A 229573-nucleotide genomic window follows, 5' to 3' on the forward strand; every position below is an offset into this window, starting at 1 on the left:
GATCTCCTTAGGTGACCTTGACTTGACCGCTGCCATCCAGGCGCGCGGAAAAACTGACCTGACGCTTGAAACCCTCGATTTCCAGCAGGCCTTCGATACTGAAGGCCAGGCGGAGCTGATCGTGGTCACGCGGCAGGGAAATGACACGCACGTTGCTGAGACGCGGCTCGTAGGCTTCGATGAAGCTTTCGATGGCCAGGCGGGCCTGACTCAGGGAGTCGTGCAGGCTCAGGCGCATGTCATTGAGATCGGGCAACCCGTAGTCGGCCAGCGTTTGCACGCTGCCGGCCCGGGTGCTGAGCATTTTTGCCAGATGGGCAGCCACCGACGCCATGGCGCAAACCTCGAGGCTCTTGCCATTGCGTAGTTGCGCGTCGCCGTTGAGGCGTTCGAACAGGCTGCCGTATCCGTCCATGAGTCGCTCTTACTCTTTATCCAGCTTGCCAACCAGCGACAGGGTGAAATCGGCACCCATGTACTTGAAGTGCGGACGCACGTTCAAGCTCACGCGGTACCAGCCCGGCTCGCCTTCAACGTCGCTGACGATCACTTGCGCAGCGCGCAGCGGACGACGGCCACGCACTTCGGCGCTCGGGTTTTCCTGGTCGGCAACGTACTGACGGATCCACTTGTTCAGTTCCAGCTCGAGGTCGGTACGCTCTTTCCACGAACCGAGTTGCTCGCGCTGCAGCACTTTCAAGTAGTGAGCCAGGCGGTTGACGATCATCATGTACGGCAGTTGGGTGCCGAGCTTGTAGTTCAGCTCAGCGGCCTTGCCTTCTGCGCTGATGCCGAAGAACTTCGGCTTCTGCACCGAGCTTGCGGAGAAGAACGCCGCGTTGTCGGAGCCTTTGCGCATGGTCAGGGAGATGAAGCCTTCCTCGGCCAGTTCGTATTCACGACGGTCGGAAACCAGTACTTCGGTAGGAATCTTGGTTTCGATTTCGCCCATGCTTTCGAAGTGGTGCAACGGCAGGTCTTCAACCGCGCCACCGCTCTGCGGGCCGATGATGTTCGGGCACCAGCGGAATTTGGCGAAGCTGTCGGTCAGCTTGGTGCCGAACGCGTAGGCCGTGTTGCCCCACAGGTAGTGCTCGTGGCTGTTGGCAACGGTTTCCTTGTACACGAACGATTTGACCGGGTTTTCCTCCGGATCGTACGGGTTACGCAGCAGGAAACGCGGCACCGTCAGGCCAACGTAGCGCGAGTCTTCCGAAGTACGGAAGCTCTGCCATTTGGCGAATTGCGGGCCTTCGAAGTGGTCTTTCAGATCTTTCAGATCCGGCAGGCCGGTGAAGCTTTCCAGACCGAAGAATTTCGGGCCGGCGGCAGCGATGAACGGCGCGTGAGACATGCACGATACGCTGGCCACGTATTGCATCAGCTTGACGTCAGGCGAGCTCGGCGACATGTAGTAGTTGGCGATGATCGCGCCCACCGGCTGACCACCGAACTGGCCGTATTCAGCGGTGTAGATGTGCTTGTACAGGCCCGACTGCATGACTTCCGGCGAATCTTCGAAATCGTCCAGCAGGTCTTCTTTGGAGACGTTGAGGATTTCGATCTTGATGTTTTCGCGGAAGTTGGTGCGGTCGACCAGCAACTGCAGGCCACGCCACGACGATTCCAGCGCCTGGAAATCCGGGTGGTGCAGGATTTCGTCCATCTGACGGCTGAGCTTGGCATCGATCTCGGCGATCATGCGGTCAACCATGGCCTTCTTGACCGGCTCACCGTTGTTCTGCGGCTTGAGCAGCTCTTCGATGAACGCTGACACGCCACGCTTGGCGATGTCGTAGGCTTCGTCGTCCGGCGTCAGACGGGTTTCGGCGATGATGCTGTCGAGAATGCTGTATTCGCCGCTGGCGGCGCTCTTCTCTTGTGCTGCGCTAGTGCTCATTATGTTGGCTTCCTTGGCTGCTGGGTTCAGGCGTCGGTGGCTGCGGCGTTCAGGCCCAGTTCACCGAGTACGCGACCGCGGGATTCGTCGTCGGCGAGCACGCCTTCGATGGCTTTACGGAAAGCAGGTGCGTTACCCAGCGGGCCTTTGAGGGCCACCAGCGCGTCGCGCAGTTCCATCAGCTTTTTCAGCTCAGGCACTTGCTCGACCAGGCTGGCCGGGTTGAAGTCCTTCATCGAATTGACGCGCAATTGCACGCCCAACTCTTCAGTGCTGCCTTCTTCCTGCAGACGGTTCGGCACGTTCATCGTCAGGCTGAGCTCTTGCTTGGCCAGCACTTCGTCGAAGGTCATCTTGTCGATGCTGATCGGCTTGCGATCTTCGATCTTGCGCTCGTCCTTGCGGTGGGTGTAATCACCGATTGCCAGCAGTTTCAGCGGCAGTTCAATCTCTTCCTGAGCACCGCCGGTGGCGGGTTTGAAGGTGACGTTGATGCGTTCCTTGGGGGCTACCGAGCCTTCTTTGGCCATGGCTTTTCTCCTTGCGGTTGTGGCCCTGGGGCCTATTCGAGTACCACTTCGAGATCGAGGTGGCACAGCCTGCGATAAATCTCTTCCTTGCGTTCACGTACGGCATGGTTCTGCGGCAACAACTCGCAGCAACTGTGCAGCAGGTGCAGCACTTCCAATGCAAGATCGGGCTCCCAGGCGTGCAGGCCTGAGTCCTGTAATGTCTGATCGAGGGTTTCGAGCTGGTTCTTCGCCAGTTCGTACTTCTTGGCCATGAAGCACAGCCGGGCCAGCGCGAACTGCCAGAAGAAGCGTTCGCGGCCACCATGCGCCGATTGCAGACCCTGCTTGAGGATCTGCACGGCAGGCTTCAAACCTTCCTTGCGCAAAATCGGCTGGACTTCCTCGAGGGCCTTTTCCCAGGCCGGCTGGGTTTCGACGTTTTCGTTTTCGACCTTGCGCGGCGCGCTGGCGCTTTGCAGGTGCGGCATGACGTTGGCGGCGATCCACGCCCGGGTGGACGGATCGGCAAACGGTGCGCCGTCATGGAAGCGGCATTCGATGATGCCCGGCAGCCGCTGAACCAAAAGCGCGAAGTGGATTTCCACTTCGCGCATGGCCAGCTCGGCGTTGAGGTTCTGGAGACATTCCCAGACCATCCTCTGGCCATCGAACCAGAAAGGCGCCTTCGCCAGGCTCGCCTCCAGTTCCACCAGCAAATCAGCGTATTTGCCCTGATCGAAACGGTCCTGATAGAGCTTGAGCTTTTCCAGCGGCAGGCCGCGCAGCACGGTGATCTGTTCAGCGTTGCGCTCAGGGACGGCGTCGATGGTCATCCACAGCAGGGTGCGATTGAGGCGCAGGGCACGCAGGTCGGTGGCCTTCTGTTTCAGCCACCACGCACACAGTGGACGAGCGCTTTCCTGCTGGGCGCGCAGGGCCTTGTGGGCGTCTCTTTCGTTGTCGATCGGGGCGCCGGGGGTCAACAACTGGCTCGCCGCCTGCTTGACCTGCGCCACTGCCGCGCCGACCACTCCGGGCGCCGGCTGATTGTCGGCGGCGCGCTGGATCATGGTTTTCAGGCGGCGGGAGATCGGCAGCAACAGCGGCGCGTCATCGCCCAAATGCTCGGCACACGCGGCTTCAAGGCCGGACAGGTGCTCGGAGAGCTGCCGGAACATCGGCAACTGCTCTTTGATCGCTATGTTTTCGGTGATGACCTGCTCAAGGCGCGGCACCAGCCAGCCAATGGCGGCGGCACGGGTGCGGGCTTTGAGCGGGTGGACGTCGGCCCAGTTGTTTTCCGACAGATGGTGCAGTAAACCCAGGCCGGCGAGCAGTCCGGGGAAGGATTCGCGCTGGTACAACGACCAGGTCAGCCAGGCGCCGACACGCAAATCCTTGGATTGGGTACGCAGAAGATTTTCGCTGTTCTCGCGAATTTTCAGCCAGTCGATCTGCCCGCTTTCGTGCATCGACGAGGCTTTGGCCAGCTCGCTTTCCAGTGCCTCGAACTCGCTCGAAAAACGAACGTCTTCGCCCGCGAAATTCTCTTTGGAAACAGAGGCTTTCGCGAGTTCAAGGTAATGGGCGGAAAGTTTGCTTGAGTAGGACATCCATGGCCTTTATTAAGGATTACAGTCATGCGCGCAAATGGAGATGGCGGCGACGCGGGACAGTATCGAAGAGCTATTCAGCGACTCATCCAATTGAGAGGTGCTCTTTCAAGTGGGCGCATCGTAATCACAATGATGGCCACTAGCAAGCATCTGATTAAACAACAAGACGAAGTGTTGTTTGGGGTCTGTAGGTGATCGCCCTATATGTCACAAGGGATTCCCCGAGGCCCGCTAATAATCGTCGAATCTTCATCGCGCCCACCGAACCCTTGATTCAGAGCCTCCCGGGGTGCTTGCCGAACGCTCGCACCCTTGAGCGGCGTGCAGCATGACAAATCCTGAAAAAAATAGAAGTAGGATACTTCCGAAAATTTCATGGCTTGCGTTAACAACTTGCGCGAGACAATGAACAACAGAAAAAGTGCCATCACCATGATGGCATTTCATATTTCTGAAACTTTTCAGCTCAACAAATGCTGGCAACACGATTGTTATCGAAGTGTCTTCCTACAGGCAGTTCCTTCATTTCAGCTCACACTTCCACACCCGGAATACTCTGACAAACGTCAGGGATGTTTCTGACATCAATTAGTTTTCCGCGCCGCTAGCTTGGCTTGCAACTTTTTATGCGCGGCGATCAAGGAGGATCGGACACCGCGCTTTGACTCACTTTGCTTAAGGACAAGCCCATGTTCAGCAAAGGCCACTGCGCGCCATTCTCGCTACACATCCCCGCCACTCGTCACGACTTCAAGGTGCTTGCGTTCACTGGCACCGAAGCGATCAGTCAGCTGTACGCGTTTCGCATCGAGCTGGTCAGTGAGCATGCGGATTTTAATCTGGAAGGCTTGCTCAGCCAGCCCGCGTTTTTGCAGTTCGGGTTTGAGGGTGAAGGCATTCACGGGCGTATCGAAAACGTGGTGCTGGCCGAGTCCGGAAAGCGCCTGACCCGTTATGAGCTGACACTGGTGCCGGCGCTGCATTACCTGCAACTGAGTCACGAGCAGCGTATTTTCCAGCAGCTGACAGTGCCGGACATCATCGCGCAGGTGCTGAAAAAGCATGGCATTCAGCGCGATGACTTCACGTTCAATGTCACCGTCGGCGAGCCGCGTGAGTACTGCACGCAGTATGGTGAAAGCGATTTCCTATTCATCCAGCGCCTGTGCGCCGAAGAGGGCATTGCCTGGTACCACCAGCATGCGGTCGATGGTCATTTACTGGTGTTCACTGACAGCCCGGTGTTTGCGCCCAAATTGGGTACGACACCCTTCCAGGTTGATAGCGGCATGGTCGCCGAACATCCGGTGGTCAACCATCTGACGATGGGCTTCAACACGCGCACCAGCACCGTCACCCGCCGCGACTATGACCTGAAGCGCCCCAACCTGCTGCTGGAGAGCCGCTTCACCGCCGAATTCACGCCGGTTCTCGAAGACTACAGCTACCCACTGTTGATGAGGTCCGAGAAGCACGGCAAACAGCTGGCGCGCCAGGCTTTGGAGCGTCACCGCAACGACTACCAATGGATTCAAGGCAAAAGCAATCAGGCGAGGCTGCGCAGCGGCCACTTGTTCGACCTGAGCGAACACCCGAGGGCAGACTGCAACGAGTTGTGGTTGTTGCTCAATCTGACCCACGAAGGCAAACAGCCGCAGGTGCTCGAAGAGGCCTTCAGCAGCGATGCAAAACCTGCCGATGGCTTCTCCCAGGGCTATCGAAACACTTTCAAGGCCATCCCGGCAGATGTGATTTATCGCCCGCCGCTGCCAGCACCGAGACCCTTGCTGGTTTGCCAGACCGCGCGAGTCACCGGGCCACCCGGAGAAGAAATTTACTGTGATGAATACGGCAGGGTCCGTGTCGAGTTCCCCTGGGATCGCGCTGAACGCAACAGCGAAAAAAGCAGCTGCTGGTTGCGCGTAGCCTCCAGCTGGGCAGGTGACGGATTTGGCGCGGTGACCATTCCTCGGGTCGGCATGGAGGTGGTCGTGACCTTTCAGGAAGGCGACCCGGACCAACCTCTGATTACCGGCTGCGTCGCCAACAAGGCCAATGGCGTTGCTTATCCCTTGCCGGCAAGCAACACCAGAACGGTATTGCGCAGCCAGAGCACTCCGCGCAATGGCGGCTACAACGAACTGTCGATCGAGGATCGCGCCGGGCAGGAAAAAATCTACCTGCGGGCCCAGCGTGATCTGGAGCAACTGGTCCTTAACGACAGCCGCAGCCTGATCACGCGCGACCGCTTTGAGCAGATCGGCAACGACAGCACCAGCCTCATCGAAGGCAAGGAGTCCCGCACTCATCAAGGTCTGCGTAGCACACTGATCAACGCCGATGACGTGCTGACCGTCAGCGGCACCAGCAGCCAGACCCTGGGCGCTCTGGTGATTCAGGCCGGCCAGCAGGCGCATGTCACTGCAAGCAATGTGGTGATTGATGCCGGCATGAGCCTGACGCTGTCGGCGGGCGGTCATCACATCGTGATCAATGCCGGCGGGATTTTCAGCAGCGTGCCCATCGTCCAGGGCGGTGCGCCGCTGCCGGGTCTCGCGCCGCTACAGCCGCTGCAGGTTGAGGCCGGTCTGTCTCCTCCAATCAGCACCACCCCGCTGTCGATCGTCAGCAGTGCTCGCCAGCAGGCAGCGGCTTACTGCCCGCTGTGCGAAGCCTGCGCAGCGGGTCAGTGCGAGCTGGGAGATGTCGCATGAGCCCGGTCGAACAGTGGTTGCACGCCCAAATCCGTGCCGGATGCGATCTATATCTGATGCTCGACACCGACGGTCAAAGCGAAGAGCACGCTGCGTTGACGCGCGATTTCGGCACCGAGCAGTTTCGCGCGGTGTACACCGGCACGGCGGCCGAGTCGCTGGCGGCAACCGGCCCGCTGCTGTTGCAGGTCGATACGGCGCAGCATCCCGCCATCCAGACATTGCTCGCCACGCCCGAGCGCAATTGGGGTTGGCTGGCCAGTGCCGGTCACGTCGAACTTGATGTGCTGGCCGCGCACTGGCGCGAGCGCGTGATAACCGGCGAACGCCCGGACCTGGCTGTGTACCGCGTGCATGACAACCGGGTTCTTGGACGCGCGTTGGCGCACCTGCAACCCGAGCACCACGCGGCATTTCTCGGGCCATTCCACAGCCTCTGTTATTGGCACGCAGAACGATGGAACTCAATCGACAACCCGGACCCCGGCCACCACCCGTTGCCGATTGATCCGCCATGGCTGCACACACCGATCCCGGAACTGATCTACGCCAACGTGCTGTTCGACAACACTCGGCGCTACATGGTCGGCGAACACACCGAAGCCATGGCCAGGCTGGCCGAACAACTCGACGTTGATGAATGGTTGTGGGGCCTGATTCAACTGACGCACTTGTGGGGCTGGCAACAACCGCAGCAAGTGCATTTTTTGCTGACGCGCTGTTTGCAGTTACCGGGTTATCGGCCAGCCAAATCATGGCTGCCCAAACCCGGTGAAGATCCGGCGATGCATTTTGAACGGGTATTTCAGGAAGCGTTGTATTGGCAGGGAGAGGTAGGTCGATGAGGAACTTGAAACGAGGGTTGATGTTGAGTGGTTACCTGGGATTGCTGGTGGGTTGTTCGGCTGTGGAGAAGCGGGACAGTTTTACGTTTGTTCCGGATTTTCCGCCGGATTTCACTTACGACCTGACAGCTGCCTACGTGCCCGCCAAAGGTGAAGCGTGTTCAGTGCCAGGCGGGAAAGGCACTGAAGTTGGTTTCAATAAAACCAACATGAAGTACCAAAGTCCTTCCGAAATCGAGCTCTACAGAACTGTGAGTGGCTGCCCGCTGGCGCTGAATCGAGTGGAAATCAAGATTATCGGCGTCATCGGCAGAGACAAGAAACGCACCTACTCAAGCTACGACTATGCGTCGTTTGCCGTGCGCCCGAAGTTGCAGGAGCGGCAGATGGGTGGTTTCGGCGAAGACGGCGCGGGAGAGTTTTTCGGGGAGTGCCAGTGGCTATTTCGCACGGTTGGCCCGAAACGCTACATCACCAAAATCCTGACCTGCAAAAGGATGGATTCTCAGGGGAATATCGGTAGGGGTCGTCCTTTTACGGCGTACACGTTGGCTCAGTTAGCGGGAAAAACAGTAAGGCTGAGAATTAAGTTGGCCGATGAAGAATTACCCGCCATCGGCGATACCTGGATCAAAGTACCCGGCGGCTGGAAGCGCTGTATGGGTGACAACTTCCAGGATCAATACGCCTTTTGCTACGGCAACGACAAAGATTTCAGCACTTTCAAAATGGTCGATGATCGTGTTTGCACCATTTATCCCGGCTGCAAGGAGCAAGAGACACCATGAACATTGAGCCTCTGTCAGCTACTGACGTGCGTTTTATGCGGGGCGACATCCATGCCTGCCCTAAACGCGGCCACCGGACCAGCTTCCAATTAGTGGACGAGTTCGGAGACGGCAAACCATACGCTGGTCTGCCTTACGAAATTATCGATTACGAAGACACGGTCCATACCGGCAAACTCGATGCTACAGGTTCTGCAAAGATCGACGACCACTATTGCGGTCCAGTAGTACTCAAATTCAAGAGTCCTTATCTGGGTAGCGAGAAGTCCTATACATTTTTGCAAAAGCGCCCCCATTACCCACTCCCCATCACCGAACTCCAGGTACGCGCCGAAAAAACCCGCTTCTTCCACAAAACAGGCACTCGCACCCAAGCCAATCCAGCCAAGGAGCTGGCCGAAACCGATACGTACTGTCAGGTCGAAGTCAGTGAACTGGTAAAACACATCGCCCACCTGCCCCCGCTGGCTGCTCGGCGCGACCCTCCGAAGAGGGCGGCGCACAAGCTCATGCGACCCGCTGCGAAGTCCAGAGACTTCACGGTGGTCGATAAAACCGCTGCGGATGGCGGACTGCACGCAATCTTGAGTCCGGCGGAAATGGCCACCGTCGAGCTGGGGTTTTCGCCACCACCGCCCAAGGGCGTCGCGCTGCTGCCGAACAAGCACCATGTGCTGGAAGTACGCCCGATGAGAGCGCTACGGCCAATGCTGTCGACAGACGACGCGTTCTGCGCGCTCAACCTTTATCAGTTGTCGGTGATGGCGACGCTGAGCTACACCGATTTCGGACAGCAACCAGACACCCAACCGGTGCTGACCGACACGGTAAGCTTTCCGGTACAGCCCAGCAGCGGCAACTGGTTCGGCCACGCGCTACCGCAGTTCGATGAGTTGTGGAAGGTCGATGACTCGCAAACGAGTAAGTACTACCCACTGTACGAAGACGTGCCGTATTCGAAGCGCCTGGAAGTGGTGCCGTTTGACCCGAACCTTTACCCCGAAGTGAATGACCCCGCGCTAGGGAACCAACAGGAACACCCCGCCAGACTGCATTTTTTCGATGATCGCAAACAGGTCGAAAGCACGGACACCCAAGCCTTCATCTGCCACCACGACGACCTGATTCTGATCAGCGTGCGTGGTACCAGTGAGATCTGGCCCGACGGCCGGCGTGACGGCGATGCCTATCAGGTTCCCTTTGCCGAGGGCGAAGGCAAAGTGCACCGCGGTTTCTACGGTGGTGCTTTGGCGGCGTTTCCCTTCATCGAGACCTATCTGGACAAGTTCTACAGCGGGCAAAAGCTGCTGATCACCGGACACAGCCTGGGTGGTGCAGTGGCATTGATCCTGTCCGAGATGCTGCGCCGTGATAAACGCTTCGACCCCCAAATCGCGCTTTACACCTACGGCGCCCCCCGCGCCGGCGACACCACCTTCATCGAAAGCGCCAAGTCGCTGGTGCATCACCGCGTCGTCAATCAGAACGACCCGGTGCCGAGCGTGCCCGCAACCTGGATGAACACCTTTGCCAAACCTGTGCCGATGTACGCAACCAACGCCGTGGTGCTGGGCCTCAATCCGGTCGCAGGCCTCGGCCTGCTGATCTGGGGAATGATCAACTTTTTGGGTGACGACTATGGGCATCACGGTGCTTTGCGCCATTTCATGCCCGTTGAGTTCGATAAGGACCACCGATCATCCCTTCTCTGGGAACCGGGTTGCAGCACGATCATCGATCACGGCTGCGCCAAGGCCTTGCGCGCTACCAACGGCTTGCCCGAGCGCGAATCGTTTCTGCGGCAGTTGTTCGACAAGGGTCATCACTCAATGGTCGACAGCTACATTCCCGGCTGCTGGGCCAGCTTGCGCCGCTGGCAGGAAGCGCTGCAGCTCAAACGTTCGCTGGTGACCAGTCGCGAGTTCGAGTGGATCAGCGGCGCTCTGGAAAATATCCAGCAACAGCTGCGAGCCGTTAAGCGTGATCTCGAAATCAACCACCGCTCTTACGTGCGTGAGCGGGAACTCGCCCACAAGACGCTGACGCTCAATCAGGAAATAGACAAGATCAGCATGACCCAGGCCCGCCTGATCGCACTGCGCGGACAGCGCGTCACCGAGGCTGACGTTTACGGCAGCTACGCCGACCAGCCCGAATGGGTTGAGGAAAGTCTGCTGCGCTGGAACGCCCACCCTGAAAACCTCGTACAGGAACAACTGGCGATGATTCCGCCAGCCGCTGAAGACCACGATGCCGCTATCGCCGCAATGACCGGAGGGCATGCGGTTGGCGCGCCGTTTCAGCTGGATATTGACTCGATTGTGTAGCGCTCCGCCGCAATCCCTCTCTCGCCTCAAAAAGGCACTCAGTGCGCTTGACAGCGCAACAATGGACAAGGAGTTCAATTAGACATGGCCAACAGCTTTTTCAAAAAACGAATCACGTATCCAGCTGTATTCATGCTTTTTATCAGCACCTCTGTTACGGCTGAACTATGCATTGCAAAAATGTGCCTGCTTAAAGGCCCTCTCTCATCAACAGGATTTGGGTTGCTCTCTACAACAATCGGGCCGTTTTGGACCACGTCGGATGAAATCAAGAGCCTTTCGAAGCACTATGTACAAGCTGTAAGGGACGATGCCACCACATATATCGCTACGGACGGAGCATTTGACGGAGCCATGCTTGAATCCGCATGGCGCGCACATCTCCATCAAAATACCGAGCAGAAATTAAGCAAGAGAGACTTTGCCCATATGGTTTTGGCTACCTACGGATAGCCATTAAATATCCGGACGGATAGCAGACGTACAAAAAATGGGCACCCCGACCGCAATCGGTGTGCCCATTCTTATTATCGCGGCTCTCCCCGTTAACAAGGGGAGCACGCTGTCATCAAGGATTGACGCTGTCTTTCAACGATTTGCCTGGCTTGAACGCAACGGTGTTGCTGGCCTTGATCTTGACCGGCTCGCCGGTCTGCGGGTTTTTGCCGGTGCGGGCGCCGCGGTGGCGCTGAAGGAAGGTGCCGAAACCGACCAGCGTCACGCTGTCCTTGCGGTGCAGGGCGCCGGTGATTTCTTCGAGGACGGCATTGAGGACGCGGTTGGCCTGTTCTTTGGTCAGGTCTGCTTTTTCCGCGATTGCAGCGGCGAGTTCTGGTTTACGCATTAGTGAAGCCCCTTTGACGGTTTTTTGTTGTTATGTCCGTGCTGCTCTCGTTGGAACAGCGCCCAAGGCGCCGCAGGCTCTACTCTGCGGCAGACGGGAGTGAGAATGGCACGCCGCTACCGGCGGCGCCAGTCTCCCCACGACCTTTGTCGAGGCAAAAGAGCGGTGTTTGCGACAGAACGACCGGTATTTACGCCAGCAGGGGCGGAAGCTGTTTATTCAGGGCCAGTTTTTCCATGACCGCCGCACCGGTCAGCGCATAACCGAACAACTGGCCGTCGGCGCTGTGGCACAGGGCCTTGATGTCGGCGCCCTGCCCTTCGACCGTCCAGACGCCTTCGCTGCCCCGTGGCGGCGGCGAAACCACCAGCGGGCACACCGGGGTTTTTACGGTGATCGGCATCGGACCGTAGCTGACGGCCGTCGGGTTTCCCGCCAGCGTTTGCGCCAGCGCCCGTGCACAATTCATCAATGGCATGACGTACAACAAGTTCAGCCCGTCGACTTCGGCGCAGTCGCCCAAGGCGTAGATATTGGCGTGGGACGTCTTCAGGTAACGATCGACCATCACACCGCGATTGACCTGCACGCCGGCAGCCGCCGCGAGATCAATGCGTGGGCGCAGGCCGATCGCCGACACCACCACGTCGCACGGGATCACCTGGCCATCGGACAGATGCGCTTCCAGCCCCTCGGCAACTTTCTGCAGCCGGGTCAGCACCGGGCCGAGGTGAAACTTCGCGCCGATACTTTCAAGCCCGGCCTGCACGGCGGCCGCAGCGGCGGGATGCAACAGCGTCGGCATGACTTGTTCGCACGGCGCGACCAGTTGCACCTCGTAGCCACCCAGAATCAAGTCATTGGCGAATTCACAGCCGATCAGGCCGGCGCCGAGCAACAGCACCCGGCGCTTGCCCGCCGCTGCCGCACGGAAACGCGCATAGTCTTCCAGATCATTGATCGGGAAGACCAGATCAGCGCCGTCGCCTTCGATCGGCACGCGGACGGTTTCCGCCCCCCAGGCGAGGATAAGGTCGCGATAGGGCACCGCTTCTTCGCCGATCCACAAACGTTTGTGGCCGGCGTCGATGCCGCTGATGCGCGTATGGGTGCGCACTTCGGCGTTCAACTGCTCGGCCATGGCGCCAGGCTCGGCCATGCTCAAGCCATCGGCGTCCTTGTTCTTGCCGAAGCCGGTGGAGAGCATCGGCTTGGAGTAAGAGCGGCCGTCATCGGCGGTAATCAACAGCAGCGGAGTTTCGCTGTCGAGCTTGCGAAACTCGCGGGCCAGGTTATAGCCCGCAAGCCCGGTGCCGATGATGACGACTGGTGCGCTCATGCGTTGTTCCTTGATTGTGTTCAGTTGATTTCGATCATTTCGAAGTCCATTTTGCCGACGCCGCAGTCGGGGCACAGCCAGTCTGCCGGCACGTCTTCCCAACGGGTGCCCGGCGCGATGCCGTCATCCGGCCAGCCATCGGCTTCGTTATAAATCAGGCCACAGACGATACATTGCCACTTCTTCATTCAGGTACTTCCTCAGGGTTCAGGCGTAGTGCCGGCGCGGACGGTCGATAGGTGATGCGCTGCCATCCGGCTCAGGGCGTTTTGTACTGAGGGTGCCGGGCAGATGCAAGCCTGATCGGCGCAACGGCGGCCGGCGCTGCTCATTAATCTTGCCCGCCATGTTAAGCTCGCCGCCTCATTTGCGGCCAATAATGACTCATTGTGCAACATTCAAATGCCTGCCCCGCCCCGCTCTGGCTGACTCAAAGCCGCCTGACGCCCCGCCCCGATTCGTTGACCCTGAACTGGCTGTTCGACGAAGGCTCGCTGACCCGCCGCCTGACCCGGTTGTCCAACGATGGCTTCAGCGTGTCGCCGCTTCACGAAGGCTGGGACATCCTGCGCGCTGACGAATGCGTGGCGCTGGATCTGGCCGAAGGCAGCGAAGGCTGGGTGCGTGAAGTGTATTTGCGCGGTCATGGCGAGGCCTGGGTGTTTGCCCGCAGCGTCGCCTCGCGCGCTGCGTTGCAGGGCGATGGCTTGCACATGGACGAACTCGGTAGCCGCTCGCTGGGTGAACTGCTGTTTTGCGATCAAGCGTTCCAGCGCCGCGCCATTGAAGTCTGCCACTACCCTGAAGAATGGCTGCCGGCAGAAGCCAAAGCACCTGAGCTGTGGGGCCGGCGGTCGCGTTTCGATCGTGGCGCGCTGAGCGTACTGGTCGCGGAAATCTTCCTGCCGAGCCTGTGGCACGCCGCCCGCGCCCATCCGGAGAACTGCTGATGTATCAGAGCCTGCTCAAGTCCCTGAACCGCTTGAACCCGCGCGCCTGGGATTTTATTCAGTTGACGCGGATGGACAAGCCGATCGGCATTTATCTGCTGTTGTGGCCGACGCTGTGGGCGCTTTGGATCGCTGGCGAGGGTTCGCCGTCGCTGGCCAACATCGTCATCTTCGTCCTGGGCGTGGTGCTGACCCGGGCTGGCGGCTGCGTGATCAACGACTGGGCCGATCGCAAGGTCGACGGTCACGTCAAACGCACCGCGCAACGGCCGCTCGCCAGCGGCAGGATCAGCTCGAAAGAAGCGCTGGTGTTCTTTGCCGTGCTGATGGGCATCAGCTTTCTGCTGGTGCTGTGCACCAACGCGCCGACCATCTGGCTGTCACTGGGCGGCCTGGCGCTGGCGTTCACGTACCCGTTCATGAAGCGCTACACCTATTACCCGCAAGTGGTGCTGGGCGCGGCGTTTTCCTGGGGGATGCCGATGGCGTTCACTGCCGAGACCGGCGAGGTGCCAGCGGCGGCGTGGCTGCTGTGGATCGCAAACCTGCTGTGGACCGTGGGTTACGACACCTATTACGCGATGACCGATCGCGATGACGATTTGAAGATCGGCGTGAAGTCCACGGCAATTCTGTTCGGCGAAGCGGATCGCGTGATCATCCTGACGTTACAGGCGCTGTCGTTGGGATGCCTGATGCTGGCGGGATCGAAATTTGAACTGGGGATCTGGTTCCACTTGGGCTTGCTGGTGGCGGCTGGCTGTTATGCCTGGGAGTTCTGGTACACCCGCGACAGGGACCGCATGAAATGCTTCAAGGCGTTTTTGCACAACCATTGGGCGGGGCTGGCGATTTTTGTCGGGATCGTGCTGGATTACGCACTGCGCTAAAGATTCGGACCTGTGGGAGCGAGCCTGCTCGCGAAGGCGTCCTGTCAGTCAACGCAAGCATTAACTGACACACCGCTTTCGCTAGCAGGCTCACTCCTACAGGGGACCTTGTTTACTTGGCTTTGGCGACTTTCCACGCGCCGTCCATTTTGCCGTCGCCGGTCATGTCGCCGGCCTTCTTGTCCATCACGAAGGTGTAGAGCGGCATGCCTTGATATGCCCACTGCATCGAGCCGTCGTCGCGTTTGATCACTGTCCAGTCGCCCATTGATTTGTCGCCCGCCGCAGCCTTCAGCGGCGGCCAGTTGGCGGCGCATTTGTCGTTGCACACGGACTTGCCGGCAGCGTCCTTGGCGAAGGTGTACAGGGTCATGCCCTGGTGATCGGTGAACATGCCGTCCTTTTCCATCGCGGGATCGGCGGCCATGGCCAGCCCCGGCAACATCAGGGCAGCGGCCATCAACAAAGCTTTGAAAGAAACAGTCATTGGCATCATGGAAACCTTCTTTTGTGGTTGTCAGGATTCGGACTTGAAGCTTAGTCCACGATCCCCACAATCGCTGGCGCTCTGAAATACTGTCACACGACTGCAATAATTCCGTTATCTAATGCGGCGCAAGACAGTTAAATGACAAGAGGATTAACGCATGGTTGGCAGGAGCATTCTGATCGTTGACGACGAAGCGCCTATTCGCGAAATGATCGCCGTTGCGTTGGAAATGGCTGGCTATGACTGCCTCGAGGCAGAGAACTCGCAGCAGGCCCACGCCATTATCGTTGACCGCAAGCCGGACCTGATCCTGCTCGACTGGATGCTGCCCGGCACCTCCGGTATCGAACTGGCCCGACGCCTGAAGCGCGATGAGCTGACCGGGGATATCCCGATCATCATGCTCACCGCCAAGGGCGAAGAGGACAACAAGATTCAGGGCCTGGAAGTCGGTGCCGACGATTACATCACCAAACCGTTTTCCCCGCGCGAACTGGTGGCGCGCCTGAAAGCCGTGCTGCGCCGCGCCGGTCCGACCGATGGCGAAGCGCCGATTGAAGTCGGCGGCCTGCTGCTGGATCCGATCAGCCACCGCGTGACCATCGACGGCAAACCCGCCGAGATGGGCCCGACCGAATACCGTCTGCTGCAATTCTTCATGACCCACCAGGAGCGTGCCTACACTCGCGGCCAGCTGCTCGATCAGGTTTGGGGCGGCAACGTCTATGTCGAAGAGCGCACGGTTGACGTGCACATTCGCCGTCTGCGCAAAGCGCTCGGTGATGCCTACGAAAATCTGGTACAAACCGTGCGCGGCACCGGCTATCGGTTCTCTACAAAGGCCTGATCCGCCCGCAAGACTCGCTGACAAGGACCGTACCGACCGTGAATCAAAATTGGCATGGCACCCTGATTCGCCACATGCTTTTGCTGGTCACCGCTTGCCTGGTGATCGGCCTGATCACCGGCTACTACGGCTGGAGCCTGGCGGCGGGCCTGGGCCTTTACCTGGCCTGGACCCTCAAGCAACTGCTGCGTCTGCACGAATGGCTGCGCCAGCACCAACCCGACGAAGCACCGCCCGATGGCTATGGCCTGTGGGGCGAAGTATTCGACAGCATCTATCATCTGCAGCGCCGCGATCAACGGGTGCGCGGGCGCCTGCAAGCGGTCATCGATCGGGTGCAGGAATCCACGGCCGCGCTCAAAGACGCCGTGATCATGCTCGACAGTGACGGCAACCTGGAATGGTGGAACCGCGCGGCTGAAACGCTGCTCGGTCTCAAGACCCCGCAGGACAGCGGCCAGCCCGTGACCAACCTGGTGCGGCATCCGCGCTTCAAGGAATACTTCGAGCAGGACAGCTTCGCCGAACCGCTGGAAATCCCCTCGCCGACCAACGATCGCGTGCGCATTCAGCTGTACCTGACCCGCTACGGCAACAATGAACACCTGATGCTGGTGCGCGACGTCACCCGTATTCATCAGTTGGAACAGATGCGCAAAGACTTCATCGCCAATGTCTCCCACGAATTGCGCACCCCGTTGACAGTGATCTGCGGCTATCTGGAAACCCTGCTCGACAACGTCGAAGAAGTGAACCCGCGCTGGAGTCGCGCGTTGCAGCAAATGCAGCAACAGGGCGGGCGCATGCAGACGCTGCTCAACGACCTTTTGCTGTTGGCGAAACTGGAAGCCACGGATTACCCGTCCGACAACCATCCGGTGCAAATCGACACGCTGCTGCAATCGATCAGCAGTGATGCGCAGCAATTGTCCGGCGCGAAAAGCCAGCACATCACGCTTGAAGCTGACGCCAATGTGTTGCTCAAGGGCAGCGAAGCGGAGCTGCGCAGCGCGTTCTCCAACCTGGTGTTCAACGCGGTGAAATACACGCCGGCCGAAGGCAACATTCGCGTGCGCTGGTGGGGCGATGCTCAGGGCGCGCACCTGAGCGTTCAGGATTCCGGGATCGGAATCGACAGCAAACACTTGCCGCGCCTGACCGAGCGCTTCTATCGCGTCGACTCGAGCCGAAACTCCAACACCGGCGGCACCGGGCTGGGCCTGGCCATCGTCAAGCATGTGTTGCTGCGCCACCGTGCACGGATGGAGATCAGCAGCGTGCCCGGCCATGGCAGTACGTTCACCTGCCATTTCGCCCCGGCCCAGGTGGCCAGCGCACGGGCAATCAGCGCCGCCGAGTGATGCCGCCCGGCACACGCCACTAGGCAATCGCAGAGTCAGCCGCTACATTGGCTGACTTGCGCCTGCCTTTCAGGCGCTATCTGCACCTCTCTTGAATCAAACGGAACCCGCAAAACTCCATCATGGACCCTTCCCCTGGCTTGTCCCTCGCTACAATTTTTGCCGACTTCGGCATGATCCTTTTTGCTCTGATCCTGGTATTGCTCAACGGCTTTTTCGTTGCGGCGGAATTCGCCATGGTCAAGCTGCGCTCGACCCGGGTCGAGGCCATCGCTGAACAACACGGCTGGCGCGGGCACATCCTGCGCACCGTGCACAGCCAGCTCGATGCCTACCTGTCGGCGTGTCAGCTCGGTATCACCCTGGCCTCCCTTGGCCTGGGCTGGGTCGGCGAGCCGGCGTTCGCGCACATCCTTGAGCCGCTGCTGAGTGCGGTCGGCGTGCAATCGCCGGAAATCATAAAGGGCGTGTCGTTCTTCACCGCGTTTTTCATCATTTCGTATCTGCACATCGTGGTCGGCGAGCTGGCTCCGAAGTCGTGGGCGATCCGCAAACCCGAGCTGTTGTCCCTGTGGACGGCGGTGCCGCTGTATCTGTTCTACTGGGCGATGTACCCGGCCATTTACCTGCTCAATGCCAGCGCCAACGCGATTCTGCGTATCGCCGGCCAGGGTGAACCCGGCCCGCACCACGAACATCATTACAGCCGTGAAGAACTCAAGCTGATCCTGCACTCCAGCCGTGGCCAGGACCCGAGCGACCAAGGCATGCGCGTGCTGGCTTCGGCGGTGGAGATGGGCGAGCTGGAAGTGGTCGACTGGGCCAACTCCCGGGAAGACCTGATCACCCTGGAGTTCAACGCGCCGCTGAAGGAAATCCTGGCGATGTTCCGTCGCCACAAGTTCAGCCGTTATCCGGTGTACGACAGCGAGCGCCAGGAGTTCGTCGGCCTGCTGCACATCAAGGATCTGCTGCTGGAACTGGCGGCACTGGACCATATTCCCGAGTCGTTCAACCTTGCCGAGCTGACACGCCCATTGGAGCGCGTCTCGCGGCACATGCCGCTGTCGCAGCTGCTGGAGCAGTTTCGCAAGGGTGGTTCGCACTTCGCCGTGGTCGAGGAGGCCGACGGCAACATCATCGGTTACCTGACCATGGAAGACGTGCTGGAAGTGCTGGTCGGCGACATCCAGGACGAACACCGCAAGGCCGAGCGCGGGATTCTCGCCTATCAGCCGGGCAAGCTGCTGGTGCGCGGCGATACGCCGCTGTTCAAGGTCGAGCGCCTGCTGGGCATCGACCTCGACCACATTGAGGCGGAGACCCTCGCCGGGCTGGTCTATGAAACCCTCAAGCGCGTGCCGGAAGAGGAAGAAGTGCTGGAAGTCGAAGGCCTGCGCATCATCATCAAGAAGATGAAAGGGCCGAAGATCGTCCTGGCCAAGGTGTTGATGCTGGATTGATCGACTGATCCGGCACCGCGCCGTTTTCTTCGCGAGCAGGCTCGCTCCCACTCTGGAATGCATTTCAAATGTGGGAGCGAGCCTGCTCGCGAAGGCGTCAGATCCTACACCGCGTTACTGCTTGCCCAGCGCAAAGTTGGGCAGCGCCCCCAGCGGCTGGTTGAACTGATACGGAATCGACACCAGCCCTTCCCCGGTATTGCGCTGCACCACAAAGTGCAGGTGCGGGCCGCTGCTGTTGCCGGTGTTGCCCGACAACGCCAACGGGCTACCGACCTTGACCCGCTGCCCTTCGCGCACGCTCACCGAACCCTGTTTGAGATGCAGGTAAACGCCCATGGTGCCGTCATCGTGCAGCACCCGGACGAAGTTGCCGGACGCATCGGTGCCGCGCCCACTCTGTGAATTCTCGGTTTTTACCACCACCCCGGCTCGCGCCGCGATAATCGGCGTGCCCACCGGCATGGCGATGTCCATGGCGTAGCGGTTCTTCGGTCCGTAGTGGCTGTACTGGCCGTTGGCACCCTGGCTGAGGCGGAACGGTCCACCACGCCAGGGCAACGGATAGCGATAGCTCTGCGCGGTGCCAGCGGGGTCGCCCAGCGAATACTGGAACTGCGGCGAGTACACCAGCGGCTTATCGCCGCTAATCGCCGTCAGCAGCGCCAGACGGGTGTTGCTGCGCGCCGGCAATACCCGACGAATCGTTTTGGCCGGCGCGCCACGCACGTTGCTCATGCCGATAAATGCCAGGGCAACCTCGACCGGCGCATACAGGTCGTTGCGCGCAAACACGATGTCGACGCCCTTTTGCTTCTTGATGTCCAGGTACACCTGCCGATCCAGGCGCTCGACCATGCGGTCCTGAAACACGAACACCTGCGAGCCTTTGCTCGGGCGGTCGCTGTACGAGACCACGCCATTGGCATCGGTGGATTTGTAGATGGTCATGGCCACAGCCAGTTGGGAGGCCAGGCAAAGACCACAGAAAAACAGCAGGCGCGCGAGCATGGGCAAAAGTCTGTCGAAGTGAGGCCTGGGAATCAGCCTAGCAGTTGAGACAGACCAGCGTAGTCGGCAGATGTTTCAGAATGGGCAGTGCGCAAGATCGGTGCGCTGCGGATGGCCCCTTCGCGAGCAGGCTCGCTCCCACAGGTTCGATGTGATCCCTGTGGGAGCGAGCCTGCTCGCGAAAGCGGTGTGTCAGGCGACGAAGATTACGCGCCGGGTACGAAATGCTTCTGCGCCGTGCCACGGGCAATCAGGCGGGAGATGTAGTCGAGCTTCTGCGCGTCCTGATCGACGAAGCGGAAGGTCAGTTGCAGCCAGTCGCTGTCGGGTTTCTGTTCGTGGGCGACGATCGCATGCAAATACCCATTGAGGCGGGCGATTTCGGCGTTGTCGCCCTGCTCCAGATCCAGCACGGCGCTGTCGAGGATCTGCGGCAGGGTCTCGGTGCGCTTCACCACCAGCAGCGCTTCCTTGATGCTCAGCGCCTTGATCACGCACTGCTGCGTGCCGCTTGGCAGGCGCAGCTGGCCCTGGCCGCGACCACCGACCGGCGCTTTCGACGCGGCAGGTGCCTGCACGGGCGGGCTGTTGAGCAAACCGCGCGACGGCGCAGCAGCCGGTGCAGGCGCAGCAGCGGCGGGCTTGGCAAACGGGTTGACCGCAGCGGCTGCCGGGGCACCACCGACCACCGCAGGCTTGCCGCCGGTCAAGGCGCTCAACGAATCATTGCCGAACGCCGAATTCATTTTGGTCGGTGCGCTGTTCATCAGAGTGTCGAGCTTGCCGACCTTGTTCAGCGCCTGCTTGACCTTGGTCAGCAGTTGCTCGTTGGTGAACGGCTTGCTGACGTAGCCGGAAACGCCGGCCTGAATCGCCTGCACAACGTTTTCCTTGTCGCCACGGCTGGTGACCATGACGAACGGCATGGTCTTGAGATTTTCTTGCTCGCGGCACCAGGTCAGCAGTTCGAGGCCGGACATTTCCGGCATTTCCCAGTCGCACAACACCAGGTCGAAGGCTTCGCGGGCCAGCATGGCCTGGGCCTTTTTCCCGTTGATGGCGTCCTCGGTGCGGATCCCCGGGAAGTAATTACGCAGGCACTTTTTCACCAGGTCACGAATGAACGAAGCATCGTCCACGACCAACACACTGATCTTGCTCATCCAACACCCCTAAAAAAAATCCCGGCAAGCATAACGCTTGAATGATGGCACTCTGCCAAAACTTTTCAGTCACGCCGGGACTTTTCGTTCGCGGGTGCTGCTTTTAATTCGATTTCCTGCTCAAAAGCCCAAACAAAAACGCCCGGCCAAAGGGCCGGGCGCTTTTCTCAGGCAATCTTACTTATCGTCAGCTTCGCCCGGAACATTAGCGGTTTCACCACTTGTGCCTTCAACTTCTTCTTTCATGCGCTTGAGGCCCATGTGCCGCACGTCCGTGCCGCGCACCAGGTAAATCACCAATTCCGAGATATTGCGCGCATGGTCGCCGATACGCTCCAGCGAACGCAGCACCCAGATGATGCTCAGCACGCGCGAGATGGAGCGCGGATCTTCCATCATGTAGGTGGCCAGCTCGCGCAGCGCGGTCTTGTATTCGCGGTCGATGATTTTGTCGTATTGCGCCACCGACAACGCCAGATCGGCGTCGAAGCGGGCAAAGGCGTCCAGTGCATCGCGGACCATGTTGCGTACCTGGTCGCCGATGTGGCGAACCTCGACATAACCGCGCGGCGCTTCGCCTTCTTCGCACAGTTGAATCGCGCGGCGGGCGATCTTGGTCGCTTCGTCGCCGATGCGCTCAAGGTCGATCACCGACTTGGAGATGCTGATGATCAAACGCAGGTCGGACGCCGCCGGCTGACGGCGGGCGAGAATGCGCAGGCATTCCTCGTCGATGTTGCGTTCCATCTGGTTGATCTGGTCATCGATCTCGCGCACCTGCTGAGCCAGGCCGGAGTCAGCCTCGATCAGCGCCGTGACCGCGTCGTTGACCTGCTTCTCGACCAGCCCGCCCATGGCCAGCAGGTGGCTGCGCACTTCTTCCAGTTCGGCGTTGAACTGCGCGGAAATGTGGTGGGTAAGGCCTTCTTTTGAAATCATCTTGTTCGCTCCGCGAAAGTTGCAAGCTTCAAGCTGCAAGCTTCAAGCAGTTATGTGTAAGTCCTGTAAATCGCACCGCTGCCAACTTGCCGCTTGAAGCTTGCGGCTTGTAGCTGCCTCGACTAGCCATAACGACCGGTGATGTAGTCTTCGGTCTGCTTCTTCGCCGGGTTGGTGAAGAGGGTGTCGGTGTCGCCAAACTCGACCAGCTTGCCCATGTACATGAACGCCGTGTAATCGGAAACCCGCGCGGCCTGTTGCATGTTGTGGGTCACGATGACGATGGTGAACTTGGACTTCAGCTCGTAGATCAGTTCTTCGACCTTAAGGGTCGAGATCGGATCGAGGGCCGAGCACGGTTCGTCGAGCAGCAAGACTTCCGGCTCCACGGCGATGGTGCGAGCGATCACCAGACGTTGCTGTTGACCACCGGACAGGCCGAGGGCGGATTCATGCAGACGGTCTTTGACCTCGTCCCACAGCGCCGCGCCCTTGAGCGCCCACTCGACCGCTTCGTCGAGGATGCGCTTCTTGTTGATGCCCTGGATGCGCAGGCCGTAGACAACGTTCTCGTAAATGGTTTTCGGGAACGGGTTCGGCTTCTGGAACACCATGCCAACGCGACGACGCAGCTCGGCAACGTCTTCGCCCTTGCGATAGATGTTGTTGCCGTAGAGGTTGATCGCGCCTTCGACACGGCAACCGTCCACCAGGTCGTTCATGCGGTTGAAGGTGCGCAGCAGCGTCGACTTGCCGCAGCCGGACGGGCCAATGAAGGCGGTCACGCGCTGTTTCGGGATGTTCATGCTGACATCGAACAGCGCTTGTTTCTCGCCGTAGTACAGGCTCAGGCCCGGCACTTCGATGGCAACGGTTTCCTGCGCCAGGTTCAGGCTCTGCTTGTCGCGGCCCAGGGCAGACATGTTGATGCCGTGGCTATGTGTTTCGTGCTGCATGGGAGGCTCCCTGTGCTGACAAATTCGGTTCGGAACACTGCTTGTTGCAGCTTCCATCAATATTCCAGTGGACGCGGTTCAATGTGGGAGCGAGCTTGCTCGCGAAGGGGCCCTTAAGGCCGCCAAAAGCTTCGCGAGCAAGCTCGCTCCCACAGGATTCGCGTCGTCCTTAGCTATCCAGCGCTTTGTATTTTTCGCGCAGGTGGTTACGGATATACACCGCCGACAGGTTCAGCGTTGCAATCACCAGCACCAGCAACAGCGCCGTGGCGTAAACCAGCGGGCGGGCCGCTTCGACGTTCGGGCTCTGGAAGCCAACGTCATAAATATGGAAGCCCAGGTGCATGATCTTCTGATCCAGGTGCAGGTACGGGTAGTTGCCGTCTACCGGCAGCGACGGCGCCAGTTTCACCACGCCCACCAGCATCAACGGCGCCACCTCACCGGCGGCACGGGCCACCGCGAGGATCATGCCGGTCATCATGGCCGGGCTGGCCATCGGGATGACGATCTTCCACAAGGTTTCCGCCTTGGTGGCGCCCAGTGCCAGCGAACCTTCACGCACGGTACGGGGAATCCGCGCCAGACCTTCTTCGGTTGCCACGATCACCACCGGCACCGCCAGCAGCGCCAGGGTCAACGAAGCCCAGAGCAGGCCTGGCGTACCGAAGGTCGGCGCCGGCAGTGCTTCCGGGAAGAACAAGCGGTCAACCGAACCACCGAGTACGTAAACGAAGAAGCCCAGACCGAACACGCCGTAAACGATCGCCGGTACGCCGGCGAGATTGTTCACCGCGATCCGGATGATCCGGGTCAGGGTGTTCTGCTTGGCATATTCACGCAGATAAACGGCCGCCAGCACACCGAACGGCGTCACGATCATCGCCATGATCAGCGTCATCATCACGGTGCCGAAGATGGCCGGGAAAATCCCGCCTTCGGTGTTCGCTTCACGTGGATCGTCCGAGAGAAATTCCCAGATCTTGCTGAAGTAGAAACCGACCTTGGTGAAGGTACTCATCGCGTTCGGCTGGTAGGCGTGAACCACCTTGCCCAAATCGATCTCGATCTCTTTGCCGTTGGCATCGCGTGCGGTCAGAGCGTCGCGGTTGAACTGCGCATGCAGGTCGGCCAGACGGGCTTCGATGTCCTGATAACGGGCATTGAGCTCGGCGCGCTCCGATTCCATGTCCGCTTGTGCGGTGGCGTCGAGTTTGCCTTCCAGCTCCAGCTTGCGGCCCTGCAGACGGATGCGCTCGAGGCCGGCGTTGATCGCGCCGATATCGACTTTCTCCAGGGTTTTCAGCTGTGCGGCAAGGCCGTTGACGCGGTCGATCCGCGCTTGCAGCTCCGGCCAGGCGGCTTCGCCTTCGGCGATGACCTTGCCGTCCTGTTTGACGTTGACCAGGTAGCCGTAGAAGTTGCCCCACTCGCGACGTTCGATCGCCATCAGCTCCGGCGGCGTTTTCTGGTTGGTCAGCCACTCGCCGACGATCCAGGTGAAGTCGCTGCCGTTCAGGTCACGGTTGCCGACCTTGATCAGCTCGCGGGTCATGAATTCCGGACCCTCGTCCGGCACCGGCAAACCGGCGCTTTTCAGACGGGCGCGCGGCACTTCTTCTTTCTGTACCACTTCGCCGACGACAAGGTGCTGGGCCTGGCCCGGCACGTCGTAGCTGGCGTGGATCAGATCCGCCGGCCAGAAGTGACCCAGACCGCGTACGGCAATCACTGCCAGCAGGCCAATGGTCATGATGACCGCGATGGACACCGCGCCACCGCTGATCCAGACGCCCGGGGCGCCGCTCTTGAACCATCCTTTCAGGGAGTTCTGTTTCACAGACTTCTACCTTTGCTTAAAGCGACGAGTATTTCTTGCGCAGACGCTGACGAATCAGTTCTGCCAGGGTGTTCATGACGAAGGTGAACAACAGCAGCACCAGCGCCGAGAGGAACAGCACGCGGTAGTGGCTGCCGCCGACTTCCGACTCGGGCATTTCCACCGCGACGTTGGCGGCCAGGGTGCGCAGACCTTCGAACAGGTTCATTTCCATGACCGGCGTGTTGCCGGTGGCCATCAGCACGATCATGGTTTCGCCAACCGCACGGCCCATGCCGATCATCAGCGCCGAGAAAATACCCGGGCTGGCGGTCAGGATGACCACACGGGTCATGGTCTGCCATGGCGTAGCGCCGAGGGCCAGGGAACCGAGGGTCAGACCGCGCGGCACGCTGAACACGGCGTCTTCGGCGATCGAGTAGATGTTCGGAATCACCGCAAAACCCATGGCCAGGCCGACTACCAGGGCGTTGCGCTGGTCGTAGGTGATGCCCAGGTCGTGGGAGATCCACATGCGCATGTCACCGCCGAAGAACCAGTTCTCCATGTACGGGCTCATGTACAACGACAGCCAGCCCACAAACAGAATCACTGGAATCAGCAGCGCGCTTTCCCAGCCGTCCGGGACTCTGAGGCGGATCGACTCAGGCAGGCGGCTGAAACCGAATCCGGCCACCAGAATGCCGATCGGCAGGAGCATCAGCAGACTGAAGATGCCCGGCAAGTGACCTTCCACATACGGGGCGAGGAACAGACCGGCGAAGAAACCGAGGATCACCGTCGGCATCGCTTCCATCAGCTCGATCACCGGTTTGACCTTGCGGCGCATGCCGGGGGCCATGAAGTACGCGGTGTAGATCGCCGCAGCAACGGCCAGCGGAGCCGCCAGCAGCATCGCGTAGAACGCGGCTTTCAGGGTGCCGAAGGTCAGTGGCGAGAGGCTCAGCTTAGGTTCGAAATCGGTGTTGGCGGCGGTCGATTGCCAGACGTATTTCGGCTCGTCGTAGTTCTCGTACCAGACCTTGCTCCACAACGCGCTCCAGGAAACTTCCGGGTGCGGGTTATCGAGCAGCAGCGGTTGCAGCTTGCCATTGGCCTCGACGATCACACGGTTGGCACGTGGCGACAGACCGAACAGGCCCTGACCTTCGACAACCTGATCGACGAGCAGCGTGCGGTGCGCGGTGCTGTGGAATACGCCGAGCTTGCCGTCGGCATCCAGCGCGAGGAAGCCCTTGCGGCGCTCTTCGGCAGATATTTCGACGATTGGCGATTTGCCCATCTGGAATGTGCGGATCTGCTTCAGACGCAACTCGCCATCGGTGTCGCGGGCCATGAACCATTGGGCCAGGCCACCCTTCGAGTCGCCGACGATCAGCGAGATACCACCGACCAATTGCGTGGCGGCAGTGACTTCGGCGTCAGCGTTCTCCAGCAGTTTGTAGCGACCGTTGAGGCTCTTGTCGCGCAGGCTGAACACATCGGCCTGTGCACGGCCGTTGACCACGTACAACCATTGCTGGCGCGGGTCGACGAAGATGTTTTTCACCGGCTCGGTCATCTGCGGCAGATCGATACGCTTCTGCTCGTTGGTGACTTCGCCCGTCATCAGGTTTTCTTCGCTGGTGAGCGACAGCACGTTGAGTTGCGAACCGGTGGAGCCGACCAGCATCAGCGTCGTATCGGTAGCGTTGAGGCTGACATGCTCCAGCGCCCCGCCGCTTTCGTTGAGCGCGATCGGCGCCTCGCCGTACGGGAATTCAATCGCCGGGCTGATGGTTTTCTTGCCATCCGGGTAGGTGACTTTGTAGGTGTGACGGAACACCAGTGCCTGACCGTTGGACAGGCCCACCGCCACCAGCGGATGACCGGGCTGGTCTTCACCAATGGAGGTCACGGTCGCGCCTGCCGGCAACGGCAGATCGACGCGCTTGAGTTCAGCGCCACTGTCCAGATCGAAAAACAGCGCCTGGCCCTTGTCGGAAACGCGCATGGCCACCTGATTCTGCTCTTCGAGCGAAATCATCAGCGGCTTGCCGGCGTCCTGCATCCAGGCTGGGGTGATGGCATCTTTCGCCGTCAGGTCGGCGCCTTTGAACAGCGGCGCAACCACGTAAGCGAGGAAGAAAAAGATCAGGGTAATGGCTGCCAGCACCGCCAGGCCGCCGACGAGGACGTACCAGCGAGTGAAGCGATCCTTGAGCGCGCGAATGCGGCGCTTGCGTTGCAGCTCAGGCGTATTGAAGTCAATGCGCTTGGGAGGATTAGTAGTCATTGGGGAATTGGCCAGATCATTCATGCGCACACCCTAGCGATCCTGTATGACAGAAAGATGACAATGCAGTGACGCAGCAAATCCGCCACCAGGAGGGCCTGGCAGCGGAGTCGAAAATTTGGTGAATGTGGGAGCGAGCCTGCTCGCGAAAACGCTGGGTCAGTCACATTGATATTGAATGTGACGCCCTCTTCGCGAGCAGGCTCGCTCCCACCATGAACCGCAGATTACCTGCGATTCAGTCTTTGTTACTTCTTGGCGACAGCGCCGCCTTCTTGCAGACCCAGGTCAGCCAGTGCTTTTGCAGCGACCTTGGCTGGCAGCGGGATGTAGCCGTCTTTCACTACAACTTCCTGGCCCTGTTTGGACAGGATCAGCTTCACGAACTCGGCTTCCAGCGGGGCCAGAGGCTTGTTCGGCGCCTTGTTGACGTACACGTAGAGGAAGCGCGACAGCGGGTACTTGCCGTTCAGGGCGTTTTCTTCGGTGTCTTCGATGAAATCGGTGCTGCCTTTCTTGGCCAGCGCTACGGTTTTCACGCTAGCGGTCTTGTAGCCGATGCCCGAGTAGCCAACGCCGTTCAGCGAGGAGCTGATCGACTGCACGACCGAAGCCGAACCGGGTTGTTCGTTGACGTTTGGCTTGAAGTCGCCTTTGCACAGGGCTTCTTCTTTGAAGTAGCCGTAAGTGCCCGATACCGAGTTACGACCGAACAGCTGAACCGGCTTGTTCGCCAGGTCGCCGGTCACACCCAAGTCGCCCCAGGTCTTCACGTCGGTTTTGGCGCCGCACAGGCGAGTGGACGAGAAGATCGCGTCGACTTGCTCCATGGTCAGACCCTTGATCGGGTTGTCCTTGTGCACGAACACTGCCAGGGCATCCACGGCAACCGGGATAGCGGTTGGCTTGTAGCCATATTTGGTTTCGAAGGCCTGCAGCTCGTTGTCCTTCATCTTGCGGCTCATCGGGCCCAGGTTAGCGGTGCCTTCAGTCAGCGCAGGTGGCGCGGTCGAAGAACCGGCGGCCTGAATCTGGATGTTTACGTTCGGGTATTCTTTCTTGTAGTTCTCAGCCCAGAGGGTCATGAGGTTGGCCAGGGTATCGGAGCCGACGCTGGACAGGTTGCCCGACACACCAGTGGTCTTGGTGTAGCTCGGGATAGCAGGGTCAACAGCGGCAACCGCGTTGGCAGTCGCAACGCCAGCAGCGACAAAAGTCATTGCCGCCATCAAACGCTTCAGTTTCATGCCTTACTCCTAGCAGATAGGGTGTGTTAAGTCGGGGCCAAGTATCAGCAGGCCGTGTGAACACTCTATGGCTGAAATATGACAATTGGATGAAAGGCCAGTATTCGCTTTTTTACTGATGATTCGTGGTACCCCCATTCGCGAGCAGGCTCGCTCCCACAGTTGAAATGCATTCCAAAAGTGGGAGCGAGCCTGCTCGCGAAGAGGCCGGCATTGCAGGAGGAGATCTTCGGATCAGCGCCCCTTCTTCCACAGCCACGCGCCAACCAGAATCCCGACGCCGCAGAGCACTGCCACGTAGTAGGCCGGGCCCATGGCGCTTTCCTTGAGCAACAGACTGACCACCATCGGCGTCAACCCACCGAAAATCGCGTAAGCCACGTTGTAGGAAAACGACAAACCACTGAAGCGCACCACTGGCGGGAACGCCTTGACCATCACGTACGGCACCGCGCCGATGGTGCCGACCAGCAGACCGGTCAGCGCGTACAGCGGGAACAGCCAGTCCGGATGGGCGGCAAGGCTGTGATAGAACGTCCAGGAGCTGATCAACAGGCCCAGGCAACCGAACACGAAGACCCGGCCGGCACCGAAGCGATCGGCCAGTGCGCCGGCCGCGATGCAGCCGAGACTGAGGAACACGATTGCCAGGCTGTTGGATTGCAGCGCCGTGGTGGGCGAGATGTGATAGACCGTTTGCAACACGGTCGGGGTCATCAGGATGACCACCACGACGCCGGCGGACAACAGCCAGGTCAGCAGCATCGAGATGGCGATCGCGCCGCGATGGTCGCGCAACACCGCGCGCAGCGGCACTTCTTCAGCGAGCGCCTTGCGCTGTTGCAGCTCGGCAAAAACCGGGGTTTCATGCAGCCAGCGGCGCAGATAAACCGAAAACAGACCGAACACGCCGCCGAGCAGGAATGGAATCCGCCAGGCGTAATCCGAAACCTCCGCCGGCGTATAAATGCTGTTGATTGCCGTGGCGACCAGCGAGCCCAGCAGGATCCCGGCGGTCAAACCGCTGGTGAGGGTGCCGCAGGCGTAACCGATGTGCTTTTGCGGCACGTGTTCGGAAACGAATACCCACGCCCCCGGCACTTCACCGCCAATCGCCGCACCCTGGATCACGCGCATCAGCAGCAACAGGATCGGCGCCCAGATGCCAATCTGCGCATAAGTGGGCAACAGACCCATGATCAGCGTCGGCACAGCCATCATGAAAATGCTCAGGGTGAACATTTTCTTGCGCCCCAGCAGATCACCAAAGTGGGCCATGACGATGCCGCCCAGCGGACGGGCCAGATAGCCGGCGGCGAAGATGCCAAAGGTCTGCATCAGGCGCAGCCACTCGGGCATGTCCGCCGGGAAGAACAGCTTGCCGACCACCGTGGCGAAGAAGACAAAGATGATGAAATCGTAAAACTCCAGCGCCCCCCCAAGGGCGGACAGCGACAGAGTCTTGTAGTCATTGCGGGTCAACGGTCGTGCGGGTTGCTCGGGCTGCGCGAGGCTCGAAGGCGCTGTGGTCATGGCAAGGCTTCTCTTATAGTCGAATCTGTCGCCACAACAACGCTGGCGGTGGCTTGGACAGGTTCGGCACCATAGCAAATTGTTCGAAAAAGCACATAGAGGCGCGTAATTGACGGTCAAAATCAGAACCGGGTGGTCGTCGTGGAGTCTATCGACCGATATACTCGCCACCTGCGCAGGTTTTGTAAGAGGTTGCTGTGCGAAAACGTTGTTGGCCCGCCCTTTGCTCGGGATTTAGCCTTTTTCGCAGAGTTTCCCTTTAGGCGCCTGATGGAAAACGTGACGAACGCAGTGTGTTCGGTGTTGAATCGTTTTTCCCGAAGACGGCTACCACCCGCAATACCCACGAAGAGTCACGGGTCAGAGGCCCCCCGGCATGATAGAGCTCGAACAAGAAGATCCGATCCCGCAAGGCGATCTGGCGCTGCAAATCACCGCACTCCCGCGCGAAACCAACGGCTTCGGCGATATTTTCGGCGGCTGGCTGGTGGCGCAGATGGACCTGGCCGGCACCGCAATGGCCAGCCGTGTCGCCGGTGGGCGCGTGGCCACCGTGGCCATCGACCGCATGGCGTTTCTGGTACCGGTGGCGGTCGGCGCGCAGTTGTCCTTTTATACCCAGACCCTGGAAATCGGCCGCAGCTCGATCCAGATGATGGTCGAAGTGTGGAGCGATGACCCACTGTCCAGCGAATGGCGCAAGGTTACCGAAGCCGTTTTCGTCTTCGTCGCCATCGACGGCAGCGGTCGCACCCGCTCGGTTCCGCCGCGCGCACGTTAAACCTCGAGGCCGTTTTACGGTCATAGTCGTCCAAGTCGCTGATCGAGAATTGCCCATGAACACGCCCAACGTTGAAGCCGTGAAACTGGATGAACTGAATTGCTGGCGCATCCGCCACGGTCAGGCCGAAGTGCTGGTGGCCCAGCAGGGCGCGCACATTCTCAGTTATCAGATCGATGGCCAGCCGCCGATCATCTGGCTCAACGACAAGGCCGACTTCAAGACCGGCAAAAGCATTCGCGCCGGCGTGCCGGTGTGCTGGCCGTGGTTCGGCAAGTTCGAACGCAACCCGCACAGCGTTCAGGCGATGTACAGCGGTGAGCAGCCGGCCGCCGCGCACGGCCTGGTGCGGGCGATGGACTGGGAATTGGGCGGGATCGAGTCGCAAAGCAACGGCGTCAAGGTCGAGTTCAAGGTTCCCCGTCCAGAAGGTGGCCTGCCGGGCTGGCCCCATGAAGTCGACCTGACCCTGACCCTGCATCTGTCGGATCGATTGCATTACAGCCTGACCAGCCATAACCGTGGCGCCGAGACCGTCACCCTCAGCCAGGCGCTGCACACTTATTTCGCCGTCAGTGACGTGCGCAATGTGCACGTCGATGGCGTGGCCGGGCTGAACTACATCGAGACGCTGGACGACTGGAACGTTCACAGCCAGCAAGGTGACCTGAAGTTCGAAGGCGAGACCGACCGCATCTACGTCAACGTTCCCGAGCAGCTGAGCATCGTTGACCCAGTCTGGGAGCGACGCATCGTGCTGACTTCGACCGGCTCGCGCACGGCAGTGATCTGGAACCCGTGGGTCGACCGCGCCGCGGCGCTGCCCGACATGGACAACGATGGCTGGCAGCGCATGCTGTGCATCGAGACGGCGAATGTGATGGACGATGTGGTGACGCTGGCGCCGGGTGCGAGCCATACGATGGGTGTCAGCGTCGCTGCTACACCGCTCTAAGCCATACACAACTCCCTGTGGAGCGAGCTTGCTCGCGAATGCGTTGGGTCAGTCGATCCATTCGTTCGCTGACAATCCGCCTTCGCGAGCAAGCTCGCTCCACATTGGTTTTATGCAGCTCTTAGAGATCAGATTCCTGCACCACCCGCACCTTCTCCGCCTCCAGCGCATACGCCGCGTCGGCCAGATCATTGCTGACCTTTTCGACTTTCAGCGTGCCGGTTACCCACAGCGGCGTGTAGATATCGTCCAGCTTCAAACCTTTGGGATAACGCACCAGCACCAGTTGATTCGGCGGCGGCGGGGGCACATGGATGCAGGCGCCGGGATACGGCACGAGGAAGAACAGCGTGCTGCGGCCCTTGGCATCGGATTCCAGCGGCACCGGGTAGCCACCGATGCGGATGTGCCGGTCGTTCATCGACGCCACGGTTTTGGTCGAATACATCACCGCCGGCAGACCTTTGGCCTGCTTCATCCCGCCCTTCTCGGTGAAGGTGCCGTTGGCTTCGGGGGTGTCGTGATCGATTTCGGGCATGGCCTCGAGGGCCTTTTGATCCGACTTGGGCATCAGTTCGAGCCAGTCGGTTTCCGGCAGTTCGCCGGCGTGGGCCAAGCCACTGCCCAGAATAAGGAGAGTCAACAGAAGACGGCGCATGAAGGTGCTCGGTAGAGGTGGGAACGTTGAATCGCCGAGCATTCTAGCCCTCCCCGCCGGTTTGGCAGAGAGGACTTTGTCGCTTTGGATCACTTCCTTTTGATCAGGCCGTAGATCACCAGCAGCACGATCGCGCCAACCAGTGCGCCGATGAAACCGGCACCTTCGCCCGCGCGGTAAATTCCCAGAGCCTGGCCGCCGTAAGTGGCCGCCAGCGAACCGCCGATACCGAGCAGGATGGTCATGATCCAGCCCATGCTGTCATCGCCAGGCTTCAGAAACCGAGCCAGCAGGCCGACGATCAAGCCGATAAAGATGGTTCCGATAATTCCCATGACATTTCCCTCTGATTTGGTAGATATAGCCTAGTCAGACTTTGGCATCCTGCCATGAGAGAACGGCGGCACCTGAATGGTTCCGCCGTTGCCACATGAAACTGTTTTACTCGGCGATCAGCGCCTGGACCTTGATGATCTGTGCCTGCAGCGTGGCCATGTCGGCGCAACGCAGGTTGGCGTGACCAACCTTGCGCCCGGCCTTGAAGGCTTTGCCGTAGTGATGCAGATGGCAGTCTTCGATGGCGATGACCTTTTCAACCGGCGGTACAACGCCGATGAAATTGAGCATCGCGCTTTCGCCGACCTTGGCCGTCGAACCCAGCGGCAGGCCGGCGACGGCACGCAGGTGGTTTTCGAACTGGCTGCACTCGGCGCCTTCGGTGGTCCAGTGCCCGGAATTGTGCACGCGCGGGGCGATTTCGTTGGCCTTGAGGCCACCGTCGACTTCAAAGAACTCGAACGCCATTACGCCGACGTAATCCAGCTGCCTGAGCACGCGGCTGGAATAGTCTTCGGCCAATGCCTGCAACGGGTGATCGGTACTGGCGACCGACAGCTTGAGGATCCCGCTGTCATGGGTGTTGTGCACCAGCGGATAGAACTTCGTTTCACCATCACGGGCGCGCACGGCAATCAACGAGACTTCACCGGTGAACGGCACGAAGCCTTCCAGCAGGCAGGCGACGCTGCCCAGTTCGGCGAACGTGCCCGCGACGTCTTCCGGCTTGCGCAGGACTTTCTGACCCTTGCCGTCGTAACCCAGCGTGCGGGTTTTCAACACCGCCGGCAGGCCGATGGAGGCAACGGCCGCGTCCAGATCGGCTTGCGATTGAATATCGGCGAAGGCTGGGGTCGGAATGCCCAAATCCTTGAACATGCTCTTTTCGAACCAGCGGTCACGAGCGATGCGCAGCGCTTCGGCGCTCGGGTACACCGGTACGAATTGGGACAGGAACGCCACGGTTTCCGCCGGAACGCTTTCAAATTCGAAGGTCACCAGATCCACTTCATCGGCCAGTTGGCGCAGATGATCCTGATCGCCGTAATCGGCCCGCAGGTGTTCGCCCAGCGCGGCAGCACAGGCGTCCGGCGCAGGGTCGAGAAAAGCGAAGTTCATGCCCAGCGGGGTGCCCGCCAGGGCCAACATGCGACCCAACTGGCCGCCACCGATTACACCGATCTTCATCTCAACAACCTCAGGCAATACGTGGGTCTGGATTGTCCAGGACGCTGTCTGTCTGCTCGGCACGGAAGGTCTTCAGTACCGCGTGGAATTGTGGATGCTTGGCGCCGAGGATGCTCGCCGAGAGCAGGGCTGCGTTGATCGCGCCGGCCTTGCCGATGGCCAGGGTGGCGACCGGGATGCCAGCTGGCATCTGCACAATCGACAGCAGCGAATCGACGCCCGAGAGCATGGCCGACTGCACGGGTACGCCCAGCACCGGCAGGTGGGTCTTGGCCGCACACATGCCTGGCAAGTGGGCTGCACCGCCGGCACCGGCGATAATCACCTCGATGCCGCGGCCTTCAGCCTCTTCGGCGTACTGGAACAGCAGATCCGGGGTGCGGTGGGCGGAAACCACCTTGACCTCGTACGGGATGCCGAGCTTTTCCAGCATATCGGCGGTGTGGCTAAGGGTGGACCAATCGGACTTGGAGCCCATGATCACGCCAACCAGTGCACTCATCGTCGCGCCTCTTCTCTCTGGAGCGCCCGCGGGCGCGTCATAAAACAACAAGCCACGCAGGTTGCGTGGCTTGATTGTGCGAAAAATGGCCGGACGTGCCGGCCGAAGGCCGCGCAGTATACCGCAAAGAAAGCAATAAACAGCCCCCGAAACGACCATCTGTCAAATGCCGCAAAAGCCCGGTTTTATTGACCTGAAGGTCAGCGAAGAACACCACAATTCCCTCTGTGGGAGCGAGCCTGCTCGCGAAGAGGGCGTGTCAGACAAATGAATGGCATCTGATACACCGCTTTCGCGAGCAGGCTCGCTCCCACACTTTGATTTTCAGCAGCTTCAAGTACTTTGTGCCGCACCGCCCTCAAGCTTGCGCCACAGCAATCGCACATTGGCCTTGCGCACCAACGCGCAGCGGTACAGGCGAATCTCCAGCGGCACATGCCATTGCGGGCCGCCGCACACCACCAGTTCGCCGCGCGCGAGTTCGGCGCGCACGCTCAGCTGCGGCACCCAGGCAATGCCCAGGCCTTCCAGCGCCATGCTTTTCAGACTGTCGGCCATGGCGGTTTCGTAGATCGTCGTGAAACGCAGCTGACGCTGGCGCAGCAGGCCATTGACCGATCGACCGAGAAACGCCCCGGCGCTGTAGGCCAGCAGCGGCACGCTCGCCTCACCTTCCAGGTCGAACAGCGGCTTGCCGTCGGCATCGGCGGCGCACACCGGCAGCATTTCAGTCTGACCCAGGTGCAGCGACGGGAAGATTTCCGGGTCCATCTGCATGGCCGAGTCCGGGTCATAGAACGCAAGCATCAAATCGCAGCCACCTTCACGCAACGCGTGCACGGCGTCGCCGACGTTGGTGGCGACCAGACGCGTGGCGATGTTCAGCCCCTCGTTGCGCAACTGGGCGATCCAGCGCGGGAAAAAGCCCAGCGCCAGCGAGTGAGCCGCCGCCACCTGCATCACCTCACCCTGCCCGCCTTCCAGATGATGAAGATGGCGCAACACTTCACCCAGCTGTTCAACCACGGTGCGCGCCGTCACCAGAAACAACTGCCCCGCCGCCGTCAGTTCAACCGGCGTGCGCGACCGATTGACCAGGGTCAGCCCCAGCGCCGCTTCCAGGCTGCGGATCCGCCGGCTGAACGCCGGCTGGGTCACGAAGCGCCGTTCGGCCGCCTGCGAGAAGCTGCGGGTGGCGGCCAGGGCACTGAAGTCCTCGAGCCATTTGCTTTCCAGATTCATCACGTCCTCCCGGACACGCACCAAAACAGGTCACACGTCTGCCGTACAAGCGGCGTCACATGGGCATTATGCCGAATGTGCATAGGGCAGTGCTTAACAGCATTGGCCCAAAAATCCCCACAAGCCTAGCATTCGCAGCGTTCCGGCACAGACCGGGTCCTTATCGAGATGATTTCTATCATGTCCTCCGCTGCATCTTTCCGCACAGAAACCGACCTGCTTGGCGCCCTCGAAGTACCGGCCCATGCGTATTACGGCATCCAGACCCTGCGAGCGGTGAACAACTTCCGCCTCTCGGGCGTTCCGATTTCGCATTACCCGAAACTGGTTGTGGGCCTGGCGATGGTCAAACAGGCCGCCGCTGACGCCAACCGCGAGCTGGGTCACCTGAGCGAAGCCAAGCACGCTGCCATCAGCGAAGCCTGTGCACGATTGATCCGCGGCGATTACCACGAAGAGTTCGTGGTCGACATGATTCAAGGTGGCGCCGGCACGTCCACCAACATGAACGCCAACGAAGTGATCGCCAACATTGCCCTCGAAGCAATGGGTCACGAGAAAGGCGAATACCAGTACCTGCACCCGAACGACGACGTGAACATGGCGCAGTCGACCAACGACGCCTACCCGACCGCGATTCGTCTGGGTCTGCTGCTGGGTCACGACGCGCTGCTGGCCAGCCTCGACAGCCTGATTCAGGCGTTCGCCGCCAAGGGCAAAGAATTCGATCACGTCCTGAAAATGGGCCGTACCCAGCTGCAGGACGCCGTGCCGATGACCCTCGGCCAGGAATTCCGTGCCTTCGCCACCACCATGGGCGAAGACCTGGCCCGTCTGAAGACATTGGCCCCGGAACTGCTGACCGAAGTGAACCTGGGCGGCACCGCGATCGGCACCGGCATCAATGCCGACCCGCGCTATCAAGCACTGGCGGTACAGCGTCTGGCGCTGATCAGCGGCCAACCGCTGGTACCGGCGGCCGACCTGATCGAAGCGACCTCCGACATGGGCGCCTTCGTATTGTTCTCCGGCATGCTCAAGCGCACCGCGGTCAAGCTGTCGAAGATCTGCAACGACCTGCGCCTGCTGTCCAGCGGCCCACGCACCGGCATCAACGAAATCAACCTGCCGGCGCGTCAGCCAGGCAGCTCGATCATGCCCGGCAAGGTCAACCCGGTGATCCCGGAAGCCGTGAATCAGGTCGCGTTCCAGGTCATCGGTAACGATCTGGCGCTGACCATGGCAGCCGAAGGCGGCCAACTGCAACTGAACGTGATGGAGCCGCTGATCGCCTTCAAGATCCTCGACTCGATCCGCCTGCTGCAACGCGCCATGGACATGCTGCGTGAGCATTGCATCGTCGGCATCACCGCCAACGAAGCGCGCTGCCGTGAGCTGGTCGAACACTCGATCGGTCTGGTCACCGCACTGAACCCGTACATCGGCTACAAAAACGCCACCCGCATTGCCCGTATCGCCCTTGAAAGCGGTCGTGGCGTGCTGGAACTGGTGCGTGAAGAAGGCCTGCTCGACGAAGCCATGCTCGCCGACATCCTGCGCCCGGAAAACATGATCGCCCCGCGTCTGGTTCCGCTTAAAGCCTGAGCCCACGCGTTACTTGTAGCACCGCTCACCAGGTCGAGGGACTAGACACCTCTCACCTTTTGAGGGCTTGGGGATTCAGTCCCCAAGCCCTTTTTTTTAACTTATTGAAAGGACAACGTCTTCTGTAGGAGTGAGCCTGCTCGCGATGAACGATGACGCGGTGTGCCAGTTAAACCGCAGCGCCTGCATCGCGAGCAGGCTCACTCCTACAAAAGCCCGGCGCCGGAAACGCCGGGTGTTCCAAAGCTTCGTTTCGTCGCTCGCACCACAACCGTGCAGACGGGCGCCGCACTGATCGGTATAGTGCCGCCCCTCTTCGCGTGAGCGGTCGTCGGTAACGAGGCCATAACCCATGCGAAACCCGAACTAATAACAAACCCGCGAAATGGATCCGGGACGAAACCTTCGCCTCACCAGCACTGCCGCGCGCAGGCCGGTGTAACACGATGTTTCTTCCGTCCAGCATTTGCTCACACAAAAAACAGCGAGGAAAAATCCATGCTTGAAGTCATCAACGACTTCCTCTCAGGGAAAGTACTGATCGTGCTCATTGTCGGGCTCGGTAGCTACTTCACGATTCGCTCGCGTTTCGTTCAATTGCGTCATTTCTTCCACATGTTCGCGGTGTTCCGCGACAGCCTGAAAAGCAGCGCCGGGCAACTCAGTTCTTTCCAGGCCCTGATGCTCAGCCTCGCCGGCCGCGTCGGTGCCGGCAACATCGCCGGTGTCGGCATCGCCGTGACCCTCGGTGGTCCGGGCGCGGTGTTCTGGATGTGGGTGACCGCGCTGGTCGGCATGTCCAGCAGCTTTTTCGAATGCTCCCTCGGTCAGTTGTACAAACGCACTGATTCGGACGGCACCTACCGTGGCGGCCCGTCCTACTACATCCAGCACGGTTTGCAGAAACGCTGGCTGGGTATGGTCATGGCGTTCCTGCTGCTGGTGACCTTCGGTTTCGCCTTCAACGGTCTGCAGGCACACGCTGTGACCCACTCGCTGAACAATGCCTTCGGCCTTGATACCACGTACACCGGCCTCGCGCTGGCGGTGCTGCTGGGTCTGGTGTTCATCGGCGGGATCAAGCGGATCGCCAAGGTCGCCGACCTGCTGGTGCCGGTGAAAACCCTGATTTATATCGGCGTGACCATATATGTGATCGTGCTGCAATTCGATCATGTCCCGGCCATGTTGATGACCATCGTCAAAAGCGCGTTCGGCCTCGACCAGGCCTTCGGCGGTCTGATCGGCAGCGCGATCGTCATGGGCGTGAAGCGTGGCGTGTTTGCCAACGAAGCCGGTCTTGGCAGTGCGCCAAACGTTGCGGCCGTTGCGTCGGTCGAACACCCGGTGGCACAAGGTGTGGTTCAGGCGTTCAGCGTGTTCCTCGACACGTTCGTGATCTGCACCTGCACCGCCCTGCTGATCCTGCTGTCGGGCTTCTACACGCCGGGCTTCGAAGGGGACGGCATTGCCTTGACCCAGAACTCGCTGGCCGCTGTGGTCGGTGACTGGGGCCGGATGTTCATTTCGGTGGCGCTGGCGCTGTTCGTGTTCACCTCGATTCTCTACAACTACTACTTGGGCGAGAGCAACCTGCGCTTCCTGATCGGCGAAAACCGCAAGGCGCTGATCGGCTATCGGGCATTGGTACTGGTGTTGATTTTCTGGGGCGCCATCGAAAACCTCAGCACCGTGTTTGCCTTCGCGGACATCACCATGACCCTGCTGGCATTCGTCAACCTGATCGCCCTGGCCCTGCTGTTCAAAATCGGCATGCGCATCCTGCGTGACTACGACGACCAGCGCGCGGCGGGCATCAAGACGCCGGTGTTCGACTCGAGCAAATTCCCGGATCTGGATCTCGACCGCAAAGCCTGGCCGGCCAACCCGCCTGCCGCAGCCGGCAAGACCGAAGCCGAGCCGCAAGGCGTGCCTGCAGCGCAACGCTGACAGGTGAATGACGGGCGCATCCCCTGCGCCCGTCAGTTATTGTGATGCAATAACTTGCAGGAGCGAGCCTGCTCGCGATAGCGATTTATCATCCAACATCTTTGTTGAGTGAATATCCGTCATCGCGAGCAGGCTCACCTACAAATGTCATCTCCCTGGAGACCTCAGATGATTGCCAATTCCTACCCCGCCGCCCAGCACGTCATGGTGCTCTATACCGGTGGCACCATCGGCATGCAGGCCAGCGCCAACGGTCTGGCCCCGGCATCCGGTTTCGAAGCGCGGATGCGCGACTATTTGCACAGCCAGCCTGAACTCGTCGTGCCGCAGTGGCGCTTTCGGGAAATGTCGCCGCTGATCGACAGCGCGAACATGACCCCGGCCTACTGGCAGCAACTGCGTGAAGCAGTGGTCGATGCCGTGGATGTGCAAGGCTGCGACAGCGTACTCATCCTGCACGGCACCGACACGCTGGCCTACAGCGCGGCGGCGATGAGCTTTCAATTGCTCGGCCTGCACGCTCGCGTGTATTTCACCGGTTCGATGCTGCCGGCAGGCGTGATCGACAGCGATGCCTGGGAAAACCTCAGCGGCGCGCTGGTCGCTCTCGGCCACGGCTTGGCGCCGGGGGTGCACCTGTATTTCCACGGTGAACTGCTGGCCCCGACCCGTTGCGCAAAAGTGCGCAGCTTCGGACGGCATCCGTTCAAACGGCTGGAGCGTCAGGGCGGCGGCGTGAAAGCGTCTTCGATTCCAGCTGCCCTGAATTACAACCAGCCCAAACAGCTGGCAAACGTTGCGGTGCTGCCGCTGTTTCCCGGCATCAGCGCCGGCGTGCTCGATGGCCTGCTCGACAGCGGCGTTCGAGGTCTGGTGCTGGAATGCTACGGCAGCGGCACCGGGCCGAGTGACAACCCGGATTTTCTTGCCAGCCTCGCCCGTGCGCGGGACAACGGCGTGGTGGTGGTTGCGGTCACGCAATGCCATGAGGGAGGGGTGGAACTGGATGTTTACGAGGCCGGCAGCCGCTTGCGTGGTGCGGGTGTGTTGTCCGGTGGCGGGATGACGCGTGAGGCGGCGTTCGGCAAGTTGCAGGGATTGCTGGGCGCCGGGCTTGAAACGGCTGAAGTGCGACGGCTGATCGAGCTGGATTTGTGTGGTGAGTTGATCTGAGCACGGCGCTGGATTGCCCCTCACCCTAACCCTCTCCCAGAGGGAGAGGGAACTGACCGTAGTGTCTTGCGCTATATACCGACCTGATAAACAGTGTCGATTATGGATTCGGCGGCGGTGTCTCACGTCGGTGTATTTATGCAATACCCCCCGTTCGGCCCTCTCTCCCTCTGGGAGAGGGCTGGGGTGAGGGCCTGCGGCATGCAACTTGCTGCGTTCCAGCCACCTCCAGGCTGGAAGATCCCATGCTCCACTCCCACCTCACCACCCTCAACGCCGTCTCGCTGATCCTCAATACCTTCAAGGCCGAAGGCCTGTCGAGCGAGGCGCTGCTGGCTGGCAGCGGCATCGTTGCGGCGGATCTGCAGCGTGCCGATACGCGCATCACCACCCATCAGGAGATGCAGGTCTGCACCAACGCGGTTGCGCTCAAGCGTGACATCGGCCTCGAACTGGGCCGACGCATGCATGTGTCCTGTTACGGCATGCTCGGTTACGCACTGCTGACGTGTGCCACCTTCGGTGACGCTTTGCGTCTGGCGATCCGCTATCCGGCGTTATTGGGGACGTTGTTCGAACTGGGCCTGGAAGAGGACGGCGAGCAGGTCTGGTTCGTTGCCGCCGATTACCGCGAGAGCCCGGCGATGGCGGTGTTCAATGCCGAGTTCTGTCTGGTGTCGCTGAAAGTCATCTGCGATGACCTGCTCGGCCATCCGCTGCCGCTGCGGGCCACGCGTTTTGAACACGCCGCGCCGGACTATCGCGACAGCTATGCCGAGCCCTTCCGCTCGCCACTGCACTTCGCGGCCAAGGACAACGCGTTCGCCTTCGACCGTCACTGGCTCGATCAGCCGTTGCCGCTGGCCGACGCCATCACCCACCAGGCCATGGCCGAACGCTGCCGCAAGCAGAACCTGGAATTCACCGGGCGTCAGGCCTGGCTGGGGCGGATTCGCGAGTTGCTCAGCGCGCAGTTGAATGCCGCGCCGGGACTGGAAGGCCTGGCGCAGCAAATGAAATGCTCGCCGCGCACCTTGCGCCGGCATCTCAAAGACATGGGCAGCAGCTATCAGGAATTGCTTGATGAGCTGCGCTTCGAGCGCGCCAAGCAGATGCTGTGTGAGGATCAATTGCCGATCTACCGGATTGCCGAAACCCTGGGCTTCAGCGAAACCGCGAGTTTTCGTCATGCGTTTGTACGCTGGAGCGGTGTGGCGCCGAGTCAGTTCCGGCCGCATTGATATCCATTCGTGGGAGCTGGCTTGCCAGTCCCAAAAGGGTTTGCATTTCGTGCCCATTTTGAGGACAAGCCTGCTCCAGCAAGGGGCGAATTGCGGTCAGAAGTTTTGGCCACATCGATCCCCTTTTGGCCTTTCCTGACGTTCTCCGATTCGCCTTGTGCCGCAACACTGAGGCGAACCGAATCAGCCCTGCGGAGAACAACAATGCTGACGATCTACTCAGACGATCACCACCTGCACCACGGCCGTTGCGAACTCATCGACGGCCAGCTCAAGCCGTGCTTCGAGATGCCGTCGCGTGCCGACCACGTGCTGCAGCGCGTGCAGAACCAGAATCTCGGCCCCGTCGAAGCACCGAAGGATTTCGGCCTCGAACCGATCGCCCGCATTCACAGCCGCGACTACCTCGACTTTTTCAAAGGCGCCTGGGCACGCTGGACCGACTTCAACACCGACGATGACTTGCTGCCCTACACATGGCCAGCACGCACATTGCGGGCGATCAAACCGACCAGCCTGCATGGCCAGCTCGGTTATTACAGCTTCGATGGCGGCGCGCCGATTACGGCCGGCACCTGGCAAGCGGCCTACAGCGCAGCGCAAGTGGCGTTGACCGCCCAAGCGCAGATTCAGGCGGGCGCGCGCAGTGCCTTCGCGTTGTGCCGGCCACCGGGACATCATGCCGCCAGCGATTTGATGGGTGGTTATTGCTACCTCAATAACGCGGCCATCGCCGCGCAGGCGTTCCTCGATCAGGGCCACCGCAAAGTCGCCATTCTCGATGTCGATTACCACCACGGCAACGGCACCCAGTCGATTTTCTACGACCGCAGCGACGTCCTGTTCACCTCGATTCACGGCCATCCGGAAGCCGAGTTTCCGTTCTTCCTCGGCTATGACGACGAGCGCGGCGAAGGCGCCGGTGAAGGGTTCAATTTCAACTACCCACTGCCGGCCGGTTCCGGCTGGGATGTATGGAGCGCGGCACTGGACCAGGCCTGCGACGAGATCGACCGCTACGGCGCGGACATCATCGTCGTCTCGCTGGGCGTCGACACCTTCAAAGACGACCCGATTTCACAGTTCAAACTCGACAGCCCCGATTACCTGGCGATGGGCAAGCGCATTGCGGCCCTCGGCAAACCGACCCTGTTCGTCATGGAAGGTGGTTACGCCGTCGAAGAAATCGGCATCAACGCGGTGAACGTGCTGGAAGGCTTTGAACGATGAAAAAGCGACTGATCGCGCCGGCGCTTTGCGCGGCGATGCTGAGCGCTGGTGCCCACGCCGAAGAGCGTACGCTGCGCGTCTATAACTGGTTCGACTACATCACGCCCAAGGCACTGGAAGACTTCAAGGCACAGAACACCCAGACCAAATTGATCTACGACATTTTCGACACCAACGAGGCGCTGGAGGCCAAGCTGCTGACCGGCAATTCCGGCTACGACGTGGTGGTGCCATCCAATGTATTCCTCGCCAAACAGATCGAGGCCGGCGTGTTCCAGCCGCTGGATCGCAGCAAGCTGCCGAACTGGAATCACCTCGATCCAAAACTGATGAAGCTGATCGAAGCCAATGATCCGGGGAACAGATTCGCCGTGCCGTATATGTACGGCACCATCCTGATCGGCTTCAACCCGGCCAAGGTCAAGGCCGTCCTGGGCGACAACGCGCCAGTGGACAGCTGGGACCTGATTTTCAAGGAAGAAAACCTCAGCAAGCTCAAGCAGTGCGGCGTCGCCCTGCTCGATTCGCCTTCAGAGATTTTGCCGCTGGCCCTGCAACACCTGGGTCTCGATCCAAACAGCAAAAAGCCGGCGGATTACGCCAAGGCAGAAGCGCTGCTGCTGAAGATCCGTCCCTACGTGACGTACTTCCATTCTTCCAAGTACATGGCCGACATCGCCAACGGCGACATCTGCGTGGCAGTGGGTTATTCCGGCAGCTTTTCGCAAGCGGCCAACCGCGCCAAAGAAGCGAAAAACGGCGTGGTGGTCGACATGCGCTTGCCGAAAGAAGGCGCGCCGATCTGGTTCGACATGCTCGCCATTCCGAAAGGCGCGAAGAACACCGAGGACGCCTACACCTTCATCAACTACCTGCTGCAACCGCAAGTGATCGCCCCGGTCAGCGATTTTGTCGGCTATCCGAACCCGAACAAAGACGCCACTGGCCTCGTTGATCCGACCATTCGCAACAATCCGAACCTGTACCCCACCGACGCAGCAATGAGTACGCTCTATACCCTGCAACCGCTGCCTCGCGATGCCGAGCGTGCGCGAACACGGGCCTGGACCAGGATTAAATCAGGCACCTGAGAACCGCTGCCTCGCACAATGATCTTCTTCATCTGCGAGGCGCTGCTTTTCAGCGCTGCCAGGCCTGGCGCAACCGCGTCAGTGCCGCGTTGATCGCAGACTCCGGTACGGCCGCGAAACCGAGGACCAGGCCGGCGCGCTGTTCCATCGGCGTGGTCGAGTCCGTTAGCCAGTAACTGCTCAAACCGTTGATTTCGACATCGACCTCAGCGGCCTGAGTGATCAATTGCTGCTCGCGCTCGATGCTGTCCACGGCGACGGTCAGGTGCAGCCCGGCCGACACGGCGGGCAGCTGACCAACGCCGGCGATTGTCGGCCAGCCTTCGAGCAGGCAGTTGCGCCGGCTCAGCGCAGCCCGGCGCATCCGGCGAATATGCCGCTGAAAATGCCCGGCAGCCATGAACTCGGCCGTCACCGCTTGCGTGCTGACTTCCGAGTGCCGCACGTCCACCGCGCGCCGTTGCGCGAAGGCCTCGACCAATGCCGGCGGCAGCACCAGATAACCGAGGCGCAACGCCGGGAAGGCGACTTTGCCAAACGTGCCGACGTAGAGCACACGGCCCTGACGATCGAGCGCCGCCAACGGTGCCAGCGGTGCGCCGGTGTAACGGTATTCACCGTCGTAGTCATCCTCAACAATCCAGCCGCCGACACGTTCGGCCCACCCGAGCAATTCCAGGCGACGGGCCAGGCTCATCACGACGCCGGTCGGGTACTGATGAGACGGCGTGACGTAAGCCACCCGGCAGTCATTGAGTTGAGCCATTGCGCTGCAATCGATCCCCTCGCTGTCTACCGCCACGCCATGCAGACGTGCCCCCGCCACGGCGAACGCGTGTCCGGCAGCGCGGTAGCCCGGATTCTCGATCGCCACGCCATCCCCCGGCTCGACCAGCAACTGTGCACAAAGGCTGATGCCCTGCTGCGCGCCACTGGTGATCACAATTTGTTCAGCCGTGCACTGCATCCCGCGCGAACTGCGCAAATAGGCAGCGATCATGGCGCGCAGACGCGCATCACCCGCCGGGTCGCCGTAACACAGTTGCTGCAAATCCGGTTTGCGCCAGAAAGCCGCGTTCAGCTTGGCCCAGACCTCGAACGGAAACAGGTCGAACGCGGGTACGCCCACGCGAAAGGCGCGCGGCGGCCCGCTCGGCGGTCGGGCCAAATGGTGTTTTTCGATAAGGGAAAAACCGCCACTGTGGATAACTTTGCTGGATGGAACTACAGGTAAATCCAACCAATTTGTGGATAAAGCTGTGGGTAAGCCTGTTAACAAGCCTGTGGATGAAATTGTGGATAGTTTTTTCTTTGTCGTCAGTGGTTGGGCCAATTGCGCAACATAAGTGCCGTCGCCAACCCGGCCTTCGATAAACCCCTCGGCGTACAACTGATCGTAGGCGCGCACCACACTGTTGCGAGAAATGCCCAGCGCCGCCGCCAGGTCTCGGCTGGCCGGCAATCGTGTGCCGCTGGCCAGGCGTCCGTCGAGCACCCGCAAGCGCAAAGCCTGATAGAGCTGACGGCTCAAGCCTTGACGACGATCAAGCTCGATACCGGCCGGATTGAACGGCATGGACAACGGCGGAAGAACAGGCATAGCAAATGGACCTATGAAATGACTCGTCAATGGCTCTTACAACAGACCAATAGCCTGCCTAGGATGCAGGCATTCGCCAAGGAAAATCTGTCCATGTACACGCCACGCGCCTTTGCCATCGAAGAGTTGTCTCAGTTGCACGAATTGATCCTCGCCACCCGCCTCGCCATTTTGGTGAGCCATGGCGAGAACGGCTTGCAGGCCAGTCACGTGCCGGTGCTGCTGCATCGCGAACAGGGCGAGTACGGCACGCTGTACGGGCACCTGGCCAAAGCCAATCCGCAGTGGAAAGACCTGCGTGACGGCGCCGAGGCAATGCTGATCTTTGCCGGCCCCGACGCCTATGTCAGCCCGGGCTTCTACCCGAGCAAGGCCGAGCACGGCAAAGTCGTACCGACCTGGAACTACATCGCCGTGCACGCCTACGGGCATGCCGAAACCTTCAGCGATGGCGGACGCCTGCTCGACATCGTCAGCACCTTGACCGACCGTCACGAAGCAGGCCGCGCCCAGCCGTGGTCAGTCAACGATGCACCGGCCGATTACATCGACGGCATGCTCAAAGCCATCGTCGGATTCGCCATTCCCATCGATCGCCTCGAAGGCAAGCGCAAGCTCAGCCAGAACCGCAGCGCCGCCGACATTGCCGGGGTGAGCGAAGGCCTCGCCGCCAGCCCGGACGCCAACGATCAAACCCTCGCCCGCTTGATGCGCTAAAGGAATCACCATGACCCAGATCGACATCCGCCCGGTCGGCGCCAACGACCACGCCGCCTGGCTGCCGTTGTGGCAGGCCTACCTGCGCTTCTACAACACCGAACTGCCGGAGGCTGTCAGCCAGAGCACCTGGCAGCGCTTTCTCGACCCGACCGAACCGACCCACGCCGCCCTCGCCTGGGTTGATGGCAAAGCGTTGGGCATGGTGCATTACATTTATCACCGCTCGAACTGGAGCATCGAAAACTCCTGCTATCTGCAGGACTTGCTGGTGGTGCCCGAGGCCCGTGGCACCGGTCTGGGTCGGCTGTTGATCGAGCATGTCTACGCCACCGCCAAGGTTGATGGCTGCTGCAAAGTCCATTGGCTGACACATGAAACCAACGCCACGGCGATCCAGCTCTACGAGCGCATCGCTGAACGCCCGGGCTTCATCCAGTTTCGCAAAGCCCTTTAAGGAGACGCGCACATGACCGCTTCACTCGCTGACTGGAAAGGCGCACCCGCACCTTCTGCCACCCTGCTCGAAGGCCGTTTCATTCGTCTGGAAAAACTCGATCCGGCGCGGCATGCCGACGAACTGTACGCGGCCCTCGAAGGCCCCGGTGCTGATCCGAAACTCTGGGATTATTTGCCTTACGGCCCGTTCCCGCTGCGCAGTGCGTTCAATGACTGGCTGAACAACCACGCGGCCAACAGTGATCCGTATTTTTTCAGCGTGATCGACAACGCTACGGGTCAGGTGCAGGGCATTCTCAGCCTGATGTCGATCGTCCCGGCCCAGGGCCGTATCGAAATCGGCCACGTCACATTCGGCGCGCCGATGCAGCGCTCGCCGAAAAGCACAGAGGCGGTGTACCTGCTGGCCAGGTATTCGTTCGAGTTGGGTTACCGCCGGCTGGAATGGAAGTGCAACAACGGCAACGCCCGCTCCCGATACGCCGCCGAGCGTCTGGGCTTCAGCTTTGAGGGCGTGTTTCGCCAGCACATGGTGGTCAAGGGAAAGAACCGCGATACGGCGTGGTATTCGATCCTGGATTCGGAGTGGCCGGCGATCGGCGCAGGGTTTGAACGTTGGCTTTCAGAGGCGAATCAGACCACATCGGGGCAATTGAAAACCCTGGCCGAGTGCCGTAGCTGATCGGTAAAAAGCGAAAAGATCGCAGCCTTCGGCAGCTCCTTGCATTGGAATGCGTTCCTGTAAGAGCTGCCGCAGGCTGCGATCTTTTGAACTGCGGTTAAGCCAGTTTTTGCGCCAGCACCGCAATGTGTTCCGGCCCGATCCCGCAGCAGCCGCCCAGATGGCTGGCGCCGCGCTGTTGCCAGTCCAGCGCCCAGTGCAGATACCCCGGCGGGTCGAGATCATCGCGCAACGGGTCGAGACCGTCGTTGGCCGTGGCTTCCTTGGGCTGTGGAGGAAACGCATTGGCGTACGCGCCGATATTGATGTTCGCGCCGAGACGCTCGAAAGTATCGCGCGCCGCGTCGATGGCCGCGCCGATCACTTCGGGCTGGCTGCAATTGAACAACAACGTTTCGACGCCCAGCTCAGCCGCCGCCGCAGCCGCTTCAGCGACTGGCTCACCGGAGCGCAGACGAGGGACTTCATCCGTGTCTTCATCTTTCAAGGTGAACGACAGCCAGAACGGTTTGCCGTCCTTCGGCAGGCCCGCGTGAATGGCGCGCGCCTCGACAATCGAGCTCTGCGTCTCCGCCAGCCATAGATCGACGTGCGGGGCCAAGCCGTTGACCAAAGGCGTCAGCAACTCGGTCACCCGATCCGCTTCGAACAGATCCGGCCGGTACGAGCCAAACAGTGGCGGCAACGAACCGGCCACGCGCACAGGTTTACCCGAAGCCTGTACCGCACGCTGCGCCAATTCGCCCGCCAATGCCGCGAGAGCCTGACCTTCAGCGGCAAAACGCTGCTCGCCAATGTGAAACGGCACCACCGCGTAACTGTTGCTGGTGATCACGTTGGCGCCGCTGGCAATGTACGCGGCATGCACGGCTTCGACCGCTTGTGGCGCCTCGCTCAGCGCCAGCGCCGACCACTCGGGCTGGCGGAACGGTGCCCCGGCGCGTTGCAGTTCGCGGCCCATGCCGCCATCGAGAATGACCGTCTTCGCTGCGCCCATATGCTTTTCACTCATATGCTTATGAAAATAACTCACTATCAGAGTCGTTCTTATAACTATTTAATACGCACCACTCGGTTAATAACAACCTCTTTTTTCTACAGGGATCGACTGTGAAATTCCAACCGCTATTGGCCCTGGGCCTGACAATTCTGGCCGCCTCCACCCAAGCCTTCGGCGGTGCGACGCTGGACCGCGTCGAGCAGAAAAAAATTCTGGTCGGCGTGCTGATGGAAAGCTATCCGCCCTTCTCGTTTCTCAACGAGCACAACGAACTCGACGGCTTTGATGTTGATGTCGCCAAAGCCGTTGCAGACAAACTCGGGGTCAAACTGCGTCTCGAAACACCGTCCTGGGACGTAATTGCCGCCGGCCGCTGGAGCGGGCGTTACGACATTTGCATCTGCTCGATGACGCCGAGCAAGGCCCGCGCCGAGGTGTTCGATTTCCCCGTCGAGTATTACGCCTCGCCGGCGGTGATCGTGGTCAACGCCAAGGACGATCGCATCCACAGCGCCAAGGACCTGAGCGGCAAGAAAGTCGGCCTGACCAGCGCCTCCAGCTATGAAAGTTATCTGAACAAGAACCTGGTCATCGAAGGCGCCGAGGACACGCAATTGCAGTATCCCTTCGAGGATGTGCAGATTGCCCCGTACGACACCGACAACGTCGCTTTCCAGGACTTGGGCCTGGGCGCCGGTGTGCGACTGGATGCGATTCTCACCAATCTCGTCACTGCGCAGCCGCGCCTGAACCAGGATCAGCGCTTCAAGCTGGCCGGCGAACCGCTGTACTCGGAGCCGAACTCGGTCGCCATCGAAAAGGGTGACCCGCAGTGGGACGCCAAGGTGCGCCAGGTATTTGCCCAACTCAAACAGGACGGCACTCTGAGCAAGCTTTCGCAGAAATGGATCGGCGCCGACATCAGCCAATGACTTCCTTTCCGCCCCCGCCACAGCCACCGCAACCGGTGGCTGAAACCCGTCTGCAAAAGTTTTTCGGTTTTCGTAGCCGCCTGTACCTGACGTGGGCCGCGCTGTTCTGTCTGTTTGCCGGATTCTTCCTGAGCTTCGACCTGAAGTTTGCGATCATCCTCGACAAGCTGCCCAACCTGGTCGGCCTGAAGCTGGCGCCCAATGGTTTCCTGCAAGGCGCGGCGCTGACGCTGTTTTTATGCGCCTGCTCGATCATCGCGTCCTCGCTGTTGGGCTTTATCACCGCGCTGGCGCGCCTGTCGAAAAGCGCCGTGGCGTTTGGCATCGCCAGTTTCTACACCTCGTTCTTTCGCGGCACACCGCTGCTGATCCAGATCCTGCTGATCTACCTCGGCCTGCCGCAACTGGGCATCGTCCCCGGCGCTATCGTTGCCGGGATCATTGCCCTGTCGCTGAACTACGGCGCCTACCTGAGCGAAATCTTCCGCGCCGGCATCCTCGGGGTCGATCACGGCCAGCGGGAAGCATCGCTGGCGCTGGGCTTGCGCGAAACAGTGATCTTCTGGCGCATCACCCTGCCCCAGGCCATGCGCACCATCATTCCGCCGACCACCAACCAGTTCATCTCAATGCTCAAGGACTCGTCGCTGATCTCGGTGATGGGCGTCTGGGAAGTGATGTTTCTGGCCCAGTCCTACGGCCGCTCGAGCTATCGCTACATCGAAATGCTGACCACGGCGGCGATCATTTACTGGCTGATGTCGATCGGTCTGGAATTGATCCAGGCGAGAATGGAGCGGCATTACGGCAAGGCGTATGTGCGGCGTAGTTGAAGGGGTCTGCAACGTTTAAATATTGTCTCGACGAATCCGCACCACGCCTATTTTCATGCCGAACGGGCGGAATACCGCATTCAGCGACTTCAGCGTCTGATTGCCTTCACCGTGTTCGATATGCACCAGGGTGCGCACCGATATCTTGCACATCTTCGCGAACTGAGTCTGATGCAAACCGGTCACTTCCACCCGTAAGCGGCGCACGGCGTCACCCATTTCCAGCGTTCCTTGCGCCATTGCTTCCTGGATGCTTTCAATGAGCGCTGTGCGCTCGATGACGGTCAGGCTCATTTCAAGTCCCACTCTTTCAAGCGCTGCTCAAGATTTTTCAGGTGAACGCCCGGGTGGTTCATGGTTCTGTCGGGCAAACCGCTGGAGGTCAGAATGTCCGGCAGCGCGGCCAGACGTCGGGCATCTTCGCGCAAGCGTTCAAACAGCACCGAGGCATCCAACAGCCCTGCCAAAGGCTCGTCCGGTCTGGCGCTTTCGGCCACCGCGCGGCACACGCCTCGCCAGTCGATGTCTCCCGCTCTTTCCAGGTCTTTCGGCCATTTGGTCGTACGGGTCACGCCTTCGTCATCCATGACCATCGGGGCGAGGTCATAGATCGGCGCCAGCTTGAACGTGTCCGCCCCACGGATGATTGCCGTGTTACGACCGTGATTATCCGAGTTGCCCAGGATTTTGTTGATCAGATCCCGACGCAGGTAATCCGCGATGAGAGCAGGAATCTGCCTGTCTTGCCCCGCTTGACGCCAGAGTCGGGCGAGCATACGGATGACTTCCAGATGATTCATGGCGCTGCCTGGCGTCGACACCTGAGCCAGCGAATAAATAGATTCGACAGCGAAACGCAATACGGTCCCCTCAGTCACCTGGCGATCAAACCGATGCATCCACAAACTCGGTTTGTCCGCCTCCTCCAGGGCCATGCCTTGCGGGGCGACCGTTTCGATCCCCAACTTCTGCAGCGCTCTGTAGTAATGGTATTCGCTGCGCAGGATGTCCTGGTCGGTTTGCCCTCCCCTGTTTCTGGCAAACTTCACGAACCAGTGCTCTCGGACTTGTTCATCGCCCAACACAGCATCGGGATACAGAAGACCGGCTGTGTTCTCTGCCAACAATAGCTTCGGCGCTTCACCGCCTGCTCCCGTCGCCCCCCCGATCGCCGCACCTAACTCATAGGCGTATTCAAGAAAGCGGTTATCGCGGTGGATGACCTCCTCGCGCTTGAATCCGATCGGTTTTCTTTCATCGACAGCTTCGGCCGATTCTTTTATTCGCATGTTTCCGATGGGAGCGGGCGTGCTACGACCCAGCAAAAAAAGATCGATGCTGATGTCTTCAGGTTTTTCCTGGGCCAGACGCGCGAGCAGAAACCGCTTGGCCGCGCCTGCCGGTGCGATGTCGTGCACAAAAGCTGGCGTTCTCGAGCGCCGACCGTCCCAGTCCAACGGGTACAGAGCACTCACGGCCTTGGAATATGGCGATCCGATGGATTCGATGTTGTCCGCCAGGTAACTCGCCTCGTAACCAAAACTGCAGCGGCTTTCGAAGCCTTTTTCAGGCTCATCGAAGCTTAGAATCATCGCGTCGCGCCATTGTCCGGCGGTAAAGATCTGTAATGTCAGGTTGTACATGTTCTTTCCGTGTGCATTTTAATGCGCTTCAATAAAGCGAAATCTTTAATTTATGCAATATAGTGCATCTGAGGCGCTTTATGCAGAGTTATATCTGCAACAAAACGCAGATGAGCCTTCGCTTGCGTCTCGGCGCACGCAAAACAATGCAGTTCAACCACCGACATCATTCTGTAAAAACCCACCGCTATACAGGACGGCCCGTCCATAACAAAAAGGCCGTTTCTTCATGCCCTTCTCGCCCCAGCGCTTGTCTTTGGCCATCGCTCTGTTGGTCTCGACCACCACTGTGCACGGCAAAACTGTGCAGATCGATAACGCTACCACCGCACCACAAACCCTGGGTGGCAGCGACACCCTGACGATCTCGACACCGGGCAGCATCACCCACAGCGGCAAGGCTGTGAGCCTGAAGGACGGAACCAGCGGCGCCGGTGTAGTTATCGATAACGCAGGCAAGATCGTTTCCACCGGCGGGCGCGCCATCGACAGCAGCGGTGATGAGAGCAAGGCGCGTAATTACGCCATCTACAACCGCAACGGCGGGCAGATTCTGGGCGCCAATGACGCGTTGCGCATCGACAGCAACTTCGTCAGCGGCAGCCTGTTGATCGACAACAGCGGCGTGATTCGTTCGTCCACCGGCCAGGGTCTCGATCTGGATGCGCTGCGCAGCGACGGGGTGAAAACCACCCTCGTCAACCGTGCCGGAGCGCTGATACGCGGCGACGCCAGTGATGGCATGAAGACCGGCGCCAACGCCAGCATTACCAACTATGGCGAGATCTCCACCGGCGATTCGCACAATGCAGACCAGAAGTTCGACGGCATTGATATCGACTCCGCGAGCGGCGTCAGCATCACCAACTACGGAGTGATTTCCGGTGGCCGCCACGGCATCACCACCGACCTCGGTGCGAGCTTGACCAACTATGGCGAAATCACCGGGCGCAACGGCTCCGGGTTCGGCTCCGACGGCGATGGCACAGTGATCAACCACGGCACCATCACTGGCGCCTACTCAGGGTTGCAAGCCAATGGCGACGGCGATGGCGTGGACATCGACAGGATCGCCCACATTGAAAACTACGGCGTCATCCAGGGCGTCGGCGCCGGCGGTGTCGACAAGGCCGGGTTTGCCAACGGCAGCGAGGGCATTGCCCTGGGTGGCGGCTACATTCTCAACGCCCGCGTTGCGCGGATCAGCGGCGCCGACAGTGCGATTCTGGTGGACGATGGCAGCGGCGGTTCCGGGCTCGCGGCCACCACACTGGAAAACTTCGGCACCATCGAAGGCCTCAACGGTTTCGGCATCAAGTTTGTTGGCGAGTTCGCCGACAGCGTGATCAACGGTGGAACGATCAGCGGCAGCAACGGGCTGGCGCTGGATCTGGGCGACGGCGATGATCGCCTGACCTTGCGCAACGGCAGCCGCTTTATCGGCGTGGTCGATGGCGGCAGCGGTTATGACCGGGTACTGATGGATGACCCGGAAGGAGGCAGCTTCGGTGAGAGTCGCAACTTCGAATGGCTTGAGGTAAAGCAAGGCGCGTGGACAATGACCGGCAGCGGTGATTTCAGTGACGGCGGCGCGATACGTCACGGTGCGACGCTGATCAATCAGGGCGGCATTGCCGGCAGCCTGACCGTGGACAGTGGCGCCGAATACGCCGGCGGTGGTTCGGTGGGCAATCTCAATGTCAACGGCACTTTGCGCACGAACACAGGCCTGGGTCGGGCAACGGTTGTACATGACCTGAACATGGGCAGCGCGGCGACCCTCGCTTACGGTGTCAACGCTGATGGCAGCAGTGCGCCAGTGCAGGTCGGCGGCACGGCCAATCTCAACGGCGCAACGCTCGCGGTGAATCCCGGCAGCGGAACGTGGCCATGGCAGAATCGTTACACGGTGCTGCAAGCGGCACAGGTCAACGGTACGTTCGGCACTGTCACCAGCGACTTCGCCTTCCTGACGCCCACCCTTGCCTACACGCCGACCCAGGTCGATCTGACCTACACCCGCAACGACGTGGCCTTCAACGAACTCGCTGTCACCGGTAACGGCCGCCGCGCCGCCGACAGCCTTGCCTCGATGAGTAAAAACAACGCGCTGTACAACGCCTTGCTCAATACCACCCAAAGCAGCGCCGGCGCGGCAATCGAGCAACTGGCCGGCGCCAGCACCGCCAACCTGACCAGCGCTACGCTCGCCGCCAGCAGCCAGATCGGCAGCAGCATGCTCTCGGCGATGCAGCCAACGGGCGTCAGCCCGGCGTTAATGGTCGGCCTTGATCAGCGCGACACGCCGGTACTGGCCGCCAATCGAGTCCCGTCCGAAGCGCGCAATCTGAATGATCCGAACGCGCGCGGCCGCCTCTGGCTGCAAGGCATCGGTGGCTACGGCAAGCTCGATGGCGAGCATGGCAGCAGCGGTCTGGAACAACGCACCCGGGGCAGCGTGCTCGGCGCTGATTGGGCGCTGAACCCGGCGTGGCGCCTGGGTGTGTTGGGCGGTTATTCGAAAACCGATCTGGATGCCAGCAGCGTCGATGGTAACGTCGAAAGCTGGCATGCCGGCGTTTACGCACTGCATCAAAACGGACCGATGTCGTTGCGTCTCGGCGCGGCGTACAGCGGTCATCAGGGCGAGAGCAAACGCGAGATTTCTTTCAACGGTTTCAGCGACCGGCCCAAAGGCGATTACGACGCCGACAGTCAGCAAGCCTTCGCCGAATTCGGTTACGCCATGGGCAGCGGGCACCTCAGCGCCGAGCCATTCGCCAGCCTCGGTTACCAGCGCTACCACCGCGACAGCTACCGGGAAAAAGGCGGCGCTGCCGCACTGCAAGTCGACAGCCAGACCCAGGACAACTTCAGCAGCACCGTCGGCCTGCGTCTGGCGCACCTGAGCAGCCTCGACAACGGCATGAGCCTGACCCCGCGCATGGCCGTCGGGTGGAAACACACCTATGACGACGTCAGCAACTCGACACGTCAGGCGTTCGTGGTCGGCGGCACCGCATTCAGCGTCGATGGCAGTTCGCTGGATCGGGACAGCCTCATGCTGGAAGCCGGGCTCGATCTGGGGGTTTCCACGCGCCATACCCTCGGCGTGGGATACAGCGGCGAAATTGGCAGCAACAGCCGTAACCACGGTTTGATCGGGCAATGGCAGATGCGTTTTTGATCCTTGCAATGCGCCGAGCACTGGTTTGCCTGTGGGAAAAGGCGCCGGTGTAATCGAGCAAAAAAACCGGTTTCGGAACTTCCGGAGATTTTCTACAAAACGGTGAGACGTCGGCTGCAACAGAGGGGGAAGCAGCCGACATCGCAATCGTTGGGGCGTCAATAGAGTCGAGTCTCCATATTGATAAGAGCCTCACTCGATGCCTATCCAACATCGCTACAGACCACAACATCTGGCCATGGCCGTTGCGCTGGCAATTGGCTGCGTAGAGTTTGCCAATGCTCAGCAACCCCCAGAAGCCGCCGAGATACCCGTTCTTGTCAGTGAGCAGGAACTGCCTGAAGTCGGGGCCCGTGAAGCGGCTCTGCAAAGAATCAGGCAGTTCGCTACCGATACCGGGACGGTCCCGACCGCTCTGAATTCTCTTGATAAACCGTTTCAAGGTACTGCCGCCAACGATCTGATTCTTCTCAAGGATGGCGCCAGTTTCAACGGCAAACTGGACGGCGGCGAGGGCACAAATTTTCTGGTACTGGACGCGTCTGAAGGCGGCACGTTGAAAGACACCGCCAATTTCAACGGAGCCCACGTTGTGCAAGGCGACTGGACGCTAAAAAGCAAGGGCGACTTTACCCAAGGCGTACTGGTGGAGCGTGACGCAGCGTTGGCCAACCTGGGCAATATCGAGGGCGGCGTAATCAGCCTCGGCAAGCTTTTCAACAAGGGCGTCATCAAGGGCAACGTACACATTGAGCAGGGCGGCAGCTATGCCGGTAAAGGTGCAGTCGCAAACTTGCGCGTGGACGGCCTTCTCACTGTCGATGGATCGCAAGGTAGCCCCAAGGTCAAAGGCAATCTGAGCTTGTCCCCAGGCGCAGAGCTGGCTTACGAGGTTAATCCCACAGGCAAGGGCGAGACGATCAAGGTCGATGGCGTTGCCGACCTCGATGGTGCCACGCTGAGAGTCGTTGCAGCGGCGGGAAATTATCCGGCGAGCAGTCAATACAAAATCCTTGAGGCTGCCGAGGTCAAGGGCAAGTTCGGCACCGTCGTTAACGACCTGGCCTTCATGACAGCCACCCCCCAATACAACAAAAAGTCCGTAGGGCTGCTTTACGCGCGCAACGACCTGCCGCTGACAAGCGCTGCCACTTCCGACAACGCTCAAGCGATTGCAGCCAGTATTATCGAGCCGCAAGCGCCATCGCCTTCTGCTGTGCCAACGCCTGCGCCAATACCTGCGCCTGCGGCTTTGACGGCATCGTCAGTCCAGGCATCAGATCCTGAGTCAGGGGTCATACCGGTTCCCCCCGCCGCGCCCCCCCCCGTTGCGCCGGTCAACGATGTTGTCGATACACAAGCTCCCACCCCCAAACCGCCTGCCAATACAGCCGTCGCGGCAATCCTGGCCAGCGACCTGAAAACCGCCTCGGTTGCCCTTGATCAACTCGCTGCCGGCAGCAACGCCAACCTCGCCAAAGCCACACTGAACAGTATCTCGCCCGTGAGCACGGGCATGCTCTCGGCCATGCGTCAGCTGAACCACCGCAGCGGCGCCGCGGACGGTGCCGGCAATGCTCCCCGGCAGGCAACCGGCGGAGCGGAATCCGGACGGGTCTGGGTTCAGGCCCTGGGCCATGGGGGCAAAGTCGATCGTGATTCGAACAACACCTTGAAACACGCTACCCAAGGTCTGCTCGTGGGCGCTGACTGGCGCCTCGATGAGCAGTGGCACATCGGTCTGCTGGGCGGCAAATCACAGACGAAACTGGACGCCGGCCAATACGATGGCGACCTCGACAGCTGGCACCTCGGTGCCTATGCCGTGCGTCAGGACGGCCCGCTGGCACTGCGTCTCGGTGCCACCTACGCCAATCATGACGGCAGCAGCAAACGTCGGGTCGCGTTCAAGGGTTTCAGTGATCGCCTCAAGGGCGGATACGATGCCAACACGCAGCAAGCCTTTGCCGAACTGGGCTTCAATCTTGGGCGCGGCAACGTCACGCTCGAGCCTTTCGCCAGCCTCGGCTATCAACGCTATCACCGTGACAGCTACCACGAAAAAGGTGGCGACGCGGCGTTGAAACTCCACGGACAAACCCGCGACAACCTCAGCAGCACCTTCGGTCTGCGGGTCGCGCAGGTCAACACGCTGGATAATGGCATGCACCTGACCCCGCGTTTCAGTGCGGGCTGGAGACATACCTACGGCGAGGTCGACAGCGACACACGCCAGCAACTACTCAAGGGCGGCAAGCGTTTCGAAGTGGATGGCGCTGCGCTGGATCGAAACAGTCTGTCCGTGGTTGCGGGGCTCGATTTCGGCCTGTCGGTGGCTCACACCCTCGGCGTGGGCTTAACGGGCGAGATGGGCAATGACAGTCGAACGTACGGCGTGGCGGGCCAATGGCGCATGGCGTTCTGACTGACTGGACATTCTCCCTGTGGGAGCGAGCCTGCTCGCGAAAGCGGTAGGTCATTCAGCGATGATGTTGGCTGATCCGAGCATTCGCGAGCAGGCTCGCTCCCACAATGGGTCCCTACAAATGACCTCCAGGGTCGAAAACAGACAAAAAAAAGGGGAGCACATGCTCCCCCGAGGTTAAAACGTTTTATCGCGGCGGTTATCTCAGCCTTCGATCTCGATCAGGATTTCACCCGGATTGACCCGATCGCCCTTGGCCACGTGGATCGCGGCGACCTTGCCGGCGATGGCGGCCTGGACTTCGGTTTCCATCTTCATCGCTTCGGTGATCAACACAGCCTGGCCAGCCTTGACGGTGTCGCCCTCCTTGACCAGCACATCGACGATGTTGCCTGGCATGGTGGTGCTGACATGCCCCGGTGCAGACGCCTGCTTGCGTTTGCTGCTGCCACCGCTGACGAACTCATTGAGTGGTTCGAACACCACTTCTTCCGGCATGCCATCGATGGATAGATAGAAGTGACGCTTGCCTTCGGCCTTCACGCCAACACCGGTGATGTCGACGCGGTAGGTTTCGCCGTGGACGTCGATGACGAACTCGGTCGGCACGCCTTCGCCGCCAGCCGAGGCAACAGCGCCCGCTTCCGGAATCGGTAGCAACACTTCCGGGACCAGGGTACCGGCGGCGCGTTCTTCAAGGAATTTGCGGCCGATGTCCGGAAACATGGCGAAGGTCAGCACGTCTTCTTCAGACTTGGCCAGTGCGCCGATGTCGGCGCGCAGTTTGGTCATTTCCGGCTTGAGTAGATCGGCCGGGCGCACATCGATGACGTCCTCGCTGCCGATCGCCTGACGACGCAGTTTTTCATTCACCACGCCCGGCGCCTTGCCGTAGCCGCCCTGCAGGTAGAGTTTCACTTCGTTGGTAATGGTTTTGTAGCGCTCGCCGGCCAGCACGTTGAAGAACGCCTGGGTGCCGACGATTTGCGAAGTCGGGGTTACCAGCGGCGGGAAACCGAGGTCTTCACGCACGCGCGGTATCTCTGCGAGCACTTCGCCCATGCGGTTCAGGGCGCCCTGCTCCTTCAACTGGTTGGCGAGGTTGGAGATCATCCCGCCCGGCACCTGATTGACTTGCACGCGGGTGTCGACGGCGGTGAATTCGCTTTCGAACTGGTGGTACTTCTTGCGCACGGCGTAGAAATACAGACCAATTTCCTGCAGCAATTCGAGGTTCAGACCCGTGTCGTACTCGGTGCCTTTGAGCGCAGCCACCATCGATTCGGTGCCCGGATGGCTGGTGCCCGAAGCGAAGCTGGAGATCGCGGTGTCGATATGATCGGCACCGTTTTCGATTGCCTTGAGCTGGCACATGGAGGCCAGGCCAGCGGTATCGTGGGAGTGGATAAACACCGGCAGCGACTGTTCGGCCTTCAACGCACGCACCAGCTCACCGGTGGCGTACGGGGTCAGCAGGCCCGCCATGTCCTTGATCGCCACCGAGTCGCAGCCCATGGATTCCATCTGTTTGGCCTGGGTGACGAAAGCGTCGATGGTGTGCACCGGGCTGGTGGTGTAGGCGATGGTGCCTTGCGCATGTTTGCCGGCGGCTTTCACCGCTTCGATCGCGACGCGCAGGTTACGCACGTCGTTCATGGCATCGAAGATGCGGAACACGTCGATGCCGTTGACCGCAGCCTTGGCGACGAAGGCTTTGACCACGTCATCGCTGTAGTGGCGATAGCCGAGCAGGTTCTGCCCACGCAGGAGCATTTGCAGACGTGTGTTGGGCAGCGCCGCGCGCAATTGGCGCAGACGCTCCCATGGGTCTTCCTTGAGGAAGCGCACGCAGGCGTCGAACGTCGCGCCGCCCCAGCATTCCAGCGACCAGTAGCCGACCTTGTCGAGCTTGTCGCAGATCGGCAGCATGTCTTCGGTGCGCATGCGGGTGGCGAGCAGCGATTGGTGAGCGTCGCGCAGGATGGTGTCTGTTACGAAGATCTTCTTTCTCATTCTTGTATTCCTCACAGGCCTGCGTGGGCGGCGATGGCGGCGGCGATGGCCAGGGCCAGCTCTTCGGGTTTGCGCTTGATCGAGTAGTTGGTCAGTTCAGGATGGCTTTCAACGAAGCTGGTGTTGAACTGGCCGCTGCGGAATTCCGGGTTGCGCAGGATTTCCTGATAGTACGCGGCGGTGGTTTTCACACCCTGCAGGCGCATGTCGTCGAGGGCGCGCAGGCCACGGTCCATCGCCTCTTCCCAGGTCAGGGCCCAAACGACCAGTTTCAGGCACATCGAGTCATAGAACGGCGGAATGGTGTAGCCGGTGTAGATCGCCGTGTCGGTGCGCACGCCCGGGCCGCCGGGTGCGTAGTAACGGGTGATCTTGCCGAAGCTCGGCAGGAAGTTGTTTTTCGGGTCTTCGGCGTTGATGCGAAACTGCAACGCGAAGCCACGGTGCTGAATGTCCTCCTGCTTGACCGACAAGGGCAGGCCGGAGGCGATGCGAATCTGCTCACGGACGATGTCGATCCCGGTGATTTCTTCGGTGATGGTGTGTTCCACCTGCACGCGGGTGTTCATTTCCATGAAGTACACCTCGCCCTCGGCGAGCAGAAACTCCACGGTGCCAGCGTTTTCGTAACCCACGGCCTTGGCCGCACGCACGGACAGATCACCAATGTATGCGCGTTGTTCCGGTGTCAGCTGCGGGCTTGGCGCGATTTCGATGAGCTTCTGGTTGCGCCGCTGAATCGAGCAGTCCCGCTCAAACAGGTGCACGACATTGCCGAAACTGTCGCCAAGGATCTGCGCTTCGATGTGCTTGGGATTGACGATGCATTTTTCCAGAAACACTTCCGCCGAACCGAAGGCCTTGGTGGCTTCGGAAATCACCCGGGGGAAGTTCTGTTCGAGTTCTTCGCGGCTGTTGCAGCGACGGATACCCCGGCCGCCACCACCGGACGTGGCCTTGAGCATCACCGGGTAACCGATGCGGTCCCCTTCGACCAGAGCTTCTTCGATACCGGCCACGTTGCCTTCAGTACCCGGCGTCACCGGTACGCCAGCCTTGATCATGCTGCGGCGTGCTTCGGTCTTGTCGCCCATGCGGCGAATCACTTCGGCCGACGGGCCGATGAATTTAATGCCGCGCTCGGCGCAGATCTCCGCCAGCTCGGCGTTTTCCGAAAGGAAGCCGTACCCGGGATGCAGCGCATCGCAACCGGTTTCCACCGCCAGGTTCACCAGTTTGCGCGGGTTGAGGTAGCCGGCCAATGGCTCGGCCCCCACGCTGTGAGCCTCGTCCGCACGCTTGACATGCAAGGCATGCCGATCAGCGTCGGAAAAAATCGCAACCGAGCGAATGCCCATTTCGGCGCAGGCTCGCACGATTCGTACGGCAATCTCACCACGGTTGGCGATCAGGATCTTTTTTATCACTTGGAGGTTCCCTTGAGCCGGTGGCACCACGACCTGTCGGAAACAGGTCGACGCGTGACCAAATGTTTCAATTCAGTCGCAGGCTCACACTAGCGCTACCAAGGGATTAACAAAAATGAATAATAATTGGGCCGTGCATAAGTAAAGACTTATAGTCGAGGCATCCACTTGCCTTCAGAGCCAAAGAAAATGCGTAAGTCATTGATGCGTATGACATTGCGTCAACTGCAGATCTTCAATGAGGTATGCGATCTACGCTCCTATAGCCGCGCAGCCGAGGAAATGTCGCTCACCCAACCCGCCGTGAGCCTGCAGATTCGGCAACTGGAAGAGCTGATCGGCCAGCCATTATTCGATTATGTCGGCAAAAAACTCTACATGACCGAGGCGGCGGAGGCCCTGCAGCGCGCCAGTCGCGACATTTTCGGGCGGCTGGAAAACCTCGACATGCAGCTTTCCGACATGCAGGGCTCGCTGCAGGGTCAGCTAAAACTGGCGGTGGAATCGAGCGCCAAATATTTTGTGCCGCACCTGTTCGCTGCATTCAAGCGCCAGCACCCCGAAGTGAATCTGCAACTGACCGTGGTCAACCGTGGCCAGGTCATACGCCGACTCTCCGACAACCGCGACGATCTGGTGATCATGTCGATGGTGCCGCAGGACATGGGCCTGGAGTTCTTGCCGTTCCTCAACAACCCGATTGTCGCGGTGGCACGCCCGGATCATCCGCTGGCGCATCTGGGGCCCCTGCGCTTGCAGGATCTTGAACCGTACACGCTGCTGGTTCGCGAACCCGGTTCGGGTACGCGTCTGGCGTGTGAGGAGTATTTCAAGGAGAAGCGCGTGCACTTTACCCAGACTCAGGAGGTGGCCTCGGCCGAAGCGCAGCGCGAGTGCGTGGTGGCGGGTCTGGGCGTGGCGCTGTTGACACGCCACGCCCTGAACCTGGAGCTGACAACCGGCGGCCTGGTTGAGCTGCCGATCGAGGAATTGCCGCTGTTTCGCAGTTGGTGCCTGGTGCAAGCCAAGGCCAAACGACTGTCACCGGTGGCGCACGCCTTCCTGGCATTTATCCGCAGCGAGCGGGCGCAGATCAGCGCGCTGGCTGAGCGCTTCGACGGGAAGCCGCGGGCGTTGCCTGCCAGTGAGTGATCTCGGGAAAGTCGCCGATTTCAGCCTGAAGCTGGCGAAGTTCGAAGCGATCTTCGATCGCACGGCGGAATTCCATGCGGCGCTGGTCTTCCTGCTGACGACGGGTTTTCGCGGCGCTGTTGCGTTCTTCGTAGGGCTGAGCCATTTCGAGTCTCCCAAGGCGATTACGGGAGTTTCACGATAGGCGTGAGGGATGACGGTTTGGCTTCGTCGCGGTTACAGACTGATGAAAGTTTCGCGGATAGAGAGAACATTGTGGCGAGGGAGCTTGCTCCCGCTGGGTCGCGCAGCGGCCCTGAAATTTTGGGCCTGCTACGCAGTCCAGCGAGAGCAAGCTCCCTCGCCACAACAGCGGTCAGTCGTCGAGGGCTTTAGCGGCTTTGGGCGACAAGCGCAAACTGCGCAAACTGCGTTTCACGCTCTTGAGGTGATTGACCAGACTCGGCCCGCGCGCCATTGCCACGCCCATCGCCAATACGTCTATCACTACCAGATGAGCGATACGCGAGGTCAGCGGCGTATAGATTTCAGTGTCTTCGTGTACGTCGATCGCCAGATTGACGGTCGATAGCTCCGCCAAGGGTGTCTGGCTCGGGCAAAGCGTAATCAGCGACGCCCCGCTCTCCCGCACCAGATTGGCGGTGATCAGCAAATCCTTGGAACGCCCCGACTGGGAAATACAGATCGCCACGTCGGTAGGCTTCAAGGTCACCGCAGACATTGCCTGCATGTGCGGATCGGAATACGCCGCAGCGGTCAGCAGCAAGCGGAAGAACTTGTGCTGCGCATCCGCTGCCACCGCGCCCGAGGCACCGAAGCCGTAGAACTCGACACGCTGCGCCTGGGACATCAGCGTTACCGCGCGCTGCAACTCCACCGGATCGAGCTTCTCGCGAACCTCCATCAAGGTGTGCAACGTGGTGTCGAAAATCTTCAGGCTGTAATCGGCAACCGAGTCGTCTTCGTGGATCGCGAACTGGCCAAAACTGGCACCGGCGGCCAGGCTTTGCGCCAGTTTGAGTTTCAAATCCTGAAAACCGGAACAACCGATGGCGCGGCAGAAGCGCACGATGGTCGGCTCGCTGATACCGACGCTGTGGGCCAGATCGGCCATGGAACTGTGCATCACGGCCGCAGGGTCAAGCAGCACGTGGTCGGCGACCTTGAGCTCCGACTTGCGTAACAGGTGACGTGACTGGGCGATGTGTTGCAGCAGGTTCAAGGGGCTGGACTCTTCTTGTGGGCAGGGATGTAGCACGCTTGTAGTTATACTACATGAATGGGCATTTTGCCTGCCCAATCCGTAACTCGATGTCCCCGTATCAGGCACGATGGGCTGCATGTAGCCCTTAAAGCGGATCGCCCTGATCACGCAAAAGCCCCGCCAGATGCGCAGCATCAACGGGCCGACTGATCAGATAACCCTGCACCTCATCGCAGCGTTCGGTGCGCAGAAATTCCAGCTGACTCTGATGCTCGACACCCTCCGCCACCACTTTAAGCGACAGCCCATGGGCCATTGCGATGATCGCGCGCGTGATCGCTGCGTCCGCGCTGCCCTCGTTCAAACCACGAATAAATGCCTGATCGATCTTCACGTAATCCACCGGAATGCGCTTGAGATAACTCAACGACGAATAACCCGTGCCAAAGTCATCGATCGCCAGCTTCACGCCCAGATCGCGCAGTTGCTGGAACGTCGCGATGATGTGTTCGACGCTGTCGAGTAAATGGCTTTCAGTCAGTTCCAGCTCCAGGTATTGCGGCGCCAGCCCTGTTTCTTCAAGGACTTGCCGTACCAGACTGACCAGTTTGCCCTGACGTAATTGATGCACCGACAGGTTCACCGACACGCGGATTGGCGCCAGCCCCTGCCGCTGCCATTCGCAGGCCTGCCAGCACGCCTGGCGCAAGACGAATTCGCCGATCGGCCCGATCAGACCGGTCTCTTCGGCCAGGCCGATGAAATCGCCCGGCGGCACTTGGCCCATGCTCGGATGATCCCAGCGCACCAGCGCTTCCGCAGCATTCAGGCGCCCGGTCTGCAAGCACAGTTTCGGCTGGTAGAACACCGTCAACTGCTGCTCTTCAATGGCTCTGCGCAAGTGATTTTCCAGCTGCAAACGCTCGAGGGTGCTGGCCTGCAAGCTGTCGGTGTAGAACTGGAAGTTGTTGCCGCCCAAATGCTTGGCATGCTGCATGGCCATGTTCGACTGGCTGATGAGGGCCGAGATTTCCCGCGCGTTGTCCGGCAGCAGGCTGATGCCCATCGAGGCGCTGACCACCAATTCATGCCCGTCGACGCTGAGCGGCAAACGCAGCTTGGCCGAGAGCCGTGTGGCTACTCGTGCCAGGCTCGACAAATTGCCATAGGCGTCGAACAACACCGCAAATTCATCACCGGACAAGCGCGCGATGGTGTCGGCCTCCGGCAAGGCGTTGACCAATCGCCGCGCCATTTTCTGCAGCAGCTGATCGGCGACTTCATGGCCGAGGCTGTCGTTGAGCAACTTGAAGCGATCCAGATTGATGTGCAGCAGCGCCAGACTGCGACGCCCACCCTGTCGTACCCGCTGATGGGCTTCGTGCAGGCGCTCGCGAAACAGCGATCGATTGGCCAGCCCGGTGAGCTCGTCGTAATGGGTCAGATAGCGCATGCGCTCTTCCGATTCACGCCGCGCCGAGAGATCGGCGAAAAAACCGACGATATGGCTGACATTGCCTCGACTGTCGCGAACGGCATTGAGCTGCAGCCATTGCGGGTACAGCTCGCCGTTCTTGCGGGTCTCCACCAGCTCACCCTGCCAACTGCCGTGCTGCTCCAGCGCCTGACGGATCGCGACGTAATGGCGACGAGCATCACGACTGCACGGCAACTCGACGACATTGCGCCCGAGCATGTCGCCGATCTCGTAACCAGTGACGCGGCTGAAGGCTTGGTTGATCGCGATCAACACGTAGTCAGGGTCGAGAATCACGATGCCTTCACTGGCCGCTTCGAACACCGTTGCCGCCAGCCGTTGCTGCTCTTCCAGGCGCTTGCTGGCGCTGATGTCGCGGCGAGTGCCGACCATGCGAATGACCCGGCCGCTGTCGCTGCGCTCCACGGCACGGCCACGGTCTTCGATCCACACCCAGTGGCCGTCGCCATGACGCAGGCGATATTCGACCTGGTAATCTTCGGTGCGCCCCTTCAGATGCTCGACCAGCGCCAACTTGAGTGACGGCACGTCTTCGGGGTGCAGCCGCGGTTTCAGGTCGCGCAGCAGCGCCGTGACGTATTCCGGGGCGAGGCCGAACAGTTCCTGAATCTGCGTGTGGTGGACTTCATCGGTCTGCAGGTTCCAGTCCCACAGCCCGAGCTCACTGGCCTTGAGCGCCAGCGCCAGCCGCGCTTCGCTTTTACTCAAGGCCTGATTGGCCGCGTCCAGCTCGCGACTGCGCTGGGCGACGCGGTCTTCCAAATCGACCTGAGCTACACGCAATTGGGCTTCAGCGCAGCGGCGCTGCTCGATCTCTTTGCCCAGCTCATGGTTGAGCTGTTCGCTGCGCGTCTGTGCCTGCTGCAAATGCTCAATCAAGTGCTGATTCTGGAAACGCCGCAGCAAACCGCGATCGATCAATCGGTTGACCTGCCACGCCACCACGCTTAAGGAGCCCAGCAGAATCAAACCCAGCCAGCCCCAGCCGCGCGCCTGGTCGTCACCGCCCCAGAACAGGTAGCCGATTGCCGGCAGCAGGCACGGCAAGGAAAACGACAGGAATGCCGGCAGGCTCACGGCGTAGGCGACGCTGGCCGACAGCGTCGCTGCGCCGATCAGGCCGAATACCCAGGCTTGCTCGATAAAATTGTCGGCGGGCACCAAAGCGATACCGGCACCGGCGAGGGTCAGACCGGTCAGGGTCGAGCCGAGCAGGAACATGCGCAACCAGATCGGCTGGGCCTGGCGATCGGGAATTGCCGAATCGAACGCAGCCACCTGAATCACCCGCAGCGCGACCAGCGACAACAGCCACACCAGCCAGACGCTGACCACGAAGTAGCGCTGCGGGCTCCAGAGCAGCGCGGCGCAGACCAGCCCATTGATCAACATGAACAGGGTGGGCAACAGCGAGCCCTGATACAGCAGACGCGTGCGCTCTACCGCCATTTCGACGGCGTAGTGTTTGCGGATCACGCGGGGTTCCACAGAGGGGCCCGACAGTTCGGCGCTGAGGGTCATGGGCAACGTTCTTGTTCTTATAATGAGGGCGTGCGCCCGAAACGTGAACGGAGCATACACAAGCCGACCCCGTTGCCAAACTGCTGCAGATCACAATTGCCGCAAAATTTTCCGCCCCTCAGGCACCGCTTCAACCCCGCAGGCGAGACGGGCCGAAGCCTGCAGCCAGTGACCGACCGGTCGTCACGGGCGGCACTTTCATCGGCTAATGCAACGCGCGGTTTGCCCGGGCCTGCGGCGCACCCTAGAATGCCCCGATGCGCGATGATCTCTCCCTTCTGCTGAACTCCCTCAACGATGCCCAACGCCAGGCCGTAGCGGCCCCCGTTGGCCGTCAGTTGGTCCTGGCCGGCGCCGGTTCCGGTAAAACCCGAGTGCTGGTGCACCGTATCGCCTGGTTGATCCAGGTCGAAAACGCCTCGCCCCACTCCATCCTGTCGGTGACTTTCACCAACAAGGCTGCTGCGGAGATGCGTCATCGCATCGAGCAGTTGCTGGGTATCAACCCGGCCGGCATGTGGGTCGGCACCTTCCATGGACTGGCGCACCGCTTGCTGCGGGCGCACTGGCAGGAAGCGGGCTTGAGCCAGACCTTCCAGATTCTCGACAGCGACGACCAGCAACGACTGGTCAAACGGGTGATCCGCGAGCTGGGGCTGGACGAACAGCGCTGGCCGGCGCGTCAGGCGCAGTGGTTCATCAACGGGCAAAAAGACGAAGGTCTGCGCCCGCAACACATTCAGGCCAGCGGCGACCTGTTCCTGGCGACCATGCGCGGCATTTACGAGGCCTACGAGGCGGCGTGCCTGCGCGCTGGCGTGATCGACTTCTCCGAGCTGCTGCTGCGCGCCCTCGATCTGTGGCGCGATCATCCGGGCCTGCTGGCGCACTATCAGAAACGCTTCCGGCACATTCTGGTGGACGAGTTCCAGGACACCAACGCCGTGCAGTACGCCTGGTTGCGCCTGCTGGGCAAGGGCGGCGACAGCCTGATGGTGGTCGGCGATGACGACCAGTCGATTTACGGCTGGCGTGGCGCGAAGATCGAGAACATTCATCAGTACTCCTCGGACTTCCCGGATTCCGAGACGATTCGTCTGGAGCAGAACTACCGCTCCACCGCCGGCATTCTCAAAGCGGCCAACGCCCTGATCGCCAACAACACCGGACGTCTTGGCAAAGAGCTGTGGACTGACGGCGGCGACGGCGAAGCGATCAATCTCTACGCCGCGTTCAACGAACACGACGAAGCGCGTTATGTGGTCGAAACCATCGAAAGCGCGCTGAAAACCGGTTTGGCGCGCAGTGATATCGCTATTTTGTACCGCTCCAACGCGCAATCGCGCGTTCTGGAAGAAGCCTTGCTGCGCGAACGGATCCCTTACCGGATCTATGGCGGTCAGCGCTTCTTCGAACGTGCGGAAATCAAGAACGCCATGGCATACCTGCGCCTGCTCGAAGGCCGGGGCAACGATGCGGCACTGGAACGGGTCATCAACGTTCCCGCCCGTGGCATCGGCGAAAAAACCGTCGAAGCGATCCGCGAACATGCCCGGCACAGCGATGTGTCGATGTGGGAAGCCATGCGCCAACTGGTCGCCAACAAAGGCTTGACCGGTCGAGCCGCCGGCGCCCTGGGGGCATTTATCGAGCTGATCGAGAACCTCGCCGCCAAGTGCGCCGACATGCCGCTGCACCTGATGACGCAGACCGTCATTGAGCAATCGGGCCTGATCGCGTACCACGAAGCGGAAAAAGGCGAGAAAGGCCAGGCACGGGTAGAAAACCTTGAGGAACTGGTCAGCGCCGCGCGCAACTTCGAGAACACCGAAGAAGACGAAGAGCTGACGCCGCTGGCAGCGTTCCTAGGCCATGCTTCGCTGGAGGCCGGCGACACCCAGGCCGACGAGCACGAAGACAGCGTCCAGTTGATGACCCTACACAGTGCCAAGGGCCTGGAATTCCCTTACGTGTTCCTGGTGGGCATGGAAGAAGGCCTGTTCCCGCACAAGATGAGCCTGGAAGAACCCGGGCGGCTCGAAGAGGAACGACGCTTGGCCTACGTGGGGATCACCCGGGCGATGCAAAATCTGGTGATGACCTACGCGGAAACCCGTCGCCTGTACGGCAGCGAAACCTACAACAAGGTCTCGCGTTTCGTACGCGAGGTGCCGAAAGGCCTGATCCAGGAAGTGCGCTTGTCCAACAGCGTCAGTCGTCCGTTCGGTGGCAACCAGTCGATGAGCGGCAGCAACCTGTTCAGCGGCAGCGAGATTCCGGAAACCGGTTTCGTGCTGGGCCAGGCCGTACGTCATTCCATTTTTGGCGAAGGTGTGATCCTCAACTTCGAGGGGTCCGGTGCTCAAGCCCGGGTACAGGTCAATTTCGGCGAAGGCAGCAAATGGCTGATGCTGGGCTATGCCAAGCTGGAAGCGATCTGAATCCCTGCGCAGAATAACTGTAGGAGCGAGCCTGCTCGCGAATGCGGTGTGTTAGTCAAGGAGCCTTTCGACTGACATGACGCCTTCGCGAGCAGGCTCGCTTCCACGGGTTATCCGGCGCACGGAGCACCAATTCTTCTGAACCTATCGCCTTTTCCTACACACAAAAGTACATCGGCTGATTGCCTCGCGAAGCTGAACGCAACCTGTCAGGCAAAAGCCCGAAACACTCTCTCGCTAGCCAGTAACACTTCAGCTGTGCAACATGGCGCGCGTGTCTCCACAAAACGGGAATACCCTTTATGAAACGTTTTCTTAGCATCGCCATGGCGTTGTGCATCGGCCTGACGATGAGCCTCGACGCCAACGCCAAGCGCTTTGGTGGTGGCAAAAGTGCCGGCGCTGCGCCGACGCACCAGACCAGCCAGATGGCTCCTTCTTCCCCAGGCGCGGGCGGCGCAGCTGCGACCGCTGGCGCAGCCGGTGCTGCCGGTGCCGCTGCCAAGGCTGGCGGCGCGTCGAAATGGCTCGGCCCTCTGGCCGGTATCGCGGCCGGTGGTCTGCTCGCGTCCATGTTCATGGGCGGCGGCTTCCAGGGCATGCAGATCTTCGACATCCTGATCATGGCCCTGATCGCGTTCGTGATCTTCCGCTTCATCGCCGCTCGTCGCCGCAAGCAGCAGGAGCATCTGGCTCCGGCCGGCGCGCCGATGCAGCGTGAAGTGTTCGAGCAGAAGCCTGCCGGCATGGGTTCGATCTTCGGTGGTTCGGCTGCACCTGCTGCCGTCCGTCCGGTGATCAATGCCCCGGCCTGGTTCAACGAACAGAACTTCCTTGAAGCTGCGCGCAGCCACTTCCAGTCCCTGCAGCAGCACTGGGACGCCAACGAAATGGACAAGATTGCCGAGTTCGTGACCCCGCAAATGCTTGAGTTCCTCAAGCGTGAGCGTGCGGATCTGGGCGACGCTTTCCAGTCGACTTACATCGACAACCTTCAGGTGCAACTGGATGGCGTGGATGACCGTGCCGACAAGACCATCGCCACCCTGACCTTCAGCGGCGTGTCGAAGACCTCGCGTTTCGACCAGGGCGAAGTGTTCAGCGAAAGCTGGAACATGGAGCGTCCACAGGGCGAAAACCAGCCTTGGCTGGTGGCCGGTATCCGCCAGAACGGCTGATCTCCCTGCGCATCACCGCTATAACAGAACCCCGGCCCCGGCCGGGGTTTTTCATTTCACGGTTGCATCTATAGCGAGCTACTGTATAAACCGGCCCATATAAACCGCGCCATTCAAGCAAGAGGATCCCGGACGTGGAAGAAATCATCGAACAACTGCGCGAAGCCAACGAACCCGTACCGGTTCCGCTGGAACTGCCTGACGAAGACCTGCTGGTGGAAATCGAAGAACAACTGTTCATCGATATCCCGTTTGTCTTCAGAGAGTTTTTACTGACCGTCAGCGATGTGGTGTACGGCAGCCTGGAACCGGTGACTGTCACCGACCCGCAATCGCACACGTACCTGCCCGACGTCGCCGCCAATGCCTGGGATGCCGGTGTCGATCGCAGCCTGATCCCGATCTGCCAGGACGGCGACGATTACTACTGTGTCGAAGAAGACGGCACTGTGGTGTTGTGGCAGGCCGAAGAAGAGCTGATTGCCGAAGAAACCTGGGAATCGGTATGGCACTGGGCGCGTGACGTCTGGCTGGAGAGCTGATCCGCCAGACGCCTGCGAAGATCAATGCCCTGACGATTCCTTGTGATTGTCGAGCGTTTCCAGCAGCGCAACCTGCATCCGCGTATGCACGCGGATGAACCAGCGCCAGAGCAGCGCCGCCACGGCGGCCGCGACCACGGCGATCAGCACCAGCAACTTGTTGGTTGGCAGAATGCTGGCCGACAAGGCTGCCAACAGCAGGAAAATCACCAGCAGCGAGAGGATCGGGATCACTTCGGCGATTACCCGGCGCACTCGCTGCGTGTGACGCCCGGCCATCTCCGGCTTGACGCCCATCTCCGCCAGCAACATCGACAACGCCTTGAGCTTGCGATACGCGGCAATCAGAAACGGCAGCGACACCAGCAACGCGCCGCCCCAGATCAACGCTTTCTGCCAACTCGGATCGCTGATCCAGTCTTGCAGCCACAGCGACATGCGCTCGGCGAAATACGCGCCCGCGAAAAAGATCGCAATGACCAGCGCAAGGTTGACCCCGACCTGCAACAGAATCCGCCGAATCATCGATGCCAGCATCGCTCCCTCGCCTTGCGGCTGGATGCTGCGCAGCCATTCGCCATACATGCCGAGCACACGGCCGAGACGCTTGGGCACGACCGCTGACAACTTGATCGACAGCGGATCCGCCGCACGAATCAGGTACGGCGTCAGCAGCGTAGTAATCACCGAAACGGCCACGGCGACCGGATATAGAAAATTGCTGGTGACCTGCAAGGTTATGCCCAGTGCCGCGATGATGAAGGAAAACTCGCCGATCTGTGACAGGCCCATGCCAACCCGCAGTGAGGTACGTCCATCGTTACCGGCGATAAACGCGCCGAGACCGCAGGACAGCATCTTGCCGAGCACGACGGCGACGGTGATCACCGCGATCGGCCAGGCGTATTCGACGAGGATCAACGGATCGAGCATCAAGCCAATGGCAACAAAGAAAATCGCACTGAACAAATCGCGAACCGGCTCGATCAACCGCTCGATTTTCAGCAGCTGCCGCGACTCGGCCATGATCGCGCCGATCAGGAAGGCGCCGAGCACCATGCTGTATTCAAGTTTGACGACCAGCAGGCAGAAGCCGAAACACAAGCCCAGCACAGTGATCAGCAACATCTCGTTGCTTTCGAATTTGGCCACATACGCCAGCAGACGCGGCACCAACAGAATGCCGATGACCAGGGCGACGATCATGAACAGCGAGAGCTTGCCGACCGTGGAGAAGACTTCGCCGGAACTCACTGTGCCGCTGACAGCGATGCTCGACAGCAGCGCGATGATGCCGATGCCTAGGATGTCTTCGACAATCAGCACGCCGAAAATCAACTGAGCAAAGCGTTCGTTCTTCATCTTCAAGTCATTGAGTGCCTTGACGATGATGGTGGTCGAGGAGATCGCCAGAATCGCGCCCAGGAACAGCGAATCCATTGTGTTCCAGTCGAACCAGCGGCCGATCTCGTAGCCGATCCAGATCATCAGGATGATTTCGAGGAACGCTGCGATAAACGCCGTGGCGCCGACCTTGAACAACTTGCGCAGGCTGAACTCCAGCCCGAGACAGAACATCAGGAAAATCACCCCGAGCTCGGCGAGCGTCTTGATGGTTTCTTCGTCGTGGATCAGGCCGAACGGCGGGGTATGCGGGCCGATGATAAAGCCGGCGACGATGTAGCCGAGCACCACCGGTTGCTTGAAACGGTGGAACAACACGGTCACCACGCCTGCGACCAACATGATCACTGCCAGATCCTGAATAAAACTGATGGCATGCATGGCGTGGGCTCCTTGATGACGAAGCTCGCGGACAGACGCAAGAAAGGTCTGCGCGAGCAGAGTAAAAATCCGCTTTTGGTGTAGGAATTGCCCTTGGGCAGGGCTTTTGCAGGTTAACACCGCGACTTCCGTCTGGAAGCCGGTGCAATATATGGAAACAGATCGATACCGGCGTGACGGCGGCCCGTTGCCCGGCGTCCCGATAACGGTGCTTTTTGAAAAGCGACCAGGCACCCGCAGAGGTGCTTCCAGCAATCAGCCTTGATCCGTGAGAACGTTATGGAACCCGGAAACGCCCAGCTGTCGATGACGGTACTGATGACCCCCGACATGGCCAACTTCTCTGGCAATGTCCACGGCGGCACCCTGCTCAAATACCTAGACGAAGTGGCCTACGCCTGTGCAAGCCGTTATGCCGGCCGCTACGTGGTGACGCTGTCGGTGGATCAGGTGATTTTCCGCGAGCCGATTCACGTCGGCGAACTGGTGACCTTCCTCGCCTCGGTGAACTACACCGGCAATACTTCGATGGAAGTCGGCATCAAGGTCGTGACTGAAAACATCCGCGAGCGCTCGGTGCGCCACACCAACAGCTGCTTCTTCACCATGGTTGCGGTGGACGACCAGCGCAAACCGGCGCCGGTACCGCCGCTGCAGCCGCAGAACAGTGAAGACAAGCGTCGCTACGTGCAGGCGCAACAGCGCCGGCAAATTCGCCAGGAGCTGGAAAAGCGCTACCAGGAAATCAAGGGCGACGCCTGAGATGATAGCGTTATGAAAAGCGCCTTCGCGAGCGGGCTCGCTCCCACATTTGGAATGCATTCTTCCTGTGGGAGCGAGCCCGCTCGCGAATAGCGGCGACGCGGCTTTACAAACTGATCGCAGTCGCTTCGAACTTCACCCGCGGATGCGCAATTCGATCCTGCGCCCGCACCAGTTGCAACTCATAACTGGCGCACGCCTGCGTCTCGAGCAGCACCTCATGCACCGCTGCCGCCGTGAATTCGAACGCCGCCACCAGACTGTCGCCCAACAGCACCCGCGCCAGAAACAGGCCAGAAGTCAGATCGCCCACGCCCACCGGCTGACGCGGAAACGCGAGCAATGGGCGGCGCAGATGCCAACTGCCCTCGGCCGTCACCAGCAGCATTTCGAAACCATCCGCCGGTTTGCCCGGGTAATCCAGATGCTTGACCAGCACCGCTTTCGGCCCGCGTGCCAACAGCGCCCGCGCCATGGCCAGGCAATCGAACAGCGACTGCGGCTTGCGCCCGGAGAAGCTGTCGAGTTCCAACTGGTTCGGACACATGATGTCCGCCACGGCGGCGGCTTCTTCAAGCAGAAAATCGCTGACCTCGGTTGGCACGCTGCAGCCTTTTTCCGGATGGCCCATTACCGGATCACATAGATAAAGCATCTTCGGATTGGCTGACTTGATGCGCGCCACGCCACTGAGAATCGCCCGACCCTGCGCGGCGCTGCCGAGGTAGCCGGACAGCACCGCATCGCAGTTACCCAGCTCACCAATGGCAGCAATGCCTTCGATCAGCTCGGGAATCTGCTGCGGCGCCAGCACCTCACCGGCCCACTGACCATACTGGGTGTGGTTGGAGAACTGCACAGTGTTGAGCGGCCAGACATTGACCCCGACCCGCTGCATCGGAAAAACCGCAGCGCTGTTGCCGGCGTGGCCAAACACCACGTGGGACTGAATGGCGAGCAGATGAGGCGTACGTTTCATTCGGGTCATTCCGTAAAACGATTGAAATTCAAGCCGCGCAGTATGCGACGAAACACAGCCTGTACGACAGACCGGCGACGCAGTTAAGCTGACGTCATCTTTTGGAGTTCGATGTAGATGCTGACCCTCGAAAACATCTTCGTGCTGATGCTGTTCGCCGTCGCCGGGGCCTGGCTATGGCACAACCACGGCTTGCGCGAGCGCGCGCTGGAACGGGTCAAACAGCACTGCACCAACGTCGGCGTCGAATTGCTGGACGGTAACGTCGCACTGAAAAAGATCGGCTTGATCAAGGACGCCAACGGACGCCGGCGGCTGACGCGGGTGTACAACTTCGAGTTCACCGTCACTGGTGAAACCCGCCACAACGGAACCGTTACTCAGTTTGGCGCGCACAGTGCGCAGATCGAACTGGCGCCCTACCCGGCGCCGTTTGATGACACGCCGCCGGTGGTGGAGGTGCACAAGCCGCGGGCGCAAGTGGTGGAGCTGAGCCAGTGGCGGCAGGAACACACGAAGTGGAAGCCTTGAGCTGATTTATTCAATCCGGCATTGCGCCAGATCCGCCTGCAACTGAGCGATATTTTGCGCCTCGGCGAAGATCAGTTCGATTCGCGAGTCTTTTCGCCATTCGCTTCTCTGCCATTCCAGCTCGGCGTTATCCAGCACATTCGCCGAAACCCAGCCATCCACACTGTGGATAACCAGTTTGGCTCGCTTGCAGTTGAGCCTGACCAGCCAATGGGCGATGCGTTCTTGCTCGAACGTTTGGCTCGGATGCCAGCGCCAGCCGATGCTCCAGCCGCCCTCCTGCGCCTGACTCAGGCAAATCGGCACAGCCGGATCACTCCAGACGACCGGCATCTGCACCGGATCTTTGGGCACTGCCAGGTTATCCATCCCCTTGCTTGCCTGTACTTCCAGCCCCGGCAGTTCGCTCAAGGACAGCCGAGCTTGCTGCGTCCAGATCAGCCTGACGGGCGGCAACTGGTGGGCGATGGACTCTCGAGCTGATTCATCGAGCTTTTCGGCCTTGTTCAGTAGCAACAAACCCGCACCGGCCAACGCTTGCTGCTGTGCCTGCGGCAACGCTGTTCCTGCGTGCAATGCTTGAGCGTCCAAAACAAAAACACAGGGCTGAACCGCCAGCACGCCCAGCCACGGTGCTTCGTTCAACTGTTTGAGTAGCACTGCCGGATGCCCCAGCCCGGACGGCTCGATAAACAGTCGGTCCGGCCTGGCCTTGCGCAGCAAACGTGCGAGGCCAATCTGGAATGGCGCACCATTGACGCAACACAAGCACCCGCCGGCGACCTCGCCCAGTGCGATACCATCGGCGTCGCGAGTCAACAGCGCAGCGTCCAGGCCGATCTGGCCGAATTCGTTGATCAACACCGCCCAACGCTCGCCCTCGGGCCGTTGCGCCATTAACTGGCGAATCAGGCTGGTCTTGCCGGCGCCCAGCGGCCCCGCGATGACGTGGGTTGGTATGTTATGCAACATGGCTGGCACTTTCTGCGGATGGTTTTGGAGGAGATCGAAGATGCGCTGGATGGGATGGTCGTTGCTGTTGGCGCTGCTGTCGAGTGATGCGTGGGCGCAGGCCTGCGTGGTGCACTCCCAGGGTGAACGGCTCGACGTCAAAGTCTGTCAGCAGAACCGCATGATTCCGGAAAAACTGTTCAACGATGGCTTCTGCCAACCGACGCTGGCCGGGCAGACCGTGGAGGTGCAATACGTCGACCAATGCCCGAGTGGTGCATTTGGCGTGTGCAGCAACGCCCAAGTCGCCAATATGCCGTATCGCCAGGACATCCACTATTACGGCGTTGCCACCGATGCCGCCTATCTCAAACCGTATTGCGAAAGCCAGAGCCAGGGTGTCTGGCTCAAACCTTGAGGCGTCAACCGAGCCAATCGAGGGTCAGCAGTAAACGGCGCACCCCCACTGCCGGTTGCGGCGAACGATGGATCAGCCCGAAGCCTTCGTTTCCATGCCACTTCTCGCCTTTGAGCAATGCAACGTCACCGCAGCCGAACTGGCGGATGCACGCTGCGTCTTGCGGCTCGGCATGGGCCTGGCCGAGTTGCGCACGATCCATTACACCTTCTTCAAGCCACTGGCTGCCCACACCGGCGTAGGTGGTGATCAGGCGCACCGGAACGTGATCGACATGGAAACGCGGGCACATGGCCCTGTCGAGCACGCGCAAACGCACGCCGATGCGCCGCGCACCCAGCAGGCAAGCAAAGGCGCTGATCAGCCATTTCAGGTCGGTCATAAAACCTTCGAAGCCTTCAAGATCCCGAAGACCGGACGCCAAACCGTCAAGATCCGGTTCGGCGTCTTCGTCAGGCAATTCCAGGCATAGCGACTCCGCCAGGGGCTCGTTAAGCGACAGCACCAATTGTGCAAAATCGGCGATGTGCACCGGCAACTGGCGCTGCCACACGGCGAGATTGACATCGTCCTCAAGGATTTTCGTCAATGTTTGAGGCGCCATGCCCTGGTATTGATGACGGGTGCGGGTTTGCAGCATTCCGAGCGCGTGCATCAGGCGGCCTCTTCGTGCCAAGGGCCAAACGGATCTGGCAGCAAGCGCCAGCCTTCTACTCCGAGCGCCATTTCTTCATCGGTGAGCAAGCACGTATCAAGTTCGGCTGAGAGCTGTGGGAAATCGATATTCTGACCAATGAACACCAGTTCCTGACGGCAATCACCGACGCTCGGCATCCAGTTTTCCATGATGGCTGCGGTGCTTTCCGGGTCCTGAGGCCATTGGTTTTTCGCCACGAAACGCCACCAGCGCCCGGCAAAACCATGGCGCATCAAACCGCCGGCCTGTGACCAGCTGCCGGCGTCGGTGGGTTTGCTGGCGAGCCAGAAAAAGCCCTTGGAGCGCAGCAACTTGCCGTTCAACCATGGCCGGTCGATGAAACTGAAGAAACGCTGAGGATGAAACGGCCGACGGGCGCGATAAGCCGTAGAGGCGATGCCGTATTCCTGAGTTTCTGGAATGTGCTCGCCACGCAGCTCCTTTAACCATCCGGGGGCTTGTGCGGCTTTTTCGAAGTCGAAAAGGCCGGTGTTGAGGATTTTTTCCAAGGGCACTTCGCCCATCACCATAGGAATAATTTCAGCATTAGCATTGAGGCGCTTGAGGATGGCGATCAGTTCGTTACGTTCGTGCTGACTGATCAGGTCGATTTTGCTGATCAACAAAACGTCGGCAAACTCGATTTGTTCGATCAACAGGTCAGTGATCGAGCGCTCGTCATCTTCCCCGAGGGTTTCTCCGCGAGAGGCCAGACTTTCGGCGGCCTGGTAATCGAGCAGAAAATTAACCCCGTCAACGACCGTAACCATGGTGTCCAGGCGAGCGATGTCGGCAAGGCTTTGCCCCTCCTCGTCGCGGAACGTAAACGTTTCGGCGACGGGTAGCGGTTCGGAAATGCCGGTGGACTCGATCAGCAAATAATCGAAGCGATCCTCTCTTGCAAGTTTGCTGACTTCTTCGAGCAGATCCTCGCGTAACGTACAGCATATGCAGCCATTGCTCATTTCAATCAGCTTTTCCTCGGCTCGGTTCAGGCTGACATCGCGCTGGACTTCGCCGCCATCGATATTGATCTCGCTCATATCGTTGACAATAACCGCGACGCGCAGACCATCGCGATTACGTAGTACGTAATTTAATAGCGTACTTTTCCCAGCGCCGAGAAATCCTGAAAGCACGGTGACGGGCAACTGGACTGACATTGGATAATCCTCTTCAGGGGGCCGCCGATTGGGGCTTTGTCTGCACGTAAAATGTTTTGTGCCTCGAACGTGCGATACGTTGGATGCAACGCGTCTATCGGCCAGCTCGGACCACTTGGCTTTAATGTTATAGTATAACAACACATACAAACCAGCCCTACTTGCTGGTAGCGATAAACAGCGGAAGCTGAAGCGATCGCCAATTTCTGAGGCCAGTTGATGAATCGCACGTGGAAATGCTTATTTTTGAGCTTTGGGTTTTCGATTGCGCACGTTGCTTCGGCGCAAATACCGACGCTCGCGAGCTGCACGCGCAGCGCCAACCTGCTGGCGTGCGTGGACGCCGACGGCAACGCCTACAGCGTTAATACCGTCGGTAATACACTCTATCTGCGCGGTTTTGAAAAAGAAGGGCGCCGCTACTGGGCTCAAACCAACAGCCGGTTCGGCCAATTGACCTTCTTCACAGGCGTCGCCTCCAACGGCGAAGCATGGGTCGGTTATACCCGTCGGGTCGGCTGGACGACCATCAACCGTTTCTCCAGCTCGGGCGGCAGCAGCGCTAAATTTACCTGTAGCCGGTTGACCGGCTGTTAACTTCGCTACCGTCTTTTCCAGCTGCCTGCTCAAATATGAGCGCCATAACATCAGCGTTTCACGTGGAACGTGGAACGTGGAACGTTGAGCAGTGAGCAATCTCTGCTGGCACACATGAAAACGTGTTCATCAAAAAGCTGTCGTCGTTTGAATTGTTATAATGTAACATTGAATTCGATCATTACGACGGTCCGAACATGAATTCGCTGACACTTCCTGATATCGCCACACAAAACTCCCGCCAAGCGCTGCCGCTCGAATGGGTGGGAATGCATGGCATTGCGTTACCCGTTTTGCTAGAGGGCCAACGCGTTAGCGCCAAAGCTGATGCGGGGCTCAGTCTTGATGATGGCGAGGCACGCGGAATTCATATGTCACGACTGTATCTGGCGCTGCAGGCGCTCGAATACGAGAGCCTTTCTCCAGCGTTATTGCTGCGAGTACTCAAGCAATTCCTGCAGAGCCATGAAGGTTTATCGCAGTGCGCCTACCTGAATATCCATTCCGATTTGCTGCTGAAAAGAACCGCCCTGATCAGCCCGCTGGCGGGTTGGAAGTCCTATCCCGCAACCATCTCAGCAAGCTTGAAACAGCAAATGTTCCACGTGGAACTTAAAATCGAAGTGCCTTACTCATCGACGTGCCCCTGTTCCGCCGCGCTGGCCAGGCAGTTGATCCAGCAGCAATTCGTCGATGACTTTGCCAATAAAGCCCTTCAGCATGCAGATGTATTGGCGTGGCTTGGCTCGACTAAAGGCATCGTAGCCACGCCTCATAGTCAACGCAGCTATGCGCAACTACACCTGCACCTCGATGGATTTGTTGATGAGCTCCCGCTGACAGCAATTATCAACGACGCCGAAGCCGCCCTCGGCACCGCCGTCCAAACCGCTGTAAAGCGTGCCGACGAACAAGCTTTCGCCCTCGCCAATGGACAGAATCTGATGTTCTGCGAAGACGCCGCCCGGCGCCTCAATCTTGCCCTGCAGCGCACGCCCGGAATCAATCAATTCCATATAAGGGTGATTCATGCCGAAAGCCTTCACGCCCATGACGCCGTTGCCGAGAGCAGCTGGAAACGGGAGCATCTATGATCCGCTGCCAAACGCTCGTCTGGGGCGCGCCAGGCCAACCGCTGACCACGCCGTTGAGCCTTGAGCTGGAAAGCGCCAGCCTCACCGCCATCATCGGCGCTAACGGTTGTGGCAAAAGCAGCCTCTTGAAAGTCATCGCAGGGCTGCAAAAACCATTGAGGGGCAGCGTAGCCATGAGGGTGCCGCGTCAAAGCGGTATCTCTTTTCTGCCGCAGCAACTGCACCTGGATCGCCAGTTTCCCATCAGCCTTGAAGAGTTGGTTGCCGCCGGTTTCTGGGGCCGTCGACTCTCGGCGCAATTGCGCACACAGCGACTGAAGAACGCCTTGGAAGACTGGCATCTCAGCGGGCTCGAACAACGTCCCTTAATGGCACTGTCGGGCGGTGAGTTGCAGCGCGCCCTCCTTGCCCGCTTGAGTCTTGCGGATGCGCCGGTGCTCCTGCTCGATGAGCCGCATGCTGCGCTCGACGAACTGGGTCAACGTCTCCTCTGGCAGCACATACACGCCTGGCATACCGAAGGACGGACCGTCGTCGTGGTCTGCCACGACCTGGCCGCCGTTCGCCAGCACATCCCGCGCACGCTGCTGATCAAAAATGGCCAGTGTATATACGGCCCGAGTAGCGAGTTGATCCAGCAGACGCCGCACATGCAGGTGGCCTGATGCTCACCGTCGTCAGCCATTTCTGGCAGCCGTTCAACGAATTCATGTTCATGCGCCGCGCTCTGCTCGGCGGATTGGTATTGGCGTGCAGCACTGCGCCTCTAGGCGTTTTCCTGATTCTCAGGCGCATGAGTCTGATCGGTGATGCCGTCGCCCACGGCATTCTCCCGGGCGCGGCCTTAGGCTTCTGGTTCGCCGGTCTCAGCCTCCCCGCGCTCACGCTCGGCGGCCTCGGGGCGGGCCTGAGCATGGCCGGTCTAGCGGCGTGGATTACCCGGCGAACCGGTTTGCGCGAAGACGCCAGTCTCGCCGCGATCTATCCCATCTCCCTGGCCAGCGGCGTGCTGATTCTCGGTATGGCAGGTAAACGCCTCGACCTTTTGCATCTGCTGTTCGGCTCAGCGCTCGCCGTGGACGGCCCGACACTCAATGGCATGTTATGGGTCTCTGCGTTCAGCTTGATTGCCATGGCACTGATTTACAAACCCCTGTTGCTGGACACCCTCGACCCGTTGTTCTTGAGAACTGTCAGCCGTCTCGGTCCGCTCGCCCATGGTGTATTTCTGACCCTGGTCGTACTCAATCTGGTGATCGGCTTCCAGGCCATCGGCGCGCTGATGGTGGTTGGCCTGATGATGCTCCCCGCCGCCGCCTCAAGATTCTGGAGTCGCCGTTTACCCGCCCTGATTGCCGTTGCGGCTGGCATGGGATGCCTGTCGGTGTGGCTCGGTTTGCTGCTGTCGTTTTACTACTCGCTACCCAGCGGTCCGGCCATTGTCCTGGTCGCCGGCGCCGGCTATCTGCTCTCCGTCGTGTTCGGACCGGTTCACGGTCTGCTGCGCCGCCCGACTTTGCTCACGTCTCAATGAGGTGTTTCCCGATGCGCGCTTTACTTGTGCTGTTCAGCCTGATGTTGTCGATGTCTTTATCGGCAGCCGAAAAACTGCCGGTGGTCACCAGTTTCAGTATTCTCGCCGACATGGTCCATCAGGTCGGTGGCGAGCATGTCCAGATCACCAGCATGGTCGGGCCGGATGCCGATGCCCACACCTACGAACCGACGCCGGACGATGCCAAGGCCCTGCTCAAGGCCAAGTTGATTATCAAAAATGGCCTCGGTTTCGAGCCGTGGCTGGATCGCCTGGTGGCCAGCACCGACAGCAAGGCCCCGGTCATCAGCGCCAGTCGCGGTGTTATCCCGCGCTCGCTGGATGAGGACGGCGAAACCGTGCCCGACCCGCATGCCTGGCACAACCTGGCCAACGCCGAGCTGTACGTAGCCAACATCACCAAGGCGCTGGTGACGGCTGACCCGGCAAACAAGGGCGACTATGAGCGCAACAGCCAAACCTACCTCAAGCAGATCCATGCGCTGCTCGCCGAAGCCAAAAGCAAACTCGGTGCGCTGCCACCGGGCAACCGCAAGATCGTCACCAGCCACGATGCGTTTGGTTATCTCGGCCAGGCCTATGGCATCGACTTCATGGCGCCACAGGGTCTGTCCACCGAACGCGAACCTTCCGCCGCCGAAGTTGCCGCGCTGATTACGCAGATTCGCCAAGCCAGGGTCAAAGCGGTATTCATGGAAAACATCAAGGACGCGCGCCTGCTCAAGCAGATCGCTGATGAGAGTGGCGCGCAGATCGGCGGCACGCTGTACTCGGACGCGCTCGCCGCGAGCGGTCCGGCCAGCACCTTCATCGGGCTGTTCGAATACAACCTCAATACCCTCTTCAACGCGTTGCGCCAGCCATGATCCGCAAGAACCCGTCCGGCGATCTTCCGCGCATTGCCGAGTCGGCTTACGTCGATAAGACAGCGATCATCTGCGGCAAAGTGATCATTGGTGAAAACGTTTTCGTAGGGCCTTATGCGGTGATCCGCGCCGATGAAGTGGATGCCTCGGGCGAGATGGAGCCGATCACCATCGGCGCCAACTCGAATATTCAGGACGGCGTAGTGATTCATTCGAAGTCCGGCGCAGCGGTGACCATCGGCGAGTTCAGTTCCATCGCCCACCGCTCGATCGTGCACGGCCCATGCGTGGTTGGCGACCGCGTATTCATCGGCTTCAACAGCGTGCTGTTCAACTGCGTGGTTGGCGATGGCTGCGTGGTGCGGCACAACTCGGTCGTCGATGGCCGCGATTTGCCGGATGCGTTTTATGTGCCCTCGACAACCCGCATCGGGCCCAATACCGATCTCTCGCTGTTTGCGCCGGTGAGTGTCAGCGCTTCGGAGTTTTCCGAGGATGTGGCGCGGACGAATGTTGATTTGGTGCGAGGTTACAAAGCACTGCAGAACGAGTTTTGAGCGGTAGAGGGTTTAGCTATGCGGCGCCCTTGCTGGCGTCTTCGCGAGCAGGCTCGCTCCCACCGTTGAGCCGCGTTCCAACGATGGGAGCGGCATGAGGTTTTAAGCGCGGGGTTTTACCGCGCCGCAATCCTGACCCAGCCACACCGCGCGGGTTTCCAGACTGCCCTTCTGGTTGATGCCAATCGCGTTGAATGTGCCATTGGCGACGGTGGTGAATTCCCGGTCACTGAGGAATGTCGCCACGCCAGTGCCTTGGGCTTTCGGGCAGCTGAAACGGAATTTCCATTGGTTGCCGGTTCGCTCGGTGATCTGCTGTTTGCAGCCCGACTGCGGATCGGCCAGCGGGATATCGTTGGTCGCCACTTGCTGAGGCGTCAGACAGGCGCGGATGCCTTTACCGCCGATGTTGATGCCATTCTTCTCAAGCGCCGCGCGTTGCTGCGGTGTGATCTGGCCTTGAATCTTGCCAAGGATCGATTGCACATCCATCGCCTGGTCATCGACTTTCAGATTGCTCGAAGACATTTCCCATAGGCCCGGCTGGAGCATTTGCGCCTGCGCAATCACCGGCAATGCCAAACCCAGGCCCAGCGCCATACCCAGCAGACGAACGTTCATCGACAAACTCCTAATCAGTTGTGGCCGTTAGACGCCGGCCGGATGCTTCGGTTCATGCCCCAATTAAATAGCGACATTCGCGGCAGAACATGGTCTGTTAAGCATTGATTTTCGCGGAGCAAGGCTGCCCCATGGATTATTTTGGACCGCATATCTTCGGTTACCTGATCGCCCTGATACACGCCCTGGGCTCGATCGCTGCGATCCACGCGGTACTCACCGTGCGCACAGCGCAAGGCTCGATCGCCTGGGCATTGTCGCTGATCTTCATCCCCTACCTCACGCTTATTCCGTACCTGGTCTTCGGCCGTAGCACCTTCGACGGTTACATCAAGGCACGGCGCCAGGCCAACGAACAAATGCGCCTGGCGATCTCTGAACTGAACTGGCGCCCCTGGGTGGAAGAAGCGCTGACAGCACGAGCATCGAGCGCCTACGCCTCCCTGCGCGCCATGCCGAAGCTGGGCCGGATGCCTTGCCTCGCCAATAACGAAGTCGAACTGCTGGTGAACGGCTCCGCGACCTTCAATGCGATCTTCCAGGCGATCGAGCAAGCCAGGGAAGCGGTGCTGATCCAGTTCTTCATCATTCATGACGACCGGCTCGGCCAGCGCTTGCGTGATTTGTTGCTGAAGAAAGCCGCCGAAGGCGTGCCGATCTATTTGCTCTACGACCGCATCGGCAGCCATGCCCTGCCCCACGCCTATGTGCAGGCGCTGCGCGACGGCGGCGTCGAGGTCAAGGCTTTCGCCACGCGCAGCGGCTGGCTCAATCGCTTTCAGGTCAATTTCCGTAACCATCGCAAAATCGTTGTGGTCGATGGCGTCGTCGGGTTCGTCGGTGGACATAATGTGGGCGACGAATACATGGGCGAGAAACCGCCTCTGGCACCCTGGCGCGACACCCACGTGAAAGTGCGCGGCCCCGTGGTGGCGTGCATGCAGGAATCATTTGCCGAAGACTGGTTCTGGGCCGCGCGCACCCTGCCGCCTCTGATTTTGCCGGATGAATACCCGGCGGACGGCGTGCTCTGCCAACTGCTCGCCAGTGGCCCGGCCGACGCCTATGAAACCTGCTCGCTGTTCTTTGTCGAAGCGATCCACGCAGCCACGCAACGGGTGTGGATCACCAGCCCTTACTTCGTGCCGGACGAAGCCGTGTTCGCGGCCCTCAGGCTGGCGGTGCTGCGCGGCGTCGATGTGCGCCTGTTGCTGCCGTCCCGCCCGGACCACCGCATCGTCTATGCCGCATCCAGTCTGTATGCATTTGAAGCAGTGCGCGCCGGCGTACGGGTGTTCCGTTATCGACCCGGTTTCCTGCACCAGAAAGTGGTGTTGATCGACAGCGAGATCAGCGCGATCGGCAGCGCCAATCTGGATAACCGCTCGTTCCGCTTGAACTTCGAAGTGATGCTGCTGACCGTTGACAGCGACTTCGCCGCCGCCGTGGAACACATGCTCAATGAAGACTTTGCCCTGTCGGACGAAGTCGCCAAAGGAGAAAGCCGGGAGATCCACCGCCTGCAACAGGTCGGCATGCGGATCGCCCGGCTGATTTCACCGATCCTCTGAACCTCGCGCCCAAGGTGTGAGCTTCAAGGATGGTAGATATCGTCCCGCGTCCAGGGCAGTTCGTGGCTGCCATCCGGGTGCGCTTTCACGGCGAGGATCTGATGGAGGTTGATCCAGCCCCGTGCGAATGCATAAGCGCAACCGGCCAGGTACAAGCGCCAGATGCGCAACGCTTGCTCTGGCACCAGTTTCGCTGCGGCTTCGAGGTTGTCCTCCAGCCGTTCGCTCCAGTGATCGAGTGTGCGTGCGTAATGCAAGCGCAGGCTTTCAACATCGACAATCTCCAGCCCCGCCTCACTGATCTCGGCGGAAATCATCGCCACGTGGGGCAACTCGCCGTTAGGGAATACGTATTTCTCAATGAAGTCTCCGGCACCGCGTCCCACCGGACGACCGTCAGTGTGCTTGGCGGTAATCCCGTGATTCATCACTAGCCCGCCCTCCTTCACCGCGCCGAAGAGCGTTTTGCAGTATTCGGCGAGATTGGCGTGACCGACGTGCTCGAACATGCCGACGCTGACGACCTTGTCGAAACGGCCGTCCTGCGGCAGGTCGCGATAGTCGAGCAGCTGCAGTTCGATCTGGTCTTCCAGACCTTCGGCTTTAACCCGCTCGCGCGCCAGCGCCAGTTGTTCCTTGCTCAAGGTGATACCAAACACTTTTGCGCCGAACTCCCGCGCCGCGTAACGCGCAAGACCGCCCCAACCGCAACCGACATCCAGCAGGTACTCACCCGGCTGCAAACGCAACTTGCGGCACAGATGACGGAATTTGGCTTGCTGCGCCTGTTCGAGGGTTTCGCTACCGGTTTCGAAGTACGCGCAGGAATACGCCATGTCGCTGTCCAGCCAGAGCTGATAAAACGCATTCGACAGGTCGTAGTGGTAGGAAATGGCCTTGGCGTCGGTGTCCTTGTCGTGATGCGCACGGACTGGCTGACTGCCGTCGTCTTCGTCGAGCAGCGCGCTGCTCAATTCGTCGCAGACCCGGATGACCTCGCTGATTGAGCCCTCCAGTTCCAGCTTGCCTTCAACGAACGCCGCACCCAGTGCATCCAGGCTCGGGTGGGTGAACTGGGTAACCATCTGCGGGTCCTTGACGACGATGGTAACGCTGGGCGCCGGGCCCAGATTGAACTCATGGCCATCCCAGAGCCGCAAGCGAAGCGGGAGCTGCAGATTCTGTAGGGCCGGTGGAAGTTGCGCGAGCATGGAAAATCCCCCCTTGTTTCAGACGCCTGTTCTGAGGGTAGACCAACCTGAAAAAATAGCAGGCTATCGATTTGATTAGCCTTGTCTATCAATTGCGGCGCCTCGGCTAACCACCTGAAATGACGCGCCTTACGATAAAGGACTGTCGGCGCGTCCCCCAGTTCGATGAATTTTCTTTCATTTTCCGTGCGCATCGAGCTTGAGCAGCGGCTCCTGAAAACGTAGCAACCGACCGGCGTTACCCAGCACCAGCAAAGTGCTCAGGTTGTGCAGCAACGCCGCAATCATCGCCCCGGCTGCGCCGAGCCAACCGAAGGCAGCAAACAGCACGATTGCCAGCGTCCAGCCCAGGCCGATGATGACATTGACCTGCAAGGTGCGTCGGCACTGACGACTCAAGCGTACACAGGTGCCGAGACGACGCAAGTCACTGCCAATCAGTACGATGTCTGCCGACGCCAGGGCAATATCCGCACCGCCGGCGCCCATTGCCACGCCGACCACGCCAGCCTTGAGGGCGAGGGAATCGTTGATGCCATCACCCACCACCATTGGGCGAAAACCGTGATCGATTTCCTTGAGCACTCGATTGAGCTTGTCCTCCGGTAGCGCTTGGGCCTGGACTTCATGCAATCCGACTTCTTGCGCCAAGGTTCGGGCAACACTGTGGCGATCCCCCGTGAGCAGCAACTGTCGCCCCAATCCCAACTCACGCAATTCATTGAGGGCAAATCGCGCCTCGGGTTTGACGCTATCAGCCAGCAACAGCCAGGCAAGGAATTCACCGTTCAACGCCAGGCCGGCGATCGGCCCGTCGTGGTCAGGCACGGCGGTCGTGGTGATGCCCAGTTGCGCGAACAACTCCGGGCGACCCAGCGCTGCCTCGCCCCGCTCCGTCATCGCAACGACACCCAGGCCCTGGCGCTCGTGAATATCCTCTAACGGCCAATACCTTTGCTGATCGATCAGCGCAGACAGTGCGCGACTGACCGGATGACTGCTCGCAGCGCCAAGGCTGGCGGCCAGCGCTTTCACGTCACCAGCGTCCGCGTTCAAGCTGTCGATCGTCTGCAAACGCAAGGTGCCGTAAGTCAGCGTGCCGGTCTTGTCGACCACCAGAGACGTGAGATCGGCCAATTCTTCGAGGAAAGCCGAACTGCGAATCAGAATTCCGTGACGTGCCGCCACGGCCACACCGGCAATTGCCGTCGCTGGTGCCGACAACACCAAGGCACATGGGCACGCCGCCACCAACACCGCGAGCATCGCTTGCGCATCGTTGGTCACGAACCAGGTCACCGCCGCCAGCAGCAACACCAACACCATGTAACTGCCGGCATAACGCTCGAGCAATCGGGTGATCGGCGGTTTGGAGCGTTCGGCGTTTTGCATCAGGGCGATGACTTTGCCTAACGTGGACTCATCGCCGGTGCGAGTCACTTCGATGCGCAGCAGGCCATCCAGATTGATCGCACCGCCGAACACTGCCATGCCGACGCCCGCTTCCACCGGCACCGATTCGCCGGTAATCGAAGCGGTGTCCAGACTCGCTTGGCCGGACAGCACCCGACCGTCCGCCGGCACCCGATCACCGGCACGCACCTCGACGATGTCGCCGGCCGTCAGTTTGCCGTTATCCACCTCGACGAGCGAACCGTCCGCTTGAAGCTTTCGCGCGTGGCTGCGGGTCAACTGACCCAGGGCGTAAATCGCTTCCTGGGAACCGATGACGCTGCGCTCTTCGAGCACATGCCCAAAGATCATGATGATCGGCAGCAGCGCGGCGGTAAGGAGATCGCCAGTCGCCCACGCCCCGAGCATCGCCAGCGCAATCAATTGATCGGTAATGCCGTGCAGACTCGGATAGCGCAAGCTAAACCACGCTGACCGCATCACCGGAACCGCCACCAGCAACGAGGCGAAACCGAGGAGCAACTGACTCACACCCAGTTGCTGCGGCAGCATCCAGCGCCAGAGCAAACCCAGCCCTAAAAGCCCGAGCGCAAGCATCGCCAGGGTCAATTGGCGCGCGGCACGACGTTGTTCAGCCGAGGACAACAGGCTCGGCGCAGCAGTGGTCGCAGTCATTGACTGGCTCCCTGAATGATCAGTCGTGAATCGTCTTTTGGGTTCACGGTAGTGACAGAACCGGCCTGACCCAGAATCTTCGGCAGACGCTCGCGATACAGGCGCAAAAGCGTTTGCGGGTCGCTAGACTTGGCCAGACCGGAAACGGTTGCGGTGTCGGCAGATGCTTTTGCAAGGCGCTCGCCGGCCTGAGCGTGAGCCACTTGCAAGGTACGATCAGCCTGCTCGTTAGCGGTCTGGGTGAGTTTTTCCGCATCAGTGCGCGCGTTGGCCACGGCTTTGTCGGCCTGCTGACTCGCGGTCAAAACCGCGTTGAATGCGCTGACTGCGGGCTCCGGCAGACTCGATTGCACATCGACCCGCGCGACTTCAATGCCAATGCCTTGACCGCTGGCCTTCAATTGCGCGAGTCGTGCGTTAATGCCTTGCACCAGATCACCACGCAATCGCTCGCGACGCTCGGCAGCCTGATTGTCAGCGCCAATCAGTTCCGGGCGAGCGACGAGAATGGTGTCCAGATCTCGCGCTGCGGTCAGCGCCACGGCACTGCGCGTCACCAGCCGGTCCAGCGCAGGCAGCACATGTTCACCCTGCAGCACGAACGCATGGGGATCAGTCACTTTGTAAAACACCCGTACATCGAGTTGCACCACACCGGCATCACCGGTCAATAAATAACCCGATCCGGCCAGAGCGTCGCTCAGCGGTGTGGCAAAGGAAGCGACGCGATCCGCCTTGAGCGCCTCATCGCTACGCAACAGGTTTTCCACGCGGCGCTCAATCACCCGGTCTGCGGCCGGCAGCAACACAACCTGTTCAAACGGCTGCGGCCATGCCAACAGCAGGCCGGCATTCTGAATGCGATCCAATGCCCCAAAGTGCAAAACCACCGCACGATCTTGCGGATCAATTTTCCGCACATTGGAAAATGCCCACGCCAACGCGGCTAGGACAGTTACCGCATACAGGGCAATGAAAGCCAGACGTCCCGCTTGAATCCAGGGACTGTTCAACGCATATGTTCCACGTGGAACTTCTTCGCTCATGGTTGCGACTCGGATGTCTTGTCGAATGATGGCGGGCCATCCACCAGCACCCGGAACGGTGCGGCGTCGGTGCGCAGAATCAACTTGGTGTCCGGTGTGACAATCGTGCCAAGGGTGTCGAGCGAGCGCAGCAGGTTGTACAGCTGGGGTGAACTGGCGTAAGCACGCCCATAAATCTGTGCGGCCTCGACGCGTGATTGCGCTTCGATGTCGGCCGCTTTCACGGTTGCATCGGCCTGCACGATTCGCGCATCGCGCTCAGCCGCGGAGCGGATTTGCGCCGCTTCGCGTTTGCCGATGGCTGTGCGCTCGGTCGCAATGGTTTCACGCTCGGCGCGCATGCGGTCGACCGTCGCGGCGAGCGTTACGGAGGGCAAGGTGAGTCGCTCAATTCCGACCTGCACCACGCGTACGCCGTACGTGGCGAGCAATGGCTGCTCGATCTGCTGACGTAGCTGCGCTTCGAATTCGGCAATGTGCACCTGGCTCGCGTCCGTATTGACCAGATTGGCCAAGTCGAAACTGCTGGCCGTGGTTTCCAGTGCCGAACCGACAAAGGTGCGAATCTGCCGCGCCGCTTCGTCCGGCTGATTCTGCACCGCACGCATGAAGCGCTGCACATTGTCAGGGTCGCCCTGAACCTGCCACGCCACGTAAGCCTGAACAATAATGCGCAAGCCATCGCGGGTGCCGACGTCCTGCAAGCCGCTGGACGTCGTGCGCAGCCGCAGATCGACCGGCACAGCCGCTTCAAAAGGCGCGGGCCAGCGCCAGCTCAAACCAGGATCAAGCAAGACCCGCGACGGGTTACCGAATCGGGTGATCACCGTCGCTTCACCGGAGCGCACCTGCACCAGACTCGCCGCAGCGATGGCAAACGCCACCAGCAACGCGCCCCAGCCCATGCGTCGCCACGGAAACGGCCCCGCTTCTTGTGGATCACCGTGGTGGTGATGGCCATGATGATGGTGATGCCCGCCATGGCCATGATCGTGGCCGCTGTGGTCGTGGGCATCGTGAACAGGCGACTGACTCAATGGGTGGCTCCTGGTCGAGCGGTGGTGCGCGCCGGCGTCGGGTCAGCCGGCAGCGTGAAGGTGCGCAAATCAATGGTCGGCGCATTAGCGCTGCCGCCCAATCGATGATCGAGTACCAGCAATCGGGCTTTGCTCAAGCCTTGGCTGAGCTGACTGAAATACTGCTCGAGAACAAAAGCCTGGCCGGCATTGGCAAAGGCTTTCTGCTCGGCGCTGAACTTCAAATCCGCCGCTTGCGCAGCAGCATTGATTTCCCGTGCGTTGGCAGTCGCCTGATCATGCGCGGTGCTCGCTTGCAACTGCGCCTGGTTGCTGGCTTCAGCTGCCGCACCGCGCTCGCGAGCGATCAACGCCTGCGCACCAATCTGTGCCGCTTGCACACTGTGGTACGCATTGGCGGCACCGGCCGGGGGATGGATGGCTTCGACGACCGTGGCGAGAATTTCCACGCCGCTGTCGAGCGTGTCTAAATCGCTTTGCACGGCGCGACCGATTTCATCAGCCAGTCCTGCCCTGTCATCACCGAGCAAACCGTCGAGTGTGCGCGAGGCGAAATCGTGAACCAGAATGCGGCTGGCGGTACTGCGAATCAGTGTCGGCACGTCGGCGCTGTTGTAGGTCGCGGCGAGTGCCGCCTGGTCGCTCAGACCGATGCGATAAACGAAGCGCACGTCCATGTTGACGATTTGCAGGCCCTGCTGCGCGCCACGGCTGCTGGCGATGACCTGAGACTTGTCGTTAACGTGGCTGGCGTCCCACAAACGGTTGGCCGTCATCGGCGCGGGGCCTTCAGCGGAATCAGTCGGCACCGCGACCGACTTGTCGCCAACGCTGGTAGCCAGCTCATGCACTACGCCGTTTTCAACGTTCAGCACACGCCCCAACGGCCAGGGCAACCCGAGGTGCAAACCAGGACCGAAGACTTGCACGGGTTCGCCAAAACGCTCGTAGACACCACGACCTTGCAGGGGGATTTCATGCACGCCAGTCAGCAGCCAACCGAACGCCGTGACCACCGCCAGCACCGGCAGCAACGCCCGGCGCATGAAACTGAAGGCCCAGATCTGGCGCAGATCGATGCCAAAGCGGTTGTGCAACTCATGCTGCAACGCAAGCCACGGCCTGGGCGGCCAGCGCAGCATGTCGGCAATAAAACTGCGCGCCAGCAAGGTTGGTTCGAGTTGCTCGCGACGCGGGCTGAAGACGGACAGGACCGCACGCAACAGCAATTCGACGGCTACCAATAGCGGCAGGATGGCACTGAGCACCGCAACACGAACCGGCCAGACAGCGTTCTCACTGGCAAACAACAGGCAAAGCGCACCGACCACCAGAGTGGCGATCACCACCCGCGTCAGTTGCGCGAGCGCAGCCGCTTCGGGCCATTGCGCTGCCGGCTCCTGAGCCAACTGCCGCTCCACCACCAGCAAACCAAACGCCAGCAACAGCGCCAAAGCTGCGCCGACGCTCGCGGGTAACCCCGACGCCGCAGCCGGTAAAGTCAGGTCCCAGGCCCAGTCGATGCTGAATACCACCAGCAGCGCCCATCCGCCGAGCCACAATGTCGCCGGGCCAATTTGCCCAACAATATGTCGGCTGCGCTGACTCAAGCGATCCAGAAAACGCTCGTACCAGCCGACCGGTGCGCCGCCCTCCTCCTCGACCGCCGCTTCCGGCACCGTTGGGTTCATCACCCGAGCGCGCCACTGCGTTACCCACCATGCCGATTGCAACCCGGCGACCAGCACCAGCAACGCTGCACTTTGGTTAATCAGCAACGGCAACCACAGCGATTGCGGCGCAAACAGCCCAATAAAGAAGGCCAACACCCAGCCCAGCCCGGCCAATCCACCGAGGCCGTAAGCCAGTCTGCGCAACCTGCGGCCCTGTGCGGCGGCCTGTTGAAAGCGCGGCAGCCCCGCCACTTGCGTGGCGTCCACCTCAAGATCGACTTGCATATCACCCCGATTACATTGGCTCAGCGTTCAAGTCGTTACGATATAACGCAATACGTGAAATATTCGTACACAACTACAGGTATTCAAAGACGCTATAGCTGTCGCTTGGCTGAACCTAATCGAAATGCGCCGCCTATGTGGGAGCGAGCCTGCTCGCGAACGGGTTCTACTCGTTATCAAGCCGGAAGATGGCCAAGCGGCAATGCCCCCGCCGCCTTCACCGTGTGGATCGCAAAGTTGCTGCGAATGTCGCTGACCCCTGGAAGCTTAAGCAGGTAACCACTGACGAACCGGTCGTAAGCGCGCAGATCAGGCACGACCACCTGCAGCAGAAAATCCGATTCCCCGGACACCAGAAACGCCGAGATCACCTCGGGCAGAGCAATGACAGCCGCATAAAAAGCCTCGGCCCGCTCATCGTTGTGCCGCTCGACCTTAACCCCCACAAACACCGTCAGCCCCAGCCCGACTTCGTCGCGATCCAGATTGGCCTGGTAGCCGCGAATCACGCCCGCCTCTTCCAGCATGCGCACCCGACGCAAACACGGCGAAGCCGACAGGCCGATTTCGTCTGCCAACTCGACGTTGCTCAGGCGCCCGTTGCGTTGCAGTGCGGCGAGAATCTTGCGGTCATAGGCGTCGAGTTTCATGTTTGGCAGATTCCGATAGGAAGGGTGCTGAAAACCAGCAGGTTATGCCAAACCCTCACCGTTTTGAAGCTGACTACGCAAGCACCTGCCCCGCCCTCCCGCTCTAGACTGGCGCGATCAAATCGACAACGAAAGGAGTGTGACGTGGCGAGTCTCTGGCTGTTTGTTCTGGCGCTGGCCGTGGTTTTACTGCTGCCGGGGCCGGACATGATTCTGCTGCTGCAAACCGGCGCCCGGCAGGGTCGCCGCGCAGCACTGGCGACGGCGTTGGGCCTGGCCATTGCCCGGGCCTGCCATGTCGCGTTGGCGGCATTGGGCCTGGCGGCGCTGTTCAAAGCCGCGCCGTGGACCTTCGACGTGGTACGCATGGCGGGGGCGGCCTACCTGTTATGGATCGGCATTCAATGCTTGCGCAGCTCACTGGTGCCGAGCCTGGACGGGCAAAACAATGCCCGTCCGGAGGGTCGGTGGCGGGAAGCAATCCGTCGCGGCCTGCTGACCAACCTCCTCAATCCCAAGGCCTTGCTGTTCTGTTCCGTACTGTTACCGCAGTTCATCGTGGACCACGGCGCGCCAGTGTTGAGCCAGTTCGCCATGCTTGGCCTGGTGCTGGTCGGCGTTGGTCTGCTGTTTGACAGTGTCTTGGCCCTGACCGGCGCGGCGCTGGGCCGTTGGCTGCAACACAGTCCAACGGCTCAACGCGTTCAGCAATGGCTGTTCGGCGGCCTGTTGATCGGCTTCGCCGTACGTCTGACCTTTGTTCAACAGGCTTAGCCTTTGCGTACCTTGCGCTGGCGTCGAGTAATCAACAGTAACGCGGCAGCGCTGGCCAGTACGATCGCGCCGATCTGCACCGGCCACTTGTACGGCCGCAGGGTGGCGCGCACGTCATCAGTGACCTGGGTTACGTAACGCTTGTCGGCGTTTTCGAAATCCGGGTACGGGCATTGATTGCCGAAGTCCACCGCCCACGGCACGTAGGGGCCTTCCTTGACGTAGCGCTGATACAGCGCGCTCTGCTCTTCAAGGCTGCTGTTCCAGCCGACGGCGTTGCACAACACAGCCGCAAACGCCTGACTGGTATGCGGCAGGTTATCGGCGGCGCGACTGGCCAGGGCGGTGGCGACGAAGCGATAGTGGTAACGCTGATCCGGTTGCGCCGCACTGGCCTGCTGGCGCTGCACTTCAGCCTCGGAAATCAAGGGGCCAACGTTCAGCGCTGACGTTTGCAGCGTGTAGTTGCCGCCAAACGTGGCGTAGTCAGGCGCCATCTCGTAGCCGAGGATGTCCATGCCCCATTCACGGGCTGTCCACGCGGCGTTGTACAACGCACTGGCGCGTTTGCTTGGCCACCACGCAGACTCGGCTTTGAGCCGTTGCTCGCCATAGAGGCGGGCCTTGTGTCTGAGGTCATCACTGGCGAAGTATCCGACCGCTTCCTCATAACGCCCCTCGCGCAGCAAACGCCGACCCAACAGGTTGCGCAACTGGCCGGCAACCGATAGCGGCACGTAGTTATCACGCTCCTGCTGCGTCAATGGGGGCGGCGCTGGCACGTTTTCGTCGACGTACTGCTTGAGTTCTTCGACCGTCAGCACTCGCTCGGCAACGGTCGCAGCATCGAACCAGTAAAGGCTGTTGCTGCGATACAGCTGCACGAAGGCTTGCAGATAGTCGCCGCGTTGCAGCGCAAGGATTGCGCTTTCACCCTCAACCCGGCATTTGGGTTGTACCGTTTCGAACGCCCAGTCCGGGGTGCGCCGATAGCCCCAATCTTCGCTTTGCGGGAACGCTTGCGCGGCTTTCGCATAGGCCGCAGCGGCGGCATTGCTGTCCCCGTCACGCACCGCCAGTTTCGCCCGCAGCCACCATGCCAGTCCGCCTTCCCCGGCGTTTTCCAGGAAAGCTCTGGCAGACACGTAATCACCCTGCTGATAACTCATCGCCGCCAGCCGATCAGCGTTTTCGAGGCTGCCACGGGTGCTGTTTTGCAACAGCGTTACCAGTTTCTTCTCGTTCGGCGGCTGCTCGCCAAATGACCAGCCTTGCCGGCTGATCAGGGACGCCGTGACCAGTTGCTGCACCGCTGGGTGTTGCAGCAGTTTCGCCAACTCCGCCTCCGGCAGTTCGGCCAACTCGTTAATCAACTGCTTGAGCGAGGTGTAACCGATGGCCGAACCGTGCAGGTTTTGCGCTTCGTACAGTTCAATGGCGCCGCTCCAGTCGCCTGCCGTGCGCAAAACCCGCGCCTCTTCGCCGAGGCTTGCGACGCCCAGTTCCAGTGGATCGCTGAAACCGTCGATGCTCAACTGGCGGGCGTGGCGAAAGGCATCCCGCGCCTGCTCCAGCGCCTCGATGCTGTTTTGCGCCTCGCTGCTGGCGATGAACGCGATGCGACCGAGGGAATAGGCCGCCCAGGTACTGCGCAAAGGACGCTGCTCGGCCGGCAACGCCAGCACTTTGTTGAAGTACTCTGCGGCGAGCTGGTGGTCGCCCGTGGCAAATGCCACCGCGCCGGCAACGTACAAGCGGACTTCCGCTGGCAGACTGGCGCCCTGCTCGTCGGCCTGACGTGCATCGCTGAGCCCGCGCAAGCGCTTGACCACGGCTTGCTGTTCGGCGCTCAGGCCAACCTGTTCAGCCTGCTCGCGAGCTAATTCAGAGGCGTTATCTTCGGCGTAGTCGTTGGGGTTATGCGTCGCAGCGGTTACATTTTTCAACCCGGCAATGGTTTGACCCAGGCGGCTGATTTCGAAGCTGAAACTGCCCTCAGGTAGATCGGCCAGGCTCTGTGCGCGATTGTCGAGCAGGCGCATCGGGAAGTCCGGGCCGCAGGCCAGCGCCGAACCCAGCGGCAGGCTGAGACTCAGGCACAGCAGATGGCGGGGCCAGTTACGGGTCAACATGCGAACCTCCTTGATCAATGATTGCGCAACGCGCCCAACCGACAGCGCGCTGACCGCCCGCCGGCAAGCGACCCTCGCGCAGGCGGGTGAAGGTAAGCAGATCCGGACTTTGTTGCAACGAGTAACCTGCGAGCGCATCGGCACCTGCGCAATCGCGTGCTTGCAACGTGATCCGCGCGGGCCACGCTTTGTCGAGATTACCGGGGTTGTCGAGGCCGATCTCATAGAGCCCGTCGTGTTCGCTGAGCGTTACGCCGAGTTCGCTGGCGAGTTGGTCGCCACGGGCAACCGCGCGCAGGGTCGTCAGGCTCCACGCACGGCGATCATTGGCCAGCGGCAGCCGGAACCAGATCAACCCGGCGAGATGCATCGGCGGGTTATCGCGCAAGGCTTTAGCGAGTTGACTCAGCAGCAGCGGATCAGCGAGCAATTCCTGACGCTGGCCACCGCGTTCAAGCTGCACTTCGCTCTCGACCACCGGCCCCGCGCCGTCATCCGCCAACAACGCCACGCCATAGGCCGGCAGCGCCAGGTAAAACGGTTTTTCGGTGGTGCGTGACCAGGCTTTCGCCCACTTCAATGCCTGGTCGGGATCAAACAGGCCCAGCCGTGGATCACTGACCGCGTGCACCTGGAGCACGCTGCTGTCAGCGCTTTGCAACAATGCCGGCAATTGCGCGCTGCCGAGCCAGGCTGGCAGTGCGGTGATGCTCAAAGGCAAAGACGGCGGCAAGGCCGAGCGCAGGTGTTTGAGGAATTCAGCGTACGCGGCCAGCCGCGCATTGCCGGCATCGTGGTCGATCTCGATGCCCCTCAACGTGAGGCCTTGCGCCTGCCAATCGGCAACGACTTGAAGGATCTGCGCCGTGACCTGTTCCTGATCCAGGGATTTGAGCTGTCCGTCGAGACGAATCACCGCGATCAGCGGACGACCATCGGCTTTCAACAGCGCCGGATCAACCCGGGCCCTGCTCCACCGCGCCCCCGCAAAACCCTGCAACGCCAGCACGCGCAGCGTCGAAAAGTCATTGCGACTGTCGCGCAACGCCGGTTCGTGCGCAGGCGTCCATTGGCGCTGCCAGATGTAGAGTTGCTGGTCGAGGGGAGGCGCGACGTGTTGCTCGCAACCCGCAAGCAAGACGCCAAGGAACAGACCCACAATAAACCGCATAACTTCCCGATCCCTGACACGACAAGGCCGCAAGGTTACACATAAACCTTGTAGGCGCTGTCGAGTAAAACGAGGCTGCGATCTTTTGATCCTGCTATAAGAATCAAGATCAAAGGATCGCAGCGTGCCGCAGTTGCTAGAGGGATGCCGCAGGTTTGCGCGCGATGATTACCTGACTCTTCGCCACCACCGCATCCAGCGCCTGTTTGATCTGCGCGCCGCGCGGTGAGTCCAGCACCGCTTGCCAGGTATTGGCCCAGTGTTCGAGCATCGGATGAGCGGGGTTGCTCAAGTCGACCTTGGCTTCCCAGAACAGCAACATCCACATCGACCAGTAAAAGCCGTACTGGCTATGGCTGATGACCTCCAGCCCGGCCTCGCTGACCATCGACTTGAATTGTTCTTCGCTGATGACGCGAATGTGGTTGGGTTTCTGGAAGTATTCGGGAGCGGCGATGTCCTTTTGCAGGTCTTCGGAGCTCGGATGCGGCACGCTCAGCAGATATAACGCACCCGGCTTGCCGACCCGCACCAGCTCGGCGAGAAACTGCGCCGGATCGTCGACGTGCTCGATGACTTCGGTGCAGACCACGCGCGTCGCCGTGGCGTCGGCAATCGGCAGCGGGTTGCAGTCGGTGACATGACTCTCGATATCCCGCGCCGGGGTGTCACGCAGACGCTGGCGCGTGGCTTCGACCTTGGATGCGTCGATGTCCGCAAGAATGATCTTTGCCCCGCGCATACCGCAGAAGTGCACGTTGCCGCCATCGCCGCAACCGACGTCAAGTACGGTGTCATCGGCGGTCACCACGAACCCTTTGAACAGCTCGTGAGTTTCCTGGTTGAACCAGCCGCTGAGCTTCGCATCGTAGAGGCCAAGCTGGTACGGATCGGCTTTGTCGGCGGCCGCAACGACAGGTTCCACCGCCGCTTGCGCAGGCGTCGCCGCCGAGAGTTTCTTCAAAAAGCTCAGCATGAGGTGGCTCCGGGTGAGGTAACAGCAGTTCGGGAAATACTGAGGCGCCTGACCAGCGCGGCACCGCGATTGCGCATCGGCATTTCGATCAGGCGGTAATTGAGTTCGCTGAAGATCACAATCAGGCCCAGGGCAATCATCACCGTAAGGATTGGATGCCCGGCCGGGCTCGGCAGGCCGCTGCCCTGTAAACGAAAAATCAGTTCGCGCACCAGCAAGTAGGCCGGAATGTGGATCAGATAAATACCGTACGAACGGCTGCCGATCCATGCCAGCAGCCGTTGCAATGGACCGGCGGGCATCAGGTAGTCACGGTTGTACGAGGCGACCCACACCAGCAATGCGCTGAGCACGGCGATCGAACCGATTCGGTAATGAGTAAGGGTAAAACGGTCGGTGGCCAGGAAGCTCAACAGCACGCCAATAACAATCAACACTGAAATTCCAAGCCACGGTCGACGCAGGAACGTCGGCTGCCAGCGTTGATAATCCGGCTGCGCACTCCACATTGCCAACAACACGCCAAGGGCGATTGCGTCGGTGCGCACCACCATCAGCAGCGGTGTGCGCAGAGTCAGAGCCTGCACCGCGACCAACGCCAGCAATGCCCAGACCAGACGCCGGCGAAACAGCAGAATCAACAGCGGAAACAGCAGATAAAACTGTTCCTCCAGCGCCAGGCTCCAGTAGACGAAACTACTGCCGTACTCGTATTGGAAGAAGCTGTCGGCAAAGCGGAAATTGGCATATTGCAGCACCCCGGCCAAGGTGGCCTGCAGGTTGGCGGACAGCGTACCGAACGCCCCGGAACGGTTGAAAAAAAGGCAGGCGAGCAGGATCAGCGCCAGCCACAGCCAGGCCGAGGGCAGCAGGCGAAAGGCCCGGCGTAGCCAGAAATGGCGGACTTTCTGCCAGCGCTCCGGGCGAGTCGTGCAGCCTTGCAGCGCCGGGATCAGGCTCCGGGCGATGACAAAACCGGAGATCGCAAAAAACAGATCGACGCCCCACCACGTCTGCACCCACTCGTGAATACGGGTCAGCGACGGTACCGGGTCGGTGAACAGGCTGCCCTGCAAATGATGGAACAACACCCCGAGCACCGCGAGCGCACGCAGGATTTCGATGTCCATGATCCGCTTGTCGTTCATGCTTCGGGGGCTTCCAGGGCAGCCGCTAGCCGCTCGAACAGTTGCGTCAGAAACGCTCGCAAGCGCTGTTCGGCCACGGCCTGACTGCAGAATGCCTGCAGACTGCTGACCGCTTGCGCCGACATCCGGGCATAGCGTTGCGGCTGGTTTTTCGCGACGTCGTAGCTGGCCCGGTAGGCCTCGCACAACGAGGTCCAGTTGGTCACATAACGCAGGGTTCGAAATGCTTTGCGCGGGTCGTGGGGCCAGGCTGTCAGCTCGTCGGTGGACTCGATCAGAAAGGCATTGTCGGCGCTCAGGTAATCGATCATCGCCGTGGTCCGCGGTGCCACCGCCGGCTTGCCGCAGGACATGAATTCCATCAACGGCAGGCACTGACCTTCACCGTAAGAAGTGTTGACCACGTAACGCGTGGCCTGCACCAGTTGCTCGTAGTCCGGGTCGGCGAGGTAGCCGTAGACCAGAACGATGCGGCAGCGGTACGACTGGTTCTTGTACAAGTGATGAAGAATGTCGCTGAGCGCTTCTTCGGCGTCATGGTGAGTCAGTTTGAGCACCAGCGTCGCGTCTTCTACATCACGAAAGCACACACAGAATGCGCTGAGCATGTCTTCCCAGTTCTTGCGCCCGTCACCGGGATTGAACACCGAGGTATAGATAACACCGTCAAGCACGAGCGTCTGCTCGCTGACCGGCGACGCGAAGTCGATGCCGTCGCCGCTGCGCAAGTCAGCCGGGCCAAACGCGTTCAGGTTGAGCGTACGACTGTCGGCCACCAGACCTTTGATCGTCAGGCTGTAGGCATCGGACAACGGCCGCTCGGGCAATTGCGCGCCACGGGCTGCAAATCGGTCCCAGACCGGCGCGGGTACGGCCACGATCGGGTAACCGGCGCCCATCGCCTCACGCACGGCATTTACTGTATAGCTGGAATGGGTGACCGCCGCACCGCAGGCATGCAATACGCTGCGCCAGTCGTTTCGCGGCTCGCCGTCGAAGGCCTCGTCGGGGATGGTGCTGAATTCCCAGGCGAACACTGGCAATGTCGGGCACGCCAGGTGCACCGGCGTGCGATGGGGCGGCGAGAACGACAGGAATACACACGGCTCACCGCGCCCCAGACACTCCAGATAAAGCGGATCGACCTCGGTTTGCGGATCGCTCACCTCCACGACGCGACCGAGACGCTCAAGCACCGGGCGATATTCCTTGAGCACGAAATAATAGCTGTATTCCGAGCGCCCCAGATTCTGCGCAATGGTGTGTTGGTTGGTTTCCGAATGAATGATGATCAGCATGAGGCGTTATCCGTCGCGGACGCGACATCCGTGACCTTCGGCAAGGGTTCGAAGAAGTTCGACAGGCGCATTTGCACCTCGCTGAAACCGCAATAGTGCTGCATGCGCTCGATCGCCGCTTCCGACATCCGGCGGTAATCCAGCGGCTGCGTCGTGGCCATGCGGTAACTGCGTTCGTAGGCACTTTTCAGCGAGCCCCAGTCAGGCCGGTGACGCAGCGTGCGATAGATCAGGCGGCTGTCCTGCGGCCAGATGGCAGGCTCTTCGCTGGACTTGACCACGAAGGCCACCGAGTCATCGATATAGTCCTGCATCGCCGTGTGATCCGGAGCGATCGCCGGTTTGCCGCTGCACATGAATTCCATCAAGGGCAGGCACAGACCTTCACAGCGCGAAGCGTTGACGTAAAAACTCGCCGCCTGATAGAGCCGCGCGTACTGCGCGTCATCAAGGTAGCCGTGCATGACCACCACACGACAGGCGAACGGCGTGAGCTGGGCGAGCAAGGTCATCAGTTCGCTGTAGTAAAGCGCCAGGTCGTTTTGAGTGAGTTTCAACACCAGCGTCGCGTCGCTCGTTTCACGAAACGCCCAGCAGAACGCGGTGATCAGTTGATGCCAGTTCTTGCGGCCGTCCCTGGGGTTGAACACGCTGACGTAGATCACCCCGTCGACCCGGGTTTCGACCACCGATGAGGTGTCCGGCAGATTGAGCGGCACTGGCTCGGCCACTGGCAGCGGTTGCGCAGCGCAAATGGCCCGCAGTCGTCGCTCGAGCCAATCATGAACGGCGTCGGGCAACAGATCGCGAACCCCTTCCCAATACCAGTTGGACAGGAACTTCACCCGTGGCACCGGCTCGATTTGCTGACGACCCGCGTCCAGTAACCACAGGCGCAGGTAGTGCCTGGCGATGACGAAACGCCGCTTGAGGGTCAGGGCTGGTGGTCGGGCGGCCTCGAGTTCAGCCGCCAGCACGGCCTCTTCTTCGGGCGTCAACGGAACAGGAATCAGGGCATCGGCCGACAGGCCCAGCGTCCGGCTATCGAAAATGCAGCCCTTGATTGCCAGCGTGGTTCCCGGATTGACCGGCGTCGGCAGCTGTTGCTGACGAATCGCCGCGAAGCTTTCCCACAAAGGGGTTGGCAGGACCAGCACCGGAAACGCTTCGCCCATGGCGCGGCGGATGGCGTTCGCCGTATGGCTGGACAGGGTAATGACCCGACCATGGCGCGCCAGCATCTGTGTCCAGTCCTGACGCGGGTCGCTATCCCATTCCTCGTCAGGGATTGAATCGAACTCCCATGCCACCACGCAAATCGTCGGGCATTGGAGGTCAACCGGGGTCTTCTGCGGCGGGGTGAATGACAGAAACACACTGTCTTCGCCAGCGGCGAGCAGTTGCCGGTAGAGCACGTCGACATCTGCGACAGACGCTGCCACGTGCACGCGCCCCAGGCTTTCCAGCACAGGGTGATAGGCTTTGAGTACAAAATAGTAGCTGTATTCCGGACGCCCGAGACTGGCGCTGATGGAGCTGTCGTTGACGTCCGAATAAAGAATGAAATTCATGGCATCCCACGATGAAGCGCCATCCCGGCTACTTCATGCTATGACGGCCGGGCGTCGGATCGGGCCAGCAGAGCCAGCACTCGTCCTTCATCATCGGGCACGTCTTCGTTCTTGTTTTAGTGGTCAGTTTCACTCGGCGCCACGGCTCCCTGAAAACAACCGGTCAGCTCGCGACGAAGGCCATTCTAAACACATCCATCGCGACTCCGGGAACCGCCCGGCAAGAATAAATCGGCTAAGCTGACGAGAACTCACCGGTCACGATTTGCCCAGTTGAAATTGCCGAGCAATTGGCACAGATTGGCAACCAAATAACTACAACAACGACTTCGCCGACCGTTTTCCGGGATATTTCCTCCGGTCTGAAAGGCTTTTCCACATAGCGTGTGGGAAAAGAGGCGCAAGTCCTGGACCAAGGGGTCGCTTTTTGAAAAAACGTCTGTTCATCACGGGCCTCACCGGTTTCGTGGGACAACACATTCGGTCTCGCCTGGCTTCGCCGGGTTCGTCATGGACGCTGCTCCCTGCTGCTTCGAGCTACGACCTCACGGACGCCGCCAGTCTCGCTGACCTTTGGCCAGAATTGCCGGATGCTGTCATTCATCTGGCCGGCCAGACGTTCGTGCCGGAAGCCTTTCGTGACCCGGCGCGCACCCTCGACATCAATCTTTTCGGCACGCTCAATCTGTTGCAGGCCCTCAAGGCGCGTGGCTTCACTGGCACCTTTGTGTACGTCAGCTCCGGCGATGTCTACGGTCAGGTCGGCGAACAGAGTTTGCCGATCACCGAGCAACAACCGCCGCTGCCGCGCAACCCTTATGCGGTGAGCAAACTCTCGGCAGAATTTCTCAGCCTGCAATGGGGCTTGAGCGAAGCCTGGCCGATACTGGTCGCCCGCCCCTTCAACCACATCGGCACGGCGCAGAAAGACAGCTTCGTGATCGCCAGCGCAGCCCGGCAGATCTGCCGAATCAAACAAGGCCTGCAAGCGGCGCAACTGCAAGTCGGCGATATCGACGTGACGCGGGATTTTCTCGACGTCGGCGATGTGATTTCGGCGTACTTCGCGCTGCTGGAAAACGGCACACCGGGGCAGGTTTACAACATTTGCTCGGGTCGCGAGCAAAGCATCCGCAGCCTGATCGAGCAATTGGCCGATCTGGCCGAAGTCGATGTGCAACTGATTCAGGACCCGGCGCGCATGCGCCGCGCCGACCAGCGCCGCGTTTGCGGCAGCCATGCAAAACTGGCCAACGCCACAGGATGGGCGCCAGCCACCACCACACAACAATCCCTGCGGGCGATCCTGTCCGACTGGGAGACGCGAGTACGACAAGAATGACAAAAAGTGCACTGATTACCGGAATCACGGGCCAGGACGGCGCCTATCTGGCCAAACTGCTGCTGGACAAGGGCTACAAGGTTCACGGCCTCGTCGCCCGGCGCAGCAGCGATTCGCGCTGGCGCCTGCGCGAGATGGGTGTCGAAGCCGATATTGTCTACCTCGACGGTGACATGGCTGACGCCTGCTCGGTACAGCGCGCGGTGATCAAATCGGCACCGGACGAGGTGTATAACCTTGCCGCACAGAGTTTTGTCGCCGCGTCCTGGGATCAACCGGTGACCACTGGCATCGTCGATGGTCTGGGCGTCACGCATCTGCTTGAAGCGATTCGCCAGTTCAGCCCGCATACGCGCTTTTATCAGGCTTCGACCAGCGAAATGTTTGGTCTGATTCAGGCTGAGCAACAGGATGAAAACACGCCGTTCTATCCGCGCAGCCCTTACGGGGTGGCCAAGTTGTACGGGCACTGGATTACCGTCAACTACCGGGAAAGCTTCAACCTGCACGCCAGCAGCGGCATCCTGTTCAATCATGAATCACCGCTGCGCGGCATCGAATTCGTCACTCGCAAAGTGACCGATGCGGCCGCCCGCATCAAACAGGGCAAACAGCAGGAGCTCGCCCTGGGCAACATCGACGCCAAGCGCGATTGGGGTTTTGCCGGCGATTACGTCGAAGCCATGTGGCTGATGCTGCAACAGGACAAGCCGGACGACTTCGTGGTCGCCACGGGGGTCACCACCACCGTGCGCGAAATGTGCCACATCGCCTTCGATCACGTCGGCCTCAACTACCGTGATTACGTGAAGATCGACCCGGCGTTTTTCCGTCCGGCCGAAGTCGAAGTGCTGCTCGGTAACCCGGCCAAGGCCCAGCGTGTGCTGGGCTGGAAGCCGAAAACCGACCTGGATACCTTGATCCGCATGATGATGGATGCGGACATGAAACGCGTCGCCAAGGAGTAGGCCATGCTGATTCCTGTGATTTTGTCCGGCGGTGCCGGTACCCGTTTGTGGCCGGTATCGCGCGAAGGCCACCCAAAACCGTTCATGACCCTGCCCGACGGGCAGTCGTTGCTCGGCAAGACCTACCAGCGAGCCGCTGCGCTGCTTGATGGCTGGGGCGACATCGTCACAGTGACTAACCGCGAGTACTACTTCCAAAGCAAGGATCACTACTGCGCGGCTCAAGTGTCGCGTCATCGCGGGCACTTTCTGCTGGAGCCGACCGGACGCAACACCGCGCCAGCGATCGCGGCGGCCGCGCTGTCGTTGCAGGCGCTGCATGGCGACGACGCAATCATGGTGGTGATGCCGGCGGATCACCTGATTGTCGATCAGGATGCACTGAAAAGTGCCGTCGAGCATGCCGTGAGCCTGGCGAAGGACGGTTATCTGGTGACGTTCGGCGTGGCCCCGACCGCGCCGGAAACCGGCTTCGGCTACATCGAGACCGGTGCGCCGCTGGACGCCATCGGCGCGGCCAAGGTGCAGCGCTTCGTCGAGAAACCCGACCTGCAAACCGCCACGCATTATCTGGAAAGCGGTAACTTCCTGTGGAACTCGGGGATGTTCTGTTTTACCACCGCAACCCTGATCGCCGAGCTGCAACTGCACGCACCCGAGCTGCTGGAGCAGACCCGCGCTTGCCTGGCCGCCAGCGCGCCGATCGAAACCGCGGGCTGTCTGCAACAGGAGCTGTCGGCAGCACTGTTCGCCGAGATCACCGACATTTCCATCGACTACGCGCTGATGGAACGCTCGGAAAAAGTCGTCGTGGTGCCCGCCGGATTCGACTGGAGTGACATTGGATCGTGGAGCGCGGTCGCTGCGCTGATTCCTGCCGATGCCGACAATAACCGCGCCAGCGGCGAAGCCATCTTCATCGACAGCCACAATAACTTCGTGCAGAGCGAGGGCAGGCTGGTGGCGATGGTGGGTGTGGATAACCTGATCGTCATCGACACTGCCGACGCGGTGCTGGTCGCCCATGCCGACCGGGCGCAGGACGTACGGCGCGTGGCCAAGCAACTCAAGGACAAATCCCACGAAGCCTATCGCTTGCACCGTACGGTCAGCCGACCGTGGGGCACCTACACCGTGCTCGAGGAAGGCCCACGCTTCAAGATCAAACGCATCGTGGTCAAGCCCGGTGGCAAGCTGTCGCTGCAAATGCATCATCACCGCAACGAACACTGGGTCGTGGTCGAAGGCATGGCCAAGGTCACCAATAACGGCTCCGGCACCACGCTGGTGGCGAAAAATGAATCGACGTTCATTGCCGCCGGCCACAAGCATCGCCTGGAAAACCCAGGCGTGATTGATCTGGTGATCATCGAAGTGCAAAGCGGCGAATACCTGGGAGAGGACGATATCGTTCGCTTCGAAGATCAATACGGCAGGACGGTTTGAATGCTGCTTTCCCTGTATCGCTCGCTGCGCAGCTACCGTGGATTCATCCTCGGCAGCGTGCAGCGAGAGTTTCAAGCGCGTTATCGCAATTCACTGTTCGGCGCGCTGTGGCCGATCTTCAACCCGCTGTCGATGATCGTCGTTTACACAGTGATCTTTTCGCACATCATGCGCGCGCGCCTGCCGGGTGTGGACGACAGCATGGCCTACAGCGTCTACCTGTGTGCCGGCCTGCTCGCCTGGGGACTGTTTTCGGAAATGACCCTGCGCAGCCAGAACATGTTTCTCGAGAACGCCAACCTGCTGAAGAAAATCAGCTTCCCGAGGATCTGCCTGCCGGTGATCGTACTAATCAACGCAGGAATCAATTTCGCGATCATCATCACGTTGTTTCTCGGTTTTCTGCTGGTGACCGGACGCTGGCCGGGGATGGCCCTGCTGGGGCTTATTCCGCTGATTGCTTTGCAAATGATGTTCTGCGCCGGGCTGGGGATGGTTCTCGGCGTACTGAATGTGTTCTTCCGCGATGTCGGTCAGTTGTTCGGCATTTGTTTGCAGTTCTGGTTCTGGCTGACGCCGATCGTCTATCCGATCACGATCCTGCCGGAATGGGTACAGCGTCTGCTGCAACTCAACCCGCTGACGAGCCTCTTCGGCAGCTATCAGAATCTGTTTCTCTACGGTCAGTGGCCGGTCTGGACTTCGCTGTTGCCGATTTTCATCACGGGCGTGGTGTTTTGTCTGATCGGCTTGCGCCTGTTTCGCCAGCGCGTCGGTGAAATGGTGGATGAACTCTGATGGGACATATTCGCGTCACCGGCCTGGGCAAGGCCTATAAACAATACCCCAATCGCTGGGCTCGACTGGCCGAGTGGCTGATTCCTTTTTCGCCGATCCGTCATCACCAGCACTGGGTGCTGCAAGACGTCGAATTCGAGATCGCCCCCGGAGAAGCGGTGGGCATCGTCGGCGCCAACGGCGCGGGCAAAAGCACCTTGCTGAAAATGATCACCGGCACCACCCAACCCACCTGCGGCAAGATCGAACTGCAGGGGCGCGTCGCCGCCCTGCTGGAATTGGGTATGGGCTTTCACCCGGATTTCACCGGTCGCCAGAATGCGATCATGGCAGGTCAATTGCTGGGCATGCAGCTCGAAGAGATCGAAGCGCTGATGCCCGACATCGAGCACTTCGCCGAAATCGGCGATGCCATCGACCACCCAGTCCGCACCTATTCCAGTGGCATGCAGATGCGCCTGGCGTTCAGCGTCGCCACGGCCCGGCGCCCGGACATCCTCATCGTCGACGAAGCCTTGTCGGTGGGCGATGCGTACTTCCAGCACAAGAGCTTCGAACGCATCCGCAGCTTCCGCAAAGCCGGCACCACGTTGCTGATCGTTTCCCACGACCGCTCGGCAATTCAGTCGATCTGCGACTCGGCGATCCTGCTAAAGGATGGCCGCATGGCCATGCGCGGCAAACCGGAACCAGTGCTCGATTATTACAACGCGCTCATGGCCGAACGTGAAGGCCAGGTTGTGCGCCAGGAAAGGCTCGCCGGTGGTGAGGTGCAAACAGTGTCCGGCACCGGCGAAGCAGCGATTCTGAACGTACGTCTGCTTGATGAAAACGAGCGCAGCATTGACGCGGTCGAAGTCGGCCAACCGGTGGTGCTCGAAGTACAGGTCGAGGTGCGCAAGGACATCGAACGGCTGGTGCTGGGCTTTATCCTCAAGGATCGCCTCGGCCAGATGATGTACGGCATCAACACTCATCGGTTGGACAAGGCGTTAACGGACCTGCACGCCGGCGAGCGTTTCACCTACCGCTTCGCCTTCGTCATGGGCCTGGGCAAAGGTAACTATTCAGTGTCCCTGAGCCTGTCGCGCCTGGATTCGCATCTGGATCGAAACTTCGAATGGCGTGACTACGGGCTGGTGTTCCACGTGGTCAACAGCCGCCAGGAAGACTTCGTCGGCTGTGCATGGCTGGGCGCCAGAACCACCATCACCCGCGACACCGAGGCCCGGACTGTCGAGCGCGCGCCATGACCCGCCTGCTGGTCGAATGCACCCATGTGTTCAAACACCCGGCGGTCAATTCGGGCATTCAACGCGTGGTGCGCAACGTCATCAAGCAGTTGCCCGCCAGTGCTGAAGGCATCGAATGCATGCCGGTGGTGGTCATCAGCGGCCAACTTTATCGCGTGCTGCGGCTGGCGCCGTTCGATACACCGTTCTGGAATACGTTGGAAACGCTCGGTGAGCGCCTGGAGCGCCTCGCCCACCGCTTCTGGCAGTGGCATCAGCGGCGCGATGCGCAATGCGTTTCAAAACTGGCGAGACGATTGCTCTATGTGGGCTATCGGTTGACCCAGTTTGCAGCGTTCGGCCTGCCGATTCGCCTGATTCGACGGATCAACCGCCGGCAGTTGCTCAAACGCTGTTCCCCGTTGCAACACCAGCCGGGCGATCAAATGGTGCTCCTGGACTCATCCTGGCACTCGGATTTTTTTGCCCATGTCGAACAGCTCAAACGCGACGGCGTCGGCGTGATTGCGGTGATCTACGACCTGATTCCACTGACTCATCCGCAGTTCTACGACACGCGTCTGGTCGAAGTCTTCAACGAATGGTTCGACTGGATCACCCGCACGGCCGACGGCTACATGGCAATTTCCGCCACAGTGCGCGATCAGGTGCGTGACGAGTTGCAGCGCAGAATCGGTGCCGGGCAAGCGGATAAGCGCTGGTTCGATTTCTTTCATTTGGGGTCTGAGCTCGATCTGCATAACGACACGGCAACGGTCGAACCACGCTTGAAGGATCTGTTCGCAACGCCCGAGGCGGTTTTCCTGATGGTCAGCACCATCGAGCCGCGCAAGAACCATGCGTACCTGCTCGACGCCTTCGAATGCGCCTGGGCCGCCGGTTCGACGGCCCGGCTGTGTATCGCCGGGCGAGTCGGCTGGAAGTGCGACGCCCTGCTCGCCCGAGTGCGCAATCACGCAGAACTGAACCGACGCCTGTTCATGTTCAATGACCTGAGCGACACCAGCCTCGAATACGCTTATGCACAGGCCAGCGCACTGGTGTTCCCCTCGTTTGTTGAAGGCTTCGGTCTGCCGTTGGTGGAAGCCATGCAGCGCGGCTTGCCGGCGATGGGCAGCGACATCGCCGTGTTCCGTGAAATTGGCGGCGACTTCATGGCCTACTTCGATCTGCAGGATCCACAAAGCCTCGCCGATTTGATCGAGACTTATCAGCACACCGGGCAGTTTCCCGCCGTTTGCGATGTCGCTGACTGGCGCTGGATCGGCTGGCGGGAAGCCAGCGAGCAGTTGGTGACTCGCGCCCTGCAAAATGTCCTGCAGCCGCCGCGCGTGCAAGCGAGGCCGCATGCGAATTGCTCTTAACGCCCGCATCCTGCAGGCACCGCGCACCGGCATCGGCCACTACGTTGCTGGACTCGTCAATGCGTTGCGCAAAGAACCCGACGTCGACGTGAGCCTGTTTCACGGCTGGGGCTGGAGCTCGGCCCTGCCGGAAGCGGCCATGCCCGGCTATTCGCGCATGACGCCATTGCTGCGGCAGATTCCAGGGGCCTATCAGGCACGCCGCTGGCTCGAACAAAAACGTTTTGATCACGGCCGTGGCCGAGGGATCGACCTGTACCACGAGCCGAGCCTGTGGCCGCTGGCCTTCGACGGCCCGACCGTGATCACCTTGCATGACCTGACTCACCTGCATTTTCCGCAAACCCAGCCGCCCGCTCGTCTCAGGGAAATCGAACGTCGCCTGACAGCTGGCGTACAGCAGGCAAGCCTGATTCTGACCGACTCGCAGGCAATCGCCGACGAGGCGCAAGAGTATTTCGGCCTGCCTGCGCAGCGATTGGTGGTCGCGCCATTGGGCGTCGCTGAACGCTTCCGCCCACGAGAACCCCATGAGATCGAGAGCGTACTCAGGGCGCATGCCGTCGAAGCGCGGGAATACTTTCTGTGCGTTGGCACCCTGGAGCCGCGCAAGAACCTGAGTCTGGCGCTGCAGGCCCACGCCCTGCTTCCAGACGCTGTACGTCAGCGCTTTCCTTTGTTGATTGCGGGCATGGCCGGTTGGCAGCGCGAGCAGTTCAACGAGCCGTTGCGCCAAGCCCTGGCGAGCGGCCACGTGTGCCTGCTCGGCTACTTGCCCGATGAGCAACTGGCGCAACTGCTGGCAGGCGCCCGCGCACTGATATTTCCATCGCTGTATGAAGGTTTTGGTCTGCCGGTGCTGGAGGCCATGGCCAGCGGCACCCCGGTGGTCATCACCCGCTCTTCGGCGATGCCGGAGGTGGCTGGCGCGGCTGGCAACTATATTGAAGCGGACGATGCCGAGGGCCTGCGCGACGCGATGAATCGTCTGATTGACGACTCACAGCATTGGCAGGCATGCCGCGAAGCAGGATTGCGTCAGGCAAAGCTTTTTTCCTGGGAACGTTGTGCACGGGCCACGGCCGGTGCCTACCGCCAGGCCATGGGAGGTTGAATGCGCGTTCTTCATTTTTTCAAAACGTACCTGCCCGACTCGGTGGGTGGCATCGAACAAGTCATCTTCCAATTGTGCGAAAGCGGCGCACATCACGGCATCGATGCGCAGGTTCTGACGCTCAGCACGGACCCTTCACCGCCTGTTGTGCAACTGGGTCAGCATGAAGTGCATCGGGCAAAGCTGGATATCCAGTTTGCTTCGACCGGGTTCTCCTGGAGCGTGTTCAAGCAGTTCCGAGAGCTGGCCGCTGAAGCCGACGTGATCAACTACCACTTCCCGTGGCCCTTCATGGACCTGGTGCATTTTGCCAGCGCACTGAAAAAGCCGAGTGTGGTCACCTATCACTCGGACATCATTCGCCAGAAGCACTTGCTCAAGCTTTACCGACCGCTGATGAACCGCTTCCTTGCCAGCGCTGACCGTATCGTCGCCGCGTCACCGAACTATCTGCACACCAGCGATGTGTTGCAGCAATTTCAGGACAAGACCCGGGTCATTCCGTACGGCTTGAACAAAGCAGGTTATCCACAGCCGGACGCTGAACGGATGAGCCGGTGGCGCCAGCGGCTTGGGGATAAGTTTTTCCTTTTTGTCGGCGTGATGCGCTACTACAAGGGTTTGCACATTCTGCTCGACGCGCTCAAGGACGTGGACTATCCGGTGGTCATCGTTGGCGCCGGTCCTCTGGAGCAGGAACTGCACGCCCAGGCCGCCGCGCTGGGCCTGCGCAATATCCATTTCCTCGGGCGTCTGAGTGACGAAGACAAAGTGGCGTTGCTGCAATTGAGCTACGCCATTGTGTTCCCCTCGCACCTGCGCTCCGAAGCGTTTGGCATTTCTTTGCTCGAAGGTGCGATGTACGGCAAACCGATGATCTCCAGCGAAATCGGTACGGGCACCAGTTACATCAATATCCACAACGAAACCGGACTGGTGGTGCCTCCGAGTCATCCGCAGGCATTTCGCGAAGCGATGCGAACGCTGTGGGAAAACCCCGACCGCGCCGCCACCATGGGCATCAAAGCCGAAGCGCGTTATCGGCAGTTATTCACAGCCGATGACATGGGTCGCAAGTGGACGGAGCTGTATCAGGAATTACTGGAAGAGAAGGCGCTGTCCTACGCGTGAACGAGGCCTTCGCAAGGACGCGAATTCACTCGCGCCCCGCTGAAGGCCCGCGTATCACGCCGTTTTCTGCAAGCCCGCAACAGTACGCGGCATCGCCACAAAACCGGGCAAGGCTTCGATGCGTGCGAGCCAGGCGCGAACGTTGGCGTAGTCATCCAGCGAAACATTTCCCTCCGGTGCATGCGCAATGTAGCTGTAGGCGGAGACGTCCGCGATGGTCGGCTCCGCACCTGCCAGATATGGAGTTTTGCCTAATTCAAGCTCCATGACCTTGAGCAGGTTGTGCGCGCGGCCAATGACTTCCTCGGCATTGAGTTGCGCACCGAACACCGTGATCAGGCGTGCTGCCGCCGGGCCAAACGCAATCGGCCCCGCCGCTGCCGATAACCAACGCTGCACGTGGGCTGCACCTACAGGGTCGGCCGGCAGCCAGCGACCATTGCCGTATTTTTGCGCCAGATACACCAGAATCGCGTTGGAATCGGCCAGCACCACGCCGCCGTCATCAATCGCGGGCACTTGGCCGAAGCTATTGATAGCCAGGTATTGCGGCTGTTTGTGCTCGCCCTTGGCCAGATCAACGAAAATCAGCTCGGTCGGCAGTTGCAGCAGGGACAGCATCAACTCGACGCGGTGCGCGTGGCCGGAACGGGGAAAGTTGTAGAGCTTGATCGCTTGCATGGTCGACTCCGCTGGATTTGGGCCTCGCTACGGGATGAGCGCGCCGATGGAGTCATCATCCACGGATTGTGAAAACAACAGAATCACCAGCCGATGCAATCGATTATTTCAGCGGCTGCAATAACGCAGATGTGTTCAGTGCCGGATGCTCGCGCAGTGCTTTGACTGCAAAATCGACAAAGCTGCGGATTCGCGCCGGGGCCTTGCGCCCGCCCTGGTACACCACATGAATCGGCAGCGGCGGCAATTCAAATTCGGCAAGAACGATTTCCAGTTCGCCCGCCGCAACTTTGCACGCCACTTGATAGGACAACACTCTCGTCAGCCCAAGTCCTTTGCAGGCTGCGGTAATGGCTGCCTGGTTGGCCGTGACGGTCAGGCGCGGTTCAGTGCGTACACCTAGCGGTTCGCCACCGTCGAGAAACGGCCAACTGCGTTGCTGACCAATCGCCGACGTCGACACCACCGGCAGCCCGGCCAACGCCTGGGGGTGATCAGGTCGACCATTTTTCGCCAGAAAATCCGGCGAAGCGCAAATGACTCGGCGCACTTCCCCGACCCGGATCGCATGCTGATTGCTGTCCGGCAACTCACCGATGCGCACCGCGATATCGATGCCCTCCTCGACCATGTTGACGACCCGATCCAGCAATAAAGCATTGATCGAAACGTCCGGATAGCGGCACAAGTAGTCGGCCATGACAGGCGTTACGAAAAGATCGCCGAAGAGCACCGGCGCGGTAATCGTCAACTGCCCACGCGGCAAGGCGTGACTGCCTGCCGCCGAGTCCTCGGCCTCTTGCACCTCAGCGAGAATCCGTCGGCAGTCATCGCAGTAACGCTGCCCGGCTTCGGTCAAATGCACGGTGCGCGTGGTGCGAACCAGCAACTGCGTACCGATGTGCTGCTCCAGCGCCGCCACCGCCCGGGTGACACTCGCCGCCGACAACCCCAGACGCCGCGCCGCCGCCGAAAAGCCTTGCTCCTGGGCAACGACAACGAAAATCTGCATTTCCTGAAAGCGGTCCATGGAATTCCTCGGGGCGGATACGACAATCGCAGCCGAGGCTGCGATTGTTGAAGGTTGGATCAGCTGTGGATAAGTTATTCCACTGTCACTGATTTCGCCAGATTACGCGGCTGATCGACGTCAGTGCCCTTGAGCACAGCGACGTAGTACGAGAGCAGCTGCAGCGGGATCGTGTAAAGGATCGGCGAAAGAATGTCGTGGATGTGGGGCATCTGCACGACGTGCGTGCCTTCGCCGTTGGTCATGCCGGCTTTTTCGTCAGCAAACACGACCAGTTCGCCGCCGCGGGCACGGACTTCCTGAAGGTTGGATTTGAGTTTTTCCAGCAGCTCGTTATTTGGCGCGACGGTGACCACCGGCATGTCGTTATCCACAAGCGCGAGCGGGCCGTGCTTCAATTCGCCGGCCGGGTAGGCTTCGGCATGGATGTAGGAGATTTCCTTGAGCTTCAAGGCCCCCTCCATCGCCACCGGGAATTGCGCACCGCGACCGAGGAACAGCGTGTGGTTTTTCTCGGCGAACAGCTCGGCGATCTTCTCCACCGTGCCGTCCATCGCCAGCGCTTCGCCGAGGCGGGTAGGCAGGCGACGCAGTTCTTCGACCAATGTGGCTTCGACGCCATCCGCCAAGCTCCCGCGTACCTGGCCTAACGACAGGGTGAGCAGCAGCAGGCCGACCAGTTGCGTGGTGAAGGCTTTGGTCGATGCGACGCCGATTTCGCGACCGGCCTGGGTCAGCAAGGTCAGGTCGGATTCGCGCACCAGCGAGCTGATGCCGACGTTGCAGATGGCCAGGCTGGCGAGGAAGCCAAGCTCTTTGGCGTTGCGCAGGGCCGCCAGGGTGTCGGCGGTTTCGCCGGATTGCGAGATGGTCACAAACAGCGTGTCCGGCTGCACCACCACTTTGCGGTAGCGGAACTCGCTGGCGACTTCGACCTGGCAGGGAATACCGGCCAGTTCTTCGAGCCAGTAACGGGCAACCATACCGGCGTGATAGCTGGTGCCACAGGCAACGATCTGCACGTTGCGCACTTTGGCGAACAACTCTGCCGCTTGTGGACCGAACGCCTGAACGAGCACCTGTTTGTCGCTCAGGCGACCTTCAAGGGTGCGCTGGACCACGGTCGGTTGCTCGTGGATTTCCTTGAGCATGTAGTGGCGGAACTCGCCCTTGTCAGCAGCTTCGGCACCGTCGGTGTACTGCACGGTCTGACGTTCGACGGCCTGGCCGTTCACATCCCAGACTTGCACGTTGTCGCGGCGAATTTCGGCGATGTCGCCCTCTTCCAGATACATGAACCGGTCAGTGACTTGGCGCAGGGCCAGCTGATCGGAGGCGAGGAAGTTTTCGCCCAGACCCAGCCCGATCACCAGCGGGCTGCCACTGCGCGCGGCAACAAGGCGATCCGGCTGACTGGCGTTGATCACAGCCAGACCGTAAGCCCCGTGCAGTTCCTTGACCGTCGCCTTGAGCGCGACGGTCAGGTCAGGTTGATCCTTGAGCTTGTGCGTCAGCAGGTGGGCGATGACTTCGGTGTCGGTGTCCGACGTGAAGACGTAACCCAGGGCTTTCAACTGTTCACGCAGGGCTTCGTGGTTCTCGATGATGCCGTTGTGCACCACCGCGATATCCCCTGAAAAATGCGGATGGGCGTTACGTTCGCACGGGGCGCCATGGGTGGCCCAGCGCGTGTGGGCGATACCAAGCCGACCGACCAGCGGGTGCTCGGCCAGTGCCATTTCCAGCTCACTGACTTTGCCCGGGCGACGCATCCGCTCCAGGGTTTCGTCATTAGTAAAGACGGCCACACCGGCGCTGTCATAGCCGCGATATTCGAGGCGCTTCAGGCCTTCGAGGAGGATGGCGGTGATATTACGTTCAGCCACCGCGCCAACAATTCCACACATGGTTATTTCTCCTGACTGACAGCCGCGCAAATCAAAGTGATTCCGCGGGCCTGAAGCTGATCCCGTGCCTCGACAGGCAGGCGATCATCGGTAATGAGGGTATGGACGCTGCTCCAGGGCAGCTCCAGGTTAGGAATCTTGCGGCCGATCTTGTCGGCCTCCACCATCACGATGACTTCTCGCGCAACGTCGGCCATCACCCTGCTGAGGCCGAGCAATTCGTTGAAGGTGGTGGTGCCGCGAACCAGATCGATGCCGTCGGCGCCGATAAACAATTGATCGAAGTCGTAAGAGCGTAGTACCTGCTCGGCTACCTGGCCCTGGAAGGACTCGGAGTGCGGGTCCCAGGTGCCGCCGGTCATCAACAACACCGGCTCGTGTTCGAGTTCGCTCAAGGCGTTGGCGACGTGCAGGGAATTGGTCATCACCACCAGGCCGGGCTGGCGTCCCAATTCGGGAATCATCGCGGCCGTGGTACTGCCACTGTCGATAATGATGCGCGCGTGCTCGCGGATACGTTGAACCGCCGCGCGGGCAATCGCCTGTTTGTAGGAAGACACGCTTTGGGCAGTTTCCGCGACCAACTCCTGAGGCATGGTGATCGCCCCGCCGTAACGGCGCAGCAAAAGACCATGGCTTTCGAGAGCGGCCAGGTCCTTTCGAATCGTAACTTCGGAGGTTTCGAAGCGCTTGGCCAGCTCATCCACACTGACTTCGCCTTGCTCATTGAGCAAGGAAATAATGTTATGACGGCGTTGGGGCGTGTTGCGCTTTGACATGGCGGCTTAAGTTTCGATTCGAAAGATAACGAAAGCAATGAAACTCTATCGAAAGGATGCCGTCAAGACGCAGGGAGAAAAATTCAGGAAGATAGAACCTACTGCGGGAGCGAGTCTGCTCGCGAAAGCTCTGCGCCAGTAACAGAAAATGTCACTGCTAGACAGCATTCGCGAGCAGGCTCGCTCCCACAAGGAACTGTGGATAAGTCAGGATTTTTTAATTTTTTCCGGGCGCTTCCAGCCGTCGATATTCTTCTGACGTGCTCGGCCAACCGCCAACTGAGCGTTATCCACATTCTGCGTGATGGTTGAGCCGGCAGCGGTGGTCGCACCGTTGGAGATATCCACAGGCGCGACAAGCGAGTTGTTCGAGCCAATGAAGACATCTGCGCCCAGCACCGTTTTCCACTTGTTGGCGCCATCGTAGTTACAGGTGATGGTGCCAGCGCCGATATTGGTGCGCGCACCGATCTCGGCGTCGCCCAGGTAGGTCAGGTGGCCAGCCTTGGCACCCTCGCCCATGTGTGCATTTTTCAGCTCAACGAAGTTACCCACATGGGCGCGAGCGTCGAGCACCGTGCCCGGGCGCAACCGCGCGAAAGGACCGGCATCACTGCCCTCGCCGAGAATCGCGCCCTCGATGTGGCTGTTGGCCTTGATCACCACGCCTTTGCGCAGGGTGCTGTCCTTGATCACGCAGTTCGGGCCGATCTCTACATCGTCCTCGATGACGACGTTGCCTTCGAGGATCACATTGATATCGATCAGCACGTCGCGACCCACGGTGACTTCGCCGCGCACGTCGAAACGGGCCGGGTCACGCAGAGTGACGCCTTGGGCCATCAGCCGACGGCCTGCACGCAACTGATAGTGACGCTCCAGCTCGGCGAGCTGTTTGCGGTCATTGGCGCCCTGCACTTCCATCGGGTCGTGCGGTTGTTCAGTGGCCACGACCAGGCCATCGCTGACGGCCATCTCGATCACGTCGGTCAGGTAGTACTCGCCTTGAGCGTTGTTGTTCGACAGACGGCTCATCCAGTCGGCCAGACGACTGGCAGGGACTGCAAGGATGCCGGTATTGCCTTCAGTGATCGCCCGCTGGGCTTCGCTGGCATCCTTGTGCTCGACGATTGCGGCAACCTTGCCTTCGGCGTCACGGACAATACGACCGTAACCGGTCGGATCGTCCAGCTCGACCGTCAACAAGCCCATCTGGCCGGGAACAACGTGCTTGAGCAAGCGCTGCAGGGTTTCGACTTCGATCAGTGGCACATCACCGTACAGAATCAGCACGGTGTCAGCCTCGATGAATGGCACCGCCTGGGCGGTGGCATGGCCAGTACCGAGCTGTTTGTCCTGCAGCACGAAATTCAGATCATCCGCCGCCAGACACTCGCGCACGACATCGGCGCCGTGGCCGATAACGACGTGGATGCGCTGTGGATCAAGTTGCCGGGCGCTGTGGATAACATGGCCCAACATGGAATTGCCGGCAATCGGATGCAGTACTTTTGGCAGCGCCGAACGCATGCGAGTGCCTTGACCGGCCGCGAGGATAACGATTTCGAGAGACATGACTGGCTACCAATCCTGGGTGGTCAGCAACTGCGACCGGGGTTTGAATTCGGAAGAAGAAAAAAGGGTAGCCGAGGCTACCCTTTTTTATCAATCGCACAACAAGCGGCTGGCGGATTAACCGCCAAACTTCTTGCGGATCTGCTGAACGGTGCGCAGCTGAGCTGCAGCCTCGGCCAGACGTGTGGCAGCGGCGCCGTAATCGAAGTCCGCGCCTTTTTCGTTCAGGGCATTCTCGGCAGCCTTGAGAGCTGCTTGAGCCTGAGCTTCATCCAGGTCGGCAGCACGTTGCACGGTATCGGCAAGTACCTTGACCATGTTCGGCTGAACCTCGAGGAAACCACCGGAGATGTAGAACACCTCGGCTTCCCCGCCTTGCTTGATCAGGCGGATCGGACCTGGCTTCAGATTAGTGATCAGCGGCGCGTGACCCAGAGCGATACCAAGATCACCCAGTGCACCGTGCGCAATCACCATCTCGACCAGGCCGGAAAAGATTTCCCCTTCCGCGCTGACGATATCGCAATGGACTGTCATAGCCATCTGATTGCCTCAACCTAAATTAGCGCCCGTTGCCGGGCGCCGGGATTACAGTTTCTTGGCTTTCTCGATCGCTTCTTCGATGCCGCCAACCATGTAGAACGCTTGTTCTGGCAGGTGGTCGTAGTCACCGTTGAGGATGCCTTTGAAGCCAGCAATGGTGTCTTTCAGGGAAACGTATTTACCCGAAGCACCGGTGAAGACTTCAGCCACGAAGAACGGCTGCGACAAGAAGCGCTGGATCTTACGAGCACGGTTAACCAACTGTTTGTCGGCTTCCGACAGCTCGTCCATACCCAGGATCGCGATGATGTCTTTCAGCTCTTTGTAACGCTGCAGAACGTACTGAACGCCGCGAGCGGTGTCGTAGTGGTCCTGGCCGATCACGTTCGGGTCCAGCTGGCGCGAAGTCGAATCCAGTGGATCCACCGCCGGGTAGATACCCAGCGAAGCGATGTCACGGGACAGAACGACGGTGGCGTCCAAGTGGGCGAAAGTGGTCGCTGGCGACGGGTCGGTCAAGTCATCCGCCGGTACGTATACCGCCTGGATCGAAGTGATCGAACCTTCCTTGGTCGAAGTGATACGTTCCTGCAGAACGCCCATCTCTTCAGCCAGGGTCGGCTGGTAACCTACTGCCGAAGGCATACGGCCCAGCAGTGCGGATACTTCGGTACCGGCCAGGGTGTAACGATAGATGTTGTCGACGAACAGCAGAACGTCGTTACCTTCGTCACGGAACTTCTCGGCCATGGTCAGGCCAGTCAGGGCTACGCGCAGACGGTTTCCCGGCGGCTCGTTCATCTGACCGTAAACCAGTGCCACTTTGTCCAGAACGTTGGAGTCCTTCATCTCGTGGTAGAAGTCGTTACCCTCACGAGTACGCTCACCCACACCGGCGAACACGGAATAACCGCTGTGCTCGATGGCGATGTTACGGATCAGTTCCATCATGTTTACGGTTTTGCCCACACCGGCACCACCGAACAGACCGACTTTACCGCCTTTGGCAAACGGGCAAACCAGGTCGATAACCTTGATGCCGGTTTCCAGCAGGTCGTTGCCGCCTGCCTGTTCAGCGAACGAAGGCGCTGGACGGTGAATGCCCCAACGCTCTTCGGTGTCGATCGGGCCAGCTTCGTCGATCGGGTTACCGAGGACGTCCATGATCCGGCCCAGAGTCGCTTTACCGACCGGTACGGAGATGGCTGCGCCGGAATCGGTAACTTCCAGACCGCGCTTCAAGCCCTCGGTGGAACCCATCGCAATGGTGCGAACCACGCCGTCGCCCAGCTGTTGCTGAACTTCCAGAGTGGTTTCAGCCGCGCTCATTACTTTCAGCGCGTTGTAGATGCTCGGTACGCTGTCGCGTGGAAATTCCACGTCGATAACGGCGCCGATGATTTGAACGATACGTCCGCTACTCATAGCTGGATCCTCTGAATATTTGAACCGTTAAACCGCGGCAGCGCCGCCGACGATTTCCGAGATCTCTTGGGTGATCGCAGCCTGACGCGCCTTGTTGTAGATCAGCTGCAAATCGCTGATCAAATCACCGGCGTTGTCGGTAGCGTTCTTCATCGCGATCATCCGCGCAGCTTGTTCAGCCGCGTTGTTCTCGACCACCGCCTGGTAGACCTGCGACTCGACGTAACGGACCATCAAGCCATCAAGCAGCTCTTTGGCGTCCGGTTCGTAGAGATAGTCCCAGTGGTGCTTGAGATCCTGATCCGGGGTTGCCACCAGTGGAATCAACTGCTCCACGGTAGGCTGTTGCGTCATGGTGTTGATGAACTTGTTGGACACCACGGACAGGCGGTCAATACGGCCGTCCAGGTAGGCATCCAGCATCACCTTGACGCTGCCGATCAGATCATTGATCGACGGCTCTTCACCCAGGTGGCTGATAGCTGCAACGACGTTACCGCCGAAGTTGCGGAAAAAGGCCGCACCCTTGCTACCAACGACACACAGATCAATCTCGACGCCGTTTTCGCGGTTTACCGCCATGTCCTTGACCAGGGCCTTGAACAGGTTGGTGTTCAAGCCACCGCACAAACCACGGTCACTGCTCACGACGACATAACCGACACGCTTGATGGCGCGGTCGATCATGAACGGGTGGCGGTATTCCGGGTTGGCGTTGGCCAGATGCCCAATTACCTGGCGGATACGCTCCGCATAAGGACGGCTAGCAGCCATGCGCATTTGTGCCTTGCGCATTTTGCTGACCGCCACTTTTTCCATGGCGCTGGTAATCTTTTGCGTGCTTTTGATGCTCGCAATCTTACTGCGAATCTCTTTTGCGCCTGCCATGTAACACCTATCAGGTTAGCAAGCGGGAGCCTCGCGGCTCCCGCTGCGGCTTACCAGGTTTGGGTGGCCTTGAACTTCTCGATACCGGCTTTCATGCCAGCGTCGATTTCGTCATTGAAGTCACCTTTAACGTTGATCTTGGCCATCAAATCGGCGTGATCGCGGTTGAAGAAAGCGATCAGCGCTTGTTCGAAGCTGCCGATCTTGGCGATTTCAATGTCAGTCAGGAACCCACGCTCAGCGGCATACAGCGACAGCGCCATGTCAGCGATCGACATTGGGGCGTATTGCTTCTGCTTCATCAGCTCGGTAACGCGCTGACCATGCTCAAGTTGCTTGCGGGTGGCTTCGTCCAGGTCAGAAGCGAACTGGGCGAATGCCGCCAGTTCACGGTACTGAGCCAGAGCGGTACGGATACCACCGGAGAGCTTCTTGATGATCTTGGTCTGAGCGGCACCACCCACACGGGATACCGAAACACCGGCGTTCACTGCAGGGCGGATGCCCGAGTTGAACATGGCCGATTCCAGGAAGATCTGACCGTCGGTGATGGAAATCACGTTGGTCGGAACGAACGCGGAAACGTCGCCAGCCTGGGTTTCGATGATCGGCAGCGCGGTCAGGGAACCGGTTTTGCCGGTCACTGCGCCGTTGGTGAACTTCTCTACGTATTCTTCCGAAACGCGGGATGCGCGCTCCAGCAGACGGGAGTGGAGATAGAACACGTCGCCTGGGTAAGCTTCACGGCCTGGTGGACGGCGCAGCAGCAGGGAAATCTGGCGGTAAGCCACTGCTTGCTTGGACAGGTCGTCATAAACGATCAGCGCGTCTTCACCGCGGTCGCGGAAGAATTCACCCATGGTGCAACCGGAGTACGGTGCCAGGAATTGCAGCGCAGGAGATTCCGAAGCACTGGCAGCCACGATGATCGTGTTGGCCAGGGCGCCGTTTTCTTCCAGCTTGCGAACCACGTTGGCGATGGTCGATTGCTTCTGACCGATGGCTACGTAGACGCAGAAAATGCCGCTGTTCTTCTGGTTGATGATCGCGTCGATCGCCAGAGCGGTTTTACCGATCTGACGGTCACCGATGATCAGCTCACGCTGGCCACGGCCGACAGGGATCATGGCATCGACAGCCTTGTAGCCAGTCTGTACAGGCTGGTCTACCGACTTACGCCAGATCACGCCTGGAGCAACTTTCTCGACCGCGTCGGTCTCGGTGTTGCCCAGTGGACCTTTACCGTCAACAGGGTTACCCAGCGCATCGACTACGCGGCCCAGCAATTCCTTACCAACAGGAACTTCGAGGATGCGGCCGGTGCACTTGGCGCTCATGCCTTCAGCCAGAGACTGGTAGGAGCCCAATACAACGGCACCTACGGAGTCTTGCTCCAGGTTGAGGGCCATACCGTAGACGCCGCCCGGAAACTCGATCATCTCGCCGTACATGACGTCGGCCAGACCGTGAATCCGCACGATGCCGTCAGATACGCTGACGACAGTGCCTTCGTTACGGGCTTGGGAGGTCACATCGAGCTTGTCGATGCGGCCCTTGATAATTTCACTTATTTCGGAAGGATTGAGTTGCTGCATTGCTCTGCTGCCCCTTCAAACTCAAGATTTCAATGCTTCGGCAAGTTTCGCGATTTTGCCGCGAATCGAGCCATCGATAACCAGGTCGCCGGCGCGGATCACGACACCACCAATCAAGGCAGCGTCCTCCGCAACTTGCAGGCGCACTTCCCGGTTGAGTCGTGCACTGAGAACCTTGGCGAGTTTGTCTTGCTGTTCTTGGTTCAATGCAAATGCACTGGTTACTTCAACGTCTACCGACTTCTCTTGCTCGGCCTTGTACAGGTCGAAAAGAGCGGCGATCTCCGGCAGAAGCGGGAGACGGTCGTTTTCGGCAACGACGTTGATGAAGTTCTGTGCCTTGGCATCAAACTTGTCGCCGCACACGTCAATGAACGTGGCGGCCTTTTCTGCGCTCGTCAGTCGCGGGGCCTTGAGCACGCGCTGCATGGTGTCGTCTTGCGACACCGCTGCTGCCAGGCCGAGCATGGCTGACCAATTGGCCAGTTGCTGGTGGGCCTGAGCGTGCTCGAAGGCCGCCTTAGCGTAAGGTCGGGCCAACGTGGTCAGTTCTGCCATGATCGCCCTCGCTTAGATTTCAGCAGCCAGTTGGTTAACCAGCTCTGCGTGCGCGTTTTGATCGATTGTGGCACCCAGGATCTTCTCGGCGCCGCCGACAGCCAGCAAGCCCACTTGGGCACGCAGCTTGTCTTTGACGCTGTTCAGTTCCTGTTCGATCTCGGCTTGAGCCTGAACCTTCACACGGTCAGCGTCGATACGGGCTTTTTCAACAGCCTCTTCGACGATCTGGTTACCGCGTTTCTTGGCTTGCTCGATGATTTCAGCTGCCTGAGCTTTCGCTTCGCGCAGTTGCTGACCCGCTTTTTCTTGGGCCAACTCCAGGTCGCGAGCTGCACGGCTGGCAGCGTCCAGACCATCAGCGATCTTCTTTTGACGTTCGTGCAGAGCAGCGATGACCGGAGGCCACACATACTTCATGCAGAACAGTACAAAAATCAGGAACGCAACGGACTGGCCAATCAGGGTCGCATTAATGTTCACGCCAACACCTCGCAGTTACGTTGTCCATCACACCAGATTACTCGGAAGACTCCGGGTAATCAGCCAGCGATCTGACCAACGAACGGGTTCGCAAAGGTGAAGAACAGAGCGATACCAACACCGATCATGGTTACGGCGTCGAGCAGACCGGCAACGATGAACATTTTAACTTGCAGCATTGGAACCATTTCTGGCTGACGCGCTGCGCCTTCCAGGAACTTGCCGCCCAGCAGGCCGAAACCAATTGCGGTACCCAGTGCGCCCAGGCCGATCAACAGTGCAACAGCGATAGCGGTTAGACCAACTACAGTTTCCATCTTTCCTCCCGACTTTTACGTCGTATGGTTTAGGTTTTTTAGATTAAAGCGGTAAAACAAATCGTTTCAGGTGCCCTGTGAAGAGCCCCTCCCCGTTTTACCGGGAAGGACATCAGACTAGTCGAGACTGGCCTTAATGGTTTTCTTCGTGCGCCATCGACAGGTAGACGATGGTCAGCATCATGAAGATGAACGCCTGCAGCGTGATGATCAGGATGTGGAACACAGCCCATGCCCACTGCAGAACAACGCCCAGGCCGCTCAGCCAGAGCAGACCGCTGCCGAACATCACAGCAATCAGAATGAACACCAGCTCGCCGGCATACATGTTGCCGAACAGACGCAGCGCCAGAGAGATCGGCTTGGCGATCAGCGTCACGAACTCCAGCAGGAAGTTCACCGGAATCAGCAGGGCCTGAACGAAAATGTTCTTGCTGCCGAACGGGTGCAGGGTCAGTTCGCCGATGAAGCCGCCGATGCCCTTGACCTTGATGCTGTAGAAAATGATCAGTGCGAAGACCGACAACGCCATGCCCAGGGTCGCGTTCGGGTCGGTCGTCGACACGGCGCGGAACGGGATATGCGCATCACCGGATATCAGGATGGCCAACTGAGGAATCCAGTCGACCGGTATCAGGTCGACGGCGTTCATCAGGAACACCCAGACGAAGATGGTCAGTGCCAGCGGTGCGATCACCGGGCTACGGCCATGGAAGCTGTCTTTCACGCTGCCATCGACGAATTCGACCAATACTTCAACGAAGTTCTGCAAAGCACCCGGCTGACCCGAAGTCGCCTTCTTCGCCGCCATGCGGAAAAGAAGAACGAAGATCAGACCCAGCGCGACCGACCAGCCGAGGGTATCGACGTGGAAAGCCCAGAAGCCCATTTCCTTGGCTTCTGCTGCGGTGTGGGCAAAGCCCCAGCCGCCGTTGGGTAACTGACCGAAAGTCAGGTTCTGCAAGTGGTGCTGGATATAGCCCGAAGCGGTTGTCTCTGCCATGGTTGCCTCAAACGCCCTAAGGTCTCGAAAGTCTTGTTCTCATCAGCAGGGGAGCGAACCAGCTGACCGACTGAGTCAGCACGAACGCGCCGAATACTGCTATCGGCGCCAATGGCTTCACACCTGCAAACACCAGTGCAAAAAGCACTGCCGTCAAAATCAGTTTGCCTGCCTCGCCGGCATAAAAAGACCGGACGATGGACTGGGCTGCTCTGGCACCGGAAAACCTAAATGCCTTGTGAGCAAAATAAACATTGGGCAGCAAGGCTATCAGGCCTCCGCAAAGTCCCGAGTATCCGGCAACGACTCCATGCCATTGCCAGAGCGCCAAAGCGGCAATGAGCAAAACGACAAATTGAGCCATCAACACCGGAAAAACCGCCAGGCGATGGAACGGCAGGCGGTTTGGCTTGCGGGTTTCCATCACTATTGCTCTCCAATGGTCGGCTGCCAGAATTCAATAACTTGGCATAATTTGTGCCGACAAAATGCGCGCAGAGTATAGGGGCGGTTCTGCCCCTATTCAACTGTCAGGTAGTGATTTCCGACTGCGCGCTACATGAGGAAATGTTTCAGCGGATGTGTGCGAGCACACCTTGAAGCTCATCGAGCGAATTATAACCAATCACTAACTGGCCTTTGCCCTTCTTGCCATGACGAATCTGCACCGCAGAGCCTAGGCGCTCGGCCAGTCGTTGCTCAAGGCGCGCGATGTCGGGGTCGGGTCTGGCCGCCTCGACGGGCTCCGGTTTGCCACTCAACCACTGGCGAACCAGTGCCTCGGTTTGGCGCACGGTCAGGCCTCGTGCGACAACATGTCGCGCCCCTTCCACCTGCTGATTGTCCGGCAGACCGAGCAAAGCGCGGGCATGACCCATTTCCAGATCACCATGGGAAAGCATGGTTTTGATGACTTCAGGCAGCGCAATAAGTCGCAACAGGTTAGCCACAGTGACCCGGGACTTACCCACAGCCTCGGCGACCTGCTGCTGGGTCAGCTGGAATTCCTGTTGCAGACGCTGCAGCGCTACCGCTTCTTCGATCGGATTGAGATCTTCACGCTGAATGTTTTCGATCAACGCAATGGCGATTGCAGTTTCATCCGGAACATCACGGACCATCGCCGGGATGGTTTCCTGCCCGGCTTGCTGACTGGCGCGCCAGCGGCGCTCACCGGCGATGATTTCGAAGCGGCCGCCGCCAATCGGGCGAACCACGATCGGTTGCATCACGCCTTGAGCCTTGATCGACTGCGCCAGTTCTTCCAGCGCCTGAGGATCCATATCGCGGCGCGGCTGGTATTTGCCGCGCTGGAGCAGGTCCAGCGGCAGATGCTGCAGTTCGCGGGTGTCAGCTTGCGCGGCTTGTTCTTCCAGCGAGCTGACCGTCGGACCACTCAGCAGTGCATCCAGTCCACGTCCGAGACCTCGTTTCTTGACGGCCATGGGGATTCCTTAAGTTGGCTGGGCGGCGGCGATGCGTGAGTTTTTGCGCTGACGGCGAACCATCTCGCCCGCCAGCGCCAGATAGGCCAGGGCGCCGCGCGATTGCTTGTCGTAGGCCAGCGCCGGCATGCCGTAGCTCGGTGCTTCGGCCAGACGGATATTGCGCGGAATCACCGTGTCGTACAGCTGATCGCCAAAGTGTTCCTTGAGCTGCGCCGAGACATCGTTCATCAGGCTCAGGCGCGGGTCGTACATGGTTCGCAGCAAACCTTCGACTTTCAGGTTCGGATTCAGCAATTCGGCGATGCGCTTGATGTTATCCACAAGGTCGCTCAAGCCTTCGAGCGCAAAGTACTCGCACTGCATGGGGATAATTACCCCGTCTGCAGCCACCAATGCGTTCAGCGTCAGCATCGACAGCGACGGTGGGCAGTCGATCAGAATGTAATCGTAGTTATCGCGGATCGGCGCCAGCGCGCTGCGCAGACGGCTTTCCTTCATCTGCATTTCCAGCAGCACCACTTCCGCCGCCGTCAGATCGCGGTTGGCCGGCAGCAACTGATAACCACCATGCTCGGAAAAGTGCATGGCCTGGCCCAGATCGCATTCGCCGATCAGCAGGTCATAAACCGAGTTTTCCAGGCCATGTTTATCCACACCGCTACCCATGGTGGCGTTGCCCTGTGGATCAAGATCGATCAACAGCACCCGGCGCTTGGTCGCGACCAGGGATGCTGCGAGGTTGATGCAGGTGGTGGTCTTGCCCACGCCACCCTTCTGGTTCGCTATCGCGAATACCTTAGCCATTCTTGCTTGTGTTCCCAATCATGCCGTGCGGCGCAGTATCAGCAGATGGCGTTGGCCTTGGCAACCGGGTACGGCCAGGGCGTGTTCGCTATCGAGTTTGAAATCTGCCGGCAATGCTACCAGCTCATCAGCGGGATGAACGCCCTTCATTGCCAGCCAGCGTGTATCGGCGTCGCCAAGATGGCGAGTCCAGTGGGTGAAGTTTTCCATGCTGCTGAAGGCCCGGGAAATGATCCCGTTGAACGCCTGTTCAGGCTGGAAGGCTTCCACACGACTGTGGATAACTTGAAGGTTATCCAGTTTTAGCTCGAGTTTGACTTGGGTCAGGAAGCGGGTTTTCTTGCCGTTGCTGTCCAGACAGGTCACTTGCGACGCCGGATACAGAATCGCCAAAGGGATGCCAGGCATCCCGCCGCCACTGCCGACGTCGAGCCAGCGACCGTTTTCGATGAACGACATCACGCTGAGACTATCGAGCAAGTGCCGCGAAACCATCTCGTCGGGGTCGCGAACGGCGGTCAGGTTGTAGGCCTGGTTCCATTTGATCAACAGAGCCAGATAACCCAGCAACAATTCGTGCTGGGTTTCGGTCAGATTGACACCGAGCGCGCGGGCTCCTGTGGATAACTCTTCGGCGTGCTGCGAAGTGACCTTAGAACTCAAGCGCTTTGCTCCAACTGACGGCCCGCGCCGCGTTTTTTCAAATGAATCATCAACAGCGAAATCGCCGCCGGCGTTACACCCGGAATCCGCGAAGCCTGGCCCAGCGTCTCTGGACGGGTTGCGCCGAGCTTGCTCTGGATTTCCTTGGAGAGACCGGAAATGTTGGTGTAATCGATATCCACAGGCAGTTTTGTGTCTTCACTGGCGCGCAGACGGGCGATCTCGTCCTGCTGGCGGTCGATGTAACCGGCGTACTTGGTTTTGATCTCGACCTGCTCGGCGACTTGTGGATCATCGGCGCCCTGCCCGGTCACTTCGACCAGGCCAGCGTAGTCGATTTCCGGACGACTCAAGAGATTGAGCAAGTTGTATTCGTGGGTCAGCGGTGTGCCGAACTTTTGCGCAATCGCTTCGCCCTGCGGCGTGCCCGGGCGAACCCAGGTGCTTTTCAGGCGCTGCTCTTCGAGTTCGATGCTTTCGCGTTTCTTGCAGAAGGCAGCCCAGCGCGCGTCATCGACCAGGCCCAGTTCGCGACCTTTTTCGGTCAAGCGCAAATCGGCGTTGTCCTCGCGAAGGATCAGGCGGTACTCGGCGCGGGAAGTGAACATGCGGTAAGGCTCTTGAGTACCTAAGGTGATCAGGTCGTCAACCAAAACACCGATGTACGCTTCATCACGGCGCGGACACCAGGCTTCCTTGCCTTTGGCGCGCAGTGCCGCGTTGGCTCCGGCCAGCAATCCCTGGGCCCCGGCTTCTTCGTAACCGGTGGTGCCGTTGATCTGCCCGGCGAAGAACAGACCGCCGATGACTTTGGTTTCCAGGCTGTACTTCAGGTCACGCGGATCGAAGTAGTCGTACTCGATCGCATAACCCGGACGCATGATGTGCGCATTCTCCATGCCGCGGATCGATTGGACGATCTGCAATTGCACGTCGAAGGGCAAACTTGTGGATATGCCGTTCGGATACAGCTCATGGGTAGTCAGACCTTCCGGTTCGATGAATACCTGATGGCTTTCCTTGTCGGCAAACCGGTGAATCTTGTCTTCGATCGAAGGGCAATAGCGTGGGCCGACGCCTTCGATTTCACCGGCAGCGGAATACATCGGCGAACGATCGAGGTTCGCCGCGATGATTTCGTGGGTGCGGGCGTTGGTGTGAGTAATCCAGCAGCTGACTTGCCGTGGATGCTGTTCCTTGTTGCCCATGAACGACATGACCGGGATCGGCGTATCGCCAGCCTGCTCGGTCATCACCGAGAAATCCACAGTTTTGCCATCGATGCGTGGCGGCGTACCGGTTTTCAACCGTCCAACGCGCAAAGGCAACTCACGCAGACGGTGAGCCAGTGCAATCGAGGGAGGATCACCGGCACGACCACCCGAGAAATTCTGCAGACCAATGTGGATAAGTCCACCGAGGAACGTACCGGTGGTCAACACCACGGAATCGGCGAAGAAACGCAGACCCATTTGCGTCACCACGCCGCGGACTTGTTCCTGCTCGACGATCAAGTCGTCAGCGGCTTGCTGGAATATCCACAGGTTCGGCTGATTCTCCAGAATTTCGCGGACAGCGGCTTTGTACAAAATCCGGTCGGCCTGGGCACGGGTTGCCCGCACGGCTGGGCCTTTGCGGCTGTTCAACACGCGAAACTGGATTCCGCCCTTATCGGTTGCCATGGCCATCGCGCCGCCCAGGGCGTCGATTTCCTTGACCAGATGGCTTTTGCCGATGCCACCGATGGCCGGATTGCAGCTCATGGCACCGAGGGTTTCCACGTTATGCGTCAGCAGGAGTGTTTTTGCCCCCATGCGTGCTGACGCCAGTGCTGCCTCGGTACCGGCATGACCGCCGCCGATGACGATCACTTCAAAACGGGAAGGGAAATCCACCACGCACCTCGTGCCTGCTTAAGTAGGTCATTCAGGAAATAGATTGAGATCAGGTTTCTGAACCTGGTCGGCAAGTATAGGGACTTCGTCCTTCCTAAAGAACCCTCTGCACAAAAATTAACCAGCTGTGGAGAACTCCAGGTAAAAAGAATAAAAAAGAGAGAAATTTATAAAACCTTTGTTTTTATGTTTATTCTTACTGAGCGTGATTTCTGTGGATAGATCTCTATAGGCCTTTAAATCCGCTATGTACAGACTTTCAAAACCCTGTGCTCATGTCTCGATGAGGCCATTGGATAACCGGTGTAAGCCTGTGGATGAAAGAGGCAGTTATCCACATAGGGGTTTATATCCAGTTTTCAGGCCCTGTTATCAACCGACCTTAGCGGCGGTTATTCACAGGGCTTAATCCACAGATATTGACTGAAGAACGGAATTTCGCACGCAGAAAATTCCCGTCGGGACCGAAAAATCGGTCCAACAGTGGACGAAAATAATGCTGAGAAGGGAGAAGGCAGGTCACGAGCGGACCTGCCGGGCGTAGCGAAGGTACTATTTGCCGATGCAGAAGCTGGAAAAGATTCTTCCCAACAGATCATCCGAGCTAAACGCGCCAGTGATCTCTCCCAGGGAATGCTGCGCCTGACGCAAGTCTTCGGCCAGCAGTTCTCCTGCACCCGCCAGTGTCAGCTGGGCACGGCCATGTTCAAGCGCAGCACTGGCATGACGCAGCGCTTCAAGATGCCGGCGGCGTGCGCTGAAGCTGCTTTCTGAAGTCTGCTCGTAACCCATGCAGGCCTTGAGATGGTCACGCAGCAGGTCGAGCCCTTCGGCGGACCTGGCGCTGAGACTGATCGTCACATGGCCATCCTCGCTGGTTTCCAGGCTAATCGCTTCACCCGTAAGATCCGCTTTGTTGCGGATGAGGGTGACTTTCACCGGATCCGGTCGGGTTTCCAAGAACTCGGGCCACAGCGCAAACGGATCCAGCGCTTCCGGGGCGGTCGCATCGACTACCAACAAAACGCGATCCGCTTCACCGATGGCTTTCAGTGCCCGTTCAACCCCGATCTTTTCCACATGGTCATCGGTGTCGCGCAGGCCCGCCGTATCCACAACGTGGAGCGGCATACCGTCGATGTGGATATGTTCGCGCAGGATATCCCGAGTAGTGCCGGCGATCTCGGTCACGATAGCGGCTTCACGACCCGCCAGCGCATTCAGCAGGCTGGATTTGCCGGCGTTGGGTCGACCGGCAATCACCACGGTCATGCCATCACGCAACAACGCGCCCTGCCCGGCTTCCCGCAGAACTGTGGATAATTCATCACGCACTTTGTCGAGCATGCTCAACACATGGCCATCGGCAAGGAAGTCGATTTCTTCCTCCGGAAAATCAATGGCGGCTTCGACGTAGATGCGCAGGCCGATCAATTGTTCGGTGAGGTTATGCACACGCTGGGAAAACGCACCCTGCAACGAACGCAGGGCGTTGCGCGCAGCCTGTGCAGAACTGGCCTCGATCAAATCGGCAATCGCCTCGGCCTGGGCCAGGTCGAGCTTGTCGTTGAGAAAGGCTCGTTCGCTGAATTCACCTGGACGCGCCAAACGGCAGCCGAGTTCCAGGCAGCGCTTGAGCAGCATGTCCAACACGATCGGGCCACCGTGGCCCTGCAGTTCCAGAACGTCTTCGCCGGTGAATGAGTTCGGCCCCGGGAAGTACAGCGCCAAGCCTTCATCGAGCACTTGTTGGTCGTCGCTGAAAAACGGCCCGTAATGGGCATAGCGCGGCTTCAGTTCGCGGCCGCTGATGGCTTTTGCCGCGATGCTGGCCAGCGGCCCGGAAATACGGACGATGCCCACACCGCCGCGGCCCTGTGCGGTCGCAACGGCGGCAATGGTTTCACGAGGTGTGCTCATAAACCGGAATCCAGACAAAAGTGGCAGATAGCAAAACGCCCCACTAGGGGGCGTTTTGAGTGGTGTTATCCACAGTGCAAGTTACGCCTCGGCTTTTTTCGTCGCCGCTTCGATCTTACGCGTGATGTACCACTGTTGTGCAATCGACAGGCAGTTGTTCACAACCCAGTACAGCACCAGACCAGCCGGGAACCACAGGAAGAAGAAGGTGAAGATGATCGGCATCATTTTCATGACCTTCGCCTGCATCGGATCCGGAGGTGTCGGGTTCAACTGCTGCTGGATGAACATGGTTGCGCCCATGATGATCGGCAGGATGAAGAACGGATCCTTGATCGACAGGTCAGTGATCCACAGCATGAACGGCGCCTGGCGCATTTCCACGCTTTCGAGCAGTACCCAGTACAGAGAAAGGAAAACCGGCATCTGCACGAGGATCGGCAAGCAGCCGCCCAGCGGATTGATCTTCTCTTTCTTGTACAGCTCCATCATGGCTTGCGACATTTTCTGCCGGTCATCGCCATGTTGCTCTTTCAGCGCAGCCAGTTTCGGCGCCACGGCACGCATGCGCGCCATCGATTTGTAGCTGGCGGCTGACAGCGGGAAGAAAATCCCTTTGATCAGCATGGTCAGGAAAATGATCGACCAGCCCCAGTTACCGACAATCGCGTGGATGTGCTGCAGCAACCAGAAGATTGGCTGGGCAATGAACCACAGAATGCCGTAGTCGACGGTCAATTCCAGACCTGGGGACAACTCTTTCAACACCGCCTGGCTTTTCGGACCAGCGTACAGCACAGCGCTGGTTTCAGCCTTGGCGCCCGGAGCAGCGGTCAACGTAGGACCGGTGTAACCGATGATGTAGTTGCCCTTGCTGTCCTTACGGGTCTGGACGATGTTGTTTTCGCCCTTCGCCGGAATCCATGCAGTCACGAAGTAGTGTTGCAACCAGGCGACCCAGCCACCGGTGACGGTTTCTTTAAGCTGCGCCTTGTCCATGTCCTTCATGGAGACTTTCTTGTACGGCTCCGAACTTGTCCACAGGGCAGCGCCCAGGTAAGTCGCAGTGCCGGTGGCAGTAGTCGACGAAGGATCAGCGCTGGCGTCGCGCTTCAGCTGGGCAAACATTGCGCCGTTCCAGGGCTGAGCGCTCTGGTTATCCACAATGTAGGAGACTGTCACGTCATACAGGCCGCGTTTCACTGTGAAACGTTTGATGTAGCTGACGCCGTCCTTGCTGAACTTCAGGTCAACGACGAGTTGATCCTGACCGTCAGCCAGTTGATAAACCTTCTTCTCCGAGGAGTAAACCGGACGACCGGCCGGGTTTGCATCCGGACCGTTGGTGCCGATCAGACCGCTTTGCGCCAGATAAACACGCTCGCCGCCGTTATCGAACAGCTGGAACGGTACATCAGGACGATCCTGACGACGTGGATACAGAGGCAAAGTCAGCTGAGCTACGTCGCCACCCTGTGGATCGATCGCAAGATCGAGCACGTCGGTTTTGATCTGGATCAGATCCTTGCTGGCGGCGACCGGCGTTTCCGCAGGTGCGCTGGTATCGCTGGCGGCGCGCGGAATATCGTCACTGACGGCAGCATTTGAGCCAGTGGCGGTGTCCGGCAAACCGGATGTAGTCGTACTGGAAGCAACATTCTGAGTCGGCAGGGCAGCTTGGCCATAATCCTGGTTCCATTTAAGAACCATGACGTAGGACACGATTGCCAGTGCGACGATCAGGATCGTGCGTTTGATATCCATGATTACTCGGCCATCGAAGAAGAACGGGAGGTAGGGACAGGTGGAACCGGGTCATAACCACCGGGATTCCACGGATGACAGCGACCTAAGCGACGAAAGGTCAGCCAGCCACCGCGCAGAAGGCCATGATTTTCAATGGCTTCATACGCGTAGCAGGAACAACTGGGGTAGAAACGACAGTGACTGGCCATTAAAGGACTAATGGCATAGCGATAAAACTGGATCGGAACGAGGGCCAGTTTACGCATCAGTGCTGTCTACCCCTACAGTTTCGGTTTTGACTGCTGGAACCGGCTTGCTACGCGCCAGACGTTTCCAGAGTTTGCCGAAATGCTGAATCAATTCGGGGTTTTCTACATCACCCAAACCTTTGCGCGCGACGATAACAATGTCCCAGCCAACCAGTGAATCCTGGTGCAGACGGAACGATTCGCGCATCAGACGTTTGAGGCGATTGCGCTCAACGGAGAGCTTTACGCTCTTTTTCCCGATTACCAGCCCGAGACGGGGGTGATCAAGATCGTTGTTGCGTGCAAGGAGCAGGAGATTTTTCCCCGGAACCTTGCCGGTAGGGGAGTCAAAGACTGCCTTGAAATGCCGGGGAGTAAGCAGACGCTTTTCCCGACTGAAGTCCTGACTCACCTCCAGTACCGGATTATCAAACTGCCAGACGCGCACGACCTTTGGCGCGACGACGCGACAGGACTGCGCGGCCGTTCTTGGTAGCCATGCGAGCACGGAAACCGTGGGTACGAGCGCGTTTGATAGTGCTTGGTTGGAAAGTACGTTTCATTGTCGTGTTACCTGGTTCGTCCACAACGGGCCGGAATGGCCCCCGTTTTAAGAGACCGGGGATTCTAGAGAAAGCAAGTCCTCAGGTCAATTTCCAACCAGCGTTTCCTTATAAATAGATCTCGGGAGCTTCTGTGCCTGAAAACGTCCTGGCCATACATAAGAATAAAGAAGGGACTTATTTAAAGCTTTTTTGTAAAGCTTATAAAAGCTAGAGAGGCCTCCGCTTGTGGATAACTAGGTTAAGGCTATATCGCACGTGGTGTACAGAGAATGACAACTACAGTGGAAAACCGTGTTCAGCCTGTGCTGTGCCATCGGAAAACCTGTGCGTGGAATGACGTGTTATCCACAGGCAGGTTATCCACCGAGTTCAACCCCCACTTGTCCAGTGCCCTTAGAGGCGGTTATCCACAGAGCTTATTCGCACGCCGTTGGTCGCCTTTTTGCGCGTTAACGCATTGATAAAAGACGATCGTGGACCTACCTGCATGTGGATAAGTGAACAGCTCGCCGCTACAATGGCCGCTTGTTTTTGCCTCACCGGCTTTCAACTTAGGGGATATCCGTGTCAGTGGAACTTTGGCAGCAGTGCGTGGAGCTTTTGCGCGAAGAGCTGCCTGCCCAACAATTCAACACCTGGATCCGTCCACTACAGGTCGAAGCCGAAGGCGACGAGTTGCGCGTCTACGCACCGAATCGTTTCGTGCTGGACTGGGTCAACGAAAAGTATCTGGGCCGCGTCCTTGAGCTACTGGATGAGCACGGCAATGGCGTGGCGCCGGCGCTGTCCTTATTAATAGGCAGCAAACGCAGCTCGGCGCCCCGTGCTGCCCCGAATGCTCCACTGGCGGCCGCACAGGTCTCCCAGGCTCAGTCCAACAGTGTCCCGGCGAGCACTTCGGCACCGGCCCCAACACCGGCCCCCGCCAAGCGTTCCACACAGAAAACCGCTGAAATCAGCGAAGAGCCTTCGCGCGACAGCTTCGACCCCATGGCCGGTGCCGCTTCGCAACAGGCCCCGGTTCGCGCTGAACAGCGCACCGTGCAGGTTGAAGGTGCGCTCAAGCACACCAGTTACCTGAACCGCACATTCACCTTCGAGAATTTCGTCGAAGGCAAATCCAACCAGCTCGCCCGCGCGGCGGCCTGGCAAGTGGCAGATAATCCCAAGCACGGCTATAACCCGCTCTTCCTTTATGGTGGCGTCGGCCTGGGTAAAACCCACTTGATGCACGCGGTGGGTAACCACCTGTTAAAGAAGAACCCGAATGCCAAGGTCGTGTACTTGCATTCCGAGCGTTTCGTGGCTGATATGGTCAAGGCGCTGCAACTGAACGCCATTAACGAGTTCAAGCGTTTCTACCGTTCGGTGGACGCTTTGCTGATCGATGACATTCAGTTCTTTGCTCGTAAAGAGCGCTCTCAGGAAGAGTTTTTCCACACCTTCAACGCCCTGCTTGAAGGTGGTCAGCAGGTCATTCTCACCAGTGACCGCTACCCGAAGGAAATCGAGGGCCTTGAAGAACGCCTGAAGTCCCGCTTCGGCTGGGGCCTGACCGTGGCGGTCGAGCCGCCGGAGCTGGAAACCCGTGTAGCGATTCTGATGAAGAAGGCGGATCAGGCCAAAGTCGATCTCCCGCACGACGCCGCATTCTTTATCGCCCAGCGCATCCGCTCCAACGTCCGCGAACTGGAAGGTGCGCTGAAACGCGTGATCGCCCATTCGCATTTCATGGGCCGCGATATCACCATCGAGCTGATTCGCGAGTCCCTGAAAGACTTGTTGGCGCTGCAGGATAAACTGGTCTCTGTGGATAACATTCAGCGCACGGTCGCCGAGTACTACAAGATCAAGATTTCCGATCTGCTGTCCAAGCGCCGCTCGCGCTCGGTAGCGCGTCCACGTCAGGTCGCCATGGCGTTGTCGAAAGAATTGACTAACCACAGTCTGCCGGAAATCGGTGATGTGTTTGGCGGACGCGACCACACCACCGTGTTGCACGCCTGCCGCAAGATCAACGAACTTAAGGAATCCGACGCGGACATCCGCGAGGACTACAAGAACCTGCTGCGTACACTGACCACTTGATGAACACCAGCGCAGCTTATTAAGGCAAGGGACTAGACCATGCATTTCACCATTCAACGCGAAGCCCTGTTGAAACCCCTGCAACTGGTCGCAGGCGTCGTCGAGCGCCGACAGACCTTGCCGGTACTTTCCAACGTGCTGTTGGTAGTCGAAGGCCAGCAACTGTCGCTGACCGGTACCGACCTTGAAGTCGAACTGGTTGGCCGTGTGCAACTTGAAGAGCCGGCTGAAACAGGTTCCATCACCGTGCCTGCGCGCAAGTTGATGGACATCTGCAAAAGCCTGCCTAACGATGCGCTGATCGACATCAAGGTCGACGAGCAGAAGCTGGTTGTGAAGGCCGGTCGCAGTCGCTTCACTCTGTCGACCTTGCCGGCCAACGATTTCCCGACTGTCGAAGAAGGTCCTGGCTCGCTGACCTGCAGCCTGGAGCAAAGCAAACTGCGCCGTTTGATCGAGCGCACCAGCTTCGCCATGGCCCAGCAGGACGTGCGTTACTACCTCAACGGCATGCTGCTGGAAGTTTCCGAAGGCATCATCCGCGCTGTGGCCACTGACGGTCACCGTCTGGCGATGTGCTCGATGAAGGCCGATATCGGCCAGCCTGATCGCCATCAAGTGATCGTGCCGCGCAAAGGTATCCTCGAACTGGCGCGTCTGCTCACCGAGCCGGACGGCAATGTCAGCATCGTGCTGGGTCAGCACCACATCCGCGCCACTACCGGTGAATTCACTTTCACCTCGAAACTGGTCGACGGCAAGTTCCCGGACTATGAGCGCGTTCTGCCCAAGGGCGGCGACAAGCTGGTACTGGGCGATCGTCAGGCGCTGCGCGAAGCGTTCAGCCGCACGGCGATCCTGTCCAACGAAAAGTACCGTGGTATCCGCCTGCAACTGGCCAACGGGCAGTTGAAGATTCAGGCCAACAACCCGGAGCAGGAAGAAGCGGAAGAAGAAGTGGGCGTTGAGTACAACGGCGGCTCTTTGGAGATCGGCTTCAACGTCAGTTACCTGCTCGACGTGCTGGGCGTGATGACTACCGAGCAGGTTCGTCTGATCCTGTCCGACTCCAACAGCAGTGCGCTGGTGCAAGAGTCCGACAACGACGACTCGGCTTACGTTGTCATGCCGATGCGCCTGTAACAGCAGATCCTGGATGTCCTTAAGTCGCGTTTCGGTCACCGCGGTGCGCAATCTGCACCCGGTGACCTTCTCCCCCTCCCCCCGCATCAACATTCTTTACGGCGCCAACGGCAGCGGCAAAACCAGTGTTCTGGAAGCCATCCATCTGCTGGGGCTTGCCCGTTCGTTTCGTAGTACCCGGTTGTTGCCCGTCATTCAGTACGAGCAACTCGCCTGCACCGTCTTCGGTCAGGTCGAATTGGCCGAAGGCGGACACAGTGCTTTGGGGATTTCCCGCGATCGTCAGGGCGAGTTCCAGATTCGTATCGACGGTCAGAATGCCCGCAGCGCGGCGCAGTTGGCGGAGATCTTGCCCTTACAACTGATCAACCCGGACAGCTTCCGTTTGCTGGAAGGTGCGCCGAAGATTCGTCGGCAGTTTCTCGACTGGGGCGTGTTCCATGTCGAGCCCCGTTTCATGGCCACCTGGCAGCGCTTGCAGAAGGCCCTGCGCCAGAGAAACTCATGGCTGCGGCATGGTACACTTGACGCCGTTTCGCAAGCGGTTTGGGACAGGGAACTGTGCCAGGCCAGCGCTGAAATCGATGAATACCGCCGCGCTTACATTCAAGCCTTGAAACCGGTCTTCGAACAGACCCTGAGCGAACTGGTTGAGCTTAAGGGTTTGACGCTCAGCTATTACCGAGGCTGGGACAAAGACCGTGAATTGAGCGCCGTACTCGCAGGTTCCGTACAACGGGATCAGCAGATGGGGCACACCCAGGCGGGGCCGCAACGCGCTGACTTGCGCCTTAGATTGGGCGCGCACAATGCCGCGGACATCTTGTCCCGGGGTCAGCAGAAGCTGGTGGTTTGTGCGCTGCGGATTGCCCAAGGGCATCTGGTCAGCCAGGCCCGACGCGGTCAGTGTATTTATCTGGTGGATGATCTGCCGTCCGAACTGGACGAGAGCCATCGACGCGCGCTGTGCCGTTTGCTGGAAGACTTACGCTGCCAGGTGTTTATCACCTGTGTAGATCACGAATTATTGAGGGAAGGCTGGCAGACGGAAACGCCGGTCGCTTTGTTCCACGTGGAACAGGGCCGTATCACCCAGACCCACGACCATCGGGAGTGAAGGCATTGAGCGAAGAAAACACGTACGACTCAACGAGCATTAAAGTGCTGAAAGGCCTGGATGCCGTACGCAAACGTCCCGGTATGTACATTGGTGACACCGACGATGGCAGCGGTCTGCACCACATGGTGTTCGAGGTGGTCGACAACTCGATCGACGAAGCCCTCGCCGGCCACTGCGACGATATCAGCATCATCATTCACCCGGATGAGTCCATCACCGTCAAAGACAACGGTCGCGGTATTCCGGTTGACGTGCACAAGGAGGAAGGCGTTTCCGCCGCCGAGGTCATCATGACCGTCCTCCACGCGGGCGGTAAGTTCGACGACAACTCCTACAAGGTCTCCGGCGGTCTGCACGGTGTAGGTGTTTCGGTAGTGAACGCATTGTCTGAACAGTTGGTTCTGACCGTTCGCCGCAGCGGCAAGATCTGGGAACAGACCTATGTCCACGGCGTCCCTCAGGCACCGATGGCCATCGTTGGCGACAGCGAAACCACCGGTACCCAGATCCACTTCAAGGCGTCCAGCGAAACCTTCAAGAACATTCACTTCAGCTGGGACATCCTGGCCAAGCGCATTCGTGAACTGTCGTTTCTCAACTCCGGTGTCGGCATCGTCCTCAAGGATGAGCGCAGCGGTAAGGAAGAGCTGTTCAAATACGAGGGCGGTCTGCGTGCGTTCGTTGAATACCTGAACACCAACAAGACTCCGGTCAATCAGGTGTTCCACTTCAACATCCAGCGTGAAGACGGCATCGGCGTGGAAATCGCCCTCCAGTGGAACGACAGCTTCAACGAGAATCTGTTGTGCTTCACCAACAACATTCCTCAGCGCGACGGCGGCACCCATTTGGTGGGCTTCCGTTCGGCGCTGACGCGTAACCTGAACAACTACATCGAGCAGGAAGGTCTGGCGAAGAAGCACAAAGTCGCCACCACCGGTGACGATGCCCGTGAAGGTCTGACCGCAATCATCTCGGTGAAAGTGCCGGATCCGAAGTTCAGCTCCCAGACCAAAGACAAGCTGGTGTCTTCCGAAGTGAAGACCGCGGTCGAACAGGAAATGGGCAAGTACTTCTCCGACTTCCTCCTGGAAAACCCGAACGAAGCCAAGCTGGTCGTCGGCAAGATGATCGACGCTGCGCGTGCCCGTGAAGCGGCGCGCAAGGCCCGAGAGATGACTCGCCGCAAAGGTGCGCTGGACATCGCCGGCCTGCCTGGCAAACTCGCTGACTGCCAGGAAAAAGACCCGGCGCTGTCCGAACTGTACCTGGTGGAAGGTGACTCCGCGGGCGGCTCTGCCAAGCAGGGGCGTAACCGCAAGACCCAGGCGATCCTGCCGTTGAAGGGCAAGATCCTCAACGTCGAGAAAGCCCGATTCGACAAGATGATCTCTTCTCAGGAGGTGGGCACCTTGATCACTGCGCTGGGCTGCGGCATCGGCCGCGAAGAGTACAACATCGACAAGCTGCGCTATCACAACATCATCATCATGACCGATGCTGACGTCGACGGTTCGCACATCCGTACCCTGCTCCTGACCTTCTTCTTCCGTCAGTTGCCGGAGCTGATCGAGCGTGGCTACATCTACATCGCCCAGCCGCCGCTGTACAAGGTCAAGAAAGGCAAGCAAGAGCAATACATCAAAGACGACGACGCCATGGAAGAGTACATGACGCAGTCGGCCCTGGAAGATGCGAGCCTGCACCTGAACGACGAGGCGCCGGGTATTTCCGGTGCAGCGCTGGAACGTCTGGTGAATGACTTCCGCATGGTAATGAAGACCCTCAAGCGTTTGTCGCGCCTGTACCCGCAGGAACTGACCGAGCACTTCATCTACCTGCCGGCTGTCAGCCTGGAAACGTTGGGTAACCATACGGCCATGCAGGAATGGCTGGCTCAGTACGAAGTTCGCCTGCGCACCAACGAGAAGTCGGGCCTGGTCTACAAAGCCAGTCTGCGTGAAGATCGCGAGCGTGGCGTCTGGCTGCCTGAGGTCGAATTGATCTCCCATGGCCTGTCGAACTACGTCACCTTTAACCGCGACTTCTTCGGCAGCAACGACTACAAGACCGTCGTCACCCTCGGCGCTCAACTGAGTACCTTGCTCGACGACGGCGCGTACATCCAGCGTGGCGAGCGCAAGAAAGCGGTTACCGAGTTCAAGGAAGCCCTCGACTGGCTGATGGCCGAAAGCACCAAGCGCCACACCATCCAGCGATACAAAGGCCTGGGCGAAATGAACCCGGATCAGTTGTGGGAAACCACGATGGACCCAAGCGTGCGCCGCATGCTGAAAGTCACCATCGAGGACGCCATTGGCGCAGACCAGATCTTCAACACCCTGATGGGTGATGCGGTCGAACCTCGCCGTGAGTTCATCGAAAGCAATGCGCTGGCGGTTTCCAACCTGGATTTCTGATTTCGGTTGTGTCCTACGCAAAAGAAACCCCGGCCATCGTGCCGGGGTTTTCTTTTATAAGACTTTAATCCGAGCGGGTGCCATCGATACCTGCGGCGCAAGGGCCTGGTTCGCCGCGCCCCTTCAAGGCAAGGAGTCAGCGATGTGTTGGCCTTGGTGGCAGCACAAAACTCATTCATCCACCGTCGTCACACTCTCCAGGCGATACCCATAGCCATAAATCGTCAGCAACTGCCAACCTCGATCCGCCGTCAGCCCCAGCTTGTTGCGCAGTCGGTAGATATGCGTATCCAGCGGCCGCGAGGACGTTGTTTCTTCATTTGGCCAAAACCGCTCATACAGATAATCCCGCGATAACGGTCGGCCCAAGTTGCTGAACAGACACCGCGCCAGTCGGTACTCGCGTTCGGTCATGAGGATTGGCTTGCCCTCACGAGTGACGGTCAATTCGGCGTCGTCGAACCTCAGGTCATGAAACGTTTGCACTTCGCCTGCCGCGCTGCGTTGCTGGCTATGCCGACGCAAGACGGCGGCGACCCGTGCTTTCAGCTCATTGGGCCGAAAAGGCTTGCTGACATAGTCATCGGCTCCGGCATTCAGGGCTTGAACGATATCGCTTTCCCCGTCGCGACTGGTGAGCATGATCGCTGCAGGTGGCGCGTCCATGTGTTCGCGGGTCCAGCGCAGCAGCGCCAGGCCCGTGAGGTCGGGGAGTTGCCAGTCCAGGATCAACAGGTCAAAGGTTTCCCGCCGCAGCTGTCGCAGCAGGTCTTCGCCGCGCTCGAAGCTGTGCAGTGACCACGGCTGCTCTGTGGCGTCAGCCATTTGCTGCAAAGTTTGCTCGACCCGGCGCAGTTCGGCGGGTTCATCGTCGAGTATCGCAACACGCATTGGCGGGATTCCTTGTTGCTGGGGCAGAGATGTCGACAATAGCGACTCCCCGCCCGCTGTGAAAGAAGCAGCCCGTCGCTGGCCGACGTCCGCTATGATTCTTCGGGTCTACGTCTCAGACCAGTGACCTATGAAACCATTCACGTTGCCCCGCCCTTCCTGCAATGAATAACCCTCAACGTCGGCGCGAAAGCCGTGAGCCGAGCCAGGTACAGCGGCTGTTCCGACAGCTGGTGCGCGAGTGGTTGTGGATAAGTCTGGTGCTGTTGCCGCTGACTGCATTGCTGTCCTACCGCGCCCAGTTCAATCTGCACAACACTTCGCCGGCACCTGGTGCGTTGCTGTCCGTGGGGCTTGTCGCGGGTGTGCTTGGGCTGTTGCTATGGCGACCACGTTGGGCACTTTGGGTCACCTTGATCGGCATGGCCTGTGCGCTGATCAGCAGCGCATTGCTGGCCGATATTCGCTATTGGTGGTCGCCGACGCCCGCGATGCTGGGCATGCTGTTCGGTTATTTGATCTGGAACTGGCGGCGCCTCAGCGTGGTGCTGACCTACTTCGGTTGGGAGCTGGCGCGTCTGGACAGCGAGCCCAAGGTCTTCCCCGAGCGGCGCCGGACCCGATTCACCGGCGCTGACCGTTTGCAGGGGCAAATCATGGCCCTTGAGCAAGCCATGAGCCGTACCCGTGATACCCGCCGTTTCATTGCCGATGGCCTGGAATATCTGCCTGTCGCGACGCTGATCAGTGATCCCAAAGGAACGATCCTGCTGGGCAACCGCAAAGCGCGAGAGCTGTTCGAGGCTCCCTTGGTGGGCGATGATGTACTCGACCAGTTGGCGCGGCTCGGCTACCCGGAATTATCCACAGAACAACGATGCGCATTGTCCACGCTGCCATTGCTTGAGTTTCGCGACCACAAGGAGCGCAGCCTGCGCCTTGAACGAGCGGCCCTGCTGCCGGTGGACGGCGACACGCCCATCGGTTGGTTGCTGAGCCTTACTGATTTGAGTGCCGAGCGCGCCGCCGAAGAACAACGTGGCGTTCTGCTGCGCTTTCTTTCCCACGACCTGCGGGCTCCGCATTCGGCGATCCTCGCCCTGCTTGACGTGCATCGTCATCAGGAGGGCGCTGATGCGGCGTTGTTCGAGCAGATTGAGCGTCAGGTCCGTCGCGCGCTGGAACTGACCGATGGTTTCGTGTTGTTGGCCAGAGCTGAGTCCGAGTCTTATCAATTCCGCCCGACGCTGTTTGCGATGCTGGTATTGGACGTAGTGGATCAAATTTTGCCCATCGCTCAGCAGAAACGTATTTTATTGCTCCACGACGTGGACGAAGAATGCCAGGAAAGACTGATTCTGGCCGATCAAGGGTTACTGACCCGAGCCTTGTTCAATCTGTTGGAAAATGCGATCAAATACAGCCCGGCGGGCAGCACCGTTCAGCTGAAGGTCAGTTGCCAGGGGCAATCGCTGCGCTGCGAACTGACGGATCAGGGCAAAGGCATCGCTGCCCATGAGTTGCCCCACTTGTTCACTCAGTATCGGCGATTTTCCTCGGCCCAAGGCATCGACGGCGTGGGTCTGGGTCTGTCCATGGTCAAGGCCGTTATGGATCACCATGGAGGCACGATCGACTGTATCAGTGTGGTGGATCAGGGCACGACGTTCCGGATCGGGCTGCCGTTGATTGTCGATTGATCGGACACAAAAAAACCGGCTATAACGGCCGGTTTTTTTACATCCGAATAAAACTTATGCACGGTTTTCGGTTATTTAGCAGCTTTTGAAATATCCAAGAAAATCAAATGCTTATGACAAGATTGCGGATATTTCCAGCGAAACCGTACACAGGTTATCCACAAAATTCAGACAGCTAGCGGATCGCTGGTTGCAGGCGCTTGCGGCGCCGGGGGCAGAGAACCCATTTCCCGCTGGGTTTTCTCGTTCCAGGCCTGTACCCGATCGTTCAGATCAGCGATGGCACGAGGCCCGCTGCCTTCGGCGTACATCGGTTCGCCGATGACTACTGTGATCACACCGGACTGCTTGCCCCAACCCATTTTCGGCCAGAATTTGCCTGCATTGTGTGCAATCGGCAGCACTGGAAGCGCCGCGTTTACCGCCAATGCGCTGCCACTGCGCGAAAATTTCCCCACCGTACCGAAAGGAACCCGGGTGCCTTCCGGAAAGATCAGCACCCATACGTTGTCCTTGAGCAGCTCATCACCTTTGGCGGCCACCTGCTTGAGCGCAGCTTTCGGGTTGTCCCGGTCGATGGCGATCGGTCGCAGCATGGCCATGGCCCAGCCGAAGAACGGTACGTAGAGTAATTCGCGCTTGAGCACTTGGCTCAGCGGCGAAAAATAAGCGGAGAGAAAGAACGTCTCCCAAGTGCTCTGGTGGTTCGATTGAATCACGCAGGGCCGGTCCGGCACGTTTTCCGCGCCTTTGATTTCGTAGCGGATACCAAGAAACACCTTGGTCAACCACAAGGCGCAACGACACCAATAAACGTTGATAAAACGATAGCGCGCCTTGAAGGAAAGAAAAGGCGCGATGAAAAAGCTCAGGCTGCACCACAGCAAGGCGGTCGTGCCCAGCAGCAGATAAAAAAGGAAGATTCTGAAGGCCCGCAGTATCGACATGGCGACGTTTACCGTTACGGGGCAATGCCCGACTGTTCAAGCGCACTCCCGAGCAATCCCTGGCCAGGAATTTCAGAAGTACTCTAGTTGTGGATAAGTTCTGCGGCAATCGCCGCCAGATCGTCAAAAATCAGAGTGCCAACCGGCAGGGTTTTGCCCTGGGTCTTTTCGCCTTTTCCGGTCTTTACCAAAACTGGCTGTGAATCGACGGCTTTGGCGGCCTCCAGGTCACCAAGGCTGTCGCCGACGAACCAGACGCGGGTCAACGGCACGGCGTAATGCTCGGCAATGGTTTTCAGCATCCCCGGTTTCGGTTTGCGGCAATCGCAACCCTCGTCCGGCCCATGCGGGCAATACACGATCAACCCGACTTCGCCGCCCTGCTCCGCGACCAGCTCGCGCAGGCGCGCGTGCATGGCCTCGAGGGTGGCAAGGTCGTAGTAGCCGCGAGCAATGCCTGACTGGTTGGTGGCGATCGCCACCGTCCAGCCGGCCTTGCTCAACTGCGCAATCGCTTCGATCGAGCCGGGCAGCGGAATCCACTCCTCCACCGACTTGATGTAAGCGTCGGAGTCGTAATTGATCACCCCGTCACGATCGAGAATCAGCAGTTTCAACAGCAGCCCCTCAACCCAGCAGCGAAATGTCGGCAACGCCGAGGAAGAGGCCACGCAGGCGCGCCAGCAGCGCATAGCGGTTGGCCCGTACGTTGGCGTCCTCGGCATTGACCATCACCGCGTCGAAGAACGCATCCACCGGCTCACGCAATGCCGCCAGGCGTGCCAGCGATTCGTTGTACTGACGCGCGGCGGCCATCGGCTGCACGGCCTGATCCGCTTGCTGGATCGCCGAGTACAGCGAGAACTCATTGGCGTTGTCGAAGTATTTGGCCTCGACCACCGTCGGCACCGAGCCTTCGACCTTGCTCAACAGGTTCGACACGCGCTTGTTCACCGCCGCCAACGCTGCCGCTTCCGGCAGTTTGCGGAAAGCCTGCACCGCTTGCACACGCTGATCGAAGTCCAGCGCCGAACCCGGCTTAAGCGCACGTACCGACAGGTAAGTGGCGACATCGACGCCTTCGTCTTCGTAACGCGCACGCAGGCGGTCGAAGATGAATTCCAGCACCGATTCGTTGAGGCCGGCTGCCTTGACCTTGCTGCCGAACGCATTCACGGCAAAGGCCACGGCATCGTTCAGGTCCAGATCCAGTTGTTTCTCGATCAGGATGCGCAACACGCCAAGTGCTGCACGGCGCAGGGCGTAAGGGTCTTTGCTGCCGGTGGGCAGCATGCCGATACCGAAAATACCGACCAGGGTGTCGAGCTTGTCGGCGATTGCGACGGCCGCGCCGGTCAGGGTCGCTGGCAATTCAGCACCGGCACCGCGTGGCATGTACTGCTCGTTCAGCGCCAGCGCGACGTCTTGCGGCTCGCCGTCATTGAGGGCGTAGTAGTAGCCGGCGACACCTTGCATTTCCGGGAACTCGCCGACCATTTCGGTGGCCAGGTCGCATTTGGACAACAGGCCGGCACGCGCCGCCCACGAAGCGTTGCCGCCAATGCGCGCGGCGATGTACGCCGCCAGCCTGGAAACACGTTCGGCCTTGTCGTAGACGCTGCCGAGTTTTTCCTGGAACACCACGTTCTGCAGGCGCAGGTTGAAGTCTTCGAGTTTCTGCTTCTTGTCTTGCTTGAAGAAGAACTCGGCGTCGGTCAGGCGCGGGCGAACCACTTTCTCGTTACCGGCGATGATCTGCTGTGGGTCTTTGCTTTCGATGTTGGCCACGGTAATGAAACGTGGCAGCAACTTGCCGTCGGCGTCCAACAGGCAGAAGTACTTCTGGTTGTCCTGCATGGTGGTGATCAGTGCTTCCTGCGGCACGTCGAGGAAGCGTTCCTCGAACGAGCACACCAGTGGCACTGGCCATTCAACCAGCGCGGTCACTTCGTCAAGCAGCGCCGGCGGCACGATCGCGGTACCTTCCTGGCGCGTGGCCAGTTCTTCGGTGCGCTTGCTGATGATTTCGCGACGCTCGTTCGCATCGGCCAGTACGTAAGCGGCACGCAGGTCGGCCAGATAGCTGGATGGCGAACCGATGCGCACGCTTTGCGGGTGGTGGAAACGGTGACCGCGCGAATCACGGCCAGCCTTCTGCGCAAGAATTGTGCAGTCGATGACCTGATCACCGAGCAGCATCACCAGCCACTGGGTCGGACGCACGAACTCTTCCTTGCGCGCACCCCAACGCATACGTTTCGGGATTGGCAGGTCGTTCAGCGAGTCTTCGACGATGGTCGGCAGCAGGCTTGCGGTCGGCTTGCCGGCGATGTTCTGGCTATAGCGCAGTTTCGGACCGCTCTGGTCGATCTCGCTCAGCTCGACGCCGCATTTCTTGGCGAAACCCAGCGCTGCTTGCGTCGGGTTGCCTTCAGCATCGAACGCCGCCTGACGTGGCGGGCCGTCGAGGTTGATGCTGCGATCCGGCTGCTGAGTGGCCAGCGCAGTGATCAACACGGCCAGACGGCGCGGCGCAGCGTAAACGGTTTTAGTCTCGTAGTTCAGGCCGGCGGCTTGCAGGCCCTTGTCGATACCGGCGAGGAACGCTTCAGCCAACGTGTTCAGTGCTTTGGGTGGCAGTTCTTCGGTGCCCAGTTCAACCAGAAAATCTTGCGCACTCATTGTGCAGCCTCCAGCTTGGCCAGTACTTCGTCACGCAGATCCGGGGTTGCCATCGGGAAGCCCAGCTTGGCCCGCGCCAGCAGATAGGCTTGCGCAACGGAACGCGCCAGGGTGCGTACGCGCAGGATGTATTGCTGACGCGCGGTCACCGAGATTGCCCGGCGCGCATCCAGCAGGTTGAAGGTGTGCGAGGCCTTCAGCACCATTTCATAGCTCGGCAAAGGCAGCGGCTGGTCGAGTTCGATCAGGCGCTTGGCTTCGCTTTCGTAGAAGTCGAACAGTTCAAACAGCTTGTCGACGTTGGCGTGTTCGAAGTTGTAGGTGGATTGCTCCACTTCGTTCTGGTGGAACACGTCGCCATAGGTGACTTTGCCCATCGGGCCGTCAGCCCAGACCAGGTCGTAGACCGAATCCACACCTTGCAGGTACATGGCCAGACGCTCGAGACCGTAAGTGATCTCGCCGGTCACCGGGTAGCACTCAATGCCGCCCGCCTGCTGGAAGTAGGTGAACTGGGTGACTTCCATGCCATTGAGCCAGACTTCCCAGCCCAGACCCCAGGCGCCGAGGGTCGGCGATTCCCAGTTGTCTTCGACGAAGCGAATGTCGTGAACCAGCGGGTCCAGACCGACGTGCTTGAGGGAGCCCAGGTACAGTTCCTGGAAGTTGTCCGGGTTCGGCTTCAGGACTACCTGAAACTGATAGTAGTGCTGCAGGCGGTTCGGGTTTTCGCCATAACGGCCGTCAGTCGGACGGCGGCTTGGCTGTACGTAAGCGGCGTTCCAGGTTTCCGGGCCGATGGCGCGCAGGAAGGTCGCGGTGTGGAAAGTGCCGGCGCCTACTTCCATATCGTAGGGCTGAAGTACCACACAACCTTGCTCGGCCCAGTATTGCTGGAGCGCGAGGATCAAGTCTTGGAAGGTACGCACGGCTGGCGTAGGCTGGCTCACGAAATTCACCTGTTTCTTGGGCTGCGATTTAAAGAGCGGGAGTATACCCGATTCAGTCGCACCTCCACCCCTGGAGCCTTATGCCACGCTGCTTTTGGTGTACCGAAGATCCGCTGTACATGGCTTATCACGATCAGGAGTGGGGTACGCCGCTACGCGATGCGCAGGGTTTGTTCGAGTTGCTTTTGCTCGAAGGGTTCCAGGCCGGGCTGTCGTGGATCACCGTGCTGCGCAAACGCGAGCGCTATCGCCAGGTGCTGTTCGGCTTTGATGTGCAGCGCGTGGCACAGATGAGTGACGCCGAAATCGACGAATTGATGCTCGATACCGGGATCATCCGCAATCGCCTCAAACTCAACGCTGCCCGGCGCAACGCCCAAGCGTGGCTGGCGCTGGAGGATCCGGTGACGTTTCTCTGGTCGTTCGTGGGCGATCAGCCGATCATCAATCATTTCAAGGATCGCAGCGAAGTCCCGGCGATCACCCCCGAAGCGCTGGCGATGAGCAAAGCGTTGAAAAACGCCGGTTTCACCTTCGTCGGCCCAACCATTTGCTACGCGCTGATGCAGGCCTCTGGCATGGTCATGGACCACACGCAAGATTGCGACCGCTACGCGCAGCTCGCCAACGCCGGTTAGAATGGCCGCCTCGCGCACAGCACAAGATCAGGAGTGACCTGTGGAAAAGTTTAAAGGCGCCTTGCTGGTAGGCGCTCTGCGGCTGTTTGCCCTGCTGCCATGGCGGGCCGTGCAGGCCGTGGGTTCGGCGATCGGCTGGATCATGTGGAAAACCCCCAACCGCTCCCGCGACGTGGTGCGGATAAACCTATCTAAATGCTTTCCTCAGATGGACCCGGCTGAACGTGAACGTCTGGTGGGCCAGAGCCTGAAAGACATTGGCAAGTCACTGACCGAAAGCGCCTGCGCATGGATCTGGCCGGCCCAGCGTTCTATCGATCTGGTGCGCGAAGTCGAAGGTCTCGACGTCCTCAAGGATGCACTCGCGTCAGGGAAAGGTGTCGTCGGCATCACCAGCCACTTGGGTAACTGGGAAGTCCTCAACCACTTCTATTGCAGCCAGTGCAAACCGATCATTTTCTACCGCCCGCCCAAGCTCAAGGCTGTGGATGAATTGCTGCGCAAGCAACGCGTGCAGTTAGGCAACAAGGTGGCGGCCTCGACCAGGGAAGGCATTCTCAGCGTCATCAAGGAAGTGCGCAAAGGGGGTGCAGTAGGCATCCCGGCTGACCCGGAACCGGCCGAATCCGCCGGGATTTTCGTGCCGTTTTTTGCCACTCAGGCGCTGACCAGCAAATTCGTGCCGAACATGTTGGCGGGCGGCAAAGCGGTTGGCGTGTTCCTGCATGCCCTGCGCCTGCCGGACGGTTCTGGCTACAAAGTGATTCTCGAAGCCGCCCCAGAGGCCATGTACAGCACCGACACCGCCGAATCCTGCGCGGCCATGAGCAAAGTGGTCGAGCGCTACGTCGCGGCGTATCCGAGCCAGTACATGTGGAGCATGAAACGCTTCAAGAAGCGTCCGCCGGGCGAGGCTCGCTGGTACTGATCCTACTGAACGCCTGTGGATAACCCGTTGGGGCTGGCTTAGACACCGATCTTTTGGGCTTGCCGCCAGGTTATCCACAGCCCTTGATCACAGGGCACATGCGGCATTGGTTTGCGCTATCTGCAGGTCATGGCGCCTGACGATCGAGCTTCTTCAAAAATACCGTCATTTCCTTTTCGGCCTGCTTGTCGCCATGGGCGCGGGCCGCTTCCAGTCCCTGTTCCCAGGCCTGGCGGGCAGCGGAGTGGTCGCCCAGCGCCAATTGCGCCTTGCCCAATAGCTTCCACGCCGCCGAGTATTTCGGATCGAATGCGACACAGCGCTGGAAATGCTCGGCAGCCTTGGCGTTTTCCCCAAGGTCCAGGTAACCCTTTCCCAGGCCGAAGCGCAGCAAGGCGTTATCCACACCCTTGGCGAGCATTTTTTCCAGAGATTCGAGCATCAGCGGATTCCTTTCTTTAGTTCGGCAGAGAAACCTTCGAATCTGTGAGACCGCGTTCGCGAGCAGGCTCGATCCCACATTTGCAATGCGTTTCCTCGGTGGGAGCGAGCCTGCTCACGAAGAGGCCTGTGAGTCGCCCCACACCTCAGAAGAAGCTCAACCCCACGTGGAACAGCTTCTCCACATCACGAATATGCTTTTTATCCACAAGGAACAGAATCACATGGTCGCCCGTTTCGATCACTGTATCGTCGTGGGCGATGATCACTTGTTCATTGCGGATTACCGCGCCGATGGTGGTGCCCGGCGGCAGACCGATTTTCTCGATCGGCCTGCCAATCACCTTGCTCGATTTCGCATCGCCGTGAGCAATCGCCTCAATGGCTTCCGCCGCACCGCGTCGTAACGAGTGCACGCTGACGATATCGCCGCGCCGAACGTGGGCCAGCAAGGTGCCGATGGTCGCCAGTTGCGGGCTGATGGCGATGTCGATATCGCCGCCCTGGATCAGATCGACGTAAGCCGGGTTGTTGATGATCGTCATCACCTTCTTCGCCCCCAGCCGTTTGGCCAGCAGCGACGACATGATGTTGGCTTCGTCATCGTTGGTCAGGGCGAGGAAAATATCCGCGTCGGCGATGTTCTCTTCCAGCAGCAAATCCCGGTCCGACGCACTGCCCTGCAGCACGACCGTGCTGTCGAGGGTGTCGGATAGATAGCGGCAGCGCGCCGGGCTCATCTCGATGATCTTCACCTGATAACGGCTTTCGATGGCCTCTGCCAGGCGCTCGCCGATCTGCCCGCCCCCGGCGATGACGATGCGTTTGTAGGTTTCGTCGAGGCGGCGCATTTCGCTCATCACCGCGCGAATATCCTCGCGCGCAGCGATGAAGAACACTTCGTCGTCCGCCTCGATCACCGTATCGCCTTGCGGCAGGATCGGCCGGTCACGGCGGAAGATCGCCGCGACGCGGGTTTCGACGTTCGGCATGTGCTCACGCAACTGACGCAATTGCTGGCCCACCAGTGGGCCGCCGTAGTAGGCGCGCACCGCCACCAGTTGCGCCTTGCCTTCAGCGAAGTCGATCACTTGCAAGGCGCCCGGATGCTGGATCAGGCGCTTGATGTAGTTGGTCACGACCTGCTCGGGGCTGATCAGCACGTCGACCGGGATCGCTTCGTTCTGGAACAGCTGCTCCTCGCGATTAAGGTAGGACGCCTCGCGCACCCGGGCGATTTTGGTTGGGGTATGGAACAGCGTGTGGGCAACCTGGCAGGCGACCATATTGGTTTCGTCGCTGTTGGTCACCGCCACCAGCATGTCGGCGTCGTCGGCTCCGGCCTGACGCAGCACCGACGGCAGCGAGCCACGGCCCTGCACGGTGCGGATGTCGAGACGGTCGCCGAGGTCGCGCAGGCGCTCGCCGTCGGTGTCGACCACCGTGATGTCGTTGGCCTCGCTGGCCAGATGTTCGGCCAGCGAACCGCCGACCTGCCCTGCACCGAGGATGATGATTTTCATCCAGTCACTCCGTTGAATCCGTTTAGCCGCGCGTGGCAGCGATCTTGATCAGCTTGGCGTAGTAAAACCCGTCATGCCCGCCCTGTTGGGCCAGCAATTGACGGCCATGGGGCTGTTTGATGCCGGCCGTCGTGGCCAGGTCCAGTTCCCGCGCACCGGGCGTGCGCTCAAGGAACGCGGCGATGACTTCGGTGTTCTCGGTCGGCAGCGTCGAGCAGGTGGCGTAGAGCAGGATGCCGCCGACTTCGAGGGTTTGCCACATCGCATCGAGCAGCTCGCCTTGCAGTTGCGCCAGGGCAGCGATGTCGTCCGGTTGGCGCGTCAGCTTGATGTCCGGGTGGCGACGGATCACGCCCGTGGCCGAACACGGCGCGTCGAGCAGGATGCGCTGGAACGGCTTGCCGTCCCACCATTTCTCGGTGTCGCGACCATCGGCGGCGATCAGCTCGGCGCACAGGCCCAGGCGCTGAAGATTTTCCTTAACGCGAACCAGTCGCTTGGCTTCCAGGTCCACGGCAACCACACCGGCCAGCGCCGGTTCGGCTTCCAGGATGTGGCAGGTCTTGCCGCCAGGCGCGCAGCAGGCATCGAGCACCCGTTGCCCCGGCGCCAGATCGAGCAGATCGGCGGCCAGTTGCGCGGCTTCGTCCTGCACGCTGATCCAGCCCTCGGCGAAACCCGGCAGGCTGCGCACGTCGGCGGCGGCGTCGAGAATGATGCCGTCGCGGCTGTACACACAGGCTGTCGCCGCGATACCGGCATCAGTCAGCAGGCCGAGATAGGCGTCGCGGCTGTGATGGCGACGATTGACCCGCAGAATCATCGGCGGATGCGCGTTGTTGGCCTCGCAGATGGCTTCCCACTGCTGCGGCCAAAACGCTTTCAACGATTTTTGCAGCCAGCGCGGGTGCGCGGTGCGCACCACCGGATCGCGCTCGAGTTCGGCAAAGATCGTCTCGCTTTCGCGCTGTGCGTTACGCAACACGGCGTTGAGCAAAGCTTTCGCCCAAGGCTTTTTCAGCTTGTCGGCGCAACCGACGGTTTCGCCGATGGCCGCGTGGGCCGGGACGCGCGTATAGAGCAGTTGATAAAGACCGACCAGCAGCAGCGCCTCGACATCGGCGTCGGCGGTTTTGAACGGTTTCTGCAACAGTTTCTCCGCCAGTGCCGAAAGGCGTGGCTGCCAGCGTGCGGTACCAAAGGCCAGATCTTGCGTGAAGCCGCGATCGCGATCCTCGACCTTGTCCAGTTGCGTCGGCAGAGAACTGTTCAGCGAGGCTTTGCCGCTAAGTACGGCGGCAAGTGCCTTGGCGGCGGCCAGACGCGGGTTCATTGCGCGTCCACCGCTGCACCCAGCACCGTGCCGACGGCGAATTTCTCACGGCGGCTGTTGAACAGGTCGCTGAAATTCAGTGCCTTGCCCCCGGGCAATTGTAAACGGGTCAGGCACAGCGCCTGTTCGCCGCAGGCTACGATCAGGCCGTCCTTGCTGGCGCTGAGGATTTCGCCGGGCGCGCCCCGACCGTCGGCGAGCGTCGCTGCCAGCACTTTCAATGCTTCACCGTTGAGCGTGCTGTGGGTGACCGGCCATGGATTGAAGGCGCGCACCAGGCGTTCCAGCTCCACTGCTGGTCGGCTCCAGTCGATGCGTGCTTCGTCCTTGTTCAACTTGTGCGCGTAGGTGGCGAGGTCGTCGTTCTGCACTTCGCCCTCAAGCCTTCCTGCGGCCAGACCGGCAATTGCCTGCACCACGGCGGGCGGGCCCATTTCGGCGAGACGGTCATGCAGGCTGCCACCGGTGTCATCGGCGCTGATCGGCGTGACGACTTTGAGCAGCATCGGCCCGGTGTCGAGACCGGCCTCCATGCGCATCACGGTCACGCCGCTTTCGGCATCGCCGTGTTCGACAGCGCGCTGGATTGGCGCCGCACCGCGCCAGCGCGGCAGCAACGAGGCGTGGCTGTTGATGCAGCCCAGACGTGGAATATCCAGCACCGCTTGCGGCAGGATCAGGCCGTAGGCGACCACCACCATCAAGTCCGGCTTCAAAGCAGCCAGTTCTGCCTGGGCGTCGGCATTGCGCAAGGTCGGCGGCTGCAACACCGGGATATGGTTTTCCAGAGCCAACTGTTTGACCGGGCCTGGCATCAGTTTTTGCCCACGGCCGGCCGGACGATCCGGCTGGGTGTAGACCGCAACGATCTCGTAAGGGCTGCTCAGCAGGGCCTTGAGATGCTCGGCGGCGAATTCCGGGGTACCGGCAAAAACGATGCGCAGTGGCTCAGTCATGAAAGGCGTCTCATAAAAAGAAAAAGGCTTGCCGCAGCAAGCCTTTGAAGAGGGGCATCAAGCGTTCTGGCGGTGCAGCTTTTCCAGTTTCTTCTTGATTCGGTCGCGTTTGAGCGTGGACAGGTAATCGACGAACAATTTGCCGTTGAGGTGGTCGCATTCGTGCTGGATGCACACCGCGAGCAGGCCTTCGGCGATCAGTTCATAGGGCTTGCCGTCGCGGTCCAGCGCCTTGATTCTGACCTTCTGCGGGCGATCGACATTTTCGTAGAAGCCCGGCACCGAGAGGCAGCCCTCCTGATACTGGTCCATCTCGTCAGTCAGCGGTTCGAATTCTGGGTTGATGAACACCCGCGGCTCGGTGCGGTCTTCGGACAGGTCCATCACGACGATACGTTTGTGCACGTTGACCTGGGTCGCGGCGAGGCCGATGCCCGGCGCTTCATACATTGTTTCAAACATGTCGTCGACCAACTGACGCACTTCGTCGTCCACTACAGCCACAGGTTTGGCGATAGTGCGCAGACGCGGGTCCGGAAATTCGAGGATGTTTAAAATGGCCATAGGCTTCGATTGCTGCACACGTTGAGTAAAGTCGGGTCGATGGCCTGGCGGGTCCGAGGAAGCAGGCTACCGTTGTGAAGCGTAGCTTCTACAAAATCAGAAGCGAGCCACGAGGGCTCTGACGATTCACGCGAACGCATATGATAAAGGGATTCACTGCATGAGGAAAACACTACTCGCCCTGCTGCTCTTGGCCTCGGCCGGCGCTGCGCAAGGGCAGGTGCAACTCAGGGATGGTTTTCCACAGCAATACACGGTGGTTTCGGGAGACACGCTCTGGGACATTTCCGGTAAATACCTGCGCGAGCCATGGCAGTGGCCGCAATTGTGGCGGGCCAACCCGCAGGTCGAAAACCCCAACCTGATCTATCCCGGCGACACGCTGACGCTCAGCTACGTCAACGGCCAGCCGCAACTGACGCTCAATCGTGGCGAGTCACGCGGCACCATCAAGCTCTCGCCACGAATTCGCACCAGCGCGGTGGCCGAGGCAATTCCAAGCATTCCGCTTAAATCGATCAACAGTTTTTTGCTGAGCAATCGTATCGTCGACAAGGCCGAAGATTTCGACAAGGCTCCGTACATTGTCGCCGGTGATGCCGAGCGCGTACTCAGCGGTACCGGCGATCGCATCTTCGCCCGCGGCCATTTCGATCCGGATCAACCGGTTTACGGGATCTTCCGCCAGGGCAAGGTCTACACCGACCCGCAGACCAAAGAGTTCCTGGGGATCAACGCCGACGACATCGGGGGCGGTGAGATCGTCGCCACCGAAGGCGACGTCGCCACCCTCGCCCTGCAACGCACCACTCAGGAAGTGCGCCTCGGTGACCGCCTGTTCGGTGGTGAAGAACGTTCGATCAATTCGACTTTCATGCCCAGCGCGCCGAAGAGTGACATCAACGGTGTGATCATCGACGTGCCGCGTGGGGTCACCCAGATCGGCGTGATGGATGTAGTCACCCTGAACAAGGGCAAGCGCGACGGTCTGGCCGAAGGCAATGTACTGGTGGTGATGAAAACCGGCGAAACCGTACGCGACCGGATTACCGGCCAACCGCTGAAAATCCCTGATGAACGTGCCGGCTTGCTGATGGTGTTCCGCACCTACGACAAACTCAGTTACGGCCTCGTTCTCAACGCTTCGCGCTCGCTGGCGGTGCTCGACAAGGTGCGAAATCCGTAAGCTTGCTTCACAAGTTACCAACAGAGTTATCCACAGCTTGTTCCGAATGGTTCGGGGCATAGAACGATCAAGGATGATCCACTCATGTCTTTTGTAAACACACCCATTTCCCCGGCGGAACTGGAAGCGCGCCTGCGCCTGCACCGCCTGCCTGACATCGGTCCCAAGCGGTTTGCCACATTGCTGGAAGCTTTTGGCTCGGCATCAAAAGCCATCAGCGCGCCAGCGAGTGCCTGGCGCTCGCTGGGGTTGCCGGCGACCTGTGCCGAGGCGCGGCGCTGTCCCGTTGTGCGCGACGGAGCGAGCCACGCAATGCGCTGGCTAGAGCGTCCCGCTCAACATTTGCTGATGTGGGATCAACCGGATTATCCGGCGCTGCTGGCGCAAATTCCCGATCCGCCGCCGCTGTTATTCGTCGCCGGCGATCCTTCGATTCTGGAAAAACCTCAGTTGGCGATGGTCGGCAGTCGTCGCGCTTCGCGTCCGGGAATGGACACGGCGGCGGCGTTTTCGCGCAGCCTGGCCGGCGCCGGTTTTGTGATCACCAGCGGTCTGGCGTTGGGCATCGATGCCGCCGCGCATCAGGCCGCGCTGGACGTTGGCGGTCTGACTGTCGGGGTGCTCGGGACAGGGCTCGAAAACTTTTATCCACAACGCAATCAACGCCTGGCTGACGCGATGATCGCGTCCGGCAGCGCGGTGCTTTCCGAGTTTCCGCTGGACGCCGGGCCGAGCGCGAGCAACTTCCCACGACGCAACCGCATCATCAGTGGTTTGTCCTTGGGGGTGCTGGTGGTCGAAGCGAGTGTCGCCAGTGGTTCGTTGATCACCGCACGGCTGGCAGCGGAGCAAGGACGCGAGGTGTATGCCATTCCGGGTTCGATTCACCACCCCGGCGCACGGGGTTGCCACCAGTTGATCCGCGACGGCGCGGTGCTGGTGGAAACCATCGAGCACATTCTCGAAGCCCTGCGCGGCTGGCAACAGCCGCTGCTGAACACAGCGGCGCTGGCAGTCGAACATCCACTGCTCGCTCTGCTTCACGCGGCGCCCCACACCAGCGAAGCCTTGGCCGCCAGCAGCGGCTGGACCTTGCCGAAAGTGCTGGCAACGCTGACCGAACTGGAAATTGAAGGCCGTGCCGTGTGCGAAAACGGGCGCTGGCTGGCGAGGTCAAGCTAGGTTTTGCGAGGAAGATCGGTAAACTGCGCAGAAACCTGTTTGCGGAGATTTTTTCATGGTTAACAGTTGGCGTGTGCAACAAGCCGCACGAGAAATTCGCGCCGGGGCGGTGATTGCCTACCCAACCGAAGCCGTCTGGGGACTGGGTTGCGACCCGTGGAACGATTTCGCGGTGGATCGACTGCTGGCGATCAAGAACCGTTCGGTGGACAAGGGCCTGATTCTGGTCGCCGACAACATTCGCCAGTTCGACTTCCTGTTTGAAGATTTTCCGCAGGAGTGGATCGACCGCATGGCCAGCACATGGCCGGGGCCGAACACTTGGCTGGTGCCACACCAGAACCTGTTGCCGGAGTGGGTGACGGGTGTGCATGAAACGGTTGCGCTGCGGGTCAGCGATCATCCACAGGTGCGCGATTTGTGCTCACTGGTCGGGCCATTGATTTCAACATCGGCCAACCCACAGGGACGGCCGCCAGCGCGCACGCGCTTGCGGGTCGAGCAGTATTTCCGTGGCCAGGTCGATCTGGTCCTGGGTGGCAGCCTCGGCGGACGCAAGAACCCGAGCGTGATTCGTGACCTGGCAACCGGTAACGTCATTCGTCCTGACTGACGTTACGTCTTCGTGTTCTCAGCGGACTCCTTGGCGGCATGTGCGAGGAGTTCTGCGCATGCCTGCGACTTATTCCTACATCCGTCGACGCTTCTTCGTTGTCGTTGTTTTTTTATGTGTCAGATGAATCTCTGATGTCGCAATACTTGTAATTTTTCCCACGTGATTATCAGAACCGATGCAGTGGCGAGATTCTTAAAAGCATCCATTATTCCAGTGTGCTTGAACAATTTCGAAACGTTAATGGCTGCGGAGAAGTAATGGATATTACGGATTTACATCTAAGGGATTATCTGCAGGGCTTTCAGGAAACACTCAGGAATCAACAGGCCGATTATCGTGTGGCCGTTCTTGAAGCGGGATCGGACACCGGGGAGTTTGAACGCTTCATCGGTCGCCAGTTTCGCCTGCGATTGCAACACTACATGCTCACCTCCAGAGCCCGTGCGCTGGAAACCCGCTTGGCGATCGCCTCGCGCAGCACGCACTTTCTGCTGTACCAACGTGATCAACTCATCGCGGTCCTGCGAGCAACCCCCGCGCCATTCGAATGGGCCTCGTTGGCGCGTCACCATGTTTCCCCCACCGTAGCATTGGCGCATCACGTCGAGTTCAGCCGTCTGATAACCCATTCGCAGCAGCATCGGCCGGTGTCGATCAACGGCCTGCTCGCCACCGCCGCCGAGTGGGCAATCAACAGGGGTTATGAAGGCGTGACGGCTTTGTGCAGAGCGCCGCAGCGGCAACTGTTCCAGCGTTTCGGCCTTACACCGATCGCTTCGCACGCACTGCATATCGAACAACGCGCCCGTGGGGATTATTGGCTGTTGTCCGCGCAGTGGCGGCAAATACTCATGGCGCTTGATCAGCCTGTAAACATGAATGCGCATTTGCCGGAGTATCGTGATGAATATAACCGTCAGTATTGATCCGCCTGTCATTGAAGAGTGGGCTGAGAAGTGGCTTGTTTTTGAGTCGAGGAAGTTGCGCAGGAAGTTTGCCAATCGTTATTCGGCATCGAAGAAACTTCACCGCAGGATGTACTTGATATAGTTGCAAGGCCCTCGGCGAACTTATGGGAAAGTTTGCCGAGGCCAGCTGTTGGAGAAGTTTACGGCAACAAAATCGTGGAGCCGGTGGTGCGCCGTGCCGACAGTTCGGTTTGTGCTTTGGCGGCATCAGTCAATGCATGGCGCTGGCTGATATCGACCTTCAGCTTGCCGCTGATGATCATCTCGAACAGCTCGTCGGCCATGCGCTGCAGGTTCTCGGCGTTGTTGGCGTAAGTCGCCAGCGTTGGCCGGGTCACGTAGAGCGAACCCTTCGCTGCCAATATGCCCAGGTTGACGCCGTCGACCGCGCCCGAGGCATTGCCGAAACTCACGACCAGACCGCGTGGCGCCACGCTGTCGAGCGAAGTGAGCCAGGTGTCCTTGCCGACGCCGTCGTACACCACCGGGACTTTCTTGCCATCGGTCAGTTCCAACACGCGCCCGGCAACGTTTTCGTGGCTGTAATCGATGGTTGCCCAGGCGCCGTTGGCCTTGGCCAGTTCGGCTTTTTCCGTGGAGCTGACGGTACCGATCAGCTTCACGCCCAGCGCTCTGGCCCACTGGCAGGCCAGTGAGCCGACGCCTCCGGCAGCGGCGTGGAACAGGATGGTTTCGCCGCCATGCAGTTCGTAGGTCTGGCGCAGCAGGTATTGCACGGTCAGGCCTTTGAGCATCACCCCGGCGGCGGTTTCGAAGCCGATTTCATCGGGCAGATGCACCAGATTGGCCTCTGGCAAAACGTGCAGGTCGCTGTAAGCACCCAGCGGGCCGCTGCCATACGCAACGCGATCGCCGACTTTGAAGCGGGTGACTTGATCGCCGACCGCTTCCACGAAGCCCGCGCCTTCAGAGCCCAGGCCGGAGGGCAAGGCGGGTGGCGCATAGAGGCCGCTGCGGTAATAGGTGTCGATGAAGTTCAGGCCGATCGCCTGGTTGGCGACGCGCACCTGATTCGGGCCGGGCGCCGCCGGTTCATAGTCAACATAATCGAGCACTTCGGGGCCGCCATGGGCGCTGAACTGGATACGCTTTGCCATTTGCCTGCTCTCCTGGGGTCTTTTGTAATCCCCCTATCCAACTCCCCTGCTTGATCTTCGTCAACTGCGGCGCGCCGGTCTGCGATGGTATGCTACGCGCCCATTTGCGCCGCCCGCCTGCCGGGCGACGCCCGATTCAAGGTGAAGCCATGACGACCCGCACCGACGCCGTAAAGGCCTATCTGCTCGACCTGCAAGACCGCATCTGCGCGGCGCTCGAAACCGAAGACGGCGGCAAGCGCTTCGTTGAGGACGCCTGGACCCGGCCGGCGGGCGGTGGCGGTCGTACCCGTGTGCTGGAAAACGGCACGCTGATCGAAAAGGGCGGCGTCAACTTTTCCCACGTCTTTGGCAGCGGTTTGCCGCCATCGGCCAGCGCGCATCGGCCAGAGCTGGCCGGGCGTGGTTTCGAGGCCCTCGGCGTGTCGCTGGTCATTCATCCGCACAATCCACACGTACCGACTTCTCACGCCAACGTGCGTTTTTTCATCGCTGAAAAAGAAGGTGAAGAACCGGTCTGGTGGTTCGGCGGCGGTTTCGACCTGACTCCGTATTACGGCAACGAAGAAGACTGCATCCACTGGCACCGCGTCGCTGAACAGGCCTGTGCGCCGTTCGGTGCGGACGTCTATCCGCGCTACAAAGCCTGGTGCGACACCTACTTCCACATCAAGCATCGTCAGGAGCCGCGTGGCATTGGCGGCCTGTTTTTCGACGACCTGAACGAGTGGGATTTCGACACCAGTTTTGCCTTCATGCGCGCTATTGGCGACGCCTACATCGAGGCGTATCTGCCGATCGTGCAGCGCCGTAAAAACGAGGTTTTTAATGCCCGGCAGCGCGAGTTTCAGGAATTCCGCCGTGGCCGCTACGTTGAATTCAATCTGGTGTATGACCGCGGCACCCTGTTCGGTCTGCAGTCTGGTGGACGTACCGAGTCGATCCTGATGTCGCTGCCGCCGCAAGTGCGCTGGGGCTATGACTGGAAAGCCGAGCCGGGCAGCGAAGAGGCGCGCCTGACCGAATACTTCCTGCAGGATCGCGACTGGCTGGCCGAGGCCTGAGGACTTGTGATGGATCGTTACGTCGTTTTTGGTAACCCGATCGGCCACAGCAAGTCACCGATGATTCACAGGTTGTTCGCCGAACAGACCGGCCAGCGCCTCGATTACAGTACTCTGCTGGCGCCGCTTGACGATTTTTCCGCCTGCGCCACGGCGTTCTTCCGCGAAGGTCGCGGCGCCAACGTTACCGTGCCGTTCAAGGAAGACGCCTACCGCCTGGCCAACAGCCTGACCGCCCGCGCGCAACGCGCGGGTGCGGTGAATACCCTGAGCAAACTGGAAGACGGCTCGCTGCTCGGTGACAACACCGACGGCGCCGGCCTGGTGCGCGATCTGACGGTGAATGCCGGATTCAGCCTTACCGGCCAGCGCATCCTGCTTTTGGGGGCAGGTGGCGCAGTGCGCGGGGCGTTGGAACCGTTGCTGGCGGAACAACCGGCGTCGGTGATCATCGCCAACCGCACGGTGGACAAGGCTGAGCGACTGGCCGAGTTGTTCTGCGATCTGGGGCCGGTATCGGCCAGTGGTTTCGACTGGTTGCGCGAGCCGGTGGACGTGATCATCAATGCCACGTCCGCCAGCCTCACGGGCGACGTGCCGCCGATTGCACCGAGCTTGATCGAGCCTGGCAAAACGCTGTGCTACGACATGATGTACGGCAAGGAGCCGACTGCGTTTTGCCGCTGGGCCAGCGAGCATGGCGCGGCGGTATCGATGGACGGCCTGGGAATGCTGGTTGAACAGGCTGCGGAGGCATTCCACCTGTGGCGCGGCGTGCGCCCGGATACGGCGCCAGTCCTCGCCGAGCTGCGCCGGCAGTTGGCCTTCTAGAAGCTTCGCGAGCAGGCTCGCTCCCACATTGAAATGCGATCCACTGTGGGAGCGAGCCTGCTCGCGAATGGCGACATCGCCGATCTTGAATCAATCCTCAAACCGGATCGGGCATTTCTCCGCTCCCTCAAGTTTGCGCAACTCCTCCACCACCTGCGGCCGAGCGCCGCGCAACGTCAGGCTGCGCCCTTGGCCCAGCAGGCGCCGCGCTTCCTGGTGCAGCATTTCCACACCTGAATAATCGATGAAGTTGATCTGCTGCGCCTCAATCACCACGCGCGCCCCTTGGGTGCGTTGCAGGCGCACTTGCAGGTAATGGCTGGCGCCGAAAAAGATCGAACCGCCGACGCGCAGCACATCGTCCTCGCCGTCGCGCCAATGCTGCACTCGCGGTTGCGACGTACGTTTGAGATAGAAAAACAGCGACGCCAGCACCCCGGCGTAAATGGCCGTCTGCAATTCCAGCAACAGGGTCGCCAGACAAGTCAGGGCCATCACCACGAACTCAGCGCGGCTGACCCGCAGCAAGGCGCGAATGCCGCGATGATCCACCAGCCCCCAGGCGATCAAGAGAATGCTGCCAGCCATCGCCGGAATCGGTATATGCGCAATCAGGCCCGCGCCAAATACTGCGAACAGCGCTACCCAGATTGCCGAAAATACCCCGGCCAGTGGCGAGCAGGCCCCCGCTTCATAACTTAAACCCGAGCGGGTAAAGGATCCGGCCGACAACGATCCGGAAAAAAACGCACCGACGATGTTCGATAAGCCCTGCGCGCGGACTTCCTGATTGGCGTCGAGCAACTGCTGCGACCGTGCGGAAATCGAGCGGGCGATCGACAGGCTGGTCACCAGCCCGAGCATGCCCACCGCGACGGCGCTCGGCAGCAGGCGCAGGATCACTTCCAGATCCAGCGGCAACGCGCTGAACGGCGGCAAGCGTCCGACAAAGGCGCTGACCAGATGCACATGCCCGAACATCGCCGGCCACAACCACACCAGCAGACTGGCCAGTACCAGAGTGATCAACAGCGTCGGCCAGCGAGGCAGGGCTTTCTTCAGTGCCACGCCGACGACTACCGTGGCTACGCCGAGCAGCAGCGAAGGTTTATCCACAGCCCCCAGGTGACGCAGTAAATCCATGAGGCTGGCGAGCGCCGTGGTATTGGCTGGCAGTTCCAGGCCCAGCAGATTTGGCAACTGCCCGATGGCAATCACCACCGCCGCACCCAGCGTGAAACCGAGCACCACCGAGTGGGAGACAAAATTGACCAACGCGCCGAAGCGCAGCAAACCCAGCAGCCACTGAAAAACCCCGGCAAGGAAAGTCAGCAGCAGAATCAGCGTGATGTAGTCCTGCGATGCAGGCACGGCCAGGGGGCTGACGCTGGCGTACAGCACAATCGAAATGGCAGCCGTCGGACCCGCGATCAGATGCCACGAGGAGCCCCACAGACAGGCAATCAATACCGGAATGATCGCCGCGTAAAGACCGTACTCCGGTGGGAGACCGGCAATCAGCGCGTAGGCAATCGACTGGGGCAAGGCGAGAATTGCGCCGCTGAGGCCTACGATCAGGTCCCGTCCGACGCTGGCACGGGTTTGTCGCGGGAGCCAGGTCAGGAAAGGGAACAGTGAGTAGCGGCTTGGGAAGGCCATGGGTCCTCGCGGTTGGGGGTTGTTCAGGGCAAGGTTATCAGCATGACAACTCCTGAGTGCCGCAAAGGCGCTCGGCACGGGATGCGCAAAGACCCGGCGGCATTCCCACGCAGAGCGTGGGAACGATCAGCGTGGGCAGTCAAAGCTTCGCTTTCACAGCCCCCAGCGCCTCCTTGCCGTCCGCCGTCTTGACTCCATCCAGCCACTTGTCCAGCACCGCCGGATTCGCCTTGATCCAGGCCTTCGCTGCCTCGGCGTTGGTGATTTTCTTGTTCACCACCTCGGCCATGATGCTGTTTTCCATCTCTTGGGTGAACGTCAGGTTGGTCAGCAACTTGCCCACATTCGGGCAGGCCTCGGCGTAACCTTTGCGGGTCAGGGTAAACACGCTGCCGGTGTCACCGAAATATTTTTCGCCACCTTTCAGGTAATGCATTTTCAGCTGCACGTTCATCGGGTGCGGGGTCCAGCCGAGGAAGGTGACGAACTTCTGTTTCTTCACCGCTCGCGAGACTTCGGCGAGCATCGCCTGTTCGCTGGACTCGATCAGCTTCCACTGACCCATGTTGAAATCATTCTTTTTGATGATCTCCTGCAAGGAAATGTTCGCCGGCGCACCCGAGCCGATGCCATAGATCTTCTTGTCGAATTTGTCGGCGAATTTATTCAGGTCGGCGAAATCATGCACGCCCGCCTCCCAGACATAATCGGGCACGGCGAGGGTGAACTCGGTTCCGTCGAGGTTTTTCGCCAATTGGGTCACGTCCCCCGTCGCGACGAACTTGTCATAGAAGCCCTGCTGCGCCGGCATCCAGTTACCGAGAAACACGTCGACCTGGCCGTCCTTCAGGCCGCCGAAGGTGATCGGCACCGCGAGCGTGTCGACCTTGGCCTTATAGCCCATGCCGTTCAACAGAAACCCGGCGATGGCATTGGTGGCGGCGATGTCGCTCCAGCCCGGATCGGCCATTTTCACGGTTTCGCAGCCTTGCTCGGCATAAGCCGAAACGCTGCTCAACGCGATCAGGCCGACGGTCAGTGCTGTGGATAACTTGCGCATGGACTTCCCCTTACATTATTGGTTTTGGCAGGGTTGTGGATAACGGGCCTTGCGCTCCAGATCATCAAGATCGATGTGGTTGCGCATGTACTGCTGGCTGGCGTCGACCAGCGGCTGGTGATCCCAGCTCTTCAGCTTGCCGAGGGTCAGAGCCTCGGCCACGAAACGCCGCCGGCGCTGGCTGGCAAGCACGTTTCGATGGATCGTCGGAATGTCCCACTTGGCCCGCGCTTCAGCAAGAAAGTCGTCGAACAACTGGCGATGCTGCGATGACTGGCCGAGTTCTTCCTCTTCGCGCGGATCGTTATCCACATCGAAGAGTAGGCAAGGGTCACTTTCGCTGTAGATAAATTTGTAGGCACCACGACGAATCATCATCAGCGGACTGATCGTGCCTTCTGCCATGTATTCGCCGAAGACTTCGTCGTGGCCACCCCGCCCTTGCAGGTGCGGCACCAGCGAGCGGCCATCCAGCGGCAGGCCCGGCTCGAGTGTGCCGCCGGCCAGCTCCACGAATGTGGGTAGCAGGTCAGCGGTCGAAACGGCGGCGCTGACACGTCCCGCTTCGAACTGCCCGGGCGCACTTATCAACAGGGGCACTCGCGCCGCCATTTCAAACCAGTGCATTTTGTACCAGAGGCCTTTCTCGCCGAGCATGTCGCCATGGTCACCGGAAAAAACGATGATCGTGTCGTCAATCAGCCCGGTTTCCTCGAGCGTTTGCAGCAGTTTGCCGACATTGGCGTCGATATAGCTGCACGCTCCAAAATACGCCCGGCGCGCATCGCGAATCTTATCCACAGGCAGCGGCTTGTCCCACAGGTCATAGACTTTGAGTAGGCGTTGCGAGTGCGGATCAAGTTCATGCTGACTCGGCGTGGCGGGAAGCGGAATATCGGCATCGTCGTACAAATCCCAGTAAGCCTTGGGAATGGTGTACGGGTCGTGGGGGTGAGTCATCGACACGGTCAGGCAGAACGGCTGGTCGCCGTCCTCGCGAATGTGATCGAACAAGTACTGCTGGGCCTTGAACACCACCTCTTCATCAAAATCGAGTTGGTTGGTGCGCACGCAGGGCCCGGCCTGCAGCACAGAAGACATGTTGTGATACCAGCTCGGCCGCACGTTCGGCTCGTCCCAGTTCACTGACCAGCCGTAATCGGCCGGGTAGATGTCGCTGGTCAGGCGCTCTTCATAGCCGTGCAATTGGTCCGGCCCGCAAAAATGCATCTTGCCCGACAGCGCGGTGCGATAGCCGAGGCGGCGCAAGTAGTGAGCATAGGTCGGGATATCGGCGGGAAAGTCCGCAGCGTTGTCGTAAGCGCCAATCTTGCTCGGTAACTGGCCGCTGACCAGGGTGAAGCGCGATGGCGCGCACAACGGGCTGTTGCAGTAAGCGGCGTCGAAGACCACGCCTTGCGCGGCGAGGCGGGAAAGATTAGGCAGTTTGATCGGCGAGGGGCCGTAAAAAGGCAACATTGGCGCGGCCATCTGATCGGCCATGATGAAAAGAATATTCTTGCGCTTCATGTGATCGCGGCATTCCATAGTGAATATTTATGCGACATTGCTGCGATCGAGCATGAAGTCCATGCTTGTTCGGGTAAAGCCCGCGCCGGGCAATGACTAGGATAAGCACAGCTTATGTATGAAGCTCTCGGTGATCTGTCTCTCGATCTGTTGCGCGCCTTCGAGGCGGCCGCGAGGCATCGCAGCTTCACCGCAGCGGCGGTGGAGTTGGGCACAACACAGCCTGCCATCAGCCAGCAGATCAAACGGCTCGAAGAGCAACTGGGTGCGCGGCTGTTTGACCGGATCTACCGTGGCATCGAGCTGACCGAAGTCGGTTCGATTCTTTTCGAGCAAGTTAGCGCCGGGTTGCAGAATATCGACGCAGGACTGAGTGCAATCAGTGCGCAGCAGCAACATGAAGTGCTGCAAGTCGCCACCGACTTTGCCTTTGCGGCGTATTGGCTGATGCCGCGCCTGCATCGCTTCCACGAGGCCAATCCGCACATTGACGTCAGCCTCGTCACCAGCGAGCGCAATCACAACATGCTGCGCACCGACATAGATGTGGCAATCCTGTTCGGCGATGGGCGTTTTAAACAAGGCGAAAGCCATTGGCTGTTCAGCGAGGAAGTGTTTCCGGTGTGCAGTCCGCACTTGCTCAAGGACCGCGCCCTGCCCTTGCCGGCGCAGGCCTTGCTGGACTTCCCTCTGCTGCATCTGCGCGGCGAAAACAGCAGCAACTGGTTCGACTGGAGCCGGCTCTTTCGTGAATTGGGGATCAGCACGGCGCCGGCGCCCGGGCAGTTGCGCTTTGACAATTACACGCTGCTGATTCAAGCCGCCATTGGCGGCCAAGGCGTGGCGATTGGCTGGCGGCACCTTGTGGATAACCTGCTGACGCAAGGTTTGTTATGCCGGCCGATAGCCGAAACCACGCTGTCGCGCCTGGGTTATTACGTGGTGTTGCCACAGCGCAAACGACGGGGCGCGTTGATTCAGCTGTTCGTTGACTGGTTGAGGTCCGAGCAGGCGAGCAGTGCGCAATCGCTTAATGGTCTTGCCCTGCCTTCGATTGCGGTGTGAAGAGCCAAGGATCGGACGATCTTTTACAGATCTGAAGCCGCCACAAAATTTACATGCTCGCCAACATGCAGATTCAGCCTCAGCTCATCGGCAATCCCCACCGCCACACGATTCAGGCGCTCCAGTGGTTCGGCTAGGCCTGGTTCCAGATTGCCGCCCACCTGACTGAAATGCTCAATGGTCAGCCCCGCCACGCCGTGTGGCGCGTTGACCAGCGTCCACTGCAGTTGGCTGCTTTGCACGGCTTCGAGCATTTCCTCGGCGGCATGACGTTGCAGGCTGTCATCGCCGTCGGACTCATCGAGTACACCGAAATTGCCGACCAGAAAAAGCCGGGGGACGCTAGCCAGTTGCAAGCCGTCCACTAACGCATCGACGGCCAGAACCTGTTCGACTGGCCCAAGCGTCACCGAGCGTTCCACATGGTCGCTGCTGAAGGGCAAACCCGGCGCGTCGAGCAGACAGATCACCGCTGAAGTCCCCGCCACGCTCTGGTTAACCCGCTCGGCGTCAAACAAATTACCGGTTTTGGTACGAAGCCCCGGACGCGGCGCGAGTGCAGTGAGATCGTCGAGAATGACGATGACTTCGTGTTGTCGTCGCAGCAGCTCAGCCATCAACGCACCGCCCAGGCTACTCATGGCACCATAGAGCACCACTTTCACCACGGGGGTTTCGGCATTTCTCATGGCTGATCCTTTTTTTAAACCCTTGTAAGGCATCAGACACACGGTCTACATCGAGGGTTCGAACCGATTCAGAGGGTTTGCGATGCACACGATAAAGGGCTATCACGCCCACGTTTATTTTGACGCCGGCACCCTCGGGCAGGCCCGTGCCTTGTGCGAGCGCGCCGCGCAATTGTTTGCGGTGAAAATGGGCCGCGTGCATGAAAGGCCGGTCGGGCCGCATCCGGACTGGAGCTGCCAACTGGCCTTCGGTCCCGAACTGATCGGCGACGTGCTGCCGTGGCTGGCGCTCAACCGTAAGGGGCTGGTGGTGTTCCTCCACCCAGAGACCGGCGATGACCTGATTGATCACACCGAACATGCGATCTGGATGGGCGCGGTGCGGCCGCTGGATTTGTCGGTTTTTTAATCAAGCGTTTCCTCGGCTTCGCCCGGCAGGTGTTCATCCAGATGCAGCCAGGGTAATTGGCTGTCGGTCCAGATATGCCTTTGGGCCGGCGCCCGTTCCGGGTGATCCAGCGTAGCAATGGTTACGTCGATGCTGGCCGGGCTGAGCGATGTCACCAATGCCAGATGCGCACCGCAATCCGGACAGAAGAACCGCGCGCAACTGGCCGATGAGTCGTATCGCGCCGGCGTTCCGGTCAGCCATCGAAAATTCGCGGTTGGCACGGTGATCCAGGTGGTGACGATGCCGCCGCTGACCTTGCGGCAGATCGAGCAATGACAATGAGCAATGTCCTGCAATGCCCCGCTGAACTGATAGCGGATGTGTCCACAGTGACAGCCCCCGCTGTGTTCCCCGTTCTTCTCCATCGCCACTTTCTCCCGTTTTATTGGCTCTTGTCGCATCCGACCGCCGGTAAACCGTTCATTCAACGCGTTGAGCAACGAAAGGTAGCTGAAAGCTTCCCCGATTAGGATCGCCTCACTTCCGGCGACAGACCGGTTGGCCAACGCGTGTGATGCCTCGCACGCCCGGCCCAATTAACAACAACAATGGTGATTCTGATGTCCTCTGCAACCCGCCGCTTCCCCTGCTTTTTGCTTGCAACTCCTCCCGTACGCCTCGTGCTTCCCGTTCTGCGCTGATCCGACCGATCCGCTCATTTAACTAGCCGCGCTACGCCTGGAGTATTCCGATGCTGACTTTCCTTGGCTTCGCCATGGTCATCACGTTCATGTTTCTGATCATGACCAAGCGCCTGTCCGCGCTGATCGCTCTGATCATTATCCCGATCGTGTTTGCCCTTTTCGGTGGTTTTGCGCCGAAAATCGGCCCGATGATGCTCGAAGGCATCACCAAACTTGCGCCAACCGGCGTGATGTTGATGTTTGCGATTCTTTACTTCGCATTGATGATCGACTCCGGCCTGTTCGACCCGGCCGTGCGCAAGATCCTCAAGCTGGTCAAAGGCGATCCGTTGAAGGTTTCGGTCGGTACCGCCGTATTGGCGCTCGTCGTTTCCCTTGATGGTGACGGCGCGACCACTTACATGATCTGTGTGGCCGCGATGCTGCCGCTCTACAGCCGCATCGGCATGAGCCCGCGAATCATGGCCGGCCTGATCATCCTCGCCGGTGGCGTGATGAACATGACCCCGTGGGGTGGCCCGACCGCCCGTGCGGCGAGTGCGCTGCATGTCGACCCGTCGGACATTTTCGTGCCGATGATCCCGGCCATGGCCGCAGGCGTGCTGGCGATCCTGGTGATTGCCTACTTCTACGGCAAGCGTGAGCGCGCCCGTCTGGGCGAATTGCAACTGGTGGGCGACGATGTCGATCACAGTGAAATCAGCGTCTCGCAGTTCCCCGATGCCCGCCGTCCGAAACTGATCTGGTTCAACGGCGCGCTGACCTTCGGCCTGATGTGCACCCTGATCGCCGGTCTGTTGCCGCTGCCAGTGCTGTTCATGGTGGCGTTCAGTATTGCCATGATCGTCAACTACCCTTGCCTGCAAATGCAGAAGGATCGCGTTGCCGCTCACTCCGGTAGCGTGCTGGCAGTGGTCGGGCTGATCTTTGCGGCGGGGATCTTCACCGGTATCCTGTCGGGCACCGGCATGGTCGATGCGATGTCCAAGAGCCTGTTGGCGGTGATTCCGGATTTCCTCGGCCCGTACCTTGCAGTCATCACGGCGCTGGTGAGCATGCCGTTCACCTTTTTCATGTCCAACGACGCGTTCTACTATGGCGTGTTGCCGGTGTTGGCCGAGGCCGCCAGTCACTACGGGATCACCGCAGTGGAAATGGCCCGTGCCTCGATCGTCGGTCAGCCCGTCCACTTGCTGAGCCCGTTGGTGCCATCGACTTACCTGTTGGTGGCCCTGGCCGGGATTGATTTTGGTGACCACCAGCGTTTCACCCTGAAATGGGCGATCCTGGTTTGTATCTGCATTCTGATTGCTGCGCTGTTGTTGGGGACTTTCCCGATGTTCAGCACTCTATAAGTCCAAGACTCACCGTTTCGGGTCCTGGCTTCGCGGTTTGAAGCCCGGACCTTTTTCGGTTTAACAATCGCTCAAAGGAATACACATGGAATGGCTGACCAACCCTGAGATCTGGGTTGCCTTCTTCACCCTGACGGCCCTGGAAATCGTCCTCGGCATCGATAACATCATCATGATTTCGATCCTGGTCAGCCGCATGCCCAAGCACATGCAGCAGCGCACCCGGATCTTCGGTCTTGGCCTGGCCATGGTCACGCGGATCCTGTTGCTGCTGTCGATCACCTGGGTCATGCGCCTCACCGCCGACCTGTTCGAAGTCTTCGGCCAGGGCATTTCCGGCCGCGACCTGATCCTGTTCTTCGGTGGTCTGTTCCTGCTGTGGAAGAGCTCGCAGGAGATGTACCACGCGCTGGAGGGCGAAGACGAGAGCGACGACGCGCCGTCGGGCAAGGGCGGCAATTTCCTGTACACCATCATTCAGATTGCGATCATCGACATCGTTTTCTCGCTGGACTCGGTGATCACGGCGGTGGGCATGGTTTCCCACGTTCCGGTCATGGTCGCGGCGATCGTCGTGGCCGTGCTGGTGATGATGTTGGCTGCGGGCAAGATCAGCGAATTCATCGACAAGCACCCGTCGCTGAAAATGCTCGCGCTGTCGTTCCTGCTGGTGGTCGGTACCGTATTGATCGCCGAATCGTTCGACGTGCACGTGCCGAAGGGCTACGTCTACTTCGCCATGGCGTTCTCGCTGGCGGTGGAAGCGATCAACATCAAACTGCGCGGCGCGATGGACCGGAAAAAGAAACAGCAGGATCCGGTGAAACTGCGCAAGGATTTTTCGGGACAGTAATCCCGTAGTCCGCTTACACGCTATACCTGTGGGAGCGAGCCTGCTCGCGAATGCGGTAGATCAGTCAATATTGTTGCCGACTGACCCACCGCTTTCGCGAGCAGGCTCGCTCCCACAGTCGTTTCTGCCTTCAGGCAGTCGGAACGAGGTTGTCCAACACGGACGTAACGCGGCGTGTGCTTAAACACCCAGCACAATCTGCGTTTAACACCGTTCAAAACATCAGCTCCCACAGGTTCTTCATTGCTCCCACGGTTGCGCATGGCGATCATCGGTCGAGGGGATTTAAGGTTGACGCTTAACGCTTCGCTCGTTAGCGTGCCCCGCTCGCCTCAACGACATACAAGGAACGTTCATGTCTGGAAAACCCGCCGCGCGCGTCACGGACCCGACCACCTGCCCGCTGCCCGGCCACGGCACCAACCCGATTGCCAGCGGTTCCGGCGATGTCTTTTTCAATGGTCTCGCCGCCGCTCGCTTAGGCGATCAGTGCACTTGCGGCCAGGCACTCAGCGGCGCCTTTTCGTCGACCGTTTTTATAAACGGCAAAAACGCCATGACCCTCGACAGCACCGCCAGCCATGGCGGGGTGGTGATCGGCGGCTCAGCTAACGTGATCATCGGCAGCTCGCACACCCCCGCGCCGTTCGTTCCGCCGTTGCCGATCATTGGTCAGCCAGTGGTCGAATTCAAAGCGGTCAGCGCCGGCAACGGCGAACCCATCGCCGAACAGGGCTACGAAATCGAAACCGCCGAAGGCCGCATCGTCAAAGGCCTGACCAATGCGCAGGGGATGACCCAGAGCGTTGCGACCCTGCAGCCCGATCTCGCCGTCGTACGCTGGACCGCCTGAGCTTCAAGGAAGAACCAATGACTGCACAATGCATCGCGCCAGACGATCTGGACATGAAAAAACTCTGGGACAGCACCTGTGAGCTGCCCACCTGCAAACGCGAAACCAGCACCGCCGGCCCCAACCCGAAAACCCGCGTCGAAGTCCCGCTGCTGACCTGCAACTGCCTGTGGCGCCGCTTCCAGAAAGAAGCCGAAGACTGGGTCGCCCCCGGCGGCGTCCTCATCGCCGACCCCCAGGCCCGCAACCGCAAAATCAACGCTGCCTACGCGCAGCTGTGGCTGGCGGATAACCGCTTTCAGTGGGCAGGGTTGGCGGCGTTCGCTTCTAAGCAGGTGGGGTGTGGCTTGATCCACGCTACCAAACTGCAAACCGCCATTGCTGCGCAGAAGGCTGCACAGGAAAAGCTGCGAACCGCCCCATCGGGAACCTTGTTTGAAGGTTTCGGATTCAAGTTCAGCAAAACCAATCCTGAGGTTGAACAGGAACTTGAGAAAGCCCGAGCGGCAAACCCGATGCCGACCGAGGACATCACTTTCGGCGACAACCCACGCTCAGTGGTTCAGCAGCAGCTGGACTATGTGTATGAGATGTTGGCGCTGGGTAATACGTCGCTGTTTCTGGACGTTTATCCGTTGCACCGGTTTTTCATGGTGCGGGGGTACAAGGAGATGGAGAAGTGTTTGAGAAGCCGGCGTGGCATTGAGAAGGATGTAATGTGGCCGATAGCGGGTAAGGTGCAGTTTGGGATCGATGCGGGTGAGATTTACCGAACCTTTGAAGCGATTGATGCCGGTGAAATTGTCGAAAGCGTTCAGCAGATGGCACGACACGAACAGTTGAATATCTTGCAGCCCGCAATGTATGAGGATACGCAATTTGCAACACTGATGCGCGGTACCCATGCAGGCAACTACGTATCCGTGGTGACGGGTATGTTCTCTGGTGCAGCCGAGGAAATTCAACTAACGCTTGCTAGTCAGTGCAAGGCTCCCGATAACAGACAAGTTTCATTTTCCAAGAATCCTATCGCTAATCTCGCGGACAGGGATCAGCGAATGGAGTTCGTGTTACGGGCTGCTGGCCAATTTGATGCCTTGCTCAAGAATCCAGCGACTCGGGCTCAACTGAAACAGTCGATCACGGATATTGCTAGCGGGGGCGGAATAAAGTGACGATTATTTCGCGTCAATTGGCATCTGCCGGGACTGGGATAGCGCTCGTTCTGGCGGTTGTTGTCGCCTACTCCATGTCTGGTGTCGACAGGATCTACGCTCATATTGGCAAGCCATACGCCGAAGTCGTCAAAGACTCCAGTTTCCCCGTTGAACGAAAAACAGCCATATATCCAAGTGACCCTCCCAAGGCCGACTCGACCTGGATAAGCAGCCCGGTCGTGATTACTTTTGATGATCCCGAGCATGGCTTTACCTTGCCCAAAACAATCTACGGCGCGGTGGGCTATACCAAGGGAAAAGTAGACGGCATAACGACGTCGCCAATGGTTGAATCGCTTCCCTTCGATAAGACAGCTGCGCTCTTGGACGAGCTGCAAACGATGTTCAAAAGTGCCGGTTGGGCTCCTGAATCTGCGGGGGGAAACGATTGGATCAAGGTGTCGAGCGATGATGAGAAACGACAGCTGCAAGCCAAGCTTTTCGAAAGGGCGGATGGGGTGATCCTCTTGGTACCTCACAAGTACAGCCTACTGCTGCACGTCAAATGCTATGTGCGTTGTGATGAGAGGAACGTGGATACGGCCAGATATTTAATTGATGTTGGTCTGAGCAGGGATCATTTCAGTGATTGAGCACCGCGCAGGTAAGCGAAGCACCGTTTTCATGACACTTTTGTTTCAATCCATTCTTTAGCTGTGCAATGCTGGCGCCGAGACCGTTAGCCAACTACAGCTTAAGTATCACAACGTAGAAACCGCGCGGTGCCGTCCACTTGCCCCTCTGGGGCGCTGCTACTACAGGGGGTCTGCATGCTCACCCTGCTCAATCTGTTGTCTGCCGTCGCCCTGTTGATCTGGGGCACGCACATCGTCCGAACCGGCATCCTGCGGGTCTACGGCACCAATCTGCGGCATGTGATCGGCCAGAACATGTCGAAGAAATGGCTGGCCTTCGTTGCCGGCATTCTTGTCACTGCGATGGTGCAGAGCAGCAACGCGACGGCGATGCTGGTCACCTCGTTTGTCGGCCAGGGTCTGATGGCGCTGACGCCGGCACTGGCGACCATGCTCGGCGCCGACGTCGGCACGGCGCTGATGGCGCGGGTGCTGACGTTGGACCTGTCATGGCTGTCGCCGCTGCTGATTTTCCTCGGGGTGATTTTCTTTCTGTCGCGCAAACAGACGCGGCTCGGGCAGATGGGCCGGGTGTCGATCGGTTTGGGGCTGATCATTCTCGCGCTGCAATTAATCGTTGAAGCGGCTGCGCCAATCACCCACGCGCAAGGGGTGAAAGTGATTTTCGCCTCGCTGACCGGGGACATTCTTCTCGACGCCTTGGTCGGCGCGTTATTCGCGATGATCTCCTACTCCAGCCTCGCCGCTGTTCTGCTGACCGCGACACTGGCCGGGGCTGCCGTGATCAGCTTGCCGGTGGCGATCGGTCTGGTGATCGGCGCCAACATTGGCAGCGGCATTCTCGCGTTCATGAGCACCAGCATGCAGAACGCTGCTGGCCGGCAAGTGGCGCTGGGCAGCCTCCTCTACAAACTGATCGGCCTGCTGCTGATCATCCCGGTGCTGGACCCGCTGGTGCACTGGATCGACAGCCTCGATTTCAGTCCCCAGGAAATGGTCATCGGCTTTCACCTGCTCTATAACACCGCGCGTTGCCTGGTTTTGCTGCCAAGCGTCGGGCCGATGGCGCGGCTGTGCGCGTGGCTGTTGCCCGAGCGACCGGAGGTCAACGGCACTGCCAAACCCCGGCATCTGGATGCGAGCGCACTGGTCACGCCCAGTCTGGCGCTGGCCAACGCCGCCCGGGAAACCCTGCGCATGGGCGACCTGCTCGACAACATGCTCGACGCCACCCTGGATGTGCTGCGCGGCAAGCAGACCGCCATCACTCAGGAGATCCGCCGGCTGACCGATGACATCGAGTCGCTGAACAGCGCGATCAAACTCTATCTGGCGCAAATGCCCCGCGAAGACCTTGGCGAGCAGGACAGTCGGCGCTGGGCCGAGATCATCGAGCTGGCGATCAACTTGAAACTGGCCGCCGACCTGATCGAACGCATGCTGCGCAAGATTCAGCAGCAGAAGACTTCGCAACGGCGTTCGTTTTCCGAAGAAGGCCTGGTCGATCTGGCCGGACTCCAGCAGCAACTGATCGCCAATCTGCGCCTGGGCCTGTCGGTGTTTCTCAGCGGCGACCGGGAAAGTGCCCGGCAACTGCTGCGCGAGAAACGCCGCTTTCGCGCACAGGAACGGCGTCTGGCCCACGCCCATGTCAGCCGTTTGCAACGCAAGATCGTGCAGAGTATCGAGACCAGTTCGCTGCACCTGGAGCTGATTGCCGACATGAAACGGCTGAACTCGCTGTTCTGCAGTAGCGCTTATGTGGTGCTTGAGACGGCAGACACGGGGGCGCTGGCAGTGGATGACATGAGCGACATTACGCATTCGCCTTGAACGTCTGGGGCTGGGGTTAGTCAGTTACATTGATTCAGCCTCAAGATCTTCGCGAGCAGGCTCGCTCCCACAGGGGAATGTATTTCAATTGTGGGAGCGACGGTGCGACGATTCGACCTGCTCGCGAATAGCGGTCTGAATAGCGACACGGATCTCCAAATCAGCCGTATGGAAGCCTGTTATGCGTTGCCTGTTGTTCGCCTGTCTGTTGCTCGGTTCCCTGCCCGCTTTTGCCCTGGATCGTTTTCAGGTGGAGGGCTATGCGCTGCCCAACGGTTTGCAGTTGCTGCTCAAGCCCGGCACCGAGCGTGGGCACGTGGCGATCCGGCTGGTAGTCGGTGTTGGCCTCGATGACTTCGATTGCAGCGAAAAAGAGCTGCCGCATCTGCTTGAGCACCTGCTGTTCAGCGGCATTGACGCCACGGGCGAAGGCGGCCTGGAGGAACGCATGCAGGCTTTGGGCGGTGAATGGAATGCGTTCACCAGCAACGCCGACACCACGTTCGTCATCGAAGCCCCGGCGAAAAACCAGCGCAAGGTGCTCGACCTGTTGCTCGCGCTGCTGACCCAGACGCGCATCGACGACAACGCGATCAATGCTGCGAAACGCGTGGTCGAGCGCGAAGACGGCGGCCATTACACGAAACTGCAACGCTTCCTCGACCGCCAGGATCTTGGCCACACCGCGAGCAATCAACTGGCGGTGGAGCTTGGGCTGAAATGCCCGCAGCGCGCCGAAGTCGGTCATCTGACCCAAGAGCAGCTGGAGAAGGTGCGCAAGACTTGGTACGCGTCGAACAATATGACCCTGATTGTCGTCGGCGAACTCGACAAACTGCTACCGGCCTACCTGGAGCGCACCTGGGGTGAGCTGGAGCCGGTGGAGCCGAGCGAACACCGCCCCCTGCCTGACATTAGCACCCGTGCCGCCCACGAGCGCACCCTCACCCGTGGTTTCATCGGTGACAGCGCCAAGCTGCACTGGCTGGTACCGGAACCGGTGCTGGACGATCAATACGACCAAACGTTCGACATTCTCAAGGATTACCTCGATTGGGCGCTGTACCGGCAGATTCGCCTCGATCACGGTTTGTCTTACGGACCATGGGCCGAGCGCGGAGTGTTCGGCGGCGTCGGCTTCATGAGCCTTAACGCCGACCTTGATCGCGACGACGTCGACGAAGCCATTCAAGTGCTTGAAAACCTCAAGGCCGATCTGCTGAAAAACGGCCTCGACCCAGTCACCTTTGCTCGCATCAAACAAGCTGCCATCGCCCATCAGGCCTGGGCAGTACAGGGGAACAGCGCACTGGCGGACTATTACTGGAGCGCGCTGGCCGACTATCAGGACGGTCGCTTCACCAATCCCGCGCGGGAGCTGCAAGGCGTGACGCTGGCGGCGGCGAACAAGGCCATGCGCGAGTTGCTGCTGCAGCCGGGGTATTTGCGGATCGAGAAACCGTTGATCAGCGATGACCAGGTGCTGTGGCTGATCGCGGGCGGTGTGGGTGTTCTGTTGCTGGTGATGCTCGGCTGGCGGTTGCAGCACCGCCGAAAACTCCCTCCGGCGATTTGATGCATAACCCTGTGGGAGCGAGCCTGCTCGCGAAGGCGGTGGGCCATTCAATGGTGATGGCGGCCGCCACGCCTCCTTCGCGAGCAGGCTCGCTCCCACCAGGAAGATCGGTGCGATACCAACCTCGCCACAACGCCCGGCGGACGCTACTCTGTCGAGGTATTTCCCTACCCTGCCGTGAATCGCCCACATGTCGAAATTAACCCTCCTGATCCAGCGCATCCTCGAGCTGATGAAGCGCTACCCCGGGGTCATTGCGCTGGGTGGTTTCGTCTCAGGGGTCGGCAGTTTCATGCTGGTCGACCGCCAGCAAGGCCTGGCGAGCTGGATCACGGTGATCATGCTGCTCAGCTGGGTCTGGCTGATGCTGGAAAACACCCTGACCGGCCTGTTCACGCGGATCTTCAAACGGGAAATTCCCCAGCCGCTGCTGCGTTACGCGACGCAGATGATCCATCAGGAAAGCCTGTTTTTCGTTCTGCCCTTCTATTTCATCACCACGACTTGGAACAGCGGACAGTTCTTTTTCACCGGCCTTCTCAGCGTCGCGGCGCTGATTTCGATCGTCGACCCGCTGTATTACAAATGGCTGGCGCCGCGGCGCTGGGCCTTTCTGGCGCTGCACACGCTGACCCTGTTCGCCGCCCTGCTCACGGCGCTGCCGGTGATCATGCACCTGACCACCGCGCAGAGCTTCAAATGGGCGCTGGGCATCGCCGTTGTGATGTCATTTCCGAGCCTGGCGTCGATTTTCCCGATCCGCACCGTGCGCAACGCGCTGGCGATCCTGTTCATCACCGTCGGTATCGGCGGCGTCGGCTGGGCGCTGCGTTCGTGGGTGCCGCCGGCGACGTTGTGGATGACCGACGTGGCGATCAGCACGCAGCTGCAGGATCGCACCCCCGGCGCCAGCCTCGACACGGTCAGCGCCGAGCAGATTCGCAGCGGCGGACTCTACGCCTACACCGCGATCAACGCGCCGCGCGGGCTGGATGAGCGGATTTATCACGTCTGGACCTTCAACGGCAAAGAGGTTGATCGCATCGCCCTCGACATCCACGGCGGGCGCAAGGAAGGTTACCGGGCCTGGACGCACAAGCAGAATTTCCCCGGCAACCCGGCCGGCAAGTGGCAGGTGCGCGTGCTGACCGAAGATGGCCAGTTGATCGGCGTGCTGCGTTTCGCAATCACCGACAGCACACCGGCCAAAGAAAACTGATCCGGTTCGTGCTATTACGTAGGATCTTGCAACAGCCGTACAAGCACGGAGCTTATGACCAGCAGCCCAACCCCCGGCAGTGCCCACCTGGACACCGCGCTCAGCCCTGCCCGCCTGCGGGTCACCGGCGACTGGACGCTCGCCCATTACACCGCGCTCAAACACTTGAGCGAAAAACTGCACGGCCAATACGACGCCGCCACGCCGATTGACCTCAACGGCCTCGGCGCACTCGACACCGCTGGCGCGTCGTTGCTGGTCGAACTGCTCGGTTCCGAGCGCCTCGGCAAGTCGGCCGAGCATCCCGATTGCACCCTTTCCACAGCCGACCGCGCCCTGCTGCAGACCGTGTATTGCTCGCTGAGCGACTTCTGCGTGCCGATCAAGGAGCCGGAAATCAGCGTCAGCGTGCAACTGTTGACGCGCATCGGCCGTGCCGTGGACACGGTCTGGAAGGACACGATGCAGTTGCTCGGCTTCGTCGGCCTGATTCTCGAAGTCATCGCCCGCGGCCTGTTCCGGCCCAAGCGCTGGCGCATCACGCCGATGATCGCCCACATCGAACAGACCGGTCTCGACGCCGCGCCGATCGTGGCGTTGCTGACGTTTCTGGTCGGCGCGGTGGTGGCGTTTCTCGGGGCGACGGTGCTGGCCAGTTTCGGCGCGACGATTTTTACCGTGGACCTGGTCGGCTTCTCGTTCCTGCGCGAATTCGGCGTACTGCTCACCGCGATCCTGATGGCCGGGCGCACCGCCAGTGCTTTCACCGCGCAGATCGGCTCGATGAAGGCCAACGAAGAAATCGACGCAATCCGTACCCTGGGCCTCGATCCGATTGAATTGCTGGTGGTGCCGCGCGTGCTGGCGCTGCTGGTGGCGTTGCCGATGCTGACGTTTCTGGCGATGCTTTCGGGGATTGTCGGCGGCGGCGTGGTTTGCGCGGTCTCGCTGGACATCTCGCCGGCGATGTTCCTTTCGCTGCTGCAGTCGGACATCGGCATTCAGCATTTTCTGGTCGGGCTGGTGAAGGCGCCGATCTTTGCGTTTCTGATCGCCGCGATTGGTTGTCTGGAAGGTTTCAAGGTCAGCGGCAGCGCCGAGTCGGTTGGCGCGCACACCACGTCCAGCGTGGTGCAGTCGATTTTCGTGGTGATCGTGCTCGACGCGGTGGCCGCACTGTTCTTCATGGAGATGGGCTGGTGAGTCGTCTACCTCGCGCGCCCTCGGAGGCGGTAATCGAAGTTCGGGGCCTGTACAATCGCTTTGGCCCGCAGAGCGTGCACGAGAACCTCGATCTGGACGTGTACAAAGGCGAAATCCTCGCCGTGGTCGGCGGCTCCGGCACCGGTAAATCGGTGCTGCTGCGCAGTATTGTCGGGCTGAACCGGCCCAGCGAAGGCATCGTCAAGGTCTTCGGCAAAAACCTGCCGAGCCTGTCCGAGCATGAGCGCTCGCTGGTCGAGCGGCGTTTCGGCGTGCTCTTCCAGAAAGGCGCCCTGTTTTCTTCGCTGACCGTGACCGAGAACGTCGCGCTGCCGCTGATCGAACACGCCGGCCTCAGCCGCCATGACGCCGAACACCTGGCCGCGGTGAAGCTGGCCCTGGCCGGGCTGCCGCTGTCGGCGGCGGACAAATACCCGGCGTCGCTGTCCGGCGGTATGGTCAAGCGCGCCGCCCTGGCCCGGGCCCTGGCGCTGGATCCGGACATCCTGTTTCTCGACGAACCCACTGCCGGCCTCGATCCGATTGGCGCGGCGCAGTTCGATCAACTGATCCTGACCCTTCGCGATGCGCTGGGTCTGAGTGTGTTTCTAGTAACTCACGACCTCGACACGCTCTACACCATCACCGATCGCGTGGCGGTACTGGCGCAGAAAAAGGTATTGGTCGCCGGTCCCATCGACGTTGTCTCGGAAACCGATGACGCGTGGATTCACGAATACTTCCACGGCCCGCGCGGCCGCTCGGCGCTGGACGCCGCCAAACTGCTCAACGAGGTCTGACATGGAAACCCGAGCCCATCATGTGTTGATTGGCCTGTTCACAGTAATCGTTGTGGCCGGCGCCCTGCTCTTCGGTTTGTTCCTGGCCAAGTCCAGTGTCGACACCGAGTTCAAGGATTACGATGTTGTGTTCAACGAGGCGGTCAGCGGTCTGTCCAAGGGCAGTTCGGTGCAGTACAGCGGGATCAAGGTGGGCGACGTCGTCAGCCTGCGCCTTGACCCGCAGGACCCACGCCGGGTGCTGGCGCGGATTCGTCTGGCCGGTGACACGCCGGTCAAGGAAGACACCCAGGCCAAACTGGCACTGACCGGCATTACGGGCACCTCGATCATCCAGCTCAGCGGTGGTACGCCCGAAAGCCCGAAACTGCGCGGCCATGACGGCCAGTTGCCGACGATCGTCGCCTCGCCCTCGCCTATTTCGCGGCTGCTCAATGACAGCAGCGACTTGATGACCGGCATCAGTGCCCTGCTGCAGAACGCCAACCACATGTTCTCGGCGGAAAACGTCGAACGCGTGAGCAAGACCCTGGCCCATCTGGAGCAGACTACCGGCACGATCAACGATCAGCGCGGCGATATCAAACAGGCGATGCAGCAGTTGGCGACAGTCGGCAAGCAGGCCGGCAGCATGCTCGAACAGACTTCGCTGTTGATGCGCAACGCCAACGGCTTGCTCAATGACCAGGGCAAACAGGCCCTGGGCAGTGCCGAGCAGGCGATGAAGTCGCTGGAACAGAGCAGCGTGACCATCAATGGCTTGCTGAGCAAAAACCAGAATTCTCTGGATAACGGCATGCAGGGCCTCAATGGCCTGGCCCCGGCGATCCGCGAACTGCGCGAGACGCTGACCTCCCTGCGCGCCATTTCCCAACGCCTCGAGGCCAACCCCAGCGGTTACCTGCTGGGCAGCGACAAGAACAAGGAATTCACCCCATGAAGCTGACTCGAATCACCCTTCTCGGCGCTGGCTTGACCCTGGTAGGCGCGTGCTCGATTTTGCCCAAGTCGGAGCCCTCGGACGTCTACCGCCTGCCTGCCGCGCCAGTGTCTGCGTTCACCAGCCCGGCGGCTCAGACCTGGTCGCTGCGCTTGAACAAATTGCAGGCAAGCGAAGCATTGAATCGCCCGAGCATCGCGGTGATTCCCCAGGGCGACGTGATCAGCAGCTACAAGGGCTCGCGCTGGAGCGATCCGGCCCCGGTGCTGATGCGCAATCGCTTGCTCGACGGCTTCCAGCGTGACGGCCGGGTGACATTACTCAGCACCGATGACAGTAATTTTCAGGCAGACCTGGAACTGGGCGGCAGCTTGCAAGCGTTTCAGACGGAATATCAGGGCCCGCAGGCCGGCGTCGTGGTGCGGGTCGATGCGTTGCTGGTGCGCGGCTACGACCAGCGCATTCTTGCCAGCCGCCGGTTTGAAGAGCGTCAGCCATTAAGCGATGTGCAAGTGCCGGCGGTGGTCGCCGGATTTGGCCAGGCCAGTGATCGCCTGACTGCCAAAGTCGTGGCCTGGGCGGTCGAGCAAGGCCAGAAACTCGCCCCTGCGCCAAGATCCTGAGGACGATACCTAACCCTGTGGGAGCGAGCCTGCTCGCGAAAGCGGCATCTCAGTCACATAAGCTTTGACTGACACTCCGTCTTCGCGAGCAGGCTCGCTCCCACAGTGGAAGTTTGTGATCAGCCAAAGAACCAGTAGCAAACCCCGATGGCGCCGACCACGCCGGCAAACTCCGCCAGCAACGCACACCCCACCGCATGCCGTGCCCGCTGGATCCCCACCGCGCCGAAATACACCGCCAGCACATAGAACGTGGTCTCGGTACTGCCCTGAATTGTCGCCGCGACCAGCGCCGGGAAGCTGTCGACGCCTGAGGTTTTCATGGTTTCAATCAGCATCGCCCGCGCGGCGCTGCCGGAAAACGGTTTGACCATCGCCGTCGGCAATGCATCAACAAACCGCGTGTCCCAACCGGCCCACTCGACCAGGTGACGAATCCCGTCCAGGCCGAAATCCAGCGCCCCTGACGCACGCAACACACCGACCGCGCACAGCATCGCCACCAGATACGGCAGCAGATTCTTCGCTACATCGAAACCCTCTTTGGCGCCTTCGACGAACGCCTCGTAGACCTTGACCTTGCGCAGCGCGCCGATCAGCAGAAACAGCATGATCAAGCCGAACAGCGTGAGGTTGCCCAGGATCGACGACAATCCCGCCAAAGCAGTCGCTGAAAGTGTGCCGAGCAGGGCCATGAAACCGCCGAGAATCAGCGCCCCGGGAACCAGGTACGCCAGCACCACCGGATCCCAGATCCGCAGCCGTTGCATGAATGCCACCGAGAGAAAACCGACGATGGTTGAGCAACTGGTCGCCAACAGAATCGGCAGGAACACCAGCGTCGGATCGGGCGCGCCTTGCTGGGCGCGGTACATGAAGATCGTCACCGGCAGCAGGGTCAACGACGAGGCGTTAAGGACCAGGAAGAGGATTTGCGCGTTACTGGCGATGGTGGCGCTGGGATTGAGTTCCTGCAGCGCTTTCATGGCTTTCAAGCCAATGGGCGTGGCGGCGTTGTCCAGGCCCAGGCCGTTGGCGGCGAAGTTGAGGGTGATCAGGCCCAGGGCGGGGTGACCGGCCGGTACCTCCGGCATCAGCCGCAGAAACAGCGGGCCGAGCACCTTGGCCAACCATTCGACGATCCCGGCCTTTTCGGCAATGCGCAGAAAGCCCAGCCACAGGGTGAGGGTGCCGAACAGCAACACCATGACCTCGACCGAGAGCTTGGCCATGGCGAAAATGCTCTCCACCATCGCCGCAAAGATCCCGGCGTTGCCGCCGATCAGCCACTGCGCCAGCGCCGACACGGCTGCCACGATGAAGAAGCCAAGCCACAGGCCATTAAGCATCAGTCAAATCCCCCGAAGAATGCGGCGAATGATAACGGGGTCGCCAGAAACGACAAACCCCGGATTTCTCCGGGGTTCGTTGGCACGGCTTGCATCAATCACTGTGGGAGCGAGCCTGCTCGCGAAGGGGCCGGTACATTCAACATCTCTGCCGATTGATACACCACCTTCGCGAGCAGGCTCGCTCCCACAGAATCGTGGTCAGTTCTTGGAGGCTTCACCGGCCGGCAGTTTTTCCTTGCTGCGCCAGTGCGGCAGGGAGTTCCAGTAGCGCTCGCCCTTGGCGTCGTCGTACATGCCTTCCCAGCGCGCGATAACCAGCACGGCCAACGCGTTACCGATCACGTTCAATGCGGTACGGGCCATGTCCATGACGCGGTCGACACCGGCGATGAACGCCAGGCCTTCCAGCGGAATGCCGACGCTGCCCAGCGTGGCCAGCAGTACGACAAACGATACGCCCGGTACACCGGCGATGCCTTTGGAGGTGACCATCAGGGTCAGGACCAGCAGCAATTGCTGGCTGATCGACAGGTCGATGCCGTACAGCTGGGCAATGAAGATCGCGGCAATGGATTGGTACAGGGTCGAGCCGTCGAGGTTGAACGAGTAACCGGTCGGCACCACGAAACTGCAGATGGCTTTCGGCGCGCCGTAGGCTTCCATCTTCTCGATCACGCGTGGCAGCACGGTTTCCGAGGAGGCGGTGGAGTAGGCCAGGACCAGCTCATCCTTGAAGATTCGCATCAGTTTGAAGACCGAGAAGCCAAACAGCCTGGCGATCAGACCCAACACCACGAAGGCGAAGAAGGCGATGGCGAAGTAAACCAGGACCACCAGTTTGGCCAGCGGCAGCAGCGAGGCGAAACCGAAGTTGGCCACTGTCACGGCGATCAGCGCGAATACGCCGATCGGTGCGTAGTTCATGATCATGTGGGTGACTTTGAACATGCTTTCCGAGACGCCCTGGAACATCTTCACCAGCGGCTCGCGCAGATCCGACTGCAGGCTCGACAGGCCGAGGCCGAACAGTACGGAGAAGAAGATGATCGGCAGCATTTCGCCGCGGGCCATGGCTGCAAAGATGTTCGACGGGATCAGATTGAGAATGGTCTCGATGAACGCATGTTCATGCTGCACTTCGGCGGCGGTCGCCTGGTACTTGGAGATGTCCACCGTGCCCAGGGTGCTCATGTCGATCCCGGTACCCGGGTGGACGACGTTGGCCAACACCAGGCCGACAAGGATGGCGATGGTGGTGACGATCTCGAAATAGATGATCGTCTTCAGGCCGATACGCCCCAGCTTCTTGGCGTCACCCACGCCGGCGATGCCGACGATCAAGGAAGAAATCACGATCGGGATCACGATCATCTTGATCAGACGGATAAAGATATCGCCTGCCGGTTGCAGGACGTTGCTGATCCACCAGGCCTTCTCGGCGCTGAAGTGGTTGAGCAACGCACCCAGTGCAATCCCCAGAACCAGACCGATGAGGATCTGCCAGGCGAGGCTGATTTTTGCCTTCTTCATTATCTTTACCCTTACTTGCGTTTGACTCAGGCACATGCAGGAACTGGAACGCTCATCAGCGGAAAAGTCTGTGCATCTGCCTCCGTATAAGGTGCCCCGAAGCGCGTGTTTACGGCTCTTCGGCAGGCGAAAAAAGGCGCAACTATTCCGATGCAAGGTGGCGCCGTCTAATGCCGTAAACGCCTACCCTATGCCGAATCGGCATGAGCTTTTTTTAATGAAACTGGCGTCCCAACCGGTTCGATTGTGACATTTCAGCCGCTATAAGTGCCGTGAACCGGCCATCACAGCGTAGGCTGATTAATTTTTGTTCAGCAAAAACTGTCAGGAATTTAAAGAAAAAGCCTGCCTCGCAAGACTAGAAGTCCTACGAATCGATGGGGTTTTTTGTCGATATACGGTCGCCAGGGAAACACCGCGTAATGCATTGTTCGCCATGTTGACGGTCGAAAGAAGGCAATGGGTGCTCTGGATCAGTGTTTGGCGTATTGGAAAGCCCAGCGCAGATTCGTCAGACCAGGGTGGTCGACGAACCTGCGGCGCAGCTTTTACCCTGACCCGGCCCTTGCGCAGGTACTCCCTGTACCCGTAGGTCACTCCGACCCTGAATCAGTCAGAACGTCCCGGCCCCCTGGTCATGCGCCTGCCCTCATCAGGTGGCGCAATGGAAAGCAGCGGGGTGCTGCTTTCGTGTTCAAAAACCTTACGCGTCCTGCGTCAGTACCACTTCGGATCTTTCTTCAGGGTTTCCATCAGCAGATCCTGCATGCCCTGGTCAGGTTTGCCGAAGAAGCGATAAGTCGCGTGTCGCGTCGGCGACTTGTCCTGCGGCAGGCCTTCCGGTACATCGACCAGCATGGCGTAAGCATCATCCTTGTCGAAGCTGAACGCGACGATCAAACGATGGTTCAGACACTTGTCCTGGTTTTCGCAGAGCGGGCCGACCAGATACTGGTCGCCATCTTCAGTGACGGCGTGCATCTGTTGCTCCGAGGTACCCGAAAGGTTGATGACCCACTCCGGTACGCGCTCTTCCTTTTTGATCACACCTTCCCAGGTTTCACGGTACTGCTCGTCAGACGCGAGCAGTTCGTTGACCCGGGTCTGGCCGTCATTGGCCGCCATGGCCACGGCACTGCCGCCCAGAAGCAGGGCGGCGGCCAGTGTCTTGAGACCGATCATCGTTAACCTCGGCCGCGACGGCCAAAGAAGAAGGACGCAATGAACATCACCAGGAAGACGACAAAGAGAATCTTGGCGATACCCGTGGCGGTGCCCGCGATACCACCGAAGCCCAGTACGGCGGCGATGATGGCAATGATCAAGAATGTAATTGCCCAGCTCAACATGGTGATTCTCCTTACTTCTCTATTTAGGGGTGTTACCGGTTTCCGACGCTGTGCGCCCGAATCTGTTTAGCGACTTAAAAAACCCAGCGTTCTTCACGCGGCAGTTCTTCCAGCGGCTGTGCCTGATCAACCTCAATCATGCGCATCGAAGCGTTTTCGGCCTGGCTGCTGCTCACGGCACTGAAATGCTTTTGCGGGGTGTGCTGCATCGAAATCAGCTGCTCGGGTTTGCGGCTGTTTTCCCAGCTCAGGTACTGCTGGCAAACGATCAGGGTGATCAACAACGCCAGTACACCAAACAGACCTTGCTGGATCTGCAGTGGGGAAATACGTACTTGGGCGGCGATTGTGCGAGTCATCCTGTGTTCCTCACGCTTGTTCGGTTGGGGCAGCGCTGATCTGCCCGGGCTGAGTGAGGTATTGCAGCCTGCATGCCAGTTTTTGCTTGTCAAAAAAAATGATTAAAAACAAAGAGTTATAGGTGTCTGATAAATTTTCAGAGACGCATCCTGCACGATGACTCATCTGCGGTCGTGCGCAATGCACGATTATTTCGTGGGAAATTTCGTAGATATGGAATTGCAAGCGGGACGCAGATGTCAGAAGAGGACGCAGGATTAGCCCTGCAAACGCTGAATGTTATAAAACTCAACGAAATCAATGAATTGGCCGTTTTAGCAGTAGAGAGCTACCCTCCTATGGCTGGTATCGTTCAGAATCAACCATGCAACTTGCCCGATTTTTCCGGGACTAACCCAAGACTATTCATTATGGAGCGTAGGAAAAATGGAATCTGCCACTGAGCAACAAGGCCGCATTCTGCTGGTGGACGATGAATCCGCCATCCTGCGTACGTTTCGTTATTGCCTCGAAGACGAAGGCTACACAGTAGCCACCGCCAACAGCGCAGCTCAGGCCGAGGCATTGCTGCAGCGCCAGGTCTTCGACCTGTGCTTTCTTGATTTGCGCCTGGGCGAGGACAACGGTCTCGACGTCCTCGCGCAAATGCGCATTCAGGCGCCGTGGATGCGGGTCGTGATCGTCACTGCCCACTCGGCTGTCGATACCGCTGTTGACGCCATCCAGGCCGGCGCCGCCGATTACCTGGTCAAGCCTTGCAGTCCTGATCAACTGCGCCTGGCAACCGCCAAGCAACTGGAAGTGCGCCAGCTCTCCGCCCGTCTCGAAGCCCTGGAAGGCGAGATCCGTAAGCCGAAGGACGGTCTCGACTCCCACAGCCCGGCGATGAAGGTCGTGCTTGAGACAGCCCGCCAGGTGGCGAGCACCGATGCCAACATTCTTATCCTCGGCGAGTCTGGCACCGGTAAAGGTGAACTGGCCCGGGCGATTCACGGCTGGAGCAAGCGCGAGAAGAAATCCTGCGTCACCATCAATTGCCCGTCGCTGACTGCCGAGTTGATGGAAAGCGAATTGTTCGGCCATAGCCGTGGCGCATTTACCGGCGCCAGCGAGAGCACGCTGGGTCGGGTCAACCAGGCTGACGGCGGCACGCTGTTTCTCGACGAGATCGGCGATTTTCCCCTGACATTGCAGCCAAAGTTGCTGCGCTTCATTCAAGACAAGGAATACGAACGGGTAGGGGATCCGGTGACCCGGCGCGCCGATGTGCGCATTCTTGCGGCGACCAATCTCAATCTCGAAGACATGGTCCGCGACGGCCGCTTCCGCGAAGACCTGCTTTATCGCCTCAACGTGATTACCCTGCACCTGCCGCCACTGCGCGAGCGCGCCGAGGACATCCTGACCCTCGCCGACCGCTTCCTCGCCCGTTTCGTCAAAGAGTACGCGCGACCGGCGCGCGGTTTCAGTGATGAGGCGCGTGAAGCGCTGCTGGGCTACCGATGGCCGGGCAATATTCGGGAGCTACGCAACGTGGTTGAGCGGGCGAGCATCATCTGCCCGCAGGAGCGGGTGGAAATCAGCCACCTGGGCATGGCTGAACAACCGGCCAACAACGCGCCACGGGTTGGCGCAGCGCTGAGTCTGGATGAGCTGGAGAAGGCGCACATCGGAGCAGTACTGGCCACCGCCGGTACGCTGGATCAAGCGGCAAAAACCCTCGGCATTGACGCCTCGACCCTGTATCGCAAACGCAAGCAGTACAACCTGTGAGCATCGCGCGATGAAACTGGCGATGAAGCTGCGCACGCGCCTGTTCCTGAGCATTTCTGCTTTGATTACTGTGGCGTTGCTCGGCTTGCTGCTCGGGCTGGTCAGCGTGATGCAGATGGCCGGCACGCAGGAAGCACTGGTGCGCAGCAACTTCATGACTTTGGATCTGGGCCTCAAGCTGCGGCAAAGCCTGGGCGATCAACTGATCATCATGCTCGCTGAAAAACCTGATCCCGTTGCGTTCGAAGCGTCTAAACAGCATTACTTCGAGTTGCTCGATCAGGGCATCGCGCAGCAGCAGGAGAGCGATGACCATCCTTATGGTTTCCGCCAGGCCAAGGCCGATTACCTGAACTTCCTTGCCTCGTTCGATGTGACGACCGAAGCCGCTCGCGATGCCAGTTCGAGCGCTGATTTTCGCGAGCGCTTCAATGTGCTTCGCAATGGCCTGATCGCTGAACACAAACATGCGCTGGATAACATAAACGCAGTGCAACACGCCGCTCGCGAGCGCGCCTTGCTGATTGCAGGGCTACTCGGTCTGGTAGGGCTGGCGGTCTTGATCATCGGTTTTTTCACCGCCCAAGGCATTGCGCGGCGCTTTGGCGCACCGATCGAAGCGCTGGCCAAGGCTGCCGACAACATCGGCCAGGGCAACTACGACGTGACCCTGCCCATTTCGACGGCCATGGAAGTCAATCTGTTATCACGGCGTTTCGGTCTGATGGCCGAAGCGTTACGTGAGCATCAGGCCACCAATGTCGATGAGCTGCTGGCCGGTCAGCAACGCTTGCAAGCGGTGCTCGACAGCATCGATGACGGCTTGCTGATGATCGATCGCCAGGGCCAACTCGAACATCTCAACCCGGTGGCTCAGCGCCAGTTGGGCTGGGAGGATGATCGTCTCGGCCAGGGCTTGGGCACCGCACTCGGGCGCCCGGAACTGGACGCGCAGCTGCAACTGGTTCTGCGCGGCGGCACGCTGGAGCGCGCCCCGGAGGACTTGAGCATTGAAGTCGATGGCGAATCACGCCTGCTGACCTACAGCCTGACCCCGGTCAGCCACACCCAAGGGCATATTCTCGGTGCGGTGATGGTGTTGCACGACGTCACCGAACAGCGCGCTTTCGAGCGGGTGCGCAGCGAGTTCGTGCTGCGCGCTTCCCATGAGTTGCGCACCCCGGTGACGGGCATGCACATGGCGTTCGGCCTGTTCCGCGAGCGGGCGAAATTCCCTGCAGAGTCGCGCGAGTCCGACTTGCTCGATACGGTCAACGAAGAAATGCAGCGCCTGATGCAGTTGATCAACGATTTGCTCAATTTCTCCCGCTACCAGAACGGACTGCAGAAGCTGACGCTGGCGCCATGCTCCATCGAGGATTTGCTGGAACAGGCACAACGGCGCTTTGCCGATTCGGCCGCCGCCAAAGGTGTGGTTCTGAACGTCGAGGTTCAGGGGCCGTTGCCGCGTTTGCAGGCGGATCAGGCGCAACTCGATCGCGTTCTCGACAATCTGATCGACAACGCCCTGCGGCACACCGCAGGCGACGGTCAGATTCGTTTGCAGGCGCGGCGACATGGTGAACGCGTCATCATCAGTGTTGAGGACAACGGCGAAGGCATTCCCTACGGCCAGCAGGGCCGAATCTTCGAACCTTTCGTACAGGTCGGACGCAAGAAGGGCGGCGCTGGCCTCGGCCTCGCATTGTGCAAGGAAATCGTCCAGCTGCACGGCGGGCGCATGGGCGTCTATTCGCGCCCGGGCCAGGGCACCCAGTTCTACATGGCGCTGGCGATTTAGGCTTCGTCGTCCAGGCGCCGCCCAGCGAGGCGTCGTCCGCGCGTGATCAGTTCGATGAACTGCACGGCGCTCAGCGCGTGGGCAAATAACCAGCCCTGGCCGAACTTCACTCCTTCGCTGCTGAGCAATGTGGCTTGAGATTCCAGCTCGATGCCCTCGGCAATCACTTTCAAATCGAGCGCCTGCGCCATGTGAATAATGTGCGGCGCGACGCCGCTGCTCGCCGCGTCATGACCGAGCGCATCGATAAAGGCCTTGTCGATTTTCAAACAGTCCACCGGCAGGGTTTGCAGGTAGGCGAGGCTGCAATAACCGGTGCCGAAGTCGTCGATCAGCACCTGATGCCCGACATCACGCAAGGCTTGCAGGTTTTCCCGCGCTACGACGACATCGATCAAACCGCGTTCGGTGACTTCGAAGGCGATCTGCCTGGCGGCGACACGGTGCAGCGCCAGCAAACGCGCCATGACCTGTCCGATGCGCGGCACCATAACGTCGCAGGCGGCCAGGTTGACCGAGATGTAAAGCTGCGGATTGGCCCGCAATACCGGTCCCAACTGCTCGAGCAAACGCTGCAAAACGAAGTCGGTCATCTGGCGGATCTGCCCGGTATTTTCCGCCAGCGGGATGAACAGGTCGGGGCTGGTCAGGGTGCCGTCCGGACGGCGCCAGCGCAGCAAGGCCTCAGCGCCTACGCAGTTACGCGAGTCGAGATCGAAAATCGGCTGATAAAGCACCTGCAGTTCGCCGCGGCGGATGGCGCCGTGCAATTCGGCGTCGAGCGACTGGCGCTGGCGCACCAGCAGCAACACCAGAAAACCGGAAAACGCGCCGAGCAGCAAACAGGCCGGAATCATCCACCACCAGAGCGCCGGGATATGCATGCCGGAGCGGGGCGTGATCAGCACCAGTTGATATTCAGGATTTTCGGTGGGCATGCGATAGATCAGCCGGGTTTGCGTGACTTGCAAGGCGTCGCGGCTTTTTGGCGGCCAGGGCTCGGTCGGTGGCCAGGCTTGCGCCGTGCCGAGTACCGGGATCGCCCGGGTGCCATGGTCGAGTACCACGAGCAGGCTGCTGCCGGGCGACAGGTCGACCATGTCGGTCAGATGTCCGCGGGAGGTGGCGACACGGAAATTCCCGCGTCCGAGCATCAGCGCGGCGCGGTTTTCGTCGGGTTCGGTGGTGGTGTTAAGCCAATAACTGTAGGTGGGGCCGGTGATGTCCGGGGCGCGAATGGCCGACAGGCCTTCTTCACGGGGGCGGTTGGAGCACACACGCGTTTCGTCCATATAAGCCGCTTCATAGACGAAGCGATAACTGAACGTGACTTGCCGCAGCGTGGCGATCATTTCTTCGTCGCAGCCACGTAAGGGTTGGGCTTCGAGATCGTCGAGGCTTTCGCGCAATTGACCGAACAATTGTTCGAGGCGGGCCAGGAATCGCTCGCCCTGCGCGTTCATTTCCTGGCTTTCGTTTTGCTCGACCTGGCGCATCGCTACGAACGTGGCGCCGGTGATCAACAGGCTGGTACTCAGGACAGCAGCGATCATCGCCAAAAACCAAGGGCGATAAAACCAGCTACGCAGCGTCGCTCGGGTAGCAGCCATCAAGGAATATCCGAAGAATTACCAATGAGTTATAGCTGCTGTTTGCGATCCCGCCCTGACCGTCGGGCGGGCGTCATTATTTTGTCTGGTTCAGAACCATCAACAGCGCTGCGGTTTGGGCATCCGGCAGGCCGTCAAAACGTGAAGGGCGGAAATGCATCTGGAACGCGGCGAGGACATGGCGGGTAGCGACATCCAGTTCGCCGGTCTGCGGTGTCTCGTAGCCCAGCTGTGCCAGTTGCGCCTGGAACCAACTGATGCCTGGCAGTTCGCGGTTGTTGAGTACTGCCTGCTGACGGGCCACGGCTTGCTCGTTCGGCCAGACACCAAGGCCTTCGGCAGCCAGACGCTTCCAAGGAAACAGCGGCCCCGGATCAAGCTTGCGCAGCGGGGCGATGTCGCTATGGCCGATGATGTGGCGTGGGCTGATGCCGTTGCGCTTGCTGATGTCCTTGAGCAGGACAATCAGCGCCTGAACCTGCGCTTCGCTGTAGGGATACCAGAGGCGCCCGGTGGGGGTGTCCTTGAAACCAGGGTTGACGATTTCGATGCCGATGGAGCTGGAGTTGAGCCAGGTGCGGCCTTGCCACTGGCTCTCGCCGGCGTGCCAGGCCCGCTGATTTTCGTCCACCAGCTTATAAACGGTGGCGTTTTTGTCGTCGCCGATCAGGTAATGGCTGCTGACGTCACCGTGGGTCAGCAATTGCAACGAACGTTCGAGCGAGGCCGAAGTGTAGTGAACCACGACAAACTGAATGCGACTGTCGAAGTTGACCGAGGGATGGCTGGTGTCAAAGCGCGGGCCGCTGGCACAGCCAGAAAGGATGAGCAGGGACGCGAGGACTACGAGAAATTTCATGGCAGAGAAGGTACGCGGAAGACAGTAATGCAACAGTGTAACGTACCGTCCGGCGTCTCGACGGTCGCCGGGCGGATTTAAACAAAATGGAACAATTCGCCTAACCCAGTTCTACGCGATTGCGTCCGGCGTTTTTCGCGCGATACAGCGCCTGATCGGCCCTTTTCAGCACCAGATCGCTGTGTTCCCCGACTCTGAACGATGCAAGGCCCATGGAAATGGTGATCGTCACCCGTTCGCCTTTGAAATGAAACGGGCACGCTTCGATTGCTGCGCGCAGGGTTTCCAGTAGTTTCGCCCCGACTGCAGGCGGCGTCGCGGGCAGCAACAGGACGAACTCTTCACCGCCGAAACGGGCAATGAAGTCCGAGCCGCGCAGGCGCTTGCGCAATACCGTGGCAATGATCTTTAAAACCTTGTCGCCAGCCAGGTGGCCGTAGCTGTCATTGATGCGCTTGAAATGATCAAGATCGAGCATGGCCAGGCTCAGGGTATTGCCGTGTTGCTGCCATTGCTGGATTTCGTGTTCGAGGCGTTCGCTCCACGCGGCGCGGTTGGGCAAACCGGTGAGCGGGTCGATGAGCGCCTTCTGGCGCTGTTCTTCCAGATGCTCGCGAAAGCCCAGGGCTTCCTGCTCCATATGCGCGACACGCTCCGACAGAGCTCTAAGCCTTTGCGCTACTTCCTGTTCGCGGGCATCGCGCTGCTTCTGGTGCTGGTCCATGGTGCCAAGCAGGCCTTCGAGGTGATTCTCGAGCACATGCTTGAGGTCATCCAGATCCGCCGCTTCCTGCACGCTGGTCTGCAGACCATCGACTTGTTCGCGGATCTGCGTGTCCATTGCCCGCGCCGCCGAGCTGTTGTCGGCATGTCCTTCGCTGGCGGCTTGCAGGTTGCTTTGAAACGCTTCGAGGCGTTCGTTGAGCTGTTGCAGGTAGGCTTCGAATTCGTGCTGGCCGCTGTCGGTGATCGCGAGCATCAAGGTTGCCAGATCGTCGAGGATCGGCAGCAGTTCGTACCAGTTCAAGCCGTGCTTGAGCCTTTCGCGCATGGCTTCGGCTTGCGGGCGATGGCGTTCCGGCAGGGTCAGGTCGTCGAGCAGGCCGATCAACGTGTCTTCAATGTGCCTGGCCACGGAGCTATAGGACGGCTCCGGCGAGTCCGGCAGGGCGAAGAGGATGTCGTGCTCGGACTGTTCCGGGTCAATGGCGGCCAGGGCTTGGGCGATAGGCTCGGGCAACGGCAGGCTGTCGAGGATCAGCGGGGACGAGTCGCCGGGATGGATCAGTTCGTCGGGGTTGAACACCTCGGTTGTGGCAGCCGGGGCAGCGGGGCTCGGCGCTGGGAGAACGGCCGGCTCAACCTCCGGTGGCTCTGCTTCAACAACGACAGTTGGCGTAGCGAACGCCACTATTTCGGGTTCGGGCGGCGTTTGCGCGGGCGTCTCGATGGTAGCGGCGGGAACTGCAATCGCCGGTTCAGGGCTGGCAACCGGGCCCGCTTGCGCAGGCTCCGGTTCGGGCTGCGCGGTGTTGACCGGCGGCGCTGTCGGTGATGGCGGAGTGTCTGCCACCGGCGCAGCGCTTTCCTCATCGTCCCGACTGCCAAACAAGCGTTGCAGCAAGCCCGGACGGCCCGGCTCGGCAGGTGTCTCCAACTGGGTTAGAGCCTTGCCCTGCAAACCACTGAGTTCGCTCAGCAGCAGCGGCATTTCCCGCGCCTGCCCGACGCGGCTATCCAATTGTTTGGCAAACTTCTTCAGCGGTTGCGCCACTTCACGCGGCAGCGGTAGAGCCTGCAACTGGGTGACCAGCGCAGTCAGCGCGGTGCTGACCTGATCGATTCGGGTTTCGCGGCGTTGCTCGGAGTCGAGTACGGCTTTTTCAAGGCGCGGCAACAGCGCAGCGAGGCCGGCGTCCATGTCATCGGTGCGCACCACTTCGCGCATTTCTTTCATGCACTGGTCGACAGCCTTGTCGGTGCCTTCGGCGGCCAGTGTGCTGCGCACCAGACCGCGTCGCAGCAGGTCGAGGCGCGCGGCCCAACGCCGTTCGAGCTTGTCCTGTTGTTCGATGCTTTTGAGGTATTTTTCTTTCCAGCGCTGGGCTTCGTCGCTCATTCACAGGTTCCGCGAGGGGCAGGGCTCAACGCGGGCAATGCATCGGCCGTGAGCGAACCCGGCAGACGAATTTCCACCGCGACCGGCAGGTGATCGGAAATAGGGTGGGCCAGCACCTCGACCTTTTCCAGCGTCAGGGTCGGGCTGAGCAAAATATGATCAAGGCAACGCTGTGGGCGCCAGCTGGGGAAGGTCGCTTCCACCTGCGGGGCCAGCAGGCCGAGATCGCGTAACGGTGACTGTTCGAGCAGATCGCTGGCATGGGTGTTCATGTCGCCCATCAACACCTGGTGTTTGTAACCGCCGATCAAATCACGGATATAGGCCAGTTGCAGGCTGCGTGTCCGCGCGCCGAGGGCCAGGTGCATCATCACCACCACCAGCGCTTCCGGGCCTTCGCCGAAGCGCAGCAGGATTGCCCCGCGACCTTTCGGGCCAGGCAGCGGGTGATCTTCGATCGCCCACGGTTTCAAGCGACTGAGCACGCCATTGCTGTGCTGGGCCAGCCGGCCGAGGTTGCGATTGAGTTGTTGGTACCAGTAGGGGAAGGCGCCGAGGTGGGCCAGGTGTTCGACCTGATTGACGTAGCCCGAACGCAGGCTGCCACCATCGGCTTCCTGCAGGGCGACCAGGTCGAAGTCGCCGAGCAGGTCGCCGATCTTTTGCAGATTGCCTGAGCGCCCGATGTGCGGCAGCAAGTGCTGCCAGCTGCGGGTCAGGTAATGCCGGTAGCGCTGGGTGCTGATGCCAACCTGAATGTTGAAGCTGAGCAAGCGCAGACGCTGGTCTGCCGGCAGGCCCGTGGACGCGAGGTGATGCTCGTTGACCTGCGGATGATGCAGGCCAACGGTGCGTTCGCTCTTCCAGCGCCGCATGGCGGGTGCCGGGCTTAGTTGGCAGCAGCCTTGGTTGCCGCTCGCTCTTTGGCGACCAGTTGGTCGGCCAGTTGCAGGGCTTGTTCGGCGCCGCCGGCAGAACCGATGTCAAAGCGGTATTTACCGTTGACGATCATGGTCGGCACGCCAGTGATTTCGTACTTCTTGGCCAATTCACGCGCCTTGACGATCTGACCCTTGATGGCGAAGGAGTCGAAGGTGGCGAGGAACTTGTCCTTGTCCACGCCCTGGGTGGCGAGGAAGTCAGCCATGTCGTTCTTGTCGGTCAGCTTCTTGTGTTCTTTCTGAATGGCATTGAACACCGCTGCGTGGACCTTGTGCTCTGCACCCATGGCTTCCAGAGTCAGGAACATCTGGCCGTGAGCGTCCCACGGGCCACCGAACATGGCAGGAATGCGCACGAAGTTGACGTCGGACGGCAGTTTTTCAACCCATGGATTGATCACCGGCTCGAAAGCGTAGCAGTGCGGGCAGCCGTACCAGAACAGCTCGACCACTTCGATCTTGCCAGGCACTGCAACCGGTACCGGGTTGGCCAGTTCTACATAAGGGGCGGCAGGGGCTTCAGCGGCCTGGGCGGTGACGCCGAACAGGCTGGCAGCGACGAGAGCGGCGCTGATGATCAGATTACGCATGCTTTACTCCTGGACAATTTTGGTCGCCTCGCGCGACCTGTGCTCAGACAGATCCTGGCGGGCGTGAGTTCTGTAGTGTAACGGCAGCGGCCACAAAAAAGGGCGGCCAAAGCCACCCTTTTTATACTTGCTGCGACGGATTAATCGAGCGTTAACGTTGCCGGCGTCGCCGGCCCCGTTCAACGGTCCAAATCAGGCGCTTAGTGCAGACCCTGAATGTAGCTGGAGACTGCGGCGATGTCTTCGTCGCTCAGCTTGCGAGCGATGGTGCGCATGGTCATCGCGTCGCCGTCGTTGCTGCGTCCGGCCTCTTCCTTGCGGAAATCGGTCAGCTGCTTGGCGATGTATTGAGCGTGTTGGCCACCCAGATGCGGGAAACCGGCAGCGGCGTTGCCCGAGCCGTTCGGCGAATGGCAACCGGTGCAGGCTGGCAGGCCTTTTTCCAGGTTGCCGCCACGGAAGAGGGCTTCACCGCGAGCGACGATCTTCGGATCGGCGGCGCCGACGCTGCCTTTCTGACTGGCAAAGTAGGCGGACATGTCGGCCAGATCCTGGTCGTTCAGGTTGGTCAGCAGGCCGGTCATTTCCAGAACCACGCGCTTGCCCGACTTGATGTCGTGCAATTGCTTGTTCAGATAGCGTTCACCCTGACCCGCCAGTTTCGGAAAGTTTGGCGCCATGCTGTTGCCGTCCGGGCCATGGCAGGCCCCGCAAACGGCGACTTTCGCCTGGCCGGCGGCGGCATCACCTGCAGCATTGGCGAAGCCTGAGATTCCCACGGTCAACAGCAGACTCACGATCAATTTGTTCATCAGCTAATCCAACTACGGCTAAGGGTTAAGAGTTATGGACCGGGCTTACTCTTGCTCATCCAGAGGATGAGGGCCTGGTAATCCTCGGTACTGCAGTCCATGCACAAACCACGCGGCGGCATCGCCTTGAAACCCTGGGTCACGTGTTGCACCAGCGTCTCCATCCCTTTCGCCAGTCGCGGCGTCCAGGCTTGCTGATCGCCTCTTTCGGGCGCCATGGGGAGTTGGCCGGAATGACAGGCCGCACAAACACGGTTGTACACTGCTTCCGGATCCTGTGTAGCCTGTGCGCTGTAAAGCGGCATCAAGACTCCGGCAGCCAGCAGCCATTTCGTCATAAAACGACCTGTTCAGGGTTGAGAGCGTTCTGCGTTCTAATGCGCAATCAAGGTCTGTCGCTCCCATGGACTTCATCCTTCGCTGGGACAAAGCACACACAAAATCTGCGGCATTATATACTGGCGTCACTGAAACGGAAGCGACACCGCGTTCCGCGCCCAATCCCGGCGCCGCCCACATCGGAAATCCCATGCAACTCAAGAATCCCATCCTCGGCCTGTGCCAACAGTCCACGTTCATGCTCAGTGCCGCCAAAGTCGATCAATGCCCTGACGATGAAGGCTTTGAAGTGGCTTTCGCCGGTCGTTCCAACGCCGGCAAATCCAGCGCACTGAACACGCTGACTCACGCCAGCCTGGCGCGCACCTCGAAAACCCCGGGTCGCACACAGCTGTTGAACTTCTTCAAGCTAGACGATGATCGGCGTCTGGTCGACCTGCCGGGCTACGGTTATGCAAAAGTACCGATCCCGCTGAAGATGCACTGGCAGCGTCACCTTGAGGCTTATCTGGGTGGCCGCGAGAGTTTGAAGGGTCTGATTCTGATGATGGACATCCGTCATCCAATGACCGATTTCGACTTGCTGATGCTGGACTGGGCCGTTGCCGCCGGCATGCCGATGCACATCCTGCTGACCAAGGCGGACAAACTCACCTACGGCGCGGCAAAGAACACCCTGCTCAAAGTACAGTCGGAAATCCGCAAGGGCTGGGGCGACCTGGTCACCATCCAGCTGTTCTCCGCGCCAAAACGCATGGGCCTGGAAGAGGCCTACACCGTATTGGCCGGCTGGATGGAACTGGCAGACAAGGGCGCCGAGGCGGCCGCCGAATAATCAGAGTGGGGAGATTTGGTTGTAGCGTGGCGATGCTTTTTACGCAGCATGGCCGCGCTAGAGCCGATTTTTGGGCAAAAAAAGCCCCGGGATTCAGTGGGGAGTTAGAATTCCGGGGTTCAAGTTCCGAACCGCTAGGGCGGGGTTCAGATATCTGCCAACACTTAACACAACATAGGAGCATCGAAGGGCTTCACCAGCCATTCAGTACCTCTGAGTGTTCAGTTGCCAGATTAGTTCAGATTTTTTTCAAAAAGCTTTGGAATAGCCTCAAGCGTATTTGGGTCTAAGCCCGGTTTGCAGCCTTTGCCGCGATTTGTCTCGCGGCAAAGGCTGTGTAAATGGCTCAGTGCGCCTCATCCCAGTTGTTGCCCACCCCGACTTCCACCAGCAGCGGTACGTCCAGCTTCGCCGCTTCGCTCATGTGTCCGCGAATCTGCGTGCTGACCTGCTCGACCAGATCTTCACGCACCTCCAGCACCAATTCATCGTGCACTTGCAGGATCACGCTGGCATCCAGCCCGGACGTCGCCAGCCAGTTGTCCACAGCCACCATGGCTTTCTTGATGATGTCCGCCGCCGTGCCTTGCATCGGCGCGTTGATCGCGGTGCGTTCGGCGGCTGCGCGCTCCTGCGGCTTGTTGGAATTGATCTCGGGAAGGTACAGGCGGCGGCCGAAGAACGTCTCGACATAACCCTGATCCGCCGCCTGCGCGCGGGTGCGCTCCATATACTCGCGCACGCCCGGGTAACGGGCGAAATAAGTATCGATGTAGGCCTTGGCGGTCTTGGTGTCGACGCCGATGTCCTTGCCGAGTTTTTGTGCGCCCATGCCGTAGATCAGGCCGAAGTTGATCGCCTTGGCGCTGCGGCGCTGGTCGGAAGTCACTTCATTGAGTTCGACCTTGAACACTTCGGCGGCCGTGGCGGTGTGCACGTCGAGGTTGTTGCGGAAGGCGTTCATCAGGCCTTCGTCACGGGACAGGTGCGCCATGATCCGCAGTTCGATTTGCGAGTAGTCCGCTGCCAGCAACTTGTAGCCTTTTGGCGCGACAAACGCCTGGCGGATGCGGCGGCCTTCGGCGGTACGCACCGGGATGTTCTGCAGGTTCGGATCGCTGGAGGACAGGCGGCCGGTCGATGCCACGGCTTGATGATAGGAGGTATGGATGCGCCCGGTGCGCGGGTTGATCTGCTCCGGCAGTCGATCGGTGTAGGTGCTCTTGAGCTTGCTCATCGAGCGATGCTCCATCAGCACCTTCGGCAGGCGGTGATCATCCTCGGCGAGTTTCGCCAGCACGTCCTCAGCGGTGGAAGGCTGCCCCTTGGCGGTCTTCTTCAGAATCGGCAGACCAAGTTTTTCGTACAGAATCACGCCCAATTGCTTCGGCGAACCGAGGTTGAACTCTTCCCCGGCAATTTCGAAAGCTTCACGCTCCAGCGCCACCATCTTGTTGCCCAGTTCGATGCTCTGGATGCCAAGCAATTCAGCGTCCACGAACGCGCCCTGACGTTCGATACGCGCCAACACCGGCACCAGTGGAATCTCGATGTCGGTCAGCACGCTGGCCAGGCTCGGGATGGCGCTGAGTTTCTCGAACAGGGCCTGATGCAGGCGCAGGGTGATGTCGGCATCTTCGGCGGCATACGGCCCGGCCTGTTCCAGAGCGATCTGATCGAACGTCAGCTGCTTCGCGCCTTTGCCGGCGATGTCCTGGAAGCTCACGGTGGTGTGATCCAGGTACTTCAGCGCGAGGCTGTCCATGTCGTGGCGGGTGGCGGTGGAGTTGAGCACATACGATTCGAGCATGGTGTCGAAGGCGATGCCGCGCACGGTGATGCCTTCGCTCTGATCGCCGCCGATGGCGCAGTTGGCGAGGATGTTCATGTCGAACTTGGCGTGCTGGCCGACCTTGAGCTTGCTTGGGTCTTCCAGAATCGGCTTGAGCGCCCGCAGCACGGTGTCGCGATCCAGCTGTTCCGGCACGCCGATGTAGGAGTGGGTCAGCGGGATGTAGGCCGCTTCGTTGGCCTGCACGGCGAACGACAGGCCGACCAGTTGCGCCTGCTGCGCGTCGATGCCGGTGGTTTCTGTGTCGAAGGCGAACAGCTTGGCGTTCTTGAGTTTTTCCAGCCAGACATCGAACCGCGCCTGATCGAGGATGGTTTCGTAGGCGGCCTCGACAGCGACGGCTGGTGCTTGAGCTTGCGGCTCGCTGAACAGATCGCCGGCCGGTGCAGGCTCAGCGGCGGCGCTCAGTTCCAGGCGCCTGGTATCGCGATCAAGGTCGTTCAACCAGCTTTTGAATTCCAGCAGGGTGTAGAGCTCGTAGAGCTTGGCCGGGTCTTCCGCGCCCATTTGCAGATCGTCGAGTTCGATGTCCAGCGGCACGTCGATCTTGATGGTCGCCAGTTGATAGGAGAGGAACGCCATCTCCTTGTGCTCTTCGAGCTTGGCCGGCAGGTTTTTTGCGCCACGAATCGGCAGGGTCGGCACGATGTCGAGGTTTTCGTACAGTTCTTTCAGACCGCCGTTGACGCCGACCAGCAGGCCGGAAGCGGTCTTCGGGCCGATGCCCGGTACGCCCGGGATGTTGTCGGACGAATCGCCCATCAGCGCCAGATAATCAATGATCTGCTCCGGAGCGACGCCAAATTTCTCCTTCACGCCTTCTACGTCCATCGAGCTACCGGACATGGTATTGACCAAGGTAATGTGCCCGTCGACCAGTTGCGCCATGTCCTTGTCGCCGGTGGAGATGACCACCGGCCGATCCGCTGCCGCGCTGCTGCGGGCGAGGGTGCCGATCACGTCGTCGGCCTCGACGCCGTCAACGCACAGCAGCGGGAAGCCGAGGGCGATCACGCTCTGGTGCAGCGGCTCGATCTGCACGCGCATGTCATCGGGCATGCTCGGACGGTTGGCTTTGTATTCGGCGTACATCTCATCGCGAAATGTCCCGCCCTTGGCGTCGAACACCACGGCGAACGGGCTGTCCGGGTACTGCTTGCGCAAACTCTTGAGCATGTTCAGCACGCCTTTGACCGCACCGGTCGGCAGGCCTTTGGACGTGGTCAGTGGCGGCAGTGCGTGAAAGGCGCGGTACAGGTAAGACGAACCGTCCACCAGGACGAGGGGGGCTTGGCTCATGAGCAGGATCAACCTTTTCGGCGGGTCCGGGGCTAGAATAGCGGGACCGTTGACGACAAAGGGACAAGGTTATCATGCGTACGTTAAATCGCTTGCTGCTGGTCGGTTTGATCGCTGTCTCACCAATGGCCGCGATGGCGGCGGATGATGCGCCGGGCGGCGACCCCGAGGTCACCATCCGCACGGAGGGTGACAAGACCATTCAGGAGTACCGCCAGAACGGTTTCCTGTATGCGATCAAAGTCACGCCAAAGGGCGCGCCACCCTATTTTCTGGTGCGCGCCGACGGGACGGATGCCAATTTCATCCGCTCGGATCAGCCGGATATGCTGATTCCGTCATGGAAGATTTTCGAATGGAAGTAAGTTTTTAATTCACCCGGCGCCGCCATTGCGGCGCCCGTACTGGCAGTTAAGACATGTCTGTGTTCACTCCCCTGGCTCGGCCCGAGCTGGAAACCTTTCTCGCCCCTTACGGGCTCGGCCGCCTGCTTGATTTCCAGGGGATCGCCGCCGGCAGCGAAAACACCAATTTCTTCGTCAGCCTGGAGCAGGGCGAGTTTGTCCTGACCCTGGTCGAGCGCGGCCCGGTGCAGGAAATGCCGTTCTTCATTGAGCTTCTCGATGTGCTGCATGAAGCGGATTTGCCGGTGCCTTACGCCCTGCGCACCACTGAAGGCGTGGCGCTGCGTGAGCTCAAAGGCAAACCGGCGCTGCTGCAACCGCGCCTGTCCGGCAAACACATCAAGGTCGCCAACGCCCAGCATTGCGCGCAGGTCGGCCAATTGCAGGCGCATCTGCACCTGGCCACCCAGGGCGAGCGCATGATCAAGCGCAAGACCGACCGTGGCCTTGACTGGATGCTGGAGGAGGGCACCGAGTTTCTCTCGCACCTGAGCACTGAGCCTCGTGGGCTGCTGCAAAAGGCGCTGGACGAGATCACCGAACAGAAAGAGCGGATCCTCGCGTTGCCTCGGGCAAATATTCACGCCGATCTGTTCCGTGACAATGCCATGTTCGAAGGCACGCACCTGACGGGGCTGATCGACTTCTACAACGCCTGCTCGGGGCCGATGCTGTACGACGTGGCGATTGCCTTGAACGACTGGTGTTCGGATGACGCCGGCGTGATTGACGGGCCGCGTGCCCGAGCCTTTCTCGGTGCCTACGCGGCCCTACGGCCGTTCACCGCGGCGGAAGCCGAGTTGTGGCCGGCGATGCTGCGCGTGGCCTGCGTGCGGTTCTGGCTGTCGCGATTGATCGCCGCCGAACAGTTTGCCGGCCAGGATGTGTTGATTCACGATCCGGAGGAGTTCGAGCAGCGGCTGGCGCAGCGGCAGAAGGTCAATACACCTCTACCGTTCGCCCTCTGAGCCGATCGCGAAGCGAACACGAACCTGTGGGAGCGAGCCTGCTCGCGAAGGCGGCGGCACATTCAACATCCAGGTTGACTGACACACCGCTTTCGCGAGCAGGCTCGCTCCCACAGTTTGAGCTGTTACAGCGATTCCAGGCACCCGGCCAAATCATTGCCAAGTTTCTCAAGCACCTGCTCATAGCCCTGAGCCGTCGCCGGCGTATAGCCGCCCAGCGCATCCAGCTCCGCCAGTTTCACCGGCAGGCCCGCCACGAGTGTTTCCGCCAGGCGCGGGCGCAGCGGGGGTTCGCTGAACACACAGGTTTTGCCCACTTCCTGCAAGCGCTTGCGCATCGCCGCGACATGCTGCGCGCCCGGTTGCACTTCAGCGGCCACCGCGAACACGCCGGCATGCTTCAAGCCGTAGGCGTCTTCGAAGTAATCGAAGGCTTCGTGAAACACAAAGTACGGTTTGCCTTCAACGCTGGTCAGGCGCTTCTTCAGGCGTTGATCGAGCGCATCCAGGCGCTCATCGAAAGCCTTGGCGTTGCTCTGATAGCGCGCAGCGTTGGCCGGGTCGGCAGCGCTCAGGTCAGCGGCCATCTTGTTGGCGATCACCCGTGCGTTGACCGGTGACAACCACAAGTGCGCGTCCAGCGAGCCGGGGCGATGATCGTGGTCGTGATCGTCGGCCTCTTCAGCGTGGGAATGGTTGTCCTCGGCGAAGTGACGCAATTTGAGCCCCGGCAGATCCTGTACCGCGACGCTTGGCAGCTTGCGCCCGTTCAGCACCCGAGGCAGAAAACCTTCCATGTCCGGGCCGATCCAGTAGAGCAGGTCCACCGACTGCACCTTCCGTACGTCGGATGGACGCAGCGCGTAGTTATGCGGGGACGCGCCCGGCGGCAGCAGCACCTCGGGAACCGCCACACCGTCCTGCACGGCGGCGGCAATCAGCTGCAGCGGCTTGATGCTGGTGAGCACTCTGACCTCGGCCTGAGCCGAACCGATGAACAGAAAACTGGCGATGAAAGCGACAAAAACAGAAAAAAGTCGGGACACGATGACCACTCAAGGAGACGAGAACGGGTAACATAATAACGTCTCTATCAAAACTCGTCGCCGCCCATGCCTATTACACCGATCGCCAGCCGTCCCCATGACCACTCCCATTGCGTGCACAGCGCCTTGTCCGAGGCCGATACCTTGTGCGCGCAGAAAGGGCTGCGCCTGACCGCGCTGCGCCGCCGGGTGCTGGAGCTGGTGTGGCAAAGCCACAAGCCGCTGGGCGCCTACGACATTCTGGCCGTGCTCAGCGAGCAGGACGGCCGCCGTGCCGCACCGCCGACGGTGTACCGCGCGCTGGATTTCCTTCTGGAAAACGGCCTGGTGCACCGTATCTCCTCGCTCAACGCCTTTGTTGGCTGCGTGCACCCGGAACATGCGCATCAGGGTCAGTTCCTGATTTGCCGCGATTGCCACGCCGCCATCGAGCTTGAGCAAAAAGTGATCAGCGACGCGATCATCAGCAGCGCCAGGGATGTCGGTTTCATCGTCGAAGCACAGACCGTCGAAGTGGTTGGCCTGTGCTCCGGTTGCCAGGGGGCCTGATGAGCAACGCGCTGATTCGTCTGGAGCAGGTCGCCGTCACGTTTGCCGGGCAGACCGTGCTGGACAACATCGAGCTGAGCGTCGAGCCGAGGCAGATCGTCACGCTGATCGGCCCCAACGGCGCCGGCAAGACCACCCTGGTGCGTGCCGTGCTCGGGCTGTTGAAGCCGGACAGCGGCAGTGTCTGGCGCAAACCAAAGCTGCGCGTGGGCTACATGCCGCAGAAACTGCATGTCGATCCGACCTTGCCGCTTTCGGTGCTGCGCTTCCTGCGTCTGGTCCCCGGCGTTGATCGCTCGCGTGCACTGGCAGCGTTGAAGGAAGTCGGTGCCGAACACGTCATCGACAGTCCGGTGCAAAGCGTATCCGGCGGTGAAATGCAGCGCGTGCTGCTGGCTCGGGCGCTGCTGCGCGAGCCGGAACTGCTGGTGCTCGACGAGCCGGTGCAAGGCGTCGATGTCGCCGGGCAGGCCGAGCTGTACAGCCTGATCACTCGCCTGCGCGACCGTCATGGCTGCGGTGTGTTGATGGTGTCCCACGATTTGCATCTGGTGATGAGCACCACGGACCAGGTGGTCTGCCTCAACCGTCACGTCTGCTGCTCCGGGCATCCCGAGCAGGTCAGCGGCGATCCGGCGTTCGTCGAACTGTTCGGCAAGAACGCACCGAGCCTGGCGATCTATCACCACCATCACGACCACGCCCACGACCTGCACGGTTCGGTGGTCAAGGGCCCCGTTGCGGGTCAACCTCATGTTCATGGAGACGGCTGCAAGCATGGCTGATTTTCTGTTGTATGCCCTGCTCGCAGGTCTGGCGCTGGCGCTGGTGGCCGGGCCGCTCGGCTCGTTCGTGGTGTGGCGGCGCATGGCGTATTTCGGCGACACCTTGTCTCACGCCGCGCTGCTCGGCGTGGCGCTGGGCTTCCTGCTGGATGTCAGCCCGACCGTGGCGGTCACGGTCGGCTGCCTGCTGCTGGCGGTACTGCTGGTGACCCTGCAACAGCGTCAGCCGCTGGCGTCCGACACGCTGTTGGGAATTCTTGCGCCGAGCACTCTCTCATTGGGGCTTGTGGTACTAAGCTTCATGCATGAAGTGCGGATCGACCTGATGGCCTATCTGTTCGGCGATTTGCTGGCGATCAGCCCGACCGATCTGGCCTGGATTCTCGGCGGCACCGCTGCGGTGCTGGTGCTGTTGGTGACGTTGTGGCGGCCCTTGCTGGCGGTCACCGTGCACGAAGAACTGGCCAGGGTCGAAGGCCTGCCGGTGGCGGGTTTGCGTCTGGCACTGATGTTGTTGATCGCGGTGGTGATCGCGGTGGCGATGAAAATTGTCGGTGTATTGCTGATCACCTCGCTGTTGATCATTCCGGCGGCCGCGGCACAGCGTCACGCCCGTTCCCCGGAGCAAATGGCCCTGGGCGCGAGCCTGCTGGGCATGCTTGCGGTGTGTGGCGGGCTGGCGTTGTCGTGGTTCAAGGACACCCCGGCGGGGCCGTCAATCGTTGTGACGGCGGCCGCACTGTTTCTGCTGAGTTTTGTTCTGCCCCGTCGAGGGGTGTAGACTTGCTCGCTTTTTGCGCAATTAGAGAGTCGCAGGAATGAAGCCGTTCGCCTCCCGTTATCTGCTCCTTGTTGCATTTTCAGTGCTGCTGGGCGCCTGCCAAAGCACGCCGCCGGTGGCGCAAGTCCCCGATGCGCGGGCTGCGGCCATCGCACAGCTGGAGCAAAGCCTGGCCAGCAGCGAACTGGCCACCGCTGAAACCCAATTGGCCACGTTGCAGGCTGAGACGCCAAACGACCAATCCCTTGAGCAGTACCAGCGGCAACTGGCCGAAGCGTACTTGCGTCGCAGCCAGATTGTTCTGCAGAAAGGTGATGTGAACGCTGCCGCCACCGCGTTGAGCCGCGCCCGCGCGTTGATGCCCAAGGCACCGGCGCTCACCGGTGGCGTCAACGGTGCAATCACCGAAGCGCGCAAGGCCGAGCTGGAAAAGGCCGAAGCCGCACTGCTGGCCGCCGAGGCCAAGCCCAAAGCCAGGGTGATCGACCCGACCGCCGAAAGCACCACGGTGGCGCTGGAGATCACCGACAGTCGCAAACTTCGCCGTCAACTCGATGCGATCGCCGCCGATGTGGTGAATTACGAGTGCGCGGTCAGCATCCAGGCGCCGCGCAGCGCGGATTACCCTTGGCTGGCGACGTTGCTCAGCAAGCGCGTGAAGAAGCTCAATCCGGATTTCGATCTGCAGATCGAAAAACAGATTGTGCGCACGGTGCCGGCGCAGATGGTTTTAAGTCCGCGTAAACCGTAAAAGCATCGTCGGAACGCCGCCCGGAGCAAGCTCGCTCCCACATTGATTCTGTTTTGTACACAGATTTATTGTAGGAGCGAGCCTGCTCGCGATAGCGTCCTTGCTGCCAGCCAATAGCCTTTAAGCCGGAATCGCTTTCGCCTTAGGCTCCCGCGCCCAGGCCCGATGCTGCCCGATAGCGTCAAAGAACGGCTTGGTCAACGCGCCAACATCCGCACCCGCCAACAAGCCCGCATCCGCATCCAGCTTCAACAGATCCTGCAGCTGTTTCGCCTCGCCGTGCAGCGCAATCGCCTTCAGATGCTTGTACGCCTCCAGCAGATAATGCAGCGCTACACCGTCGCCGCTCAACGCCTTGATCGACGCCGCGCCACCCGGCACGAACACCGCGTCGAACGCTACCGACGGCAAACCTTCCATCGATGCATCCACCGGCAACGCCTTGCCGTCAGCAGTTTTCACAGGTGCTGAAGTCGGGCCGAGCAATTTTGCGTGGGCGCCCTCGGCTTCCAGCGCTTTCTTCATCGCATCAATCGCCGCACCGTCAACGCCATTGGCAGCGAGAATTGCCACTTTGCGCGTCTTGATATCGCCGGGCAGCAGATTGGCCTGGCTCAACGCAGGCGAGCGTTCCAGCGATGTCTTGCGCACTTCGATCGTGCCTTGAGTCGGCGCAGGCAGGCCGAGGTTTTCGGCGACGCGCTTGGCCAGGGTCAGATCGATATTGGCGAGAATCTCGTTCACTTGACGCGCACGGATGAACTCGCGTTCAACCTTGCCCAGCTCAAAGCTGTAAGCGGCGATGATGTGTTCTTTCTCATGGTCGCTCATGCTGTTGAAAAACAGTCGTGCCTGGGAGAAGTGATCGCTGAACGATTCGCTGCGTTGGCGGATCTTGGCCGCGTCGATGCGCTCCGGATAGCTCTCGAAACCACCGTCCTGCGCAGCCGGCGGGGTTTCTTTCGGCCAGCCGCCGTCGATCGAGTTGGGCTCGTAAGAGGCGCGGCCCTTGTCGATCGTGGTGCGATGTTGCGCATCGCGCTGGCCGTTATGGACCGGCGCAACCGGACGATTGATCGGCAACTCATGAAAGTTCGGCCCGCCGAGTCGGCTGATTTGCGTATCGGTGTAGGAAAACAGCCGGCCTTGCAGCAGCGGGTCGTTGGAGAAGTCGATGCCCGGCACGATATGCCCTGGGCAGAAAGCGACCTGCTCGACTTCGGCAAAGAAGTTGTCCGGGTTGCGGTTCAGGGTCATCTTGCCCAGCGGCGTGATCGGCACGATTTCTTCAGGAATGATCTTGGTCGGGTCGAGAATGTCGAAATCGAAGTCGTGCTCGTTTTCCTCTTCGACAATTTGCACGCCCAGTTCCCATTCCGGGTAATCGCCCATCTCGATGGCTTCCCAGAGATCGCGACGGTGGAAGTCGGTGTCTTTACCGGCGAGCTTCTGCGCTTCGTCCCATACCAGCGAGCAGGTGCCGGCGGAAGGGCGCCAGTGGAATTTGACGAAGCGCGATTTGCCCTCGGCGTTGATCAGGCGGAACGTGTGCACGCCGAAGCCTTGCATGCTGCGCAGGCTTTTTGGAATGGCGCGGTCTGACATCGCCCAGATGACCATGTGTGCCGATTCCGGCACCAGCGAGACAAAATCCCAGAAGGTGTCATGGGCCGAACCGCCCGTCGGGATTTCATTGTGCGGCTCGGGTTTGACCGCATGAACGAAGTCCGGAAACTTGATCGCGTCCTGAATGAAAAACACCGGCATGTTGTTGCCGACCAGATCGAAGTTACCCTCGTCGGTGAAGAACTTCACCGCAAAGCCACGTACATCACGCACGGTGTCGCCTGAGCCGCGCGGCCCCTGAACCGTGGAAAAACGCACGAACACCGGGGTTTTTTTGCCCGGATCCTGCAGGAAACCGGCCTTGGTCAGCGCCGAATGGTTCTCGTAGGCCTGAAAGAAACCGTGCGCGCCGGTGCCACGCGCGTGGACGATGCGTTCCGGAATTCTCTCGTGGTCAAAGTGCGTGATCTTTTCACGCATGATGAAGTCTTCGAGCAGCGAAGGCCCGCGTGGCCCAGCCTTCAGAGTGTTCTGGTTGTCTGCGATCTTCACGCCCTGATTGGTGCGCAAGGCCTGCCCGGTGGCGTCGGAGCGGAATGCCTCGAGGCTTTCCAGCTTGGCATTGGTGTTGGCGCGATCCGGGGTATCGGTCCCGGCCATTGCGCTTTTTTCAGGTGCAGGCTTTTTGATGCTCATCAGACGTAAACTCCTCGTTTGACCCCCGATACCTTCCGGGGTGTCTTGAGTGGTTCCCCGGGCACGGCACCCAGGGTTCAAGTCGCTTACCTAGTGACTGATGAGGGCTATAGCCGTTCCGTTTATCTGACCTTTGATCGCGTTATTGCCAAATCGAAGGACAATTGCAAAATAAATGCTAAGAACCTCTATACGGACAGGCTAAAATGCGCGCCCGGCTAACCGCTGATCCTTTTCTAACGCGCCCCACAAGGTTCGCTACGTGATCGAGTTTCAAAACGTCCACAAGACTTACCGCGTCGCCGGTAAGGACATCCCCGCCCTGCACCCGACCAGTCTCTTGATCGAGAGCGGTCAGGTCTTCGGCCTGATCGGCCATTCAGGTGCGGGAAAAAGTACCCTGCTGCGCCTGATCAATCGCCTGGAAGACTCCAGCGGCGGCAAGATCTTCGTCGACGGTGAAGAAGTCACCGCGCTGGACGCCAACGGCCTGCGCCGTTTCCGCCAGCAGGTCGGGATGATCTTCCAGCACTTCAACCTGCTCGCCTCCAAGACCGTCGCCGACAACGTTGCGTTGCCGCTGACCCTGGCGGGTGAGCTGTCGAGCACTGAAATCTTTCAGCGCGTCGACGAGTTGCTGGCGCGGGTGGGTCTGTCCGACCACGCGAAGAAGTACCCGGCGCAATTGTCCGGCGGCCAGAAGCAGCGCGTCGGCATCGCTCGCGCCCTGGCGACCAAGCCAAAAATCCTGCTGTGCGACGAGGCCACCAGTGCCCTCGACCCGCAGACCACGGCGTCGGTCCTGCAACTGCTGGCCGAGATCAACCGCGAGCTGAAACTCACCATCGTGCTGATCACCCACGAAATGGATGTGATCCGTCGCGTGTGCGATCAGGTCGGCGTGATGGATGCCGGCGTGATTGTCGAGCAAGGCGCGGTGGCCGATGTGTTCCTGCACCCGCAGCACCCGACCACCAAGCGTTTCGTTCAGGAAAGCGAGCAGATCGACGAAAGCGAGCAGCGTGATGACTTCGCTCATGTGCCAGGCCGCATCGTACGTCTGACGTTCCAAGGCGAAGCGACCTACGCGCCGTTGCTCGGTACTGTCGCCCGGGAAACCGGCGTTGACTACAGCATCCTCGCGGGCCGTATCGACCGCATCAAAGACATCCCCTACGGGCAATTGACCCTGGCCGTCACCGGTGGCGACATGGAAGCGGCGTTCGCCCGCTTCACCGCCGCTGACGTTCACATGGAGGTGCTGCGTTAATGGAAATGTTCGACGCTGCAATCAAGCATTACGACGCCGCAGTAGAAGCCATCAAGCTGTTCTTTAAGAACATCGACTGGCTCGAGATCGGCCTGGCGACCAACGACACCATGCTCATGCTCGGTGGCTCCCTTTTGTTCACGGTGTTGCTCGGCCTGCCGCTGGGCGTGCTGCTGTTTCTCTGCAGCCCGCGTCAGTTGCTGGAAAACCGTGGCCTCTACGCGATCCTGTCGGTGATGGTGAACATTCTGCGTTCGCTGCCGTTCATTATTCTGCTGATCGTGATGATCCCGTTCACGGTGCTGATCACTGGCACCTCGCTCGGCGTGGCCGGTGCGATCCCGCCGCTGGTGGTCGGGGCCACGCCGTTTTTCGCGCGTCTGGTGGAAACGGCGCTGCGTGAAGTCGATCGCGGCATCATCGAAGCGACCCAATCGATGGGCGCGACGACGCGGCAGATCATCATGAATGCTTTGCTGCCGGAAGCCCGCCCGGGCATCTTCGCGGCGATTACGGTGACAGCGATTACACTGGTTTCCTACACGGCTATGGCCGGCGTGGTCGGGGCCGGTGGGCTTGGCGACTTGGCGATCCGTTTCGGCTACCAGCGTTTCCAGACCGACGTCATGATCGTCACTGTGGTGCTGTTGTTGATTCTGGTGCAAGTGCTGCAAATGGTCGGCGACCGTCTGGTCGTGCATTTCTCGCGCAAATAACCGGTTCTGGTCATCAATAGAGGCGCTGGCCATAAGCTGGCGGGCGCCCTGAAAAGGAGTTAGCTGAATGAAAAAACTGATCGCTGCTTTCGCTGCCATCGCTGCGTTTTCGGCCCACGCCGAAACCCTGACCGTCGCCGCCACGCCGGTGCCGCACGCGGAAATCCTCGAGTTTGTGAAGCCTGCCCTGGCCAAGGAAGGCGTGGACCTGAAGGTCAAGGTCTTCACCGACTACATTCAGCCGAACGTGCAGGTCGCCGAAAAGCGCCTGGACGCCAACTTCTTCCAGCATCAGCCGTACCTCGATGAGTTCAACAAGGCCAAGGGCACCAGCCTCGTCGCTGTGACCGGTGTACACCTGGAGCCACTGGGCGCTTACTCGAGCAAACTCAAGAAAATCGAAGAACTGCAAGGCGGCGCCAACGTGGTAATTCCCAACGACGCCACTAACGGCGGCCGGGCGCTGATGCTGCTGGCCAAGGCTGGCGTGATCACTTTGAAGGACCCGACCAATATTCTGTCGACCATCAAAGACATCGCCCAGAACCCGAAAGACCTGAAATTCCGTGAACTGGAAGCGGCGACCATCCCGCGCGTACTGACCCAGGTCGATCTGGCGCTGATCAACACCAACTACGCGCTGGAAGCCAAGCTTGACCCGTCCAAGGATGCGCTGGTGATCGAAGGTAACGACTCGCCTTACGTGAACATTCTTGTGTCCCGCTCGGACAACAAGGACAGCGACGCAATGAAGAAACTCGCGGCAGCGCTGCACAGCCCGGAGGTGAAGCAATTCATCACCGAGAAGTACAAAGGCGCGGTGCTGCCGGCGTTCTGATCGGGTTGCTGTAACGAAAAGGGGCGCATTTGATGCGCTCCTTTTTTATGCCTGAAAAGCTGACCCTCTGAATGCCGGTTCCTGTGGCGAGGGAGCTTGCTCCCGCTGGGCAGCGAAGCGGCCCCCAAAACCCTGCTAACGTGGTTTAGCTGTCGCACCGCATCAGCCGGGTTTACGACTGCTGCGCAGCCGAGCGGGAGCAAGCTCCCTCGCCACAGGATTCATCAGAGCACTATTTGCGGTTGAGCATGTCCGGAAGCTGCGCAACCAGCTTGGCATTGTTCAACGGCGCCCGGATGAACCCGCGCTGCTTGCCGTCCGGGCCGATCACTGCCAGGTTGCCGCTGTGATCGACTGTGTAATTCGGTTTGCTGGTATCAGCCGGAATGAACGGGATGCTGACCGCGTTCGCGACCTTCTGCAGCTCTTCAATCGAGGTGGGCGTCAGGCCAATGAACTGCGGATCGAAGTAACCCAGATACTGCTTCAACTGCTTCGGGTTATCGCGGTTCGGATCGACGCTGACCAGCACGATCTGCAGCTTGTCCGCCGCCTCCTTGGGCAGCTCGCTTTTGATCTGGCGCAGTTGCGCCAGAGTCGTCGGGCAGATATCGGGGCAGAAGGTGTAGCCGAAGAACAGCAGGCTCCACTTGCCCTCCAATTCATCGATCGCCACCGGTTTGCCGTCCTGATCGGTCATCGTCACATCCGGCAGGGTGCGGCTTTGCGGCAGCAGGATGATGCCGGCGTCGATCAGCGCGGTCGGGTCGCCCTGGCCTTTGCCGCTCAGCACTTTATTGACAGTGAGGCCCAGGATCAGCGCGATCACGGCGACGAGGATGAAGACGGTTTTCTGGGTTCGGGTCATAGGTTCAACAGTAAGTAGTGGTCTACGAGCAGGGCGATGAACAGCAGGAACAAGTAGTAGATAGAGTACTTGAACGTGTTGATCGCCGCGTGCGGCCGGGTGCCACGGTACAGCACCACGGCCCATTGCAGGAACCTTGCACCCAACGCGAGGGCGCAAATCAGGTAGAGCACGCCGCTCATGTGAATCACGTAGGGCAACAGGCTCACCGCCAGCAGCGCGAAGGTGTACAGCAGAATGTGCACTTTGGTGTAGTGCTCGCCGTGGGTCACCGGCAGCATCGGGATGTCAGCCTTGGCATATTCTTCCTTGCGGTGAATCGCCAGCGCCCAGAAATGCGGCGGTGTCCAGGCGAAGATGATCAGCACCAGCAACAGCGGTTCGGCGCTGACGTGGCCGGTGGCGGCGGTCCAGCCGAGCAGCGGCGGGGCGGCACCGGCGAGACCGCCTATGACGATATTCTGTGGCGTCGCGCGTTTGAGGAAACCGGTGTAGATCACCGCGTAGCCCAGCAACGAAGCGAGGGTCAGCCACGCGGTCAGCTGATTGGTGAAGGTCAGCAGCAAGGCCTGACCGAGCAGGGCCAATACCAGAGCAAAGGTCAGCGCCGCCGCAGGCGAAACCCGGCCCTGCGCCAAGGGACGCTTGTGGGTGCGCGCCATCACCGCATCGATGCGCCGATCCACCACATGATTGACTGCCGCCGCACCGCCGGCACACAGCGCAATGCCAAGATTGCCGAAGACCAGCACCGTCCACGGCACCCCGGCGCGGGTCGCGAGGAACATGCCAACCAATGAAGTGATGAGCATCAGCACCACGACTTTCGGCTTGGTCAGTTCCAGGTAATCGCGCCACAGCGCTTGCGCCGGACGCTCGCCGATCAGACTCGCCATGGCGTTTCTCCTTTTATCGTGATGGGCGCGACGGCGTGTTTGACCGGGCTCAGGCGCCAGCGCGCGAGTACCGGTTGTGTCACCCGAACCAGACTCGTGCGCGCATGATAATTGACCAGCACCAGGGTCAGTAACAACGCTGCACCGCCCGCGTTATGCGCGACCGCGACCGGCAACGGCAGATGAAACAGCACGTTGCTGATGCCCAGGGTGATTTGTGCGGCGAGCGCGATCAGCACCAGCGCGGCCAGGCGTGTCATGCCCACGCCTTTCAACTGCCAGGCCAGACCAACCAGCACCAGGGTCACCAGTAGCGCGCCTATACGATGAGTGAGATGAATCGCGGTGCGCGCATCGCTATCCAGTTGTCCGCCGAGATAATTCGGGCCGATGTGTTGAGTCAGATGAAAGCCGTTGGCGAAGTCCGCTGGCGGCAGCCATTGTCCATGGCAGGTCGGAAAGTCGATGCAAGCCACCGCCGCGTAGTTGGAACTGACCCAGCCGCCCAATGCGATCTGGCCGATCACCAGCAACAGGCCCGCTGTCGCCCAATATTGCAGGCGCCTGGGTACCGTCAGCGCCGGCAGCACCCCGGACAATCTCAGGGTCAGCAAAAACAGCAGGCTCAACGTGGCAAAGCCGCCGAGCAAATGCCCGGTCACCACCTGCGGCCAGAGCTTGAGCGTCACCGTCCACATGCCGAAGGCGGCTTGGGCAATGACCACCGCGAGCAGAAACAACGGCAGCTTTACCGGTTGTCCCGGATGGCGACGATTGACCCATGCGCGCCCGGCCAACAGTGAAATGACTAAACCCAGGGAGCCGGCGAAGTAGCGGTGGATCATCTCGTTCCAGCCCTTGTGCGCCTCCACCGGCGCGTCGGGGAAATGCAGTTCGGCATGGGCCAGTTGCGCCTCGCTTTTCGGCACGCTGATAAACCCGTAGCAGCCGGGCCAGTCCGGGCAGCCGAGGCCGGCATGGGTCAGGCGGGTATAAGCGCCCAGCAGCACCACAATCAGCGCCAGCAGGGTGGCAAACAGCGCGAGGCGAAATCCAGGTTTGGCCATGACGGTGCCCTTATCCGATGTTCGACAGTTTCAGCAGATGACGCAGGTCGTTGAGCAGGTCCTTGCCCTTCACATTCGGCTCGTAGCGCAGCACGAGATTGCCGTGGGGGTCGATGATCCACAGGTGCGGTGTGGCGTTGTCGCCCGTGGTCTTGCCGAACACGGCTGCGTCCAGCGGATAACGTTGCAGTTGCGGGTATTCGCGGGTGAGTCTGGTGGCGTACTCGGCGCTCAAGGGTTGCGCGGCAGCCAGGGCGTGGCTGGCGCGTCCGGCCTCGCGACCGAGGCCGATCTGGATTTGCCGCGCCAGATACACCAATTGCTGGCAGTCCACGGCGCAGTCCTTCGGTGCGGTCACCAGCAATTGCCAGCGCTGTTCATCGGCCTGCACGCCGAGGTCGGCGCGGGTCTGACCATTGCCGATCAGTTGGCCGTGATAGCTGCGCCCCTCCGGCACCCAGAACTGCAATTTGTACATGCCGGTGGCGAGCAGCATCGGGCCGACCACACCGAGCACGATCAATAGCAGTTGAATCCGTCCGCGACGACGGCTGATCGCTGGTTTGGCCTCAGACATGCTGGGTGGATTCATGGCCGTTCCCATGGTGTTTCTCCTTTGCGTTGTGGCAGCCGAGGTAGACATAAAGGCCGAACAGGGCGGTTGCCATGGCGAACCACTGCACGGCATAACCGAGGTGTTTTTCCGGGCCCATGGCAACCACCGGCCAGTCGGTCTGATAACTGGCCGGGCCAGGCTCGGCGCGCAGTTCGTAGGCGAAGCCGTCGCGGTCCAGGGTTTTCCACAGCCTGGCCGGCTCGACGGCCGTAATTGTTTGCGGCCAGACGTGGCTGACCGGATCGGCGTGCAGCTGGAACGTCGCGCCGGGAGCGACGTAGACCCAGGCGTCGATATTCAGCGCCTCGGCGGGTGTCGTGAATTGCGGTGGCACGCGCCTGTCCGGCCACGGCAGCCAGCCGCGATTGACCAGCAGCCAGAGGCCGGTGCGTTGATCCTGAAAGGGTTGCAGCAACTCGACGCCGACCTTGCCGTTGCGCTGGCGGTTGTCCAGCAGCAGGCTGTGGGCCGCATCGAAATGGCCCTGCAGGTGCACGCGGCGATAAGCCGGGTCGGCGCTTACGGGCAATTCGGTGCTGGTCATCGGGTCGGCCACGCGACGCTCGGCGTAGCTGGCGAGCAGGGCGGTTTTCTCGGCACCCCGGCCCAGTTGCCAGAAACCCAGCGACACCATCAGCGGCAGCAACAGCGCCACCACCACGGTCGGGATCACGCCCGGCCGAAAGCGCTTCATGGCTGCGCCACAAGGTCAGTCGTCGTGATCGCTATACTCAATTGCATCGCCTGTCCCCCGGAGTCTTCCCATGCTCAAAGCAGCCATCGTCCTGATGCTGATTGCTACGGTGATCAGCCTGTTCAGCGGCCTGTTTTTCCTGGTCAAGGACGACGCCAGCTCGAATCGTCTGGTCATCGCCTTGAGTGTTCGGGTGGCGCTGGCCGCCGTGACCGTAGGCTTGATCGCCTGGGGTTTCTACAGCGGCCAACTGGTGTCTCACGCGCCGTGGTAGGCGTAAGCGGCAGGCTTCAAAGTATGTAAACGAAGAAGAACAAGCCGATCCACACCACGTCCACGAAGTGCCAATACCAGCTCGCCGCTTCGAAGCCGAACTGATGCTCGTTGTCGAAATGGCCTTTCATCACGCGCATCAGCATCACGAACAGAATGATTGTCCCGATGGTCACGTGGGCGCCGTGGAACCCGGTGAGCATGAAGAACGTCGCGCCGTAGATGCCAGAGCCCAGGGTCAACCCCAGTTCCTTGTAGGCGTGAACGTATTCCTCAACCTGAAAGCCGAGGAAGGCGCAGCCCAGCAGCACCGTGATCGCCAGCCAGAGCTTGAGCGCACCGCGATGACCTTTCTTCAGGGCATGGTGGGCAATGGTGATGGTCACACTGGAAGTGACCAGCAGAATCGTGTTGAGCAGCGGCAAACCCCAGGGGCTGATGACGTCCTTGGGAGCTGGAAAAAGTTTCGGGTCCGGATTGTTCAGCAATGGCCAGACATATTCGAAATTCGGCCAGAGCATTTCCGACAGGCCCTTGCTGCCTTCGCCGGCCAGGCCGGGGGCCGAGACGACGCGCACATAAAACAGCGCGCCGAAGAAGGCGACGAAGAACATCACTTCGGAAAAGATGAACCAGCTCATCCCCCAGCGAAACGAGCGGTCCAGTTGCGCGCTGTACAGTCCCGCACGGCTTTCCTTGATCACCGCACCAAACCAGCCGAACAGCATGTACGCCAGCAGCAGGCCGCCGACGAAGAATACCAGCGGGCCGTTGGATTCCGGGCGTGCTGCTTTCAGGTCGTTGAACCAGATCGCCAGGCCGTACACCGTAACGAGCATCCCGATCGTGGCGATGATCGGCCATTTGCTCTGGGCGGGGACGTAGTAGTGCTCATGAGTTGCCATTTATTGTTCTCCTTATCGGGCACGCTCAACCGCCAGTGTTAACAGCCACTGGAGGATGTCGGGCGGTGATATCGAACAGCGTGTAAGACAGCGTCAGGTGCTTCACTTCCTTGGGCATGTCGCGGTCAACGATGAAACGCACGGGCATCTCGATCTGTTCACCGGGCTGCAGCACCTGCTGGGTAAAGCAAAAACATTCGGTCTTGTGGAAAAACGCCGCCGCATTGCTCGGCGCGATGCTCGGCACGGCTTGCGCGCTCATCGGTTTGTCGGTGGGGTTGCGCGCGATAAACACCATCTCGTTGACGGCGCCCGGATTGGCGGTCAGTTCGTCATGTTTGGGATAGAAATCCCACGGCATGTCGGCGGTGTTGGTCGACAGAAACTGCACCCGCACCTGCCGTGAGGTGTCGACGACTTGCTCGCCCTGATACTGCCCGCCGGTCTTGCCGTTGATACCAAAGGCTTTGCACATCACGTCGTAGATCGGCACCAGGGCAAAACCGAAGACAAACATCGCCACCACCACCAGCAGCAGGCAAGTGACGAGTTTTTTCAGCGAGATCGAATCAGCCATGGTTCAAACCTCCCCCGCGAGCCCCTGTGGGAGCGAGCCTGCTCGCGAAGCAGACGCCGCGATGCGTCAAGCACACCCAGTCATCGTTCTTCGCGAGCAGGCTCGCTCCCACAAAGAGATCCATGTTCATTTCACTTCCGGCGGCGTGGTGAACGTGTGATACGGCGCCGGTGACGGCACGCTCCACTCAAGGCCTTCGGCGCCATCCCACGGTTTTGCCGGTGCCGGCTCGCCGCCGCGGATGGTCTTGATGACGATGAACAGGAAGAAGATCTGCGTGGCACCGAACATGAACGCACCGATCGAGGAGACCATGTTGAAATCGGCGAACTGCAGGTTGTAGTCCGGAATCCGCCGAGGCATCCCCGCCAGCCCGACAAAGTGCATCGGGAAGAAGGTCAGGTTCATCCCCACGAACGACAGCCAGAAATGCAGCTTGCCGAGGGTTTCGTCGTACATGTGCCCGGTCCACTTCGGCAGCCAGTAATAGGCCGAGGCGAAGATTCCGAAGATCGCCCCCGGCACCAGCACGTAATGGAAGTGGGCAACCACAAAGTAGGTGTCCTGATACTGGAAGTCCGCCGGGGCGATCGCCAGCATCAACCCGGAGAACCCGCCGATGGAGAACAGAATCACGAACGCCACGGCAAACAGCATCGGCGTCTCGAAGGTCATCGAGCCTTGCCACATGGTGCTGGCCCAGTTGAACACCTTCACCCCGGTCGGCACCGCGATGAGCATGGTCGCGTACATGAAGAACAACTCGCCCACCAGTGGAATGCCGACCACGAACATGTGGTGCGCCCAGACGATGAACGACAGGAACGCGATGCTCGCCGTGGCGTAGACCATCGAGGTGTAGCCGAACAGCGGCTTGCGGGCGAAGGCCGGGATGATCTGGCTGACCGCGCCGAAGGCCGGCAGGATCATGATGTACACCTCGGGGTGCCCGAAGAACCAGAACACATGCTGGAACAGCACCGGGTCACCGCCACCGGCGGCGCTGAAGAAACTGGTGCCGAAATGAATGTCCATCAGCATCATCGTCACGCACCCGGCCAGTACCGGCATCACCGCAATCAGCAGAAATGCGGTGATCAGCCAGGTCCAGACGAAGAGCGGCATTTTCATCAGGGTCATGCCGGGCGCACGCAGGTTGAGGATGGTCGCGACCACGTTGATCGCGCCCATGATCGAACTGATGCCCATCAAGTGGATGGCGAAGATGAAGAAGGTCACGCTTTCCGGTGCGTATGTTGTGGACAGCGGTGCGTAGAACGTCCAGCCAAAATTCGGCCCGCCACCTGGTGAGAACAGGGTCGAGACCAACAGCAGGAACGCCGCCGGCAGCAGCCAGAAGCTGAAGTTGTTCATCCGTGGCAGCGCCATGTCCGGCGCGCCGACCATCAGCGGAATCATCCAGTTGGCGAGGCCCACGAATGCCGGCATCACCGCGCCGAAGACCATCACCAGACCATGCATGGTGGTCATCTGGTTGAAAAATTCGGGCTGCACGATCTGCAGTCCGGGCTGGAACAGCTCGGCGCGAATGACCATGGCGAACGAGCCGCCGAGCAAGAACATGCAGAACGCAAACCATAGGTACAGCGTGCCGATGTCCTTGTGGTTGGTGGTCAACACCCAGCGCATCAGGCCTTTGGCCGGGCCGTGGGCGTGGTCGGCGTGACCGTGGTCATCGATGACAGCGCTCATGGCCGGTCTCCTTCAGGTGAGTGGACGAGGCGGGCCGGGGCACGCAGCCCTGACCGATTGACGAAGTACGCAATTGACCGGCTCATTGGCTGTCCGCCTGTTTCATCTCCAGCACTTCTTTTGGCGTGACCATGTCGCCCTTGTTGTTGCCCCAGGCGTTACGTTCGTAAGTCACGACCGCTGCAATATCGACTTCCGACAACTGCTTGCCGAACGCTGCCATGGCAGTGCCGGGCTTGCCGTGGACGACGATGCTCAGGTGATCCTTGATCGGGCCGGTGGCGATTTTCGAGCCTTTGAGCGCCGGGAACATCGGCGGCAAGCCCTGGCCTTCGGCCTGGTGACAGGCCACGCAGGCGGTGTGATAGACCTTGTCGCCGCGCTCTTTGAGTTCGTCGAGAGTCCACTCTTTGGTAGTCAGTTCTTTAAGCTGCGCGGCTTCGGCCTTGCGCTCGGCAAGCCAGGTTTCGTAGTCGGCCTTGTCCTTGACCTCGACCACAATCGGCATGAATCCGTGATCCTTGCCGCACAATTCAGCGCACTGGCCGCGGTAGAGACCGGGTTTGTCGACGCGCGTCCAGGCTTCGTTGACGAACCCCGGGATCGCGTCGCGCTTGACTGCGAAGGCCGGCACCCACCATGAGTGGATGACATCGGCCGAGGTGACGAGGAAGCGCACCTTGGCGCCGGTCGGCAGCACCAATGGCTTGTCGACCTCGAGCAGGTAATGCTCGCCCTTGGCTTCCTTGTTGTGAATCTGATCGGCGGGGGTGGCCAGGTTGCTGAAAAACTCGACGTCCTGGCCCAGGTATTTGTAGTGCCACTTCCATTGATAGCCGGTGACCTGGATATCGATGTCCGGCTCGCTGGTGTCGTACATCTTGATCAGCGTCGCGGTGGCGGGAACGGCCATGCCGACCAGGATCAGCAGCGGCACGATGGTCCACATGATCTCCACGCCGGTGCTTTCATGGAATTTTGCCGCGACCTGGCCAGTGGAACGGCGGTGCACCATCATCGACCAGAACATGGCGCCGAAGACGATGACCCCGATCACCACACAGATCCAGAAAATGGTCATGTGCAGGTCGAATACTGCGTGACTGATTTCAGTCGCTCCAGGCGCCATATTCACAGTCCAGGCCGCATTGGCCTGGCTGAAAATCGACCACAACAGGAGGCCCATCCAGACATGTGGATGTCGCATCATTGCGGGTTCCCCTTATCGTTCTTGTTATCCCGCCGGCTTTCGCCTGCGGCAAGGGAGCGGCTGCATCAGACTACGAACTTGAATCGCCGGGCCTTGCTGCGGGTGCAGTCGGGCGTCATCAGCTAACTCCATTCACTGGCGAGTATAGACAGCGTCGAAGATTTGCAAGGCGCCAACGGTAAATGATCTGAAACACCCGGGACTTGCGCTCGGGGGCCCGAATGGAGAAGGATGCAGACGAGTGGTGGCAAATGGATATAACGCAGCTGCATCAAGGATGGAATAATTATGACAAATACGTCTTAGCGTTTTTCGTAAGCCAGCTAAGTTATGTCTTTCCTATTTCATTGCCTTGTTCCCTGGAGTTTTCATGAACACCGCCGCATTGCGCGAGCAGATCCAAAAAGCCCAACAGCACGAGAAAGACACCGGCCTGCTGACCCGCCAGTTGGCAAGCAAGCTGCCTCACCTGCACCCGAGCATCCAATTGCCGGAAGCCGATGCCCAGGGCGTACTGACGCGTTTTGTCGCCGCCTACATCGATGAAGTCCCCGACCTGCTGGACGCCGCCAATGAAGTCGCCCGGGAAGCGGGCATCGAATCGCAGATCAAACCGGTGCTGAAAATCGCCGAGCAGTATTTCCTCCAGCCGCCGGCCATCATGAACGGTCATGTCGGCCTCGACAGCCTGCTGGACGAAGCCTACCTGGCGCACCGTTTTGTCGAAGAGGTCAACGACCTGTACATCAAGCATTTCGGCCAGCCACTGATCCCTTTGGACATGACGGTCGCCAATCTGATCGCTCACCAATTGATCGGGGAGGAATTCGCCAATCAGCTGGACGAAGTTGTCCATCACGCGTTTGACGAGATGCTCAACGACGAGAGTTTTGCGCTTGAGTCGGTAGAAGCCTACCGCGAGAAGCTCAGCAGCCCGGACACTGGCGCTGCTTGGAAACGCTGGCCGTGCATGAGCCGGCGGTTGGGTGTGGGGATTGAGCTCGATCAGCCTGCTGCCTGATTTTCTTGTGTCATAAATCCAGTGTGGGAGCGAGCCTGCTCGCTCCCACAGGGTTTGCGTTTTGAGGTCGACTTCTAACCCGCCGCACCAATCCCGGTATTGGTCCGCACCCGGCCTTCCAGCCTGCGCTTCAACCCGCGCGACTCGATCAACAGCCTCGAACCCTTAGCGGCATTCGCCCGGCCCCATTCTTCCAGCAACTCCAGACACGAATGGTCGATGTAGCTCAGATTGTTGAGTGGCACGTGCACCGTTGTGCCCTGTGGAATCGAGTTCAGCACCTGAGTCAGCGCCGGCACTTTGAGGAATGTCCCTGCGCCGACCAGACGCAACTCCATCTCGCCTTCCTGCGGAAGATCTATCAGGCTGATTTTCAGTCGCGAGGCCTTGAACGCCAGTTTCACCAACGTCAGTCCAAAACCGATCAGCACACCGGTCAGCAGGTCGGTGAAGATGATTGCCAGCGCCGTGGCGGCGTAGGTGAACATCGGCATCCGGCCGTAACGGCTCAGGCCGCGGAAGGCTTTCAGATCGACCAGTTTGAAACCGGTATAGACCAGCACGCCTGCCAGGCTTGCGACCGGAATGCTTTGCAGCACGCTCGACAGCAACAGTACGAACGCCAGCAGCCACAGGCCATGGAAGATCGTCGAGTAACGGGTGGTCGCACCGGCCTGTACGTTGGCCGAGCTGCGCACAATCACGCCCGTCATCGGCAACGCACCGACCAGACCGCAGAGCATATTGCCGACACCTTGCGCCGACAGTTCGCGGTCGAAGTCCGAACGCACGCCACTGTGCATGCGATCCACCGCCGCGGCCGACAGCAGGGTTTCGGCGCTGGCGATAAACGCCACGGCAAACGCGGCAATCAGAAGTGTCGGATCGGCGAGGCTGAGTAAATCGGCCGGTTTCAGCCAATCGATGGCTTCGGCCAGATTCTCCGGCACCTCAACGCGTTTCACCTGCAAGGCCAGCATCAGACTCGCGCCTGTCGCCAGACCCACACCGAGCAACGCGCCGGGAATGAAGCGCAGCGAATGCGGACGGAATTTCTCCCACAGCCACATCACCGCAATCGTCGAGAGCCCGAGCAGCCCGGCCTGCCAGCCAAACGACGGCAACGCTTGCGCCACTGCCGCCGGGAACGCCGTGAGGTTATCCAGCCCCGAAGGTTTCGGCGAGGCATCGAGCATCACATGAACCTGCGATAGCACGATCAACACGCCGATCCCTGCGAGCATTCCGTAGACCACCGCTGGCGCCGTTACCCGAAACCAGCAGCCGAGCTTCAAGCGCCCTGCGACCAGTTGCAGAAAACCGGCCAGCAGCAGAATCGGCCCGAGCATCTCGATGCCGTGCTGGCGCACCAGTTCGAACACCAACACCGCCAGACCCGCCGCCGGACCACTGACCTGCAAAGGCGAGCCCGCCAGCCAACCGACCACCAGCCCGCCGATAATGCCGGTAATCAAACCCTTGGCCGGCGGCAGGCCTGAGGCAATCGCGATGCCCATGCACAGCGGCAGGGCGACCAGAAACACAACCACGGAAGCGAGCAGCTCCCGTGGCAACACAGCTTTCAATTGAGCCGCACGCATGGCGATTCTCCCGAAGTTTTCTTCAGGCGTGGCGAGGCCGCGCCGCTGAATCAGCGGCCGGCGTCATACCACACAGATTGTTGGGAAGATTTAGAAGCGCGCTTTGGGCGTCGCCACAGGAATCGGATGACTGCCGTCGAGAGGCAGGAAACGACCCTGGTCCGCGTCGTAAGCTTTGATTTCGCTGGTTTCGATGTTGTAGACCCAGCCATGGATGAACAAATGACCGTTCGCCATGCGTGAGGCTACCGAAGGATGGGTACGCAAGTGCTGCAATTGGGCGATGACGTTTTCCTCGGTGAGGATCGGCATGCTTTCTTTTTCATCGGCGCAGTGACAGTTGTCGTGCACCATGGTTTTGGCGACTTCAGCGTGGCGCAGCCAGGCTTTGACTGTCGGCATTTTTTCCAGGCTGTCCGGGTTGAGTACCGCACGCATGGCGCCGCAGTCGGAGTGGCCGCAAATAATGATGTGCTGCACGCCCAGCGCCAGGACCGCGTATTCGATCGCGGTGGAGACGCCGCCGTTCATTTGACCGTAGGGCGGCACCACGTTGCCGACGTTACGGGTGACGAACAAATCGCCCGGCGAGCTCTGGGTAATCAGCTCGGGAACGATGCGCGAGTCAGCGCAGGTGATGAACATCGCCTTGGGCGCCTGGGCGGTGGCGAGCTTTTTGAAGAGTTCTTCCTGCTGCGGAAAAACCTCATGATGAAAACGTAAAAAACCATCAACGATCTGTCGCAGTGCTGCATCGGCGGATTGCGCTTCAGGGCTTTGCGCCGAGGCAGCCAACGACTGTTTATCCTTGTCACTCATGATTCATCCTCTTGGGCGGATTCAGGGAGTCGTCCCCGGTATTCCGATATGAAGCCAGTGGCTGTTTAAACCATCCGGGTCATCCCGACCCGTCAGTCACTCGATGAACAAGGTAGCCGCCGAAACTTAACTGAAACTGAATCAACCGCTCTAGAACGTGTGTTCCAGGTCACAAAAAACGTGACTGCGCTGTTTCGGCGGAAGGATTCCAACCCCTCGACCCACAGTCAATTGTCGCTAAATCAACGACATCTGGCGACCCGGCGGACAGAAGGCACTGCAATCGAGGTTATAGCCCTCACGTTTATTCAGCCCGACTTTCCTGATGGCCTTGGCGAAGCGCTGCGCGAGCAGATCGGCAAACGGCCCTTCACCGCGCATCCGCGCGCCGAAACGGCTGTCGTAGAGCTCACCGCCACGACTCTGGCGGATCAGGCTCAGCACGTGCGCTGCTCGTTGCGGGTAGTGCGCCTGCAGCCATTCTTCGAACAACGGCGCCACCTCCAGCGGCAGGCGCAGCATCATGTAGGCAGCGCTCTGGGCGCCGGCGGCATGCGCTTCGGTGAGCAGGCTTTCGATTTCGCTGTCATTAATCATCGGGATCATTGGCGAACACAGCACCCCGACCGGAATGCCGGCCTCGCGCATCACCCGGATAGCGCGCAGCCGTGCCTTGGGCGCAGCGGCGCGGGGTTCGAGGATGCGTTTGAGCTCGTCGTCCAGCGTGGTCAGGCTGATCATCACGGACACCAGTCGTTGCTGCGCCAGCTCCGTCAGCAAGTCGAGATCGCGCAGAATCAGCGAGCCTTTGGTGACGATGGTCACCGGGTGGCGATAGCGCAGCAGCACTTCCAGGGTCTGACGGGTGATTTTGTATTCGCGCTCGATGGGCTGATACGGGTCGGTATTGGAGCCGAGATTGATCGGCGCACATTGATAGCCGGGTTTGCTCAGCTGTTCTTCGAGGACCTGGGCGGCATTGGTCTTGGCAATCAGCTTCGTTTCAAAGTCGAGCCCCGGCGACATGTCCCAATAGGCGTGGCTGGGCCGAGCGTAGCAATAGATGCAGCCATGCTCGCAGCCGCGATAGGGATTGATCGAGCGATCAAAAGGCAAATCCGGCGAGGTGTTGCGGGTGATGATGGTTTTAGCGGTTTCAATCATCACCTCGGTGCCCTGGGTCTCGGGCACTTCCTGATACCAGCCATCGTCCTCCGCCACCGAGCGGTTCGGCGCGAAGCGATTGTGCGGGTTGGTCGCGGTGCCGCGACCGCGAGGTGGAAGAGGGGAAGACATGAAAAGCGCCTCGATACTGTTTGTATGTACAGTATAGCGAGGCGGGTTCATATGCCAGCACCGCTCGGCGCCCGGATTTGTAATTCGGGTACAGTTCTAGGCCTCAACCCCAATATATAGCTTAAGGCCGTTTGGAATTGGTTGGTCGATTAGCAATGCAATTTTTTGAGCTTCCTCGGTTGAAAGCAACCATTCTCCGCGAGCCATTTCATTCAGGCTCTTATGCCCGAGAAATTTAACGATTTGGTCATTAAATGATTCGTCCAGAGCGGATTCAAATTTAAGTGAATCATCTTCTGCGCTGCCCGTTAAAAATCCGCTGATACATAGGTACATAAAACCCTCTCTGTGCCCTAGCAAAGATTTTTCAGATATAAGGCCGTGTGTTTTCGTACATGTGAAACGCCCTGACCCGCTACGCAAAGACACTGATACAGAGGTCCAGTTCGCTCGGCATTGATTTGCCGAGAATGTCTTCAATTTCCCGAGCTTGCTTTGCTGTTAGCTCTAGAACGCCATAGTTCACGCCATCTTGAAGGGACTTCCAGCCAACTAATTTCAGAACTTTTTTATGGAATTCTGGTGCTATGTCTAACTCAAAATGCAAAAGCTGATTCTCGTGACCGTCTGGAAAAAAACCTTCGATACATAAAACCATAAATACGGCTCATCTATTTAGGCGAAGTTCCGCTGCTTTGAGGGCTTGTGACGGAATTTTCAGCAGGAGTTATTTGGCTTAGTGGAACCATGCCGCTATGCCACAACACCAATAAACAAATCGAGATTGTCAGGTAAGGATTCTTTAATGGCGGAAGCAATCTGTCTGGTTTGCTGGTCATTCAGCGGTAACTCACCATCGGCCTCGGCTTCAAGACTCTCCCATCCCAGTATTTCCATTACCTTACTTTCAAGCTCGGGTTTTATGTCCAGCTCATATTTCAGCGAGCTATCCTCAAAGTTATCGGGTAAAAAACCTGTGATACATAAGTACATAAATACCTCTCAGTCTACTTAGGAGTGGTTCGCCCTGGCTTTGCGGGTTTGGTCTGCTCCCCAGTTTCAGGATTGTACTCACCCAGATGCTTCCCTTGTCTGTCGTACATTTCAACCGCTCCATGCTGGCTGTCCCACTCGTAAATACGACCTTTGGAATCCTTCCAGCGTGCACGTTTTTTTCCTCCCCGCTGCACACTGCTTTTTGATTTATCTTTCGTAGCATCAGGAAACGCCGTCAATCCTTTCGGCGCCGGATGATATCCATGATCCCCCGTGACACTCAGTGAAATATAGATCGGCTGAATGCCGGTGGTGGGGAACGTGATGATTGCATCTTGGTAGTCGGGCGGATGCTGCGGGTTGACCAGTATCTTGTTGGCTCGTTCGGTTGGTGGATACACCCACGCAGGGGGTAGCGATGGGGCGCCTTCCAGGGCAGGAATACCCGGCACATCGTCAGGGTTTGCCGCTGCGTCCAGGTAAGGCCAATGCCGTTGCCGATGTCAGCGACGTACGTCTCGCCTTCTTTTTTGGCCTTTATGACGGGGACAGTTTCCCAGTCCGATTTACCACCCGTGTAGAACCCGTAGATAGTTACTGAGCCATCCGGCAAGGTCTTCGTGTTGACGCGTACACGCGTGCGACCAGCATCTAGCATTGCGTACTGATCGTTCGTGTAGAAAGCACTGTCCGGAGAAATGCTGGTGTTCGGAATCAGTAACGCAACAGTGCCTAATGCCGCGCCGGTGGCAACGACGCTTGAACTTTCGAGCAAAGTGAGCGCGAGTGAACCGCCAAGGCGTTCGGCAATTGCACGGCCAGTTGCGGATCCGCCCACCCGTTGCAGCAGTGTGCCTTGGGGGGTGATTGCCGAACCGGTTCCGAGCACAGCCCAGAGGCCGTAGTCGGTCAGTTTTTCAACCGGCACAAACCCCGCTGGGTTGTTGTGATTGATTACACCGTCGGGGAGGTTGCAGCTCTTGGCGAATACACAGCCGTAAATTGGTGCATTTGCCGCGGGTTTTTTTAGTACTTCGTTTCTTCTTGCTTCATCGCGAGCCAACCCCTGTTCATACCTAAGGATTTCTGCTTGTTGGCGACGAATGTCGTCCGCTGTGGGTTTGCGAGGTCGGCAAATGGGACAGCTACACATAGCAAAACGTCCATACTTCGATAAAGAATGGTCAGCCTAATGCAGAGTTAAAAACTCGGGTTGTAGGAAGGGTCCTGAAAACAATGCTGAATATTCTTTATATTTCAGCCTGTTTGCTGGAGACGAAGCAGAGATGGCTGGAGCGCGCTGAACAGTGATGCACTGTTTTCGCGTTTTCATATTAGTTACTCAATACAGTCAACCAAGTTCGCAGTGGTCCGGATTGTTGCGTGGTTGGTCGCTGGGGAAAGGTACAACCCGAGAAACATATGTGCCGTTGTGAATGAAAGTCATCAAATATAGTCTTCGCAACTTCCAGGCATCGACGCCTGTTATTAATTTAAAAGGATTTAACTTATGTCGTTTCTCAATCAGCGCGGTGTTTTTCTGCAAATGATGCTGCCGGGGCCATCGGAACCCAATACCATTGTTTCGATGCAACTTGCTCGTAAGGAACTGGGCTGGGACGTTGAAGAACAACTATCGACCGAGTCCTTGGTCGATTCGATTTATGTCCTCGCAGTGTCCAGCGATCGTGGCGAGTCCTTCACCATCCGCACGGACAAGAAGGATGTGGACGGCGATGGTGATATTGATAGTGATGACAAAGCCAAGTTGGCGGAATTGGCCAAGGCTTATGTGAATATCGTCAACCCTTAAATGGGTGCGTGAGACAGCTGTCATCACGACGCTTTGCAACAAAAACCCTGCATGAATGATTCATGCAGGGTTTTATGCTTTTAGTTGTGGCCAGTTACTTGGCCAAGATCATCACCCGATGTTGTTTTCATATCATCGGTGCGCAGTCCAGCGACGTCTTTGGCCGAGACCGGTGCGCCTTTATTACCCCAGCTTCCACGAATGAAGCTCACCACGTCGGCCACTTCCTGATCCGACAGGCGCCAGGCGAAACCGGGCATGGTGAAAGTCGAAGGTGCGGTGTGCGTCGCGGGCAAGGTTCCGCCCTTGAGCACGATGTGGATCAGCGACGTTGCGTCGTCCGTCTGCAGCACCGGGTTGCCTGCCAGCGCCGGGAACACTCGTGTGTAGCCGTGACCGTCGGTGCGGTGGCACGCCGCGCAGTTGTCGATATACACCGACGCGCCGCGATGGCTGTCATCGCCGTTCCACAGGGCTTTGGCGACTTTCTCATCGTACTGATGGGGTTGGTCGTTCGGATCATTCGCCGGCAGTGACTTGAGATAGCGGGCAATCGCCGTCAGGTCGCCGTCGCTCATGTATTGCATGCTATGGGTGACCACATCGCTCATGCCGCCGAACACCGCACTGCGGTCACTGCGCCCGGTCTTGAGGAATTGCACCAGTTGCTCTTCGCTCCAGCTGCCGAGGCCATCCTTGTGATCGCCGCGCAGGCTCTTGGCGATCCAGCCTTCAAGTGGCGCGCTGCCGGCGAGGAATTCGCTGCCGTCCGCCGCGCTCAGGGATTTTTCCTGCATGGTCAGGGCACGTGGGGTATGGCAGGCGCCGCAATGTCCGAGGCCTTCCACCAGATACGCCCCACGCTCGATCACCGGATCGTCCGACGTGGCCTTGTAATCCTCGACTTTTGGCGCAAACAGCCAGCGCCAGCCCATCAACGGCCAGCGCATGCTCAGTGGCCAAGGGATGTCGCTGGCCTTGTTGTCCTGCGCCACCGGTTCGACGCCGTGCATGAAATACGCGTACAGCGCTTTCATGTCGGCTTCGCTGACGCGGGCGTAGGACGGATACGGCATGGCCGGGTACAACGTGTCACCGTTTTTGGCCACACCATGGCGCACGGCCTGATCAAAATCGTCGAAGCTGTAATCACCGAGTCCGGTTTTATCCGGGGTAATGTTGGTCGAGTAGATCGTGCCGATCGGCGTTTCCATCGGCAGGCCGCCAGCGAACGGCTTGCCGCCCTTGCCCGTGTGGCAGGCCACGCAGTCGCCGGCGCGGGCAAGGTATTCGCCCTGTTTGATCAAGGTTTGATCAACTTCGGCGGCGTGCAAAGCGCCACTGCCGAGCAGGGCCAGGGTCGCGATAACAAAATTCTTCATGGTCATCGCTCCTTAAGCCTGAACCAGCGGGCCAGGGTTTTTCAGGTATTGCTCGCGGATCGCCTTCGCCGACCAGTAAGTCAGCGCCGCGACCAGACCGGTCGGGTTGTAGCCCAGACCCTGCGGGAATGCCGAAGCCCCCGGCACGAACACGTTGTGCACGTCCCAGCTCTGCAAGTAACGGTTGAGGGCGCTTGTTTTCGGGTCGGTGCCCATAATCGCGCCGCCGTTGAGGTGGGTGGTCTGGTAGGCCGCCGTGTTGAAGTGCTCGCCGACTTTCTTGCCGACCACCGCAATCGCTTTCGGTCCCATCGCTTCGGCGATTTTGCCCATTTTCTCGACCATGAAGCGGTTCATCTTGATGTCGTTTTCCTGCCAGTCGAAGGTCATCCGCAACAGCGGCAAGCCGTAGGCATCGCGGTACACCGGGTCGAGATCAAGGTAGTTGCCACGGTAGGACTGATGCGCGCCGTGGGCGTCCATCGAGACCTGATGGGTGTAGTAATCGGCAGTCGCGCGTTTCCAGGCACTGCCCCAAGTCGGGGTGCCAGGGGGATTGGAGGTGCCGGCAATCGGGCGGCTGCCGGCCTGGTTGACCCACATCGGCGAGCCGCCGACGAAACCGTGCGGGCCGTGGTCGAAGTTGTCGGCGTTGAAGTCGTCTATCGCCACGCCGTTGCCGCCGGCGCCGATGAAGTTGTTGGTATGGGTGTCCTTGTCGAAGAACGCCTTGATGGTCGCCATGTTCTGGTAGGCGAAATTACGCCCGACCACGCCTTCGCCGCTGATCGGGTCGTATGGCTTGCCAATGCCGGAGAGCAGCATCAGACGCACGTTGTGCAGCTGGAACGCGCCGAGGATCACCAGATCCGCCGGCTGTTCGATCTCGCGGCCCTGACCGTCGATGTAGGTGACGCCGGTGGCTTTGGTTTTTGTGCTGTCGAGGTTGACCCGCAGTACATGAGAGTTGGGCCGCAGCTCGAAATTCGGCAGTGGCTTGAGCGCCGGCAGAATGTTCACGTTCGGCGAAGCCTTGGAGTACATGTAGCACACGTAACCGCTGCAGAATCCGCAGAAGTTGCACGGCCCCATCTGTGCGCCGTAGGGATTGGTGTACGGGCCCGAGGTGTTCGCCGAAGGCAGGTTGTAGGGTTTGTAACCGACTTCGCCGGCCGCTTTGCCGAACAGCTGCGCCGACACAGTATTTTTCTGCGCCTCCAGCGGGAACGGGTTGGAACGATCCGGCGCGTAAGGGTTGCCGCCCTTGCCCTGACCGACCAATTGACCCTTCACCGTCCAGGCCTGGCCGGAGGTGCCGAAGACCTTTTCGGCAAAGTCGAAAAACGGCTCCAGCTCTTCATAACTGACGCCGAAGTCCTGAATGGTCATGTCCTTGGGGATGAAGCTTTTACCGTAGCGTTCTTCGTAGTGGCTGCGCATGCGCAATTCGATCGGGTCGACGCGAAAGTGCACGCCTGACCAGTGCAGACCCGCGCCGCCGACCCCGTTGCCCGGCAGGAACGCGCCCAACTGGCGGTTCGGCAAGGCAACGTCGTTGACGCTATGGCGGATGGTGACGGTCTCTTTCGATATGTCCTGAAAGAGCTTTTTACGAACGCTGTAGGTG

209 protein-coding genes and 1 pseudogene (1 of these 210 only partly in view) are annotated in these 229573 nt (G+C 59.8%); 90 read left to right on the top strand and 120 right to left on the bottom strand.

Going from position 1 to position 229573, the window contains the following annotated elements; genetic code table 11:
- Positions 1 to 7 precede the first annotated feature (7 nt).
- The 4 genes from tssE to tssA are packed head-to-tail and all read right to left on the bottom strand — an operon-like array spanning position 8 to position 4025.
- Positions 8 to 415: a type VI secretion system baseplate subunit TssE gene (tssE, locus tag HU727_RS10400; RefSeq protein ID WP_186531084.1), complete on the bottom strand. Its 408-nt coding sequence runs from the start codon at positions 413 to 415 to the stop codon at positions 8 to 10.
- 9 nt (positions 416 to 424) lie between these two features.
- Positions 425 to 1900 (bottom strand): type VI secretion system contractile sheath large subunit, encoded by a 1476-nt coding sequence (gene tssC / locus HU727_RS10405; RefSeq protein ID WP_016772499.1) that lies wholly within the window; start codon positions 1898 to 1900, stop codon positions 425 to 427.
- A 26-nt stretch (positions 1901 to 1926) separates the two neighbouring features.
- Positions 1927 to 2430, bottom strand: coding sequence for a type VI secretion system contractile sheath small subunit (tssB, locus tag HU727_RS10410; RefSeq protein ID WP_042561805.1), 504 nt, complete (start codon positions 2428 to 2430; stop codon positions 1927 to 1929).
- Between the two features lie 32 nt (positions 2431 to 2462).
- Positions 2463 to 4025: a type VI secretion system protein TssA gene (gene tssA, locus HU727_RS10415; RefSeq protein ID WP_186531086.1), complete on the bottom strand. Its 1563-nt coding sequence runs from the start codon at positions 4023 to 4025 to the stop codon at positions 2463 to 2465.
- A 692-nt stretch (positions 4026 to 4717) separates the two neighbouring features.
- On the opposite strand from tssA, the gene tssI reads away from it, so the two are divergent.
- The 5 genes from tssI to HU727_RS10440 all read left to right on the top strand — a co-directional run bounded on the left by tssI (position 4718) and on the right by HU727_RS10440 (position 11155).
- The gene (tssI, locus tag HU727_RS10420; RefSeq protein WP_186531088.1) at positions 4718 to 6742 is read left to right on the top strand and encodes a type VI secretion system tip protein TssI/VgrG; all 2025 of its coding nucleotides are present in this window, start codon (positions 4718 to 4720) and stop codon (positions 6740 to 6742) included.
- A complete protein-coding gene (locus HU727_RS10425; RefSeq protein WP_186531090.1) occupies positions 6739 to 7587 on the top strand; it encodes a DUF4123 domain-containing protein in 849 nt (282 codons plus the stop codon). Before tssI ends, HU727_RS10425 begins: the two co-directional genes overlap by 4 nt.
- Entirely contained in the window at positions 7584 to 8375 is a 792-nt protein-coding gene (locus tag HU727_RS10430) for a hypothetical protein (RefSeq protein WP_186531092.1), read from the top strand. Before HU727_RS10425 ends, HU727_RS10430 begins: the two co-directional genes overlap by 4 nt.
- On the top strand, positions 8372 to 10702 hold the full coding sequence (locus tag HU727_RS10435) for a lipase family protein (RefSeq protein WP_186531094.1): 2331 nt from the start codon (positions 8372 to 8374) through the stop codon (positions 10700 to 10702). The genes HU727_RS10430 and HU727_RS10435 overlap by 4 nt, the downstream gene beginning before the upstream one ends.
- 84 nt (positions 10703 to 10786) lie before the next feature.
- Positions 10787 to 11155, top strand: coding sequence for a DUF2388 domain-containing protein (locus tag HU727_RS10440; RefSeq protein WP_186531096.1), 369 nt, complete (start codon positions 10787 to 10789; stop codon positions 11153 to 11155).
- Positions 11156 to 11270: 115 nt separating this feature from the next.
- On the opposite strand, the gene HU727_RS10445 is transcribed toward HU727_RS10440, so the two are convergent.
- The 3 genes from HU727_RS10445 to HU727_RS10455 form a co-directional block, all read right to left on the bottom strand.
- On the bottom strand, positions 11271 to 11546 hold the full coding sequence (locus HU727_RS10445) for an HU family DNA-binding protein (protein WP_003213368.1): 276 nt from the start codon (positions 11544 to 11546) through the stop codon (positions 11271 to 11273).
- Positions 11547 to 11736: 190 nt separating this feature from the next.
- Entirely contained in the window at positions 11737 to 12885 is a 1149-nt protein-coding gene (locus HU727_RS10450; protein WP_186531098.1) for an NAD(P)/FAD-dependent oxidoreductase, read from the bottom strand.
- A 20-nt stretch (positions 12886 to 12905) separates the two neighbouring features.
- A complete protein-coding gene (locus tag HU727_RS10455; RefSeq protein ID WP_003177199.1) occupies positions 12906 to 13073 on the bottom strand; it encodes a rubredoxin in 168 nt (55 codons plus the stop codon).
- A 201-nt stretch (positions 13074 to 13274) separates the two neighbouring features.
- Between HU727_RS10455 and HU727_RS10460 the strand changes: the two genes are divergently transcribed.
- Both HU727_RS10460 and ubiA read left to right on the top strand, forming a co-directional pair.
- Positions 13275 to 13835: a chorismate--pyruvate lyase family protein gene (locus tag HU727_RS10460; RefSeq protein WP_186531100.1), complete on the top strand. Its 561-nt coding sequence runs from the start codon at positions 13275 to 13277 to the stop codon at positions 13833 to 13835.
- Positions 13835 to 14725 (top strand): 4-hydroxybenzoate octaprenyltransferase, encoded by an 891-nt coding sequence (ubiA, locus tag HU727_RS10465; RefSeq protein WP_186531102.1) that lies wholly within the window; start codon positions 13835 to 13837, stop codon positions 14723 to 14725. The genes HU727_RS10460 and ubiA overlap by 1 nt, the downstream gene beginning before the upstream one ends.
- 112 nt (positions 14726 to 14837) lie before the next feature.
- On the opposite strand, the gene HU727_RS10470 is transcribed toward ubiA, so the two are convergent.
- Positions 14838 to 15221, bottom strand: coding sequence for a COG4315 family predicted lipoprotein (locus HU727_RS10470; protein ID WP_186531104.1), 384 nt, complete (start codon positions 15219 to 15221; stop codon positions 14838 to 14840).
- Positions 15222 to 15372: 151 nt separating this feature from the next.
- On the opposite strand from HU727_RS10470, the gene phoB reads away from it, so the two are divergent.
- The 3 genes from phoB to HU727_RS10485 all read left to right on the top strand — a co-directional run bounded on the left by phoB (position 15373) and on the right by HU727_RS10485 (position 18886).
- On the top strand, positions 15373 to 16062 hold the full coding sequence (gene phoB / locus HU727_RS10475) for a phosphate regulon transcriptional regulator PhoB (protein WP_007896474.1): 690 nt from the start codon (positions 15373 to 15375) through the stop codon (positions 16060 to 16062).
- Between the two features lie 74 nt (positions 16063 to 16136).
- A complete protein-coding gene (phoR, locus tag HU727_RS10480; RefSeq protein WP_189673735.1) occupies positions 16137 to 17423 on the top strand; it encodes a phosphate regulon sensor histidine kinase PhoR in 1287 nt (428 codons plus the stop codon).
- A gap of 122 nt (positions 17424 to 17545) precedes the next feature.
- Positions 17546 to 18886, top strand: coding sequence for a hemolysin family protein (locus HU727_RS10485; protein ID WP_186531108.1), 1341 nt, complete (start codon positions 17546 to 17548; stop codon positions 18884 to 18886).
- Between the two features lie 114 nt (positions 18887 to 19000).
- Here the strand turns inward: HU727_RS10485 and HU727_RS10490 are convergent, their stop codons facing one another.
- The 8 genes from HU727_RS10490 to HU727_RS10525 form a co-directional block, all read right to left on the bottom strand.
- Positions 19001 to 19897 carry a peptidoglycan DD-metalloendopeptidase family protein gene (locus tag HU727_RS10490; RefSeq protein ID WP_186531110.1) on the bottom strand — a complete coding sequence of 299 codons (897 nt, stop codon included), beginning with the start codon at positions 19895 to 19897 and terminating at the stop codon, positions 19001 to 19003.
- Between the two features lie 206 nt (positions 19898 to 20103).
- A complete protein-coding gene (locus HU727_RS10495; RefSeq protein WP_186531112.1) occupies positions 20104 to 21060 on the bottom strand; it encodes a response regulator in 957 nt (318 codons plus the stop codon).
- Positions 21061 to 21237: 177 nt separating this feature from the next.
- Positions 21238 to 21999, bottom strand: coding sequence for a phosphate signaling complex protein PhoU (gene phoU, locus HU727_RS10500; protein WP_186531114.1), 762 nt, complete (start codon positions 21997 to 21999; stop codon positions 21238 to 21240).
- A 122-nt stretch (positions 22000 to 22121) separates the two neighbouring features.
- Positions 22122 to 22955, bottom strand: coding sequence for a phosphate ABC transporter ATP-binding protein PstB (gene pstB / locus HU727_RS10505; protein ID WP_186531116.1), 834 nt, complete (start codon positions 22953 to 22955; stop codon positions 22122 to 22124).
- 169 nt (positions 22956 to 23124) lie between these two features.
- On the bottom strand, positions 23125 to 24795 hold the full coding sequence (gene pstA, locus HU727_RS10510) for a phosphate ABC transporter permease PstA (RefSeq protein ID WP_186531118.1): 1671 nt from the start codon (positions 24793 to 24795) through the stop codon (positions 23125 to 23127).
- A 16-nt stretch (positions 24796 to 24811) separates the two neighbouring features.
- On the bottom strand, positions 24812 to 26845 hold the full coding sequence (locus HU727_RS10515) for an ABC transporter permease subunit (RefSeq protein WP_186531496.1): 2034 nt from the start codon (positions 26843 to 26845) through the stop codon (positions 24812 to 24814).
- A gap of 473 nt (positions 26846 to 27318) precedes the next feature.
- Positions 27319 to 28317, bottom strand: a complete 999-nt coding sequence (locus HU727_RS10520) for a phosphate ABC transporter substrate-binding protein PstS (protein WP_042561820.1) — start codon at positions 28315 to 28317, stop codon at positions 27319 to 27321.
- A gap of 234 nt (positions 28318 to 28551) precedes the next feature.
- Positions 28552 to 29850, bottom strand: coding sequence for an MFS transporter (locus tag HU727_RS10525; RefSeq protein ID WP_186531120.1), 1299 nt, complete (start codon positions 29848 to 29850; stop codon positions 28552 to 28554).
- A 376-nt stretch (positions 29851 to 30226) separates the two neighbouring features.
- Between HU727_RS10525 and HU727_RS10530 the strand changes: the two genes are divergently transcribed.
- Positions 30227 to 30631, top strand: a complete 405-nt coding sequence (locus HU727_RS10530) for an acyl-CoA thioesterase (protein WP_003229628.1) — start codon at positions 30227 to 30229, stop codon at positions 30629 to 30631.
- Positions 30632 to 30686: 55 nt separating this feature from the next.
- Positions 30687 to 31586, top strand: coding sequence for a D-hexose-6-phosphate mutarotase (locus HU727_RS10535; protein ID WP_186531122.1), 900 nt, complete (start codon positions 30687 to 30689; stop codon positions 31584 to 31586).
- Between the two features lie 121 nt (positions 31587 to 31707).
- Here HU727_RS10535 and HU727_RS10540 read toward each other — a convergent pair whose 3' ends face one another.
- The 5 genes from HU727_RS10540 to HU727_RS10560 form a co-directional block, all read right to left on the bottom strand.
- Positions 31708 to 32244 carry a DUF3299 domain-containing protein gene (locus HU727_RS10540; protein WP_186531124.1) on the bottom strand — a complete coding sequence of 179 codons (537 nt, stop codon included), beginning with the start codon at positions 32242 to 32244 and terminating at the stop codon, positions 31708 to 31710.
- A gap of 89 nt (positions 32245 to 32333) precedes the next feature.
- Positions 32334 to 32579: a GlsB/YeaQ/YmgE family stress response membrane protein gene (locus tag HU727_RS10545; RefSeq protein WP_186531125.1), complete on the bottom strand. Its 246-nt coding sequence runs from the start codon at positions 32577 to 32579 to the stop codon at positions 32334 to 32336.
- A gap of 106 nt (positions 32580 to 32685) precedes the next feature.
- The gene (locus HU727_RS10550) at positions 32686 to 33768 is read right to left on the bottom strand and encodes a 5-(carboxyamino)imidazole ribonucleotide synthase (protein WP_186531127.1); all 1083 of its coding nucleotides are present in this window, start codon (positions 33766 to 33768) and stop codon (positions 32686 to 32688) included.
- Between the two features lie 10 nt (positions 33769 to 33778).
- Positions 33779 to 34270 carry a 5-(carboxyamino)imidazole ribonucleotide mutase gene (purE, locus tag HU727_RS10555; protein ID WP_007954291.1) on the bottom strand — a complete coding sequence of 164 codons (492 nt, stop codon included), beginning with the start codon at positions 34268 to 34270 and terminating at the stop codon, positions 33779 to 33781.
- A gap of 333 nt (positions 34271 to 34603) precedes the next feature.
- Positions 34604 to 35512: a LysR substrate-binding domain-containing protein gene (locus HU727_RS10560; protein WP_186531130.1), complete on the bottom strand. Its 909-nt coding sequence runs from the start codon at positions 35510 to 35512 to the stop codon at positions 34604 to 34606.
- Positions 35513 to 35692: 180 nt separating this feature from the next.
- Between HU727_RS10560 and aspA the strand changes: the two genes are divergently transcribed.
- The 6 genes from aspA (at position 35693) to HU727_RS10590 (ending at position 43802) form a co-directional block, all read left to right on the top strand.
- A complete protein-coding gene (gene aspA, locus HU727_RS10565; protein ID WP_016772472.1) occupies positions 35693 to 37117 on the top strand; it encodes an aspartate ammonia-lyase in 1425 nt (474 codons plus the stop codon).
- Positions 37118 to 37615: 498 nt separating this feature from the next.
- Positions 37616 to 39067, top strand: a complete 1452-nt coding sequence (locus tag HU727_RS10570) for an alanine/glycine:cation symporter family protein (RefSeq protein WP_186531132.1) — start codon at positions 37616 to 37618, stop codon at positions 39065 to 39067.
- Between the two features lie 168 nt (positions 39068 to 39235).
- Positions 39236 to 40240 carry an asparaginase gene (locus HU727_RS10575; RefSeq protein WP_186531134.1) on the top strand — a complete coding sequence of 335 codons (1005 nt, stop codon included), beginning with the start codon at positions 39236 to 39238 and terminating at the stop codon, positions 40238 to 40240.
- A 245-nt stretch (positions 40241 to 40485) separates the two neighbouring features.
- A complete protein-coding gene (locus HU727_RS10580) occupies positions 40486 to 41481 on the top strand; it encodes an AraC family transcriptional regulator (protein ID WP_186531136.1) in 996 nt (331 codons plus the stop codon).
- Between the two features lie 204 nt (positions 41482 to 41685).
- Positions 41686 to 42711, top strand: coding sequence for a histone deacetylase family protein (locus HU727_RS10585; RefSeq protein WP_186531138.1), 1026 nt, complete (start codon positions 41686 to 41688; stop codon positions 42709 to 42711).
- Positions 42708 to 43802: a polyamine ABC transporter substrate-binding protein gene (locus HU727_RS10590; protein WP_186531140.1), complete on the top strand. Its 1095-nt coding sequence runs from the start codon at positions 42708 to 42710 to the stop codon at positions 43800 to 43802. The genes HU727_RS10585 and HU727_RS10590 overlap by 4 nt, the downstream gene beginning before the upstream one ends.
- Positions 43803 to 43851: 49 nt before the next feature.
- Here the strand turns inward: HU727_RS10590 and pdxR are convergent, their stop codons facing one another.
- On the bottom strand, positions 43852 to 45402 hold the full coding sequence (gene pdxR, locus HU727_RS10595; RefSeq protein ID WP_186531141.1) for a MocR-like pyridoxine biosynthesis transcription factor PdxR: 1551 nt from the start codon (positions 45400 to 45402) through the stop codon (positions 43852 to 43854).
- Between the two features lie 93 nt (positions 45403 to 45495).
- On the opposite strand from pdxR, the gene HU727_RS10600 reads away from it, so the two are divergent.
- From HU727_RS10600 to HU727_RS10610, 3 genes are read left to right on the top strand one after another with little or no spacing between them, the layout of a single operon-like run.
- Positions 45496 to 46119 carry an FMN-binding negative transcriptional regulator gene (locus HU727_RS10600; RefSeq protein WP_186531143.1) on the top strand — a complete coding sequence of 208 codons (624 nt, stop codon included), beginning with the start codon at positions 45496 to 45498 and terminating at the stop codon, positions 46117 to 46119.
- A gap of 10 nt (positions 46120 to 46129) precedes the next feature.
- Positions 46130 to 46576, top strand: coding sequence for a GNAT family N-acetyltransferase (locus HU727_RS10605; RefSeq protein WP_186531145.1), 447 nt, complete (start codon positions 46130 to 46132; stop codon positions 46574 to 46576).
- Between the two features lie 12 nt (positions 46577 to 46588).
- Complete coding sequence (locus HU727_RS10610) at positions 46589 to 47260, top strand: GNAT family N-acetyltransferase (RefSeq protein WP_186531147.1); 672 nt, start codon at positions 46589 to 46591, stop codon at positions 47258 to 47260.
- A 97-nt stretch (positions 47261 to 47357) separates the two neighbouring features.
- Here the strand turns inward: HU727_RS10610 and HU727_RS10615 are convergent, their stop codons facing one another.
- On the bottom strand, positions 47358 to 48257 hold the full coding sequence (locus tag HU727_RS10615) for a homocysteine S-methyltransferase family protein (RefSeq protein ID WP_186531149.1): 900 nt from the start codon (positions 48255 to 48257) through the stop codon (positions 47358 to 47360).
- A gap of 113 nt (positions 48258 to 48370) precedes the next feature.
- Between HU727_RS10615 and HU727_RS10620 the strand changes: the two genes are divergently transcribed.
- Both HU727_RS10620 and HU727_RS10625 read left to right on the top strand, forming a co-directional pair.
- A complete protein-coding gene (locus tag HU727_RS10620; protein WP_186531151.1) occupies positions 48371 to 49192 on the top strand; it encodes an ABC transporter substrate-binding protein in 822 nt (273 codons plus the stop codon).
- Positions 49189 to 50025 carry an amino acid ABC transporter permease gene (locus HU727_RS10625; RefSeq protein ID WP_186531153.1) on the top strand — a complete coding sequence of 279 codons (837 nt, stop codon included), beginning with the start codon at positions 49189 to 49191 and terminating at the stop codon, positions 50023 to 50025. The genes HU727_RS10620 and HU727_RS10625 overlap by 4 nt, the downstream gene beginning before the upstream one ends.
- Before the next feature lie 15 nt (positions 50026 to 50040).
- Here HU727_RS10625 and HU727_RS10630 read toward each other — a convergent pair whose 3' ends face one another.
- Both HU727_RS10630 and HU727_RS10635 read right to left on the bottom strand, forming a co-directional pair.
- Positions 50041 to 50319: a helix-turn-helix domain-containing protein gene (locus HU727_RS10630; protein WP_186531154.1), complete on the bottom strand. Its 279-nt coding sequence runs from the start codon at positions 50317 to 50319 to the stop codon at positions 50041 to 50043.
- Positions 50316 to 51668, bottom strand: coding sequence for a type II toxin-antitoxin system HipA family toxin (locus HU727_RS10635; protein ID WP_186531156.1), 1353 nt, complete (start codon positions 51666 to 51668; stop codon positions 50316 to 50318). The genes HU727_RS10630 and HU727_RS10635 overlap by 4 nt, the downstream gene beginning before the upstream one ends.
- A 229-nt stretch (positions 51669 to 51897) precedes the next feature.
- Here HU727_RS10635 and HU727_RS10640 point away from each other — a divergent pair, with 229 nt between their 5' ends.
- Together HU727_RS10640 and HU727_RS10645 are read left to right on the top strand one after the other, a co-directional pair.
- Positions 51898 to 54855: an autotransporter outer membrane beta-barrel domain-containing protein gene (locus HU727_RS10640; RefSeq protein ID WP_186531158.1), complete on the top strand. Its 2958-nt coding sequence runs from the start codon at positions 51898 to 51900 to the stop codon at positions 54853 to 54855.
- Between the two features lie 199 nt (positions 54856 to 55054).
- Complete coding sequence (locus HU727_RS10645) at positions 55055 to 57280, top strand: autotransporter outer membrane beta-barrel domain-containing protein (protein WP_186531160.1); 2226 nt, start codon at positions 55055 to 55057, stop codon at positions 57278 to 57280.
- A 204-nt stretch (positions 57281 to 57484) separates the two neighbouring features.
- On the opposite strand, the gene oadA is transcribed toward HU727_RS10645, so the two are convergent.
- Both oadA and HU727_RS10655 read right to left on the bottom strand, forming a co-directional pair.
- Positions 57485 to 59293, bottom strand: a complete 1809-nt coding sequence (gene oadA, locus HU727_RS10650; RefSeq protein ID WP_186531162.1) for a sodium-extruding oxaloacetate decarboxylase subunit alpha — start codon at positions 59291 to 59293, stop codon at positions 57485 to 57487.
- Between the two features lie 11 nt (positions 59294 to 59304).
- Positions 59305 to 60720 (bottom strand): acetyl-CoA carboxylase biotin carboxylase subunit, encoded by a 1416-nt coding sequence (locus HU727_RS10655; protein ID WP_186531164.1) that lies wholly within the window; start codon positions 60718 to 60720, stop codon positions 59305 to 59307.
- A 189-nt stretch (positions 60721 to 60909) separates the two neighbouring features.
- On the opposite strand from HU727_RS10655, the gene HU727_RS10660 reads away from it, so the two are divergent.
- On the top strand, positions 60910 to 61872 hold the full coding sequence (locus HU727_RS10660; RefSeq protein WP_186531166.1) for a LysR family transcriptional regulator: 963 nt from the start codon (positions 60910 to 60912) through the stop codon (positions 61870 to 61872).
- Here HU727_RS10660 and HU727_RS10665 read toward each other — a convergent pair.
- The 3 genes from HU727_RS10665 to HU727_RS10675 form a co-directional block, all read right to left on the bottom strand.
- A complete protein-coding gene (locus tag HU727_RS10665) occupies positions 61814 to 62017 on the bottom strand; it encodes a PA3496 family putative envelope integrity protein (RefSeq protein WP_186531168.1) in 204 nt (67 codons plus the stop codon). The two genes, HU727_RS10660 and HU727_RS10665, sit on opposite strands and share 59 nt — an antisense overlap.
- A gap of 210 nt (positions 62018 to 62227) precedes the next feature.
- Positions 62228 to 63094 carry a transcriptional regulator HexR gene (hexR, locus tag HU727_RS10670; protein ID WP_007912071.1) on the bottom strand — a complete coding sequence of 289 codons (867 nt, stop codon included), beginning with the start codon at positions 63092 to 63094 and terminating at the stop codon, positions 62228 to 62230.
- A gap of 127 nt (positions 63095 to 63221) precedes the next feature.
- Positions 63222 to 66095: a putative bifunctional diguanylate cyclase/phosphodiesterase gene (locus HU727_RS10675; protein ID WP_186531170.1), complete on the bottom strand. Its 2874-nt coding sequence runs from the start codon at positions 66093 to 66095 to the stop codon at positions 63222 to 63224.
- A 257-nt stretch (positions 66096 to 66352) separates the two neighbouring features.
- On the opposite strand from HU727_RS10675, the gene uvrD reads away from it, so the two are divergent.
- The 3 genes from uvrD (at position 66353) to HU727_RS10690 (ending at position 70256) form a co-directional block, all read left to right on the top strand.
- Positions 66353 to 68536: a DNA helicase II gene (gene uvrD / locus HU727_RS10680; RefSeq protein ID WP_186531172.1), complete on the top strand. Its 2184-nt coding sequence runs from the start codon at positions 66353 to 66355 to the stop codon at positions 68534 to 68536.
- A 302-nt stretch (positions 68537 to 68838) separates the two neighbouring features.
- Positions 68839 to 69714: a Tim44 domain-containing protein gene (locus tag HU727_RS10685; RefSeq protein ID WP_186531174.1), complete on the top strand. Its 876-nt coding sequence runs from the start codon at positions 68839 to 68841 to the stop codon at positions 69712 to 69714.
- Positions 69715 to 69848: 134 nt separating this feature from the next.
- Positions 69849 to 70256, top strand: a complete 408-nt coding sequence (locus HU727_RS10690) for an SMI1/KNR4 family protein (RefSeq protein WP_003187120.1) — start codon at positions 69849 to 69851, stop codon at positions 70254 to 70256.
- A gap of 21 nt (positions 70257 to 70277) precedes the next feature.
- Here HU727_RS10690 and HU727_RS10695 read toward each other — a convergent pair whose 3' ends face one another.
- A complete protein-coding gene (locus HU727_RS10695; RefSeq protein ID WP_186531176.1) occupies positions 70278 to 72041 on the bottom strand; it encodes a cation:proton antiporter in 1764 nt (587 codons plus the stop codon).
- Positions 72042 to 72320: 279 nt separating this feature from the next.
- On the opposite strand from HU727_RS10695, the gene HU727_RS10700 reads away from it, so the two are divergent.
- Positions 72321 to 72803 (top strand): acyl-CoA thioesterase, encoded by a 483-nt coding sequence (locus tag HU727_RS10700; protein ID WP_186531178.1) that lies wholly within the window; start codon positions 72321 to 72323, stop codon positions 72801 to 72803.
- 106 nt (positions 72804 to 72909) lie between these two features.
- Here HU727_RS10700 and pdxY read toward each other — a convergent pair whose 3' ends face one another.
- The gene (pdxY, locus tag HU727_RS10705; protein ID WP_186531179.1) at positions 72910 to 73782 is read right to left on the bottom strand and encodes a pyridoxal kinase PdxY; all 873 of its coding nucleotides are present in this window, start codon (positions 73780 to 73782) and stop codon (positions 72910 to 72912) included.
- Between the two features lie 117 nt (positions 73783 to 73899).
- Here pdxY and HU727_RS10710 point away from each other — a divergent pair, with 117 nt between their 5' ends.
- Positions 73900 to 74313 (top strand): DUF3301 domain-containing protein, encoded by a 414-nt coding sequence (locus HU727_RS10710; RefSeq protein ID WP_186531181.1) that lies wholly within the window; start codon positions 73900 to 73902, stop codon positions 74311 to 74313.
- A gap of 6 nt (positions 74314 to 74319) precedes the next feature.
- On the opposite strand, the gene HU727_RS10715 is transcribed toward HU727_RS10710, so the two are convergent.
- Complete coding sequence (locus HU727_RS10715) at positions 74320 to 75285, bottom strand: CobW family GTP-binding protein (RefSeq protein WP_186531183.1); 966 nt, start codon at positions 75283 to 75285, stop codon at positions 74320 to 74322.
- A gap of 40 nt (positions 75286 to 75325) precedes the next feature.
- Here HU727_RS10715 and HU727_RS10720 point away from each other — a divergent pair, with 40 nt between their 5' ends.
- Positions 75326 to 75682 carry an NADH:ubiquinone oxidoreductase gene (locus HU727_RS10720; RefSeq protein ID WP_186531185.1) on the top strand — a complete coding sequence of 119 codons (357 nt, stop codon included), beginning with the start codon at positions 75326 to 75328 and terminating at the stop codon, positions 75680 to 75682.
- 4 nt (positions 75683 to 75686) lie between these two features.
- Here the strand turns inward: HU727_RS10720 and HU727_RS10725 are convergent, their stop codons facing one another.
- Both HU727_RS10725 and zigA read right to left on the bottom strand, forming a co-directional pair.
- Positions 75687 to 76337, bottom strand: a complete 651-nt coding sequence (locus HU727_RS10725) for a DUF1826 domain-containing protein (RefSeq protein ID WP_186531187.1) — start codon at positions 76335 to 76337, stop codon at positions 75687 to 75689.
- Positions 76337 to 77542, bottom strand: coding sequence for a zinc metallochaperone GTPase ZigA (gene zigA / locus HU727_RS10730; RefSeq protein ID WP_186531497.1), 1206 nt, complete (start codon positions 77540 to 77542; stop codon positions 76337 to 76339). The genes HU727_RS10725 and zigA overlap by 1 nt, the downstream gene beginning before the upstream one ends.
- Positions 77543 to 77761: 219 nt before the next feature.
- Between zigA and HU727_RS10735 the strand changes: the two genes are divergently transcribed.
- The 6 genes from HU727_RS10735 (at position 77762) to HU727_RS10760 (ending at position 82211) form a co-directional block, all read left to right on the top strand.
- Positions 77762 to 78139, top strand: a complete 378-nt coding sequence (locus HU727_RS10735; protein WP_186531189.1) for a glutamine synthetase — start codon at positions 77762 to 77764, stop codon at positions 78137 to 78139.
- A 197-nt stretch (positions 78140 to 78336) separates the two neighbouring features.
- On the top strand, positions 78337 to 79233 hold the full coding sequence (gene folE2, locus HU727_RS10740) for a GTP cyclohydrolase FolE2 (RefSeq protein ID WP_186531191.1): 897 nt from the start codon (positions 78337 to 78339) through the stop codon (positions 79231 to 79233).
- On the top strand, positions 79230 to 79898 hold the full coding sequence (locus tag HU727_RS10745) for a metal ABC transporter ATP-binding protein (RefSeq protein ID WP_186531193.1): 669 nt from the start codon (positions 79230 to 79232) through the stop codon (positions 79896 to 79898). Before folE2 ends, HU727_RS10745 begins: the two co-directional genes overlap by 4 nt.
- Positions 79898 to 80767 (top strand): metal ABC transporter permease, encoded by an 870-nt coding sequence (locus tag HU727_RS10750; protein ID WP_186531195.1) that lies wholly within the window; start codon positions 79898 to 79900, stop codon positions 80765 to 80767. Before HU727_RS10745 ends, HU727_RS10750 begins: the two co-directional genes overlap by 1 nt.
- Positions 80768 to 80778: 11 nt before the next feature.
- Positions 80779 to 81654, top strand: a complete 876-nt coding sequence (locus HU727_RS10755; RefSeq protein WP_186531197.1) for a metal ABC transporter substrate-binding protein — start codon at positions 80779 to 80781, stop codon at positions 81652 to 81654.
- A complete protein-coding gene (locus HU727_RS10760) occupies positions 81651 to 82211 on the top strand; it encodes a gamma carbonic anhydrase family protein (RefSeq protein WP_186531199.1) in 561 nt (186 codons plus the stop codon). Before HU727_RS10755 ends, HU727_RS10760 begins: the two co-directional genes overlap by 4 nt.
- 102 nt (positions 82212 to 82313) lie before the next feature.
- On the opposite strand, the gene HU727_RS10765 is transcribed toward HU727_RS10760, so the two are convergent.
- The gene (locus HU727_RS10765) at positions 82314 to 82832 is read right to left on the bottom strand and encodes a DUF3617 domain-containing protein (RefSeq protein ID WP_186531201.1); all 519 of its coding nucleotides are present in this window, start codon (positions 82830 to 82832) and stop codon (positions 82314 to 82316) included.
- A gap of 131 nt (positions 82833 to 82963) precedes the next feature.
- Between HU727_RS10765 and cls the strand changes: the two genes are divergently transcribed.
- Entirely contained in the window at positions 82964 to 84403 is a 1440-nt protein-coding gene (gene cls / locus HU727_RS10770) for a cardiolipin synthase (RefSeq protein ID WP_186531203.1), read from the top strand.
- Between the two features lie 23 nt (positions 84404 to 84426).
- Here cls and cfaB read toward each other — a convergent pair whose 3' ends face one another.
- The 6 genes from cfaB to HU727_RS10800 form a co-directional block, all read right to left on the bottom strand.
- Positions 84427 to 85614: a C17 cyclopropane fatty acid synthase CfaB gene (cfaB, locus tag HU727_RS10775; RefSeq protein ID WP_186531205.1), complete on the bottom strand. Its 1188-nt coding sequence runs from the start codon at positions 85612 to 85614 to the stop codon at positions 84427 to 84429.
- Between the two features lie 177 nt (positions 85615 to 85791).
- On the bottom strand, positions 85792 to 87702 hold the full coding sequence (locus HU727_RS10780; protein WP_186531207.1) for a heavy metal translocating P-type ATPase: 1911 nt from the start codon (positions 87700 to 87702) through the stop codon (positions 85792 to 85794).
- On the bottom strand, positions 87699 to 88748 hold the full coding sequence (hflK, locus tag HU727_RS10785) for a protease modulator HflK (protein WP_186531209.1): 1050 nt from the start codon (positions 88746 to 88748) through the stop codon (positions 87699 to 87701). The genes HU727_RS10780 and hflK (HU727_RS10785) overlap by 4 nt, the downstream gene beginning before the upstream one ends.
- Positions 88745 to 89785, bottom strand: coding sequence for a protease modulator HflC (hflC, locus tag HU727_RS10790; RefSeq protein WP_186531211.1), 1041 nt, complete (start codon positions 89783 to 89785; stop codon positions 88745 to 88747). Before hflC ends, hflK (HU727_RS10785) begins: the two co-directional genes overlap by 4 nt.
- Positions 89782 to 91743, bottom strand: a complete 1962-nt coding sequence (hflK, locus tag HU727_RS10795; RefSeq protein ID WP_186531213.1) for a protease modulator HflK — start codon at positions 91741 to 91743, stop codon at positions 89782 to 89784. Before hflK (HU727_RS10795) ends, hflC begins: the two co-directional genes overlap by 4 nt.
- Positions 91744 to 91919: 176 nt before the next feature.
- On the bottom strand, positions 91920 to 92393 hold the full coding sequence (locus HU727_RS10800) for an Lrp/AsnC family transcriptional regulator (RefSeq protein ID WP_186531215.1): 474 nt from the start codon (positions 92391 to 92393) through the stop codon (positions 91920 to 91922).
- A 144-nt stretch (positions 92394 to 92537) separates the two neighbouring features.
- Between HU727_RS10800 and HU727_RS10805 the strand changes: the two genes are divergently transcribed.
- Positions 92538 to 93167, top strand: a complete 630-nt coding sequence (locus HU727_RS10805) for a LysE family translocator (protein ID WP_186531217.1) — start codon at positions 92538 to 92540, stop codon at positions 93165 to 93167.
- Here the strand turns inward: HU727_RS10805 and HU727_RS10810 are convergent.
- From HU727_RS10810 to HU727_RS10835, 6 genes are all read right to left on the bottom strand, one after another.
- The gene (locus tag HU727_RS10810) at positions 93164 to 95299 is read right to left on the bottom strand and encodes a hypothetical protein (protein ID WP_186531219.1); all 2136 of its coding nucleotides are present in this window, start codon (positions 95297 to 95299) and stop codon (positions 93164 to 93166) included. The two genes, HU727_RS10805 and HU727_RS10810, sit on opposite strands and share 4 nt — an antisense overlap.
- Positions 95286 to 96470: a DUF3142 domain-containing protein gene (locus HU727_RS10815; protein WP_186531221.1), complete on the bottom strand. Its 1185-nt coding sequence runs from the start codon at positions 96468 to 96470 to the stop codon at positions 95286 to 95288. The genes HU727_RS10810 and HU727_RS10815 overlap by 14 nt, the downstream gene beginning before the upstream one ends.
- A gap of 136 nt (positions 96471 to 96606) precedes the next feature.
- Positions 96607 to 97446, bottom strand: a complete 840-nt coding sequence (locus HU727_RS10820) for a class I SAM-dependent methyltransferase (RefSeq protein ID WP_186531223.1) — start codon at positions 97444 to 97446, stop codon at positions 96607 to 96609.
- Positions 97440 to 98594, bottom strand: a complete 1155-nt coding sequence (locus tag HU727_RS10825; protein ID WP_186531225.1) for an acyltransferase family protein — start codon at positions 98592 to 98594, stop codon at positions 97440 to 97442. The genes HU727_RS10820 and HU727_RS10825 overlap by 7 nt, the downstream gene beginning before the upstream one ends.
- On the bottom strand, positions 98591 to 99892 hold the full coding sequence (locus HU727_RS10830; protein WP_186531227.1) for a glycosyltransferase: 1302 nt from the start codon (positions 99890 to 99892) through the stop codon (positions 98591 to 98593). The genes HU727_RS10825 and HU727_RS10830 overlap by 4 nt, the downstream gene beginning before the upstream one ends.
- The gene (locus tag HU727_RS10835; RefSeq protein WP_186531229.1) at positions 99886 to 101463 is read right to left on the bottom strand and encodes a glycosyltransferase; all 1578 of its coding nucleotides are present in this window, start codon (positions 101461 to 101463) and stop codon (positions 99886 to 99888) included. Before HU727_RS10835 ends, HU727_RS10830 begins: the two co-directional genes overlap by 7 nt.
- A gap of 427 nt (positions 101464 to 101890) precedes the next feature.
- Here HU727_RS10835 and HU727_RS10840 point away from each other — a divergent pair, with 427 nt between their 5' ends.
- Genes HU727_RS10840 through HU727_RS10875 form a run of 8 tightly spaced genes read left to right on the top strand, consistent with a single transcriptional unit; the run spans position 101891 to position 110879 of the window.
- Positions 101891 to 102805 carry a GDP-mannose 4,6-dehydratase gene (locus tag HU727_RS10840; RefSeq protein WP_186531231.1) on the top strand — a complete coding sequence of 305 codons (915 nt, stop codon included), beginning with the start codon at positions 101891 to 101893 and terminating at the stop codon, positions 102803 to 102805.
- Positions 102802 to 103773, top strand: a complete 972-nt coding sequence (gene gmd / locus HU727_RS10845) for a GDP-mannose 4,6-dehydratase (protein WP_186531233.1) — start codon at positions 102802 to 102804, stop codon at positions 103771 to 103773. Before HU727_RS10840 ends, gmd begins: the two co-directional genes overlap by 4 nt.
- 3 nt (positions 103774 to 103776) lie before the next feature.
- Positions 103777 to 105219, top strand: coding sequence for a mannose-1-phosphate guanylyltransferase/mannose-6-phosphate isomerase (locus HU727_RS10850; RefSeq protein ID WP_186531235.1), 1443 nt, complete (start codon positions 103777 to 103779; stop codon positions 105217 to 105219).
- Positions 105220 to 106017, top strand: a complete 798-nt coding sequence (locus tag HU727_RS10855) for an ABC transporter permease (RefSeq protein ID WP_186531237.1) — start codon at positions 105220 to 105222, stop codon at positions 106015 to 106017.
- Positions 106017 to 107270 (top strand): ABC transporter ATP-binding protein, encoded by a 1254-nt coding sequence (locus HU727_RS10860; protein ID WP_186531239.1) that lies wholly within the window; start codon positions 106017 to 106019, stop codon positions 107268 to 107270. The genes HU727_RS10855 and HU727_RS10860 overlap by 1 nt, the downstream gene beginning before the upstream one ends.
- A complete protein-coding gene (locus HU727_RS10865; RefSeq protein ID WP_186531241.1) occupies positions 107267 to 108634 on the top strand; it encodes a glycosyltransferase family 4 protein in 1368 nt (455 codons plus the stop codon). The genes HU727_RS10860 and HU727_RS10865 overlap by 4 nt, the downstream gene beginning before the upstream one ends.
- Entirely contained in the window at positions 108618 to 109748 is a 1131-nt protein-coding gene (locus tag HU727_RS10870) for a glycosyltransferase family 4 protein (RefSeq protein ID WP_186531243.1), read from the top strand. The genes HU727_RS10865 and HU727_RS10870 overlap by 17 nt, the downstream gene beginning before the upstream one ends.
- Positions 109749 to 110879 carry a glycosyltransferase family 4 protein gene (locus HU727_RS10875; RefSeq protein ID WP_186531245.1) on the top strand — a complete coding sequence of 377 codons (1131 nt, stop codon included), beginning with the start codon at positions 109749 to 109751 and terminating at the stop codon, positions 110877 to 110879.
- A 54-nt stretch (positions 110880 to 110933) separates the two neighbouring features.
- On the opposite strand, the gene HU727_RS10880 is transcribed toward HU727_RS10875, so the two are convergent.
- From HU727_RS10880 to rpmH, 23 genes are all read right to left on the bottom strand, one after another.
- The gene (locus HU727_RS10880) at positions 110934 to 111560 is read right to left on the bottom strand and encodes a glutathione S-transferase family protein (RefSeq protein ID WP_186531247.1); all 627 of its coding nucleotides are present in this window, start codon (positions 111558 to 111560) and stop codon (positions 110934 to 110936) included.
- 103 nt (positions 111561 to 111663) lie between these two features.
- Positions 111664 to 112590, bottom strand: coding sequence for a LysR family transcriptional regulator (locus tag HU727_RS10885; RefSeq protein WP_186531249.1), 927 nt, complete (start codon positions 112588 to 112590; stop codon positions 111664 to 111666).
- A gap of 74 nt (positions 112591 to 112664) precedes the next feature.
- A complete protein-coding gene (glmS, locus tag HU727_RS10890; protein ID WP_186531251.1) occupies positions 112665 to 114497 on the bottom strand; it encodes a glutamine--fructose-6-phosphate transaminase (isomerizing) in 1833 nt (610 codons plus the stop codon).
- 2 nt (positions 114498 to 114499) lie between these two features.
- The gene (locus HU727_RS10895; protein ID WP_186531253.1) at positions 114500 to 115276 is read right to left on the bottom strand and encodes a DeoR/GlpR family DNA-binding transcription regulator; all 777 of its coding nucleotides are present in this window, start codon (positions 115274 to 115276) and stop codon (positions 114500 to 114502) included.
- Between the two features lie 207 nt (positions 115277 to 115483).
- Complete coding sequence (glmU, locus tag HU727_RS10900) at positions 115484 to 116851, bottom strand: bifunctional UDP-N-acetylglucosamine diphosphorylase/glucosamine-1-phosphate N-acetyltransferase GlmU (RefSeq protein ID WP_186531255.1); 1368 nt, start codon at positions 116849 to 116851, stop codon at positions 115484 to 115486.
- 117 nt (positions 116852 to 116968) lie between these two features.
- Positions 116969 to 117394, bottom strand: a complete 426-nt coding sequence (locus HU727_RS10905) for a F0F1 ATP synthase subunit epsilon (protein ID WP_016772407.1) — start codon at positions 117392 to 117394, stop codon at positions 116969 to 116971.
- A gap of 45 nt (positions 117395 to 117439) precedes the next feature.
- Positions 117440 to 118819, bottom strand: coding sequence for a F0F1 ATP synthase subunit beta (gene atpD / locus HU727_RS10910; protein WP_034152182.1), 1380 nt, complete (start codon positions 118817 to 118819; stop codon positions 117440 to 117442).
- 27 nt (positions 118820 to 118846) lie between these two features.
- Positions 118847 to 119707, bottom strand: coding sequence for a F0F1 ATP synthase subunit gamma (atpG, locus tag HU727_RS10915; protein ID WP_008084419.1), 861 nt, complete (start codon positions 119705 to 119707; stop codon positions 118847 to 118849).
- Positions 119708 to 119757: 50 nt separating this feature from the next.
- A complete protein-coding gene (gene atpA / locus HU727_RS10920; protein WP_186531257.1) occupies positions 119758 to 121302 on the bottom strand; it encodes a F0F1 ATP synthase subunit alpha in 1545 nt (514 codons plus the stop codon).
- Between the two features lie 21 nt (positions 121303 to 121323).
- Positions 121324 to 121860: a F0F1 ATP synthase subunit delta gene (locus HU727_RS10925; RefSeq protein ID WP_007911956.1), complete on the bottom strand. Its 537-nt coding sequence runs from the start codon at positions 121858 to 121860 to the stop codon at positions 121324 to 121326.
- A 12-nt stretch (positions 121861 to 121872) separates the two neighbouring features.
- On the bottom strand, positions 121873 to 122343 hold the full coding sequence (locus tag HU727_RS10930; protein ID WP_016772403.1) for a F0F1 ATP synthase subunit B: 471 nt from the start codon (positions 122341 to 122343) through the stop codon (positions 121873 to 121875).
- A 59-nt stretch (positions 122344 to 122402) separates the two neighbouring features.
- Positions 122403 to 122660, bottom strand: coding sequence for a F0F1 ATP synthase subunit C (atpE, locus tag HU727_RS10935; RefSeq protein ID WP_003097235.1), 258 nt, complete (start codon positions 122658 to 122660; stop codon positions 122403 to 122405).
- Positions 122661 to 122793: 133 nt separating this feature from the next.
- Complete coding sequence (gene atpB / locus HU727_RS10940) at positions 122794 to 123663, bottom strand: F0F1 ATP synthase subunit A (protein ID WP_186531259.1); 870 nt, start codon at positions 123661 to 123663, stop codon at positions 122794 to 122796.
- Positions 123664 to 123679: 16 nt separating this feature from the next.
- Positions 123680 to 124087 carry a F0F1 ATP synthase subunit I gene (locus tag HU727_RS10945; RefSeq protein ID WP_186531261.1) on the bottom strand — a complete coding sequence of 136 codons (408 nt, stop codon included), beginning with the start codon at positions 124085 to 124087 and terminating at the stop codon, positions 123680 to 123682.
- Positions 124088 to 124235: 148 nt separating this feature from the next.
- Positions 124236 to 125108 carry a ParB/RepB/Spo0J family partition protein gene (locus tag HU727_RS10950; protein ID WP_186531263.1) on the bottom strand — a complete coding sequence of 291 codons (873 nt, stop codon included), beginning with the start codon at positions 125106 to 125108 and terminating at the stop codon, positions 124236 to 124238.
- A 9-nt stretch (positions 125109 to 125117) separates the two neighbouring features.
- Positions 125118 to 125915: a ParA family protein gene (locus HU727_RS10955; protein WP_016772400.1), complete on the bottom strand. Its 798-nt coding sequence runs from the start codon at positions 125913 to 125915 to the stop codon at positions 125118 to 125120.
- 18 nt (positions 125916 to 125933) lie between these two features.
- On the bottom strand, positions 125934 to 126578 hold the full coding sequence (gene rsmG, locus HU727_RS10960) for a 16S rRNA (guanine(527)-N(7))-methyltransferase RsmG (protein ID WP_186531265.1): 645 nt from the start codon (positions 126576 to 126578) through the stop codon (positions 125934 to 125936).
- Positions 126575 to 128473, bottom strand: a complete 1899-nt coding sequence (gene mnmG / locus HU727_RS10965) for a tRNA uridine-5-carboxymethylaminomethyl(34) synthesis enzyme MnmG (protein WP_186531267.1) — start codon at positions 128471 to 128473, stop codon at positions 126575 to 126577. Before mnmG ends, rsmG begins: the two co-directional genes overlap by 4 nt.
- 552 nt (positions 128474 to 129025) lie before the next feature.
- Positions 129026 to 130393 carry a tRNA uridine-5-carboxymethylaminomethyl(34) synthesis GTPase MnmE gene (gene mnmE / locus HU727_RS10970; protein ID WP_186531269.1) on the bottom strand — a complete coding sequence of 456 codons (1368 nt, stop codon included), beginning with the start codon at positions 130391 to 130393 and terminating at the stop codon, positions 129026 to 129028.
- Between the two features lie 81 nt (positions 130394 to 130474).
- Complete coding sequence (gene yidC, locus HU727_RS10975) at positions 130475 to 132157, bottom strand: membrane protein insertase YidC (RefSeq protein ID WP_186531271.1); 1683 nt, start codon at positions 132155 to 132157, stop codon at positions 130475 to 130477.
- 2 nt (positions 132158 to 132159) lie between these two features.
- Positions 132160 to 132405 (bottom strand): membrane protein insertion efficiency factor YidD, encoded by a 246-nt coding sequence (gene yidD / locus HU727_RS10980; protein WP_027901580.1) that lies wholly within the window; start codon positions 132403 to 132405, stop codon positions 132160 to 132162.
- Positions 132398 to 132799: a ribonuclease P protein component gene (gene rnpA / locus HU727_RS10985; protein WP_217844315.1), complete on the bottom strand. Its 402-nt coding sequence runs from the start codon at positions 132797 to 132799 to the stop codon at positions 132398 to 132400. The genes yidD and rnpA overlap by 8 nt, the downstream gene beginning before the upstream one ends.
- A gap of 16 nt (positions 132800 to 132815) precedes the next feature.
- On the bottom strand, positions 132816 to 132950 hold the full coding sequence (gene rpmH, locus HU727_RS10990) for a 50S ribosomal protein L34 (RefSeq protein WP_003213577.1): 135 nt from the start codon (positions 132948 to 132950) through the stop codon (positions 132816 to 132818).
- A gap of 567 nt (positions 132951 to 133517) precedes the next feature.
- Between rpmH and dnaA the strand changes: the two genes are divergently transcribed.
- Genes dnaA through gyrB form a run of 4 tightly spaced genes read left to right on the top strand, consistent with a single transcriptional unit; the run spans position 133518 to position 139724 of the window.
- Positions 133518 to 135041 (top strand): chromosomal replication initiator protein DnaA, encoded by a 1524-nt coding sequence (gene dnaA, locus HU727_RS10995; RefSeq protein WP_186531273.1) that lies wholly within the window; start codon positions 133518 to 133520, stop codon positions 135039 to 135041.
- Between the two features lie 39 nt (positions 135042 to 135080).
- Positions 135081 to 136184: a DNA polymerase III subunit beta gene (gene dnaN, locus HU727_RS11000; RefSeq protein WP_053125301.1), complete on the top strand. Its 1104-nt coding sequence runs from the start codon at positions 135081 to 135083 to the stop codon at positions 136182 to 136184.
- Positions 136185 to 136197: 13 nt separating this feature from the next.
- Complete coding sequence (gene recF, locus HU727_RS11005; protein WP_186531275.1) at positions 136198 to 137301, top strand: DNA replication/repair protein RecF; 1104 nt, start codon at positions 136198 to 136200, stop codon at positions 137299 to 137301.
- 5 nt (positions 137302 to 137306) lie between these two features.
- Entirely contained in the window at positions 137307 to 139724 is a 2418-nt protein-coding gene (gene gyrB, locus HU727_RS11010; RefSeq protein ID WP_186531277.1) for a DNA topoisomerase (ATP-hydrolyzing) subunit B, read from the top strand.
- A 171-nt stretch (positions 139725 to 139895) separates the two neighbouring features.
- Here gyrB and HU727_RS11015 read toward each other — a convergent pair whose 3' ends face one another.
- Positions 139896 to 140615, bottom strand: coding sequence for a response regulator transcription factor (locus HU727_RS11015; RefSeq protein ID WP_186531279.1), 720 nt, complete (start codon positions 140613 to 140615; stop codon positions 139896 to 139898).
- Between the two features lie 164 nt (positions 140616 to 140779).
- Here HU727_RS11015 and HU727_RS11020 point away from each other — a divergent pair, with 164 nt between their 5' ends.
- The gene (locus HU727_RS11020; RefSeq protein WP_186531281.1) at positions 140780 to 142315 is read left to right on the top strand and encodes a sensor histidine kinase; all 1536 of its coding nucleotides are present in this window, start codon (positions 140780 to 140782) and stop codon (positions 142313 to 142315) included.
- 167 nt (positions 142316 to 142482) lie between these two features.
- Here the strand turns inward: HU727_RS11020 and HU727_RS11025 are convergent, their stop codons facing one another.
- From HU727_RS11025 to glyQ, 4 genes are all read right to left on the bottom strand, one after another.
- On the bottom strand, positions 142483 to 143262 hold the full coding sequence (locus HU727_RS11025; RefSeq protein WP_186531283.1) for a lysophospholipid acyltransferase family protein: 780 nt from the start codon (positions 143260 to 143262) through the stop codon (positions 142483 to 142485).
- An 83-nt stretch (positions 143263 to 143345) separates the two neighbouring features.
- Entirely contained in the window at positions 143346 to 143885 is a 540-nt protein-coding gene (gene gmhB, locus HU727_RS11030; protein WP_186531498.1) for a D-glycero-beta-D-manno-heptose 1,7-bisphosphate 7-phosphatase, read from the bottom strand.
- Between the two features lie 4 nt (positions 143886 to 143889).
- Positions 143890 to 145944: a glycine--tRNA ligase subunit beta gene (gene glyS / locus HU727_RS11035; RefSeq protein ID WP_186531285.1), complete on the bottom strand. Its 2055-nt coding sequence runs from the start codon at positions 145942 to 145944 to the stop codon at positions 143890 to 143892.
- Positions 145941 to 146894: a glycine--tRNA ligase subunit alpha gene (glyQ, locus tag HU727_RS11040; protein WP_025112261.1), complete on the bottom strand. Its 954-nt coding sequence runs from the start codon at positions 146892 to 146894 to the stop codon at positions 145941 to 145943. Before glyQ ends, glyS begins: the two co-directional genes overlap by 4 nt.
- An 80-nt stretch (positions 146895 to 146974) precedes the next feature.
- On the opposite strand from glyQ, the gene HU727_RS11045 reads away from it, so the two are divergent.
- On the top strand, positions 146975 to 147532 hold the full coding sequence (locus HU727_RS11045; RefSeq protein WP_186531287.1) for a DNA-3-methyladenine glycosylase I: 558 nt from the start codon (positions 146975 to 146977) through the stop codon (positions 147530 to 147532).
- 40 nt (positions 147533 to 147572) lie between these two features.
- Positions 147573 to 148460 (top strand): lysophospholipid acyltransferase, encoded by an 888-nt coding sequence (locus HU727_RS11050; RefSeq protein WP_186531288.1) that lies wholly within the window; start codon positions 147573 to 147575, stop codon positions 148458 to 148460.
- Between the two features lie 127 nt (positions 148461 to 148587).
- Here HU727_RS11050 and HU727_RS11055 read toward each other — a convergent pair whose 3' ends face one another.
- From HU727_RS11055 to def, 5 genes are all read right to left on the bottom strand, one after another.
- Entirely contained in the window at positions 148588 to 148905 is a 318-nt protein-coding gene (locus HU727_RS11055; protein WP_186531499.1) for a tetratricopeptide repeat protein, read from the bottom strand.
- 142 nt (positions 148906 to 149047) lie between these two features.
- Positions 149048 to 150424 (bottom strand): Trk system potassium transporter TrkA, encoded by a 1377-nt coding sequence (gene trkA, locus HU727_RS11060; RefSeq protein WP_186531290.1) that lies wholly within the window; start codon positions 150422 to 150424, stop codon positions 149048 to 149050.
- A 22-nt stretch (positions 150425 to 150446) separates the two neighbouring features.
- Entirely contained in the window at positions 150447 to 151757 is a 1311-nt protein-coding gene (gene rsmB / locus HU727_RS11065) for a 16S rRNA (cytosine(967)-C(5))-methyltransferase RsmB (RefSeq protein WP_186531292.1), read from the bottom strand.
- Positions 151754 to 152713: a methionyl-tRNA formyltransferase gene (gene fmt, locus HU727_RS11070; RefSeq protein WP_186531294.1), complete on the bottom strand. Its 960-nt coding sequence runs from the start codon at positions 152711 to 152713 to the stop codon at positions 151754 to 151756. Before fmt ends, rsmB begins: the two co-directional genes overlap by 4 nt.
- A gap of 57 nt (positions 152714 to 152770) precedes the next feature.
- The gene (gene def / locus HU727_RS11075) at positions 152771 to 153277 is read right to left on the bottom strand and encodes a peptide deformylase (protein ID WP_186531296.1); all 507 of its coding nucleotides are present in this window, start codon (positions 153275 to 153277) and stop codon (positions 152771 to 152773) included.
- A 160-nt stretch (positions 153278 to 153437) separates the two neighbouring features.
- Between def and HU727_RS11080 the strand changes: the two genes are divergently transcribed.
- The 4 genes from HU727_RS11080 (at position 153438) to HU727_RS11095 (ending at position 157187) form a co-directional block, all read left to right on the top strand.
- On the top strand, positions 153438 to 154463 hold the full coding sequence (locus tag HU727_RS11080; RefSeq protein WP_186531298.1) for a LysM peptidoglycan-binding domain-containing protein: 1026 nt from the start codon (positions 153438 to 153440) through the stop codon (positions 154461 to 154463).
- A gap of 84 nt (positions 154464 to 154547) precedes the next feature.
- A complete protein-coding gene (dprA, locus tag HU727_RS11085; protein ID WP_186531300.1) occupies positions 154548 to 155645 on the top strand; it encodes a DNA-processing protein DprA in 1098 nt (365 codons plus the stop codon).
- Between the two features lie 55 nt (positions 155646 to 155700).
- Positions 155701 to 156258: an L-threonylcarbamoyladenylate synthase type 1 TsaC gene (gene tsaC / locus HU727_RS11090; RefSeq protein WP_186531302.1), complete on the top strand. Its 558-nt coding sequence runs from the start codon at positions 155701 to 155703 to the stop codon at positions 156256 to 156258.
- Positions 156259 to 156476: 218 nt separating this feature from the next.
- Positions 156477 to 157187, top strand: a complete 711-nt coding sequence (locus tag HU727_RS11095; protein ID WP_367616998.1) for a hypothetical protein — start codon at positions 156477 to 156479, stop codon at positions 157185 to 157187.
- Positions 157188 to 157369: 182 nt separating this feature from the next.
- Here HU727_RS11095 and HU727_RS11100 read toward each other — a convergent pair whose 3' ends face one another.
- Positions 157370 to 158347, bottom strand: a complete 978-nt coding sequence (locus HU727_RS11100) for an NADPH:quinone reductase (protein WP_186531304.1) — start codon at positions 158345 to 158347, stop codon at positions 157370 to 157372.
- A gap of 149 nt (positions 158348 to 158496) precedes the next feature.
- Here HU727_RS11100 and hemF point away from each other — a divergent pair, with 149 nt between their 5' ends.
- On the top strand, positions 158497 to 159411 hold the full coding sequence (gene hemF / locus HU727_RS11105; protein ID WP_186531306.1) for an oxygen-dependent coproporphyrinogen oxidase: 915 nt from the start codon (positions 158497 to 158499) through the stop codon (positions 159409 to 159411).
- A gap of 9 nt (positions 159412 to 159420) precedes the next feature.
- A complete protein-coding gene (gene aroE / locus HU727_RS11110) occupies positions 159421 to 160242 on the top strand; it encodes a shikimate dehydrogenase (RefSeq protein WP_186531308.1) in 822 nt (273 codons plus the stop codon).
- 90 nt (positions 160243 to 160332) lie between these two features.
- Here the strand turns inward: aroE and HU727_RS11115 are convergent, their stop codons facing one another.
- The 3 genes from HU727_RS11115 to betC form a co-directional block, all read right to left on the bottom strand.
- Positions 160333 to 161901, bottom strand: a complete 1569-nt coding sequence (locus HU727_RS11115; protein WP_186531309.1) for a SulP family inorganic anion transporter — start codon at positions 161899 to 161901, stop codon at positions 160333 to 160335.
- 139 nt (positions 161902 to 162040) lie between these two features.
- Complete coding sequence (gene choX, locus HU727_RS11120; protein WP_186531311.1) at positions 162041 to 162961, bottom strand: choline ABC transporter substrate-binding protein; 921 nt, start codon at positions 162959 to 162961, stop codon at positions 162041 to 162043.
- A 15-nt stretch (positions 162962 to 162976) separates the two neighbouring features.
- A complete protein-coding gene (betC, locus tag HU727_RS11125; RefSeq protein WP_186531313.1) occupies positions 162977 to 164491 on the bottom strand; it encodes a choline-sulfatase in 1515 nt (504 codons plus the stop codon).
- Positions 164492 to 164605: 114 nt separating this feature from the next.
- Here betC and HU727_RS11130 point away from each other — a divergent pair, with 114 nt between their 5' ends.
- On the top strand, positions 164606 to 165556 hold the full coding sequence (locus HU727_RS11130) for a choline sulfate utilization transcriptional regulator (RefSeq protein ID WP_186531315.1): 951 nt from the start codon (positions 164606 to 164608) through the stop codon (positions 165554 to 165556).
- A 23-nt stretch (positions 165557 to 165579) separates the two neighbouring features.
- Here the strand turns inward: HU727_RS11130 and HU727_RS11135 are convergent, their stop codons facing one another.
- Positions 165580 to 166245, bottom strand: coding sequence for an NAD(P)-dependent oxidoreductase (locus HU727_RS11135; protein ID WP_186531317.1), 666 nt, complete (start codon positions 166243 to 166245; stop codon positions 165580 to 165582).
- Positions 166246 to 166327: 82 nt separating this feature from the next.
- On the opposite strand from HU727_RS11135, the gene HU727_RS11140 reads away from it, so the two are divergent.
- On the top strand, positions 166328 to 166654 hold the full coding sequence (locus tag HU727_RS11140) for a DOPA 4,5-dioxygenase family protein (protein ID WP_186531319.1): 327 nt from the start codon (positions 166328 to 166330) through the stop codon (positions 166652 to 166654).
- On the opposite strand, the gene HU727_RS11145 is transcribed toward HU727_RS11140, so the two are convergent.
- Entirely contained in the window at positions 166651 to 167061 is a 411-nt protein-coding gene (locus HU727_RS11145) for a GFA family protein (RefSeq protein ID WP_186531321.1), read from the bottom strand. The two genes, HU727_RS11140 and HU727_RS11145, sit on opposite strands and share 4 nt — an antisense overlap.
- Positions 167062 to 167387: 326 nt before the next feature.
- Between HU727_RS11145 and HU727_RS11150 the strand changes: the two genes are divergently transcribed.
- The 12 genes from HU727_RS11150 to HU727_RS11205 all read left to right on the top strand — a co-directional run bounded on the left by HU727_RS11150 (position 167388) and on the right by HU727_RS11205 (position 180408).
- The gene (locus HU727_RS11150; RefSeq protein WP_186531323.1) at positions 167388 to 168695 is read left to right on the top strand and encodes a CitMHS family transporter; all 1308 of its coding nucleotides are present in this window, start codon (positions 167388 to 167390) and stop codon (positions 168693 to 168695) included.
- Between the two features lie 85 nt (positions 168696 to 168780).
- Positions 168781 to 169548 carry a TerC family protein gene (locus HU727_RS11155; RefSeq protein ID WP_186531325.1) on the top strand — a complete coding sequence of 256 codons (768 nt, stop codon included), beginning with the start codon at positions 168781 to 168783 and terminating at the stop codon, positions 169546 to 169548.
- 355 nt (positions 169549 to 169903) lie between these two features.
- Complete coding sequence (locus HU727_RS11160) at positions 169904 to 170401, top strand: PAAR domain-containing protein (RefSeq protein WP_186531327.1); 498 nt, start codon at positions 169904 to 169906, stop codon at positions 170399 to 170401.
- Positions 170402 to 170418: 17 nt separating this feature from the next.
- On the top strand, positions 170419 to 171576 hold the full coding sequence (locus tag HU727_RS11165; protein ID WP_186531328.1) for a DUF2515 family protein: 1158 nt from the start codon (positions 170419 to 170421) through the stop codon (positions 171574 to 171576).
- Complete coding sequence (locus HU727_RS11170) at positions 171573 to 172211, top strand: hypothetical protein (protein WP_367616999.1); 639 nt, start codon at positions 171573 to 171575, stop codon at positions 172209 to 172211. The genes HU727_RS11165 and HU727_RS11170 overlap by 4 nt, the downstream gene beginning before the upstream one ends.
- Positions 172212 to 172388: 177 nt before the next feature.
- Positions 172389 to 174047, top strand: a complete 1659-nt coding sequence (locus tag HU727_RS11175; RefSeq protein ID WP_186531330.1) for a Na/Pi cotransporter family protein — start codon at positions 172389 to 172391, stop codon at positions 174045 to 174047.
- 181 nt (positions 174048 to 174228) lie between these two features.
- Positions 174229 to 175623 (top strand): M16 family metallopeptidase, encoded by a 1395-nt coding sequence (locus HU727_RS11180; protein WP_186531332.1) that lies wholly within the window; start codon positions 174229 to 174231, stop codon positions 175621 to 175623.
- Between the two features lie 190 nt (positions 175624 to 175813).
- Positions 175814 to 176842, top strand: a complete 1029-nt coding sequence (locus tag HU727_RS11185) for a DUF5924 family protein (RefSeq protein ID WP_186531334.1) — start codon at positions 175814 to 175816, stop codon at positions 176840 to 176842.
- A 54-nt stretch (positions 176843 to 176896) separates the two neighbouring features.
- Complete coding sequence (locus tag HU727_RS11190; RefSeq protein ID WP_186531336.1) at positions 176897 to 178045, top strand: ABC transporter permease; 1149 nt, start codon at positions 176897 to 176899, stop codon at positions 178043 to 178045.
- A complete protein-coding gene (locus HU727_RS11195) occupies positions 178042 to 178845 on the top strand; it encodes an ABC transporter ATP-binding protein (RefSeq protein WP_186531338.1) in 804 nt (267 codons plus the stop codon). The genes HU727_RS11190 and HU727_RS11195 overlap by 4 nt, the downstream gene beginning before the upstream one ends.
- A 1-nt stretch (position 178846) precedes the next feature.
- Entirely contained in the window at positions 178847 to 179785 is a 939-nt protein-coding gene (locus tag HU727_RS11200) for an MlaD family protein (RefSeq protein WP_186531340.1), read from the top strand.
- The gene (locus HU727_RS11205; protein WP_186531342.1) at positions 179782 to 180408 is read left to right on the top strand and encodes an ABC-type transport auxiliary lipoprotein family protein; all 627 of its coding nucleotides are present in this window, start codon (positions 179782 to 179784) and stop codon (positions 180406 to 180408) included. Before HU727_RS11200 ends, HU727_RS11205 begins: the two co-directional genes overlap by 4 nt.
- 119 nt (positions 180409 to 180527) lie before the next feature.
- Here the strand turns inward: HU727_RS11205 and HU727_RS11210 are convergent, their stop codons facing one another.
- From HU727_RS11210 to HU727_RS11230, 5 genes are all read right to left on the bottom strand, one after another.
- Entirely contained in the window at positions 180528 to 181757 is a 1230-nt protein-coding gene (locus tag HU727_RS11210) for a nucleoside recognition domain-containing protein (RefSeq protein ID WP_039757151.1), read from the bottom strand.
- Between the two features lie 201 nt (positions 181758 to 181958).
- Positions 181959 to 183290 (bottom strand): glutamate/aspartate:proton symporter GltP, encoded by a 1332-nt coding sequence (gltP, locus tag HU727_RS11215; protein ID WP_186531344.1) that lies wholly within the window; start codon positions 183288 to 183290, stop codon positions 181959 to 181961.
- Between the two features lie 717 nt (positions 183291 to 184007).
- A complete protein-coding gene (locus HU727_RS11220; protein WP_186531346.1) occupies positions 184008 to 184472 on the bottom strand; it encodes an inhibitor of vertebrate lysozyme family protein in 465 nt (154 codons plus the stop codon).
- A gap of 2 nt (positions 184473 to 184474) precedes the next feature.
- The gene (locus HU727_RS11225) at positions 184475 to 184639 is read right to left on the bottom strand and encodes a DUF1328 domain-containing protein (protein ID WP_003177151.1); all 165 of its coding nucleotides are present in this window, start codon (positions 184637 to 184639) and stop codon (positions 184475 to 184477) included.
- Between the two features lie 74 nt (positions 184640 to 184713).
- Positions 184714 to 184998, bottom strand: a complete 285-nt coding sequence (locus HU727_RS11230) for a hypothetical protein (RefSeq protein WP_186531348.1) — start codon at positions 184996 to 184998, stop codon at positions 184714 to 184716.
- A 427-nt stretch (positions 184999 to 185425) separates the two neighbouring features.
- Here HU727_RS11230 and algB point away from each other — a divergent pair, with 427 nt between their 5' ends.
- A complete protein-coding gene (algB, locus tag HU727_RS11235; protein ID WP_039757147.1) occupies positions 185426 to 186772 on the top strand; it encodes a sigma-54-dependent response regulator transcription factor AlgB in 1347 nt (448 codons plus the stop codon).
- Positions 186773 to 186782: 10 nt separating this feature from the next.
- The gene (locus HU727_RS11240; RefSeq protein ID WP_186531350.1) at positions 186783 to 188573 is read left to right on the top strand and encodes an ATP-binding protein; all 1791 of its coding nucleotides are present in this window, start codon (positions 186783 to 186785) and stop codon (positions 188571 to 188573) included.
- On the opposite strand, the gene HU727_RS11245 is transcribed toward HU727_RS11240, so the two are convergent.
- From HU727_RS11245 to HU727_RS11275, 7 genes are all read right to left on the bottom strand, one after another.
- A complete protein-coding gene (locus HU727_RS11245; protein ID WP_186531352.1) occupies positions 188570 to 190183 on the bottom strand; it encodes an EAL domain-containing protein in 1614 nt (537 codons plus the stop codon). The genes HU727_RS11240 and HU727_RS11245 overlap by 4 nt on opposite strands.
- A gap of 76 nt (positions 190184 to 190259) precedes the next feature.
- Entirely contained in the window at positions 190260 to 191042 is a 783-nt protein-coding gene (locus tag HU727_RS11250) for an N-acetylmuramoyl-L-alanine amidase (RefSeq protein ID WP_186531354.1), read from the bottom strand.
- 100 nt (positions 191043 to 191142) lie between these two features.
- Complete coding sequence (locus tag HU727_RS11255; RefSeq protein ID WP_186531356.1) at positions 191143 to 193161, bottom strand: GGDEF domain-containing protein; 2019 nt, start codon at positions 193159 to 193161, stop codon at positions 191143 to 191145.
- Positions 193158 to 194036 (bottom strand): endonuclease/exonuclease/phosphatase family protein, encoded by an 879-nt coding sequence (locus HU727_RS11260; protein WP_186531358.1) that lies wholly within the window; start codon positions 194034 to 194036, stop codon positions 193158 to 193160. The genes HU727_RS11255 and HU727_RS11260 overlap by 4 nt, the downstream gene beginning before the upstream one ends.
- Positions 194037 to 194050: 14 nt before the next feature.
- Positions 194051 to 194692: a thiol:disulfide interchange protein DsbA/DsbL gene (locus HU727_RS11265; protein WP_186531360.1), complete on the bottom strand. Its 642-nt coding sequence runs from the start codon at positions 194690 to 194692 to the stop codon at positions 194051 to 194053.
- Positions 194693 to 194892: 200 nt separating this feature from the next.
- A complete protein-coding gene (locus tag HU727_RS11270; RefSeq protein ID WP_186531362.1) occupies positions 194893 to 195504 on the bottom strand; it encodes a c-type cytochrome in 612 nt (203 codons plus the stop codon).
- Positions 195505 to 195536: 32 nt separating this feature from the next.
- Positions 195537 to 195842 (bottom strand): c-type cytochrome, encoded by a 306-nt coding sequence (locus HU727_RS11275; RefSeq protein ID WP_186531364.1) that lies wholly within the window; start codon positions 195840 to 195842, stop codon positions 195537 to 195539.
- Positions 195843 to 196033: 191 nt separating this feature from the next.
- On the opposite strand from HU727_RS11275, the gene yihA reads away from it, so the two are divergent.
- Positions 196034 to 196678, top strand: coding sequence for a ribosome biogenesis GTP-binding protein YihA/YsxC (gene yihA / locus HU727_RS11280; RefSeq protein ID WP_100846686.1), 645 nt, complete (start codon positions 196034 to 196036; stop codon positions 196676 to 196678).
- A gap of 346 nt (positions 196679 to 197024) precedes the next feature.
- Here the strand turns inward: yihA and polA are convergent, their stop codons facing one another.
- Positions 197025 to 199829, bottom strand: coding sequence for a DNA polymerase I (polA, locus tag HU727_RS11285; RefSeq protein ID WP_186531366.1), 2805 nt, complete (start codon positions 199827 to 199829; stop codon positions 197025 to 197027).
- Between the two features lie 74 nt (positions 199830 to 199903).
- On the opposite strand from polA, the gene HU727_RS11290 reads away from it, so the two are divergent.
- Complete coding sequence (locus HU727_RS11290; RefSeq protein WP_186531368.1) at positions 199904 to 200194, top strand: DUF2782 domain-containing protein; 291 nt, start codon at positions 199904 to 199906, stop codon at positions 200192 to 200194.
- A 53-nt stretch (positions 200195 to 200247) separates the two neighbouring features.
- The gene (locus HU727_RS11295; RefSeq protein WP_186531370.1) at positions 200248 to 201201 is read left to right on the top strand and encodes a homoserine kinase; all 954 of its coding nucleotides are present in this window, start codon (positions 200248 to 200250) and stop codon (positions 201199 to 201201) included.
- A 125-nt stretch (positions 201202 to 201326) separates the two neighbouring features.
- Here the strand turns inward: HU727_RS11295 and HU727_RS11300 are convergent, their stop codons facing one another.
- On the bottom strand, positions 201327 to 202247 hold the full coding sequence (locus HU727_RS11300; protein WP_186531372.1) for a zinc ABC transporter substrate-binding protein: 921 nt from the start codon (positions 202245 to 202247) through the stop codon (positions 201327 to 201329).
- A 66-nt stretch (positions 202248 to 202313) separates the two neighbouring features.
- Here HU727_RS11300 and HU727_RS11305 point away from each other — a divergent pair, with 66 nt between their 5' ends.
- The 4 genes from HU727_RS11305 to HU727_RS11320 are packed head-to-tail and all read left to right on the top strand — an operon-like array spanning position 202314 to position 205113.
- A complete protein-coding gene (locus tag HU727_RS11305) occupies positions 202314 to 202796 on the top strand; it encodes a Fur family transcriptional regulator (RefSeq protein WP_186531374.1) in 483 nt (160 codons plus the stop codon).
- Positions 202796 to 203581 carry a zinc ABC transporter ATP-binding protein ZnuC gene (gene znuC, locus HU727_RS11310; protein WP_186531376.1) on the top strand — a complete coding sequence of 262 codons (786 nt, stop codon included), beginning with the start codon at positions 202796 to 202798 and terminating at the stop codon, positions 203579 to 203581. The genes HU727_RS11305 and znuC overlap by 1 nt, the downstream gene beginning before the upstream one ends.
- Complete coding sequence (znuB, locus tag HU727_RS11315) at positions 203574 to 204362, top strand: zinc ABC transporter permease subunit ZnuB (RefSeq protein WP_186531378.1); 789 nt, start codon at positions 203574 to 203576, stop codon at positions 204360 to 204362. The genes znuC and znuB overlap by 8 nt, the downstream gene beginning before the upstream one ends.
- 37 nt (positions 204363 to 204399) lie before the next feature.
- Entirely contained in the window at positions 204400 to 205113 is a 714-nt protein-coding gene (locus HU727_RS11320; protein ID WP_186531380.1) for a PA5502 family lipoprotein, read from the top strand.
- A gap of 120 nt (positions 205114 to 205233) precedes the next feature.
- On the opposite strand, the gene katE is transcribed toward HU727_RS11320, so the two are convergent.
- Positions 205234 to 207375 (bottom strand): catalase HPII, encoded by a 2142-nt coding sequence (gene katE / locus HU727_RS11325; protein ID WP_186531382.1) that lies wholly within the window; start codon positions 207373 to 207375, stop codon positions 205234 to 205236.
- Positions 207376 to 207637: 262 nt separating this feature from the next.
- On the opposite strand from katE, the gene HU727_RS11330 reads away from it, so the two are divergent.
- The 3 genes from HU727_RS11330 to HU727_RS11340 all read left to right on the top strand — a co-directional run bounded on the left by HU727_RS11330 (position 207638) and on the right by HU727_RS11340 (position 210199).
- On the top strand, positions 207638 to 208645 hold the full coding sequence (locus HU727_RS11330; protein WP_186531384.1) for a methionine ABC transporter ATP-binding protein: 1008 nt from the start codon (positions 207638 to 207640) through the stop codon (positions 208643 to 208645).
- A gap of 5 nt (positions 208646 to 208650) precedes the next feature.
- Positions 208651 to 209361 (top strand): methionine ABC transporter permease, encoded by a 711-nt coding sequence (locus HU727_RS11335; RefSeq protein WP_186531502.1) that lies wholly within the window; start codon positions 208651 to 208653, stop codon positions 209359 to 209361.
- A gap of 67 nt (positions 209362 to 209428) precedes the next feature.
- A complete protein-coding gene (locus tag HU727_RS11340; RefSeq protein WP_186531386.1) occupies positions 209429 to 210199 on the top strand; it encodes a MetQ/NlpA family ABC transporter substrate-binding protein in 771 nt (256 codons plus the stop codon).
- Positions 210200 to 210431: 232 nt separating this feature from the next.
- On the opposite strand, the gene HU727_RS11345 is transcribed toward HU727_RS11340, so the two are convergent.
- Genes HU727_RS11345 through HU727_RS11365 form a run of 5 tightly spaced genes read right to left on the bottom strand, consistent with a single transcriptional unit; the run spans position 210432 to position 214340 of the window.
- The gene (locus HU727_RS11345; RefSeq protein ID WP_186531388.1) at positions 210432 to 211067 is read right to left on the bottom strand and encodes an SCO family protein; all 636 of its coding nucleotides are present in this window, start codon (positions 211065 to 211067) and stop codon (positions 210432 to 210434) included.
- Positions 211064 to 211963 (bottom strand): heme o synthase, encoded by a 900-nt coding sequence (gene cyoE / locus HU727_RS11350; protein WP_186531390.1) that lies wholly within the window; start codon positions 211961 to 211963, stop codon positions 211064 to 211066. Before cyoE ends, HU727_RS11345 begins: the two co-directional genes overlap by 4 nt.
- Positions 211951 to 213030: a COX15/CtaA family protein gene (locus HU727_RS11355; RefSeq protein WP_186531392.1), complete on the bottom strand. Its 1080-nt coding sequence runs from the start codon at positions 213028 to 213030 to the stop codon at positions 211951 to 211953. The genes cyoE and HU727_RS11355 overlap by 13 nt, the downstream gene beginning before the upstream one ends.
- A gap of 10 nt (positions 213031 to 213040) precedes the next feature.
- Positions 213041 to 213634 carry a PA_0111/PP_0108 family redox-active disulfide protein gene (locus HU727_RS11360; RefSeq protein WP_186531394.1) on the bottom strand — a complete coding sequence of 198 codons (594 nt, stop codon included), beginning with the start codon at positions 213632 to 213634 and terminating at the stop codon, positions 213041 to 213043.
- The gene (locus HU727_RS11365) at positions 213600 to 214340 is read right to left on the bottom strand and encodes an SURF1 family protein (RefSeq protein WP_186531396.1); all 741 of its coding nucleotides are present in this window, start codon (positions 214338 to 214340) and stop codon (positions 213600 to 213602) included. The genes HU727_RS11360 and HU727_RS11365 overlap by 35 nt, the downstream gene beginning before the upstream one ends.
- Before the next feature lie 70 nt (positions 214341 to 214410).
- Here HU727_RS11365 and HU727_RS11370 point away from each other — a divergent pair, with 70 nt between their 5' ends.
- On the top strand, positions 214411 to 214614 hold the full coding sequence (locus tag HU727_RS11370) for a twin transmembrane helix small protein (protein ID WP_186531398.1): 204 nt from the start codon (positions 214411 to 214413) through the stop codon (positions 214612 to 214614).
- Between the two features lie 16 nt (positions 214615 to 214630).
- Here the strand turns inward: HU727_RS11370 and HU727_RS11375 are convergent, their stop codons facing one another.
- From HU727_RS11375 to coxB, 4 genes are all read right to left on the bottom strand, one after another.
- Positions 214631 to 215518, bottom strand: a complete 888-nt coding sequence (locus HU727_RS11375; RefSeq protein ID WP_186531400.1) for a cytochrome c oxidase subunit 3 — start codon at positions 215516 to 215518, stop codon at positions 214631 to 214633.
- A gap of 25 nt (positions 215519 to 215543) precedes the next feature.
- Positions 215544 to 216095, bottom strand: coding sequence for a cytochrome c oxidase assembly protein (locus tag HU727_RS11380; protein WP_186531402.1), 552 nt, complete (start codon positions 216093 to 216095; stop codon positions 215544 to 215546).
- 126 nt (positions 216096 to 216221) lie between these two features.
- Positions 216222 to 217808, bottom strand: a complete 1587-nt coding sequence (gene ctaD / locus HU727_RS11385) for a cytochrome c oxidase subunit I (RefSeq protein ID WP_186531404.1) — start codon at positions 217806 to 217808, stop codon at positions 216222 to 216224.
- A gap of 82 nt (positions 217809 to 217890) precedes the next feature.
- Positions 217891 to 219018 (bottom strand): cytochrome c oxidase subunit II, encoded by a 1128-nt coding sequence (gene coxB / locus HU727_RS11390; protein ID WP_186531406.1) that lies wholly within the window; start codon positions 219016 to 219018, stop codon positions 217891 to 217893.
- A gap of 370 nt (positions 219019 to 219388) precedes the next feature.
- Here coxB and HU727_RS11395 point away from each other — a divergent pair, with 370 nt between their 5' ends.
- Positions 219389 to 220039: a hypothetical protein gene (locus HU727_RS11395; protein WP_186531408.1), complete on the top strand. Its 651-nt coding sequence runs from the start codon at positions 219389 to 219391 to the stop codon at positions 220037 to 220039.
- Positions 220040 to 220113: 74 nt separating this feature from the next.
- On the opposite strand, the gene HU727_RS11400 is transcribed toward HU727_RS11395, so the two are convergent.
- The 7 genes and pseudogenes from HU727_RS11400 to HU727_RS11430 all read right to left on the bottom strand — a co-directional run bounded on the left by HU727_RS11400 (position 220114) and on the right by HU727_RS11430 (position 225904).
- On the bottom strand, positions 220114 to 221640 hold the full coding sequence (locus HU727_RS11400; protein ID WP_186531410.1) for a SulP family inorganic anion transporter: 1527 nt from the start codon (positions 221638 to 221640) through the stop codon (positions 220114 to 220116).
- A gap of 90 nt (positions 221641 to 221730) precedes the next feature.
- Positions 221731 to 222459, bottom strand: a complete 729-nt coding sequence (locus HU727_RS11405; RefSeq protein WP_186531412.1) for a carbonic anhydrase — start codon at positions 222457 to 222459, stop codon at positions 221731 to 221733.
- Positions 222460 to 222696: 237 nt separating this feature from the next.
- A complete protein-coding gene (locus HU727_RS11410; protein ID WP_186531414.1) occupies positions 222697 to 223755 on the bottom strand; it encodes a PA0069 family radical SAM protein in 1059 nt (352 codons plus the stop codon).
- 96 nt (positions 223756 to 223851) lie between these two features.
- Positions 223852 to 224091 carry a pyocin S6 family toxin immunity protein gene (locus tag HU727_RS11415; RefSeq protein ID WP_186531416.1) on the bottom strand — a complete coding sequence of 80 codons (240 nt, stop codon included), beginning with the start codon at positions 224089 to 224091 and terminating at the stop codon, positions 223852 to 223854.
- Positions 224092 to 224170: 79 nt separating this feature from the next.
- Positions 224171 to 224413 carry a pyocin S6 family toxin immunity protein gene (locus HU727_RS11420; RefSeq protein ID WP_186531418.1) on the bottom strand — a complete coding sequence of 81 codons (243 nt, stop codon included), beginning with the start codon at positions 224411 to 224413 and terminating at the stop codon, positions 224171 to 224173.
- A 95-nt stretch (positions 224414 to 224508) separates the two neighbouring features.
- Entirely contained in the window at positions 224509 to 224748 is a 240-nt protein-coding gene (locus HU727_RS11425) for a pyocin S6 family toxin immunity protein (RefSeq protein ID WP_186531420.1), read from the bottom strand.
- Positions 224749 to 224762: 14 nt separating this feature from the next.
- Positions 224763 to 225904, bottom strand: a pseudogene (locus HU727_RS11430) (colicin E3/pyocin S6 family cytotoxin).
- Positions 225905 to 226261: 357 nt separating this feature from the next.
- Between HU727_RS11430 and HU727_RS11435 the strand changes: the two are divergent.
- Positions 226262 to 226564, top strand: a complete 303-nt coding sequence (locus tag HU727_RS11435) for a hypothetical protein (protein ID WP_186531422.1) — start codon at positions 226262 to 226264, stop codon at positions 226562 to 226564.
- An 80-nt stretch (positions 226565 to 226644) separates the two neighbouring features.
- On the opposite strand, the gene HU727_RS11440 is transcribed toward HU727_RS11435, so the two are convergent.
- Positions 226645 to 227946, bottom strand: a complete 1302-nt coding sequence (locus HU727_RS11440; RefSeq protein WP_186531424.1) for a c-type cytochrome — start codon at positions 227944 to 227946, stop codon at positions 226645 to 226647.
- Positions 227947 to 227958: 12 nt separating this feature from the next.
- On the bottom strand, positions 227959 to 229573 hold the 3' portion of the coding sequence (locus HU727_RS11445; RefSeq protein WP_186531426.1) for a GMC family oxidoreductase. The gene runs 170 nt beyond the window's last position; 1615 of the gene's 1785 nt are visible here — the last part of the coding sequence; the start codon falls outside the window, past its right edge; its stop codon occupies positions 227959 to 227961.

The organism is Pseudomonas khorasanensis (assembly GCF_014268505.2).
Taxonomy (GTDB): domain Bacteria; phylum Pseudomonadota; class Gammaproteobacteria; order Pseudomonadales; family Pseudomonadaceae; genus Aquipseudomonas; species Aquipseudomonas khorasanensis.

Excerpts from the sequence above, each read along its gene's own strand:
- rsmB (WP_186531292.1), bottom strand. The coding sequence starts at position 151,757 with ATGAACCCGCGTCTGGCCGCCGCCAAGGCACTTGCCGCCGTACTTAGC.
- cfaB (WP_186531205.1), bottom strand. The coding sequence starts at position 85,614 with ATGCTCGCGCAACTTCCACCGGCCCTACAGAATCTGCAGCTCCCGCTT.
- HU727_RS10590 (WP_186531140.1), top strand. The coding sequence starts at position 42,708 with ATGAAAAAGCGACTGATCGCGCCGGCGCTTTGCGCGGCGATGCTGAGC.
- folE2 (WP_186531191.1), top strand. The coding sequence starts at position 78,337 with ATGAATTCGCTGACACTTCCTGATATCGCCACACAAAACTCCCGCCAA.
- glmU (WP_186531255.1), bottom strand. The coding sequence starts at position 116,851 with ATGTCTCTCGAAATCGTTATCCTCGCGGCCGGTCAAGGCACTCGCATG.
- HU727_RS10750 (WP_186531195.1), top strand. The coding sequence starts at position 79,898 with ATGCTCACCGTCGTCAGCCATTTCTGGCAGCCGTTCAACGAATTCATG.
- HU727_RS11425 (WP_186531420.1), bottom strand. The coding sequence starts at position 224,748 with ATGTACTTATGTATCACAGGTTTTTTACCCGATAACTTTGAGGATAGC.
- HU727_RS10825 (WP_186531225.1), bottom strand. The coding sequence starts at position 98,594 with ATGAACGACAAGCGGATCATGGACATCGAAATCCTGCGTGCGCTCGCG.
- gltP (WP_186531344.1), bottom strand. The coding sequence starts at position 183,290 with ATGAAGAAGGCAAAAATCAGCCTCGCCTGGCAGATCCTCATCGGTCTG.
- HU727_RS10425 (WP_186531090.1), top strand. The coding sequence starts at position 6,739 with ATGAGCCCGGTCGAACAGTGGTTGCACGCCCAAATCCGTGCCGGATGC.
- HU727_RS11190 (WP_186531336.1), top strand. The coding sequence starts at position 176,897 with ATGACCAGCAGCCCAACCCCCGGCAGTGCCCACCTGGACACCGCGCTC.
- HU727_RS11180 (WP_186531332.1), top strand. The coding sequence starts at position 174,229 with ATGCGTTGCCTGTTGTTCGCCTGTCTGTTGCTCGGTTCCCTGCCCGCT.
- HU727_RS10725 (WP_186531187.1), bottom strand. The coding sequence starts at position 76,337 with ATGCACGCGCTCGGAATGCTGCAAACCCGCACCCGTCATCAATACCAG.
- HU727_RS10745 (WP_186531193.1), top strand. The coding sequence starts at position 79,230 with ATGATCCGCTGCCAAACGCTCGTCTGGGGCGCGCCAGGCCAACCGCTG.
- HU727_RS10455 (WP_003177199.1), bottom strand. The coding sequence starts at position 13,073 with ATGAAGAAGTGGCAATGTATCGTCTGTGGCCTGATTTATAACGAAGCC.
- atpE (WP_003097235.1), bottom strand. The coding sequence starts at position 122,660 with ATGGAAACTGTAGTTGGTCTAACCGCTATCGCTGTTGCACTGTTGATC.
- HU727_RS10585 (WP_186531138.1), top strand. The coding sequence starts at position 41,686 with ATGCTGACGATCTACTCAGACGATCACCACCTGCACCACGGCCGTTGC.
- HU727_RS11225 (WP_003177151.1), bottom strand. The coding sequence starts at position 184,639 with ATGTTGAGCTGGGCAATTACATTCTTGATCATTGCCATCATCGCCGCC.
- betC (WP_186531313.1), bottom strand. The coding sequence starts at position 164,491 with ATGAAGCGCAAGAATATTCTTTTCATCATGGCCGATCAGATGGCCGCG.
- HU727_RS10955 (WP_016772400.1), bottom strand. The coding sequence starts at position 125,915 with ATGGCTAAGGTATTCGCGATAGCGAACCAGAAGGGTGGCGTGGGCAAG.
- HU727_RS10525 (WP_186531120.1), bottom strand. The coding sequence starts at position 29,850 with ATGACCACAGCGCCTTCGAGCCTCGCGCAGCCCGAGCAACCCGCACGA.
- HU727_RS11100 (WP_186531304.1), bottom strand. The coding sequence starts at position 158,347 with ATGGCAAAGCGTATCCAGTTCAGCGCCCATGGCGGCCCCGAAGTGCTC.
- ctaD (WP_186531404.1), bottom strand. The coding sequence starts at position 217,808 with ATGAGCGCTGTCATCGATGACCACGGTCACGCCGACCACGCCCACGGC.
- HU727_RS11355 (WP_186531392.1), bottom strand. The coding sequence starts at position 213,030 with ATGGCCAAACCTGGATTTCGCCTCGCGCTGTTTGCCACCCTGCTGGCG.
- HU727_RS10450 (WP_186531098.1), bottom strand. The coding sequence starts at position 12,885 with ATGAGCGCACCAGTCGTCATCATCGGCACCGGGCTTGCGGGCTATAAC.
- HU727_RS10645 (WP_186531160.1), top strand. The coding sequence starts at position 55,055 with ATGCCTATCCAACATCGCTACAGACCACAACATCTGGCCATGGCCGTT.
- HU727_RS11155 (WP_186531325.1), top strand. The coding sequence starts at position 168,781 with ATGGAATGGCTGACCAACCCTGAGATCTGGGTTGCCTTCTTCACCCTG.
- HU727_RS10835 (WP_186531229.1), bottom strand. The coding sequence starts at position 101,463 with ATGAATTTCATTCTTTATTCGGACGTCAACGACAGCTCCATCAGCGCC.
- HU727_RS10610 (WP_186531147.1), top strand. The coding sequence starts at position 46,589 with ATGACCGCTTCACTCGCTGACTGGAAAGGCGCACCCGCACCTTCTGCC.
- pdxR (WP_186531141.1), bottom strand. The coding sequence starts at position 45,402 with ATGCCTGTTCTTCCGCCGTTGTCCATGCCGTTCAATCCGGCCGGTATC.
- atpG (WP_008084419.1), bottom strand. The coding sequence starts at position 119,707 with ATGGCAGGCGCAAAAGAGATTCGCAGTAAGATTGCGAGCATCAAAAGC.
- HU727_RS10885 (WP_186531249.1), bottom strand. The coding sequence starts at position 112,590 with ATGGACCGCTTTCAGGAAATGCAGATTTTCGTTGTCGTTGCCCAGGAG.
- znuB (WP_186531378.1), top strand. The coding sequence starts at position 203,574 with ATGGCTGATTTTCTGTTGTATGCCCTGCTCGCAGGTCTGGCGCTGGCG.
- HU727_RS11275 (WP_186531364.1), bottom strand. The coding sequence starts at position 195,842 with ATGACGAAATGGCTGCTGGCTGCCGGAGTCTTGATGCCGCTTTACAGC.
- HU727_RS10925 (WP_007911956.1), bottom strand. The coding sequence starts at position 121,860 with ATGGCAGAACTGACCACGTTGGCCCGACCTTACGCTAAGGCGGCCTTC.
- HU727_RS11220 (WP_186531346.1), bottom strand. The coding sequence starts at position 184,472 with ATGATCGGTCTCAAGACACTGGCCGCCGCCCTGCTTCTGGGCGGCAGT.
- HU727_RS11240 (WP_186531350.1), top strand. The coding sequence starts at position 186,783 with ATGAAACTGGCGATGAAGCTGCGCACGCGCCTGTTCCTGAGCATTTCT.
- pstB (WP_186531116.1), bottom strand. The coding sequence starts at position 22,955 with ATGCAGCACGAAACACATAGCCACGGCATCAACATGTCTGCCCTGGGC.
- HU727_RS10545 (WP_186531125.1), bottom strand. The coding sequence starts at position 32,579 with ATGGGAATTATCGGAACCATCTTTATCGGCTTGATCGTCGGCCTGCTG.
- HU727_RS10580 (WP_186531136.1), top strand. The coding sequence starts at position 40,486 with ATGCTCCACTCCCACCTCACCACCCTCAACGCCGTCTCGCTGATCCTC.
- HU727_RS11395 (WP_186531408.1), top strand. The coding sequence starts at position 219,389 with ATGAACACCGCCGCATTGCGCGAGCAGATCCAAAAAGCCCAACAGCAC.
- HU727_RS11375 (WP_186531400.1), bottom strand. The coding sequence starts at position 215,518 with ATGGCAACTCATGAGCACTACTACGTCCCCGCCCAGAGCAAATGGCCG.
- HU727_RS10535 (WP_186531122.1), top strand. The coding sequence starts at position 30,687 with ATGAACACGCCCAACGTTGAAGCCGTGAAACTGGATGAACTGAATTGC.
- HU727_RS11440 (WP_186531424.1), bottom strand. The coding sequence starts at position 227,946 with ATGAAGAATTTTGTTATCGCGACCCTGGCCCTGCTCGGCAGTGGCGCT.
- HU727_RS10850 (WP_186531235.1), top strand. The coding sequence starts at position 103,777 with ATGCTGATTCCTGTGATTTTGTCCGGCGGTGCCGGTACCCGTTTGTGG.
- HU727_RS11370 (WP_186531398.1), top strand. The coding sequence starts at position 214,411 with ATGCTCAAAGCAGCCATCGTCCTGATGCTGATTGCTACGGTGATCAGC.
- HU727_RS10600 (WP_186531143.1), top strand. The coding sequence starts at position 45,496 with ATGTACACGCCACGCGCCTTTGCCATCGAAGAGTTGTCTCAGTTGCAC.
- HU727_RS10445 (WP_003213368.1), bottom strand. The coding sequence starts at position 11,546 with ATGCGTAAACCAGAACTCGCCGCTGCAATCGCGGAAAAAGCAGACCTG.
- HU727_RS10830 (WP_186531227.1), bottom strand. The coding sequence starts at position 99,892 with ATGCTGATCATCATTCATTCGGAAACCAACCAACACACCATTGCGCAG.
- dnaN (WP_053125301.1), top strand. The coding sequence starts at position 135,081 with ATGCATTTCACCATTCAACGCGAAGCCCTGTTGAAACCCCTGCAACTG.
- HU727_RS10950 (WP_186531263.1), bottom strand. The coding sequence starts at position 125,108 with ATGGCCGTCAAGAAACGAGGTCTCGGACGTGGACTGGATGCACTGCTG.
- HU727_RS10485 (WP_186531108.1), top strand. The coding sequence starts at position 17,546 with ATGGACCCTTCCCCTGGCTTGTCCCTCGCTACAATTTTTGCCGACTTC.
- mnmE (WP_186531269.1), bottom strand. The coding sequence starts at position 130,393 with ATGAGCACACCTCGTGAAACCATTGCCGCCGTTGCGACCGCACAGGGC.
- HU727_RS11360 (WP_186531394.1), bottom strand. The coding sequence starts at position 213,634 with ATGGGAACGGCCATGAATCCACCCAGCATGTCTGAGGCCAAACCAGCG.
- HU727_RS10575 (WP_186531134.1), top strand. The coding sequence starts at position 39,236 with ATGATTGCCAATTCCTACCCCGCCGCCCAGCACGTCATGGTGCTCTAT.
- HU727_RS10470 (WP_186531104.1), bottom strand. The coding sequence starts at position 15,221 with ATGATGCCAATGACTGTTTCTTTCAAAGCTTTGTTGATGGCCGCTGCC.
- HU727_RS10715 (WP_186531183.1), bottom strand. The coding sequence starts at position 75,285 with ATGTTGCATAACATACCAACCCACGTCATCGCGGGGCCGCTGGGCGCC.
- HU727_RS10430 (WP_186531092.1), top strand. The coding sequence starts at position 7,584 with ATGAGGAACTTGAAACGAGGGTTGATGTTGAGTGGTTACCTGGGATTG.
- HU727_RS10435 (WP_186531094.1), top strand. The coding sequence starts at position 8,372 with ATGAACATTGAGCCTCTGTCAGCTACTGACGTGCGTTTTATGCGGGGC.
- pdxY (WP_186531179.1), bottom strand. The coding sequence starts at position 73,782 with ATGAAACGTACGCCTCATCTGCTCGCCATTCAGTCCCACGTGGTGTTT.
- trkA (WP_186531290.1), bottom strand. The coding sequence starts at position 150,424 with ATGAAAATCATCATCCTCGGTGCAGGGCAGGTCGGCGGTTCGCTGGCC.
- HU727_RS11115 (WP_186531309.1), bottom strand. The coding sequence starts at position 161,901 with ATGGCCTTCCCAAGCCGCTACTCACTGTTCCCTTTCCTGACCTGGCTC.
- HU727_RS11295 (WP_186531370.1), top strand. The coding sequence starts at position 200,248 with ATGTCTGTGTTCACTCCCCTGGCTCGGCCCGAGCTGGAAACCTTTCTC.
- HU727_RS11020 (WP_186531281.1), top strand. The coding sequence starts at position 140,780 with ATGAATAACCCTCAACGTCGGCGCGAAAGCCGTGAGCCGAGCCAGGTA.
- HU727_RS11175 (WP_186531330.1), top strand. The coding sequence starts at position 172,389 with ATGCTCACCCTGCTCAATCTGTTGTCTGCCGTCGCCCTGTTGATCTGG.
- def (WP_186531296.1), bottom strand. The coding sequence starts at position 153,277 with ATGGCCATTTTAAACATCCTCGAATTTCCGGACCCGCGTCTGCGCACT.
- HU727_RS10685 (WP_186531174.1), top strand. The coding sequence starts at position 68,839 with ATGAAACGTTTTCTTAGCATCGCCATGGCGTTGTGCATCGGCCTGACG.
- HU727_RS11130 (WP_186531315.1), top strand. The coding sequence starts at position 164,606 with ATGTATGAAGCTCTCGGTGATCTGTCTCTCGATCTGTTGCGCGCCTTC.
- HU727_RS10820 (WP_186531223.1), bottom strand. The coding sequence starts at position 97,446 with ATGCTGAGCTTTTTGAAGAAACTCTCGGCGGCGACGCCTGCGCAAGCG.
- HU727_RS10855 (WP_186531237.1), top strand. The coding sequence starts at position 105,220 with ATGCTGCTTTCCCTGTATCGCTCGCTGCGCAGCTACCGTGGATTCATC.
- HU727_RS10700 (WP_186531178.1), top strand. The coding sequence starts at position 72,321 with ATGGAACCCGGAAACGCCCAGCTGTCGATGACGGTACTGATGACCCCC.
- HU727_RS11400 (WP_186531410.1), bottom strand. The coding sequence starts at position 221,640 with ATGCGTGCGGCTCAATTGAAAGCTGTGTTGCCACGGGAGCTGCTCGCT.
- yihA (WP_100846686.1), top strand. The coding sequence starts at position 196,034 with ATGCAACTCAAGAATCCCATCCTCGGCCTGTGCCAACAGTCCACGTTC.
- HU727_RS11345 (WP_186531388.1), bottom strand. The coding sequence starts at position 211,067 with ATGACCCGAACCCAGAAAACCGTCTTCATCCTCGTCGCCGTGATCGCG.
- HU727_RS11200 (WP_186531340.1), top strand. The coding sequence starts at position 178,847 with ATGGAAACCCGAGCCCATCATGTGTTGATTGGCCTGTTCACAGTAATC.
- HU727_RS11145 (WP_186531321.1), bottom strand. The coding sequence starts at position 167,061 with ATGGAGAAGAACGGGGAACACAGCGGGGGCTGTCACTGTGGACACATC.
- HU727_RS10710 (WP_186531181.1), top strand. The coding sequence starts at position 73,900 with ATGCTGACCCTCGAAAACATCTTCGTGCTGATGCTGTTCGCCGTCGCC.
- HU727_RS10865 (WP_186531241.1), top strand. The coding sequence starts at position 107,267 with ATGACCCGCCTGCTGGTCGAATGCACCCATGTGTTCAAACACCCGGCG.
- HU727_RS11260 (WP_186531358.1), bottom strand. The coding sequence starts at position 194,036 with ATGCGGCGCTGGAAGAGCGAACGCACCGTTGGCCTGCATCATCCGCAG.
- HU727_RS10895 (WP_186531253.1), bottom strand. The coding sequence starts at position 115,276 with ATGTCAAAGCGCAACACGCCCCAACGCCGTCATAACATTATTTCCTTG.
- HU727_RS11185 (WP_186531334.1), top strand. The coding sequence starts at position 175,814 with ATGTCGAAATTAACCCTCCTGATCCAGCGCATCCTCGAGCTGATGAAG.
- HU727_RS10570 (WP_186531132.1), top strand. The coding sequence starts at position 37,616 with ATGCTTGAAGTCATCAACGACTTCCTCTCAGGGAAAGTACTGATCGTG.
- hflK (WP_186531209.1), bottom strand. The coding sequence starts at position 88,748 with ATGAGCGAAGAAGTTCCACGTGGAACATATGCGTTGAACAGTCCCTGG.
- yidC (WP_186531271.1), bottom strand. The coding sequence starts at position 132,157 with ATGGATATCAAACGCACGATCCTGATCGTCGCACTGGCAATCGTGTCC.
- HU727_RS10800 (WP_186531215.1), bottom strand. The coding sequence starts at position 92,393 with ATGAAACTCGACGCCTATGACCGCAAGATTCTCGCCGCACTGCAACGC.
- katE (WP_186531382.1), bottom strand. The coding sequence starts at position 207,375 with ATGAGCATCAAAAAGCCTGCACCTGAAAAAAGCGCAATGGCCGGGACC.
- HU727_RS10635 (WP_186531156.1), bottom strand. The coding sequence starts at position 51,668 with ATGTACAACCTGACATTACAGATCTTTACCGCCGGACAATGGCGCGAC.
- zigA (WP_186531497.1), bottom strand. The coding sequence starts at position 77,542 with ATGTCAGTCCAGTTGCCCGTCACCGTGCTTTCAGGATTTCTCGGCGCT.
- glyS (WP_186531285.1), bottom strand. The coding sequence starts at position 145,944 with ATGAGTGCGCAAGATTTTCTGGTTGAACTGGGCACCGAAGAACTGCCA.
- HU727_RS11080 (WP_186531298.1), top strand. The coding sequence starts at position 153,438 with ATGAGGAAAACACTACTCGCCCTGCTGCTCTTGGCCTCGGCCGGCGCT.
- HU727_RS11160 (WP_186531327.1), top strand. The coding sequence starts at position 169,904 with ATGTCTGGAAAACCCGCCGCGCGCGTCACGGACCCGACCACCTGCCCG.
- algB (WP_039757147.1), top strand. The coding sequence starts at position 185,426 with ATGGAATCTGCCACTGAGCAACAAGGCCGCATTCTGCTGGTGGACGAT.
- phoU (WP_186531114.1), bottom strand. The coding sequence starts at position 21,999 with ATGATTTCAAAAGAAGGCCTTACCCACCACATTTCCGCGCAGTTCAAC.
- HU727_RS10765 (WP_186531201.1), bottom strand. The coding sequence starts at position 82,832 with ATGAACGTTCGTCTGCTGGGTATGGCGCTGGGCCTGGGTTTGGCATTG.
- HU727_RS10560 (WP_186531130.1), bottom strand. The coding sequence starts at position 35,512 with ATGAATCTGGAAAGCAAATGGCTCGAGGACTTCAGTGCCCTGGCCGCC.
- HU727_RS11245 (WP_186531352.1), bottom strand. The coding sequence starts at position 190,183 with ATGGCTGCTACCCGAGCGACGCTGCGTAGCTGGTTTTATCGCCCTTGG.
- HU727_RS11290 (WP_186531368.1), top strand. The coding sequence starts at position 199,904 with ATGCGTACGTTAAATCGCTTGCTGCTGGTCGGTTTGATCGCTGTCTCA.
- HU727_RS11340 (WP_186531386.1), top strand. The coding sequence starts at position 209,429 with ATGAAAAAACTGATCGCTGCTTTCGCTGCCATCGCTGCGTTTTCGGCC.
- HU727_RS10720 (WP_186531185.1), top strand. The coding sequence starts at position 75,326 with ATGCGCTGGATGGGATGGTCGTTGCTGTTGGCGCTGCTGTCGAGTGAT.
- atpD (WP_034152182.1), bottom strand. The coding sequence starts at position 118,819 with ATGAGTAGCGGACGTATCGTTCAAATCATCGGCGCCGTTATCGACGTG.
- aroE (WP_186531308.1), top strand. The coding sequence starts at position 159,421 with ATGGATCGTTACGTCGTTTTTGGTAACCCGATCGGCCACAGCAAGTCA.
- HU727_RS11320 (WP_186531380.1), top strand. The coding sequence starts at position 204,400 with ATGAAGCCGTTCGCCTCCCGTTATCTGCTCCTTGTTGCATTTTCAGTG.
- HU727_RS10605 (WP_186531145.1), top strand. The coding sequence starts at position 46,130 with ATGACCCAGATCGACATCCGCCCGGTCGGCGCCAACGACCACGCCGCC.
- hemF (WP_186531306.1), top strand. The coding sequence starts at position 158,497 with ATGACGACCCGCACCGACGCCGTAAAGGCCTATCTGCTCGACCTGCAA.
- HU727_RS10780 (WP_186531207.1), bottom strand. The coding sequence starts at position 87,702 with ATGACTGCGACCACTGCTGCGCCGAGCCTGTTGTCCTCGGCTGAACAA.
- HU727_RS11265 (WP_186531360.1), bottom strand. The coding sequence starts at position 194,692 with ATGCGTAATCTGATCATCAGCGCCGCTCTCGTCGCTGCCAGCCTGTTC.
- fmt (WP_186531294.1), bottom strand. The coding sequence starts at position 152,713 with ATGACTGAGCCACTGCGCATCGTTTTTGCCGGTACCCCGGAATTCGCC.
- HU727_RS10875 (WP_186531245.1), top strand. The coding sequence starts at position 109,749 with ATGCGCGTTCTTCATTTTTTCAAAACGTACCTGCCCGACTCGGTGGGT.
- HU727_RS10810 (WP_186531219.1), bottom strand. The coding sequence starts at position 95,299 with ATGTTGACCCGTAACTGGCCCCGCCATCTGCTGTGCCTGAGTCTCAGC.
- tssB (WP_042561805.1), bottom strand. The coding sequence starts at position 2,430 with ATGGCCAAAGAAGGCTCGGTAGCCCCCAAGGAACGCATCAACGTCACC.
- cyoE (WP_186531390.1), bottom strand. The coding sequence starts at position 211,963 with ATGGCGAGTCTGATCGGCGAGCGTCCGGCGCAAGCGCTGTGGCGCGAT.
- HU727_RS11420 (WP_186531418.1), bottom strand. The coding sequence starts at position 224,413 with ATGGTTTTATGTATCGAAGGTTTTTTTCCAGACGGTCACGAGAATCAG.
- HU727_RS10540 (WP_186531124.1), bottom strand. The coding sequence starts at position 32,244 with ATGCGCCGTCTTCTGTTGACTCTCCTTATTCTGGGCAGTGGCTTGGCC.
- HU727_RS10695 (WP_186531176.1), bottom strand. The coding sequence starts at position 72,041 with ATGCATGCCATCAGTTTTATTCAGGATCTGGCAGTGATCATGTTGGTC.
- HU727_RS10520 (WP_042561820.1), bottom strand. The coding sequence starts at position 28,317 with ATGAAACTGAAGCGTTTGATGGCGGCAATGACTTTTGTCGCTGCTGGC.
- hflK (WP_186531213.1), bottom strand. The coding sequence starts at position 91,743 with ATGCAAGTCGATCTTGAGGTGGACGCCACGCAAGTGGCGGGGCTGCCG.
- HU727_RS11150 (WP_186531323.1), top strand. The coding sequence starts at position 167,388 with ATGCTGACTTTCCTTGGCTTCGCCATGGTCATCACGTTCATGTTTCTG.
- phoB (WP_007896474.1), top strand. The coding sequence starts at position 15,373 with ATGGTTGGCAGGAGCATTCTGATCGTTGACGACGAAGCGCCTATTCGC.
- HU727_RS10665 (WP_186531168.1), bottom strand. The coding sequence starts at position 62,017 with ATGGCTCAGCCCTACGAAGAACGCAACAGCGCCGCGAAAACCCGTCGT.
- HU727_RS11230 (WP_186531348.1), bottom strand. The coding sequence starts at position 184,998 with ATGACTCGCACAATCGCCGCCCAAGTACGTATTTCCCCACTGCAGATC.
- HU727_RS10625 (WP_186531153.1), top strand. The coding sequence starts at position 49,189 with ATGACTTCCTTTCCGCCCCCGCCACAGCCACCGCAACCGGTGGCTGAA.
- HU727_RS11405 (WP_186531412.1), bottom strand. The coding sequence starts at position 222,459 with ATGAGTGACAAGGATAAACAGTCGTTGGCTGCCTCGGCGCAAAGCCCT.
- uvrD (WP_186531172.1), top strand. The coding sequence starts at position 66,353 with ATGCGCGATGATCTCTCCCTTCTGCTGAACTCCCTCAACGATGCCCAA.
- HU727_RS11205 (WP_186531342.1), top strand. The coding sequence starts at position 179,782 with ATGAAGCTGACTCGAATCACCCTTCTCGGCGCTGGCTTGACCCTGGTA.
- HU727_RS10860 (WP_186531239.1), top strand. The coding sequence starts at position 106,017 with ATGGGACATATTCGCGTCACCGGCCTGGGCAAGGCCTATAAACAATAC.
- HU727_RS11410 (WP_186531414.1), bottom strand. The coding sequence starts at position 223,755 with ATGTCTTCCCCTCTTCCACCTCGCGGTCGCGGCACCGCGACCAACCCG.
- HU727_RS11435 (WP_186531422.1), top strand. The coding sequence starts at position 226,262 with ATGTCGTTTCTCAATCAGCGCGGTGTTTTTCTGCAAATGATGCTGCCG.
- HU727_RS11250 (WP_186531354.1), bottom strand. The coding sequence starts at position 191,042 with ATGAAATTTCTCGTAGTCCTCGCGTCCCTGCTCATCCTTTCTGGCTGT.
- dprA (WP_186531300.1), top strand. The coding sequence starts at position 154,548 with ATGTCTTTTGTAAACACACCCATTTCCCCGGCGGAACTGGAAGCGCGC.
- rpmH (WP_003213577.1), bottom strand. The coding sequence starts at position 132,950 with ATGAAACGTACTTTCCAACCAAGCACTATCAAACGCGCTCGTACCCAC.
- HU727_RS10760 (WP_186531199.1), top strand. The coding sequence starts at position 81,651 with ATGATCCGCAAGAACCCGTCCGGCGATCTTCCGCGCATTGCCGAGTCG.
- HU727_RS11015 (WP_186531279.1), bottom strand. The coding sequence starts at position 140,615 with ATGCGTGTTGCGATACTCGACGATGAACCCGCCGAACTGCGCCGGGTC.
- HU727_RS10735 (WP_186531189.1), top strand. The coding sequence starts at position 77,762 with ATGAATCGCACGTGGAAATGCTTATTTTTGAGCTTTGGGTTTTCGATT.
- HU727_RS11210 (WP_039757151.1), bottom strand. The coding sequence starts at position 181,757 with ATGCTTAATGGCCTGTGGCTTGGCTTCTTCATCGTGGCAGCCGTGTCG.
- HU727_RS10815 (WP_186531221.1), bottom strand. The coding sequence starts at position 96,470 with ATGCGGTTTATTGTGGGTCTGTTCCTTGGCGTCTTGCTTGCGGGTTGC.
- HU727_RS10945 (WP_186531261.1), bottom strand. The coding sequence starts at position 124,087 with ATGGAAACCCGCAAGCCAAACCGCCTGCCGTTCCATCGCCTGGCGGTT.
- HU727_RS10870 (WP_186531243.1), top strand. The coding sequence starts at position 108,618 with ATGCGAATTGCTCTTAACGCCCGCATCCTGCAGGCACCGCGCACCGGC.
- tssA (WP_186531086.1), bottom strand. The coding sequence starts at position 4,025 with ATGTCCTACTCAAGCAAACTTTCCGCCCATTACCTTGAACTCGCGAAA.
- HU727_RS11305 (WP_186531374.1), top strand. The coding sequence starts at position 202,314 with ATGCCTATTACACCGATCGCCAGCCGTCCCCATGACCACTCCCATTGC.
- HU727_RS10905 (WP_016772407.1), bottom strand. The coding sequence starts at position 117,394 with ATGGCTATGACAGTCCATTGCGATATCGTCAGCGCGGAAGGGGAAATC.
- HU727_RS11165 (WP_186531328.1), top strand. The coding sequence starts at position 170,419 with ATGACTGCACAATGCATCGCGCCAGACGATCTGGACATGAAAAAACTC.
- znuC (WP_186531376.1), top strand. The coding sequence starts at position 202,796 with ATGAGCAACGCGCTGATTCGTCTGGAGCAGGTCGCCGTCACGTTTGCC.
- yidD (WP_027901580.1), bottom strand. The coding sequence starts at position 132,405 with ATGCGTAAACTGGCCCTCGTTCCGATCCAGTTTTATCGCTATGCCATT.
- HU727_RS11135 (WP_186531317.1), bottom strand. The coding sequence starts at position 166,245 with ATGAGAAATGCCGAAACCCCCGTGGTGAAAGTGGTGCTCTATGGTGCC.
- HU727_RS10440 (WP_186531096.1), top strand. The coding sequence starts at position 10,787 with ATGGCCAACAGCTTTTTCAAAAAACGAATCACGTATCCAGCTGTATTC.
- HU727_RS10615 (WP_186531149.1), bottom strand. The coding sequence starts at position 48,257 with ATGGGCGCAGCGAAGACGGTCATTCTCGATGGCGGCATGGGCCGCGAA.
- HU727_RS10880 (WP_186531247.1), bottom strand. The coding sequence starts at position 111,560 with ATGCAAGCGATCAAGCTCTACAACTTTCCCCGTTCCGGCCACGCGCAC.
- recF (WP_186531275.1), top strand. The coding sequence starts at position 136,198 with ATGTCCTTAAGTCGCGTTTCGGTCACCGCGGTGCGCAATCTGCACCCG.
- tssI (WP_186531088.1), top strand. The coding sequence starts at position 4,718 with ATGTTCAGCAAAGGCCACTGCGCGCCATTCTCGCTACACATCCCCGCC.
- aspA (WP_016772472.1), top strand. The coding sequence starts at position 35,693 with ATGTCCTCCGCTGCATCTTTCCGCACAGAAACCGACCTGCTTGGCGCC.
- gmd (WP_186531233.1), top strand. The coding sequence starts at position 102,802 with ATGACAAAAAGTGCACTGATTACCGGAATCACGGGCCAGGACGGCGCC.
- polA (WP_186531366.1), bottom strand. The coding sequence starts at position 199,829 with ATGAGCCAAGCCCCCCTCGTCCTGGTGGACGGTTCGTCTTACCTGTAC.
- glmS (WP_186531251.1), bottom strand. The coding sequence starts at position 114,497 with ATGTGTGGAATTGTTGGCGCGGTGGCTGAACGTAATATCACCGCCATC.
- HU727_RS10755 (WP_186531197.1), top strand. The coding sequence starts at position 80,779 with ATGCGCGCTTTACTTGTGCTGTTCAGCCTGATGTTGTCGATGTCTTTA.
- tssE (WP_186531084.1), bottom strand. The coding sequence starts at position 415 with ATGGACGGATACGGCAGCCTGTTCGAACGCCTCAACGGCGACGCGCAA.
- HU727_RS10530 (WP_003229628.1), top strand. The coding sequence starts at position 30,227 with ATGATAGAGCTCGAACAAGAAGATCCGATCCCGCAAGGCGATCTGGCG.
- tsaC (WP_186531302.1), top strand. The coding sequence starts at position 155,701 with ATGGTTAACAGTTGGCGTGTGCAACAAGCCGCACGAGAAATTCGCGCC.
- HU727_RS11270 (WP_186531362.1), bottom strand. The coding sequence starts at position 195,504 with ATGAACAAATTGATCGTGAGTCTGCTGTTGACCGTGGGAATCTCAGGC.
- HU727_RS11335 (WP_186531502.1), top strand. The coding sequence starts at position 208,651 with ATGTTCGACGCTGCAATCAAGCATTACGACGCCGCAGTAGAAGCCATC.
- atpB (WP_186531259.1), bottom strand. The coding sequence starts at position 123,663 with ATGGCAGAGACAACCGCTTCGGGCTATATCCAGCACCACTTGCAGAAC.
- HU727_RS10675 (WP_186531170.1), bottom strand. The coding sequence starts at position 66,095 with ATGACCCTCAGCGCCGAACTGTCGGGCCCCTCTGTGGAACCCCGCGTG.
- coxB (WP_186531406.1), bottom strand. The coding sequence starts at position 219,018 with ATGATGCGACATCCACATGTCTGGATGGGCCTCCTGTTGTGGTCGATT.
- atpA (WP_186531257.1), bottom strand. The coding sequence starts at position 121,302 with ATGCAGCAACTCAATCCTTCCGAAATAAGTGAAATTATCAAGGGCCGC.
- HU727_RS11045 (WP_186531287.1), top strand. The coding sequence starts at position 146,975 with ATGCCACGCTGCTTTTGGTGTACCGAAGATCCGCTGTACATGGCTTAT.
- HU727_RS10640 (WP_186531158.1), top strand. The coding sequence starts at position 51,898 with ATGCCCTTCTCGCCCCAGCGCTTGTCTTTGGCCATCGCTCTGTTGGTC.
- HU727_RS11255 (WP_186531356.1), bottom strand. The coding sequence starts at position 193,161 with ATGAGCGACGAAGCCCAGCGCTGGAAAGAAAAATACCTCAAAAGCATC.
- HU727_RS11415 (WP_186531416.1), bottom strand. The coding sequence starts at position 224,091 with ATGTACCTATGTATCAGCGGATTTTTAACGGGCAGCGCAGAAGATGAT.
- HU727_RS10630 (WP_186531154.1), bottom strand. The coding sequence starts at position 50,319 with ATGAGCCTGACCGTCATCGAGCGCACAGCGCTCATTGAAAGCATCCAG.
- phoR (WP_189673735.1), top strand. The coding sequence starts at position 16,137 with ATGCTTTTGCTGGTCACCGCTTGCCTGGTGATCGGCCTGATCACCGGC.
- HU727_RS10550 (WP_186531127.1), bottom strand. The coding sequence starts at position 33,768 with ATGAAGATCGGTGTAATCGGTGGCGGCCAGTTGGGTCGCATGTTGGCC.
- purE (WP_007954291.1), bottom strand. The coding sequence starts at position 34,270 with ATGAGTGCACTGGTTGGCGTGATCATGGGCTCCAAGTCCGATTGGTCC.
- HU727_RS11380 (WP_186531402.1), bottom strand. The coding sequence starts at position 216,095 with ATGGCTGATTCGATCTCGCTGAAAAAACTCGTCACTTGCCTGCTGCTG.
- HU727_RS10495 (WP_186531112.1), bottom strand. The coding sequence starts at position 21,060 with ATGAGCAAGATCAGTGTGTTGGTCGTGGACGATGCTTCGTTCATTCGT.
- cls (WP_186531203.1), top strand. The coding sequence starts at position 82,964 with ATGGATTATTTTGGACCGCATATCTTCGGTTACCTGATCGCCCTGATA.
- HU727_RS11140 (WP_186531319.1), top strand. The coding sequence starts at position 166,328 with ATGCACACGATAAAGGGCTATCACGCCCACGTTTATTTTGACGCCGGC.
- oadA (WP_186531162.1), bottom strand. The coding sequence starts at position 59,293 with ATGAGAAAGAAGATCTTCGTAACAGACACCATCCTGCGCGACGCTCAC.
- HU727_RS10515 (WP_186531496.1), bottom strand. The coding sequence starts at position 26,845 with ATGCAGGACGCCGGCAAGCCGCTGATGATTTCGCTCGAAGAGCAGAAT.
- HU727_RS11365 (WP_186531396.1), bottom strand. The coding sequence starts at position 214,340 with ATGAAGCGCTTTCGGCCGGGCGTGATCCCGACCGTGGTGGTGGCGCTG.
- HU727_RS10660 (WP_186531166.1), top strand. The coding sequence starts at position 60,910 with ATGCGTAAGTCATTGATGCGTATGACATTGCGTCAACTGCAGATCTTC.
- choX (WP_186531311.1), bottom strand. The coding sequence starts at position 162,961 with ATGCGCAAGTTATCCACAGCACTGACCGTCGGCCTGATCGCGTTGAGC.
- HU727_RS11025 (WP_186531283.1), bottom strand. The coding sequence starts at position 143,262 with ATGTCGATACTGCGGGCCTTCAGAATCTTCCTTTTTTATCTGCTGCTG.
- HU727_RS10490 (WP_186531110.1), bottom strand. The coding sequence starts at position 19,897 with ATGCTCGCGCGCCTGCTGTTTTTCTGTGGTCTTTGCCTGGCCTCCCAA.
- tssC (WP_016772499.1), bottom strand. The coding sequence starts at position 1,900 with ATGAGCACTAGCGCAGCACAAGAGAAGAGCGCCGCCAGCGGCGAATAC.
- ubiA (WP_186531102.1), top strand. The coding sequence starts at position 13,835 with ATGTATCAGAGCCTGCTCAAGTCCCTGAACCGCTTGAACCCGCGCGCC.